This window comes from Hymenobacter sp. HDW8, assembly GCF_011305775.1.
Lineage (GTDB): Bacteria > Bacteroidota > Bacteroidia > Cytophagales > Hymenobacteraceae > Hymenobacter > Hymenobacter radiodurans.
The window spans coordinates 288,357-519,042 of record NZ_CP049907.1 but is presented as its reverse complement, the minus strand read 5'-3'; the positions used below and the strand labels follow the sequence as shown (position 1 = coordinate 519,042).

Genomic DNA, 230,686 nt, shown 5'->3' with positions numbered 1-230,686 from the left:
TCTGAATTATGTTTCGAATCGCCATGCTGCGAAGCTTGGCGGAAGGTATCTTTTATTTGGTTCAGGTTGCTGAATAATGATCTGTAGAAGAACATCAAAGGGCGAAATGATAATCTCATTTCGCCCTCTCTGTTTTTATTAACTCACTGGTGGCAGCAGATCAATCAGGCCGTCTTCGCTGACCACTACCGCCAGCACAGGGTACTGGCTGCTTTCCACGTAACGTAAGGCAGAGTTGTAGCGGGAGCCGCGAGAGGAGTCGCCTTTGGCGGTGGCCAGGCCGTCGAGGATAGCACCGATGGCATGGCAGATGCCGTTTTGATCTACGAGTACGGCCCCATCAATATTCGTGACCAAACGGAGAATGGCGGGCGTCATTAGGCGAGGTGCAACCCGAAAACACTGGCGGGTTAGGCGTTGGGCTTCCTGCGCCGCACCCGCAGAAATCACCAGAATGGTGCCGGTCGACTGGGTGCTGGCTTCCTGGGTGAGCCGCCACAGATACGCAATACCGGCATCAAGCAGTTCGGGCCACTGCAAGCGCACGGCATGCGCAAAATTATCGGCATCGACGCGGCCTTGGGGCAGGCGGGGGGAGTTCGAGACCACCTTCATCATAATATGATCGGCGTGTGTCAGCTCCCAGCTATAGTGTTTGGTGAAGTGCACCATAAACAAAGGCTCGTAGCTCGGGTGCGTTTCCTCCACCAGATAACCCAGGCCGAAGACATGCGTGGCATCCGTAATCAGCGCTGTATTGTCTTCGCTCAACTCCAAGAGCTTCCGAATGGAGCGGTGGTCGCGCAGGGTAATGGGCGTTTCGAGGGTCAACACGGGCACGATGGCGGGGTGGTGGCGGCGTGCCACAATCATCAGCCCGATACCATCGTCGCCTTCGTGCCGAAGCGCGGCCACGCCGTTGCAGGCATCATACAGGCCATGAGTTCCGGCCGCCGCCCGCAGCATAAAGCGCCGACCAGCAGCGCGTAGCATCTCGTTGTAGTCACGGTCGAGGACGGGGTGGGCGTCGTCGGAATCGGATTCGCGCAGGGCGCGGGCACAATCCTGCAAAAACTCTTGCACTGCCGCAGCCAGCAAGGAGTTGGCGCGGGCCACAATCTTGTCGGGCAGGGCATAATAGCCGTGGTAAGCTTCGGAGGAGAGCTGCAAGACCACGAGCACCAAATAGCCATTAAAGCTGACCGGCAGCGAGCAGAAGGAAATCCGCGGCATCGGCTCGGGGGCATTTCATTCAATGTCAGCTCCGTAGCCTGGCGGAGCAGCTCGTACCAACGCTGCTTCTCAAAGCGGTCTTGGTCGGTGGGGTGCAGGTGATAGACGACTTCACGCGGCCCTTCGGCCGATTCTAGCGCCGCCGCGCGCACCTTCACTTCCGTGAATTCCGAGCTGGGGTAGCGGTGGTTGGCGGGCTCAATTACGACGGCTTGTGGCTCGTCGGGTTCTTTCGCCGAGGCCAGACCAAGTAAAAAAACTTCGGGCTTTAAATTTCTATCCAGCAGATTAAAGACGCCTTCGGCAAACAGCTGGGCCGAGACGCGAAACAGACTTTGGTGCTCCCACATAGGGTAATTTGGGCGGTCAGGAGAAGGGAAGGGGCGGAAAACATTACGGAGTACGCGAAAAAGCCCCCCAGGGTGGTGTAAACAGGCGGCAACATTCCGGCCAGATTAAGGCAACATCCCACCGCCAACCTATGTTATAGTCATTGTACTGCGGATGGTTCAGCATTGGGAAACTCTCGCCAATCCAGTATCTTCACAATACCGCTCATCCCATAGCTGCCACTGCCATGTTTGTTGATTTACTGCTGGGCTTTTTGTGCGCTATGTCGTTCCTGCCCCTCACCACCGGGTATTGCGCCCACAGTTATGGCCGTTCGTTCTGGCTGTGGTTTGCGCTGGGCTGGGTATTACCGATTGTCTCGTTCTTCCTGCTTTTCGCCCTGATCTGCCGCAAGCAGCTAAACCCCGGCGAGTGCCTCCTGGACGAAGCCAAAGCCATTCTGGCTGAAGCCGAGCAAAAGGCCATCAATAAGTAAGGAGGATTTCCTCGCTATGCCAGCTGTTTTGCAATGGCATTAGCTACCCAAGCGCCCGTGCTAAAGCAACCTTGCAGCAAATAGCCGCCTGTGGGCGCTTCCCAATCTAGCATCTCGCCAGCCACAAAGGTGCCGGGCCGCCGATGCAGCATAAGGTTTTCATCTAGCTCTTCCCACGCAACGCCGCCCGCGGTGCTAATGGCCTCATCCAACGGCCGCAGACCACTTACGGGCAAGGGTAACTCCTGAAGCAGCTGGGCCAGACTTTCGGGTGAACTGGTAAGGGCTTCGGGTGATGCTACCTCCCGCAGAAGAGTTGGAATGGGTGGTCCTAAGCTCAAGGTCTGCTGCAAAAAAGCCCCCCAGGATTTGCTGCCGCGCGGTTTGCTGAGTTTTTGCACGAGCTGGTCATGCGTCAGATCTGGCTTGAGGTTAAGCCACAGGGTTGTGGGCTGTTCGCGGCTGAGCGCCGTGCGTAGGGCCGGCGTGAGGGCGTACACTGGCGTGCCCTCCACGCCGTACTCGGTTAGCATTAGCTCGCCGCGTATGGTTTGGCCTTCGCAGGTCAGAGCAATGTTTTTGAGCGGAGCGCGGCCCACCTTTTCCTTGAAAAAAGCCCCCCAGGCTATTTCTGCGCCGCAGTTGGAGGGAGCGAATGGAGTGTAGCGCACTCCTATTTCTGAGAAGGCCGCCGTCCAGCCACCATCGGAGCCGGTTTTGGCCCAGCTAGCCCCACCTAGTGCCAGCACCACCGCTGGGGGGCAAATTTCGAATACTTCGTTGGTCTGCTCATTGCGCAGGAGCAGGCCGTTGGGTGAGTCGGGCACGAAGCCCAGCCAGCGGTGCCGCGTTTTGATAACTACGCCTAATGCTGCCAGTCGCATCAGCCAGGCACGGAGTAGTTGAGCAGGTTTGTAGTCAGCCGTGGGAAATATGCGGCCGCTGCTGCCCACAAAAGTTGCTACGCCCAAATCGGCAGCCCAGGCGCGCAGCTGTTCGGGGCCAAAGTGAGTGAGAAACGCAGCAAATAACTCGTGGTGAGCGCCATAGCGCTTGCCAAAGGTGGGCAGCGGCTCGCTGTGCGTCAGGTTGAAGCCGCCGTGTCCGGCTACCAAAAACTTGCGCCCCACGGTAGCTTGCGCCTCATACACCGTTACGCGGTGGCCAGCCTCCGCCAAATGCTGAGCGGCCAGCAAGCCCGCCGGGCCGCCCCCAATGATGGCGATGCTGGGATGGTCAGACATAAAAGCAAAGTGGAAAGTAGCAGCTGGCAAGATACGACCTTGTGCCACGCCATTCGTGCCTTCGCTCCGACCCATTGGCTGTCCAATCTGGCTCTGTGTCTCTTGCAAGAGACACTTAACTCGCTATTTTATCCGCTTTCGGACTCATTCAAATCCCAACATCAACGTATAGGAGAGAGTCCTGTTCACTCATTTCCACCGCATGGGTCCATATACTATCCTCATTGGCTTAAGCCTGGCCGTCGTCTTATCTTACCTCTTCGACCTAGCGGCAAGAGCTACTAAAGTGCCGTCGGTGCTGATGCTGCTGTTTACTGGTATTGCGCTGAAGCAGGCTGCCGACTATGGCGATGTTGGTGTTCTGATTCCGAAAGTGGTACTAGAGATATTCGGTATTATTGGGTTAATACTCATTGTGTTGGAAGGCGCGCTCGACTTAAAGATTAATCGCGAAAAGGCTCCCCTAATTCGACGTTCCTTCGCTGCGGCCGCGCTTATCCTTGTAGTACAAGCCCTTATTATTGCCGAGTTGCTTCAGCTTTATTTGGGTGTCTCATTCCAGACCTGTTTAATAAATGCGGTGCCGCTGGCCGTGATCAGCTCAGCCATTGCTATCCCGAGCGTATCTAGTTTAGGGGGAGAAAAACAAGAGTTTATTGTCTACGAAAGCACTTTTTCAGATATTCTGGGCATCATGCTCTTCAATTTTGCCTTGCAGGATAACTTCGCGCAGGGTATATCCATTGTCACATTTCTGCGGGATGTCATAGCCGTTTCGATAGTGGCTGTAATTAGCACGGCCATACTGGCATTTATGCTTGACCGCATCCGGCTGCACATTAAGTTCTTCCTGATTTTCGCCTTTCTGGTCCTGATCTATAGCCTGGCCAAAAAGCTGCATCTGTCGTCCCTGCTGCTGGTACTCGCCTTCGGGCTAGCAGTGAATAACGCCGAACTCTTTCTCAAAGGCCCTCTCAAGCGCCTGCTGCACCCTGAGCGCCTTACCGAGGAACTGCATCAATTCAAAAGCATTACGGCCGAGTCGGCTTTCCTGATCCGCACTTTCTTTTTCCTGCTGTTTGGCTATTCCATTACCCTCACTAATCTTATCAGCGTCACGCTGTTGTGGCAGGGGCTGCTGATAGTAGGGGTGCTCACACTGATCCGCTTTTTCTACCTACGCTACATCGCCAAATCAGACCTGATACCCGAGCTGTTTATTGCTCCCAAAGGCTTGATTTCCATTCTGTTATTCTACAGCATTCCCGAAGCTCATCTTATTGGACAGGTCAGCGAAAACATGCTGTTTGTTGTGATTCTCCTGACGGGGTTGCTCATGATGGTTGGCTTGCTGCTGGCGCGTAAAGAGCCGGAACTAGGCGAGTACTGATACACTAGTTGCGGCTCAACTGGTTGCAATCATTAGGGTTGGGTACGCTCTATGCTCTTAAAAACTCAGGTTGGTTAGTTCTTGTCCAGCCGCCAAAGGTCGGCTAAGCGGTCCCGTACTTGGCTGCGCTCGTACTCCGTTTGAAGCGTGCGTGTGGCTGCCTCCCCAATCAACGCACCTTGCTGGCGCAGTACTTTGTTTCGCTCAGGAGCCTGAGTACGTTGCTTGATGGTAGCCAATGCAGTGAGCAGGTGCAAGTATATGGCCACATTACCGTCGGCACAGACCCTTATCTGGTCAAATGCAGTGGTTACAAACTGCTCGAACGAGGGACGTATAGCTATTACGCGCACACGGTCCGTGTCTGTTCGAAGCGAGCTGGCCAAACTTCGGTCGGCCAGTTGAGCCAACAAGGCACCAAGGTAGTCGACACTAATAATGGCAGTAGTTGTGTCATTAATACCCGGTGAGAGAGCTTTTAGAGCAATATCCACTATTTGCCGCAGCCCAAAGCCAACATCTTGTTTGATGGTTCGCTGGCTACCTATTCCAAAAGCAGCATTAACCCGAGCAGATAGCTTTGCGTTGAGGGTCAGCGTCTTTTTCTGATAGCTCGCAACTGATATCAAGGCCGATCCACGGGCTACGAAGCCACCGATGCCGTGCTCCATTCGTACCACGCCATCTAGGTCGCGGGCTACCTCCATGAGAGTGTCTTCATCCACACTCTGCACGTAGCCATTGGTGCGCGAAGGCACTGCCAACCATATCATTTGGCCGGCTTGCCGAAGTAAATCGTGTTTCTCATCAGGGCCTGCCTCTTGCCCCAACTGGTCAGGAAATAGACGCTTGATGGCCGCTTCGGTTTCCTCAGTTGCGTTGCGCACAATGTTGGATGCCTGAATAGAAGAAGCTATGTGATGGATAAAGAAGATTAATACACCAATACTGACTAGGGCCAGTACCAATCCCATCAGTACAGCTAGGGAAGGAATAAAGCTGCCTTCGTCGCCACCCCGGATAGTGCGCAGCACAATGAGGCAGTACACGAAAATGCTGACAAAGAAGCCCAGCACCATCTGATTGGCCCGGTCGCTCATGAAGTTGCGCAGTACCCGCGGGGTGTATTGGCTGGATACCTGCGCCAGTGTGCTCAGAGTAAGCGAGAAAATCAGACCAGCCACCGTAATCATGGAGCCGGCAATGGCCGTGAGCACACCGCGCGCGCCGTCGGAGCCCGCCCCAAACAGCAACGGGTATTCCTCCAGCCAGTCGTGCTCAATGCGTAAATCGATGAACACCAAAGCAAAAGCCAGCAAAATGGCCCCCGCAACCATCAGAGTTGGGATAAACCATAAGCTGGCATCCAGATTCAGCCAAAGCGCGCGGAGTCGGTTCATACCTTGGTAGGTACTGCCGAGTATACGCTAGGGTTGTTGCTTACTACTAAGTTGAAGGCTGTTACTCAATCTCCTTGAGCAGTTGCCGCCGATAGTTGGCCAGAATGGTAGACTTAAGCAGAAAGCCTAAGTATAGGCCATTGCGAACCACGGGCAGCGCCCAGGCATCATGATGCTCCATTTCGCTGAGCGTGTCGAGCAAGCTATCCTCGGGTTGGACTACGGCCACGGGAGGCGTCATCAGGTCGCTGACGTAAGTGGTGGTGTAATGCTCGTCGTCGAAGAGGGCGTCACGCACGGTATCGAGGGAGACGATGCCCACGAGTTTGTTGTCTGCATCGACTACCGGAAACAGGTTGCGGGTGGCATGACGGAAAATATCGACCAACTCGCCCAAGGTAGTCTCAGGATGCACGGGCACGAAGTCGTTCTGAACTAAGGAAAGTGGCTCCAGCTGCGCGAGCAGGCCCCGGTCGCGGTCGGCGTGCATATGCACACCGCGCTGCACCAGCTTGCGGGTGTACACCGAGTAGGGCTCGAAGTATTTGGTAATCAAATACGAGCTGGACGTAACCACCATCAGCGGCACAAATAAGGCGTAACCGCCGGTAATCTCAGCAATCAAGAAGATGGCCGTGAGTGGAGCGTGTACCACGCCGGCCAACGTACCCGCCATGCCCAGCACCACAAAATGCACCTCCGATACAGGATACCAGCCGCTCATATTAATCAGGCGGGCCAGTAAAAAGCCCCCCAGCGCCCCCGTAAACAAGGACGAACCAAACATACCGCCATTCCCTCCCGAGCCGATGGTGACGCAGGTAGCAAATACCTTCAGCAACATGCTGCTGGCTACTACCAACAGCAACAGCCACACGTTCTCATCGCGGTAAACGGCGAAAATGGAGCCTTCTACTAATCCTTCGGGCCGGCCATTAAGCAGCATTTCCACAATGTTATAGCCTTCGCCGTAAAGCGGCGGAAACAAAAACACCATGATGCCCAGCGTAAAGCCGCCAAAAACGACCTTGCGAAAGGTGCCAGGAAACCGCTCAAAATACTTGTCGGAAGCGAAATAGATGCGAATCATGTACACCGACAGCAGCGCGGTGAACAAGCCAAGCATCAAGTAGGAGGGTACCGCTTCTACCGGCCATGTCGTGGTAATCAGCACGAAGGGCTGGCCGGCGTAGAGCGCCTTTGAAACTACGGTGGCTGTAGCCGACGAGATAAGCAGGGGAATAAAAAACGGAGCCGACAGCTCCGAGAGTATTACCTCTACTGCAAACAGCACGCCCGCAATGGGGCTGTTGAAGATGGCTGCAACGCCCGCCGCCGCACCGCAGCCCACCAGCAGGCGCCGCTCGCGGCGGCCCACTCGCAGAATGCGCCCAATATTAGAACCCAACGCGGAACCCGTAACCGAAATAGGCGCCTCCAGACCCGCTGAGCCGCCAAACGTGACCGTCAGGAAAGAGCTAATAGCCTGTGAATACAGCTTGCTGCGCGGCACCACGCTGCCCTGGCGGGCAATGTTATACAGAATTGGCCCGATACCCCGGCTCAGCGTGCCGCCCAGCGCGTAGCGCGTAAACAGCACCGTGAGCCCAATGCCAAGCATGGGATACAGGAAGAGGGCAAAAACCCTGTTTTCCTCCGGTACCCAAGAATAAAGTAGATTCTGGGCCCAATGAACGGATCCTTTGAGTGCTACCGCCGCCAAACCCGCCCCCAGTCCGACCAGCACGCTCACCAGAATCAGGTAAACCCGGTCGTTGACGTGGCGTAGTCGCCACAGCAACAAAGGGCCTAATAAACGGTGAAAAACACTTTTCGGCATGATAAACGACAACTACAAGCAGCGCTCAACCCGCAAGAAACCGGCCACTAATACAAGGTACACGCAATATCAGGAATAAGCAGCGTCAAGCGGACTACAGGTTAATTAGCACCCGATACGGCGTATCCATCAGCTACCAGCATGGCTTTGCTGCCCTTTAGCAGCGCGCTTTTCAGCTCCAGCGTGCCGCGGCGGTACTCCTCGGAATAAGCCCAGAGAAATACACGCAGGTCGGCGGAGGTGCTGGTCATCTTCTCCACAATGATGTAGGGAGAGTGAGGGTCCTTCGTTTCAACACCTTTGTGGCTGCTCACGTACTGAAGCAGTTTCTCTTCAATCCGATCAGAGGATGTTTCGGTGCCCATATCGACGCTGATCAGAAAGTCTTGCCGAATGAAGCCGTCGCGGGTGTAGTTGGTAAGGGGCTCGCGTAGCACGAGGGCATTGGGCAGAAAGATGTGCTTGCCATCGAAGGTCTTAATGAGAGTAGTGCGCAGATTCAGCGCTTCTACCTCGCCCATCAGATCCTTTACCTGCACCGTATCGTGAATACGAAACGGACGGTTGAAGGCCAGTACCACGCCGGCCAGAAAGTTCTCGGCAATGTCTTTCAGGGCAAAACCCACGATGAAAGCCGACAGCCCGGCCCCCGCCAGCAGCCCACTGGCCACCCCCGACAGCCCCAGTACGTGCATGGCCAGCAGAACGCCCGTCAGCAGGAGAGCCCAGCGAGTAAAGTTGGTCAGAAAATCGGCCAGGAGCGCGTCGTGGGAGCGTTTTCGGAGTCTGGTTCCAAGTAGTTGGCTTACGTGGTTGGCAATGGCCACCCCAATGGCTAGCACGATCAGGGCAATAAGGAACTTAGGAAGTAGGTGCAAAAATTGGTGCCAATAGTCGCGCAGCACCCCATTCAATTCGTCGAGCATAGGGGAGAGTAAAAAACAAAATTTGCCCCCCAACTGGCGCTGGGGGGCATTTTTAGAAGACCGAACAACTCTCTGTACGGGAAGCACTCACCAGAAGGTTAGGATTTGCCCCCCGCCAGCTTATCTCACCCGCTGCAATGACGGCCCGAAGCTGCGCAGCCTTGCTGATTTAGGAAGCAGGAGTGGTGGCTGCTTTTTTAGGCTTGAGGTATTTCGTCGCCTTTGTTTTTAGATAGGTGGAGGCGGGCACCACATGATAATTCGGGTTGACCGCAAACAGCTCCTGCTGCACACCCACGTGGTTTTGGCCCAAAATCACCATCACGCGCTTGGCCTGCGTTTTCTGCTGGGCCCGCAGAATATTGGAGTAGATTTTTAGGTTACGGTTGTAGAACAAGCTGATGTAGTGGGCGCCGATGTAGGCCGTATCCACTTTGCCTAAGTCATTGGTATTGGTGCCGGTAGCAGAAAACCCGCCATTGGTTACCATCGCCGGGTTGTTGAACACCACACGGTGACTCATTGCTACCAGATCGGGGTGGTTGGCCAGGGCGATGTAATCATAAACTGAGAGGCTGTCGTGCTGGGCCAGGCGATGCAGGGGGCGCGAAGTGACCTGCATTTCCTTCAGCCCTTTGTTGAAGTAGTCGATGTTGTCGCCAGAGTTTAGCAGCGATTGGGAGGTGGAGGCGTAGTAATCGATGCAGGAAGGGCTGGGGAGGTTCAGTTGGTTGGCCATCACAAAGCCTACTTGATAACGCTCGCTTCGGCCAGTGCCTTCGGGCAGCGTCGAGAAATCAAGCTTTCCATCGCGGTACAGGGCATACAAGCTATCTATACGGCCTTGTTCCGAAGGCTCGGCTTCAATCATAATAGCGTCGGGCCGGAACTTGAGCAGGTGCTCCCGCAACTTTGCTACTTCTGCTTGCCTCTTGGGGTTGAGCACATCTGATTTTGGCTCCTTATTGTAGATTCCCGCTAAGTGAACAAAGCCGACTACCATAATTTCCGTCCGGTCTTTCTTGCTGTCCTGAGCCTGAACTTGAGCAGATAGAAGTGGTAGAACGAAGCTGAGTAATCCAATTAATTTGTGAGAAAAGCGGCTTCGCAGTGGATATAGTAACATGAGATAGAAGGGTGGTTAAGGTTTGCTACAAATAAAGTGTACAGTACCTTGTAAAGCAAGCTACCGATCTGATAAATATCGTAAACTAGATGTACTGAATTGTTTGCTGAAACAACACCACTCGATCAGGCAGAAGCAAAGCTAAATAGATAAGGCTGGCTTATTAAGCCAATACCAGAAAGCAACAGTCCCGACGGCATACGCCAGCACATCAACTGGGTCGGCGACGGCGGTGGCAGAAAAGTAAGGCAGCCCACCTTCAAACCAGACGGACACGTAGAGCCAGGCAGCCAGCAGCCACAAATCAGGAAAAATAAAGGTTAAGGAGCGAGCCACCAGCCGGCGTTGGGCGGCCAGTGCAAGGCTGAGTATAACAGGCATACTGGCCACATCACTCAGGTAGGAGGTAAGCAGCAGCGGCAGCGGCCAGTGTAGAAGGTAGCGGTTTAGTTGGTAGGCGGCATACACTAACACTGCGCCCACAAACAGCGGGTGACGAAACTCAGGCCATAGCTTCATTTTAGCCGGCGGCAAGTGTCACCAGCCAAATGATAAACGAAAGGATGGCGGCAAACGCGAACTGTCCGCCCCGAACGATGGTCTTGAAAAAGCGCACGGCCGCATTGTCGTCGGGCTTTATCTCTATCAGGAACATGGGGGCATTTTCTGCTGTTCCAGTTTCTCGCGCTCCAGCGCGCTCTGCTGCGCCCGCGGGTCGAGTAACTCGCCACAGTGCTCACAGCGGTCATCGGCCCTATGTTGCCACGTAGACCACTGCTGGCAGTGCGGACATTTTTTGGAGGCAAGTAGAGGTGAGTCTGCCATCTGTACAAGTTAGGAAAACCAATCATCAGTACTAGTGAGTTACTGTTGATTTGGCGGTACGCGTAAGCAAATGCGGCCGGCGGCTACGCTAGTAAATGCTGTGCTTCACTAGTGTAGCCGCCGGCCGCCCTCAGATTATCCTTCCGCGGCTACAGCTCCATAATATCCTCGTTCCACAGCGTGGGCTCCGCCTCGATAAACTCCTGCATCATCTGCACGCACTCGTCCAGATCCACGATTTCGACCTCTACGCCGTGCGACTCCAGAAACTCCTTCGACTCGCCAAACGTGCGCGACTCGCCCACCACTACTTTCGGGATTTTGAACTGCACGATGGTGCCCGCGCACATAAAGCAGGGCATAAGCGTAGTGTAGAGCACTGTGTCGCGGTAGGTGCGCTGGCGGCCGGCGTTGTAGAGGCAGTCCATCTCGCCGTGCTTGATGGGGTTGTTTTCCTGCACTCGCTTGTTGCGTCCGCGAGCCACGATTTGCCCCCCACGCACCAGCACAGAGCCAATCGGAATACCACCTTCCTGGCGGCCTTGTCGCGCCTCGTCGATGGCAGCTTTCATGAATTCGTCCATAAGTTTCAGGGGGTAGGTTGAAAGTAAAGCTGCAAAGGTATTTTTACCCGCTTATAAAGCAGAAAATAATGGTAGATGAATTTCAATTAGAGCTTCTAACTATTGGCTGGCTGCCAGATTTACCCGAAGACGGCGACTTATGTGCTCATGGTCATGTGCTCGTCCGAATCGGTAATTCCATTCTCTCCGATGCAACCTTGGACGAGTGGACGGTAAGCGCTGGTGCTCTATATCTGCTGCGAACTTTAACTCAGAATCATTTGCCGGAGGCCCCGATCTGTGACCAATTGTTACCGTGCTGCGGCTTCACAATGTGGCCACACCCAACTAGCGACGATGTATTGATTTTTGGATGTACGAATGGAATAGACTGGAATGTGCAGCACGAGCCTGATGCTGTTCGCCTGACTGCTGCTGATGGGGCTACGGTACTACTCTCCGATAAACAATACCAAGCAAAGGTTCTGGCATTCGTTGACGCCGTAGAGCACTTTTATCAACGCAGCCAACCAAAGAATATTCCGGCTGATCCTCATGACGCGGAAGGATATGCGCTTTTTTGGCGTGAATGGCATCGGCGCCGGGTAGCTTTTGCTTGAGCGGCATTATTAATCTATATCTGTTTCTACTGTATTCAACAGTACTTTCCCTACCGCGCGCAAATGCCTTTGTAGGGGCAATACTGACACCGCACTAGGTCATCCGTTTTGCGAATGGGTTCGGCAGGGTCCAGAATACGGTGCACGAAGTTGGTGAGCAGTTCCTGGCCTTTATCGAGGAAGGATGTACCGTCTTCTGTCAGAAACCCCATTTCCGCCGTCATCGGGCCGGCGCTGAGGTTGCGCAACGAAATAATGGCCGCATCGGCGGCGGGACGGCCCGAGCGCTCCAGCATGAAGCGGTAGAGCCAGAGCTGTCGCACTTTATCGGCGGAAGGCGTAGCGTCGGTGAGCAGGCGCTGGGTGGCCGCGGCCGCGTCTTCGCCGCGCTTTTGCAGGCGCAGTTCGTGGGCTTGCACAAGGCCGGTTTTATAGTCTACCACGCGCAGGCGGCCGTCGGGTAGCTCGTCGAGGCGGTCGGCGATGCCGTAGAGGCGTAGGGGCAGGGTGTCGCCATTGGGTAAGGTGATGGGAATCTCGGTTTGCAGAATTTCTTCTAATCCGCTGACTTGTAGAGGCAATGCGCCGGCTTGCTCCGGTAAGCCTTCAAGGTAGCGGCGCACGAGCTGCGCGGCCACTTGACCAAGCACGTGGTTCAGACCTTCATCGGGACGAGCGTGGCGCTCGTCTTCTTCCTGACGCATGGCGCGGGCTACTTCATCGGGCACTTGCTGAAGCAGAGCGGGTAGTTCGGCGGTCGTCAGGGGGCGTTTTTCCTGCGCGAAAGGCCTGAGCAAGTTTTCTAGTACCTCGTGTACTACCGTTCCGAAGCCATCGGCCCCCAGCTTTTCCTCCACTTCTTCGGCTTCCTGAAATTTGGCCAGGCGAGCGAAATAAAACTGAAGGGAACAGTTCAAAAACTGATTTAGGGCCGAAGGCGAAAGACCACGAATAAGCACGCCGCGCAGAGCCGTGAGCATGTCGAAGTCCTTTTCCAGCACTAGGTCGCCGACGGGCGTTTGGGTGATTGTGTCGCCTTCTGCTGCCGCTGGCTCATTATCGGAACTGTCGGCCATAACCGTGGCTACCACATCGCGCAGCACCAATCCTGGATTCTGGGGGGCTAAATCGTTCTCAATCTGAAGCAAAAAGCGGCTGCGCTCACCCGTGCGCGTGCCTTCGGCGCCCGGCAGCACGTGGAGCAAATCTACTTTGCGGGCGCGCTGAAGCAGGCGCCAGAACTGGTGGGCGGTAGCGGCTTCGTGGTCGGCGTAGGTGGGTAGGTTGAACTCGCGCAGCACGTCGTAGGGAAAGAGCGAATTGCTGCGCTTGGGTGCGGGCAGTACGTTTTCGTTGCAGCTCAGTATAATGACGTGGTCGAAGTCGAGAGCGCGAGTTTCCAGCAAACCCATGACTTGCACATCAGCAATTGGTTCGCCGCTGAAAGGCAGACGGGTGCGGGCCATTTGCTCGTACAAAAACCGCCGAAAAGAGCGCACCGATAGACGCTGCTCCCGGCAGTCGAACACCGAATCGAGCCGTTTGACCAAGGTGAAAAATAGGTACAGATATTCTGCTTCGATGGCCGAGTGCTGATCCTGGTATGCCTTTTTAAGTAGATCAATGAGCGTGTAGCAAGCGGCAATAATATCGTCGCACGTGTCCCAGGTAGCGAATAGGGCTTCCACCAGCGGGTGCTGTTTGCCAAGGTGCAGCAACTCACTGGCGGGGAGCAGCACGGCATTGCGCTTCACAATCTGGTTGCACACGTGCTCGAGCAAACCGTGGTACTGGGAGGCATTTTCTTGCTTGTCGAGCCACTGCTGGTAGCGCCGCAGAAACGGGTGCTGAAGCAGCTTCGTGACGGCCAAATGATGGTAGCGCGGCACGCCGTAGCCCGTCTCGGGTGAGCCTTCCCGAATGCCAGTCAAATGCACTTCAAAGAGCAAATCAACGAGGTTGAACAGGGGCGTGCTCTGAAAGCTCAAACCCATGGTCACGTTGTACTCGGGCACGGCCTCAGGAGGCAACCCGTGCAGCACGGGCAACAAGAGAGTTTCGTCGGGCAGCACGATGGCAACCTTGGCTTGCGGGTTTTGCAGGCGCGACGCCGCTAGCAGCTGACCGGCTACTTTGCCCTGCATACTCGCATTGGCCACGCCCACAAACTGAATTTCGCGGGATAAGGTGCGCAACAAGTCGGGGAGGGCGCCGGTGGTGCTGGCGAAGCTCTCGGGGGGCAAATCCCACTGTTGGCGGTAGCGGCGCAGGTGTTGGCCAGCTCGGTTGGGCGAGTCCTGCTCCAAGTAAAACGCGTCGCCATCGAAGCGTACTTCGGCGCGGCCTTGCTTGAGGAGCAGACGAATAAGCTTTTCTTCGGCTTTAGATAACGAGCCCAAGCCTAAAAACACGTGCTGGGGGGCTTTTTGGCCGTTATCTAACATGTTTTGCACGTGCTCCACGGCTAAGCGGTAAGCCAGGCCGGGGTAGGCTACGCCCTGCTGCTCCATGCGTTTGCGCAGGCGCCAGTACACTTTTTCCAGGTCGTCCCAGAAGCGGAAGTAGGCCACGGTGGTGCTGGCGGGCGTAGGCATCTGCTCTAGCGCCCAACGCTCCAGGGCTTTTGCCTCGGTGAGGTAGTCGAAGACTTTGGCGGGGAAAGCCAGATTTTGGTCGAGGTTGGAAAAGTCCTGCAACAACAGCCCTGACCAACCCACAAACTGATCGAAATCCAGCTTCTTATCAATATCGCGCAGAATATCGAACAGCATGAGCTGCAAGGCAATCGGCTCCTCTACCTGCACGCCGGCCAGCTCTACCATGTAGTCTTCCATGGCCGCGATGCGCGGACTCCACAAGGCTGTACCTACCTCCGTGGCCAGGGCCAGTTCGTTTTTTAAGTATACCACGGCCCGTCGCGTGGGCACTACCACCACTACATCCGATAGTTCGGAGCCCGGAAAGCGCGCCACCAAGTCGCGTGCCGCCTGAGTGAGGAAGGCCACCGGAGCGGCATCGGTAGCAGCAGGCGAAGGATAGGCAGCAAGAGCAGGAGAGGAGGTAAAAGACATGGAGGTAAAAAATGATAAACGCCTGTTTGCTGATTATCCCCTTGAGTGGCCTAAGGAGGAGCTTGCTTGAGGAGGCACGAAATATGCTGTCAGTCCGATAAAGTACAATTGTTGAACACGTTGGTTATGCGTCCGGTTCGTTGCTTACTGCTTATTGTCTTACTTCTGGCTGCTTTCAATAGCTATGCGCAAATGGGCCGGCTGGGGGCTATCAGGTCCGTTGAGGAGTTTAAATTTAAATCCATTTTTGGTGCGCCCAAGAAAGATAGTACCCTTGCGTACTGTCTGCTGGGAACGGGCTTTTTCAAAAGTCGGCAGGCGCAAGGTGCCGACACCCTGATTGCCAGATGGATAAAGCAGCACCCCGCGGCGCGGGTAATACCTGTATCAACTATTCAATCAACGATGATTGGCGCGGCCAATTCAAGCATGACTTATTGCTGGATGGTCGATAAAGAGGAAAACCTGAATGTGTACCTGATCCGCAACGGCTACTTTCCGGGGGCACGATGCAGAAGCCTAAGACGGACGTGAAGACCTATATCAGCAAAAAGGAATATGAAGAGTTTATGCGCCAAATCCGGTTAGCTGAACTCTACGCCCAGAAAAAGAAACTGGGCGTGTGGGTGAAGCAATAATCTTCGGTAAGGACTTAAGTATGTTTGTAACTATCTTTCTGAGAATCTCTTAGCTAGATAAATAATCAAAAAAAGCTCGCCGGGGCAAGCTTCGCAAACTATGCGAGCTTGCCCCGGCGAGCTTTTTTGATCCAGTGTTATCAAATAAATTAATCAAACATTTAAAACATTATCATAAAAATCAGGTTTAAGTCTCCAACTCCAACGGCTGAATCGCGAAGCCAGTAGCTTCTTGGTTCAGGAAACTGGCTGCCAGACTAGGCAGAACTTATACCCACCGATCATTATATGTCCGACGAAAACCCGCAGTGCACCGAACAAAGAATTAAGGAAGCGGCGCGCAAGGTGTTTATAGAGAAGGGGTTCGACGGTACTACTACCCGCGACATTGCCGAGGTAGCTGGCATCAATCAAGCTCTGACGAACTATTATTTCCGTAGCAAGGAAAAGCTCTTTCGACTGATTTTTGAGGATATATACCGGGAATACTTTCAGGAAATCTTCTGCATCATGGCTCAGCCTTTAGAGCTACGTGTCAAGATTCCGCAGTTGGTAGAGGCGCACTTCACCTTGTTCCATCAGAACCCGGATCTGCCTCTGTTTCTGCTTTCTGAAATGCGCCGTCATCCCGACTTGCTCACGCCTGCTACCTATGCAAATAAGGAAAGGCCGGTCTTCGTTTTCCTGCGCCAACTACAGCAAGCTGCCGACGAAGGCCAGATTCGACCGGTGGCGCCGATGCATGTGTTGCAGCTGGTAATGGCCAATATTCAGTTCATGTACCTGTCGCGGCCCATCACCATGGAAATTTCTGAGCTGGATGAGGCAGCCCACGCGGAATTCACGCGTCGTCATAAGGACATCGTTATTGATATGCTGATGAACTATCTCTTTATAGGTTAAAAAAGCCCCCCAAGCTGTAGGCGCTGGTGTAGCCAGCGCTGCGGCGGTCGCCTTTTTAGTTTGAATACTGATTACAAGATGAAGCATCTATTTGCCCCCCAGCGGTTTGCAGGCCGTATATTCGTGCTAAGCGTAGCATTCGTGTGTAGTTCACTGCTTGGTTGGGCTCAATCCGGAAGACCGGGCGCGCCAGCGGCGTTGCCCGCCAACGCCACCCTGGAAGAGTGCGTGCAGTTTGCCCTCCGCAATCAGCCGTTGGTGCGGCAAGCGACGATTGACGAGGCCATTGGGGAGCGTCAAATCCGCATTGGCTTGTCTGATTGGCTGCCGCAAGTGCAGGGCGTGGGCTCGTATACCCGCAACCTGATTTTGCCCACCACCGTGCTGCCCAACTTTCAGGACCCCACGGCCGGGCAGCAGCTGGTACGCATCGGCCTGAAGAATACCTCTACCGTCGGCTTGCAGGGTACGCAGCTCTTGTACAGCAACGATGTGCTGCTAGCGGCCCGCTCCATGCGCTTCGTTCGGCTGAATAACAGCCAAAATACCACTGCCTTCAAGATTGACGTGGTCACCAACGTAAGCAAGGCTTTCTACGATATTCTGCTGACCCAGGAGCAGCTGCGCATTCTGGATGAGGCTATTGTGCGCCAGGAAAAGCAGTTGAAAGATGCCTTTGCGCAATATGAAGTAGGCATCACCGACAAGATTGACTACAAGCGCGCCTCCATTTCGGTGAAGAACGCCCGCGCCCAGCGCAAGACCACGGCCGAATCGTTGAAGGGTAAGTACGCCACGCTCAAGCAGCTCATGGGCTACGCGCCCGAAAACAACCTGGCGCTGGCTTACGACACGGCCCAGATGATTCAGCAAACCCGCCTCGATACCACGCGGCAGCTGAGTTTTGAGAATCGCATTGAGGTGCAGCAGCTATTAACCCAGAAAAAGCTACAGCGCATCAACATCGACTATTACCGGTTGGGCTTCCTACCCTCGCTCTCGGGCTTTGTCAACTACAACCGCGTGTATCAAAACAACGACTTCTCGGCGCTGTATGACCGGGCGTTTCCCAATTCCCAGGCTGGTTTCCAACTGGCCTTACCCATTTTTACGGGCACCCGCCGCACTCAGAATCTGAAAATCGCGGAGCTACAGGATGAGCGCCTAGACCTGGATCTGTTCGACACCAAAAACCAGATCAATTCGGAGTACGAGCAGGCGCTGGCCACGTATAAAAGTGCTCTCAACGACTTGGCGACGCAGCAGGAAAACGCCCGCGACGCTCAGGAAATCTACGGCATTGTGAAGCTGCAATACGACGAAGGCATCAAAACCTACCTGGAAGTAATTGTGGCCGAAACCGATTTACGGACATCACAGCTTAACTATTACAACTCACTTTTTGCCGTGCTAGCCAGCAAGCTCGACGTGGAGCGGGCCTTGGGCACCATCGCGCTAAACTAACCTGAAACCATAGTAACGCCGTGCATTTGCGTGGTTTTAGTGGTTTAAAAACTAATCGAAAATGCCCCCCAGGGTGTTTAAAATGGCTTATTACTTTACAAACATCTACCCCATGAAGTGGAATTTAGTCCGGCTGTTACCCTTTGTTATCGGCTCGGTGGCAGCTACTGCCTGCGGCGCGAAGAAAGAGGAAGCTGCGCAGAACGCGGCCCCAGCGGCAGTGCCCGTGACGGTGTACAAGGTGACCGAGGAAAGCGTGGTGGGCATCGATACCTATCCCGGGACGGTGGTGCCGCTCCAGGAGGTAGAACTGCGGGCCGAAGTGAGTGGCTACCTGACCAAAAGCTACGTGCAGGATGGGCAGCGGGTAACCAAGGGCCAACGGCTCTACGAGATTGACCAGAGTCGGTACGCGGCGGCCTACCAGTCGGCGCAGGCGCAGCTGCGCATCACGCAGGCCAACTACGAGAAGGCCGCCAAGGATGCGGAGCGCTACAACCGCCTGGCCGAGCAAGACGCCATTGCCCGCCAGCGCGTCGACTATGCCACTACCGACGTAGCCAATGCGCGGGCTCAGATAAGCGCGGCCCAGGCCAGCCTCGCCAATGCCGCCACTGACCTGCGCCGCTCCGTAATTATAGCGCCCTTCAACGGCACTATCGGTTTGGCGCAGGTGAAGCTGGGCTCGCTCGTAACGCCCGGCACGACCCTGCTGAACACGATTTCCTCCGACAACCCGATTGCCGTGGACTTCCCGGTCAACGAGCAGCTTATTCCGCGCTTTGCGAAGTTCCAGCGGCCGTCGGGGGGCAATTCTGACTCGTTGTTTACGCTGATACTAGGAGGGGAGGAAGTTTACCCCGCACCCGGCAAGATCAACACGATCGACCGGGCCGTAAATCCACAAACCGGTACTATCACGGTACGTCTGCAATTCCCGAACGCCGACCGCACGTTGCGGGCCGGCATGAACGCCACCGTGCGCGTGCTGAACGAGGATACCGGTCGCCAGATTGTCATTCCGAACAAGGCCGTGACGGAGCAAATGGGCGAATTCTTTGTGTACGTGGTTGGCGACAGTAGCAAAGTAAACCAGCGCAAAGTGCTGACCGGCACGCGGCTAAAAGACAAAATAGTAGTGCGCAAGGGCCTCAAAGCCGACGAAGTAATTGTCAGCGAAGGCATGCAGAATCTGCGCGAAGGTGCAGTGGTAAAAATCGACGAGCCTACCGCGCCGGTAGCCCAGGGCACGCCAGCAAAGTAATAAGTAGTGAGTAAAACATTAGAACGTCATGCAGAGCGGAGCGAAGCATCTCGCGTGCTGACATTAGGTTAGTAATCCACCGGCGCGAGCGAGATGCTCCGCTCTGCATGACCGCCTTTAGAAATGGAAGGCATAACGACCGCAACGATTCACCAACTGAAGGTCAGCTTAGCTGACGCTTGGTGTACTAATTTTTAGAGTATGATATCTGACGTTTTTATTCGGCGACCGGTCACGGCCATCGTCATTTCGATAGTGATTGTGCTGCTGGGGGCCCTTTCTATCCTGAACCTTCCCGTCAGCCAATACCCCAATATTTCGCCGCCGGTAGTGCAGGTAGCGGGTAGCTTCACCGGGGCCGACGCCCAGACGGTGGAACAAACCGTGGTGACGCCCATCGAAACCCAGATCAACGGGACGCCGGGTATGGCTTACATGCAGTCCAACGCTACTAACGACGGCCGCATGAGCACCAACGTCACCTTCGACATTGGTACCAACATCGACATCGCCACTCTCGACGTGCAAAACCGCGTGAGTGTGGCCCAGCCTACCTTGCCCGATGAGGTAAAGCGCCTGGGCCTGACGGTGAAAAAGCGTAACCCAACCATTCTGATGGTGCTGGCCATTTACTCGCCTAAGCGTACCCACAGCACCGCTTTTCTCGACAACTACACCAACGTGTACGTCCGCGACGCTCTGCTGCGCGTGCCCGGCGTCGGCGACGTAACTGCGCTGGGCCAAGACTTTAGTATGCGCGTCTGGCTCCAGCCCGACAAGATGGCCCAGCTTGGCCTCAGCGTAACGGAAGTAACCAATGCCCTGCGCGAGCAAAACGTGCAGGTGGCCGCCGGATCGGTAGGCACGGCCCCGCAGTTCAGCTCCCAGGCATTTCAGTACACGATTTTTGTCAATGGCCGCCTGAATCAGGTGGAGGAGTTCGAGGAGATTGTGGTGCGTACCAACCCCGAGGATGGCTCAGTGGTGCAGCTAAAAGATATAGCGCGCGTGCAGCTTGGCCAGTTTGACTACTCACGCTACAACACCACCAATGGCATCCCAACCACGCTGCTGCTGGTCAACCAAACGCCCGGCGGCAACGCCCTGCAAACGGCCGATGGCATCTACGCGGCCATGGACGCGCTGCAGGAAAAATTCCCCCCAGACGTAACCTATCAAGCGGCGTTTGAGTCGGTTACGGTAGTGCGTGTTTCCATTCGGGAGGTGCTCCAAACCCTGGGCGAAGCGCTGCTACTAGTGACGCTCGTTGTGTTCTTGTTTCTGCAAAGCTGGCGCGCCACCCTCATCCCGATTCTGGCTATTCCGGTGGCTATTGTGGGCACGTTTATCTTCTTTATTCCGCTGGGTTTCACCATCAACACGCTGACGCTCTTCGGCTTCGTGCTGGCCATTGGTATTGTGGTCGATGACGCGATTGTGGTGGTGGAAGCTGTGCAGCACTACATCGACAACGAGAAAATATCGGCCCGCGAAGCGACCATAAAGGCCATGAAGGACATCACGGCCCCGGTTATCGCCATTGCTCTGATTCTGGCAGCCGTGTTCGTTCCGGTAGGCTTTATTCCGGGTATCGTGGGCAAGCTTTACCAGCAGTTTGCTATTACCATCGCTATTTCGGTGGTGCTATCGGCCTTCATCGCCCTGACGCTCACCCCGGCCTTGTGCGCTCTGCTCATGCGTCCCACCGAGCAAAATCCCGATTCCAAGGGCCTAAACAAGCTATTCTACCGGTTCAATATGTGGTTTGGCCGCACCACCGAATCGTACTCCATGGGCGTGCGCAAAGCCCTTCGTTTCGCGCCCTTCGTGATGATTCTGCTGGCCTGTATTTATGCCGGTACCGTGGGCCTTTTCACGGCCAAGCCTACGGGCTTTATTCCGACGGAGGACGAAGGCCGCTTGTTTGTATCCGTGGAGTTGCCGCAGGGGGCTTCCAGTGCCCGCACCAAGCAGGTGCTCGATCAGATGTCGGAGATAATGCGCACGAAAGCGCCCGCCCTGCGCACGTATACGGCTGTGGGGGGCTTAAATGCCTTGAACTTCTCCTTCAAACCTAGCAGCGGCACCTTCTTTATCCAACTCAAGCCCTGGGATGAGCGCAAGGATGAGTCGTTGCAGCTGGCGGGTGTTATTGCCGGTCTGCAGAAGGAGTTTTCGGTGATTAAGGGAGCCAACATTGTGGTGGTGCCGCCGCCCGCTATTCCAGGTTTGGGTAACACCGGCGGCTTCAGCTTTCAGCTCGAACAACGCGAGGGTTCCACGGATATCAAGGCCTTCGAGGACGCCGTCAATAAGTTCGTAGCCGCCGCCAACCAACGGCCGGAAATCGGGCGGGCGTTCACCTTCTTTACGGCCAAAACGCCTGGTTATCAGGTGACCGTAGATCGGGAAAAAGCCAAGAAGCTGGGCGTGTCCCTGTCAAACGTGTTCACCACCATGTCGACCTATATGGGCTCGGCTTACATCAACGACTTCACCAAGTACGGCCGCAACTTCCGCGTCGTGGCCCAGGCCGATACCTTCTACCGCAAGGATATTGAGAATCTGGGGGGCTATTATGTGATGAATCAGCAGGGGCAGAACATCCCGCTGCGCTCCATCATCACGACCAAAGTAGTAGAAAATGCCCCCCTAATTTCCCACTATAACCTGTTCCGCTCGGCCGAGATAAACGGCGACGCAGCCCCCGGCTACAGCTCGGGCCAGGCCATTAAAGCCCTGGAAGAAGTGGCCGCCGATGTGCTGCCCGCCGGTTATGGCTACGACTTCTCGGGTTTGAGCCGGGAGGAAATAAGCTCAGGCAACAGCACCATCATCATTTTCGGCCTTTCGATTATGTTCGTGTTCCTGCTGCTGGCGGCGTTGTACGAAAGCTGGTCGGTGCCGTTTTCGGTGCTATTGTCGGTGCCGTTGGGCGCGTTTGGGGCGATGGTGGCGTTGATCTTCCTGCCCAAGCTAACCAACAACGTGTACGCCCAGATTGGCCTGATTACACTCATTGGTTTGGCGGCCAAAAACGCCATTCTGATCGTGGAATTCGCTAAGGAACGCGTCGATTTGGGCATGAACCTCATTGAGGCTACAATCGATGCGGTGAAGCTTCGCCTGCGCCCAATTATTATGACCTCGCTGGCCTTTATTCTGGGCGTGCTGCCACTGGCTTTTGCTTCGGGTGCCGGCGCCGTGTCGCGCCAGACGATTGGCTGGACGGTAACCGGTGGGATGTTGGCGGCCACCTTTCTGGCCATCTTTATCGTGCCTGTGCTTTACGTGCTCATTACCAAGTTTGCCTACGGTAAAACCCGGCTGGCCGAACTGGAAGCCAGCTACGACCCAGCAGCCCACGGTCATGAGCAGCACGGCTCAAAAGAGCCAAATACGCCCCCCACAGGTCCGGCTGGGCCCAGCAGCAACGGCCACGACAGCGAAGAGCGGAAGCGTAAGAAGCAGACGCCACCCGAAATTGGAACCTAAGCTTTTGGTAGGTTCGGTAAGGCAGTTGTAAGCTGACAATTATAGAGAAGCCCGACCATAAATGCAACAAAGTTGCATTTATGGTCGGGCTTCTCTACTTTTAGGCTAAAGAGCACCCTAGCGGCTGCATAGCTTAAGCAGATGCCCTGTCACTATTATATATATACCCATGGCTTCATCCTCTGTCAATCCCGCATTACAAGTAACCTACGACGTGCTAATTATTGGCGGTAGTACGGCTGGACTAAGTGCAGCGCTGATGCTGGGGCGTTCCTTGCGTAAGGTATTAGTCATTGACGGCGGCCGGCCTTGCAACCGCTATACGCCCCATTCGCACGGGTTTATGACGCGGGATGGGGAAACGCCTGCGCAACTTTTGGCCTTAGCCAAAGCCCAGGCGCTAGCTTATCCAACAGTAACGTTCCTGCCAAGCTTTGTGACGAATATCGCCCAGAATGGAAGCGGGTTTGTGGTGCAGACTGACGAGCGGGGGGCTTTTTTTGCGCGTCGGGTCCTGCTGGCGACGGGCGTAGAGGATCTGATGCCGCCCATCGAGGGCTTCGCCAAATGCTGGGGCAAGTCGGTGCTGCACTGCCCGTATTGTCATGGCTATGAAGTGCATAGTCAACCGTTGGGCTTGTTGGGAAATGGTGACGCAGGCTATGAGTTGGTTCGCCTTATTCAGAACTGGAGCAAGGACCTCACGCTGTTCACCAATGGCCCATCGACGCTAAGCGCCGAGCAAGAGCGGCAAGTACAGCAGCTGGGCATTCCGCTTATTGAAAGCCCTATCTCGCGTATTGAGCATGAAAACGGATTGATGCGCGCTGTCTACTTTCAAGACGGCTCACGGTTGCCGCTGAGTGCCATGTTTGCCCGCGTCCCGTTTCGGCAGCACACCAATTTAGCCGAGCAGATAGGCTGTGAGCTTACCGCTACCGGTCTGATTGCCGTGGCTGAGTTTGGCCAGACCAGCGTATCCGGAGTGTATGCGGCAGGGGACAATAGTAGTCCGATGCGCCAGATAGCCTTGGCCAGTGCCAGCGGCGTGAAGGCCGGCAGCTGGATAAACCGAGAACTGATTGACGAGGACTTGGCGGCAATGCTCTCTACTGAGCGGAAAACCGAAATGCGGCCGGCGTAACGCCCGTCTTGCTTTTGAACAGGCGGGTGAAGTACTGAGGATACTCGAATCCCAGCTGAAACGCGGTTTCGTTGATGGAAAGCGATGTGGTCAGCAGAAGGCGCTTCGCTTTCTCAATCAGGCCGTGGTGTAGATGCTGCTGAGTAGTTTGGCCCGTGAGCGTGCGCAGCATGTCGCTGAGGTAGGCGGGCGATACGCTGAGCTCGTCGGCAAAATGCTGCACCGTGGGCAGCGGCCGATTGCCATCCTGCGCGAAGTACATGGTGAGCAGCGACTCGAAGCGGGTGAGCAGGTCGTGCTCGGCTGTGCGCCGCGTCACGAACTGCCGATGATAAAAGCGGTTGGCGTAGTTGAGCAGCACTTCCAACTGCGACACTAGCACATCTTGGCTAAAGGTATCGATGGGCTGCTCGTATTCACTCTGCATCCCGTGTAGGAGTCCATCCAGTAAGCTTTCCTCGCGGGCCGATAAGTGCAGGGCTTCGTGCAGCTCATAGGAAAAGAAGCCGTAGCTGTCTATTTTCTTACCCAGCGGGTATTTCAGTAATAAGTCGGGGTGAAAGGCCAGCATCCAGCCGCTTATCTCGGAGGTATCGAGAGTTTCGCTGACCGCAAACACCTGGCCCGGCCCCAGAAAGACCATGACGCCCTCACTGAAATCGTAGGATTGGTGTCCGTAAAATAGCTGCCCCTTCAGGTTGCGCTTCAACGAAACAGTATAGAGCTGCTGTACCACGGGTGTCATCACCCGCGGCAGGTTACGGCAAGCCGCCAGGTCGATGATCGTGAGCAGGGGATGCGCAGGAGCGGGCAGACCGTAAAACCGGGTATAGTCGGTGACGGTAGACAGTACCCGAAACTCTTTTGTGGGCTGTTTCATAATCGTAAAAGATAACTGCTTTTCCGCCGTTCGGCTTTATTTAGCTGTTGCTGAACGACGGAAAAGGGCAGTTGAGGAATCAATACTAAAAGCCAACCGGATACGCCGCGCCCGCTGCACTACCTACCGGCATAATGGCGTCCAGTTCAGCCAGCTCCGTAGGGCTTAGCTGCATGCTGGCGGCGGCTACGTTGGCTTCGAGGTATTTACGGCGCTTGGTGCCGGGTATCACGACAACATCCTGGGCCAACACCCAAGCCAAAGCTAATTGAGCTGGCGTCACGCTTTTTGCTTCGGCTAGCGCTTTCAACTTTTCTACCAGGGCAATATTCTTGTAGAAGTTCTCGCCCTGATAGCGCGGAAAAATCCGGCGGGAATCGTTGGCCTCAAGGTCATCGGGCGTTTTGATTTCACCCGATAAAAAGCCTCTGCCGAGCGGCGAGTAAGCCACGAAGCCAATACCCATTTCCTTAGCTGCTGCTATAATTCCTTCTTCCTCCACGCGGCGGTCGAAGAGCGAGTACTCGCTTTGCAAAGCCGTGATGGGGTGGATCGCGTGGGCAATACGTAACGTGTCGGCGGGCACTTCGGAAAGCCCCAAGTAGCGCACTTTGCCTTCTTCCACCAACCGGCTCATCGCCCCGACCGTGTCTTCGATGGGCGTATTCGGGTCGACGCGGTGCAGGTAGTAGAGGTCTACGTAATCAGTGCCCAGGTTGCGCAGGGAGCGCTCAATGGATTTGCGCACGTACTCGGGGCGACCGTTGTACTGGCCGGTCCAATTTTCATTGTCGTCGACTTCAAAGCCAAACTTGGTGGCCACAATATACTGGTCGCGCTTGCCGACGAGAGCTTTGCCCACCAGCCGCTCGTTGTGCATGGGGCCGTATAAGTCGGCGGTGTCCAACATGGTTACACCAAGCTCCAGCGCCCGGTGCAGAGTGGCCAGGCTTTCAGCTTCATCGGCCTCGCCGTACACGCTCATGCCGCTCACGCCGCTGGTCATGCCCATGCAGCCCAGCCCTTCCACGGGTACTTTTAACCCCTGACTTCCTAAGGATACTTTTTTCAGTGTGCTCATCTTATGTTTTGGTTAGCGTAAGAATTAATTGCTTTGTTACGCTACAAAGGTCTGGGTAGGACCTGCGGCCGGGCCTATACAAAATCGGGTTTCTGCAACACAAAACGCGGTCTGAGTGCTGTCGTCCTCGTACTTTACTGCTGATTTATATATAACAACCTCTGCCTACGCATTCAAACCGCCACTTATGAGAAAGCTGCTTGCTGTTGTTTTGCTGTGCTTGGCTGCACAATCCGTTATTGCCCAGGTACAAACCCTGCCGCTGTACACGGGCACCATCCCGAATTCCAAGCCGAGCAGTGTGCAGGAAACCAGCACTACGTTGCCTAATGGCGGCGTGCGCATTTCCAACGTCGTGCAACCTACGCTCACGGTATTTTTGCCCCCAGCGACAAAGCCAACGGCGCGGGCGTCGTTGTTTGCCCGGGCGGCGGCTATACGCGGCTTTCTATCGACCACGAAGGCTACGATGTAGCCAAGCGCCTGAATGAGATGGGCGTCGCGGCTTTTGTGCTCAAATACCGCCTGCCCAACGACCAAAGCCAGCCCGACAAGTCCATTGCGCCGTTATTGGATGCCCAGCAGGCCTTGCGACTGGTACGTCAGCAAGCCAGCAAGTTCAACATTAACCCCAACCGCGTGGGTATAATGGGCTTTTCGGCCGGTGGGCACCTGGCATCTACGGCCGGCACTCACTTTGCGCAGCCCATAGGCCAGCCTACCGACAAAACCACGTCTGTGCGCCCCGATTTCCTGGTGCTGATGTATCCGGTTATCAGTTTCACCGACAGCCTAATGCATAAAGGTTCGCGCACCAACCTCATTGGCGAGCAGCCCACGGCCGCCCAGATCCGGCTCTATTCCAACGAGACGCAGGTGACGGCCCAAACGCCCCCACGTTTCTGGTGCACGCCCAGGACGACTCAACCGTGCCCGTAATGAATAGCATTGTATTCTATGAGGCATTGCTGAAGCATAAAGTGCCCACTGAAATGCACTTGTACCCGCACGGCGGCCACGGGTTTGGGCTGAAAAACAAAACCACGCAGGAAGACTGGAGCGCCAGTTTGCAAAACTGGCTGGGAGCGAATGGCTGGTTAAAAAAGTAACCACACTTTGTCAAATCACCACTTCATTGGTGACACGATAGGATATCAATGGATAACCTATCACGGCATTTGTGATATACTCGGTTTTTGTCGGCATAATATTATTGTACAAAAATACCCGTCCAAGCTGGACGGGTATTTTAGCAGAGGGAGGTATAGGATACCTTATTTACTCACCGCAATACGCTTGGATTGGGTTTTGCCGTTCGCAGTTACTTTGTAGTAATAAATACCGCTGGGTAAGGCAGATCCATTCAGAGTGACCGTGTTAGTTACTCCGGCCTTAGCCTGCCCATCAAACAACGTAGCTACGCTAGCGCCCTTTGAGTTATACACTTTCACCGACGCGTAGCCACTCTTTGCAACTGAAAAGGTAATAGTAGCATTGCGGCCTGTGGGGTTGGGGTAAGCTTCGGTTCGAATCGCATCCTGTGAAATTGCTTTAACCGAACTAGAACTGGTGACGGCTTGCGAAGATGCTTTTGCCGACGTTGGGGCGACAATAGCGGTCTTAGCTACGGGACAAGTGTTTGTTTTATTATCACAAGTGGTAGCTTCTGAAGTACAACCATTAACGGTTGCGGTTACACTGAAGCCTATACCCGCTACTAAATCTTTAAACTCCAGCGCGCCCGTGGTTGCGTTCACCGTAGGAGTTTTAGCAGTACCACCTGGTTGTATAAGTGAATAGGTTGCTCCTGTTATGGGACAGAGTATTGTTATATAGGGTTTTGCTACTGGTCCGCAAAGGGTAGCCTCTGTTATACTTATAACTGGTCTGTCTACTACTGCTGGCTCGGTGAGAGTTGTGGAATATTGTGCAGTACACCCTTTGGAATCAGTTATAGTTACAGAATAATCTCCGGGGCCAAGGTTAGAGCGGTCTTGTGGATTATTTGTGCCTGAAAGGTCAGCCCAGTCATACGTAAAGGGAGCTACACCGCCAAAAACACTTAAGTCAATTGCACCCTTGCTGCCATTACAAGCCATTTGTGTTACGACAGCCCCGGCAGATAAACCAGTAGAGATGGCAATGGCATCTAAGGTCCCGCATTTAGGTGCAATGAGTTCAGATTTTAAAGTACTACAGGTGCTCTTTGGCGAAGCATCCGTCCAGGCTAAAAATAGATTTGTTAGATCTAGTGTTGAACCACACTCATAGGTAATTTGACCAGTACTACTTATGCCAGAGCCAGAGGTAGATAAGTCAGTAATTACTCTGATTTGAACTACATCATATGGCAATTCGGTAGTGGTGTTTTTTTCTATCTTACCGTTACAACCGGTTACCTCAGCTTGGTAAGTCACAACACCAGCACTATTCTTTATTACTATGTCCCCCCAAAAAGCAAAACTGGTACGGGTGGAGCCTGTCTTGTTGTCAATGGCCAGCAACAAGGGTGCAGTTATTAATGAATTAGCTTCACAGGATTGACAGGCAGGCACATTCAGCCTGGCACTCACCAGTTCCAAATCCTTGGAGGTACACCTGTCTTCAGAGGGTAATACCACCTGGGCAAAAGAAGTACCAGCCGTTAGCAAAAAGGCCACAAATGTCAAGGCAACCCGCCACGTTGCTTTTTGCAGGAAACCAGTAGAGAATTTGTTTGCTGATGACACTTTACTACTGCCATTCTCTGCAGTAGTGAAAAGCATTACACAAGGAAGGAAGAGCTTTTTCATGATTTTTGGTGGGTGCAATAGAGAGGAATGAGGTAGGAAGCGGAAAGCGGCATACCGGGGCACCAATAATTGATTTTTAGCCCTGGACCAAAGGAGCGTAAAGCCTGAGCGGATTTAAATAATCTTACTGATGCCTTCCACTAATCACAAGCACAGCCTGTTAGCCGGGAGTCGGGCTAGGATAAGCCGCTAGGAAGTAAAAAAAGGCAAAGCAGTAGCATTCTCACGTCCATGCGTGAGTAAAAAAGGCTAGAATGAAGGAGCTAGCGAATCAACCAGATGCTTGAGAATGATTCATTCTACAGCAAAGCACCCGCCTCCTGCACCTCGAACAAAACGTCAAGGCAGCATTACCGGAACAGCTGCTTAGGCCATTCGAGCAGAAGCCTCCTCCAAAGCATAATACCCAGTAGGTATGCTTTCATTACTATGCTCGCTCAGGAGCATCAGAGGAGAAATATAAAATGATGATGGGTAAATACACACGCTGGTAACATCATACTCAACTATTGAGATGGCAAAGCTCAACCATGCTGTTCTTGCCAGTTGTCTTTTACGTGATGCGTGCGACGCTTATTAGATAAACCTAAATTAATATATAAATACTTATAAAGCAATCAGATAAAAAATTTAATTTAAAGCAAAGTGTACCTGCATTTTGCAATATGAGATGCAGCTATGATACGTATTAGTTTGCTCTTATCACGAAGCCCTTAACCTTTAGTCCAGACCCGTAACTTCTGCAGGCTTATGCTTTCAAGCGGTTACTCATTTTTGGAGCTTAGCCCAATGAAAAAAGCTAGTGTTTCACAACTTGGGGGCAACTGAATGCGGATCAAAGCAAATCCGCCTCACCGGACCACCAGATTTCGGTGCCGGGGGGCAAATCTGTTACTACATCCGACTCTAACAGCAGCACGGCATCCGTTTGTGTTGCAGGTTCCGCGTTGGGCGAAGCTGTGTTAGCGGGCCGCGACATTTCCTCCACGCTAGCAACGACCATCTTATGGTGGCCGTCCGGAAAATGGACGTGGACTTCGAGCTTGGTGTGTAAGGCAAATTGCTGCAATACGGGCGCCGGGTGCTGACCAATGGCCAGCACGCCCAAACCGGTCAGGCGGTAGCTTTCCGCTACGGTAAGCAACAGTTGGGACGTCATACGCAGTTAGAATTCCTTGATCTGTACCAGCTTTTCCGGTCGAATGGGCAGCGACCGAATACGTTTCCCACAGGCCTGAAACACAGCATTGGCTAGGGCTGCGGCCGTAGGCCCTTGAGCAGCTTCACCCGCGCCGAGGGGCTTTTTAGTAGGCCGATCAATGATAGATACCGTCACGGCGGGCACTTCGTCGAAGCGGAAGATAGGATAGGTTTCCCACTGCCGACTTGTGACGTGCTGCTCGTTGAAGAGCACTTCCTCTTTCAGCGTCCAGCTGGAGGCCTGTATCATGCCGCCTTCCGTTTGGTTTTTCAGGCCGTCGGGGTTGATCGTTTCGCCCGCGTCGATGGCGGCCCAAAGGTGCAGGGCGCGGATGGTGCCCATCTCTTCGGCCACGTGCACCTTAGCCACCACCGCGCAGTAGGCCGCCTGGTTTTTATACTGGGCGAAGCCAAGGCCAAACCCTTCGCCGGGGCCCAGCTTTTCGTTTTTAATCATCTCCCGCGTCCGTTGAATTACGGCTTTGGCGCGCTCATCCGTGAGGTGGCGCAACCGAAATTCCCACGGATCCTGCTTGGCTTGTAAGGCCAATTCATCCATAAACGACTCCAGCGCAAACACATTTCCGAAGGCCCCCAGGCCCCGCAGCGCCGACACACGCAGCGGTCCCTGCACGTAATGCGCATCGAGGCGTTGATTGGGAATGGCATAGAGCGGCTCACCGTTGCGGTAAATGGCACTGCTCACTTCCGTCGCTGGCGTTGGCAAGGCCGGCTGGGCCAACAATCGGGCGGCCAGCAGCGACTCGGGTTTGCCCCCCGGCCGCGTGCTATGCGTATCCGACCAGATATTATTTTGCCAGTGCGTTATACGTCCTTCCGAATCAAGCCGAGCGTCGAGCTGCATGAGCATGGCACTGCCGTAAGGCTCCCAAGCGTGCTCATCATCCCGCGACCATTGCAGGCGCACGTGGCGGCCAGGGTAGGCGCGGGCTAGCAGCGCCGCGTCGGCGGCTACATCATCGGCGCCGTTGTGACCGTAGCAGCCTGAGCCCGGCACCGCCTTCACATGAATACGCTCGGGGGCATTTTTAGTAACACAGCCAGAGTATTGCGCAGCGGATATACACCCTGGCTATGTGTCCAAATGTGTAAATTTTCTTCCTGGTCAAACAGTGCCACCGCGCAGCTTGGGCCCACGGAAGCGTGCATGAGGTAGGGCTTAAAGTAGCGCGCACTAAGCGATGCAGCGGTAGGAGCGGAGCCGATAGTTGCTGTATTAAAGCTGCTCATGTCGCCCTTATTCACGGCGCGTTTGGTAATGGCCGGCAGGGCAGTCAGCAACTCCGAAAGGGTCTGTTTGGTGGGAAGCGCAGGGCCATTGGACCACTGGGCGTGCTGGATGCCGTAGTCCTGAGCCCGCTTGGCTTGGTACTCTTTTTCAGCAATAAATCCCACGAAACTACCGTCAACCACAGTTTTGAGCATGCCTGGTATCTGCCGCTGTATTTCGGCGGTGTCCAGCTTAGCTAATTGCCCCCCATAGGAAGTTGGGCGCAGCACGCGGGCGTGTACCATGCCCGGAAAGCGCAGGTCTTGCACGTATACTGTTTCGGCCCGCACCATGCGCTCGATATCGTCGCGTCGTACTGGTTTGCCTACATGCTGATACTCACTTTTCGCTTTAAGCTGGACTGGTAATTTTACTTCTCCTTGTAATTGTTGTCCTTTTAACAATTGGGTAAACAAGATCTGGCGCTTTCCATCGGTGGTGCGTATCATGCCATCAGTGAGGCGGAGCTGGCTTGCTTTTACTCGGAGCTGACGTGCAGCTAAGCCAAGCAATTGTTGTCGGGCGGCAGCGGCGGCGTAGCGAATGCTCATGCCACTACTCTCGATGGAGGCGCTGCCTGATGTATAGCGTTCGTCGGGGGTGCGCCCGGTTTCGGCCAACACTACTTCCACACGCTCCATGGGCATATTTAGCTCTTCGGCGGCAATTTGAGCCACGGCTGTGCGAATACCCTGACCAATTTCGGTTTTGCCGGTAAGCACCCGCACACGACCATCGGCCAGCACTTCCAACCAGGCATTAATACGCGGATTTTTAGCCAGACTTTCCGGCAACTCGTCCGCTACTACGCTTTCACCCGCCAACACGTCAGCCCCACTGCCCAGCACAAAGGCAATGGTAAGGCAGCCGACGCTTTTTATAAAATCTCGGCGGGAAGGAGAGAGTTGGGATGGGTATTGCGCTGCCATATATACAAATGGATAAAGCCTGTATGTCTAAGATTTCATCGAATCTGCGGCCTTTTTGATAGCGGCCAATGCCCGCGAGTGCACGCCACAACGGCATAGCACCCGAAATAAGGCGTTGCGAATCGTCTGGTCATCGGGCTTGGGGTGCACCGTCAGCAAAGCCACCGCCGACATGACCATCCCATTTAGGCAATAGCCGCACTGGGCCGCCTGCTCATCCACAAAGGCCTGCTGCACGGGATGAAGGCTGCCGTCGGGGCGGGTGAGACCTTCCAGGGTAGTAATGGCCGCGTTCTGCACGTTGGCTACCGGCAACTGACAGCTGGGCCAGGCAATAGTATCGAGTAAGACCATGCAGGAGCCGCACTGCTGCAAGCCGCAGCCAAACTTGGGCCCGTTCAGGCCCAGATCGTCGCGCAAGACATACAGCAGGGGCGTGGCCGGATCGACGCGCACGGTGCGCGCCTGGCCGTTGACGTGTAGAGTGAATTCGGCTTCCATACTCGAGGCGTTTCCAGGAAATACTCCGACCAGCAGCAAAAGGATATACCAGAAAGCTCGACTGTTACACTGGCGCTTCAGTAGTTTGACTTGGTCCCAGCCTTATTTCGCCGAAAAAAGCCCCCCAGCTCAGGGTTTTGGCAAATCAGCTCAGGCGGCTGGGGCAGGATCTGACCAAAATCTTACTACCAACTTCCCCTCAACGGCGCGCGTACGTCAAAGCTTATCATATCTCACCATAATCGTAATGCTATGAATCCTACCCAACTGAGCGACGAGCTCCGCAACGCCGACACCCCCGACTTGAACCGCCGCCGCTGGATTGTTGGCCTCTCTATGCTGGGCGCTGCCGCCGGGCAAATCGTGGGTCTTTATCAAACCGGTATCATCAAAACTTTGCCTGATCCGCCGTTCGGGGGGCTTTTTAACTCGCCCAAAGTCGACGCCTCCGACTACGCTTACAAGCGCTTCGACACGCCCGATGCCCTGATGATGATCGTGAGCTACGGTATCACGGCTTGGCTGGCGGGCGCGGGGGGCAAAAATCGGGCAACGCAGGTTCCCGCTTTACCCATTGCTATGGGCCTCAAAACGCTGGGTGACACGCTAACGGCCGTGAAGCTGGGGCAGGAAGAATGGGCCGAGAACAAGGCGCTGTGCTTTTACTGCCAGGTAGCTACCGTGGCCTCGGTAGCGTCGGTAGCCTTAGCGGTGCCGGAGGTTATAAGGGCGGTCAAAGCGTTTGGTGGGAGCAATGGCAGGGCTCAGCCTGCTTAATCAGAATAATGTAGCGACTAGTGCCCGCCCAATGCTTGATTGATGCGCAGACCTCTCCGACGCAATGTTGTCCGCTCGCGGCGCGCTTTACGTAGCGTGGTTCAGCTTACCCCAGCACCCTGGCGGTGGCAGGTAGGGCTAGAGGCCGGACTGGCGCTCGGCTTACCGCTGGGGCTATTTACGGCTATTGGCCAGCTGGGCTGGGGATTGCAGGCTGCGCTTGGAGCTTTTACTGCCCTTTACGGAGCCAGCCTCAGCCGCCGCGACCGCCTGCACCTGCTGCCGCTGGTGGCGGCGGGCCTGGTGTTAGCGGCAGCCCTTGGCGTAGCATGCTCGGGCAATGTATGGCTGACCAGCGCGTGCCTGGTCATCGTGAGTGCCGTGGCGTGCACGCTGGCCCTGGGTGTGCGGCTCGGCCCTCCCGGCCCCATGATGTTTGTGTTGGTAGCGGCCGTAAGTAGTCACTTAGCCATGCCTAAAGTGCTAGGGGGCGTGGGGCTGCCCGGTCTGCCGCTTATCGGGCTGGTGGCGGTGGGCTCATTTCTGGCGTATCTGGTTGTTATTCTGCCGCTGCTGTGGCCTTCGGTGCGGCAGCGCAATGGCCCGCCCACGGGACTGCGTACGCTGTTTCCTCGCCTTCACCTCGATGCCGACACGGTAGTCCTGACGGTGCGGATAGTGGTGGCCGTGGCGGTGGCCTCCCTCGTCAGTCGCCCGCTGGGGGCCTACCGGTCGTACTGGGTGGTGCTGTCGGCGGTGGCCGTGCTACAATCGAGCCCCACGCGGCGGCTGACTGCTATCCGGGCAGTGCAGCGCGTGGGGGGCACGCTGATCGGCATTGGCGTATTCGAGTTGATGGCCCTGGCTGAGCCTTCGGGCCTGGGGTTGGTGGCGCTGCTCGTGCTATTACAAGCGGCAACGGAAGTGGTGGTAGCCCGCAATTATGCGCTGGCCCTGCTCTTTATTACCCCGCTAGCCCTGATGAACTCCACGGCCGGGCATGTAGGCAGCTCCTTGGTGCCAGTGGAAGGACGCCTGCTAGATACGCTGCTGGGAGCGGGCATCGCGCTGGCAGTATTCGGGGTGGGCGAAGGGCTGCAACACCTTTATGTCAAGAGGTTACACTCAAACCGCAAAGCATCGGAAGTACACCTGTAGCCACAAAAAAGCCCCCAGAAAGTACTGGGGGCTTTTTTGTGAGAATGAAAGCCAGCTTTAAACCGCTTTTTTACAAACGATAAAGTTGGAGAGACCAGGAATGGTAATTCCGAGCTTCTTGATCAGATACGTGATTTTAAAATCCATTAATAACACCCCTTTAATGAGGTTGTCTTTCACCGGATTTTCTTGCCAAGCGCCAATTCCTTTCGCGGAGTCGGGCTTGGTTTTCTTTTCCAGAAGCACCTGAATAAAGCGTGGCAGCAGCAGTGACGTGAAGAAATAGCCTTTCTCCACCACTCGCAGATTCGACTGCGTGACGGCCTTTTGCAGACTGTCGTTGGTATAGCGCCGGTAATGTTTCAGGAACACATCGTGCGCGCAGAACAGCGACTGGAATGCTGGCACAGTGATGAAAAAATGGGTGTTGGGAGTGATACAAGAACTCGACTGCAAGTAGCGCAGGAAAGCAACATCGTCGCTGATATGCTCAATTACGTCGAGCAGCAGCACTACATCGGCCGGAACGGGCAGGCTAGCGGCAGCGTCATCGAGCGACTGAAACACGCGGATGGGAGTATTCGCCTTGGCAAAACGGGCGGTGTATTCCTCCAGCATTTGCTCGGTGAAGGCCGTATCTACGGCTACAAAGCTGGTGAGGGGAAGCTTTTTGGATAGCTGCTCAATAAGGTAAGTATCGCCGCAGCCGACGTCCAGAATCGTTATTTTCTGGGTTGTAATAGTCGGAATATGCTCTTTTAATAACTGCACAACGACTTCGATACGAGCTAGCTCCCACGGGTGGCGGCCAGTTACTTGATAGTCGGTTAATTGTGCTTCGGTTAAATCCATCGGTGCTACTGGTTTCCTGATTGAACTGGCGGTAAAAGGCTTGCAAGATAGCTAATAGGCCAGAACCCAACCGCCAATCTCCGCTCCGGTCGGATCAGGCTACGCTTCCGTGGCTTCGCTGTGCAGGGCCTCAACTGGCTTGGGGGCGGCCGGGGCTATGTAGTTTCTCAACGAGCGCATCACGAATATGGTGCTGATCACCGTGAGCACGGCCCCGGTCAGAAACGCGGCCCCCGGAAAGTGCACCGGCGCCTGCGACCCGCTGAAATAGGAGAACAGGTTGGTCATGAGGGGCGGGCCGACAATGGACGTGGCGCTGACCAAACTGGTGAGGGCGCCCTGCAATTCGCCCTGCTCATTGGCCGGCACCTGCCCCGACATAATGCCCTGCAAGGCCGGCACCGCAATGCCTCCTAAGCTGTAGGGCACCAGAAAAGCGAACATCATCCAGCCCTTCGAGGCAAACGCAAACAGGGTAAAACCAATGGCATACAGCGTCATGCCCACCAGCACCGAACGCTTAGGGCCCAATCGTGGATTGATAACCCGAATGAGCAAGCCTTGCACCAGCGCCGTCATCAGGCCCACGGCCCCGAGGGAGTAGCCAACCCACTTTTCATTCCACCCAAACTTATACATGGTGTAATACGACCAAGTGCTTTGAGTAGCGTGGGCCGCGATGTAAAGTAGGAGCATAGAGCCCACCAGCCCCAGAATAACCGGGTAGCGCTGCAGCTGCTTCAAAGAGCCCACCGCATTGGCCCGCTTCCAGTCAAAGGGCCGCCGGTTTTCCTTGGCTAATGATTCGGGGAGGACAAAATAGCCGTAGAGCCAGTTGAGCAAAGTGAGGCCAGCGGCCGCAATAAACGGCACCCGCGGGCCATATTGGCCCAGCAAGCCGCCAATCACCGGCCCAATGATAAAGCCCAGGCCAAAGGCGGCGCCAATCATCCCGAAGTTCTGCGCCCGCTTCTCTGGGGGACTAATATCGGCGATGTAGGCAGAGGCCGTGGTGAAGCTGGCACCGGTAATACCCGCAATAATGCGCCCCACAAACAGCCAGCCCACGGTAGGTGCAAAGGCCAGAAACAGGTAATCGAGCCCAAATCCGAACAGGGCAAACAGCAACACTGGCCGCCTTCCGTACTGGTCAGATAGGTTGCCGAGCACCGGCGAAAACAGGAACTGCATCCCGGCAAAGGCAAATAGCATCCAGCCGCCGTACTGCGCTGCCTCACTCAGGGTACCGCCAATCAACTCCCGGATAAGCGTGGGCAGCACCGGAATGATGATGCCGAACCCAATAACATCCAGGAGTAGCGTGATAAAGATGAAGCCAAGCGCGGCTTTACGGTTTTCGGCCATTGGAAGCTTTTTTATGGGTGAGCAACAAGAAAACCTAACGCCCAAATAACGCCATTAATTGCTAAATATAATAGTAATGATACTAAATTAAATGGAAAGCACTTGCGGGCTTAAAAGACCATAACCTCCTCCGAATCAAAGTAGTAGAGCACGTGCTGAATGTCCTGGTAGCCGAGCTGCTGAAAAAGCCCCCCGTACTGCTGCAGCAGGCGGCGGTGCTGGGGTTCGGGCGGTGGAATCCGAAAATCGAGCAGGGTTACGCGGCCGGGCGCGGGCCCCACGGTGGGCTCAAACACAATACGGTCGGGTTTATACTCCTGCCGTGGCACGCCGCCCACCAGGATTTCCCGCTCGGTTTCAGCCGATACTTCGCGGCTAAAATAATGGGCAAGCTGCGGGTTCTGAACCGTCCGGCTAAGAAGGGTCAGCAGGGCGGGGCGCTCCTTGGTGCTCACTAAGCCTTCGGCCACGAGGTGCGTAGCCACGCGCTCCACATCGGACGCCAGAATCGTGCGGCGTAGAGCGTAGTGAAGCTTGCGACTCCATTCGCGCTGTATTTGCTGGTCGTCGAAATCAAAAACCGTATTCGCGTGCCGACGCAAGCGCAAGCGCTCTTCCCAAGGCGTGCTGGTAAGGTTATGAAGCTGCCAATTGCCGGTGGTAGCCGCCGCATCTTTGACTGCCGGAACGCGGTGCTGGGCATCAGCCAGCACGTAGGCGGTGCGCTCATCGTCCCACTGCTCGGTGCTCAGCAAGTAGCGGTGCAAAAGTTCGGCTATGGTCTTGGCTTGCTCGCTGGGGGGCATTTCTGCCTCCGCGGAGCGCGACGCACTGCTTTTGGTAGGCTTCGGACGGCGGCTGATAGCGTACAGGCGGTGGCGCGGGCGGGTGAAGGCCACGTAGAGCATGTTCAAGCCTTCCAGAAAGGTCTTTTCCAACTCTTCGGTGTATTGATGAGCCAGCGGCGTGCGCACCAAGGCCTGCGTCTGGCTAACTACGGCGATAGGGGCATTTCCGGTACGGGCTTTTCTTCCTCCGTCAACCGCCCCCAAAGTAAGGTGTTGCGGTGGGGCGTCAGGCTCCAGTCAGCGAAGGGCACGATGACTACGCCGTACGCTAGACCCTTGGCTTTGTGCACCGTGGTGATGGTAATGGCGTCGCGGCCAGCGGGAGCGTTGATGCTCAGGGCGCTTTTCTTCTGCTGCCAGTAAGCTAGGAAGTTGTTCAGGTTATTGCCGAAGCGCAGACTGAACTCCAGGGTCAGATCGAGGAAGCGGAAGAGGTACTCGCTTTCGGCATTGCGGCCCAGCAGCCCGAAGGTGCCAATGAGGCGCTCCGTTAACTCATACAGGCCGAGGTTGCCGGTTTCGCGCTCCTGTACATCGTAGCCCAGGGCGCGCAGTTCGTCGAAGAAGGGCAGGGCCTTCTCGTCGTTGGCCAGCTCAGCAATATGGCGGGCGCGGGCGGGCGTGGGGGGCAAATGCCGCACAACTTTATCGACCAGCAACAAAGCTTCCGCCCGCGCCAGCGTATCGGCCGGCTGGTTCAACACCCGAAACACCGCCACCAGCAGATTCACGACCTCCGCAAACTCCAGTGACAACGAATCGGCCGAAATAATGGGGTAGCCGCGCTCCTTCAGAAACTTCGCGACGCGCCGGCTACTGTCGCGACGACGGCAGAGCACGGCAATATCCTGGAGGCGAAACCCATCGGTCAAGGCTTGCTCTACAAGTTGGAGGGTGAGATACAGCGTACTTTCCTCGTAATCGAGCAGATGAGTGGGCGGCAGGCCAGGGAGGGGTTCGTCGGAGTAAGTGCCCGTGGCAGGAGAATAGCGCCGGGCGGGAGCTGCATCTTCGGTGAAAAGTAGCTCAACGTGGCCTAACGAGGCCTCACCCCCCGGCCCCCCTCTCCCGCGGAGAGGGGGGAGCCTGACGACTGCTGTTGACTCGCAGGGGTAGGGCTTACCACGCGGGGAGGGAGTCCAGCGAGGGCTTCCTGAATAAGAGTTAATACTGTAGGTAAATCATTTAAAACTTGCGAGTTAGAAAACCGCAGTACTTTATATCCTAGCTGATTTAAATCATAAGTACGACCAGTGTCATATTCGGCTTGGTCAGCTTCGGTATGGACATCACCATCAACCTCTACCACCAGCATTTTGGCAATACACACAAAATCCACTATAAAGGAATTGACGACATGCTGCCGCCGAAACTTCTCCCCCAGCTTTTGATTACGTAATGCCTGCCAGAGTATGTCTTCCGCCTCCGTTGGATTAGAGCGCATCTCTTTAGCAAAAGCAGCAGTCTTCTCCCAGCCCTTTGAGTTAGCAGTAAACACGTACTCTCCAACTGCTCCCTCACCGCCTACCCGCTCAGAACTACCAGCATTAGTGATACCGTCAGAATTCGTTGAAGTCGTCGGGCTCCCCCCTCTCCGCGGGAGAGGGGGGCCGGGGGGTGAGGCTCCCCTTCGGGACTCACCTGCCCAAATTCCTCATCATAAATGCCCCCCACCAGCGGCAAACCCGCGTGTCCCTTGCTCACAAACTCAAAAAACGAGTTATCAAACTCAATAATGGGCGCCGCCGACCGATAATTCACGTTCAGATTCTGCGGCTCCAAGGCCTGATCCAAGGTGAAATATCGATCCTCCAACAGCCCGCGCAACTCGTCGTCTGCCACGCGGCCGTAGAGGTACTCTGTCTCATTCTTGTGCAAACGCAGAATCTGCTCCATCTCGCCGCCCCGCCAGCGGTAGATGGCCTGCTTGGCGTCGCCCACGGCGAGGCTCAAATTGCCCCCCGACACGGCATTCTCGACCAGCGGCAGCAAGTTGTTCCATTGCAGCACCGACGTATCCTGAAACTCGTCGATGAGCAGGTGCAGGTACCGCTCGCCCATGCGCTCGTAGAGAAACGGCACCGGCTCGCGCAGCACGATGCTGGCAATGCGGCGGTTGAATTCGGCAATGAGCACCACGCCCCGCTCGCGGCTGAGCTGGTCCACGGCCTTGCTCAGCTCACTCAGCAGCGACACATGAAACAGGTAAGGCATCATGCCGCTCACCAGCACATAATCGGGCAAGAGGGTGGCGCGCAGGGTTTCTAGCTCCACGAAAGCATCCGTCAGGTCCGACTTCACGGCGTCCACGCGCTGCTTGTCGGCGGCGGTTTTTACTTTGCCGCTGTACCATTTGTCCTGCTCCATGGTGGCGCGCACGTAGCTGTTGGCTTCCTTGTCGGGTTGCAGACGCTCGTCCCACTTGGTGAAGTAGCCGATGATGCCATTTTTGCCTTGGTATAAGTCGGCGTCGGTTACGCCGGCCGCGTCGAGGGTGGCCAGGGCGCGGGTGGCTACGGCTTGTACTTGCTGCTCAATGGCTTCCTTGCGCTTGCGCAGGGTCTCGTGGAGGCGGCGGTAATCTTGGAGCGACATCTTCTGCAACTGCTCCACGGCCTCATGCACGGGCTCGGAAAGCAGGAAGCGGCCAAACTGCACAAGCTCATCGGGGAGAGTATTCCAGCTGCGGCCTTCCTCGGCTTTGCTCAGGGCGTAGTCGGCTAGGGACCGGGAGAGCAGGGCCGAGTTGGGGTCGCGGTTAACTTTGTCGAGCAGCAGGGCCACGGCGCTTTGTAGCACCGCGTCGCCGTCCAGCTCCACCTCAAAGGTGGCGGGCAGGCCTAGCTCCCGCGTGAAGGCCTGCACAATGCGCTGCACAAAGGAGTCGATGGTGCTGACGGCAAAATCGGCGTAGTGGTAGAGCACCAGCCGAAACGTGGCCGCCGCCCGCCGCCGCAGTTCCTGCTGTTGCTCCTGGGGCGTTTCGGCGAGGCGCGAAAACTGACCCTCGGCGGCTAGCTCCGCCGCAATATCGCGCAATAGGGCATCCTCCTGGTTTTCGGCCGTAGGGTACGCAAACCGCCGCAGCGCCCCAATAATGCGCTCCTTCATCTCCCCGGCCGCATCGTTGGTAAATGTGATGGCCAGAATGCTTTTGAAGTAAGCCGGATCATCGGCCCCCAGCGCCAACTTCAGGTATTCCTTGGTAAGCTGATAGGTTTTGCCGGAGCCGGCGGAAGAAGAATAGATGCGGAAGGTGGCGGGCATTTTGGGGGAGGGAAGCTTGTTATGCGAAAGTAAATTCGCTTAATTTAGTCAGTAGTAGGAAATACTATATTATTATTGTGACATACTAATATTAAGACTTTTGAAAAGAATGAATGCTTTGAAAAAAGTTATTTCGTTGCTGATAATTATTTTGTTGAGTTCATGTAGAAAAGAAACCCATTTTACTCAAACTGATAATTTTAAAGATTTTAAAACACTAAATCTAAATAAGATTATTGATATCGAGAAAAAGAATGGTTCCTTAGATATTACACCTTACCACTTGATCGGAATAGGAGAAGGAATATATCCAAATAAATTGAATTTTAATTTGGCTACTCCAAAAACGTATAAGTGGCAAGAAACGTCAAACTTTGAAGTAGAGACTGAATACTTCTACACTGCTAAAGACAGCTCAGTCAAAGTAATATTGTATAGTTGGGAGCTTTCATCAGAGAAAAACTCTATGTTTTACGCAAAAGAGAAATTAACGAAAAATAAGATATTTCAAAATAAATTCAATTCGATAAAAAATGTCTTATGTGAAGAGCTTGGAGAACCATCTGAAGTAAATATTGAACAATATACGACAAAGGAAGATGCTTTTAGAGATGATGTAAACTGGTTAAGTGAAAGTGGAATAAATGCTTATTTGTTTATGTTTGGAAACATTCATGGATTTAGAGAGATAAGATTGGCAATATATCAGGACTAGATCTCTAATAAATTATGATGATTTATTACAGAAGACCTTGGGATGATAGCACAGGAGACCCGTTATCGGATTCTTGGGGGACCTCAATCTTTTATTTTGAAGTGGACGAGAACGGCGAGGTTTTGCGTCAAATTCAATTTTTTGAAAACGGGCGGAAACTAAAGTATAGTTTAAATTATATAGAGGATGAATTCGGAATGCTTTCTGACGTTTCGTTAGAGCCTGAAGAATACAAAGAGTTTAGAATTGACCAGGGAGAGTTTGAAGCCATATGGAAATAGTATAGCACGCATCACCCCACCGGCTCCCACAACCGTTTCGTCACTTTCTCTTCCACCCGTTTAGGCCGTTGCGACTTCGGGTCCAGGAGCACCCACTGGGTTTCGGCTTCGCAGAGCAGCACGTTATCGGCGGCCCGCTCGATGCGCACGAAGCGCTGGGACTGGGCCCGCGTATATAGCCCAAGAACTTACTGCCTTCTACTAAGTCCTAATCCCATTTTGTAACTTTAAGACATGGAACTGAAAGATCTTATCACCATTGACTCCGATATCCTAGGAGGGCAGCCTGTCTTCAAAGGAACACGAGTTCCTGTCGAGACGCTTTTCGATCATCTGGAGGCTGGAGTATCGTTAGAAGAGTTTCTAGATGACTTTCCGACGGTTACTAAAGAGCAGGCTATTACGACGCTCGAAATCGCCAATAAGCTCATGACTTCAAAAAATATCGCCAAACTCTATGAAATTGCTGCTTGACGAAAATCTACCTAAACGGCTAAAGGCGGACTTTCCTGAGCATGAGATTTACACGGTGAGAGACAAGGGCTGGAATGGCATCAAGAACGGCCAGTTGATGCAATTGATGGTAGAAAACGATTTTCATGCGCTATTGACCTTCGATAAAAATCTACAGCATCAACAGAATTTCAAGAAATACATAATAAGCGTTTTTGTCCTTTCCGCCGTTAACAATACTTACATGGCGTTAACAAAACTGACGCCGAGAGTACATGAATATTTGAATAAGGAAACGCTGCCTGTTGGGCCAATTATTATTGCTACTCAATAAACAGGAAAACAAGTTTTCTTATTTCCTCACCCCACCGGCTCCCACAGCCGCTTCTTCACGTCTTCTTCCACGCGCTTGGGCCGCTGTGACTTCGGGTCCAGGAGCACCCACTGAGTTTCGGCTTCGCAGAGCAGCACGTTATCAGCGGCCCGCTCGATGCGCACGAAGCGCTGAGACTGGGCCCCGCGTACTTCCCCAACCCAGGTAGTACAGCGCAGCTCCTCGCCCAGAAACGCAGGCTTGTGGTAGCGGATGCGGTGTTCCAGCACCACCCAGATATAGGACTCGCCTTCGCCGGGCGGGTAGGCTGTCAGCCAGTGCGCCGCCGCCGTATCCTGCACAAACTGCACGTACTGCACATTGTTGACGTGGTTTAGCTCGTCAATGTCGGAGGCCACGACGGTAAGCAGGCGGGAAAAGCGGAAGGCGGGCGTAGGTTCAGACATGAGCGTGAGAGGATGGTTAACGCTAACAACGGCTGGCACGCTCTGGCGTTCATTAGGTTGGCTATTTCTGGCCCGCCACTTTCGCCTTTCGGGTCCACACGCGACTCAGATAGTCGCGGATATCGAAGGTTTGGCAGCTGGTGTCGCCGTGGTCAATGACTATTTCGCCTATGCGGTCGGCGGCTTGCTCGGCTTGCTCCCGCAGGGCCTCCGAGCGGCTTCCTATGCTGATGAACGCAGTATTTATGGCTTCCTTGGCGCGGTTAGGCGCCTGGTGAATGGCTGCCTCCATTTGCGGCAAATAGCCTTCGAAGTAAGTGTTCGGCAGATCTTTCTTATATAGTGCCAGGCGGCTAAGCAAGGAGTAGCCGATGCGCTGATGTCCTTCGTCGGGCGCGGTAGTCCACTGCGCTACTTTGGTTGGTGCAAAGGGCGTTTGGGCAACCAGGCCGGCGAATAAATCGGCGAGGGCATGGTAATGGATATCCTGGGTCCAGCTATCGGCCTCGGCTTCGGAAAGCTGCTGCGGATCGGCAATCATGGTAGCCAACGACTGCGCATCGATATTCTGCGTGGCCCACAGCTGTCGGACTACGGCGTGCGCGTGGGCTTTGTCTTTGCCACGGCCCACAAACTCCTTTTTCAAGGTCCCATAGCTGGCGAAGCTCACCCCATACACATTTGGCCCACTGCCGTGACGCTGATAGGTTTTGCGGGTCTGTTCCGAGCCTAGAGCTCGGAGCTGAGCAATAGTTTCTTCAAAATTCATAGAAAGAGAAAATGGCGGCGGGCATTTAAGAATACGAAACTCGGTTGGAAAGTAGACTGAGCTAAAGATGGGCGGTGTAACGCAATTTTATCTTAATCCTAAATCACTAATAATTAAGTGATTTCCTAGCCACTTCTGTCTTTATATAAATATGCTGGATTATAGCGGAACGCGAATCTTTATAATGTGTTATAGCACCTCACAGTAGGTAAAGCAGAGCGTTGGCGTACCGTTCAATTTGCCCCCCAAGGCTGGCTCAAAGAGCTAATCTTCTCGCTGGGGGCTTTTTTACGAAATAAAATCGTATCTTTGCACCCGCATTTGAGAATGGCCCCGTTCCGCGCAGCTACGGCTGCTTTTTGTAAATTTCTGGCCGTCACCGTCTTCCGTCCGTTGCTTCCGTCGCTTGTCGTTGTTGAGAGTGTGGGTGAAGAACGTCGCTGAATCTGCTGTTTTCAGAGCTAGTTCATCTCATTCCATCTAAAGACAACATGGAAAAAGTAAAATTTGAAGAACTGTCGTTATCGACAGAAATGCAACGCGCAATTACCGAAATTGGCTACGAAGAGGCTTCGCCGATTCAGTCAGAGGCAATTCCCGCGCTGCTTGCAGGTCGCGACGTGATTGGCCAGGCCCAGACGGGTACCGGCAAAACGGCGGCCTTCAGTATCCCCGCCATCGAAGGCGTTGATACGAATTCACGCAATACTCAAGTACTCGTACTCTGCCCCACGCGTGAGCTGGCCGTGCAGGTATCGGGCGAAATTCAGAAGCTAGGTAAGTACAAGTCAGGTTTGGCCGTCGTGCCGATCTATGGTGGCTCGTCTTACGACCGTCAGTTCCGCGCCTTGGAGCGTGGTGTACAGATCGTAATTGGTACGCCTGGTCGCGTAATGGACCACTTGGAGCGCGGCACGTTGAAGCTGGATCATTGCAAAATGATCATTCTCGACGAAGCCGACGAAATGCTGGACATGGGTTTCCGCGAAGACATTGAGACGGTGCTCAAGCGTATGCCTGAGGAGCGCCAGACGGTGTTCTTCTCGGCTACGATGAGCCGCCCGATCATGGAAATGACGAAGCGGTATCAGAAAGATCCGCAGATCGTGAAGGTAAACCACCAGGAGATGACTGTTTCGAACATCGAGCAGTCGTACTACGAGGTGCGTGGACCACAGAAAAAAGACGTGCTGGCTCGCCTGATTGACATGTTCAATCTGAAGTCGGCTATCGTGTTTGCGAATACCAAGCGCATGGTAGACGAAATCGTGGGCGACCTGCAAGCCAAAGGCTATTTCGCCGAAGGTTTGCACGGCGACATGGGCCAGCAGCAGCGTCAGAATACGCTGGACAAGTTCCGCAAAGGCACCCTAGAAATCCTGGTTGCCACCGACGTAGCCGCCCGTGGTATCGACGTGGAGAACGTGGAGGCCGTAATCAACTACGACCTGCCCGCCGACGAGGAATACTACGTGCACCGTATCGGCCGCACGGGCCGCGCCGGCAAGTCGGGTCGCGCCTTCACTTTCGTGAGTGGCCGCGACATCTATAAGCTGCGCGACATCATGCGCTTTACTAAGGCCACTATCAAGCAGGAACGCGTTCCGTCGTTTGAAGATGTGACCGAGGTGAAAACCACGCTGTTCCTGACCCAGATCAAGGATGTCATCGAAAAAGGCAACCTAGAGAAGTACGTTGGCCGCGTGCAGCGTTTGTTAGATCAGAGCGAAGAAATCACTTCGCTGGACATCGCTGCTGCTCTGCTTAAAATGAGCATGAAGGAAGACAAGCGCGTAGAGCAAAGCCTCGACGCTGGTCGCACCCAAGGTGCACCCCGCGCTGGTTACACCCGCATGTTCGTGACCATGGGCAAGAAGGATCGGATTCACCCACGTGATATCGTTGACCTGATTGCTGAGAGCACAGGCCTGACTGCTGGTAAAGTAGGCGACATCGCCCTTTATGACAAGTTCAGCTTCGTGGAAGTGCCTTCGGAGTTTGCCGAAGAAATCGTAACCAACCTCGGTCGCGCCAGCATCAATGGCCGTCCAGTTGCCTTCAACGTGGCTACGCCCGTGCAGGAAGGTGATGCCAAGCAGGAAGGTGGCCGTCCAGGCGGCTTCGGCGGTGCCAATGAGAATCGTCCTGCTCGTCGTGGCCCAGGTGGCTACGGTGGCGGTGAGCGTCGCGAAGGCGGCTCGAGCTACGGCGGAAATCGTGGGGGCAGCAGCTACGGCGACCGCCGTGAAGGTGGTTCTAGCTATGGCGGCGGTGCTCGTGGTGGCAGCAGCTTTGGTGGCAACCGCGGTGGCTCTAGCTACGGTGGTGGCTACAAGGGCAACCGCGACGGCGGTGGCAGCAGCTACGGCGGCGGCTACAAAGGCAAGCGCGATGGCGACAGTGGTGCCGGCAACGCTGGCAGCACCGGCGGTGGCTACAAGCCCCGCAGCACCAACGACTTCGACGAGTAGATCGTTAAGACTGAGTACTACTCGCAGCTTTTAGCAGTGAGTAGTACTAAAAAAGCCCCCCAGACCAACGTCTGGGGGGCTTTTTTGTGGTTGTGCAACCAGTATTACTTCTTGCTCGCGTCGCGCAGTGACTTGATGGCGTCGTGGGCTTCGCGTACGCCTTGGTATTGTTTTTCAATGATAGACTTCAACTGGCCGGGCAGGTTTTCTGCCTTCAAAGCCGTTTGGTAGGCTTTTACGGCGTAATCTTCGCCACGCTCGCACTCGTTGAGGATGCTTTCGCGGTCCTTGCTGGTTATGGCTGCTTTGATGTTGATAAACGCGCGGTGCACCGTGCCAGTGATAGACGTGTCTTCCTCAGCCTTCAGATTAAGCTGATGCATCTGGTCTTCGATCTCCGTGAGGTAGCCATCGCGCTGAGCGGCGTATTTCTTGAATACCTCTTTCAGGTCCTGATCTTCCACGTCGGTGAGGGCGGTGGCGTAGCCTACTTCACCGTCTTTGAGGGTTTGAACGAGTTCGTTGAGTAGGGCTTGGGTTGCTTTGGAATCCATGAGGAGTAGGGTTGGGTAGGTAAAACATTAACTGCTATGCTTTACTGTGTCCATACCCGCAAGGTTGCAATCCGGCTATGCGATACCCGCTACGGCGCTGGCGTGGTTCTCCACTGGCCCGGCCTGATGCAGGAAGGTTTCGATGGCCGCCAGGGTTTCGATGGGCGCGCTTAAGTGCGGACAGTGTCCGGTGGCGCGCAACGTGATTAAAGTAGAATCGGGGATAGCGTGGTGCACGAAGGCGCCTACTTCGGCGGGCGCAATTATATCCTCAGAGCATTGCAGAATCAACGTCTTGGTAATGACTTTGGGTAGATCCTGGCGGTTGTCGGAGAGAAACATAACCCGAGCAAACTCCTTGGCAATAGCGCTATCGGCGTGGCAAAAGCTGTCTATTAATTCATGCGCTAGTGAAGGACATTCGGGATTCCCCATAATTAGGGGCGCAAACGCGTTAGCCCAACTCCGAAAATCCTTGTTCATCATGGCTAATATGGCGTTAATATCAGCCTGCTCGAACCCTCCGATGTAGTCGTGGTCGTTGATGTAGCACGGAGAGGGGCCAATGAGAATCAGCTTGGAAAATAGCTCCGGCTCCTGAATTGCGCTCAACAAGCTGATCATGGCTCCCACGGAGTGACCCACCAGAATGACATCCTGCAACGCAAGTGAGTGGCACACCTCCACAATATCGGCCGCGTAGCCGTGCAGGGTAGCGTATTTATCTGAGTCGTAGGCGGCCAACGCAGAATTTCCAACGCCCACCTGGTCTATCAGCACCAGCCGATAGTTGGCTAATAAGCCGGCCGTAATGTAGCGCCACACGTTTTGATCGCAGCCAAAGCCGTGGACCAACACCATTGTCTGCTTACCCTTCCCAATAACCTTGACGTTGTTCCGTATGCATGCATCCATAATCCAATGCAAACTAGTTAAGCTAGTACCAGTGGGTACTTTCCTTCTAAAATATGTAATGATTCGGTATTACAAGACAAAGGCGTATCAATTCTACTTTGGTTGCAAAGCAAAAGGAATGCATTAAGCGCCTACAAGGCAACAGCGCCCTAATTGTCGTTGAAATAAAAAATCGTGGTACTACGGTTGAGCTGACGTATAGCCACTATATCTGACCGTGTTTTCGTATCTCGCTCTATTTTATGAAGTTAGACCACATGCGAGAATGCCCATCAGGTTAGGGAGCTAAGTACTACTCGCCGCCATTGCCTTGCCCGCCAGGTACCCGGTAGTCCAGGCAGCCTGAAAGTTGAAGCCCCCAGTAATACCATCAATATCCAGTACTTCACCTGCGAAGTATAAGCCTGGCACCCGTCGGCTCTCCATAGTATGCATATTGATCTCACTGAGCACGATGCCCCCGCAGGTTACAAATTCCTCTTTGTAGGTGGTTTTGCCCCGCACAGGTAATGGCGTACGCAGCAAGCTTTCAATTAGGCGGTTTTGCAGCTTGGCGGGCAGCTCACTCCAACGCATGTCCGCGCTAATACCGGCCTGGTCGGTGAGGGTGCGCCACAGACGCTGGGGCAAACCAAACAGCGGGTTGCTTTCAACCGTTTTACGCCCGTTCTGGTCGCGAAAAGTGTGCAGCCATGCGCGCAGGGTTTCCTCGGTATGCGCGGGTACCCAGCTCACCAACGCCGTACTTTCGTACTTGAGCTCGTGGAGGCGGCGCGCCCCCAGGCCGACAGCTTGAGCACGGCCGGGCCGCTCACGCCCCAGTGCGTTACCAGAATCGGCCCTTCATACTCCAGTTTTTCTCCCGCCACCCGCACGCGCACGTTGGGCACGCTCACGCCCGGCAGCTCCCGCAGCGGCGAATCGGGCACGTTGAACGTGAATAGCGACGGCACCGGCTCGGCTACAGTGTGCCCCAGCTGGCGTAACCATTGGTAGCTTTCAGACTTCGGCGCGCCACCTGTGGCAATGAGCAGGCGCGCTACCTGCATTTCCTGAGCGTGCGTGCCCGTAAGCCGCAACCGGAAGCCGCCACCGGGCTTGGGGGCAATTTCATCGGCGTTGGTTTGCTGCAAGATGCGCACACCGGCCTGCTGGGCTGCGTCGAGCAGGCACTGGGCAATAGTTTCGGAAGAGTCGGTGGTGGGAAACATGCGGCCGTCGGCTTCCGTTTTAAGCGCCACGCCGCGCCCCTCAAACCAGGCAATAGTAGCGCGGGCATCAAACTCCCGGAAAGCTTCTTTGAGCTGCTTGCCCCCGCGCGGGTAATGTTGCGCCAGCTGGGTCGGCGACTCGCAGGCGTGGGTTACGTTGCAGCGCCCGCCACCGGAGATGCGCACTTTGCTCAGCAGCTTACCCGTTTTTTCGATGAGATAAACCGTTAGGCGAGGGTTGGCTTCGGCGCAGGCAATGGCCCCGAAAAAGCCCGCTGCCCCACCGCCCAGTACGGCTACGGTGTTAGAATGTGAAGGAGTTTGCACACCCCAAAGGTACGAACCCCGCCTGCTTAAATCTCTCAGCGCTGATAGGAGTGAAGCTAGCAGGCGGCCAGCGCCACCTCTATATCATCGTGTTTGAATTGATACCCCAGCGTCTGCCGAATCAAGGTGCTATCAATAATTTTGCCCCCCAGAGCATCATCCATGCGGAAATCGGGCGGTTGCAAACCCAACTGCTGCGCAGCTTTCGGATAGAAATCGCCGCGCACGGGATGGGAGATGGCGCACGCGTTGAACGTAAAGCCCCAGGCTTGCTGCCGAATGATGGCGGTGAGCAACCCCACGCAGTCGGTTAGGTGGATCAGGTTGACGGGCGCGTTGGCCTGCGCCACATCGTGCCGGCCGGCCAGAAATCGGCCCGGCGGCCGTTGCGGGCCAAACAAGCCCGCCAGTCGCACCACCGTATTATTGGGCTGGGGGGCAAAAAGCTCTTCGGCCCGAAGGATATCGGAGGCAGCCTCGGAGGTGGCGTGGGCATCCGTTTCGCGCATGGCGCGGGGCTCGTCGGGGTATACGCTGGTTGAGCTGACGAACAGCACATGGCCGACCCCGCATTCCTGGGCAGCTTCTGCTACGGGCTGAAGCAGGTTGGCGTAGCTGCTGGCGGTAGCACTCCGGCGCGGAGGCACGTTGAGCACCAATACATCAGTACCGCTGAGTAAGGTGTGGAGAGTGTCGCGGTCGGTGGCCGTGAATTTGCCCCCCAAACTCAGTAAATACGGCCGAATGCCTGCGTCGCGTAGGGTGAGTACGCGGGTGGGGGTGGTGGTGGTGCCGGCTGCCGTATAGCCTTCGGCCACGAGGGCCTTAGCCAAGGGCAACCCCAGCCAGCCGCAACCCAGCACGGCCACCGTCGGACGAGGACTTTGAGATGTATTAACCATGTGCGGTTCAAAGGTGGCAAAAAATCCTTCCGGGGCAAGTTGGCTGCTTGAAATTCATAAATCGAATACATTACGGCCTCCTTCTATCATTTCTATGCTCGCTGGCCATCGACTCTACGATCACCTGCCCGATGAATTCGAAGCCCGAATTCGTATTCTGACTCCCGAAGAAGGTGGCCGTACGGTACCCGCCTACAATGGTATTCGGTGGGACTTTCGCTACGCCCAGGGCGAGTATTCTAAACACCACTTTATGTTGTACCCCGACTTTTATGACCCAGCTACTGGCGCTTCATTTCGGGATGAATGGCTGCCAGTAAATGAGTGGCTCTATGCCCGGATGTATGGTGTTAACTCCAAAGTAAGGAGTAGCATTCACCAGAAAATGGCGCGGCCAGGCACTTCGTTCTATTGCTGTGAGGGGGCTAGGATTGTGGCCGAAGGGACCATTACGCGAATAACTGGTTTATTTGAGCTACGGGCGTAGCTTGTGACAGCTTTCTGTATTTTTCTCCTCTAAGACCCCACCAACTCTATCTATGTCTGCTCCCTACACCCAACCCATGCTTCGTGACAACGCCCTGCAAGGCAAAACCATTGTCGTGACTGGTGGTGGCACTGGCCTGGGCCGTGCCATGACCACGTATTTTCTTCAGCTGGGGGCTAATGTCACCATCAGTAGCCGCAAGCTGGATGTGCTGGAAAAAACCGCCGCGGAACTTCGCCAGCAAACTGGCGGCAAGGTGTTGGCCGTGCAGTGCGATGTACGCAAGTACGATGAGGTGGAAAATATGCTGCAGCGCACCATCGACGAGTTTGGGGGCGTAGACGTGCTGCTGAATAACGCCGCCGGCAACTTTATCTCGCCTACGGAGCGCCTCAGCCACAAAGCCTTCGACGTCATTGTCGACATCGTGCTACGCGGCTCCTACAATTGCACGCTCGCCTTCGGCAAACGCTGGATTGCTGATCAAAAGCCCGGCACCATTCTCAATATTGTAACTACTTATGCCTCCGTAGGCTCGGCCTACGTAGTGCCCTCGGCGGCCGCCAAAGCCGGCGTGCTGGCCATGACGCGCTCTTTGGCCGTGGAATGGGCCAAATACGGTATTCGCTCCAACGCCATTGCCCCCGGCCCGTTCCCCACAGAAGGCGCTTGGAGCCGTCTATTCCCCGAGCCGCTCGCCAAAAAGCTCGATCCGGCCGCTTCCGTGCCGCTCAAGCGTGTAGGCGATCATCAGGAACTGGCTAACCTGGCCGCTTATCTCGTATCCGATTTCTCGGCGTATATGAACGGCGAAGTTGTCACCATCGACGGCGGCGAGTGGCTAAATGGGGCTGGCGAGTTCAATAAGCTGGAGCTGATTCCGGCCCCCATGTGGGACGAAATCGAGAAAGCCATGCGGCGGTAAAATCGGCAGCAAAAGGATTTGGCTGAAAAAAGCCCCCCAGATTACGTCCGGGGGGCTTTTTTATGTACGCTGAATGTTGGGATGAGTTCAGTTAACGGGAGGGTTACAGGTTATAATCTTTAAAATCTTTGGTGAACTCCAGAGTTGGAATGGGCTGATTGGCCACTACATCCAAAAACTTAAACTCCTCGAACAGGCCTTTATCATCTTCCGCGCGGATTAAGAGCGGCAAATACAGCTTTTTGTCTACGCAAATCAGGGTACGCGAGCCGTAGCTATTGGGTACTTGCAGCACCTTGCCCGTCGGAATGGGCGCGTCGGCGGCAACCCCGTTTTGCTCCATAATTCGGTATTCACCACAGCCAAATCTGTCGGCCACTTGGGCTACCGTTTCGCCCTTGCCGGCGGTATAGCTCACGTAGCGAAACTTGGGAAAGTCGGAGCGGAGCTGGTAGCAGGGCCGGCCCGCCACCACCGTGTCGCCGGCGTAACGAAACGACCGTTCGTAGGAACGATCCGGGCGCTGGGCTGAGCCGCGCAGAATATCGGCTATCATGCCGTAGCCTGCATCCAGTACACTATGGTGCTGACTGCGGCGCATGAGCGTGCCATTAGGATCAAGGCTTAGCGTGACGTACGGAAAGCTATTGGGATACACCCACGCGTCGCCGTCGTTTTGGCCCGTTACCCAGAGGACTTCTACCCCTTTCTTATTGCGCAGGAATATCCGTAGGGGAGCATACCCCAATTTCATGGTGGAGTTAGCCTGGGTGTATTTGGCCCCCAAGCGTTCCTGGGCGTGCACGGTGCAGCGCAGCGTCTTCAAATTATCAATAGCTGCTCGCAACCGCAACACAAGCTGCTCGGTGGTCATGCCTTCCGTGGGAGCCGCCGCTGGTGCCGCACCCGGCCGTAAAATTAGGGTAGCGCCTAACAAACAGGCAGCAGGCACTAGTAGCCGATGATGTAGAGACATAACGAAGCGCTAATGGCTTTTGCAAATGGGTAATACAAATGGGTATACCACGTAATTTTGATTGCGAACTATCATTCTGAACAAGTTAATTCAAACTGAGGCGAGGGAAACGCGATTTAGCTGAATCAAAAATAAAGAGTTCGTCAATTTCAACTTCTGTGAGAAACGAATACAGGGGGAACCGCTCGACCACGGCTTGTACTGCCGCCGCATCGTCCGCATTTATGGTAATCCAACCACGAGTTCGATCAGCGCTGATAGCATACGTTTCAATAACGTGTTCCTCAATGAGCTGCTGAATAAGCGCCCAATGGGAGGGGATGAGCGCCATGAACTCTTGGGTGAACAACGCGGGTAGCCGCAAGCTAACGACGAATTTGGGCATAAAAGCAGGAGTACAGAGAGGAAGCAGTAGGTTACCGTTGCTGAACGCCAGGCGCCAGCAGAAAGTTGACGTTTTACAGCGTTGCTGGCAACTTTTTAGCGCAAAAAACAGAATAGAGAGCCATGCACTTTTCCGTTATTACTCCCAGCCACAACCGCCGCCAGTATCTGCCCGAAGCGGTGGCCAGCGTACGAGCCAGCATCAGCGCCCCACTCGACTTCTCATTTGACCATCTAATCTACGACAACGGCTCTACCGACGGCACCGACGAGTGGCTGCATCAGGCCGCGGCCGACACCCCTAATCTGCGCACGTGGAGCCATCCGGAGCCTTTGAAAGCAGGGGAGGCCCGCAACCGTATTATTCGCGAAACGCCCCCCGATGCCTGGCTGGTGCCTCTCGATGATGACGATATTCTGCTACAGCGCACCCTCTACCACTACGCCGACTTGGTGCAGCGCCACCCCGACACTCCCTGGTTTGTCGCCGATTTCCTGCGCATTGATCAGGATGGCCGCTACCTACCCAACGAAGATTATTACGCCTGGCGCTTTGAGTCGCCCGTAGACATGCTGGGGGCCATTTTTCGGGCCGAGCATTTTATTCAGGGCAACGTTTGCTACAGCCGCAGCCTGTTTGATCAGGTAGGAGGCTACGATGGGGAGTTACCTATGGCGGAAGATCTGGACTTATATGTCCGGTTCCTGCTGGCTGGCCATTTGCCAGTGGTTTCGCCCCATATCAATCACTTGCACCGGTTTCATACCAGCAATGTGAGCATAGGGGTAGATGGCGAGAAGCATGGAGAAGACTTACGAGCGATTTACGCAAAATATGCCCCCCAACTCAAGGCCTTGGGGGTTGTTGAGCCAGGACATTAACTTTGCAGGCAACAGCATTTCTGTTGTTAACCTTTGACTAACTACAGCATTTGGATACTAAAGAGGTTGTTGCTCGCACCGCGGACTATATTGAAGCTAAGTTCTTGAATGAAGGCTCCGGTCATGATTGGGCTCATATTAAGCGGGTGTGGCATACCAGCCAGGCCCTTGCGGCCCAAACCCCGGCTGCCGATCCGTTCGTCACGGAACTGGGTGCCTTACTGCACGACGTCGCTGATTGGAAGTTTCATGCCGGTGATGAGGAAGCCGGGCCACGAGCGGCGCGCGCTTGGCTAAGCAGCCTGGGCGTGGTGGAGGCCGTGATTGGGCGTGTGGAGGCCATTATTCGGGAAATATCCTTCAAAGGAGTAGGGGTGCCTACCCCCATGAGTACACCGGAGGGGAATTGGTGCAGGATGCCGACCGCCTCGATGCTATTGGCGCTATTGGGGTAGCACGAGCCTTCGCCTACGGGGGCCACAAAGGGCGGCCGCTCCACGACCCAGCCGTAGCGCCTATCGCTCACGACTCGTTCGAGAGCTACAAGCAGAATACTGCCCCCACGATCAATCACTTTTACGAGAAGCTGCTGCACTTGCAGGATCGGCTTCATACCCCTGCGGCGCGTGTAGTAGCCAAGCAGCGGCATCAGTTTATGGAGGTGTTTCTCGCTCAGTTTCTGCGCGAATGGGAAGGGGAGGACGTGAAGGCCAGCGCGCCGGTAGGGTGATAATTTTCACCAGATGCAAGCTGAACCGTAAATAAGGGATTATGTAACTCGCTGCAGATGGCTACTTTTAGGGCATGAATCTACGTTTTCTCTATGTTCGGTTAGTAGTGGCCATGTTCCTGTTCGTCGCCGTGGCCTCGTGTCGAACCTGTCCGATTGTCTCGTGTCATACCCGTAAGCAGCATTTCCACGATGGTACGAAGTTTCGGGGGCAGCCTTTTTTTAAGAAGCAAAACCCCGCTATTGGCGAGAAAATCAAGGTCCACAACGAGGGCAACAGCAAGCGCCGGAAAGCCGATAAAAGCAAACCGCTGAAATAGGCTGCAATTAGGCAAAACGGGCCTTTTTTCGTAACTTGCGGGCTTCACAAAGTACTCATTCACTGGTGCCGAAATTGCCCCCCAGGGGGCTTTTTTTCGGCTTACTTAGATTTCTCTATGGCGGAAGGCGAAAAGATCATTCCGATTAACATTGAAGATGAGATGCGCGGGGCCTACATCGACTATTCGATGTCGGTTATTGTATCCCGCGCTCTGCCAGATGTGCGCGACGGTTTGAAACCCGTGCACCGGCGCGTGCTTTATGGCATGAGCGAACTGGGCGTATCCTATAATAAATCCTACAAGAAAAGTGCTCGTATCGTGGGCGAAGTGCTGGGTAAATACCACCCGCACGGCGACTCCTCAGTATACGATACCATGGTGCGTATGGCCCAGGAATGGAGCCTGCGGTATCCGCTGGTTGACGGGCAGGGTAACTTCGGTAGCATTGACGGCGACTCGCCGGCGGCCATGCGTTACACGGAGGCTCGGTTAAAGCGTCTGGCAGATGAACTCCTGGGTGACTTGGACAAAGAAACGGTTGACTTCCAGCCCAACTTTGATGACTCTCTGGAAGAGCCTTCGGTAATGCCTGCCAAGTTCCCAAACCTGCTGGTAAATGGCACAACGGGTATTGCCGTGGGTATGGCCACCAACATGGCGCCCCACAACCTGACGGAAGTGGTTAGCGGCATTATTGCCTACCTCGACAACTCCGAGATTACCATTGCGGAGCTGATGGAGCACGTGACAGCGCCTGACTTCCCTACGGGGGGCATTATTTACGGCTACGAAGGCGTAAAGCAAGCCTTCGAAACTGGCCGGGGCCGGGTGGTAATGCGGGCTAAAGCTCACTTCGAAACCCTGCCCAGCGGCAAGGAGCAGATCATCGTTACCGAGATTCCCTATATGGTGAATAAGGCGTCGATGATTGAGAAAACAGCTGCTCTGATCAACGAGAAGCGTATCGAAGGCATTTCGGATCTACGGGATGAGTCGGACCGCGACGGTCTGCGCATCGTGTACGATTTGAAGCGCGATGCCATGCCCAATGTGGTGCTCAACAACCTGTACCGCTATACCCAGCTACAGAGCAGCTTCGGTGTCAATAACGTGTGCCTGGTAAAAGGCCGCCCGATGACGCTGAATCTGAAAGAACTGATTCATTACTTTGTTGAGCACCGGGCTGATGTAGTGGTACGTCGGACTCGCTATGAGTTGGCCGAAGCACAGAAGCGCGCCCACATTCTTGAGGGTCTGCTTATTGCCTTGGATCATCTGGACGAGGTAATCGCGCTGATTCGTGGATCCCGCGACGGCGAAGTAGCTCGGGCTCAACTCATCGAACGCTTTAAACTGAGCGAAATACAAGCCCGTGCTATTCTGGATATGCGTCTGCAGCGCCTTACGGGCCTGGAGCGCGACAAAATTGTTCAGGAATATGATGAGCTGATGAAACTCATCGACCACCTGAAGGCAGTATTGGCGTCGGATGAGTTGCAGCGTCAAATCATCAAAGACGAGCTGCTGGACATTCGCGAGCGTTACGGCGATAAGCGCCGGACCACGATTGAGTATGCTGGTGGCGACTTCAGCATGGAGGATATGATTGCCGACGAGAGCATGGTAATCACTATCTCCAACGAAGGCTACATCAAGCGTACTGCCCTTGACGAGTATCGGGCACAGGGTCGGGGTGGCGTTGGCTCCCGCGGCGCGGCCTCCAAGCAAGACGACTTTACGTCAAATCTCTTCGTAGCAACCACCCACGAATACCTCTTGTTCTTCACAGAGCTGGGTCGCGTATTTTGGCTGAAAGTATACGAAGTGCCAGAAGGAGGGAAGAACGCCAAAGGGCGTCCCATTCAGAATCTGATTGAGATTCCCCGCGAAGATTCGGTGCGCTCCGTGCTGAACGTGAGGGGTCTGCGCGACCCGGATTATCTGGAGAACACCTTCCTGATGTTCTGCACTGAGCAAGGAACCGTGAAGAAGACTCCATTGGAAGCTTATTCGCGTCCTCGCACGGCTGGTATCAACGCCATCACCATTAATGAAGGTGACCGTTTGCTGGATGTGCAGCTGACCACGGGCAGCAGCGAAATTGTTGTTGCGTTGCGTTCCGGTAGAGCTGTTCGCTTCCCTGAAGGTAAAGTGCGGTCAATGGGCCGCAACGCTGCCGGTGTACGCGGTATCACGTTGGCTAATGCGAATGACCGGGTCGTTGGTATGGTGTGCGTATCCGATCCATCTCAGGAATTGTTGGTTGTATCCGAAAACGGCTACGGCAAGCGTTCTGAGTTGGAAGAATATCGCATCACCAACCGCGGTGGTAAGGGTGTTCAGGCCATGAAGGTGACGGATAAAACTGGTGCACTCGTAGCTATCAAGGACGTAAACGATACCGACGATTTGATGATTATCAACAAGTCAGGTATCATTATTCGCTTGCGGGTGGCCGATCTGCGGATAATTGGTCGGGCCACGCAGGGCGTACGGCTGCTCAAAATCAGCGCTGGTGATGAAATATCATCTGTTGCTAAAGTAGCAGCGGAGGAGAAAGAAGAGATTCTGAATGGTGTTGGCGAAGATGGCGAGGTACAACCGCTTAACGTAGATGCCTCTGCTGATTTGGCTACATTAACTGATTCTGAGCAGCTTAGCGATAACTAAGCATATTTTAATGGCTGAAAATTGATAGTAATGATGGTTTTTCTGTCGTTACTGTCTTTTTTCAGCCATTTTTGTTTTTCAACCACCTTACTTACAACCTTTCGCTGAACCAAGTACATATTTTCCGCGTTTGGCCAGCAATTCCTTTCTTTCACCCTAATTCCTGAGTTTCATCTTTATGAAGAAGATTCTTTTGACCCTGGTTGCTGCAGCGACACTCCACACTGCATCGGCTCAGAACTCGGCCGTTACCAACGCCATTCTCTTCCAACGTCAGGGTACCCTTGATAAGGCTCGTACCGAAATCGATAAGGCTGTTCAAAATCCAAAGACCTCTACCAAGGCTAAAACCTGGTTTACGCGGGGTGAAGTGTACGACGGCATGGCTGCCAGCCCGATCTACGGTAAAGCCTTAGCACCGGGTGAGGGGGCCAAAGTTGCCTTCGAATCCTATCAGAAGGCAATTGAGCTGGACGGCAAGGACGGAGAATTCGGCAAGCAGGCCGTTGCCAAAATGGATAACCTGTACGGATTGGCCCTCAATGCCGGCGTTGAAAGCTATAATGGTAAGAACTTCGACGAAGCCATTAAGTCGTACCAGATGGCTCAGCAGATTCGTCCTCAAGACACAACCGCATACCTCTATGCAGCATATGCGGCCGAAGCTAAGCAGGACTTTGCTACGGCAAAGAGTACCTATGCTAAGCTGCAGGCGATGAACTACAAGTCGCCACAGATGTATGGCCGCCTGTTGCAAATTGCTCGCGAGGAGAAGAATGATGCTGAGGCTATGAAAGTGGTTCAGCAGGCATTGCAGGCATATCCGAACAACAAGGCATTCATGCTGGAAGAGCTAAACATGTACCTGGCTGCCGGCCGTGGTAAAGAAGCCCTTGACAAAATCGACCGCGCTATTGCCGCTGATCCAACGAACTCGAACCTGTACGCCGTGAAAGGCTCAATTCTGGACCAGAATAAACAGCCAGAACAAGCGTTAGCCGCATATCGCAAGGCAGTTGAGGTGAATCCTGACAACTTTGATGCTCAATTTAATATGGGCGTTTACAACTATAATAAGGCTGCTGAGAATTTCACGAAGGCCAGCAAGATGGACATGGCGAGCTACCAGAAATCGGGTAAGAAGCTGGAAGCCGATGGCAAAAAATACTTTGAGCAGGCGTTACCACATTTTGAAAAGGCTTTGCAACTGCAGCCCGATGATCGTGCTACCATTTCGTCTTTGCAGAAAGTTTATGTTCGCTTAGGGCGAAATGCTGATGCTGAGAAAATGAATGCGAAGCTTGAGACACTGAAGAAATAAACCACACAGGCCGCCAGCAATGGGGGAGTAAAATTTAGCAGCCCGGGTATCAGATTAGTGCCCGGGCTGCTTTTTGAAAACACTACTTAACATAATATAAATTATAAGACAAAAGTATAATGATGGTTTGGGGCCCAGATCTATGCTCTCTATAGGCTTCGGAATCTTAACTCACAGCAGCTGCATTAACAATCAGCGAGTGCTGCGAATTATCCGGCTCTGAAAGAATCTGCGCTTGCTGGGGCCTTATCCAATAACTATGTGAGTAATACTCTCAGTCGATGCTTCATAATTGATCAATACTACGAGCGAGCTTGATTATAGGGAGCCAAAAAGTCAAATAATTTGTGCATCAGTAAATCATATCAGACTAGGCCACGGCAAGTAACTGAAGCATCTTAAGATATTCTGTGTGATAAATTAGGCTTTGACCTAGATAAGATTGCGGTTGACAGAATAGTTATTATACATAGACTTTACAATGATTTGAGAGAACCCTGCAGATTCAATCTGTTTTAGGGCCCTTGACAAGTAGTTCGAAGTTATAGGGAAATAACTGTCACCTAGTGCCGGTAAATCGATTATACAGCTTCTAAAGCTACTGTATCCCCCCTACTTATCGCTTCCACCCGCCGCCCGGGCCTTATATTGAGATGGTATTATTTAAAAGTAGTTTATAGTAGATAATTAGTTGAGTTTATATAAATAACCCATATAAGTATAAAATAGTATAAAAAAGTAGTTAATAGTTTTACTTTTTTATACTTTATACTACTCTTATATACTTAAATTGTTTATACTTGTACTCACACTATATATACCATCATATTATATGCCCAAGACCATTGATTATCCTCGCACTAGCTATCTGAGTGCTTGGGAAGTAGCTGAAGTAGTCGATGACACTGGTGGTAAGTGTGCTATTGATACATGCGCACGCAAGCTTAACAGAAAAGTAAGTGGGTCTTTCAAGGCTATTATAGGATCCGCTGTCAAGTTTGGGCTCATAACCAGTAAGCGGGAGTTGCTTACTACTACTAACTTGTTTCGGCGCATTAAGCACGCCTATGATAAACAAGAGGAGAAAGTATTTCATCGGGAGGCGTTTTTACATCCACCGTTGTTCACGCAGATCTGCCGAAAGTTTCGGAGTCGAGAACTGCCGGTACATATGCTTGATGTAATGCTAATCAGAGAATTCGGTGTTGAAGAGATTAATGCCCAGAATGTAGCAAAGGCTTTTGTGGAAGGGGCTCGAATGGTTGGCGTATTGGATGAACGAAACGTAGTAGCTGATATTGACCAGTTAGCCGCCCAACAACCTCCGCGACGTGAACTGGCCAGCACCGACATGCCTATGAACTTATTCCGTGGGCCTGCGGCAGGCACTCCCGATACATCAGTCGCTGCAGGGACATCCACTACAACCAGAACAGCAGACACACCTACATCTCAATCTCCCGATAGTATTAACTCCAAGGGAAGTCTTGTACCAAAAGGGGCATCAAAGGATGCCGTGTCCGCGCTGTTTGGACTAGATACTGACGATACTGACGATCTAGAGGAAGAAACAGAACAAAAGCCCCCCAGCTCGATTGAACCTACACCATTCGCCTTTGAGAATGAGCCAGGGGCAGCTAGTGTAGCAAGTGCGGCTGGCCGCGTAGAGCCTAAGCCGACCGTCACCAGCCATAGTACGTTGTCACGGGCAGTCAGTGGACCTCCTCAGACGCCAGCGGTTACTCGAGCTACGGGAACCTCATTTTCCATCCATATCACCGGGCCGGGCATGGATACACAGTTTAGCATTCAAGATCTGGATGATGTAGAAATCGTCCGGATATTGTTGGAAAAGATTAGGAAGCAGTTGGCTGGGTAATCTTGGCAACTTCTGCCCTATTGGCAGTCATACATAAATGGCTGCCCATCACTCTATATATTAATTATGTTAATTAATAATCTTCTGCTTTTCATTTTCCCTCCTGATGACGATTTTCAAATCCCGCATACTCTTTTCGTTTTTAAGCTTGACTTTACTGGTTGCCTGCGAGCCACAACAAACCTCGACTTCTACCCCTTCAGACAGCACTCAGGCAGTGCAACGGGAGAACGACCGACTTAAAAGCCAGAATGACAGCCTTCAAAAATTATTGGAAAGCGAGCGCATGACGCCTCGCTCAGAAATGCCCCCCACCGCCCGCCCATCGTCTCCCGACTCCTTGGCGACGACCAATCCTTAACTACGTGTACTCAATTGCTGCACCCGCACCCTATCGTTGGAGCGTGCGCAGCAGTTGAGGAACGTTATCCACTTCAATGGCATCGGGGTGGGCGGCTACTAAACGCCGTATGGAGCCGGCCGAACGCCCACCAAACAGCACGGCATCGAAGTCTGCTGCCTGCACCTGCGCCACCTGCTCAGGCGTTGCCATCGCTTTGGGAATGACGATGGCCTGCACCCCGATGGCCCTGGCGGCAGCCAATCCGTCGCTGAGGTTTTCGCCTTTCGTAACTTCCAGGCCCAGCGGTACCTGCGGGAGTTCCTGCTTGAGTTGGCGCAGCGTGGGTTGATAGGTTGTAAGAATGAGCAAACGCTCCGGGGGTACTTTGTAACGGCGAATCGAAGCCGCGAGGGCTCGAACCAAAGCGGGTGAGCGGGTATACTCGCCGCCACAGACATCATGCTCGTGCAGGTCGAGATGCAGATACGGATACCGTGGATAGCGCGCTACGCGTGCTAACAGGGTTTCGAGTGTTATGAGTCGCTCGCTCTGAAACAGATCGTAGCCCCACCCACCCCGGTACGGGAGCTTTACCAAGGCCGCCGCGGGCTGTTGACTAACGCAGCCGCTGCCAGTAGTCATGGAAGTAAGCGTAGGATCATGGTATAGCATTGGTATGCTATCCTGACTTAACTGCACATCAATCTCCACACCATCAGCGCCCTGTGCAAGAGCCTTCTCCACACCTGCCAGGCTGCTGGGGGCAAGGGATTGAAAGGATTGAGCGGAGTAAAAAACCCGGAGCCAGCGTGACCAATTACCTGAATATGACCACCATGACGGTTCGTAATGGGGCCGGGCACGGAGGCATTGGCTTCCCAGATCAAGCGGCTGGCACCCAGTATGCCAGCCAAAAGCAGTATACTCCCTCCTATCCGGTGGGCTCGGTTTGATAGACGCATAGCTCGCAAGTTCGCAGTTTATGCTGGCTTCCTAGCTAGTCTGAACTGCATAATTCATTCTACCTTTAGCCTCGCTTTCCTGCTTTTTTACCTCTTTGCTTATGCCTTCGGTTCTGGTTACGGGTTGCGCCGGCTTTATTGGGTCCCACCTTTGTGAACGGCTGTTAGCTGATGGCTACCAAGTTGTTGGCCTCGATAACTTCGACCCCTTTTATGACCGCCGCCTGAAGCAGGACAATATGGGGGGCTTTTTTCAGCACTCCGACTTTCACTTTCTCGAGTTCGACCTGCGCGCCGGCACCGAAGCCCTGACCCGTGCCCTGGCGGATACACCAATCGACATAGTGGTGCACCTGGCGGCCAAAGCCGGCGTGGGGCCATCGGTGCGTGAACCGGCGGCCTATCTGGAGAACAATGTGCTGGGTACTACCCACCTGCTGGAATGGATGCGGCTGCAAGGCGTCGGGAAATTATTTTTCGCCTCGTCGTCCTCCGTGTACGGCAACTCTCCCCAACGGCCCTTCCGGGAAGATCAGGACCTGCTGCAAGCCTGCATCTCGCCGTATGCTGCCTCAAAGCTAGCCGGCGAGCAGCTGACCTATACCTACCACCACCTCTATGGCCTGAGCGTGCTGAATGCCCGTTTCTTTACGGTATTTGGCCCCCGCCAACGCCCCGATCTGGCTATTCATAAATTTGTGCGCCTGCTGCGGGCAGGTGAGCCCATCCCGGTGTTTGGCGACGGCACCACGGCTCGCGACTACACCTTCGTGGGCGATACCGTGGATGGCATCGCGCGGGGCGTAGCGTATTTAGTATCCCAGCCCATCGGCTTCAATACTATCAATCTGGGCAACAGCCACCCGATACCACTGCTAGAGTTGATTCAGGCAGTCGGTGACGCCGTAGGAATTGCCCCCCAGCTAGCCTTCCAGCCCATGCAGGCCGGCGATGTAGATGTGACCTACGCCGACATCCGTAAAGCCCAAGAGTTGCTGGGGTACGCCCCCCGGACCTCCCTGGCAGAGGGTTTAACGCTATTTATCAACTGGCAGCAGAAGACCAGCACCTCACCGCTACAGGCCTAAGCAGCCACGCCGGGCAGCATCTTCTCATTCTGAAGCCGCAGACGTTGGCAGAGGATGCGCATAATGTTTCGGGCCACTTCGGAGCACTCTTCCATCACATCGTAGAAGTCCTCCTGATCGATGCGAAAGGCCACGACGGGACTCAGCGCAACGGCCGTGGCCGAGCGGGCTTCAGCGTCCAGCAAGGCTAACTCGCCAAAGAAATCACCCTTCCGGAAAGTCGTCAGTTGAAGCGGCCCATCGAAGATTCCGACTTCTCCCTCGCTTACAATAAACAGGGAGTTGCCCAGGGTTCCTTTGACAAAAATCTCCTGATCAGCCTGAAAAGAGACTTCCTTCATAATCGGCACAATGGTACCCAGAACGTTCTCGGGCGTTTCGGCGAAGAGCGCGGTGCCTTTCAACAATAGTACGCGCTCCCGCGCCGAAACCGAGGAAGCGGAAGCGTGCGGCGTGTTCATAAGCAGTTGATGGGAATCCGGATACACAGAAATCAGTTGATCGAAAGCGGCGGGACGCTGCTGGGGCAGCTGCCGGAGTATGGCCATGGCACTCTCCTGAATCAGAACATTGGCTGACAGCAGGTGTGGATGTAAATACAGTACCGTTTGCGGACTTGAATGCCATTGCAGTAGCGCCACGCTAATCGTCCAGGCTGAAAAAGAGGCAGAACCGCGCCGCACGATGGAGGTTTGAATAGGCTCCGCGGAACTCAGCGGGCCTAATAAGCTATCGAAGGTTTGTACCTTATCCCGCAACCGTCCGGTATCGAGCAACGCTTGCAGGCCCTGATAAAGCGGCCGGGGAATTAGGTTGTCCAAAATTTCCAGCGCATTGGCCTGCCGTTCGCCCGCCGAGTGGGCTACGCCGCGCTGCGCGTCCAGAATATGCTGGCGCTCATAAATTTGCATCAGCAGCCAGAATAAGCGCTGTTGTCCTTTCTTGAGCTCGTAGCGTAAGGCCGAGCGTAGCTCCGCATTGGCACTGCTCATACCATGCAGGACTTGCTGGGCCAAGCGCATTTCCTTCTCCACCAGCCGCTGAAACATAGGCGCATCGGCAGGCACTGTGGGATAACTGCTCAGGGCCCGTAATGCGGCGGCGCGCGCGTGCAGATTGGACGTCTGCGCTACCTCCACCAACACTTGCCGGGCTTCCGGGGTAGCCAACCGGGCACACACCTGCGCCAGCAAATGCAGGTAGTGCCCATCTGATTCCTTCGTCAATACTTCCTTGATCTGGGGCAAGGCCGCAGCTCCTAGTCCGACTAGGCTGTTGGCCACCGAATGTCTTACCGTCTTGTTGCGCAGCAAGCGCAGCAGCTCATCAGTAAGGGTCGGATTGGTCGCCTCCGCGGCGGCGGTTACGGCGGCCTGCACTACCTCCGGCGCCGGGCTATGCAGGCAGGTTATCAACAGTTCGCTTTGTTGCTCGGGAGCCAAAAAACGGATGAGTCCCAGGGCCATGATGCGGGAGTTGGTATCGGAAGAAGCCAGAATACTGCTGAGACTTTGCCTGGCCTGCACGTCGTCGGGCGCTTGTGCCAGCCGGCCCCGCAGAGCTCCCCTCCGCACCACGGTATCCGGATGATGCAGTAAGTCATTGGCCTCGGGGTGGCCACCGGCCAGGGTGCTGGCGGTTTCGCGCAGCTTCGGATCGGGGTCGTCGAGCGCCAGGCGCCGCAGTAGGCTCGCATCGGCCTGATGGCCCACCAGACTTAGCACACGCGTACGCACCCGACTATCGGTATGCGAAAGCAAGGCCGAGGCGTGTTGTACCAAAGTGCCGGATCCGGCTTTGAGCAGATCCTCAATTGCCTGCAAGGCTTCCTCTACACTATTATCGGCTTCTTCCGCATCTGTTACAGTAGAGCCACTGGGGGGCAAATTTGGCGCTGGGTTGGCCTCAAACCGCAAGCCCAGCGCGTCTTTCAACTCATCGAGGTATTTCCAGTAGGTACGCTGCAATAGAAAAACAGCGCCCAACAATAGCAGCCCCATCCACACAAACGGCACCCACTGGTTCAGCGCTGGCGAGTCGTGCAGGCCCAGCAGCAATAAGCCCCCCAGCCCCAACCCCAGCGGCTCATAGAAGCCTTTGGCTAAGGTGTGCCCTTCTAGGCGCTCTAAGGGCGTGAGGGGTTGAAAGAGAACTAGGAACACCGGCTCGAACAAGGCCCGGCGCAGCACTTCCAGCGTCAGATAAAGCCCCCCAAAATACACCAGCAACATGGCAGGACCGACAGCAGCCAGCTCCAAAGCCCCAAACAGTAGAACACCCGCCAGAGCCGTCATCGGCAGCAAGGCCAGCGTCCAGCGCACGCCCAGGCGGTCGATGCCGTGGCGCGTGAAAAGCAGCTTAAAGAGCATAGCCAGGAGGTACGTAAGCGCTAAAACGCCCCCCACGTACTGCAGAATCGTGGTCTGATCCTGGAGCTTATACTTCACATTCACAAAGAATATATACTCCACGCCCACCGCTACCGCGGCAATGGCAGTCAAACTCAGGCCCATGGCATGAATCAGAGGGCTGGCCCCAAATACTTGGCGTACCAGCGCCGACTGCACCGGCCGCGCTACCCTCGGCGCCCCCGGCCGAGCCTCCACTACCCGCGTCTGAAACGTAGCCCGCTGAATCAAGGAGGCCAGTATATAAGCCCCGCAGGCGGTCAACAAGAGCACGTAGAGCTCATTATAGGCGTGCACAACGACGGCCAGCACGGCCCCGACGGCTTTGGCGGGCATATCGCCGGCGCTGATGATGCTGAACAGCCGCCGCCCCTGCCGCACGTTAAAAACCACGGCCGACATCCCCCAGAACTCCAGGTTGGTGAGCAGATAAATGAGGCGGTAGCCCGTCATGATGGCTACTGCCGTTGTGACGGACGGCCCCAGCAGGAGCAGCAGCGCTAGCACCAGCGTGAGCACTACGGCCACCAGCAAGGCCCGGACGGCCAGCTTCTGCAACAGCCAGTGGTGTTCAAAGTGCGCGTACAGCTTGCCTACGGCCATCATGGCTAGCGCCCCCACGCAATACGCCAGGGGCAGATTGCGCTCCGGATGCTCTTCCAACAGCAGCACGTTGGCCGTCACGTACACCAGAATGGTGCCGATGCCCAGCAGGAAATTGTGCGCAAAAAACAACCCAACCGTCTTCGTCTCGCCGGGCCGTATCCCCAGATACCGGGTTAGCTTTTCCATTCAAATTCTTCCGTTAAAAAGCCCCCCAACGGACGCTGTCGGCCTATTCGAGGGCCGGCCGCTTAGTGCAAGGCGCGCTTCTTGACCAATCCGCCCTTGGTGTCGCTGATGCTTTGCATGACCACAAAAGCGTTCGGATCGATTTTATGAATCTCATCGGTGAGGCCCACGACCTCCAGACGCGTAACGACCGTAAAAATGGCTTCTACCTTTAGGTGCTGATGCCCGTGCGAGCCGTAGCCCTGGGTGACTTCAAACACGGTAGCACCCCGGCGCAACTTGTCGGTTATCATCTGCCGGATTTCAGTGCTATGGAAGGAAATAATCGTCAGGCCGGTGTACTCCTCAATTCCTACCAGGATAAAGTCCACGGTTTTGGCCGCCGACAAGTAGGCCAGGATGGAGTATAAAGCGGTTTCAATGGACAGCAGCCACGCCGCCACGCCGAAGATGATAATATTGATAATCAGCACGATATCTCCAATAGACAGCGGCAGCTTGCGGCTGAGGTAAAGCGCCAGAATTTCAGTACCATCGAGCACGCCGCCGCCCCGCATGGCCAGGCCAATGCCCGCCCCGAGAAAAAATCCGCCAAACACCGCAATCAGCAGCTTATCATCCGTGACGCTGGGAAAGGAAACAATCAGCAGCGCCCCGGACAGGGCCATAATCGTCAGCAGGGTTTTAAGCGCGAACTTTCGCCCCAACTGATAGTAGCCCAGGATTATAAAGGGAATATTGATAACCAGAATCAGCACCGACAAGGACATGCCGGTCAGGTGCCTTACCAGCAGCGAAATACCCGTGACGCCGCCGTCAATGAATTCGTTGGGCAACAGAAAGCCTTTCAAGCCCAGCGCCGCCGAAAAAACGCCCGCCAGCAGCAGCAAGGTTTGCACGATCGTGCGGCGCACCCAGCGCTGCGACAGGGCATAGAACACATTATAGTTGGCCGACGCAGTGGCCGCCTCGTCTACGGGAGCCGCGACCACTTGCTGCGCATAGCGCTTGGTGCGAAAGCGAGAAGGAATCAGGTGATCGAGCAACATTGCCGCCAGCAAAAGCCAGATGTTCACTACCGATATAGGTTCCGGCGGCCAGCTGGTCAGGAGCCGCTGCCGGGCAAATGCAAAAACGCCAGTCACGAGCGCAAGGCTTGGACCGACACCGAAGAACGGAATCTGATTCGGTGCCCATTTCCAGTCTGCCTAGACTAAGGGGCACTACTCGAAAATATCGAATTAATTTAAATAAATCGCAAAATAATACTTCAGCTAAGCCAACCGGTTTTTAGGGTCGAGCGGCAGAGAAATGGTAAATTCCGTGTACTCTCCCTCCTTGCTGTCCACGGAAAGGGTGCCACCGTGGCCTTTGGTGATGATATCGTAGCTGAGCGAGAGGCCCAAGCCGGTGCCCTCCCCCGTGGGTTTGGTAGTGAAAAAGGGCTGATATATTTTCTCGCGCACCGTCGCTGGAATCCCGTTCCCGTTGTCGCGCACCCGCACTTGCACCGTATTGCCCACTTGTCGGGTTTGTACGCATACCTCCGGGCAATAGCCGGGCGGCGCTTGCCGGCTCTTTTCCGCCACGGCGTAGAAAGCATTGGTCAGCAGATTCAGAAACACCCGGCTCAGGTCCTGGGGGAGCACTAATACGGGCTTCAGGCTGGGGTCGAGTTCGGTGAGGAGCGTGGCGTTGGAATCCTTGTTCTTCGCCCGCCAGCCATGATACGCCAGGCGCAAGCTTTCCTCCACCAAGGTGTTGATGTTAGTAGCCTGCCGCTGGGTACTGTTGGCCCGGGAGTGCTCCAGCATGCTTTTCACAATGCGGTCGGCCCGGTGGCCGTGCTGGTGAATGCGGCTTTGGTTCTGAATCAGTTCCTGCAAGAGCTGCTGAATACTGTGCTGGCCTTTCTCCGAGAGCTGTTCTTTGGCGAGTTCCTCCTCCAATTCGGCAACCAAATCAACGCTGAGGTCGGAGAAGTTGGTGACGAAGTTCAGCGGGTTCTGCATCTCGTGGGCAATGCCGGCGGTCAGCTCGCCCAGCGAGGCCATTTTCTCCCGCTGCACCAGCTGGCTTTGGGTGGTTCGCAGGTCGGCCAGGGCCTGCTCCAGATCGTTGCGCTGGGCAATTATCTCGGAGGTGCGCGCCGCCACCTGCTGCTCCAGCTGCTCATTCTGCTGGGCCAGCAGCAGCTGCTTTTCCTGCTCCTGCACCAGGCGCCGCCGCTGCTCCCGAATTAGAATGGTCACGATGCCCAGGGCCAGCAGCAGCAGGATGGGGCCAACGAGCAGAAAGGGAATCAGGACGTCGGGCATGGCGAGAGCCAGCGGAGCTGAGAAAGATAAAGACGTAACCAGCAAACTAATATACGCAACTTGGGGCCAAAAAAGCCCCCACTCTATTCTGAAGTGCAGCCCCATCGGGAGCCTCAAGGCTGAGCTGCCGGGGAGGGCTGCGGATGCGAGACAGCTGACCTAAAGGCCGAAAGCGGCTGCCCCAGCAAACGATACGGCCGCTGCTCCCAGCTACTATAGTGCAGCCACCGCGGCAGGGCGCGGCGCGCGGGCACACTAATAGGAAAGAAGCGGAACATCCAGGCAAATAAGCCCATTTGCACAGCGGCTAAAAACGTATCAGGACTGCTGAGAAGCGTATCCAGGCGAATGGTGGTGGCCACGTCGTAATCAGCGCTGTAGATGACATTGATGGCCCCGTACGTCACTACGGAGCACGAGCAGTACACCAGGATACCGACGCTGAAAAAGAACTCCGGCTGCTTTTCCAGCTCGAAAGGCGAGCTGCGGGTCAGATACACCACATGGATAATGGCGAGCGTCACCAGAATGGTGCAGCCTAGGGCTTGGGCGTAGCTGTTTACATCCGTAAGTAGACCATTAAAGAAAGTGGCATCCAGCAGAGCCACACCCAGAAACACGCCGATGCAGAGGCGGATAATCTGCTGCACCCGCCCGGCGGGTAAGAGGCGCTGATAGGTGCCCGCCAGCAGCACTACCATCAGCACCGTGGACAGGTGAAAAAGGTAGATGTTGTTGCGAATGGAAATGCGGCTGATCGTATCCATGGGAAACAGCACCACTTTGGCGGCCACGTAGTAAAATACCAACCGGAAGCGATACGGAATGTGCTGCCGCCGCAAACAGGCACTGGCAAACGGCACGATCGGTGCCGCCTCCAGTACCCGATTCATCACATGAACGACAACCCAAGCATCCATTCGCGTTACCTAATTCTGATCAAAGGTTCCGCAGTTAGTAGGACATCTCTCATAACTTTCTCCAATTTTGTAGTCAGTATCAAACACGCCCGGTGAGGTTTCCTTGTTGAGGGGTATCTCCTTGCCTGTTTTGTCCACGCCGGTTACAACAACTTTTAATCGCCCCCTGTTCTTCTCCTGGCTACGATAAACCCGGATACCTACAACCCGGGGATCTTTCAAGAGCGAGTCTACGAGTGCTCTGCTAAAATAATTGCTTGAGACATTTTGGGGATAATCTTTTTTGTAGCGCTTCACATCCTCAATGGCCTCTTTACGTTTAGCTGGATCTGTTATGAGCTTGCCAGCGTTCGGATCAAACGCAGGATCCGTGATACTCATCGTTGAATCCACCTCCGCTTGTTCGGTCTGGGTTCCCCCTACCGCATTCTGCGAGCCCGGCGTTGTGGGCTTAGACTTGTTTTCACACCCAAAAAGCCCCCCGGCGAACAGGAGAAGTACACAGCCAGTCCAACGCAGATTCGTATAAATTTTCATACAAGGTAAGGTTTGGTGAAAAGTGAAATAAATGGCTGCTGAAACAAAGCCGATGCTGGGCGTGCTGTTGGCCTTACTGCCTACAGGCATTGGCTAAGCTACTTATTGATATAAGGCGGCTCCTACGCAGTTCTCGGGGCATTTGTCTTCGCTTATCCCGAACAGATATTTGCCCTGGGTTCTCAGCCCCGATTGCTCCTCCAGATTGATCGGATTGACTAAGTCAGCGCCATCCTTATCCACCCCTATCACCACCATTCTTTCCTGCCCCGCGCTGTCGGCGAGGTACATGCGCAGGCCCTCGCATTTGCCGTTGGCCAGCAGGTCTTTCACTAGCTGCTTACTGATATAACCATTGTGCAGGCCACCGGACGGGTGGTTTTCTCTGTATTTCTTTACGGATGCAATGGCATTATCGTAATCAGCTTTGGTTTTGGGCTTGCGACCCGGCTTGGGTTTCTTGGCCGCGGGAGTTTCTGCCCTATGAAAGGCGAAGTGCACCGGCACGGCCAACTGTGCCGCCGCCTGACTAGCAGAGGAATTACTGCATCCAAAAAGCCCCCCAGGGGCCAGCAGCGCGGCCACGCCCATTGCGTAAAGACCTGACATCAGTTTCATATGCAGTAAGCTTAGGTACGCTGAAACTCTACCCAATAAGGAAAGACAGAATGGTAGCGGGAATATCACCTCTGTGTCTGTACCTTATATAGACGTATAATAGTAATAAAATATCTTTAAATAATATATCCGCAGGCATAAGTCTGGCTAATTACCTTGACACACCAATAAGGCAGGAACGAGGATGAGGGATGCGCTTCTTTACAACTGTGGCCTTGAAAAGTGAGTAATGGCAGCATGGGCCGGTAGGTAACCGGCCGCCTTGCTTGATTTTCAGAGAACTGCCTGCGCCTGTAGGTAGCTAGCCGCACCCTATGGTATCTACTTTTACCCTTGCTCATTCCTGGCGCGTTCGCACCGTTGGGCTGCTATTGGCGCTGGGCACGGCAGCTCCGGTGCAGGCCCAGATTACGCCAACCGCGCCCGCCGATACTCTCCGTAAGTACGAAACGCCCGCCCAGGCTTCGGCCGTCAAGAAACCCTGGTATCAGGGCAAGCTGGTGCGCGCCACCATTGTGCCAGCCGTGATGATTGGCTACGGTTTTTATACCCATAAGGGTGGCGGTTTTTATACCAATGAACAGGCCAACCGTGACATCCACAAGCTGTTTCCTACTTACCGCACCTCCCTCGACGATTATCTCCTGTTGGCCCCCTACGCGGAGCTGGGCCTCGTGGCGCTGGCCGGCGTGGAGTCGCGTAGCGACCGGATAAACACGCTGCTGGTTATTGTCAAAGCGGAGGCGATTATGCTTACCTCTGTTTACGCCCTAAAGTACATTACCCGCCGGCCCCGCCCCGATGGATCTGACAACGAATCGTTTCCCTCCGGCCACACGGCTCAGGCCTTTCTGGCCGCCAGCATCGTGCACACGGAGTTTCGCGACAAAAGTCAGTGGTACGGCATTGGGGCGTATACCATTGCCACGGGCGTGGGGGCGCTACGCATGATTAACACCAAGCACTGGCAGAGCGACGTGGTGGCCGGGGCTGGCTTCGGCATTCTCTCCGCCCACCTCGCCTACCTGACCCACCGCAACCGCTGGGGTCGGCAGCCGCGCCTCCCGAAAGGCATGACCCTGACGCCGACCCTGTACGGGGGCGCTACGGGGATATGCTTTATCTGGCGCCCTCAGTAGCCAGAAGTAACCTCAGAATGGCACAGCTACAGGGGGCGTAGAATGGAAATAAACCAGTGTCCTTTCTTTCGCTCGCGCCCCAGGTAGTACCCGTCTACAACTTTAATTTGCAAGTGGCGGCGCCAGCGGGCCGGAATTTTGGTGTAGGGCAGCGAGTTGGAAAAGACGGCGATGGGGAGCTGTTGCAGCGGGAGCGAATCGGTGGCGGGGTTCCAGGTAGGTACCGCCTGGCCGGCAGCCCATACCTGCTTTACCTGCATTGTATCGAGGCTATACCAGGGCACCTGCTGGATAGCGGGCTGCCGCCGGGCCATGCTTAGCTGGCGCAGGCCCCGCTCCCCGTGCCGTTCCTCCCAAACAGGATACGCTGGCTGCAGAATACTCAGGACGGCGGCCATGAGCGTCAGCGATGCGGCCATGAGTAGCTCCGGCCGGCGACTGTGCCAGGCTGCGCGCACAGCTATAATGCCCAAGCTACCCAGGACGAGCACAACCACGTCAAACCGCAGCGTATTCGGCCCAAAGCCCGGCAGATTGATAACCAGCATTGCTCCCGGCACGGCCAGACAAATCACGGCCAGCAGGCCCGCCCAAAAGCGCAGCAGCAGATGGTCAGAGCGGGTGGCCTGCTGATAGCGGAAGGTCGTTTCCCAGTAGCGCAGGGCTCCGGCAGTCAGCAACGCCAACGGGGGCAGCAAGGGCAGCATATACCTCACTTTTTTTTCGGGTACCAGACTAAGAAGTACCAGAGCGGCTAGCAGCCAGCCCAGCACCAATCCATACGGCAAAAAGACCCCCAGACGCCGCTTCGCGTAGGGCACCGCTAGGGCGGCCACTGTAGCCACCACCCACACGCCGGTAAAGACAAAAAAAGATGAGTAATACCACAGCGGCTGGACATGTCGCTCGCTCCAGGCCGTCACCTCTGTTTGAGCTACCGCCAAGGCTGCCCGGCGCACATGATACAGAATATACAGCGGCCAGCTGCCGCCCACCACCAGCGCCACCATCCCGGCCAGCAAGGTGCCGCGCCAATGCCCGCGCACTCCCCCGCGCGTTTCCAGATTTAGCCGAGAAAGATAGCACGCCACAAATGGCAATAGCGCTCCATACAAGGCCACGGGACCTTTGCTCAGCATTGAAAAACCCAGCAGCAGTCCGGCTCCACTGAAGGTGCCATAGCCTTGGCCGGCGCCCCGCCAGCCCCGCACCAGCAGCCACAGCGCCCCCACGACGAACCCGTACGCAAAAATATCCCACTGCCCTTCCCGGCCACTCACAATTACCAGCAGGCTACTGGCCAAAACCAGCGCACTCAACCAGGCCGTGCGGCCGGGATTATCGGTATCAAAAGCCGCATCGCGCGTTAGCTCGCGGGCCAGGCCCCAGAACATCAGGACCAGCAGCGTAGCCATCACAGCGGCCGGAAGTCGAAGCAAAGCCAAATCGTTGGTGGGGCCTACTAGTTGCTGCGTAGCCGCTACGGCCCAGGTGGGCAGTGGGGGCTTGGCCAACCGCAACTCATGGTTCAGGGTAGGAATCAGCCAGGAGCCGCCGGCTACCATTTCGCGGGCAGCCACAAAATTGCGGGCTTCCATCAGACTAACTTCCGGGGCGCCTACGTGAACAAAAAAGCTAAATATGCAGACCAGCAGCACGGACGCCAATCGGCCGAGCGTGCTGCGTTTGACTGGTAGCGTTGATTCAGGCACAGATGATCAGCTTAAGATACTGTGTGATTATAATGAGAATAGCGCAGCTCTTGGCAACAACCACGAAGCTGCACATTCACCTCGTTTTGCTAGCTGGTAATTAACTATCCGGAAAGAAAAATGTCTATGGATTCTGATCATGGCTGACAAAAAAGCCCCCCGGAAATATCTGGGGGGCTTTTTGGCTGTATAAACGTGGCCTTGGACGCTCGGGCTCACTTCTCAATTTCCTCTACCCGCAGCCCCTTGATTTCCCGGCGCAGCAGCACCACGTTGCGGGCGTACACGATAATGCCTGGCACGTTGCCCAGAATCAGGACGTAATCAATGGGGCGGCGCAGCACGGCGTAAGCCAGAATAAGCGCCGAGCCAATGAGGCTGACGAGCCAGAAACCCAGCGGCAGCACCGATTCACCCTTGCGTTCGGAATACAGCCACTGATACACGAAGCGCAGCAGAAAAATGGTTTGTCCCACCGCGCCCAGCGCCAACACGCCACCCGGAATGCGGTTAGCGAGCATGGTTTGCAGGCTAAAATAAGCAGTGCCGGACACAAACCAGGCAATAGCTGCTAAGGGAAACGCATATGCCCCCACCCGAAACGCGCCGTGGAGCTTACCCCACTCGCCCAGCAGCTGCAAGTTGCGGATATAGATGGCGTAGCTGATAAGCTGGGCTGCCAGAATAATCGGGTCGTGGCGGAGCATGCCGTAGAGAATCATCAGAAACGACGACACCAGGCTGATTTGCCAGAATAGCACCGGCACCAGCACGCGTTTGGCCCGCTCGCTCTGAATCCATTGCAGAATAATACGGCTCGAAAACAGCAGTTGGGCAATTAGCCCCACCCCGTACGCGACGATTTCGGTCTTCATGCCTTGGGGCTAGCCTTCGAGGGTGCGCCCGGCTGGGGCCTGCTGCTGGCGCTGCTCCTCCCCAATGGCGTAGTTCAGCCAGCGGCTCCTGATCCAGCGGAAGCCGAAGGTATCGACTAGGGGCTTCCAGGCGCGATTCCAGAGGTTGTATTTGGCCGTGCCGGCGAAGCGCGGAAAGTGGCGCACGGGCAGCTGCTTCACCTTGCCTCCCTGCAATTGCACCAGCGCCCCCAGAAAGCGGTGCATACCGTGGAAGAGCGGCACCCGGCGGGCAAACTCGATTTTGATGATTTTGAGTGGGCAGCCCGTATCCTGAATGCCGTCGTTGATGAGGGTGCGCCGCACGGTATTGGCTACCTTCGAGGACAGTTTTTTGACCAACGTGTCCTGGCGCTTGGCTCGGATGCCATTTACCATGTCGTACTCGGGTAGAAACTCAAAGAAGGTCAGAAAGTCGAGCGGCGTGGTTTGAATGTCGCTGTCGATGTAGCCGATGAGCGTCGTGCGGCAGTGGTCGATGCCGGCTTTGATGGCCGTGCTCAGGCCGCGGTTTTGGGCCAGACTAATGAACTCGTATGGAGTACCTGCGCGGCAGATATCGCGCAGCAGGGCCAGGGAACCATCCGTGGAGCCGTCGTTGACAAATAAGACGGTGGTCGCGACAGGCGTTTGGGCCAGAAATTTATCCATCTCCACCACAAATTGCGGCAGGCTTTCTTCCTCGTTATACACGGGAACTAGCACTGTAAGCGACTGGGTGGCGAGGTAAGCGGAGGGGGCAGCAGACATAGAAAAGCAGATAAGCGGGGCGCAAGGTAAAAAGGATTTAGCGCCAGCGGCTTGTCAGTAAGGATAAGGAGCGTGAAAAAGCCCCCCAAAGTGCTTCTAACATAGAGACCGTCATGCAGAGCGCAGCGAAGCATCTCGCTCGGGGTCGTTGCAGTAGTAACTCAACGTTCAACACGCGAGATGCTTCGCTGCGCTCCGCATGACCGCCTTATAATGGAGACCGACTTATCATTAAATGTAAAGCCTTACTCCCGCCGTACTCCCGCCGAGATCGTGCTGTGCCGCTCGCGTAGTACAGCTACTACATCGTCCAGCGTGAGGCCCGAAGCGGCCAGCAGCACCAGCAGATGGTAGAGCAAGTCGGCGGCTTCGCCTTTCAAGCCTTCAAAATTGCCCCCCACGGCGTCAATTACCGTTTCTACGGCTTCCTCGCCTACTTTCTGGGCGATTTTGGGCATGCCTTTGCGAAACAGCGAGGCTGTGTACGACTTAGGGTCTTCCTCGGGGAAGTCGCGGCGGCGCTGCACCAGGCGCTCCAGCTCGGCCAGGAACCCGACCGGGGCGGCGGGAAGGGCCGTTTGGTCGGGTTGCTCGAAGCAGCTGGTGGTGCCGCGGTGGCAAGTGGGCCCGTCGGGGCGGGCGCGGATGAGGACCGCGTCGCCGTCGCAGTCGGGGTGCAGACTTACTACGGTGAGGAAGTTGCCGGAGGTTTCGCCCTTGGTCCAGAGGCGGTTTTTGGAGCGCGAGAAAAAGGTCACGCGGCCCTCCTGTTGGGTTTTGGCTAGCGCCTCCTGGTTCACGTAGCCCAGCATCAGCACCTGGCCCGTCTGGTCGTCCTGCACCACGGCGGGAATTAACCCATCGGGCATTTTAGCGAAATCGAATGTCATATCTGATTTATAGTCGCACCGGAATCCCATCCTGGCGCAAGTGTTCTTTCAATTCGCGAATGCCGATTTCGCCGAAGTGAAAAATGCTGGCCGCCAGGCCCGCGTCGGCATGGGCAGTTTGAAATACTTCCGTGAAGTGCTGCTTGCTGCCCGCGCCGCCCGACGCCACCACCGGCACAGATACGGCCCGGCTCACGGCGCCGGTAATGTCCAGCGCAAAGCCATCCTTGGTGCCGTCGTTACTCATGCTGGTGAGCAGAATTTCGCCGGCGCCACGTTCAGCGGCTTCCCGGCACCACTGCACGGCGTCGCGGCCGGTGTTGTGGGTGCCGGCGCGGGTGTAGATCTGCCAGCCTTCGGGCTCGTGAAAACGGGCGTCGGCGGCTACCACGATGCACTGGGAACCAAAGCGGCGGGCTAGCTCGTCGATCAATTCAGGGCGGTGCAGGGCGGCGGAGTTGATGCTGACTTTATCGGCCCCGTTCATGAGTAAAGCTTCTACGTCGGCCACGGTGCCGATACCGCCGCCTACGGTAAAGGGAATATCCAGCTCGCGGGCCACGTCGCGCACCAGCGCTACCAGGGTGGCGCGCTTCTGGTTGGTAGCAGTAATATCAAGGAACACCAGCTCATCGGCGCCCTCACGGGCGTAGCGGGAAGCCAGGGCCACCGGGTCGCCGGCGTCGCGCAGGCCCTCGAAACGCACGCCTTTCACGGTGCGGCCGTCTTTCACGTCGAGGCAGGGAATAATTCGTTTGGTAAGCATTGGGGGGCTTTTTTTGTAAAGAAAAAACTACAGCAAAGCCTGTAGTTGCTCTAGCGTGATGGTACCTTCGTACAACGCTTTGCCGATTATGGCGCCGTGCATCCCAATACTGGCCAGCGCCTCCACGTCCTGCATGGTGGTTACGCCGCCGCTGGCCACGAGCTGGGCCTGCGGATATTGCTGGCGTAGCTCCTGGTACATAGGCAGCGAGGGGCCTTGCAGCTTGCCATCCTTGCTCACATCGGTGCAGATAAAGGTGGTGGCGCCGGCCTCTAGGTATTCACCGATAAACGCGCTCAGCGTCCACTCCGACTGGTCGGCCCAGGCGTTGATGGCAATGTGATTATGGCGGAAATCAGCCCCCACAATAATTTTATCGGCCCCGAAGGTGGTCAGCCAGCGCTGCACCACGCCGGGCTCGCGGACGGCAATGCTGCCGGCCGTAATCTGCGCCGCGCCCGCATCGAAGGCCTGCCGGACTGATTGTTCGCTTTGCAGCCCACCACCGAAGTCGACGTGCAGCTGGGTTTGGCGCGCAATTTTCTCCAGCACCGGCAGATTAACCGGATGCCGCGCCCGCGCCCCATCCAGATCCACCAGGTGCAGCCGGCGCACGCCCTGCTGCTCGAAGCGCTGCGCCACGGCCAGCGGATCGGCGTCGTAGGTGGTTTGCTGAGCGAAGTCGCCTTCGGTAAGGCGGACGCACTGCCCATTAATGAGGTCGATGGCGGGGATAATATGCATAAGCGATGGGGTATAAGTAAGCGCCGGGTTCATATGTCTGCGTCATTCGGGTCGCACAACTGCGGCTAGCTAGGCCAGCAGTTCGACCTGAGGCTTACTTGAAGGTTAGAGTTGCAGGAAGTTTTCCAGAATACGCGTGCCAACCGGACCGCTTTTTTCGGTGTGAAACTGGACCGCGTAGAAGTTCTTGTGCTGCACGGCCGCACTAAAAGGCGTGGGATACTCTGCCTCGGCTATAGTATAGTCACCAACTGGCGCGTAGTAGCTATGCACGAAGTATACGTAGTCCTCCGCGCCCAGGCCGGCAAAGAGCGGGGACTGGAGTCGCTGCAATGTGTTCCAGCCCATGTGCGGGACTTTATACTCGGGCAGCGTGGGAAAGCGCTTGACCTCGAAGGGTAATATACCAAGTAAGGTAGCGTCGTTCTCCTCGCTATGCGTTCCAAGCAATTGCATACCCAGACATACCCCCAAAAATGGTTGGGTCAGACTAGGCAGTAATTTATCCAGTCCTTGTGCTCGAAGCTCACGCATGGCAGAGGCTGCTTCACCCTCGCCGGGGAATATAATCTTATCGGCCCGCTGGATGACTTCGGGGTCAGCGGTAAGGGTTGGGTGGCATCCTAAGCGCTCTAACGCAAACAACACCGACTGCACATTACCACCTTTGTAATCAATGACTGCTATTTCCATTTGAGTATTTTCAAACGATACCCATTTGTTTACACATTTGGTTTACCGCACAATATGTTGTAGCCCGTTAACCAGACATTTATTTAATTCTTGCTAACAGAGCACTTTATTAACCCAACTACGCATTGAAAGGCATTACCCATTTGTTTAAACAAATGGGTAATGCTACAGAACACCTTTAGTACTTGGGATTTCCATTTTAGAGGCATCACGAACCAGAGCCATCTTCATTGCTTTAGCAACAGCCTTAAATATGGATTCGATTTTATGGTGTTCGTTGTCGCCAGCGCACTGAATATTGAGGTTACAGCGGGCTCCATCGGAGAAGCTTTTGAAGAAGTGAAAGAACATTTCGGTGGGCATATCCCCTACTCTCTCGCGTTTAAACTCGGCGTCCCAGACCAGCCATGGACGACCCGAAAAGTCTATAGCGGCTTGGGCTAACGCGTCGTCCATGGGTAGTAAAAAACCGTAACGGGCGAGGCCGCGCTTGTCGCCGAGTGCTTGGGCGAAGGCTTCACCGAGGGCTAGCGCCGTGTCTTCAATGGTGTGGTGCTCGTCGATGTGCAAGTCGCCTTGTACTTCGATTTTCATATCGACGCCCGAGTGCTTGCTGAGCTGGTCCAGCATGTGGTCAAAAAATCCGAGGCCGGTGTGCATACTGGGTCGCCCCTGCCCATCGAGGTTTAGCTCAACGCGAATTTTGGTTTCGTTCGTGTCGCGCTGCACGAGGGCAGTGCGAGCGGGCAGTCGGAGGAAGCGATAGATTTCATCCCAGCTCAGTGTGGTAAGGGCGGCGCGCTCGTCGGCTTGCTCGCGAAGCAGGATTGATTGACAACCCAGATTTTGGGCCAGCTCTACATCCGTGAGACGGTCGCCGATGACGAAAGAGTTGGCGAGGTCGTAGCCGCTATCCGGGCCCAGGTATTGGCTGAGCATACCGATACCGGGTTTGCGGGTGGGAAGATTTTCGTGGGGAAAGCTGCGGTCGATGTGTTCGCGGGCAAACTCCACTCCTTCTCCCCGCAAAATATCGAGCATGAGATTATGGGCGGGCCAAAATGTCTCCTCGGGAAAACTGGCGGTGCCGAGGCCATCCTGGTTGCTGACCAGCACCAGCTTGTAGTCCAGTTCGCGGGCAATGCGAGCAAGATTGCTGATAGAGCCGGGCAGAAACTGAAACTTCTCTAAGGAGTCAATCTGAAAATCCGTGGGTGGCTCGATGAGGATGGTGCCATCGCGGTCAATGAAGAGTACTTTGTTCATAAAATGTAAGGTGCCGCTGATCTTATGGATGGAATCGGCGGTGATGTTGTGAGTAAAAGTAACTCAGTGATTACTTGCTTATGGTTAACAGGGAGTTAATGAACTGATCGTACGCATCACCCAAAGGCAGTTCCTGCATAATTGCGAGGCGACGGCGTGTGGTTTCTATATTCTGCTGATCTAATCGATTGAATCCCGTTTTAACGTACTCTTCCCAATAGAGTCCTACGCCTCGTTTTTGCCAGGACGGCAAGGTATTATAGTTGATTCCATGCTCGAACAGCAAATCGTGTTTGGCAGCTGTAGATAACCCTTTAACTTGACTAGTCGCTTCTGAAACAGTACGCCCACGCTTACGCAGCAACCAATAACAATGTGCGTTAAGCGAGTTTCGGCTAGCATCTTCCTGACGCCACCGAAAATAGTCCAGCACATTTTGCTGGTGAGGCAATTGAGAAATACGGCAGTCAAACACACCTACAGATCCTAGTAGCAACGAAAACTTTGCTGATGCTTCACCGGCAAGCACTGAGGTATACTTGCGCAGTTTTCGACCAAATGAATCCTCGTTAGGATGCAATAGCAGAGAAATTTCGTCGCTCTGCGTGTAACCATACAACATCCGAAAACCACACTCCAGCAAATGCTGGGTAGTTGCAATCATATAGTCGCGCATTCGCTCATCGAATGGCGCCTCAAATGGATACACTTCTTTGGTCAGGCGGGTAAAGCCGCGCCCGTCAAGACGCGCTACCAGATAAAGCCCCGGCAGAGCACAATGGTCATGGGCAGTTTCATAAACACGTAAGCGTGCATCCAGATCATTAAATTTCATCTTGCCATTCGCTTATTTCAAATTTGTAATCTCCTAAAGTGCGCACGTAGTACAGCTGGTCGAAGCCTTCGGCACGGGCTGGAATTTCAAGTCGGCTTCGGGTACCACGAATTCCCCGTTCGGGTATTTGGCGTTCCGTAGGACGCAGTAGATTGCGGATAACTGCATCGGTTGCTTTTGATTCGAAAAAGTATCCGACTATTTCGAAGTTCGCTGCCCGGGCAGGCGCTATATAAACGGCTCGTTCTGATTGCGTAGGATTTGTGTTATCAATTACACATTGCATCTGAGTCTGCAAGCATACCTGCAACAAACGCTGCTCACGGTGGCGCGTGCGCAATAAGTCCATGCTGATGCGTACGTGCGAATGAAAAAACTGCTGTTGGTAAAAGGTGGATTTACCAGTGGCTTGAATGCCGCAGAACAAAACGAGCTGCATAGTTAGGGTTAGCTGTTTGCAAACTCCTGCAGCGCCGTCAGTAGCTGCTCGTTTTCGGCGGGCGTGCCTACGGTGAGGCGGAGCGTGCCGGCGCAACCGGGCTGCGTGGTACGGTTGCGCACGACAATGCCGCGCGCCAATAAATAGTCGTACACAGCAGTGGCATCGGGCCGGAAGCGCACCAGCAGGAAATTAGCATCAGAAGGAAATACCTCGTCTACAATTTCTACTGACGGCAAACGCTCGGCCAGCCACTGACGGCCCACCAGCAAGTCGTTGCGCAAATTGTCAAAATGCCCCCAGCCGCCAACGCCGCCAGCGCATGTTGCTGCGTGGCTTCAGACACATTATAAGGAGGCTTGATTTTATTGAGAAAACCAATAATTTCCGGGGAGGCGAAGGCCATACCCAGGCGCAGACCGGCCAGGCCCCAGGCTTTGGAGAAGGTTTGCAGAATCACTAGGTTCGGAAACTCGGCCAGGCGCGTGGTCCAGCTGGGCGCGGAAGCAAAGTCAGCGTAGGCTTCATCCACCACGACTAAGCCGCGGAAGCCACGCAAAATTTCTTCAATAGCAGAACCGTGCAGCAGATTGCCGGTCGGGTTGTTAGGCGAACAAACGAAAACCAGCTTGGCGTCGGAAGCAATGATACCGGCCACGATTTCATCGGAAAGTTGAAAATCGGCGGTCAGCGGCAGGCGCTGAATGGCCACATCATTCAGGTTGGCGGCCACCTCGTACATGCCGTAGGTGGGGGGCAAAATCAGGATGCTATCCTTACCCGGAACGCAGGTGAGGCGCACGAGCAGGTCGATGGCTTCGTCGGAGCCGTTGCCGAGGAAAATTTGCCCCCCTGATACGTTCTTGATTTTGGCAAGCTCCGCTTTCACGGCGCGCTGCTGCGGATCGGGGTAGCGGTTGAAGGTGGCGGGGCCGGCGCTGCCGAGGCTGTTTTCGTTGGCGTCGAGCATCACCTGCGCGTCGCCCTGAAACTCATCACGCGCCGAAGAGTAAGGTTTCATTGCCCGAATATTGGGGCGAACAAGGCTTTCTAAATCGAACATGTTCGTGTTTTACTCTAATAAATGATTATAGAAAGGCGGTCATGCAGAACGCAGTGAAGCATCTCGCGTACCGACGATGGCTTCGTAATCCTACTACCGCGAGCGAGATGCTTCACTGCGTTCTGCATGACGGTCTATTTTATTGTGAAGCCTCCAAGCTTTCTAACCGCAGCGTAACCGCGCGGGCGTGGGCGTGCAGTCCTTCGGCCTCGGCCATCGTCTCGACTATGGGGCCCACGTTGCGCAGGCCTTCGGTGGTGAGGCGCTGAAAGGTGATTTTTTTCAGGAAGGAATCGAGCGAAACGCCGCTGTAGTTGCGGGCATAGCCGTTGGTGGGCAGCGTATGATTGGTGCCTGAGGCATAGTCGCCGGCGGCTTCGGGCGTGAGATGACCTAGAAAAACCGAGCCGGCGCTGGTGACGCCCACGCTATATTGCTCGGCGCCCTCCACGGCCAGAATTAAGTGCTCGGGCGCGTATTGGTTGGAGAAATACAGCATTTCCTCGGGCGTACGCAGCAAAATGGCGCGGCTTTCCTGCAAGGCTAGAGCAGCCACTTCGCGCCGCGGCAGCGTAGCCAGCTGGCGTTCCACTTCCTCCGTAACGGCCGCCAATACAGTGTCAGAAGTGGTGAGCAGCAACACCTGGGAATCAGGTCCGTGCTCGGCCTGGCTAAGCAAATCGGCGGCGACGAAGGCTGGATTAGCGGACGAATCGGCGATAACCAGCACTTCCGATGGGCCGGCGGGCATATCAATGGCGACACCGTAGCGGGTCGCCAATTGCTTGGCGGCCGTGACGTAGCGGTTGCCGGGACCGAAGATTTTGTCCACGCCCGGCACGCTTTCAGTCCCCCCAGATAAAGCCGCGATAGCTTGCGCGCCACCCGCCTTGATAATTGTCGTGATTCCTAAAAGCTGGGCCGTGAAAAGAATGATGGGGTTCACGGAGCCATCCTGAGCGGGAGGCGTGCACAGCACAATTTCCGGGCATTCGGCCAAGCGGGCGGGCACGCCCAGCATCAGTAAGGTGCTGAACAGCGGTGCCGAACCGCCGGGAATATATAAGCCCACCCGCTGCACGGGCACTGCCCGACGCCAGCATTCAACGCCTGGCATGGTTTCAACGCGCTCTTCAACCGGACGCTGAAGGGTGTGAAACGTGACCAGATTGGCATGCGCTTGCCGAATAGCGGATTGGAGCGCAAACGGCACCTGTGCGGTCGACGCGGCCAATTCTTCGGGCCGGACGCGCAAATCGGTGAGCGTGGCCCCATCGAATCGAGCGCCATACTCGCGTAGAGCTTCGTCGCCGCGCTGGCGCACATCTTCGAAAATAAGGCGCACGCGTTCTTCCAGTTCGCGGGCCTCGCCAGCGGCGGCGCGCTGCTGCAAAGCCGGCCACTCGGCCATGTCAGGATAGCGGATGAGTTGCATGACGTTTGGCTGATTAGGAAATCATTTTTTCAATGGGCAGTACCAGAATGCCTTCGGCGCCAACGGCCTTGAGCTGGCCGGTGATGTGCCAGAAGTCGTCCTCATTAACCACTGATTGCACCGAAACCCACCCTTCTTCAGCCAAAGGTGTAACGGTCGGTGACTTAATGCCCGGCAACAGAGCAAAAACAGACTCTAGAGCACTCTGGGGGGCATTTAGAATAATGTACTTGTTGCGGCGCGCCCGACGCACGGCCTGCATGCGAAAGCGCAGCTGGTCCAAAATCTCCTGCTTTTCAGCCGACAGATGTTGGGTAGCAATCAGAACCGCTTCCGAGCGAAATACCGTTTCTACCTCGCGCAAACCATTACCGAGTAGCGTGGAGCCCGAGGAAACGATATCGCAGATGGCATCGGCGAGACCAATGCTGGGCGCAATTTCTACGGAACCGCTTATGGTGTGCAATTGAGCCTGCACGCCTTCGCCGGCCAGGTAGCGGCCCAGAATCGCGGGATACGACGTGGCAATGTTCAGCCCCTGCAAGTCGGCTACCGACTTGTAATTTGCCCCCCGAGGAATGGCCAACGACAGGCGGCACTTGCTGAAGCCCAAAGCTTCCACTTCCAACTCAGGGTGGCCAGCTTCCACCAACACATTTTGGCCTACGATGCCCAGATCGGCCACGCCGTCTTGAACATAGCCGGGAATGTCGTCGTCGCGCAAAAACAGGATTTCGAGGGGGAAGTTGGTGGCTTCGGTCTTGAGCTTGTAGGTGCTGCTGACGAAGGAAATACCGCACTCACGAATCAGATTGAGAGAATCTTCGCTGAGGCGGCCTGACTTCTGGATGGCCAGACGAATCATGGGGTCAAATAAAAATGGAGAATGGGAAAGCCGGATTGGACGCGGGGCCGAAATCGTACTTCTCTGAACAGAACCACGAAAGCCGGGAAATGGCTACAACGTGGTTGAAAATCGGGCAGAAAAGGTCAAAACGACCAGGGCCACCTTGAATGGGTGACCGGGTGGCCAACTGCGGCGCACCCCACGGGGACGATATGCTTGTATAATTCCTCTAGAAAGAGGAATGATGCCGGTGATGCGGCGCGCCTACGCCAGCAACGGCCCCTGATTGCAGGGCTGCCGTGGGGCTTAGGGAGGAAAACTGGCGCGAGGCGAAGGGCATAAAGGCAGATTGCGGAGCAAAAGTACACGCAGATACGAGGTTTGAAAACTTTTGGCCTAAAAACTTTCTGTCGAGCTGCTATTGCGTATATGGTAGGTGTGGCGAGTACTTTGGCACTATTGTTACGGAAAGAACAATAGATTCCTGCTTCTGCCCTATTCTTCCACCCTGTTGCCTTGCTTGTTATGTTGTCTTTGCTTCCTCGCTCGTTCTCCCGGCTGCTGGCTAGTGGTGCCTGCTGCCTATTGCTGGGGCTAGCCAGTGTGCCAGCCATGGCGCAGCAGCCAGCAGCTGACACCCCGCAACTGCCTTTGCCCCAAGCCAGTCCGCACGCATATGTATTGCAAACCATTGGCCTGACCGACGTATCGGTTGACTACCACGCGCCCGGCGTTCGGGGTCGGCAGATCTGGGGGCAACTGGTGCCGTGGGGGCAGGTGTGGAGGGCGGGCGCCAATGAAAATACCCTCATCACGTTCTCGGCGCCGGTAAAGGTAAATGGTGAGCCCGTGCCAGCTGGAAAGTACTCCTTCTATATAATACCCCAGGATAACCAAGACTGGCAATTGATTCTGAACCGCGTAACCACGCACTGGGGCAGCGAGAAATACGATGCCAAGGACGATTTGCTGCGGGTGCCGGCTTCCGCCGAAACTTCCCCCGCCTACGAGACGCTGGTGTACTGGTTTTCGGAAGTGAAGCCGACCACGGCCCGCCTCAACTTATCTTGGGAAAAGCGCACCGTGAGTATGACTATCGAAACGGACGTGCACGAGCAGGTTGTCAAGGGCATTCAGCAAACGCTGGCTAGCGCGCCCAGCAACTGGCAACTTTTGGCGCAGGCCGCCGACTATCTGGTGCAGAATAATCTGCAGGGGGAGTTGGCCCTGCGTTACATCAATGAGTCGATCCGGCTCAAGGATGTGTACACCAATAACTGGATAAAAGCTCGTTTGCTGGCTTCCAAGCAAGACTATACCACTGCCATTGTCTACGCCCGTAAGGCCATCAAACTCGGCGACAAGAGCGACGATACATTCAAATCACAACTGCCCAGTATGCGCGTGGCCCTCACCGATTGGCAAGCGAAGGCGTACTAAATAGCTCAGATGAAACGGACGCTGGGGGGCAAAATCGTGTGATTTTGCCCCCCAGCGTCCGTTTCATCTGAGCCAGTTGTTTGGCTTAAACCCTTTTTCAACTCTATTAACGTTGCCACTCCGCAGCTTCCCATGCCCAACTTGCCGACCTCGCCCCTTTTAGCTTTGCTGGAAATCATGCAGCCTCTATCGACGGAGCTGCGGGAGGAACTAGAGCAACTGATGCGACAAGAGCACCTGGCGCGTGGCACGCAGCTGCTGCAACCGGGACAGGTGGCACATCGCCTGTACTTTGTGGAGCGCGGCGTAGTGCGCGGATTTTATCTGAAAGATGGCCGCGACGTATCGTCTTGGTTTATGAAAGAGAACGACTTTATTATTTCCATCGTCAGTTTCTTCACCCAAACGCCTTCGCTGGAATATGTGGAATTGCTGGAAGATGCCACGCTGTGGTCGTTGAGCTATGCCCAACTGCAACACCTGTATCAGCGATTTCCGGAGTTCAATGCTATAGGGCGCCGCCTCACCGAGAATTACTACGTGCTTAGCGAGCGGCGCACCCTCAACTTGCGCCTGCAATCGGCCCCGGCCCGCTACGAGCAGCTACTAACCGACTTTCCGGCTATTTTCCAGCGCGTGCCGCTCAAGCACATTGCCTCCCACCTCGGCCTGACGCCCGAGACCCTGAGTCGTCTGCGCGCCCGGCGCTAAATTTGCCCCCCACACGGTGTAGAGCCGCGTAGTCTCAGTTCTACACCGTGTAAAAAGCCAGGTGCCGAACTTGATCTATATCAATTTTAGCGTGGTGCCAGGCGGCCACCTTTGGGTTACTTATTCACTTAATCCCAAAGGTCATGCAACTGCCCCTTTTCCTGTGCGGCATCACGTTTCCCAGCTTCAGCTGGAGCAATCCACCGATCCTACTTATTATCCTGCTCGTGTTTGCTGGCTGCTTCTTGCTGGAGCGGCTAGTGCCAGGCTGGAAATTGCCCTCCGTTCCCACCTGGACGCGGCGGGTGTTGGCTCTCAACTTTCTACAGCTGCTGGTGGTGTTGCTGGCGGGCGTAAGTTGGGAAAAATGGTTTTCGGCTTATTCCGTCTTTCACTTGTCGGAGCACGTGAGCCCCGTGGTAGGCGGAATGGTGGCTTACTTCGTGGCCACGTTTATCTTTTATTGGTGGCACCGCTGGCGCCACACCGTCGATTTCTTGTGGCAGCATTTTCATCAGATTCACCACAGTCCGCAGCGCCTGGAAGTCATTACCTCCTTTTATAAGCACCCGCTGGAAATGACGGCCAACTCGCTGCTCGGCGGCCTCCTGATTTATACCCTGCTGGGCTTATCGCCGGCGGCGGGGGGCATTTATACGCTGTGCACGGCGCTAGGCGAATTTTTCTACCATACCAACGTGCGCACTCCGCAGTGGATCGGCTACATTTTTCAGCGTCCCGAAATGCACCGCATTCACCACGAGTACCAAAAACACGCCCACAACTACGGCGACATTGTGTGGTGGGATATGCTCTTCGGTACTTACCGCAACCCTCGCGAGTTCCGCGCCACCTGCGGCTTCGACGCTGAGAAGGAAGAGCAGCTCCTGCCTATGCTCGGATTTCGGGATGTGCATAAGGAAGAAAATGCGTAGAGCGAACTCAGCTACCGGGGCAATCCGCTTCAACCAACCTTTCGCGTAGAATCGCTGCCGCAATTGCTTCAAGAGTTGACTCAACCGAATCGTGTATACTTGCGCACTCTTCGATTTCACGTCTCTACGCTTCATGTTTTCCTCTAGTCATATTGTAGCCATTCGCAAAGAGAAAGGCTTTTCCCAGGAGGTGTTAGCAGAGCGTTCAGGTATAAGTCTGCGTACAATTCAACGGGTAGAGCGGGGCGAAACTATTCCCCGCGGTCATACCCTGCTGGCCCTGGCCACGGCCCTGGAAGTAGCAATTGAGGATTTTCAACCGGCGCCTGTACCGACTCAGGGTCAGGCGCCGGCTTCCTCGCCGCCCGAGTTGCGCTCCGATCCTCAGTTTTTACAGATACTCAACCTGAGCGCTTTAAGCTTTCTGCTGTTTCCGCTCCTTAATATCCTATTCCCGGTGGTGCTGTGGCGGGCCCGCAAACGCACCGTGCAAGACGTGGGAGAGGTCGGGCGCCGCGTTGTGGGCTTTCAGATTCTTTGGCAAGTGGGCAGCGTCTGCCTCTACCTTCTAGCAGTGGCCGTGCACTTGGTGGGGGGCATTTCTGCTAAATCAACGTTGCCTGTTAGTTTACTCAGCATCCTGTTTACCACCTACGCGGTGAACGTCGGGGCTATTTGCTACTATGCTTTTCGGCTCCGTCAAGGGCATCTCGATATCTACCCAGTTCGGCTGTAAAAACAGTTTATTACAATCTATTGACCTTAAATGCTTTACGATTAATGGCGGGGAAATGGCGCAGAAATGACGCACGCTTCAAGGCAGCAGTGGAAGTACTTTCGACTCAGTCAATCACCCTTGTCTAGTGTCTTATGAAGACCTCCCACAAAATTGTACTTAGCATTGCAGTCCTGCTCATCGTGGGCGGAATAGGCGGGTATTTTTATGCTCGTCAGCTGTTTCGGGCACCCCAGAATCAGTTGCTGATAACGGGCCTGCCCGCTACACTCCCCTTCGTCTGGCACGCGGAAGATACGGGCAGCGGCCCCGTGGCCCATGCCGGGCTCCTGGTACCAGTGCAGGTGCCAGGCTGCTCCCGCCCCTGCTATTTGCAGTTTGATACGGGTGCCCCTTATTCCGTGCTGTATGCCAATCCGCTGGCGGCGCTGCAGCAACAATACCCCACTATGCGCCTAGCTTTTTCAGCCGGGGGCGATACGCTGAAAAACTTCCGGTGCAGCCTGGGCAACGGGCAAGTGCTGGCCCGCACGGTGAAAGTGCTCCCCCTTGGCGCGAAGCAGCTACCGGAGGCGAGTAGCAACGAGCATTTTATTATTGGTACCCTAGGCACCGATTTTATGGACGGCCGGGTGCTTATCATTAACTATCCACAGCAGCAAATTACCCTCGCAACCGCCGTGCCCGACAGCCTGAAACAGCGCATGGTAGCGGTGCCACTCACCTTCGAGAGTCGCCGGGTGTTGCTGACGCCGCAGGTAGAGGGGAAGGCCCAGCAGTTGCTTTTCGACTCTGGCAGCAGCGCCTTCGCCCTACTAACCAGCCGGACGATATGGGATAAGTTGGCCCAGCCGAAGGCTCTTGTTCAAACGACGACGGTTAACTCCTGGGGCAAGTCCCTCACCGCGCATACTGCCCCTACGGCTGCTCAGCTTGGCTTTGGTGATCAACAGGTAGCCCTCGGAACGGTCACTAATATCGAGGGCACCAGCTTTGTACAGAACCTGATGATGCGAGTTAGCGGGATGGGCGGCATGCTAGGCAATGCTCCGTTTGAGCATCACACTGTCGTCATGGACGTGAAAGGTGGCCATTTTGGAATCCTACAAACAAATTAGAAGTAGAAAAAAGGCGAAAGTAAGATTGATTTATGAACGTCGGCAATTAGGCAGCGTGGGCTCAACTTATTTCGGGCGCACGTAATATCTATGATTGCCAAACTGATTATTCACGCATAAGGTGTCATTGCTATCCATTGGGCGGTGCTGAAGCTTATAATATACATTGGCTTCTCCCGTTTTATCAGGCTTTACCTGAATAATAAAACGCCCTTTCGAATTAGGGGTAAGCACCTGAGCAGTGTCTAATATTTCGCCTGTCCTATTATTCATCCTGCCCACAATCATTGATATATCACCGGATAAAGTAAATCCTAAACTAACTACAGTCTCAAAGGTCTGCCCTAGCGTGATAGTATCGGCTTTGTCGGTAAATACAGGAAGAATAATGCCATCCTGCAGCCGGCCGCGTTTGTCGTACTCGGCAACATAAATTAATCGACCTTGAGCATCGTATATCTGCTTTTGCACAGCCTTGCCTTTATTATCAAATATGAACAGGTCGCCCACACTAACATTATGCTCATATTGGCCTAGTTCGTTGAGCTTACCGTTAGGGTAGAAGAACATGTAAGGCCCTGCCAATGAATCATTGCGCCAGTGACTTATTTCCTCTAGTTGCCCCGTTTCATAATATGATTTAGCCACGCCATGCTGATGATCATTTTCCCACTCGACCGTAGACTTTAGCGCACCACTAGGATAATAGTTCTCCATAACTCCGTGTTGCGCCCCATTACGTAACGGTATTTTCATTTCTAATGCTCCGTTACTATGGTATTTTCGATACTCCGAGTTCCGCTCGCACGCGCTCATGAATATCAAGCCTACCAGTAATAACGGAAGGAATGGAAGCGGACTCATATAATCAGTGCTACAGAGATCTTTTTCCTAAAACCGCGCTATTACGCGCAGATTCACCAAGCGCTGGGACAGGTAATTGGGAACGGAGTAGGTGTCGCCGTTCACATCCTGGAGGTAGCTGTAGCCACCCACATTGTTGGCGGCCAGCACGTTCAAAATCTCCAGGCCCAGCCACAGGCTTTCCAGCTGACCTACGCGGCGTGGAGTATTGGTGTTATTGCGCAGGGTAAGCACTTTGGAAACGCCTAAATCGACGCGCTTGTAGGAGCGACTGAGCTTGGTAGTACCGCGCTCCTCAGGTAGGTTGGGCGGACTGAAGGGCAGGCCCGAGCCAAACACAAAGTTCACGTAGCCTTTCACCGAGGGATTGTTAGGCAGATGATCCTGGAAGAAAATGCCCAGGTTGAGGCGTTGATCGGTGGGGCGGCGGATATAGCCCTTCTCTTCCCGGCCGATCTCGGTGCCATCTTCGTCGCGCAGAGTTATGAAGTCGTCGTCGAGGTTTTCGCGGGTGGTGAGCACGCCCAGGCTAAACCACGACTCGGTGCCGGGCACGAACTCGCCAGCTACGCGGGCATCGAGGCCGGCGGCGTAGGCAGTGGCATTGTTGCGGGCAAAGTAGCGTAGGCGCACATTGTCGAGGTCGTAGGGTACGACGTCGGTGAGGTATTTGAAATAGACTTCGCCGGTGAAGCGGAAAGGCCGACCCCACTGCTCAAACTTCAGATCCTGCCCAGCGATGAAATGCAAAGAGCGCTGGGCCCGCAGTTCCGGGTTCAGAATGGCTTGCTGGTTGCGCAGCTCCCGATAAAACGGCGGCTGGTAATACACGCCCGCTGCCACTTTGAACGCCAGATCTGGGTTGCGGCGGGTTACAAACGAATACTGCACCCGGGGACTAAAGACCAGTTGGCGGTTTACGCTCCAGTAGTGCGCGCGCACCCCATAAGTAAGCGTGCGCAACGAGTCGAAGGTGATTGTATGTTGGGCGTAGCCTTGGTACCGCTCACTCTCAAGCGTCAGATCGGTGCGCAGGCGAGTGAAGCGGGCATCGGGCACAAAGCCCGCCGAATCGACAAACCCGTACTCATTCAGCGTATCCTCAATGTGCTCGCGGCCAGCTTTTGCCCCCCAGCGTACCGTGTGGCGACTAGTCGGTGACCAAGTGCCGCGGGCTTCGAGCGTAGCGAGGCGGGCGCTCAGGGTATTGCGCGAATGGTCGTAGCGCGAGCCTAGGTCGCGGATACGGACGGGACGATTAAAATCGGGCGAGTTTGGGTCAACGTTGATATCGGCGAAACGGTAGCTAGCTTCCACGTCCCGAAACTCCAGCTCCCGCGAAATTAGCCCCCCAGCCAGCACCTCCCCCGTAAACTTAGGGCTAAACTCGTGGCGCAGATTTAGGCCACCTTGGTAGGTGTCGTACTGCATTCGCTCGCGGCCATCGTAGGCAATAAAAAGCCGCGTAAACTGGTTGGTAGCGGTGCTGAAGGTACTCTGGCCGGTTTCGGGCGTGAAGCGGTAATCGTTGTGGGCAAAGGAAGTCAGCAAACCTAAAGTCGTTCGGTTTGGCTCCGATTTGCCCCCCAGTGCCGCGTTGATATAGAGCTGACCGTCGTAGAAAGTCGGATTGTAGCCACCTTGCGCCTGCCGCAGCGAACGGAGCACGTACTGAGCATTTTTGTAGCGAATACCAGCCAGGTAGCTCACCCGCTTGTTAGGCGACGTGGCCTCCACGTGGGCCGTGCCGCCCACCAAGCTAGCCGTGGCCGAGGCTCCAAAGCGCGCGGGCGTTTTGTACTCCACATCCAACACTGACGAGAGTTTATCGCCAAACTTTGGCTGCCAACCACCCGTCGAAAACGCTACCTGGCTTACCAAATCAGGGTTGATAAAGCTCAAGCCTTCCTGCTGCGCGGCAGTCACCAGAAACGGCCGGTACACCTCAATGCCGTTCACGTACACGAGGTTTTCCTCGTAGTTACCGCCTCGCACCGAGTAGGTGCTGGTCAGTTCATTATTAGCCACCACACCGGGTAGCGTGGTGAGTATCTTATTGAAATCACCGAAGGCCGAAGGCAATTCCTTGGCCGCCCGCGGGTTAATGCGTGTTAGGCTGACTTGCTCACGCGTATCCGCGCTTTCGCCGCGGCCGCGCACGGTTACGTTGCCCAGAGCGCGGGCATCGGTAGTGAGCGTGAGCCGCTGGGGGCATTTTTGGTTAAATCGAGGGGCGTGCGCAACACCTTGTAGCCCAGACGACGCGCCACGAGCACAAGAGCTGGTGCGCCGGGCCCGGGCGGCGTTACGCGCAGCGAAAATTGCCCCCCAGTATCGGTAGTAGTGCCGTCGGGTTGCCCTTCAACGCCTATATCCACAAGCTCTAGGGGTTGCCCATCCGCGTCGCGGACGGTACCGCTGACTAGGATGCGGTTGGCAGTTTGTTGGGCCATCACCCCCGTCCCGACCAGTACTAGCAGTAAGGTCAGCAGTAGGGAAAAAAGCTTGTTTCGCAGGCGAGTAAGCAAATGCATTAGGCGTTTAGGCTCTCCTCCGATTCATCCTCCAGCAGCTCGCTTTCGCTCAAGTGCGCACGCAGGTCAGCCAGCGTAGCTACGGGATCAGGCGAGCCAAACACGAAGTTGCCAGCCACCAGCACATCGGCGCCGGCTTCTACCAAAGCGGCGGCGTTGTCGCGGCTCACGCCGCCATCAATCTCAATCAGAGCCGAAGAGCCACTATCCACCAGCAACTCTTTCAGTGCGGCTACTTTGCGCAGGGTATTTGGAATAAACGCCTGCCCACCAAAGCCGGGATTCACTGACATCACGCATACCAAATCCAGATCGGCGGCAATATCCTCTAGCAACCACACCGGCGTATGCGGATTGAGGGCCACGCCCGCCCTGCAGCCTAGTGCTTTGATTTGCTGGATGACGCGATGCAAGTGTGGGCAAGCCTCATAATGCACCGTGATGTTAGTTGCACCCGCGTCGCGCACGGCGGCCAGATAATTTTGGGGCTCCTCGATCATCAAATGCACATCGAGCGGCTGCTTGGCATGGCGGCCAATGGCTTGCAATACTGGTATTCCAAAAGAGATATTCGGCACAAACCGACCATCCATAATATCGCAGTGCAGCCAGTCGGCGGCGCTACCAGCAAGGCGCTCGATTTCAAATTGCAGGTTGGCAAAATCGGCGGCGAGCAGCGAAGGAGCCAGTAATGGGGCTAGGCGGCGGGTAGAAGTCATACCGCGAAGGTAAGCGTTTGGGCGCGAGCTTGGATGAGGCGAAGCTCAGCTGATTTCGCTTTTTCCGCCAACTTCTCTTTACTCCTGATTTTCCGCTTTGATCCGTGGGTCGAAAGCAAACTCTTCCCGACTGCTAATGCGGATCCGGGCAAAGTCGGGGTGGCGGGCGTGCAGAATGTAGTTGAACTCGCTGGCAATAATGGAAGACGGCACCCGCAGCACAGGTGCCGTTTTGCGTTCATACCACGCGTCGCCCAAGGGCTGACAGAGGGAATAGTTGCGGGTTTTGTGCCAGTTGGGGGGTAATTGTTTCAGCGTAATGGTCTCTACGGCCAAGTCGTCTGGAATCTGCACAACGAGTACCTTGAATCGCTGACTTAATCCCTCCCCGCCTCGGTGCACTACGTTTTCCAAGCACGCCAGCGCCCGGCTACTGGCCGTATAAATCACGAAATGTCCTTTGGAATTCCAGCGCCCGCGGTTGCCTGAGGCATATAAATCCTGGGCGTACTCCGCCAAGCAAATACGGTATACTTCCACCCTACTGCTCGTTTAAGCCAAGTCGCCGTAGGCAATCCGATCCAACTCTTCCAGCACCAGATCAATGCCGCCGCTGGTTTCAAGCAATGTGAGTGGCACTTGCTCATCGAGGCCGTAGGAGGGCTTTTCGAGCCACCGGACAAAGGCATCCGCTTCGCCAAAAACCTGCTGCCCGCGCAGATGCAGAGCGAGCAGCTTCAGGGTCTGCTCGCTATGGGCGGGGTTCAGGTTTTTCTGCTCTTGGCGGTAGGTACGCAAGGTTTTGGTGGTGATGTTGAGAATATCAGCAAGTTGCTCGGGATGCAGATGAAGTAAGCCGGCCACCGCAATAGCCGTAGCGGCCGAAACGCCCTGCCGCGCCGCCATTACTAAAGAAAAGGAATCCTTTACCACTTTCTTAAGCGCCGTCAGCTCCGACCCAGCCATGGGAAGACTGGCGAGTCCGCTTGCTTTGCGAGTTGTTGCTATGCTGCTCATAATCGAAGTGGTTCTAGGTGTCATTCCAAAGTTAGGAATATTTTCCCTTAAACTCGGAAAGTTTTCTTTTTGTTCTGTAGCATGTCCTCTGGATTGCCGTTTCGCTACGATAGTGGAAACAAAAGCATCATGACGGTCATGCCGAGCGCAGCGAAGCATCTCGCGTGCAGTCGTTGAATTAGTAATCATCCATCAGCACGCGAGATGCTTCGCTGCGCTCGGCATGACCGCCTTATTAAGATAGTGCTTAAAAAAACGTAGCTCGAAGCAAATGCTTCGAGCTACGTTCAAACTAAACTTTATCAACCTTACTTCTCCCCTTTCTTCCACGGCTGCCAGTCCAATTCACCATTCTCGCGGCGGCGTAGGAATACCGTTTGATCATCTTTTTGGGTTTTTCCGAAGGTCACGTCGCCCCGGCAATCGAGGCATTTGACGGACGTATATTTGAATTTATCCTGCGCCACGCGCGAGGTAAGATCGAGGTTATCGGAGCCGCAGAGGCCACAGGCGGGCACATCGGCAAAGCTCAGGCGGTCGTACTCCGACACCACGTCGTGGAAGTTGCCTCCCTGCACGGTGAAGTGAAACTGCCGGCGCCCGATGCGCTTAGTAATCATGAGTTGAAGCACAGCAAATACATTAAAGGGTGAGAGCGGAATAGTTGGTTAAGGATAAGGGTTTTTATTGGAAATAGAAGTGCATAAAAAAGCCCCCAGACACAGTATGCCTGCTACCTGGGGGGGCTTTTTTGAAATATTATTCCTTAATAAAGCGCACCGAACGGCGGACGCGACCAGCGCTTACAGAGCACGTATAGGCACCTTTAGCTAAAACGCCGGGCCTCAATTCTACCTGTTGAGCTGAAGTAGCGGGCACTTTTTGCTCCATAACAACCCGGCCGCGAGCGTCGATGATGCGTACGCGCAGTGCTACATTTTGAAACTCGGGCGTGAGCTGCAAGAACAAAGCGTCATCACGGGTTGGGTTGGGGTAAAGGGCTAGCTGTCCGCGAGCAGGCGCTGGCGCGGCCACGGGGAGGAGCGTACCCGCCGCGAGCGTTTGCGCCCGGCCAAAATCAGGGATGCCGTACCCCAACTCATTATCGGGTTGAGTTGCCTGGGAGCCGGAGCGCTGCAAGGTGGCAATTACCTGCTGTGCTGTCAGCTTAGGATTTGCCTGCCAGAAGCCAGCAACCAAGCCCGCCAGCGTAGGACACGCATAGGAAGTGCCGTTACCGTTGACTACTGTACCCGCGGCCGTCATCACAGCCGAAGCCCGCCCCTGCGCTGCAAGCGCAGGCTTGATACGCCCATCGGCCGTGGGCCCGACGGAGCTAAACACAGCCCGCTGCAACAACACCGAATCGACGGCGCCCACAGTTAGGATGGAGTCAGCATCGGCCGGGGCATTCACATAGCGCCATGGGCTGCTGCCTTCGTTGCCAGCGCTATTTACCACCAAGATACCTACGCGGGCCGCTACCGTAGCCGCCCGCGACGAGAGCGCTGTCCGGCCGTTCAAATCGGCGTAGGCGTAGTCGGGCGAGGGCTGATCGAAGTCATTATAGCCAAGGGAAGAACTGATAATATCCACGCCCACCGAATCGGCGTACTCGGCGGCCAGTAGCCAGTTGGCTTCCTCAATCGGGTGCTCCGACTTCACGTCTTCCGTAACCAGCAAATGGTAGCTGGCCTTAGGAGCAGTGCCCACAAAAAGACCAGGCTGGTTGGCTGCCATCGTTGATAAACACTGAGTACCATGCTCGTTACGGCCGTAAACGGCCTTATCGTGTTCCACAAAGTTGTAGGTACTCAGTAGGCGCTTTTCCGCGAATAACGGCGCAAAAGCCGGTAGGCGGTCTACACCCGAAAAGCCCCCATCGAACACGGCAATCTGGATTCCCTCCCCCCGAAAGCCAGCGTCGTGCATAGCCACGGCCCCTAGCATTTGGGCTTGCCCATACGCAGGGCCGTAGGTAGGCCGGCCCGGTGCCGTAGTCGTGGCGGGCGGTAGAGTGGCCGGTGGATTTGTAGGAATAGGTGAGGCAGGCGCCGCCTGCGCCCGAATCAGGGTTTGCGTGCCCTTTACGGAAGGCAGTTTGCGGAGGGTAGCCAGTGTAGCAGAGTCGCAGACCACCACGGCGGCATTGAACCACCGTGAGGTGTACCACACTTGCACGCCCGAAACCGCCTTTATTTGGGCTACATAGGCCGGATTAACGGGCAAGTCGCGGGGCTGGATGGCGATATTCTGGCGTGTCCGGCGGGTGATGGCGCGGGCCGACAAATACGCCTGAGGCTGCGTTATGCTAAACGGAGAATTAGCTTTGTCGCGAAAGAATATCAAATGCCTGCCCACCACGGCCGTCGCCTGCGGCGGACTGCCTGGGCTCGATTGGGCCATAGCACTACTTAGGTGGCTACTGAGCCCCATCCAGAATAAGACAAGCAGAGAAATTCGCATTAAGTAAGACGAGTAAAAGAATCAAAAAGGAAAAAACACAACTGCTGATTCACAGAAAAAAGCTCCCCAGGCCACGTACAGCATATGCTCTACAATGAATTAATGCACTACGAGGCTAACCGGAAATAGTAGAATAATAACACGGATACGGGGAAGGTCGTTGCATCAGCGGGCTCGGCAAAAAGCCCCCCAGCAGCATAACGTATATAACAGCGCCCAACAATGGTAGTTATAAAAATCTACCATTGTTGGGCGCTGCTCTTAAAGGTTATCACCCTGCGAATGACTACAGTTTTCCAGCCTCAATTAGCGTCTCGACTCGGGAGCTACCTGCCAAGCGGTAGCCAGGTACCAAAGAGCAATCAGCAGGCGAGCCGGGCGGACAGCCATATTGGTAGCGACGCCGCCACCGATGGATGGGTCCCACTTCCCGAGCGTACACCTGGCGTTGAATATTGAGGTTAAACAAATCGTAGGCGGTCGTGTCAGCGGTTGTAATCGTCTGCTCGTAGCGCTGGGGCTGAGTGGCTGCGGTTAGCTCGAAAGGCTCTCCTACCCGGTCATAGCCCCGCTTCTCAGCCGTAATAGTATCGCCGGAGTTAAAGGCATTGGAATTCCATTTACGGCCAGCACGCACCGGAAACACGAGTTCTACCGTACGGCGATTGCTACGGGTAAGCAGCAGCGTGTTCGGAGTTGTCTTGATGATGAATACGCTATCGTCGCGCCAGGCCTGGGCGGGAGTGGTGCGACGCGACCGCACCACCCGGTAAACGGAGTCGCCCGCGGCATCGATGAACGTTTCGTCTACTCGCTCCCGAAACTGAAAACGGGTAGCCGTGCCCGTGTTATTCTGATAAATGGAATCGACCACGGCATACACACGGTACGCTCCAACCTCCACCGGATAATACTCCAGACCCATATCCGGTCCGGGCTCCGTTTCGCGGGTGCAGGCCCCCGCTACTCCTACCGCCAGCAAACCAGCCACAAGTGCAAGGCGGCTCATGAATAATTTAGCGAAGCGCAGACGATAGAAATAGCTCATGCAGAAGCAGAATTACAGGGCTGAACCGGCAAGCGCCGCAGCTTGAGAAGTAGGATCAGATATCACGTGGCGCTCAATCCAGCCGCCACCCAGCACGTCATTGCCTTCGTAAAAAACGGCGGCCTGACCGGGCGTAACAGCGTGAACAGGCTCCTCAAAATAAGCATACACTTTGTCACCGATCTGTTCGAGGAACGCGGCGGCCCCGTCGTGGTTATAGCGAATCTTCGTGGTAGAGGGCACCAAACCCATCCCCTCCAGCGAAGCATACTTACCCATATTAAGCTTGCCGACCACGGTCGTGGTGCTAGCTAAATCATCGAAGTTGCCAAGTACGACTTGGTTCGAATCGGGTCGAATTTCGGTCACGTAGGCCGGGAAACCCAGGGCAATACCGAGTCCTTTGCGCTGTCCAATCGTATAGAAAGGATAGCCCTCATGCGTACCAACGACAGTGCCGTCGCGCAGCACAAATTGCCCCCCAGCCACGCGCGCCTCCAGCCCTTCCACCCGCCGCTTCAAAAAGCCGCGGTAGTCATTGTCAGGGATAAAGCAGATTTCGTAGCTCTCCGGCTTGTTGACCAGTTCAGTAAACCCGCGCCGACGAGCTTCGTCATAAATCTCAGTTTTGCGCATGCCACCCAGCGGAAACATTGTCCGCGCTAAGTTTTCCTGCGATACCCCCCAGAGGGCATATGACTGGTCTTTATTTTCGTCTAAGCCTTTGCTCACCACGTAGCGACCGTTTTCTTGGCGAATATTGGCATAGTGACCCGTAGCAATGAACTGGCAACCCAGCTGATCAGCGCGGCGCAAGAGTGCATCCCATTTGATGTGGGTGTTGCAGAGCACGCACGGATTTGGCGTGCGGCCGGCCAGGTATTCGTCGGTGAAGTTGTTGATGACAAAGTCCCCAAACTCATCCCGGATATCAATGATATAATGAGGAAAACCGAGTTCAACGGCAATTTGGCGGGCGTCGTTGATGGAGTCGAGGGAGCAGCAGCCGGTTTCTTTTTTGGAGCCGCCCGCCGAGGCATAATCCCAGGTTTTCATGGTCATGCCCACCACTTCGTAGCCCTGTTCGTGCAAAAGCACGGCTGCTACGGATGAGTCGATGCCGCCGCTCATGGCGACGAGAACGCGCCCGCGAGCGGACGACGTTGAAAGTGTGTTTTCAGTCATAAAAGAAGCGCCCGTGAGGTCAAGGCTCCGGCCGCGATGGCAAAGATAACAGCCGACGCCTGCCCACAGTTCAGTGCCGCCGCTTTAAGCCGTACAAAGTACATGCCGCGCATTGCAATAGCCCAGATTCCTTACTTTCGCGCTTCGCCAATTACGAACTGGCCTTCCCGCCTGCTTTCAATACTTCTACTTATGGCTCTGGTTACCTCCGTGCTAGTGCGCGGCATCAACAACCTCTCCGACGCCCGCTATTGCGCCGGCATGGGCGCCGACGGCCTCATTTTTACCCTCGATCCGGCCCTGCCCGGCGCGGTTGATGCTGCTACCGTGAAAGAGCTGGCCGGTTGGGTAGCCGGCGTGGAATTAATTGGGGAATTTGACGAAATGCCCGTATCCGAAATCAACCGGCTGGTAGAGGAGTGCGGTTTACAGAGAGTATTGCTGCATCAGCGCCCGGAAGCGCCACTTTCGGTGCCGGCGCTGCTGCACGCGCCCCTGTTTCTCATTACTTCCAATAGTTTGAGAAACGAAATGCTGCTCCACTACAGCCCAATTTTTCCCGCCGGCTTAGGAGTTGCTGCCTCGTTAGATATGGATGACTTACCCGAGGCCCGGCAGGAAGCTTTGGCCGAGGCGGCTACGCATTTCCCTCTGTGGCTGAGTGGCGCCATTACCGCCGAGAATGTAGGCAACTTGTTGAGCGCTATCCAACCAGCCGGCCTCATCTTGCAAGGTGGCAACGAAATAAAGCCGGGCCTACGCGATTTCGACGAGTTGGAGGCCGTGTTTGAGGCGCTAGAAGAGGAATAAAGTGGAGCGATTCTAGCCCATTATCGTTATTAGGTTAAACACCTGCTCACCCAAGTGTTTGTCGCCGGTTAGCTGTACGTGGGCTTCGGCCTGCGTGCGCGGCAAACTCTTGGTAAATAAGCGCCAGGCCACGGCCCCATCAATAATAACAACTGCCACACTAGGGCTGGCCGCGCTTTCTTGTAATTCCCACTGCCCGGCGCTGCTATACCTTAGAAACCAGGTGCCACCACCTTCGCCAGTGACCGTGAATTGCAGCGTTTGTCTAGGCTCAGCCGATACGTGGCGGTAGTGGTGAGGTAGGGCCCTCATGCAAGTCGCCAGAAAGGGCTGATATAATGTTGGCGTTAGTAATTCGTCTTCACCCCGCCCTACTGCCTGTCGTATTTGCTGCTGGTGGTGCCACTTTTCGGTGTAGTCGCGGGCAATGTGAAACCAGTTGAGCGACGTTTGCTCCCCAGCCCACCCCACGGAAAAGCCCGCCGTCTGCCAAGGATCAAGGGTATGCAAGAAAGCTGTGTACTCTCGCCCCGTCGAGTCCAGCATTTCCATCACAATGCGTGGACTTAGCCGCCGGGTGGCTTTTATCCAGTCCGCATTCAGCTCGTTCAGGAACTGTACGATGCCCTCATAGCTGGTTGGATCAGCGGGCGTCACCCCAAAATACCCATCGCGCAGCATAGATAGCGTTTGTAGGTTGCCGGCCATTAAGTGCAAAGCCACATCCATCACCTTCCACTTGGGCGCCAGCGTTTGAAGTTCCCATTCTGCGGGCTGCAAGCTCCTAAGGAAAGACAGTAGCTTCTCATCCAGGTTGGAAAATAAAGGCAACGTTTCGATGGGTACAGGGCGCTCGGCAGACATGAGATAGGCTTAGCTCAACGTAAACTGAATGTACTTTATAGCAATGCCCTCACTGCGGAAGCGACGCTCGTAGTGGGTTTGAATATCCTCGGCATGTGGCAATAGCTCGGGCGTAGCGTAAATATCGGCGGTGTGGGCTAAAATGCGGGCACCGGGGCGATTTTGCAGCGTTTCAAGCGTGTATTCATAGAGCGGCGTATCGTCCGTTTTGAGGTGAACGAGCCCCTCAGCGCGCAATACTTCTTGATACAAATTGAGGAAGCGTGGCGACGTAAGGCGGCGCTTAATATCCCGGTCGCGGGGTCGCGGGTCGGGGAAGGTCACCCAGATTTCAGCCAGCTCCTGGGGGGCAAAATGGGCAGTCAGCGACTCGGCCCGCGTGCGCAGGAAGCCCACGTTAGTCAGGCCTAGTGCCTCCGCACGAGTGCTTCCCCGCCAGATTCGGTCGCCCTTGATGTCGAGGCCCAAGAAGTTGCGCTCGGGGTAGCGGGCTGCTAAGCCGACAGTATAGTCACCCTTACCGCAACCCATTTCCAACGTAATCGGATTATCATTCTGAAAGAACTCTTGGTGCCAACGCCCACCTAATTGCTCATAGTTGGCTTTGCCCGGCTCTACAATATCGGCCCGCTCCGCGTTGTGGGCGAAGCGCGCTAGTTTCACTCGACTCATTTAATTGACTTATTGATTTATCGTATTGGATCGTCTTGCGGAATTAGCCGTCATGCAGATCGGTTGCGAAGCAAATAATAGATACGCACGCGCAGCCCTCGCTCCTATTGGTACAACTCTTCTACCTCGGCAACCACAAAGGTACTGCCACCAATAAAAACCACATCGTCGGGCGCAGCAGCGGCGCGGGCCGCCTGTACTGCTGCCTGCACAGGACCATATACAGCGCCATGTAGTCCTACACTTGCGGCCCGTTCAGCCAGTTCAGCAGCGGGTAATGCTCGTGGAATACTAGCTTGGCAAAAGTAATAGATGGCTGTGGGGGGCAAAATTGCGAGCATTTTGGTCACGTCCTTATCATTAACGACGCCCAACACGATGTGCAACTGGCGATACCTAAGCTGAGCCAACTGGGCAGTTACGAGGCGCAGACCAGCCTCATTATGCCCCGTATCACACACCACCAGCGGATGGCGCCCAATGATGCTCCACCTGCCCCGTAGGCCCGTAAGCTGACTCACTTCACGCAGCCCCTGGCGCACAGCTGCCTCAGGAATTTGGAATCCCTGGCGTTGTAAATCGGCTAAAACAGCTAAGACACCAGGTAAATTAAACCGCTGATATTCACCTAGCAAACCCACCTCAATCTCATCAAATACTGGAGCATCATCTAGCTTCACACGAAAGCGCTGTGTTTCAGTATCTGCTGGCTGGGGGGCAATTTTAGAAGCCTGATAATGCTGGTCGGCAAACGTTAGTGGTACGCCCAATCGCTGTGCTTTTTCCGCGAAAACGGCAGCCACTTCCGCCTGCGTTTGACTGATAAAAACGGGCACACCCGGTTTGATTATTCCAGCTTTCTCAGCAGCAATAAGCGGCAGCGTATTCCCCAGCAAAGCCTGATGATCGAAGCTGATGTTGGTAATAAGCGAAACCAGCGGCGTGATAATGTTGGTGGAATCCAGTCGTCCGCCCAAGCCCACTTCCACAATGGCGATATCCACTTTCTCTTCAGCAAAATACTGGAAAGCCAGTGCCACACACATCTCGAAAAAAGAAGGCTTTACCTCCTCAAACAGCGGACGCCATTGCTCCACGAACGCCACCAGATAGTCGGGGGCAATTCCTGGCCGTTAATTTTGATGCGCTCCGTAAACTCGCGCAAATGCGGTGAAGTATATAAGCCTACTTTGTAACCCGCCGCCTGCAATACCGCAGCAAGCATATGTGAGCTACTTCCCTTCCCGTTGGTGCCGGCCACATGCACGCTGCGAAAGCGCCGCTCCGGGTGCCCAAGGGCCTCAGCCAGCACTTCCGTATTCCCTAGCCCTTCTTTGTAGCCCGCGGTTCCTACCCGCTGAAACATGGGCAGTTGTTCATAGAGGTAAGCTAGCGTTTCAGCGTAATTCATAAGGGCAGAATGAATAGGTGGGTGCAGCCGCCAAGCTTATTTGTATGATTGACGAGCACTGATCTGAGCGCAAAAGAAAGCCGCCGGCCGGATAAATCCGACCGGCGGCTAAGTAAACAAAGAAGATGGCGACTTATTCTAAGCGGAAACGGAAGGTGATATACCCTACGCCCCCGCCCGGATCAGGGCGCGTTTTGCGGAAGGAGAACTGCTCGCGAATCGTTTTGATGCAGGCCTGCACTTGAGCGGCCGACATAGTGCCGGCTACTTTACCGACGGATATAATCTCGCCTTCCCCATCAATGGTAATTTTGAACCGCAGGTAACCACCCTGATTATCGACGAGAGGCGGCTGCGGCTTATTGGCAAAAGCCCAACCACCATTGCCAAAGCCATCGCCGGAGCCGCTACCGCCACCTGAGCCGCCACCATCACCGCCGCCACTGCCGGGCGTACCATAAAGAGCGCGGGCATCGAGGCTGCCTTTCGGATTACCTTGGTCGCCGGTAGCGCCGGGCCGATCACCATTATTATTGCCAGTAGGCGTGTTGCTGGTACCAGCAGAACCGTTTCCGCCGCCATCATCGCTGCCTTTGGGTGTGTACAAGGTGCGGGGCTTGGGCGCCGGAGGTGCTTCGCGCACAACTTCCTTCACCGGCTCTGGCTTTTCCACGGGTGGTGTTTCGCGCACAACCGGCTTAGGTGGCGAAGGGCGCTCTACTGGTGGAATTTTCACAGGACTTTCCTCCGCATCGCTAGTCACGATTTTCTCCTCGGCAGCATCAGGCGGCGTGGGTGCCGCGGCCCGTGCGGGCTGTGGCACAGGCTGCGGATCAGGGTTGCGGGCGGGCGGGCGGCTGTCTTCGGTATTGCGTGAGTTATTGGCCTGAGCCAGGGTTTGAATATCGCCATACCCGGCTTCATCTACGCCATAGTTAAGCTCTACGCCGCCACCGCCCATTTCCGTTAAGGGCGGATCTGGCCCTTTGAAAACGGTAAATATGAACAGTAGCAACAACAAGACATGAACGATCACCGTCCCGACTAGCGCCTCTCGGCGGTGATGTTCGCGGTAATCGAGTGCCATGAGTTATCTATAATTAAGTATCGAGTTGTTCAACGCAAACCACGAATGGCGCGTTCCTACCCGCGTGCTGCACTTTGCTGTGCCTGCGTGGCCATCACCATTTTCACCTTCAGCCGGTTGCCAATTTCGAGAATGTCGACCAGCTTCTGCACGTTCAACGATGCATCAACGCGCAGAACAACAGTAGGCTGATCAAGGCCAGCAATGCGCTTGCTAAGAGCCGATTCTAAATCGGTAGAGGTTACGGGCTGACGGTCCAGGAAGTATTGCCCGGCGGCATCAACTGAGATGTTAATGGTCTCCTTCATGACAGCCTTACCGGAGCGGGCATTAGGCAGGAGCAGCTTGATCACGTTGGGATTAACCATGGTGCTCACAATTAGGAAGAACAGCATCAGGAAGAACATGATGTCGTTCATCGAGCTGGTCTCGACGTGCGAAGAAAGCTTGCGGCGGCGGCTTAAATCCATTTTTGTTAGCTAAATAAGTTGCCTTGATGAAGAATCTGGCTTTAAAAGCGAGCCCAAAAAGGCTTAAGACTTCATTAAGTGGCAACTCAAAAATTAATTATCCTGCAGGATATCCATAAACTCGATGGCCGAGTTTTCCATACGAAAAACCAGACGCTCGACCATGATGCTGAGCCAGTGGTAACCGACGTGGGCAATAATACCGACGATAAGACCGGCTGCTGAAGTAACCATCTTGGTGTACAAACCGCCCGAAATTTGGGCGATACCGAAGTCGCCGGTGGTGCTGATGGCGTAGAAAATCTTGATTACACCAATAATGGTACCCACGAAACCAAGCATAGGCGCAATACCAGCAATGATACCCAAGATGCTGATGTTCTTCTCTAAACGGGCAATCTCGATTTTGCCGACATTCTCGACGCTGGTTTCGATGTCTTTCAGGGGCAAGCCAATGCGGCGAATACCCTTCTCAATCATGCGGGCTAAAGGAGAAGCATTTTGAGCGCAAAGCATTTTGGCCCCCTGCAAATCACCTTTCACCATCAGCCCCCGAATGCCCCCCATGAACGAGTCGGGGTTGCTGGTGGCTTTACGAATAGTGATGTAGCGCTCCAGAATGATGAAAATCGAGATCGAGAAAAGAATGAAAATGGGAATCATCACCCATCCACCTTGCAACACCAAATCAATCAGGGAAAGCTCGGGAGCTGCTGCATTGGCCGCAGCATTAGCGGCAACAGCCGCAGTATCGAGGGGAGCAGTGGTGGTAATTTGCAGGAGCAACGATGTCATTTTAGTACTTAAGAACCCAGAGTGCTGAGCCGTATTGTTTGCGTAATTGAGAGAGGCTGCGGTCGGCCGAAGCACGATCAGCAAATTCACCTACAGTGAGGCGGTAAAAACGGCTGCCAGCAGACGCACGCGTCGGACGAACTGGCCACAATATCTGTGCTGGACGGTTTTTGCGGGCCAAAGCGGCGCGGGCTTTCTCCACGCTCCGAGGAGTGTCAAAGCTACCAGCTACCACATAGAAACGACCTGTTCGGGTTTTAATTGTAGGCGTTAAAGCGGCTGTAGCAGGTGTCGCCGTTGTGGTAGCTTTGGCTACTGGCGCTGGGGTAGCAGCTGGTACCGAGGAGGCAATCGGTTTGGCTACCTCCGTTGGCTTTGTTGGGGTTAATGGCTTTGCAACAGTCTCTACTACGGATTTTCCTGCCGTATCTGTAGTTACAGCAGGTGAGGCTGTCGACTTTGCTTTATCCCACTCCGCTCCTTCGGTTGTGTTTAGTGCAACCGCATCGGTAGCATCGGCCGCGCCATCGGGCACGAACTCTTCACTCCAACCATGATTAGCCAACGTAGCTTGCTGTGTGGCTCTGGATTGTGATTTAGTAGCGTTGGGGGGCATTTTTTGCTCCTGCGCTACCCACGAAGCTGGCACGGCCCGTACGCTGTCGGGCAAATGACCCAAACGCAGCGCAAACAGATACCCAGCCGACAGCATTAAGCCGGTGAGAACGGTAGCGGCGGCTACGTTAAACACCCGAGCTGCCCGGCGCGAGCGACCCGCAACCGTGAGCTGAGGCGCGGTAGGCTGCCGCTCGCGAGCGAGCAACGCATCCGTTGCCCGCACCGGCCGCGATACCAATTCAGGCAAACCGTAGCTGGCTGAAAGCAGATTTTGCGTGCCTGTGTACTCAAACTCCAACCCTCTCCCAACAGCGCGGCGAAACACTCCAATCCCAGGCAGTTCAGTGCGCTGCGCACTGTCCAGCTCCGCCTGCAGATTAGCCACTGCGTTGCGCACCATCTGACGGGCTTCCGAAGCAGGCACGCGTAGTGCATGACTCAGCGCATCCACTAGCAACCCATCGTTGCGGGTAAGAGCGCCATTGAAGGCGACAGTCTTGGTTGGTGGAGTGAGAGTATGGCGCACCGGGTGAATCCGAGCCGGCGCATAATCGGCGATAAGTCCGCCGAAACCGGGAATAATCACGCAATCGTGGTCCCGAAGTAAGCTGAGAATATGGTTGGAGATCGGCAAAGTCGGTTGTGTTTGTGGTGCGTTAATCTTTACTGCGCTTGCTGCCGTTAACGCCTTACGCTCTGCAGGTAAGCTCCGGAATATCCTATTCCATTCATGTACATCAGCGCAGTAAAAAATCAAAAGTCATAGGTCACGCCCGCCAGTACGTTGATGCCCTTCACCGGGTAGTTCAGGAAACGCTCATACTTGCGGCCCAGCAGATTGTTGCCTAAAGCAAAGATTGACAGATTTTCCGAGAAACGATAATCACCACGCAGGTTCAAATCCACCACCGTGTCTGTAGGGCGCACCACTTGCACCAAGTCATCAGCAATCCCGCCGGGCTTATATCCTACTCCGAAACTAGAGCTATAGGTATATAACTCTGCCCCTAACAGGAGCTTATCGCCTACGTTGTAGGTCCCAAACAGTACTGACTGAAAAGCTGGACGGTGAAAGGCTTCGGCCAAGGTCTTCGTGTTATACCCGTTGTAATCAGCCTTAACTCCCAACCGAAACTGCTCAGCGGCATTATAAATCACTTCCCCGTGCACGTTGAGCAATTGAGTTGATTTGCGGTCGTAGACCAAATCAAAGCGGGAAGTATCGGTGGGGCTATTAGCGTAGAAATACAAGTTGCGGTCGTTAGCCGCCGTAACTTTTGCACTCACCGACAGACCGCGAGCGGGGGTCGCCGTGAAGCCGCCATAAATAGTGGGGCCACGGTGCGTATCCGCCACGCGCTGGTTGGGAGCCAGCCAAGGGTTTTCGGTAGTCAGGTCGTACATGGTTACGCGCTGCAACGCCCCACCCAAGCCGCCAAACACCACGAACTTATCTTCGGCTACGGTGTAACCCAAGCGAATTGCTGGGTACACATTGAATTGCGAAGCCGTCCCGATGGTATCGCCGGTGTAGCCGAGCGTAGCACCCACCGATACGGCCAGCCGGTTCAGGTCAGCTTCAAAAGCTGGTGTAACCTGCACAAACGGCCGACTAGTAGTGCCTATCGCGTCTTTATGAGAAATAAAGGAAACATCACCATTCAAAGCAATACGCCCTTTTTCACCTAGCGCATACCCCGAACGAAGGGCAACATTAAAGTTGCTTTCGCTAGCGGCAAACCGGTCTTTCCAATAATTAAAGCCTACACCCAGGTCATACTGGAGAGCCGCATCCGTAGCGCGGTTGCGGGCATACACCTTGGCTGCAGCGCGCGTGAACACTTGTTTGATGTCATCGACATCGGGGGGCAAATTCTGGGTCTCCCGGTTGTAGCCGTAAAAATTATACCGTTCCCGACCCAAATCAATCTTCGCGCCTAGCGCGGCCGTACCACTATATGTTTCGCCATTCAGGCCTAGGCTGGTTTGGCTGAGGCTGGAGTTCTTGCGGTCAACGGGGCCGCGCGAGGAAGAAATGTGGCTGAAGTCGAGGCCATAGGAAGCCGCCTCACTACGCGTGTTGTGCAGGTAAGCTTTGCCGTAGATGGTCCCGTAGTTGCCCAGCGCTCCTTTCAGGTAATTGCCGGTCTGGGGAGCTAATTCTTCCTGCTTGATGGTGAGCACGCGCACCGATGGGTTAAGCCGGTCGGCGGGCAGCCGGAAGTCGGGATAGGTGTACTGCACGGCTTGAGCCTGCGGAGTTGGCGCCTCTACTTTAATCTTATCAAAGTTGCGCGTCGCCTCAGGCAATTCGTTCACGCGCTCCTTCACAATTTCAATTTCAGCATCTTCAATTTTGCCCCCCGGCCGCTGCTGCGCCCACGAGAAACGGGGCGCGGCCACGGCTAGCAATGTGGCCAGAGCCAGGGTATAAGGCGAACTAAGCGTCATAGCAACAGAGTTGGGTCAGATATAAGCTTAGATTAAGGTTAGCTTATACAACCAGTTGTAAATCAATTGTTTATTTTCAGCAATAAAAGGTCACCTCTACTCTTCCACAGAAACTGGAGAAGTTGTAGAGTCAGTTGGCTGAGTCTGAGTTGGCTGCAAAGATTGGCGCGCAGCAGCCCGGCGAGCAGCGGGCGAAGCTAGCTTGGCGGGCGTTGTTTTGGTGCCCGCAGGCGGGGTTGTTGCAGGCTTGGGAGAGCTAGTAGCGGGCGCAGGTGTTCCTCCATCGGCAGGCAAACTAGCCAGTCGCTGCTTAGCGCCTTCAATGATTTCCGGCACCGGGAATTTGTTGTCGATGATGGAATTCAGCGTAGCACGCGCCTGAAAATTATCGCCCTGCAACGCGTAGATGTCGGCGATCAGCAGGAAGCCTCTGCCCTGCCATATTTCGTATTTAGAAGCATTGGTTTTGTATGCAGCATCCAACGCCTCTGGGTATTTCTTCTGGTCGAATAATACTTGGGCCAACAGGTACTGCGCCTCAGCTCCGTTTTCATCTGTGGCTGTACTGGCGGCAGTCGTTAGCTCGGGAATGGCTTGATCGAGATTGCCGGCTTTGTAGCTGGCTTTGCCCAGATAAAGCAGCGCCGCATTGGTCGCGTTTAAGGAAGCGCTACCCAACGCCCGCAGATCTTGAGCAACCCGGCGGGTGCCTTCATAGTCGCCGCTCTCGTAGTAGCTCCGCATGAGCCCGATGCCAGCGTCGGCGACCTCCCGCTTGTTCTGCGACACCTCCCGCAGGCGCGTGTAGTACTTGATAGCCTCTGGGTAATTCTTATTGGCAAACTCCAAGTCAGCGATGCGGCCCGCGGCCCGGTTCACAAACTCGCTTTTGCCTTCGGTTACCACATTCTTTAACCCAGCAAGGCCCTCGGCTTGCTTGCCGGTTTTCAGATACGAATCACTGAGGAAGTAACGGCCATCAGCGGCCAACGCTGTATTAGGATACTGCTTTAGGTAAGATTCCAGTCTCGGAATAGCCTGAGCGTATTTCTCAGCAGTATACAGCGACTTGGCAGCTTCAAACTCTACGCTTTCTGTAGCCCCACTCTGTGGGTTCTGCTGCTTGTATTGCCCTAGCGCCTGATCAAATTCTTCGGTCTTGCCCAAAGCAGCTAAGCTTTCCTGCAAGCCCGACAGCGCATTTGTGGCCGACTTGGTGCGCGGATACCGTTCCAACACCTGACGGAAGTCGGCTACCGCCTTGTCGTGCTGGCCGAGGTTGGCATAGGCTACGCCTCGCTTCTGCAACGCCTGCGGAATCAGGGCGCTATTTGGCCGGGCCCGAATCAGGCGCGAAAATCCATCAACGGCTGGCTGAAAATTACCCGCTTCGAACTCAAATTGAGCTTGCTGAAATACGGCATTATCGGCGTAGCGCGACTGGGGGGCAGTTTTGAGTAGCGTATTTAGCGTGTTAGTAGCCTCCGACTGCCGACCGAGCAGACCGAGCGTTACGCTCTTCTGGTAATATGCATAGTCCTTGTCAGGCGCATTTGAAGCAATTACCTTGTCGTAGCCGGTCAGGGCTTGCTTGTAGTCTTTAGCCACATAGTAAGTGTCGGCCAAGCGCAGGGTTACGTCGTAATAGTTGGGGTCGTTGGCGGGCTGGCGCGTTTCGGCATCCTTCAGATAAGCCTGAAACTGCGGCCGCGCCCGATCATACTGCTTCGTGTTATAATAAGCATAGCCCAAACCATAGCGGGCTTTCTGATCGAAGTCGGTATCGGCTGCGCTACCGGAACGCGCTGTGCGAGCGGCAGCCGTGTAGCTTTGGATAGCTTCCGGATATTTTTGTCCGATACTATAAATCTCACCGCGCAAAACCTGGGCCGCAGCACGCAGCGCATCGTCCTGAGGATATTTGAGCGACTTATCCAGCAAGGGCAGGGCCTCATTGAACTTACTGTTATTATACAGCGTGGCGGCTTGCAGGTACGTCACGCGCTGATAAGTCGCGTTCAAACGGCTGCTACGGTTATCAAGCCCTTCGAGGTAAGTGATAGCCTGGGCGTAATCAGATGAGTTGAGAAAACTCTCACTCAAAATGTCATCAGCGGCGGCCGCATTCTTGGAGCCCGGAAACTTCTTGTTGAAATCCTTTAGGGAAGTAATTACCTCCCGGCCATTCCCCAACTGATAGTTTATCTGCGCATATTTAATGATCGCATTCTCCGTGATATTGCGGTCGAAGGTGGCATTGCGGGCCGCATCGAAAGCATTCAGGGCAGGCTGATTCTGCTTAAGCTGTAGGTAGCTCAGGCCCATATGATAGGCCGCATTCTGGCCCAATGAATCCTTGCGGGCAGCCACTCCTTTCAGGCTATTTACAGCACCTTTGAAGTCGCCCATTTTATAATTGGCGTACCCAATTTTGTACTGCACTGTCGGGTCCATCTTCTTGCGGCCGGCGGCGTAGCGGTTAAAGTACTCCGCTGCACTCTGAAAGTCGCTTTTCTGGTAGTAAGCATCGCCCACGAGCAACTGAATCTCATCCGCGCCCTGGGGCGGCGGGGTTTGGGCCACTGCCTTCGAGCCATAGGCAATCAGACCATCAAAATCACCCTCTTTGTAATAAATCTGGGTCATGACGGCCGGCACCACGAGGCGGTAGCCGTCGCTCTCCTCCGCAACCGCCAAATCGCGGCGGGCGCCGGCAAAGTCGCCCGCCCGGAAGGCTAGATAGCCCGCATAGTAGCTGCTGGCGTAGCGATACTCCGAGCTACCTTGCTTGGTACGGTCGAACAGCAAACGCGCCTTATCAAATTCCTTCTGGGCGAAGTAGCTATAGGCCAGCTTAAACTCCGATTCTTCGCGCTGCTCCAGCGTCAGGTTATCGGGCCCGACGCGCTGCATATACTCTGCAGCCTTGGCGTAGTTCTTCTTGTCGAAGTAAAACTTGCCGAGCTGAAAAAATGCCTCAGCGGCCTTTGGGTGAGCCGGATTGTTGGCTGCAAACGCTAGAATCCGGTCTTCGGCGTCGGGGTGAAATAGGTAGAGCCCCGAGACGGCATAGTAGTATTCGGCGTCGGTGGTGCGGTCGCGCTGTTCACCGGTCCGACGTTGCGTAAGGTCGAGGTAGCGCTGAAAAGACTGCTGCGCGGCGCCATACTTGCCACGGTCGAAGAGTTCAAGGCCTTCCTGGAAATAGCGCTCGTCGGCGGCAAAAACCTGGGTTTGCTGGGCTGCGGCCACCAGTGGGGCCGCCGTGCTAAGCGTGGCGGCCAGCGCCAAGCGGGGAAATAACTTCATTGCGGGGCGTTACAAGAAAGGGCGCTGCGGGCCCGGGAGTGGCCAAAAGTAGCGAAAAAGTGGTGGAGGTTGCACAGAAAAGGCATTCTCGCACCTTGGCAACGCGCTGGGGGGCTTTTTTGGTATAGATGTCGGCGCGGTGGCTACTGCCCAGCAGCGTGGCCCGACTTATCGCGACTCAAGAAGACATGTCTCAAGTTAGCACTAAGTAGTAGGGCTTCTAAGCCCGCTGGGGGCTTTTTTACAAGCCAAAATGCATAGTATAGTCTTTCCCGTCGGTGACGTGCACGCGTTTAAAGCCTAAGGCTTTGAGGTCGATACACACCTGCTTTATGACCGAATCCTTGCTCTGAGCATCAAAGGATGGCGACGACATAATAATGACGTCGGCCTGCTCTCCTACCACGCTAACCTTGGCCTCCACCCCTTTTTGTAGTAGAACGTTCGGTAGCTGGGCAGCATAGTTCTGGCGTTCCTCCATGGCTACAACGTCTTTAGCTACAACCGTTTTGGGCGTAATACTTTCCGTAGCCAAAGCTGAATCAGGGGGCGTATTCGCTGCTCCCACCGACGCGGCAACTTGCTGCATTGTATCAGGTAGGTTAGCCGACGCAGCAGATGCGAGCGGTAACTTATTATTTAGCTTGTTTGAACGAGAATTAAGGGTAGCGCCTAGCTTTTTCGCGGGCGTTGGCGCGTTGAGTGCCTGTTCTTCGTCGCTCTCCTCCTCCTCGTAGGCTTCCGTGCGCATGGCTGCCAGCAGTCGGCCCGCTTCTCTCTCACTTGCCTCCGACAGCTCCGCCGCGTAGGCTCCCGCAGCGGTATTTACCCTACGTGTACCCTGAGTCGGAGCGGGCCGCGTCCATCTTCCCAGCATGAAGGCCCCTAAAAAGGTAAGCAGAGTAATCCCAAGCAAGCCAAAAAGTGAGTTACGAGTCACAATCCAAGTAGTAAACAGATAATAGAATGTCTGCCTTTGCTGCAGCCGTTACATGCAAAAGGCAAGAAAGTCTACTATGGCAATCCACAAGCCAATTGTTTAGCTGCGGTGCTTCGTTTCGCCCTCCGTCAACTGCCACCCAAAGTGTTTGCTGAGCATATCCCTCACTTTCTCTTTGGTCAGCGGTTTAGTCAGAAAGTCCGCTACATGGAGCTGCTGTCCTCGTTCCACATCCTGAGAATTCACAGAAGTAGTCAGCATAATGATAACAATGGCCTCTTTTCGCTCCAGGGGCAGTTGCTGGTAGGAAAACAAAAACTCGAAGCCGTTCATCACGGGCATATTCACATCCAGCAGAATCAGGGCCGGACAGGCAGCATCAGGGCAGTGCTGCTCCAGTAGAGCAAATGCCTCCTGCCCATTAAGCGCCACCATTAGCTGATCGGCAATGGCTAAATCTTCCAGAAGCCGCTGATTGAGAAAGTTGTTAACGGGGTCATCGTCCACTAAAAGGATACACGGTAGCTTCTCCACGCAAATACCTAATTATAGATGTTGGGATAAATTAAGGATTGTTGTTTCCCTTGAAAGTGACTCCTTAAGGGGGCAAATCTAAGGTTTAAACTGAACAGCAGATTCGTTACTATCTAACAATATAACCCTTATGCCTTTAGCCTACTATGGCACTCAGCGGGACAGGGTGTAGCATCAGAAATACTAGCTCGCGCAAAATCTCTCCTTCCGTCATCGAGCCCGACTCGATACCCTTGCTCTGCGCATCGGCGCGGCGCAGCAGATGAATGATGTCGCGCGTGCGCTGAAAGCTGTAATTGCGCATTGCCAGTTGCGCATCTTTCTGCTGAAAACTGTTGACCATACCCAGCTTTTTAAAGTCGGCGTCGGAGGGAGTACCGATCTTGTGCAGCACGAGCAGTTTGGTAAAAAAGCCAAACAGCAGTGTCAGGTTTGGAATAATTGGATTGGCTTTCGGATTCGCCTCGAAGTAATGCAGAATTCGGTTGGCCTTCAGCACATCGCGCTGCACCAGAGCCCGCTGCAACTCGAAGATGTTGTAGTCTTTGCTGATGCCCACAAGGCGCTGTACCAAGTCTTCGTCGATGGCCTGGCCGGGCTTCACATTGAGCAAAAGCTTGTCGATTTCATTGGTCAGCCGCCCCAAGTCGGGCCCGATGTATTCACTGAGCATCGCCACGGCCTGGGGGGCAATTTGCTGCTGTTTGCTGCGCACGTAGCTTGTGAGCCAGGGCGCAACTTGGTTATCGTAGAGCTTTTTGCTAGTCAGCACCGCCGCGTGCTTGGTCATCGCTTTGGCCAGCGCCTTACGACCGTCCAGGGTTTTATGCTTGTAGCAAAATACGAGGACCGTGCTGGCCAGCGGATTTTTTAGGTAAGCCTCAAAAAACGGATAGCTGCTCTCCCGCTCCAAGTCGGCTACCGACTGCGCTTCCTTCACAATGACCACCGAGCGCTCTGCCATCATCGGAAAGCGCCGCGCCTGCCCCAGAATAGTGGCCGTGTCCACATCTTTGCCATAGAGCACCACTTGGTTGAAGCCGCGCTCATGCTCCGGCATCACGCTTTTCTCGATGATGTCGGCAATCAGATCAATGTAATAGGGCTCCTCCCCTTGCAGGAAATAAATGGGCGCAAACTGCCGCTGCTGGAGCTGCTTTAAGATCTCGTCGGGGCTGAAGTTGGGCACTTCGGTAAAATGTCGGGTTTAACTTTTGCTTAAACACTTTTACTTCTAAGCCCGGCAAAGGTAAAGCTACGACGCGCCCCACCGCTTACCTTTGCCTCAGAAATGGTTGAATGTTGGCAAACTGCCATCATTTGACATTATAACAGACAAAATTTTTTCTTGCTTTGAACTTACTCGACGAACTCCGCTGGCGCGGAATGCTGCACGATACCATGCCCGGCACCGCTGAGCACCTAGCCGAAAATCAGCCCATCAGCGGCTATATTGGCTTTGATCCCACGGCGGCTTCCTTGCACATTGGCAACCTGGCCACCATTATGCTGCTGGTGCATTTGCAGCGCGCCGGGCACCGACCGGTAGCGCTGGTAGGCGGCGCCACCGGCATGATTGGCGACCCATCGGGTAAGTCGGCAGAGCGCAACCTGTTGAACGAAGACACGCTGCGGGGCAACCAGGCTGGAATTCGGGCGCAGTTGGAAAAATTCCTGGAGTTTAATGACAGCCCCACCGGAGCCGTGGTGGTCAATAATTACGACTGGTTTAAGGAGATTGGCTTCCTGCAATTCCTGCGCGATGTAGGCAAGCACATCACCGTGAACTACATGATGGCCAAAGACTCAGTGAAGCGCCGCCTAGGCACTCCAGAGGCCGAAGGCGAGCAGCGCGCCGATGGCCTTTCCTACACTGAGTTCAGCTATCAACTGTTGCAGGGCTACGACTTTAGTCATCTGTATAAAACCCTGAACTGCACCCTGCAGATGGGCGGCTCCGACCAGTGGGGCAACATCACCACCGGCACTGAGCTTATCCGTCGCCTTGACGGTGGCAAGGCATTCGCGCTAACCTGCCCATTGGTCACCAAGGCCGATGGCACTAAGTTTGGCAAGTCGGAAGGCGGCAACGTTTGGCTTTCCCCGCAGATGACGTCGCCCTACCAGTTCTACCAGTTCTGGCTCAATGCTGCCGACGCCGACACCAGCCGCCTTATTCGGGTATTCACCTTGCTCAGCGAGGCCGAAATTCTGGAGCTGGAAACCCAGCATGCTCCGGCCCCGCACCAGCGCATTCTGCAGAAAGCATTGGCCAAAGATGTAACCATCCGCGTGCATTCCCTTGAGGCCTACGAGGCCGCCGTTGCTGCCTCCGAAATCCTCTTCGGCAAAGGTGAACTGGAAGACTTGCAGCGCCTCGACGAAGCTACGCTGCTCGACGTATTCGCCGGCGTACCTCGCCTGGAGGTGTCGCGTGAGCAAGCCAGCAGCCTACTAGTCGCCGATTTGCTCAGTGAAGCCACGCAGTATCAAATCTTTCCTTCCAAAAGCGAGGTTAAAAAGATGATTCAAGGTGGCGGCGTGAGTCTAAACCGGCAGAAAGTAGCCGCTGCTGATCAATCTGTATCGGAGCTTCCTTTGTTGCAGAATAAGTATCTGGTGGCCCAGAAAGGCAAGAAGAACTACTTCCTCATTGCTTTGGTCTAGGACAGTGATCTACTCAGGTTTGCTTCGTATGTAGACCGAAGAACTATTTCTACCAGCACAAAAAAGCCCCCCAGTAATCATCTGGGGGCTTTGTTACATATTAAGTAATACAAATTATTTACCTGCTGTTCCAGCAGGCAGTTGCAGTAGGAACTGGCTACCGCTGCCACCGCTACCCGAAGTATAGGCCGGTACGGCGCTTCCACCCTTTTCCCAGGCCTCAATCCAGCGCATTTGTACCAACAGGGGCGTGAGTGACTGTTGCTGCTTTTCGTTGGCATAAGCTTGGGCGTCAGCCGCAATGCGAATTGATTTGGCCCGGCCTTCAGCCTCCGCAATATTGATGCGTGCCTGCGCTTCCGCCTGCCGAATTCGGTTCTCCGTTTGCAGACCCGTTTGCACTGCTGTATTCTTAGCATCAATAGCGGCTTTCAGGCTAGCTGGTGGCTCCAACTTGGTAGTAATTTGCTGCACGGTGAAGCCCATAGTCTGGAGCTGACTTACGAGGTTAGCCTTCACTTGCGCCTCGTAGCTGCCCCGGTTGCTGATGAGGCTGTCGGCGGTGTAGCGGTTGGTAGCGACGCGGTAGGCCTCGTACACTGCTGTTTTCAAAAAACCGTCCTCAATATCAGGCAATGGCCTCCGATACTGCCGGAAGATATCATCCACCTTATCCGACTGGATAAAATAGTTGAGGCTGGGCGCCACGCCAAAGCCCGAGCCGTCCTTACTCTGCACTTCAAACTCTTCGTATTCCTTGTGTTGGGTATACACCGGAAACTCGTACACGGCGGTGCTCAACGGCGTATAAAATACCCATCCCGTCGTGTATGTGATATCGTCAACGCCACGGGAGGAGCCCGCAAGATTTACTTTAATACCCACATTGCCGGCGTCGATGCGCTCTACTTTGATCAAGCTGCAGCCCGCAATGGTCGCTACTAATAATAAGCTGCCAAAAACGACAGGCTTAAGCCAGCGGCGGTTAGAATTTTGTAGAAGATCGGTCATTAAAGGAAGATGGTGGAGTAGAAGATGAATGCGATAAGAAGCGGACAAGGGCCCGTGCGGCCTGATAAACCGAGAAAGCTACGCTTATAGCCAGCACCGAAAGCCCTATGACTCCCCAACCCAACCACCAGTCGGAAGGGCGGCTAAGCCAGTCAAGAAACAAGGGCACCGTGTAAGGTAGCACACCGCCGTAGAACAGGAGCCAAGCACCGATCCACAGAGGCAACGTGTGTTTAGTAGGCATATCAGGTAGCTTAAGCCATTAGATAATGCCGCAATATCTAAACTGTTGTATACACCACCTAATGCTAGGGAACAGACATACACATTCGTCACAAATCCTCCCACCTGACAATCCATTCAAACTTTTGAAGTAACTAAAAAAGCCCCCCAGAGATCATCTGGGGGGCTTTTAAGCACTAGCATATCCGGAATCCGAAGAGTCCGAATACGCTGAATTACTTCTTCTTTGCTGGAGCAGCTTTCTTGGTGGCAGCTGGAGCGGCTTTCTTAGCAGCTGGAGCGGCTTTGGCTGCCTCACCACCAGTGTTCTTCATGTTCTGCACTTCCGTGCGAATCTCTTGGGCCATGTTCTTCAACTCCTGCATGCCTTTGCGCACGCGGGTACCGGCGGCCGAGTTCTGCTTGTCGTAAAACTTGTCGAAGTCACCCTCGAGTGACATTACTAGGTCCTTGAGCTTGCTAAAATTGTTCATTGGAAATGGGTTTATGGGGGAAGAAAGGTTGTTGTTGACTGGCCCTAATATACAGGGATTTCAAATACAAGCAATATTTCTATTTTTTTTCTAAAACGCCCCCCAACGCTTACCAAGGCGATTTTTACCCCTCATACACCCAAACCAAACCCCAAATACAGACGAGCTCACATCAATATAATACAAAAAATAACGCCGACAACCCTTAAGGCTGTCGGCGTTTATTATTCTCTTATTTGCTAAAATGACTAGGCTTGCACCGATGCAGTTGTCTTGGAATATAGGCCCTTATTGAGCTTTTCCGCTACCGCTTCAAAGGCTGTAATGGTCTGGCGCACGTCTTCCAGCGTATGCACAGCCGTTGGGATCAGGCGGAGCATAATTACGCCCTTTGGAACCACCGGATAAACTACGATAGAACAGAAAATACCGTGATTTTCGCGTAAATCGAAGGTTATTTGGGTTGCATCGGGTATCTCACCGCTCAGAAACACAGGAGTCACTGGCGACTGGGTAGTACCGATATTGAAGCCCTTTTCGCGCAAACCACTCTGCAAAGCTCTCACTACGGTCCAGAGATTTTCTTTCAGCTCCGGCTGGGTGCGCAGGAGCTCCAAACGCTTCATTGCACCCACTACAAGCGGCATAGGCAGCGATTTGGCGAAAATCTGGCTACGCATATTGTATCGCAAATATTCAATTACGCTCTCAGGGCCCGCTACGAAGGCTCCGATGCTCGCCATGCTCTTCGCAAACGTTGAAAAATAAAGATCAATGCCGTCCTGAACGCCCTGTTCTTCACCCGCTCCAGCGCCTGTAGCGCCCATTGTGCCGAATCCGTGCGCATCGTCAACGAGCAACCGGAACTGGTATTTCTCCTTCAGCGCAACCACTTCGCGCAGGTTGCCCTGGTTACCCGACATGCCGAACACGCCCTCCGTAATTACGAGAATACCGCCGCCGGTTTCGCCCACCATGCGGGTAGCCCGCTGTAGCTGCTTCTCCAAGCTTTCCATATCATTGTGCGGATACACAAAGCGCTTGCCCTGGTGCAGTCGTACTCCATCAATGATGCAGGCATGCGACTCGGCGTCGTACACAATCACATCGTGGCGGTTCACCACGGCGTCGATGATAGACACGATGCCTTGATAACCAAAGTTGAGCAGCAATGCATCGGGCTTCTTCACGAAGTCGGCCAGTTCAGCCTCCAGCTGCTCATGCAGGTTGGAGTTGCCACTCATAATACGAGCACCCATGGGCGTGCCCATGCCCCACTCAACGGCCGATTCGCCATCTACTCGGCGCACCTCCGGGTGATTGGCAAGGCCTAGGTAGTTATTGAGGCTCCAGGTGAGCACTTCCTTCCCGCGGAAAATCATGCGGGGCTTGATTTCGCCTTCTAGCTTGGGAAAGGTAAAGTAGCCGTGCGCGTAATGCGAGTGGCTGCCCAATGGGCCGCGGTTGGAAGCAATCTTCTCGAAAAGATCCACGGAGGAATAAATTAAATGTGAAACGAATACGGCAGTAGCATACTGGGCACAACCACCGGGTTTGTGCAAAGTTATGGCAATTCACGGAGGTAACTGCCAAAGACGCGGCTTTCTACTTGGCTAGAGCAGCACAAAAATGCCCCCCAGCATTTCCCCGAGCCGACAGAATGGTGTTTCTTTGGGCTAAGTTAGCGGTAAATCCTGCCTTGTCAGTTTCCAGTATAGCACAAAAAACTGACTTTATTGTCCGTCTAAGCTGGCAGCCCCTTACTATTACGAGCCAAATCCCACCCCACTTCATGAAGCAAATCAAAAAACTACTGGTCGCCAACCGGGGCGAAATCGCACTCCGCGTATTGCGCTCGGCCCGCGAGATGGGCATCCAGACCGTAGCAATCTATAGTGAAGCCGACCGCCAGTCCCTGCACGTGCGCTATGCCGATGAGGCAGTGTGCGTGGGTGGCCCCCAATCGAGCGAGAGCTACCTGCGCGGCGACAAGATTTTGGAAGTGTGCCACCAGCTTGGCGTAGATGCCATTCACCCTGGCTACGGCTTTCTAAGCGAGAATGCCGCCTTTGCTCGAAAGGTGAAAGAGGCGGGCCTAATCTTCGTAGGTCCCTCACCGGAAGCCATGGAACTGATGGGCTCTAAGCTGGCGGCCAAAGCCGCCGTGGCCAATTTCAACATCCCGATGGTGCCCGGTACCGAGGAGGCCATCACGGATGTGGAAGCGGCTAAAGTAGTAGCTCGTCAAGTTGGCTTCCCTATTCTTATTAAAGCATCCGCTGGTGGTGGCGGCAAGGGCATGCGCATCGTGAATGCCGAGAATGAGTTTGAGGAGCAGATGCAGTTGGCCGTATCGGAGGCTACCAGTGCCTTTGGCGATGGTGCCGTCTTCATTGAGAAGTATATCGGCTCGCCCCGCCACATTGAAATTCAGGTGCTGGGTGACGAGCACGGCAATATTGTGCACCTGTTTGAGCGCGAATGCAGCATTCAGCGTCGCCACCAAAAGGTAATCGAGGAAGCACCATCCTCAGTGCTTACGCCCGAGCTACGCGAAAGAATGGGCCGCGCGGCCGTTGATGTAGCTCGTGCCTGCAACTACACTGGGGCAGGCACAGTAGAATTTCTGCTCGACGAGAACCATAATTTCTATTTTCTGGAGATGAATACTCGCCTCCAAGTAGAGCACCCTGTGACGGAGCAAATTACTGGGCTTGACCTCGTAAAAGAACAGATTCGGGTGGCACAGGGCGAGCCTCTCCCCTTCCAACAGGCCGATCTAACGATCACCGGCCACGCCCTCGAACTCCGTGTGTACGCCGAAGACCCAGCTAACAACTTTCTGCCCGACATTGGTACGCTCACCACCTATGTGCGTCCCCAGGGCCCCGGTGTGCGGGTCGACGACGGCTTTGAGCAGGGCATGGACATTCCAATCTATTACGACCCCATGATTGCCAAGCTCGTCACCTTTGGTAAAGACCGTGCGGAAGCTATTGCCCGCATGCTCCGCGCTATCGACGAGTACCAGATTACGGGCATCGAAACCACGCTTTCGTTTGGCCGCTATGTACTTCAGCACCCAGCCTTCGTGGGGGGCAATTTTGACACAAATTTTATCCGCGACCATTTCACGCCCGCCGATTTGTCCCTCAAAACAGATGACGAAGCGGAAATCACCAAGTTAGCCGCCGTACTCGGCGCTATGCTGCTCACCCAGAAGAAAGCGCCATCAGCTACTGCCGCAACGGAAGCTTCAGGAACGGGTTCGGGGTGGAAACGGAACCGGTTGGGAGTGCGATAATAGAAATGGAGTTAAGCACAACAAAAAGGCCCGGCCGAATAGGCTGGGCCTTTTTGTTGTGCTTATGAAGGGTAAGAGAATCGAAGTCCCAGCCGCGTTATACCAAATCTGATAACTGTCGCACGCCCAGTGTCCGCTCGCGGGTGAAGCCTTCTCCGAACTCCACTCCTATCAAATGGCCGAACTCACGCGCGCGCGCTTCCATAAACTTAGAAAAAGCAGGCGTAGACAAGTAAGTAACGGGTTCGGTACTATTGGCATCGAAAAACTGACTTTTAAACGCCTGAATTGCCTCCCATTTCTTGTCCCAGAAGTCCGATATATCGACCACAAAATCGGGGGCAATCTGCCGGTCCTGGATGTAGTGATACACGAGGCGCGGTCGCCAGGCTGCTTGGGGCTCACCGTTTTCGTCCAATGTTTCTATCATTTTCAGCCCTGACAGAAAACACGATTCGGAGGCTAATTGGGAACCCCGACCGTGGTCGGGGTGGCGGTCGTGGATAGCGTTCAGCAGTACAATATCGGGTTGATAGCGGCGCACGGCAGCAATGATTGGCAATTGGTGTTCCCGATCATTATAAAAAAAGCCATCCGCCAAGCCTAGATTTGCGCGCGCGTGCAAACCCATAATCTTTGAAGCCGCCGCCGCCTCTGCGGCCCGTATTTCAGGCGTCCCACGCGTACCTAGCTCTCCTCGCGTTAAGTCTACAATTCCTATCTTCTTGCCTTGGGCCGCGGCGGCTAATAAGGTGCCGGCACAGGACATTTCTGCATCGTCGGGGTGGGCGGCGATGGCCAGAATATCTAATTTCATGTTCGATGGATGGTTAAAACGTCAAATGACTTAGCCGGTAAATGCAAGTCGTTTGCTACTTAGCAAAACAACCAGCGCTTTACCGGCTAAGCCACTGAAGAATTTAAATAGGCAGCCTATTTAATACGCAACGTACGACCGATACGCAAGGTTGATGTGCCGCCGTTCAGCCGTTTAATTTGACTAACTGATACGCCATATTTATCGGCTATTTCCGACAGCGTGTCGCCACTTCTAATCTTGTGCGTCACGATGCGCCGTGCTGCCGTTGGCTTGCTGCTACTTGTGGAGCTAGACCGAGAACGGCTCTGTATGGCCCGGCTATAGTAGTTGAATAAAGCCGACGTTATTTGAAAATTATCTTGGCGCAGCTTGTAATCCGGAAAGTCATACATCCGCTCGGGGTCAATAGGATTGCCTTCGTAGCGCACCTCGTAGTGGAGGTGCGAGCCTGTACTACGTCCCGTATTACCCCCCAGGCCGATAACCTGCCCAGCCTTTACAAAAGTACCCGTCGTAACGAGTGATTTGCTTAAGTGGCCATACAAGGTTTCAATGCCATTGTAATGACGCACCAACAGATAGTTACCGTAGCCGCTTCCATCCCATTTCGAGATCCGTACTACCCCATCGAAGGCTGCGCGCACAGTATCGCCGGTATTCAGATCCAAGTCAACGCCGTAGTGCCAGCGGCTCCCACGAAACCCAAAATCAGAGGTTGTAGGTGTCGTTTCAAGAGGCATTTTGGCATAGCGCTTTCGTGGCGCATCCACCAGTTTCAGCGTTAGCGTGTCACGCAACCGACGACCGTCTACTTGATATGGGTTGATGTTGCGCGTATCCCAGATGGCGTAATAGCCAGCTACTTTCACCCATGAGCTGTCGATGCGAACCTCATCAGACACTTCCACGATGTGCTGCTCGCCTTCGTTCAGTGAGGTAGTATCCTCACTGACCATCGACAGCTTTTTAGCAGGATTAAAGAAGATAGATTTGGCTGCTTCCGAATTATCATCAGGCAGATCTTCCGTCTTGATGAGTACGGTCGTATCTGGCCGCACGTAGCGGATCGTGGGTGATTTCATGCGGAAGAAATCCTTCCGCTGGCCCGCTGAGCCACCTTTAGCTTTTGGCTGGGGGGCTTTTCGGCGTTGGGCCTGGGCTGAGTTGGGCCACGCAAGCAGCAACCCAATTATCAACAGGGGCAGTAGCCCATATTTCAAAAAATTCAACAAAAGCGAATGACGTTGAGGCGTTCCTCACCCCCTAGGGGGCAATTTTCAAGATAGCAAGTTAAGCAACCAAACGTGAATGCGTAGTGGCTAGTGTGTAGCTTAAAGGGAGAGCGTGCAGAAAAATTAACAAGCTGTCGAGCCAAGCAAAACAAAATGATTTGCTTGGCTCGACAGCTCGGTAAGGTAAATAATCAATTAATGCTCGCCTAAAGCAGCTAAATAGCGCTCAGCGTCCAACGCAGCCATACATCCTGTGCCAGCCGCTGTTACAGCCTGCCGATAGGTATAGTCTTGCACATCGCCGCAGGCAAACACGCCGTCAACGTTAGTTTTGGATGAGCCAGGAATCGTTTTCAAGTACCCTTGCTCATCGTGGTGCAAGAAGGGTTGAAAAATTTTCGAGTTGGGCTCATGCCCAATAGCCACAAAGAATCCCTCAACCGGGATTTCACGCGTTTCATGCGTTAGCGTATTCTTAACGCGCACGGCCTCTACGGCATGCTCACCCAGAATTTCGTCGGTTACGGTATTCCACAACACCTCAATTTTGGGGTTATCGATTACCCGCTTCTGCATAATTTTCGAGGCGCGCATTTCCCCCTTTCGCACAATCATGTACACTTTCGAGCACAGATTTGCTAGATAAGTAGCTTCCTCAGCCGCCGTGTCGCCAGCACCCACGATAGCCACTTCCTTACCACGATAAAAGAAACCATCGCAGACAGCGCAAGCAGACACACCCGAGCCATTTAGCCGTGCTTCCGACTCTAAGCCTAGCCACTTCGCAGAGGCGCCAGTAGCTATGATCACGGTATCGGCAGTAATGGTCTTATGCTCGTCAATGGTTACCCGATGTGGATGACCCGAAAAGTCTACTGCCGTGGCCAGACCATATCGAACATCAGTGCCAAAGCGCGACGCTTGATTCTTCAAGTCTTCCATCATTGCTGGCCCCATCACCCCATCCGGATAACCAGGAAAGTTCTCGACATCATTCGTAATTGTAAGCTGTCCGCCAGGCTGTAAACCTTGATACATGACGGGCTGCATGTTAGCACGGGCAGCATAAATAGCTGCTGTATAGCCAGCTGGTCCCGAACCTATAATCAAACACTTGATGTGCTCTGAATTAGTATTTTCCATTTCTGGTGAAAGCGGAGATGCAATAAAAAGTGAGTGTGGCGCTGGCGGTGAGTTTTTCTTCAAACGCCGAAGCAATAGTAGCAAAAAAGCCCCCCAGTTATTGTTTCAAAGTACAACTGCGGGTACGCTACTACCACGTGTAACAAAAAACCCCAACGAATAGGCTGGGGTTTTGTAAGCTGGGGGCAAAGTTTACCCCAGATAAGGCTTCAAAGCTTTGGAGCGCGACGTGTGACGCAAACGGCGAATAGCCTTCTCTTTGATCTGGCGAACCCGCTCCCGAGTCAAGCTGAACTTCTCACCGATTTCTTCCAAAGTGAGCGAATGCTCGCCATTTAGGCCGAAATAAAGAGTAATCACGTCCGCCTCACGTTTGGTTAGCGTGGAGAGGGCGCGCTGCACTTCTTTGCGCAGAGAGTCGTTCATCAGGCCCGTATCAGGCGATTCCTCGTCTTCGTTTTCTAGCACGTCGAGCAAGCGATTTTCTTCACCTTGCACGAACGGCGCGTCTACGGATACGTGGCGACCGGATATTTTGAGCGTATCAACTACCTCAGAGGTAGTCAGTTCCAGCACTTCGGCAATTTCTTCAGGCGAGGGCTCCCGCTCGAATTTTTGCTCTAGTTCAGAGAAAGATTTCGAAATTTTGTTGAGGGAACCAACCCGGTTCAGCGGCAAGCGCACAATGCGCGACTGCTCGGCCAAGGCTTGCAGAATGGACTGACGAATCCACCATACGGCGTAAGAAATGAACTTAAAGCCGCGGGTTTCATCAAAGCGCTTAGCCGCCTTAATCAAACCAAGGTTGCCCTCGTTGATCAAGTCGCCCAGCGATAGGCCCTGGTTCTGATACTGCTTGGCAACTGATACCACAAAGCGTAGGTTAGCCTTGGTAAGCTTTTCCAGTGCTTGTTGGTCGCCTTCCCTAATCCGCTGCGCCAGCGTTACCTCCTCGTCGGGGGTGAGCAAATCCACTTTGCCAATCTCTTGGAGGTATTTATCCAGCGACTGGCTTTCGCGGTTGGTGATTTGCTTGCTGATTTTAAGCTGTCTCATTGCGGGCGCGAAAGAGTTGTATTATGATAGTTATTTGACATTACTGATACCTTTTACGGGTACCGGCTAGTTTTGGGCAACATGCCAGTACCCGCGAAAGTTCGACTGACTAGGCTTGAGCTTCACCATTATCAGCAACCGTGCGCTCTGGGCGCGGCAACAAGGCCTTGCGAGAGAGACGGTATTTGCCGGTCTTCTTATCAATATCAAGCAGCTTTACGTCAATTTCCTGACCAACTTCCAGTACACCTTCCAAGCTGTTGAGGCGCTCATGGCCTACTTCTGAAATGTGCAATAGGCCGTCTTTGCCAGGCATAATTTCTACGAAAGCACCGTAAGGCTGGATGCTGCGAACTTTACCTTTGTAGGTTTCACCTATTTCTGGCTGAGCTGCAATAGCACGGATGCGGCCAATGGCTGCTTCCATATCTTCTTGGTTCGATGCGTAGATGCTTACGTGGCCTTTTTCGTCCTTCTCCTCGATGATTACCGTGGCGTTGGTGTCCTTCTGGATCTGCTGAATGACTTTACCACCAGGTCCGATAATAGCGCCAATGAACTCTTTCTCGATCAGCATCTTGTGCGAGCGAGGAGTATGTGGCTTCATGTCGGCGGCTGGCTGGCTGATAGTCTTCGCCATTTCGGCTAGGATGTGCAGACGACCTTCGCGCGCCTGGTGTAGAGCAGCAGTCAGGATTTCGCTGCTTAAGCCCTGGATTTTGATATCCATTTGGCAAGCCACGATACCTTTTTCCGTACCTGTCACTTTGAAGTCCATATCGCCCAAGTGATCTTCATCACCCAAAATATCAGACAACACAGCATATTCACCGGTTTCCTTGTCTTGAACAAGGCCCATGGCGATACCAGATACTGCAGCACGAACTTTCACGCCTGCATCCATCAGCGCCAGCGAACCCGCACACACTGTAGCCATCGATGAAGAGCCGTTTGACTCTAGAATATCCGACACAATGCGAATGGTGTAGGGATTTTCTTCTTCACTTGGCAAAACTCGCTTCAAAGAGCGCAAAGCCAAGTTACCATGGCCAATTTCCCGACGGCCTGGGCCACGATTGGGCTTTACTTCGCCAGTCGAGAAGGCCGGGAAGTTGTAGTGCAGCATAAACTTGCTGTAGCCCGATAGCATAGCCGAGTCGATAATTTGCTCATCCAGTTTGGTGCCTAAAGTCACCGTTGTCAGGGACTGAGTTTCACCCCGCGTGAACAACGCCGAACCATGAGCACCCGGTAGGTAGTTGATTTCGCTCCAGATAGGACGAATTTCCGTGAGTTTACGACCATCTAAGCGGGTACGCTCCTTAATCATCATGTCGCGGATCGCTTTCTTTTCCGCAGATGCATGGTAGCGACCGAACATTTTCATGTTCAGTTCGGGCTGCTCAGCCAAGAGCGTTTCAAGCAGCTCCTTTTTAATAGAACCAAAACCTTCCTTACGGCCGGCCTTACTAGTATTACCCGAGTAAGCGACAGTGTAGGCTTTCTGATAGACAGCTTCGGTAATACGCTGCTTCAGTTCTGCATCTTCTTCGTATTTTGGATAATCACGCTTAACAGCAGCTTTTTCTACTACGGCGCCCAGTTCCATCTGCACACGCACCTGCTCCTTAATGGCTTCGTGGGCATAAGCAATGGCTTGCACCATTTCTTCCTCGCTCACTTCATTCATCTCGCCCTCCACCATTGCCACCGAATCGGCCGTAGCTCCTACGATGAGGTCGATATCGGCACGGGCAATATCCGAAGTTTTGGGGTTGATTTGCAGCTTACCATCGATGCGCGCCACCCGTACTTCCGAGATAGGACCAGCAAATGGAATATCAGAGACAGACAATGCAGCTGAAGCAGCCAAGGCGGCGAGTGCATCAGGCTGTACATCTTTATCAGCTGAAATCAGCGAGATCATCACCTGTACCTCGTAGTGATAATCCTTGGGGAACATAGGACGCAAAATGCGGTCTACGAGACGACTAACGAGGATTTCATAGTCTGACAAGCGGCCTTCGCGGCGCTGAAATGAACCAGGGATCTTGCCAGCCGAGCCAAACTTCTCTTGGTAATCAACTGACAATGGCAGGAAATCAACATCTCCGCGCTGGCTAGGCTGTGAGACTACCGTAGCCAGTAGCATGGCATCGCCAAGGCGTACCACTACCGCCCCATCGGCGAATTTGGCCAACTTGCCCGTTTCAAGGGTTATCTGCCGACCGTCCGGCAACGTAATAGTTTTGGTAATAGCGTGGTAATTAGGCATCGGAAAATTGCTTAGAAAAGCGACAGCGGGCGAGCAGCCAAAAAAATAGCGCCGGCCTCCGGCACTGTTTTACTCTATAATCGTTTGGGGGGCTTTTTACTACAAACAAACTACCCTACCCAAATAGTGACCAAAGGGGTCAAAAAAAGAGCAGGGAACCCTCTAAAGAGGGCTCCCTGCTCCTATGGGCGGGATTACTTACGGATACCCAACTCCTTGATAATTGCGCGGTAGCGGTTAATCTCGCGGTGCTGCAAATAGTCGAGCAGGCGACGACGCTTACCTACAAGCTTGAGCAAGCCCAAGCGAGTCGAAAAGTCTTTTTTGTTAACCTTTAGGTGCTCCGTCAGGTGATTGATGCGGTGCGTGAACAACGCGATTTGCGATTCAGCCGAACCAGTGTCGGTGGCAGATTTGGAGAGGCTATTTTCTGCGAAAATAGTCTGTTTTGCTTCGGTAGTGAGTTTCATCGGCAGATAGGAGTTACCCGTCTGGAATTAAAATATGAGAAAAAAGGCCACCCCGCATCTCGGAGTGGCCGCAAAGGTAAGGGTTTTTATGGCTCGTTGTTCGTTTTCGCGAGTCCGAATCAGTACTTTTTGCTTTGAAGGATCGTAGCCAAGGTATAGTAAGCCATTACTACTTTTAGGCTGCACGCCGGTATCCACGGAAGGGCCAGCGAATTTTGGCCGGTAGTCGGCGCCAGAAATCGACTTCTAATACGCCTGAGTCACGACGTGCTTGGTAAAGGAAGAACAGGCCGACCGGCAGTAGCAGCGCATCGGCAATCCACATCCCTAATCCTACTGGCAGCACACCTTCTCGACCATACTTCTCTCCCATAATCGAAGCCACGTAATAAATAATAAAGAATAGAATAGAGATCAGCACTGGCACGCCCAGTCCACCTTTCTTAATAATGGCCCCCAGCGGTGCGCCAATCAAAAACATGATTAATACAGCAGCCGACTGTGTGTATTTGCGATAAATCTCAATTCGGTAGTTACCTGTTTCACGGGCCAGTGTGGTAAGACGCTCTACCGAGCTGCTTAGATAGCCACGTAGGTTGCGCGCCCGGTTGGTGGCTTGCTGCACCTGATTGAGCGTAAGCGGGGGCAATTCGTTGGTTGGTACCTGCAAGTTAGATACCCGCTGATTTGCCGCTCGCCCTGTAGTATCAAGGCGCATATGCACATAATACGGGTTCAGCATGCGTACCTGCTGTTGTCGCTCAGTTCCTAAGCGCTTATGCAGCGAATCGGTGTATTGATGCAGACGTGGCAGATCCATCATCATTTTGTTCTCCGTGAACAACTCCTGCTGCGTCCGATTCAAGTCGAAAGAAGCTAAGGAGAATGTAATCAAGTTGCGCGAAAAAGCCTGACGCACGAAGCTTGCTCCTGCCCTATTTCGAACATCGGGCTGCTCCAGATACATGACGCCATCGAATAGCTCAAGCCCCAAATATTGCCCCCCAAAGCGCATAAACATCCGACCTGAGTCAGCCAGAATAACCTTGGAGTTGCCGTCTGTATTAGTATGGTCATAAATCATAACGCCCTTAAGAAGGTCGCCATTCTCGCCAGCCTTCTGATTCACCTTAATAGTGTACCCTGGGATACCATTATAGAAAACCCCTTCCCGAATATCTAAGGACAGTTTCTGTTGGCGCACATCCCACAGCAAGCTATAGGCGTTCAGATTGGCTTTGGGAACAATAGTGTTGTTAAACCAAAAAGCGCCAATGGCCAATACCAGACTCACTAGCAGTACAGGTCTCAGAATGCGGGTCAGCGAAATTCCGGAAGTCTTAATCGCAGTCAATTCCTGGTGTTCCCCTAAAGTGCCATAAGTCATAAGCGACGACAAGAGCACTGCCAAGGGAAGGGCAATTGGCACCATCAGCACACTGAAGAAGAATAACAACTGGCCAATGACCGCAAAACCGAGGTCCTTCCCAATTATGTCATCCATATACTTGAGCATATACTGCGTCAGCAGGATAAACTCTACAACCGCGAAAGTCAGCAAAAAAGGGCCAGCAAAGGCCTTGAGAATCAGTTTATCGAGTTTTTTCATTGTTTGGTCAGAAATGAACCCCTGGAGGGCATTTCTACTAAAAAAGGAGCAGTAAGTAAACGTAGCTACTGCCCGTTTAGCTTCTGCTCCTTCACTTTTTATATCAAACTCGACTTAGCCGCCTACTTGTTCCCGCAACTTAACGATTAGACTATCCCACATTTCCTGGAGCTCCTCCTCGTCTGTTTCCTCCGAGTAGTCTAACACACGCAAATACACTTCCTGCGTTAGTTGCGATTCCTCCAATGTAAAGTCAAGATAGCTCGCATCCGGCGTTAGGCGTTTATTCTGATCCAGGAATACATACCGTACCGAACGATTAGTGCGGTGTGAGCTCATCTCGGCGTAATGTGGCTGATTGTCCCAGATAAAGTTAAACCGGTGATCCTCGTCTATGCGCACGTCCTGACAGAACCATTGCGTCAGTCCTGAGGCTGAAGCCAAGTATGGATACAGAATTTTAGTTGAGGCATTAATAGGGTATTCAACCGAAAAGCGGTGTTTCGAGCGAGTGGCAGAGAGCGGCATAAAGCAGAGATATTAAAGAACGGCATTACACCCACCCGGAATACATGGCAGGCAGCGGGCAATATACACGGGTTTTTTTTTACTAAGGATTGCATCGGGTCAAATCTTGTGCCTACCTTTGCGCCATCAAAAAACGGCGGGGTAGCTCAGTTGGTTAGAGCACAGGATTCATAACCCTGAGGTCACGAGTTCAACTCTCGTCCCCGCTACAAGAAAAGGCCTTCCTACAACGGGAAGGCCTTTTTTGTTTTCAAGATTGCGCATTAAACTTTTTCATCGTTGGCTATGTCTTCTAGCCTAAGCATATATTAGGTTTTATTGTATCGATAAAACACACATAAGTTTTTATGCTGATGTGCTTACATAATAGAAATGTACATGTATGGGCATCTCAAAAGTGCATCATGTTATATTAAGGTGTACAATCCATAAAAAATAATTAGAGAGTCTCTTGTATTACCAATAGACATTTCTACCTTTGCAGCCCCAACGCAGAGACGCTTCAATCGGAAGCAGCGGCAAAAAATAATTTCTTTGTTTAGTTGCGAAAGGAGAAACAGTTTGTACCTTTGCCACCCCGAACGAAAAGACGCTCGGCGTAAGGCAGCAAAACAAGGCTACACGGGTAGCCACAGGGTTAGTCCAATTGGGACTGGCACACGTTCTTTGAATGATTGGAAAAGACAAATTGGTAAGGCTGCCCTGAGTAGGTAACTACCGCGGGCAGCAAGCGTAACCAGACGAGTTCAACACAAAGAGTTGGATCAAGCCCATGACAGCAGCCTATGTTCGCATAGGTGAAGAGAATTTATACAATGGAGAGTTTGATCCTGGCTCAGGATGAACGCTAGCGGCAGGCCTAATACATGCAAGTCGAACGGGTGTAGCAATACACTAGTGGCGCACGGGTGCGTAACGCGTAACCAACCTACCTGGATCTGGGGGATAGCCCGCCGAAAGGCGGATTAATACCGCATAAGCCGTGTGAGTGGCATCACTTAGACGGTAAAGATTTATTGGATTCAGATGGGGTTGCGTAGCATTAGCTAGATGGCGGGGTAACGGCCCACCATGGCGACGATGCTTAGGGGACCTGAGAGGGTGATCCCCCACACTGGCACTGAGATACGGGCCAGACTCCTACGGGAGGCAGCAGTAGGGAATATTGGGCAATGGGCGAGAGCCTGACCCAGCCATGCCGCGTGCCGGATGAAGGCCTTCTGGGTTGTAAACGGCTTTTCTCAGGGAAGAAAAAGAGGATGCGTCCTAAACTGACGGTACCTGAGGAATAAGCACCGGCTAACTCCGTGCCAGCAGCCGCGGTAATACGGAGGGTGCAAGCGTTGTCCGGATTTATTGGGTTTAAAGGGTGCGTAGGTGGCTTGTTAAGTCCGGGGTGAAAGCCCACAGCTCAACTGTGGAACTGCCCTGGATACTGGCAAGCTTGAGAGTAGTCGAGGGTGGCGGAATGGACGGTGTAGCGGTGAAATGCATAGATACCGTCCAGAACCCCAATTGCGTAGGCAGCTGCCTAGGCTACATCTGACACTGAGGCACGAAAGCGTGGGGAGCGAACAGGATTAGATACCCTGGTAGTCCACGCCGTAAACGATGGATACTCGTTGCCAGCGATAGACTGTTGGTGACTTAGCGAAAGCGTTAAGTATCCCACCTGGGGAGTACGCTCGCAAGAGTGAAACTCAAAGGAATTGACGGGGGCCCGCACAAGTGGTGGAGCATGTGGTTTAATTCGATGATACGCGAGGAACCTTACCTAGGCTAGAATGCGCGTGACCGCCTGAGAGATCAGGCTTTCCTTCGGGACACAAAGCAAGGTGCTGCATGGCCGTCGTCAGCTCGTGCCGTGAGGTGTTGGGTTAAGTCCCGCAACGAGCGCAACCCCTACTTTTAGTTGCCAGCGGGTAATGCCGGGGACTCTAGAAGGACTGCCTGCGCAAGCAGTGAGGAAGGCGGGGACGACGTCAGGTCATCATGGCCCTTACGCCTAGGGCTACACACGTGCTACAATGGCCGGTACAGAGGGTCGCTACTGCGCGAGCAGACGCCAATCTCACAAAACCGGTCTCAGTTCGGATCGGAGTCTGCAACTCGACTCCGTGAAGCTGGAATCACTAGTAATCGCGTATCAGCAATGACGCGGTGAATACGTTCCCGGGCCTTGTACACACCGCCCGTCAAGCCATGGAAGTCTGGTAGACCTGAAGCTGGTGCTCGTCACAGAAGCCAGTTAGGGTAGAACAGGTAACTGGGGCTAAGTCGTAACAAGGTAGCCGTACCGGAAGGTGCGGCTGGATCACCTCCTTTCTGGAGCGGATCCAACTCTCGAACTTTAGTCGCTACACGACAAACTTACCAACACGTCTTTTCCTCTCATTCAAATATTATTAGGGAGAGAGGTAGTAATACTTCCCTCCTACTCTGATCTAAGTAGTAGATCAACTGTTCTTTGACGTAGGATAACGAGTAAGAAGAAAAAGAAAGAAGCGAGGACTACTTTTAGTGGTTTCTTGTTATGAGCCCTCCTTTCCTTGCGGAAGGAGATAAGGTAAGTAAACAAGGGCACACGGGGGATGCCTAGGCTCTCAGAGGCGAAGAAGGACGTGATAAGCTGCGAAAAGCCGCGGGGATTGGCACATACGAGGTGATCCGCGGGTATCCGAATGGGGCAACCCACCTGTGTGAAGCACAGGGGCGTCTATCTTTAGTGGTAGACGGGCAAACCCGGGGAACTGAAACATCTAAGTACCCGGAGGAACAGAAAATAACAATGATTCCCTAAGTAGTGGCGAGCGAACGGGGACGAGCCCAAACCGGGTTGGTTACGGCCAGCGCGGGGTTGTAGGACCTCAACATCTGATTGTTTGATTTTAGCTGAACGACGTGGGAAAGTCGACCATAGACGGTGAGAGTCCGGTAAGCGAGAGAATCAAGCACGGTAGAGGATTCCTGAGTAGGGGGGGACCGGAGAAATCCCCTCTGAATCCAGCGGCACCATCCGCTAAGGCTACATACTCCTGAGAGACCGATAGTGAACCAGTACCGTGAGGGAAAGGTGAAAAGAACCTCGAATAGAGGAGTGAAAAGAACCTGAAACCGTGTGCTTACAAGCGGTCGGAGCCCTTTTGTGGGGTGACGGCGTGCCTTTTGCATAATGAGCCTACGAGTTACTCCTCCCTGGCAAGGTTAAATGACTCAAGTCATGGAGCCGCAGCGAAAGCGAGTCTGAATAGGGCGCAGAGTCAGGGGGGTAGACGCGAAACTTTGTGATCTACCCATGACCAGGGTGAAGGTTGGGTAAAACCAACTGGAGGCCCGAACCAGTTTCCGTTGAAAAGGATTTGGATGAGTTGTGGGTAGGGGTGAAAGGCCAATCAAACTGAGAAATAGCTCGTACTCCCCGAAATGTATTTAGGTACAGCGTCGGCGTTGAGTTACGTGGAGGTAGAGCTACCGATTGGACTAGGGGGTGTCAAAGCCTACCGAATCCAGACGAACTCCGAATGCCACGTAATATAGCCGGCAGTGAGGCGTGGGGTGCTAAGGTCCCATGCCGAGAGGGAAAGAACCCAGACCATCCGCTAAGGTCCCTAAATTCGGACTAAGTTGAACAAAGGAGGTCCACTTGCCTTGACAGCCAGGATGTTGGCTTGGAAGCAGCCATTCATTTAAAGAGTGCGTAACAGCTCACTGGTCGAGCGAGAGGGCATCGATAATACGCGGGCATCAAGTCCGGTACCGAAGCGATGGATTTGCATTATATGCAAGTGGTAGGGGAGCATTCTAGCAGCGGTGAAGGTATGCTGTCAGGCGTGCTGGAGCGGCTAGAAAAGCAAATGTAGGCATGAGTAACGATAAGGCGGGTGAGAAACCCGCCCCCCGATAGACTAAGGTTTCCTGCTCAACGCTAATCGGAGCAGGGTTAGTCGGGACCTAAGGCTACGCCGAGAGGCTACGTCGATGGACAGCTGGTTGATATTCCAGCACTTACAATGAGAAGTGATGCAGTGACGCAGAAGTGAAAGTACCGCGGGCGGACGGAAGTGCCCGTTGAAGCGCGTAGGTATAGAGACAGTAGGTAAATCCGCTGACTTTGCTGAAACGTGATAGTACCCTACGGCCTCGGCCACGGGGATAGTGTACCTAATCAGACTGCCAAGAAAACCTGCTAAGCGTTTTAATCTTATTGTAACCCGTACCGCAAACCGACACAGGTAGTCAAGGAGAGTATCCTGAGGGGCTCGAGTGAATCACGGCCAAGGAACTCGGCAAAATGGACCTGTAACTTCGGGAGAAGGGTCGCTTCCTTGTCGCAAGACAAGAAGCCGCAGTGAAAAGGCCCAGGCGACTGTTTAACAAAAACACATGACTTTGCGAACGCGTAAGCGGAAGTATAAGGTCTGACACCTGCCCGGTGCCGGAAGGTTAAGAGGGGAACTTAGTCGCAAGGCGAAGGTTTGAATCGAAGCCCCGGTAAACGGCGGCCGTAACTATAACGGTCCTAAGGTAGCGAAATTCCTTGTCGGGTAAGTTCCGACCTGCACGAATGGTGTAACGATCTGGGCGCTGTCTCAGCCGTGAGCTCGGTGAAATTGTAGTCTCGGTGAAGATGCCGAGTACCCGCCACGGGACGGAAAGACCCCGTGCACCTTTACTATAGCTTGACATTGACGCTGGGTAACACATGTGTAGGATAGGTGGGAGGCTATGAGCCGGAGGCGCCAGCTTTCGGGGAGCCAACGTTGAAATACCACCCTTGTGTTACTCGGTGCCTAATCTCCGAGACGGGGAAACAGTGTCTGGTGGGTAGTTTGACTGGGGTGGTCGCCTCCAAAAGAGTATCGGAGGCTTTCAAAGGTCCGCTCAGTACGCTTGGTAACCGTACGCAGAGCGCAATAGCAGAAGCGGGCTTGACTGTGAGGCCTACAAGCCGAGCAGGGTCGAAAGACGGATATAGTGATCCGGTGGTTCCGCATGGAAGGGCCATCGCTCAAAGGATAAAAGGTACGCCGGGGATAACAGGCTGATCTCCCCCAAGAGCTCATATCGACGGGGAGGTTTGGCACCTCGATGTCGGCTCGTCACGTCCTGGGGCTGGAGAAGGTCCCAAGGGTTCGGCTGTTCGCCGATTAAAGTGGCACGCGAGCTGGGTTCAGAACGTCGTGAGACAGTTCGGTCCCTATCTGTGGTGGGCGTTAGAGATTTGCGAGGACCTGTCCTTAGTACGAGAGGACCGGGATGGACCAGCCGCTAGTGCACCGGTTGTGGCGCCAGCTGCAGCGCCGGGTAGCTACGCTGGGATGAGATAAGCGCTGAAAGCATCTAAGTGCGAAACTCACCTCAAGATGAGATCTCTCATATACGAAGAGTCGTGGTAGACTACCACGTGGATAGGCTACAGGTGGAAGGTCCGAAATGGCCGAGCCGAGTAGTACTAATGACTCGAACACTTACCTATTACCAGCTCTTTTCTGTGGCTTCTTACTCGTTTTCTACGTCAACGTTTTTTGTTGTGGCTGTGCATTAGCCACGACCGCCAGTAATGGTGGCTTTAGCCCGGGTGTTCACCTCTTCCCATTCCGAACAGAGCAGTTAAGCCCCGGAGCGCCTATGGTACTACCTTCACCGGTGGGAGAGTCGGTCGCCGCCAACCTTACTTTCAGTCCAGCCCCCAGCGTCCCCGATCAGCGGATGCGGGGGGCTGTTCGCGTTTCTAGCCATTCCTGCTCCACCTTCCCTACCCCTCTGACACTGGACTATTTAATGGCCCATATACTCATAGCATAAAGGTTTACTCAATGATTAAGGTGTGAACTCTATGGGCATTCACATGATGTATAACATTGCTACAGAAGCATTTGGTTTGCCAGAATCCTCACAGATCGTTCAGCCTAAGTTTCGTATTCGAAGCTGCTTATATAATTAGTCTGAATTACTAGCATAACTTCAGGAGTAGTTAGTAGTATTTCAATTACTGTGTAGAGTATGTGATAAATACCTATTCATATCATAGTGTTATGTGGCAGTTTACTCCTAATTGTACACATTAGGGTGAGCAGGTAAATAAGTGATTGGTAGCCTATAGTTAAGTAATAGAGCTCAAAGAAGCCTTTGGATCAGCTGGGCGTGTCCTTTTTATTGAGTACAAATACACATATATTGGCCAGCATGCTGCTCATTTAAATCATTGCTTAAAACTGTCAGTAGCAATATCGTATTTCGCCACTGCTCATGAATATGAAGCTTTTTTATTTACACATAAAAGCGTACGAATCCCCCAATTATTAATACAAGGAGCATTCCTATAACAGAATTCGCTTTAGTTTTAGGTGTTATTAAGTACTAAATATGATCCAAAAGAAAAAAAGCGTTCACCTTATAAAAGGTGAACGCTTTTTAATTAATCAGTAAGAAGTGTTACTTAAGCTTCTCGATGATTCCTTGAAAAGCAGCTGGATGATTTAATGCCAGATCAGCCAATACTTTGCGATTCAAATCGATACCTGCTTTCTTTAGGCCGCCCATGAATTGCGAATATGACAACCCGTGCTCACGGGCACCTGCGTTGATACGCTGAATCCACAAGGCGCGGAACTCGCGCTTTTTGGTTTTACGGTCGCGATAGGCGTATAATAAACCTTTCTCGACGGCATTTTTTGCAACGGTCCAAACATTCTTGCGACGGCCAAAATAGCCTTTCGCAAGCTTCATTACCTTTTTACGACGGTGGCGTGAAGCCACATTGTTCACACTTCTTGGCATAACCTACTTTTTTTGGTGACCGGTGACAATGCTTGTCTTGCAAACCGGGTACCTGGTGGAAAACTATTAAAATGCTGAATTTACAAATAGGGAGTTGGGCCAAACTATTATCACATAGCAGCGTCCCAAACGCTACTAGATATTCAGCATATCCTTCACCCGATTCATATCGGCCGAGCTAACAAGCGTAACATGCGTTAGGTTGCGCTTTTGCTTAGTAGACTTCTTAGTGAGAATGTGGCTTTTGAAGGCGTGCTTCCGCTTCACCTTGCCCGTTCCGGTGAGCGTAAAACGCTTCTTAGCACCGGATTTCGTCTTTACTTTTGGCATTGTGGTATAAATTGAGAAAAAGGAAATGCTTGATAAAGCATCTGATTAATCAATTGCTAAGGCAACAATCAATTAGACTTACTTTAAGCCTGTTCTTCTTTGGCTTTAACTTCTTTAGGCTCTTTGGATGCAGCTTCTTTCCCCCCCTCTTTGGTGGCGGGTGCTTTAGGCTTAGCAACTACGGCCACTTTAGGAGCCAGATACAAGAACATGCGTTTACCTTCGAGTTTAGGCAACTGTTCTACTTTAGCTAAGTCCTCCAATGCTTGGGCAAACTTTAGCAGAAGAATTTCACCGCGTTCTTTGAACACGATTGAGCGGCCTACAAAGTGCACATAGGCCTTTATTTTCGCTCCCTCACGCAGGAACTCTTGCGCATGTTTCAGCTTGAAAGCGAAGTCGTGCTCGTCAGTATTAGGACCGAAACGAATTTCCTTTAGCACCACCTTCGTGGCTTTAGCTTTCATTTCGCGCGTGCGCTTCTTCTGCTCATACTTAAACTTAGAGTAGTCGATAACACGGCATACAGGCGGCACGGCCGTAGGCGAAATTTCAACTAAGTCCAAGTTTTGCTCTTGAGCTAAGCGACGAGCTTGCTCAATTGGATAAACACCTTGCTCGATGTTTTCACCGACCAGGCGCACTTCGCGGGCCGTAATCTTCTGGTTGATTTTAAACGGCTCCTCCACCTGAGCACGGGGGATGTAGCGGCGATTTGGGGTTGCTATGAGTTGGTCCTCCTTCTGAAAGGTGAGCGAATAATCTTTAGGTACTATTTAACCCAACACAGCGAGCCGCGATGAGTTTCAATCAGCGGGCAAATATCCGCTTATTTTTTGAATCTAAAAAAGTGACTATATAAAAACATGCCCATCAGAGCATTTACCATGATGGGCATGTTTTTATTTAAGCTCCCTAATTGCCTACTATCATTTCAGCTACTTGACTATTAAAGCTGCGAATGAATGCTTCAATTGGCATACTTCCTAGATCGCCTTCTCCATGTTTACGGAGTGAAACAATGCCATTTTCCTGCTCCTTCTCCCCTACAATGAGCATATACGGCACTTTGGCTATTTCAGCATCGCGGATCTTACGCCCTATCTTCTCATCGCGACTATCCAACGAGCCTCGCAACTCCGCTTGCACTAGACGGTCATAAACCTGCTGTGCGTAGTCCTGATATTTCTCAGAAATAGGTAATACAGCAAATTGCTCAGGCGAGAGCCACAGCGGGAAATTGCCGGCGCAATGCTCAATAAGCACCGCTACAAAGCGTTCTAATGACCCAAACGGAGCACGATGCAGCATTACTGGTCGCTGGCGAGAATTGTCAGGGGCCACATATTCGAGTTCAAAACGCTCGGGCAGGTTATAGTCAACCTGAATGGTACCTAGCTGCCACTTACGACCTAGCGCATCACGTACCATGAAGTCAAGCTTAGGACCATAAAAAGCCGCTTCTCCTAATTCTGTGACCGTAGGCAATCCTTTCTCTGCCGCTGCCTCTTGAATAGCACTTTCCGCTAAAGCCCAGTTTTCGTCGGAGCCAATATACTTTGTCTTGTTTTCGGGGTCGCGGAGGGATATTTGAGCAGTATAGTTTTCAAAGCCAAGCGCCCGGAACACATACAGTACAAGATCGATAACCTTGATAAACTCTTCCTTTACCTGATCTGGGCGGCAGAAAATGTGCGCGTCATCTTGTGTAAAGCCACGCACGCGGGTGAGGCCATGCAATTCACCGCTTTGCTCGTAACGATAAACTGTCCCAAACTCCGCCAGGCGCAAAGGCAAATCGCGGTATGAGCGAGGCTTGGTTTTGTAGATTTCGCAGTGATGCGGGCAATTCATTGGCTTGAGGAAAAATTCCTCACCAGGATTAGGCGTCTTGATGGGCTGAAAAGAATCAGCGCCATACTTCTCATAGTGCCCCGACGTTACATAAAGCTCCTTTGAGCCAATATGAGGGGTCACTACGGGCAGGTAGCCCGCTTTTACCTGTGCACGGCGCATGAACTGCTCAAGGCGCTCACGCAGAGCCGTACCTTTGGGTAACCACAACGGTAACCCCGCTCCTACTTTCTCAGAAAAAGCGAACAACTCTAATTCTTTGCCCAGTTTGCGGTGGTCGCGGCGTTTAGCTTCCTCCAGGCGCTCTAAGTATTCGGTCAGCTCTTTCTGTTTAGGAAAAGTGATACCGTAGACGCGAGTAAGCTGCTTATTTTTTTCGTCGCCGCGCCAGAAGGCGCCGGCTACGTTCAGCAGCTTCACTGCCTTAATAGGGCTTGTGTCAGGAATGTGCGGGCCACGGCAAAGGTCAGTGAAATCGCCTTGCGTATAAAAGCTGATCGTACCGTCTTCCAGGCGCTCTAATAAGTCAAGCTTATATGGGTCGCCTTTCTCCGTGAAATAGGCTATAGCTTCTGCTTTAGGCACTTCACGGCGTTCATACTGACTTTTCTTGCGGGCCAGCTCGAGCATTTTCTGCTCAATCTGGGGGAAGTCGTTGGTTGAGATAGTGCGGCCTTCACCTAGGTCGATATCGTAATAAAAGCCGTTTTCGATGGCTGGACCGATACCAAGCTTTACACCCGGATATAATGCCTCCAAGGCCTCAGCCATCAGGTGCGCCGAAGAATGCCAGAACGTATTCTTGCCCGCGTCATCATTCCAAGTAAGGATTTCGATGGCAGAATTCTGCATTATAGGGCGGTGCAGGTCGCGGACCTCGCCATTTACGCGCACGCCCAAAGCATTGCGGGCCAAGCCTTCGCTAATACTAGCGGCTACGTCGTAGCCCGTCGCGCCATCTACAAACTGGCGCACGGAGCCATCGGGAAGAGTGATTTCAATCATTGGTTAGGGAAAAATGCTCTACAAACAGCGTTAGGCCGCAAGTTAGTGGGTTAGGCCGAATGTGGGGGGCATTTATTAGAGCAACCACCCCAAATCTTTAGGTAAACAGCTACACTGCTCTTGGCGTCAGGAACTAATGACAGGTCTTAGTTTCACCAAAAAAGCCCCCCGCGTTGCTTAGCGAAGCGTAGGCAAGGCTCGCTCAGGCAAAGGAGCAATGGCCTGACGACTTGGACGACGGACAGTGTCACCACGTAACTGACGCGCCCGTTCTCCCGCTTTCCAGGTGCGATAAGTCCAATGTTTGTTACCTGGATTTTCGGCCACCAGAATGCGATACTGAGCAACTGCTTCAGCGGATCGGCCCAGAGCTTCAAAACTTTCTGCTACCATCTGACGGCCACCCGGCAAGCGGGGAGCCCGGCGCAGAGCGCGCTGTAGATGGGGTAAAGCGTCAGCGTAGCGCCGCTTTTTAAATGCCGCTAAGCCCAGACGGTAATCGGCACGATATAGCGTAGTATCCAACGCTACGGCACGAGTGTAAGCGCGTAAGGCACTATCAGGCCGGCTTTGCAGTTCGTGCTGGCGTCCGTAATCATACCAAAGGGAGCCATTCGTGGGCGCTAGGCGCAGGCCACGCGTCGCGTATACCGCAGCGGCGGTCGGGCGGCGGTTTGCGTTTGATAAGAAAGCCAACTGATGGAGGATTTCGGGTTGCCGAGGGTCGCGGGCCAAGCTAGCGCGGAGGTAATCCAGCGCCTGAGCGGTATCAGTTAAGGCAGCATGAGCTAAGCCTTTATAGAATAAAGCAGCAACTAGTTCCGGCTCCTGCTGTAAGGCACGGTCGAGATGGTCGAGGGCAGCCTGGTGGTGGCGGGCAGCTAAATGGGTTTCACCTACCAACAGATTCAGCTCAGGCGAAGAGAACCCGCGCTTTGAAGCCTCAGTCGCTGCACTTAACGTGGCTTCGAGCCGATTTTGAGCGCGTAAGGCGCGAGCCTTAATGAAGTAAAATTCACCGGGGGAGTCATCGAGGGCGAGGGCTTGGTCAATATCGGCTAATGCGGGAGCAATCTGACCAGCATCGAGACTAAATGTAGCGCGGCGAGCGTATAACGAAGCTTTGCGGGGTTGCCGGGCGATAGCACCATCAAGCGTCTTGGCCTGTAATTGAGGGCCGCTTTGCACGGTAGCCAAGTTTACCATCGTGGCCGGTGGGCCAGTAGGTGCTTGGTCGCAGGCGGAGGCGACAGCGACGCACAAAAACAAAGGCAGAAAACGGCGAAAAACAGCCACAGTAGCTACGAACCTTAGAAAGAAATACAGATAAGCCACAACGAGCGGAACAAAGTCAATCAACGCTATTCTCGACTACTTATCCGGCTACAAAGATAACCTCAAAGCCAACAACGATTCCGTCAGCCACACAAGACCTTACTCGACCTCATTGCGCCCGCGTTTCTTTCGCGCCAGTTGCTGCAACAGGTTCCGACAGCGCCGACTCACCTCCAGCTCTTCACTCGTGACAGGCTCCAGTTTCTGCGAAGCGACTAACACCGTAATGGCTTCGTCGAACTGGCGCTGATTCTGGTATACACGGGCAAGATCATAGCAGAATTGTATGCGCTTCGGGTCAAGCTCATGGGCGCGCTTGAGTGCGTCCACCGCTTTATTGCTACTTGCCCCGCCGGGCATCCCGCCCAAAATCAACTCACTATACACTCGCTCCAACACGTTGTAATGATCTACGCGATAGTGCCAGCGCCCGAGTAACTGCCATGTATCGGCCCAGTCGGGGCGGCGCGCGACGGCCCGAAACACGTAGGGCTGCATTTCTTTGTACATCAGCAAACGCCCCCGAGCGTGCAGCAGCGTGGCTTGATTGACTAAGGATAAGGCTACGACATAATTGGCCTCTCCCCCATCCGACTTAGCTACAAAAGCCCGATATGCATATTGTCCGGCCGACGTGAAGTATGCCGACCGACGCGTTTCGTCGGTATAGCGCGTACCGATACGCACGCTGAGCGCTGCGGCCTGCCAGAGTGCTTCATAATTTTTGGCATCTTCGTCCAGCACCTGCTCGTACTTCGCCAGCGCTTCCGAATCGAGGTATTTTCGCTGAAGCAATCGTGCCTCGGCTAATAGTTTACCTACATCCGGCACTGAAAGCGTGGCAGCCAATGCTTCCGACCCAATTAACATGAGCATTCCTAGCAGTATGAATGGCCTGTCAATACGGGGCAAAAACATAGGCTAGTAAATAGCTTGGCATTACTACCAGCGTTGTAATTTGGGGTTGGAATCCGAAACTTAATCATTCATGACTACACCTGGCAAACCACAAAAGCAGCCTATGATGTTCCTTCAAGGCTAAGTTTGCAGAATTAAGCAAAAAAAGCCCCCCAGACTGCTTCTGGGGGGCTTTTTTCTCATCTAAAACAGCTTCAACTGTGATTTTGGCTGTCGCAGAATGGCTTGGGCGCGTTCTACGTCTTCACTGGTTACTTCTACCGGGCCCGTAAGCTCCGGCAGCGGCTCAGCGGACGTGGGCGCTGCCGGTCTTGGAATCGTAGCTGGGCCGCGCTTTTTGGCCGCTGCCCGGCGCTCCGGCTCTGGACCTTCGTCGGTGAGCAGAGCTAGGGAGTGGATTTTATAGTATGCTAGCTTGTTACCAGCCGCCTTCCACCCTTTCACGTCAATAAACGTGTGCAGCGGCAGCTTTTCGGTTTCGCGGTCCGATTTCTTGTCGCGCTGCACTTTCATCTCTACCAGCGGCTCTGGGTTGGCCGTCACAACCAACAGCTTGGAACTTTTGCTTTCGGAAATAAAGGAGAATCGCTTCTCCAGCGTGCTGGTTTCGATTTTGAAGCGCTTAACGTAGTGCACTTTCGTCTCCCCTTCCACGTACACGGCGCTGAGCACGGTATCGGGCTCCAGCTTGCGCAACAGCACAATATTGGGCACATCAAAGTGATGAGCGGTATCGGGCGACTTCAGCTCGTAGCTGCCGTCCTTGTACACTACCAGCACCGTATTATCTGTGTCGAAGGTGCCCAGGTAGCGGCCGTGGCCAGCCGTGTTGAGGCGGCCTACTACGCTATCGAAGAACATCTCGCGGCCACCCAAAGTGGAGTCGCCAAGGGCCTCCTGCTTGATTCGCTTAATCGGCTGCTTGGTCACGATGTTGCCCTGCGAGCCTTTGCCTTTAATGGCCAGTTCAGCGAAGTCAAACTCAAACTGCTTCACCCGCGCCGGTGCTTTGTCCGTTAGCTGCACGCTCACAATCTCCGACTCGGAGTTTGGGTTAGCGGTCAGGTACAGCACCTTGGAGTTTTTGCCCCCCTTGGTCAGATCGTAGGTTTTGTCGCGGGTAATGCCCGTCACAAGGAAACGCTTAGCGTAAGTTACACCCGACGGTCCATCCTGATACATCATATTATACACCAGGCGGTCGTCGTTCTTGTTGTACACACCCACGTGCAGAATATCCTTGCCAACGAAGGTTTTCTCCGCAATGCGCGTAACCATGAACGAACCGTCCCGGCGAATAGCGATGATATCATCGAGGTCGGAGCAGTCACAAACAAATTCATCCTTTTTCAAGCCGAAGCCGACGAAGCCGTCTTGACGGTTCACGTAGAGCTTCTGGTTAGCTACGGCTACTTTTTGGGCCGTTACCACGTCGAAGGTGCGAAGCTGGGTTTTGCGCTCCCGACCAGTGCCGTACTTTTTCAGCAAGCCATCAAAATAGCTGATAGCGTAGCGCGTGATGTTGGCTAGGTGGTCAGCTACTTCGGCCAGCTCGGCTTCCAGCTTCTGAATGTATTCATCCGCCTTAAAGCCGTCGAACTTCGAAATGCGCTTGATCCGGATTTCGGTCAGGCGCGTGAGATCATCTTGGGTGATGGCACGGCGCAGCACAATGCGCGTGTCGTTGGCCTTCTGCTTCTCCCCTTCCACGCGCACAAATTTCTTCAGGCCCGCGTCAATGGTTTCCAGAATCTCATCCCAGGTTTCGCATTCCTCAATTTTGCGGTAGATGCGATTCTCGATGAATATCTTCTCCAGCGAAGCCGAATGCCACTTTTCGTGTAGCTCATCCTGCCGAATTTCGAGCTCTCGCTCCAGCAGCCGCACCGTTTTCTGGGTGCTTAGCCGTAGCATATCCTCCACGCCTACAAAGCGCGGCTTGTCCTCGATGATAACGCACGTATTGGGCGAAATTGAGATTTCGCAGTCCGTGAAGGCGTACAGCGCGTCCATGGTGAGGTCGGGCGACACGCCGGTGGGCAGGTGCACCTGAATCTCGACTTCGGCGGCCGTGTTATCGACTACCTTTTTAATCTTGATTTTGTTGGCCTCCGATGCCTTCACGATGCTTTCCATTAGCGCCGTGGTGGTGGTGCCGTAGGGAATATCGCGAATGACCAACATGGTTTTATCGGCCTTCTCGATGGTGGCCCGCAGGCGGATTTTTGCCCCCCGCTGCCCCGAGTTGTAATTAGTAATGTCACAAAGCCCCCCAGTCGGAAAATCAGGAAACAACTGGATGTCACGGCCTCGCAGCACGTCGATGCTGGCCTTGCACAACTCGCGGAAGTTGTGGGGCATAATCTTGGTGCTCAGGCCTACGGCAATACCTTCTACGCCCTGGGCCAGCAGCAGCGGAAACTTGACGGGCAGCGTGGTCGGCTCGCGCTTGCGGCCGTCGTAGCTCATCTGCCAGTCGGTGATGTCAGGATTGAACACCACGTCGAGCGCAAACTTGGACAAGCGCGCCTCGATATAACGCGGCGCGGCAGCTCCGTCGCCGGTGCGAATGTCACCCCAGTTGCCCTGGGTTTCGATCAGTAAGTCTTTCTGCCCCAGATTCACCATCGCGTCGCCGATGGAAGCGTCGCCGTGCGGGTGATACTGCATAGTTTGCCCAATAACGTTGGCCACTTTATTAAAGCGACCATCGTCCATCTCCTTCATGGCGTGCAAAATGCGGCGCTGCACGGGCTTCAAACCATCTTCAATGGCAGGCACAGCCCGCTCCAGAATCACATAGGACGCGTAGTCCAGAAACCAGTTCTGATACATACCAGCCACGGTGGCCACGTCATGAATGGTTTCGCCGGGGGCAAACTTGGGCTCCTCCTCCGTTTCTTCCGTCACCGGCGTGGGCTCAGTCGTAACATGCACATCCTCGGACGACTCAGACAGCAGCAATTCGCCGGAGGCACTCACTACAAATTCTGCCTTTTTCTTTTCCGATGCAGCATCAGCATCCTCGGGTGTGGCCGACGTAGACTCGAACTCAAAGGAGTCGCCGGCGCCAAATAGGTTTGGCTGCTCTTCCTGGTTCGGGTCTTGGGGGTTCTTCTCTTCTGACACAGTGGGGTGTGGCGCTTGCCACGGTTAATGTTCTTGTACCTCTCTTTCAGCCGCAGAACTGAAAGGCTTTTCACTAAAGACGCCTGAAAATGAATAACAGGCAAAAAACGTATTGTTCAACTCATGCAGTTCGAGTAAAAGCTACGAAGAGTATCAACGGGGCGCAGGCTTCTGGCACCACGAGCTTGCGTATCAAAAGTACCGTTAGCTGCGCAGAACGCAATATTTGTAATGCTTGACACGCCCATAAAGTTCCCAATAATATTAGCTAAACACAAGCACGAACACAACTTTCTGTGGCTTCAAACCGCTTTTATTCACTAATTATAATTGCTAATCAACGCCATTAATACTAATAAATTTAGCTAATCATAGAATACAATCAATAATAAATCTTCGTTTTTGGAGGCTTACCATAACTGATGCTCTCAAATAGAACTGTCGGATAAATTTTATCTTGACTTGTCAAGTGGCCGCCGTACTGTTTCCCTTTATTCAATTAGTCACCTTTTATGATTGATTTGGTTATAAATGCGCGTCAGGCGTCCATTAGCGCTGGGTTTGATGTGCGGCGTATTCTGCCATTTCGGGAGCGGCGCATGGTGGGGCCGTTCATTTTTATGGATCATGCCGGACCGGTGGGGCTTCCTCCTGAGCAGCTGCAAAGTCTGGATGTGCTGCCGCACCCGCATATTGGGTTGTCCACGGTGAGCTACTTGTTTGGCGGCCAGGTGACGCACCGCGATAGTTTGGGAGTGGAGCAAATCATCCGGCCGGGTGAGGTAAACTGGATGACGGCGGGTAGTGGCATTGCGCATTCGGAGCGGTTTGAAGACCCAGCTACGCTGAGCGGTGGGCAGCTGGAAATGATTCAGACCTGGGTGGCTTTGCCCGAAGCCGATGAGGACAGTGCTCCCAGTTTCCGGAATTATCAACCCCAGGAGCTTCCCATCTTCACCGATTCGGGGGTGTGGATGCGCCTGATTGCGGGCAACGCTTTTGGGCTGCGCAACGACGTGCGCACGCATTCGCCCCTGTTTTACCTACACGTGGTGTTGCAGCCGGGCGCTCGGTTTGGTATGCCGCAGGGCCACCGGGAGCGCGGCGCTTACGTGGCTAAAGGGCAGATTGAGGTGAGCGGCACCCGCTACTCGGCGGGGCAGTTGCTGGTGTTTACACCGGGTCAGGACCCGGTAATGGTGGCTCTGGAAACGACCACTTTGATGCTGCTGGGTGGCGAGCATGTAGGCCCGCGGTTCATCTGGTGGAACTTCGTATCGTCGCGGCGGGAACGGATTGAGCAGGCCAAGGCCGACTGGCAGGCGGGCCGCATTGCGCTGCCGCCGACCGATAACGCTGTGTTTATCCCGCTACCAATGGATAACTCTCGTCCGGCCCAATCGGCGGCACCGGAACCGCTGTCGTGAAAGCAGGTATCTGCGCTGGGGGGCAAATTATTGCTTGTGGCAGGCAACTGTTGCTAGTAAGGGCGGCGTCTGGCTGGTGAAGCGCTAAGAAATGCGTCATTTGCATATACGCCGCTTGCGTTAGCCATCCCACGCTCCTATCCTACTCTATCTGTGCGTCTCCTCCACAATTCCCTGCCAGTCTTGCTGACTCTGGCCACCCTTGCTTCTGTTAGTGCTCAACAACCAACTGCTACAATATATCGGGCCACGGAACGGCGGATTAATGACCTCGTTCACACCAAGCTTGACTTGCAGTTCGACTACAAAAAGCGCTATGCCTATGGAAAGGAATGGCTGACGCTGAAGCCCCACGCCTACCCCACCGATTCGCTCCGCTTGGACGCCAAAGGTATGGACATCAAGACTGTGGCACTGATGAGCAATGGCACTGCACAACCACTCAGGTTCAGCTACAACGACGAGCGAAACCTCCGCGTGAACCTGGGCAAGAAAATGCCCCCCGGCGCTAATTATACCATTTACATTGAGTACACAGCTAAGCCCGACGAAGCCAAGGTGAAGGGTAGCGCCGCCATTTCGGAGGCAAAGGGCTTGTACTTCATCAATCCCGACAGTACCGTGGCCGGAAAACCCGTACAGATCTGGACGCAAGGCGAAACGGAGGGCTCGTCGGTGTGGTTTCCGACCATTGATCGGCCCAACCAAAAGACAACTTCCGAAATCAGCCTGACCGTACCCAGCAAGTATGTGACGCTGAGCAACGGGGCCCTGGTGAGTCAGAAGCCCGCTGGCGCCGGCTTACGCACCGATACCTGGAAGATGGAGCAGCCCCACGCGCCCTACCTGTTCATGCTGGCCATTGGCGACTTCCGCATTACCAAAGATACCTGGCGGGGCAAGGAAGTGAGCTACTATCTGGAGCCTAAATACGCTGATCAAGCCCGGGCTGTATTCGGTAAAACGCCCCAGATGATGGAGTTTTTTTCAAAGCGTCTGGGCGTCGATTTTCCGTGGAATAAATTCGCTCAGGTTGTAGCTCGCGACTTTGTGAGTGGGGCTATGGAAAATACCACCGCGTCATTGTACGGCGAGCAGGCCCAGGGAACAGCGCGCGAATTACTTGATTGGGAATACGCCGGTGTAGAACGCGAGATTGCCCACGAGCTATTTCATCACTGGTTTGGTGACTTCGTAACGACCGAAAGTTGGAGCAATCTGACCATGAACGAGTCGTTTGCCAACTTCAGTGAAGTACTCTGGGCTGAGCACGCCTATGGCCCTGATGCCGGCGCCGCCCAAGCTGACCGAAGCCTGCGCAACTATCTGCGGGGTGGCCCCAGCAATTATGAGAAGCCGCTGGTACGCTTTCAGTATGCCGATAAAGAGGACATGTTCGATGGTGTGTCCTACCAAAAAGGCGGTAGCATTCTCAACATGTTGCGCGCCACGTTGGGCGAGGAAGTCTTCTTTCAGGGCCTGAAGCGTTATCTGACGCAAAACGCTTTTGGTACCGGTGAGCCGCACCAGTTGCGGCTGGCGTTGGAGGAAGTATCCGGGCAGGATCTGAACTGGTTTTTCAATCAGTGGTATTATCGGGCGGGCCATCCCGTTGTCACCATCGATTATCAGTGGGACGCACCCCGCAAGCGCCAAGCGGTGGTAGTACGCCAAACGCAGACCGGGGGCTTTTTGAGCTGCCGCTGTTGGTAGATGTGTATACCGGTGGCAAAGCCCAGCGCTACCCTGCTACGCTACGTAAGGCCGTAGATACGCTGTACTTCCCGGCCGCTACCAAACCAGATTTGGTAAACGTGGATGCGGCTAAAGTGCTGGTGTGGCAGAAACAGGATAATAAGTCGTTGGCCGAATATGCGTATCAGCAACTCCACGCCACACACTACCTCGACCGGCGCGAAGCCCTTACTGCCGCCCAGGCCAATGCCACGGACCCATTAGCCCAAAAAATGCTGCTGGCCGGCTTAAAGGATAAATCGCCTGCTCTGCGGGAGATGACCGTGCAGGCACTCGACCTCAAAAATGCCCCCCAGCGCAAAGCAGCGGCTCCCATACTGGCCAAGCTAGCCACCACAGATTCGTCGGTGCAGGTGCGGGCGGCGGCGCTTACAGCGCTCGGCACGTTGGAGGAGAAGCGCTACGCCAAGCTGTTTACCAAAGCCCTCGAAAGCAAATCGTACCGGGTGCAGGGGGCGGCGCTGCAAGCCCTGCTGCCGCTGGAACCCAAGCAGGCCCTGGCCCGCGCTACCGCCTTTGAGGCCGATAACAAAGGAGCATTAACCACGGCGCTGGTGAGCGTATATGGTCAGGCGGGCGGCCAAGCCCAGTGGCCGCTAGTGTTGCGCAAGTTCGATGCGGCCGAACCAAACGCACAATTCGATATGCTGGCTGGCATGGTGCCCCTGCTCAGCCGCCTTGAAGATCCCTCGGCGCTTTCCGAAGGTATTAAGCGCATGAAGGATCTGGCCGTGAAATTTAAAGCCTACGGCGTCGCCGAACCAATCACTCGAGGGCTGCGTCAGATTGAGCAGCAGCAGGCCGCACGACCAACCGCCGCTGAAGCCAAGTCGTTGGTAGATGCAGCGGTGAAAGAAATCCAAGACGCCAAGTAGCGCTGGATTCAAACTACTTTTTCCGTAAAAAAGCCCCCAGAATAATCCTGGGGGGCTTTTTTGGTGGCGTATGGACTCCTGCTTATTCTAGGCGAATGCCATATCCTCTTCGGCAACCTCTTCAACCGGCAGCACATCGGAGGTAATCATGTCCTTCTCCTGACGTAGGTTGTCAATGATGAACTCCTGACGAGCAGGCGTATTCTTACCCATATAATACGTCAGGACCTGCTGAATAGAGCGGTCTGATTGCAGGATGACGGGCTCCAGTTTGATGTTGTCGCCAATGAACTTACCAAACTCATCGGGGCTGATTTCACCGAGACCTTTGAAGCGCGTTACTTCCGGGTTGCGGCCCAGCTTGCGCATGGCATCCTGCTTTTCCTGCTCGTTGTAGCAGTAGATGGTCGTTTTCTTATTGCGGACGCGGAACAGCGGCGTTTCCAAGATGAAAACGTGATTGTTGCGCACCAAATCAGGGAAGAATTGTAGGAAGAACGTAAGCAGCAGCAAGCGAATGTGCATGCCATCTACATCGGCGTCGGTGGCAATGACTACGCGGTTGTAGCGCAGGTGCTCGATGCCTTCCTCAATATTGAGCGCGTGCTGAAGCAAGTTCAGCTCCTCATTTTCGTATACAATCTTCTTTTTCAAGCCAAAGCAGTTCAGCGGCTTACCACGCAAGCTGAATACAGCCTCGGTCTCGACATTGCGGCTTTTGGTAATAGATCCCGACGCAGAGTCGCCCTCGGTGATGAAGAGCGTGGTCAAAGCCTCGGCTTCCTGCTTGCCTTCGCCAAGGTGGAAGCGGCAGTCGCGGAGCTTGCGGTTGTGCAGGTTTGCTTTCTTGGCGCGCTGGTTAGCCAGCTTTTTGACGCCCGCCATGTCCTTGCGCTCCCTCTCACTTTGCTCGATGCGGCGCTTGAGCGCATCCGCTACCGCCTGGTTTTTGTGCAGGTAATTATCGAGGTGCTCTTTTACGAAATCCAGAATGAAGCCACGCACCGTCGGGCCGTCCTCACCCATGTTGATGGAGCCAAGCTTGGTTTTGGTCTGGCTTTCAAACACCGGCTCTTGCACCCGCACCGAAATGGCCGCGATGATAGAGCCGCGTATGTCGGCCGCGTCGTATTCCTTCTTATAAAACTCACGCACGGTTTTGACCACCGCCTCACGGAAGGCCGCCAGGTGCGTACCGCCCTGCGTGGTATACTGGCCGTTTACGAAGGAATAGTATTCCTCGCCGTAGTCATTGCCGTGCGTTAGCGCCAGCTCAATATCGGGGGCCTTGAGGTGGATGATAGGATAACGTAGACTTTCTGGGTCGGCTTTGCGGCTGAGCAGGTCGAGCAAGCCATTTTCGGAGTAATACTTCTGCCCGTTGAAGTTAATCGTGAGCCCGGCGTTCAGATAAACGTAGTTCCAGATCTGATTTTCGAGGTACTCCGGAATGAAGCGGTAGTTGCGGAAAACCGTGTCGTCGGGCTGAAACACCATCAGGGTGCCATTGCGCTGCGACGTTTTCTGCGGCTTGGGGTCCTGCACGAGCTTGCCCTGCGAGAACTCCGCCGATTTCATCAGGCCGTCGCGCACGCTTTGCACCAGGAAGTAGTTGCTGAGCGCATTTACGGCCTTGGTACCCACGCCATTCAAGCCCACCGACTTCTGGAAGACCTTGGAATCGTACTTACCACCGGTATTGATTTTGCTGACCACATCCACCACTTTGCCCAGCGGAATGCCGCGGCCGTAGTCGCGCACCTGCACGCGCTGGTCGGATATTTTGATGTCGATGGTGCGGCCGTGACCCATCACGTGCTCGTCAATGGAATTATCAATAACTTCCTTCACGAGCACATAAATACCGTCGTCGTAGGCTGAGCCATCGCCGAGCTTGCCGATGTACATACCGGGCCGCAAACGGATGTGCTCGCGCCAATCCAGGGAGCGGATGCTGTCTTCGGTGTACGCGTGTTGGGGGGCAATGGGAAGTTGTTCGTCAGCCATAGAAACTAGGTAATCAAATTTGAGGTAAAATAACGCAGAAAATTGGCCTTTTCTCAACAGTAACCCGTAGGAGGGCGCAAGACTGTTGCTCGTGTGACCGGCGCGCTGATTTTAGCCATAAATATTAGCAAAATTCCTGATTAAAACCAGCCCTATACGCACATAGTTCCTTTCAAAAACAACACCCATTGCTCTGATTCTGAATTTTACCCCTTCCTCGCTCTCCTAATTTTTTTAGCTAATGCTTTCCCCTCGAAACATTTCAACGGTCCCCGGCCCAACTCGACTCCGGCCGAGGTAAAATTGCCCCCCGTCATTTACTATACCTTCCTGCTTATTGGTCTGTCGCTGCTCGTATTCGTGCTCTGGAAGCTCGACAGTGTGTTGTTGCCCATCACCTTTGCGGCCCTCTTCTCCATTCTGCTGTTGCCCTTATGCCAGCGCTTTGAGCGGTGGGGCTGGCCGAGGGTGCTGGCCATCCTCTTCTGCCTCTTGCTGGTGATTGTGGGCTTAGCCGCCATCGTCTTCGCATTCGGCTCGCAGATGACACAGTTTAAAGCCGAGCTTCCCAAGCTGCAGGAAAAACTGGTGCAGTATTTCGACCAGATTCAGCAGATGCTGAGCCAGCGCTTTGGCATTGAGCCGATCAGCAAAGATGAGTTCATTGACTCGTCGCTGAAGAGCGCGAAGAAAGACGCGGGCGGTTACCTGGGCGCTACCTTGAACACGACGGCCGACGTGCTGAGCGTGGTCACGCTGGTACCTATTTATATGTTCTGCTTTCTGTATTACCGCGACCATATGCGGCAGTTTATGTTCCGCTTTGTAAGCCCTGAGAAGCGGACATCAGTGTTGCACACCGTGGATAGCATCCAAACAGTGGTACAGGCCTATATCAGTGGGCTGATGACGGTTATCGTGATTGTGGCTATCCTGAATGCTATTGGCCTGCTCCTTCTGGGCGTCAAATTCGCCATTTTCTTTGCTGTCTTCGCATCGGTTCTGACCATTATTCCCTACATCGGTATTCTGATTGGCTCGGCCCTGCCGGCTATTATTACGCTGGTAGAAACCGGCTCGCCAGCCAGAGCGCTGGGCGTTATTGGTGTGTTTGTGTTTGTGCAATTCCTGGAGGGCAACTTTATTACGCCCATGATTACGGGCTCCAAAGTGAGTATCAACCCGATGGCGGCCATCATTGCGCTTATTCTGGGTGGCGAGCTGTGGGGCACGCCGGGCATCATTCTGAGCATTCCCCTGATAGCCGTGATTAAGGTAGTGCTGGACGCATCGAAAGCCACGGAGCCGTTTGGCTTCTTGCTGGGCGACGTGGCCGATGGCGACGATATCGTGGACAGAAAGGCTGAGCCAGGCTTTTTTGGGCGGCTTTGGCAGCGCCTGCGAGGAGCTTCGTAACCTGGGGGGCAATTTGGTAGTATAAACTCCTGATCAGCTACAAGACGTGGCTGTGCTACTCACTCTGACCTAACCTAAAACAAACTTATCATGGCCTCTATCAGCGATAACACTGCCCGCGCCTACAACGACCTCGTCGAAATCAACGAAACTGGTGCCAAGGGCTACCAGGAAGCTGCCGAAGGCGCTACCAGTCCACAATTGAAGTCGCAACTGAGCCAGTTCAGCCAGCAGCGCGCCCAGTTCGCTTCCGAGTTGAAGCAGCAGGCTCGTCAGTTTGGCATCAATACCGAAGCTGGCAACACAGTGGAAGGTGTAGTAGCCGACGCTGCTGCTGCTGTACACCGCGGCTGGATTAACATCAAATCGGCCATCACCGGCCAGGATGATAACGCCATTCTAGGCGAGTGCGAAACTGGCGATAAAGTAGCCCTCGAAGCGTACGAGCAAGCGCTGAAAGCTGAAGGCCTTCCCGCTGAAGCTAAGTCGATCATCCAAAAGCAGCACGGCGAAATCCTAGCTGCTAAGAACCAGATTACTTCGTTGAAGCATTAATTCGCTTCCACAATTCATTAAAAAAGCCCCCAGACGAATCTGGGGGGCTTTTTTAATGAATATTCCATCAGGCAGAGGCGGAGCTGAAGCATCTCACTCCCGGTAAGTGCATTAGTACTGCAATGTCAGTACGTAAGATGCTTCCGCTCCGCCTCTGCCTGACGTTCAACTGACCTGCTCATTCTACGATTTCTTTTTGCAACCTTAGTAGGGCTTATCTTTGTTACCAATATCATTAGCCAAATTAGAATTCAAATTCGCGCCGCCTTTGTACGCTATCATTGACCTTGAAACTACCGGTGGCCAGCCCACGCAGGACCGCATTACTGAGTTGGCCATTTTCATTCACGATGGCGACAAGGTGGTAGACCAATATGAGACGCTGGTCAATCCGGGCCGGTCGATTCCTTTCTTTATTACTCAGCTCACCGGCATCACCGACGATATGGTACGCGATGCGCCCCGCTTTCACGAGGTTGCGCGCAAAGTGGTGGAAATGACCGATGGCTGCGTGTTCGTGGCTCACAATGTGCGCTTCGATTACTCATTTCTGAAAAAGGAATTCGCGGACTTAGGTTACAATTACTCACGCAAAACGTTGTGTACGGTGCGGCTCAGCCGCTCGCTTATTCCGGGCCAACCGAGCTATAGCTTGGGTAAGCTGTGCCAAAACATTGGTATTCCGCTGGAAGGCCGGCACCGCGCCGCCGGCGATGCCGCTGCCACCGCCATTCTCTTTGATCGGCTACTCAAAATTTCCCAGCAGGACGAGGCTCTGGCCAATCCCGCCATCAGTGCCGCCGATACACTGGCTTCGGTAGATGCGCTCGCTCCCAGCGGCCGACCAGCCGCCACCGCCACCAAAAAGCCCAGCGCCAAGCGCGTGACGGCCGTGCAGGAAGCCATCAAAACTGCCCTTTTGCCCCCCAATATCACCCCCGAGAAAGTAGCCACGCTGCCCCAGGAGGCGGGCGTGTATTACTTCCATGATGAGCAGGGTGAGGTGATTTATGTGGGCAAAAGCATCAACATCTACAAGCGTATTCAGCAGCACTTTGCCGTCGATTATAAGTCGCGCAAGTCGCTGGAGTTTAAGAACAGCATCTCCGACATTACCTGGGAGCTGACGGGTTCGGAGTTGGTAGCTTTGTTGTATGAATCGGCCGAAATCAAGCGCATGAAGCCGTTTTATAACCGTCAGCAGCGGCGCTCTATTTTTCCGGCCGGCATTTATCTGCGGCAGGATGAAAAAGGCTACAAGCACCTCTATTATGGCCGCGCCGACGCTGACAACCCCGCCACGCCCCTCATCGCGCTAGCCAATCAGTTCAAGGCCAAGGGCTTTTTGTTTCACAAAGTTTCCAAGTTCAACCTCTGCCAGAAGCTCTGCGACCTGTACAAAACGCAGGGTGCTTGCTTCGATTATCAGGTACACCGCTGCAAAGGTGCCTGCGTGGGTGCTGAGTCGCCGGAGGAGTACAACCTGCGGGTTGATGAGGCCATCGAGAGCTTCACCTTTGAGCACGGTTCTTTTGTGGTTATTGGCAAAGGGCGCCGCGCGGATGAGAAGTCGATTGTGGTCGTTGAAAACGGTCGCTATCTGGGTTTTGGCTACGTAGACGGTGAGTTTTCCGCCCGCCGCCTGTCCGATTTCCGGGAGGTAATCAAACCCTACGGCGATAACAAAGACGTGCAGCAGATTATCCGGCAATACCTGCGCACCAAGCACAAAGACAAGGTCAAGATCTTCAAATAAGCTCCTTCTGACAAGTAGGAACAGCTAGTATAAGCGGTGGCGCAGGAGCCAGCCAGCGGCATCAAATTCGTTGGCTAGCGGCTGGTACGCTTCTACTTTAATGTCGCTGTCGGGAGCAAGCTGCAGCAGGTTACCATCGCCGCTGTCGTAGATAGTGACATCGGTCTTGGAATCGGTCTGGGGGGCTTTTCCGCTAATTACCAAGTCTTGTCCTGCTCCATCGTAGATGCTGATTCCGAAGGTGGGGTCAGGCAAGCCGTTGAACTCGAATACGTCGTTGCCACCCAAGCCAAAGAGTTTGATGGTGCTTGTCTCACTGGCTTTAAACGTGCGTTGGTTTAGCAAACTATCTTCCATTGCCACCCGTCGGGCCAGCATACTGATACGCACTTCGCCCGGCGCTACTGCTTCAATTAAAAAACGTTCTGGCTGATCGGTGCCGGGCAATTCCACGTCGCGGGCCAGCAGCTCGTAGAATTTGGTGGCGACGGCCGGCAACTGCTCGCGCCGACTACGCAGCTTGTGCTCAAACTCCGCTCCCGACAGCGCATAGATCTCAGGCGGCCAAACTCCAACAGCTTCCTTGATGGCCACGTCCGTGAGGCGCAGGCGCAGGGAATCCGCGATTTGGCGGAAGTCATCGGCCGTTAAGTACGCCAGCAGCGACTTGTCCATGGGCCGCGCTGCTTTGTTGAGGCCTTCCACATCCTGCAGGCGAATATTCTCTTTAAAGGTCTGGTAATTAGTTTTAAACCAACTTATTATCCGAGTCATCAGGCCATCGTCAAACTTGAAGAAAGCATGGTCACGGTCGCGCGGAATGCCTCGATACGTTACCGTGCCGCCTGGCCCCGGAAAGCTGGCCCAGCGCCACTGATCTTCGCGCCGGCTCCAGTCGCCCAGCCACATATCAAACAAACGGGAGCGTAAGTAATGGCGGGCATCCACCCGGTAATTATGCGTGACAAAAAGGGATGTAAATGCCTTCCGGGAGCTCTCTACTAAGGAAGAATTGCCAAAGTTTGGGCTATTGATCTGGTTCCCCTCGGGGCGCTCCTCAAACAGATACAGCGCGTTGCCATATTCCTCGCGAAATGGCCCCAGCGTCGCATCAGCCGGCAGCCACACCAGCCGCGGATTGGTATGATATACCCCCGCTGCCTGCGCTAGGCGCGGCACGATGTAAGCGCCATACGGCTGAATAACGCTGGTCTGATCCTTCATCAGGCGCCCAATGGGGCCGTTTTGTAATCTGGGGGGCAAAGCCTTCGTCGCATCTTTGTCGACGGAGCGCAGCACATACTCCTGCCCTACCGAGTCGACGAGGCGCAGGTTTTTGGTCTGAAAGCTGCCCCCAGCCTGTAGCGGGCGCAAACCACCCGGCACCGCGTTGCGCAGGTTAAACACTGGCGCTTGCACCGGCGTTGCCCATTCGAGGCGGTAGTGGTCGCCCCAGAAAAACTGATGCACTGCGCCACGTTTGTACTGGGGCCCGGCGGCCACGCGGACCGTGGAGTCGGGGCCAATGGTAGGCAGCGCACCCGCTGGCATCTCGCGGGCCGAGCAGGCAACGAGCACCAGCCAGCTAGCACCTAATCCCAATAAGCGGCCCGGCCGGAAAGCTTTCAGTAGAAAGTGCACAGATACAGGAATAGCGCTACAGTGTGAGCCGGCTGCGAATGCAGTCGATAGCATAATTTATAGCGCAAACGGGAAAAGAGCAATTGCGTTGGGAAATTATGCAATTGTTATCCGCTAGTGCCTACTGTTGCGTTGAAGGCAGTAAGTTGCGCCACATTCACATTTTATGCCCTCACGCTTCTCCACCCTACTGCTGCTACTAGCCATTTCATCGGGCTGTGTACGTGAAAACTTTTTCCAACCAGACGCCCGTCTGGTCACCGACTCCACTCCTGTTGCTACCGACAGCGTGCTTGTCACCGCGGGTCGGCATTACCAGCGTGGCCCCATTCACAACCTATTACTTGGCAAGCATTACCGCCCGGTGTGGGCTACCCCAGTGTGGGTGCCCGTTTTCGACCCTGCCACCGCCGTGCCCGGAGGCCTGAAGCCCGGCAAGTTGGGGGGCGGTTTTCAGAGCACCAGTATGACGGTGCTTGGCACCGGTGGACGCGAGTACGCCCTGCGCAGCATCGACAAAGACCCGTTTAAAACGCTGCCCAAGATATTTCGGAAGACGTTTGCTCTGAATCTGGTGCGCGATGCAACCTCAGCTGCTAACCCCTATGGCTCTTTTGTAGTGGCACCTTTGGCTGAGGCGGCTGGATTGCTGCACACCACGCCCCGGCCCTTTTATGTGCGCCCTGATGAAGATGGGCTGGGCGAGGAGTCGAAGCTTTTTCAGAGAAAGCTGGTGTTGCTGGAAGAGAAATTTGAGGATAAAGCCAGCCTTACGCCCGCCTTCGGCAACGCCACCGACTTGTTGGAAAGCGACAATGTATTGCGCGATCGGTTTGCCGACCCCGCCCACCGCGTCGATCAGATTGCCTTTGCCCGTGCTCGCCTCTTCGATTTGTGGATTGGCGACTGGGACCGCCACGAGGGCCAGTGGAGCTGGGCAGTTTATCCGGATGCCAACGGCCCCACCATTTATCGACCCGTACCCCAGGACCGCGACCAGGCTTTTTTCCGGTTCAAGGATGGCATCATTCCCTGGATTGTGAGTCGGCCGTTTTTCGTCGGAAAGTTTCGCACCTTTCGGCCCGAATATGAGAGCATTGAAGGCATGACGCAGAACTCCCGGTTTGTGGACGAGCGCTTTCTGAATGAAGTAACTTCGGCCGACTTCCAGCGCTTAGCTACCGAGTTGCAAAAGTCCGTCGATGATGCCGCCATTGCCAATGCCCTCAAGCGCTTTCCAGCGCCGGTGTTTGCGCAGGAAGGCGCCTATATCGGCCAGGCGCTGGAAGCCCGGCGGGCGAAGCTGCTGTGGGCAGCCAACGAGTTTTACCGGCTACTAGCCCGCCACGTTACGGTCGTGGGCACCGACCTGGATGAGCGCTTTGTGGTGCGCCGCCTCAGCGATTCTACTACGGCAGTAACGGTGTACACGCTGGGGGGCAAATCGGACCGAGATTCCGTGTTTTACCAACGCGTATTTCGGACCAACGAAACCAAAGAAATTACGCTGCATGGCCTCGAAGGCAGAGACGTATTTGAGATAAACGGCGAGGTGCGCCGCGGCCCCCGCATCAACATATATGGCGGCCCCAACTCGGATAAAGTCACCGATTCAAGCCGGGTGCAGGGTCTGAGCAAAAAAACTCGCTACTACGATACTCACTCGGATAACGACCTGACCAAGAGCAAAGAAACCTGGGATCGAACGGATAAAGGTGTAAAGATGCACGCCTACGACCGGGAAGGAACGTGAGTTGATAGTATTGTCAACTTACATTCAATTAACTAAAAAAGCCCCCGCAACGTCAGCGGGGGGCTTTTTTTATGCCCTCAGTAGCTTCTAAGAATTGGGCAGTTACAACGTCGACTCAGGTGCGGTTTCGTCTTTTTTCTTTTCCACTTCAATTGCTGGAATAGCCTCGGTATATAACAGGCCAATCTTGGCGGCGTGCTCGGCAGCCTGCACCGTATCCTTCACCAGCAGCATTTCCACCTTATCCTGCCTGATTTCCTCCGCCACACTCTCCACCAGAGCGGCCCTGCCGGGGTGCTGCACATCGCGGATATAAATGGCCAGAATGCGCCCGGGGTAGCGGCGTACCACCTCGCGGTAGATGTTGGCGTCTTCCTGGCCGCTGTCGCCGATGAGCACAAAGGGCAATTCGGGGTACGTGAGCAGAAGGTTATCAATCTCGTGCAGCTTATGGCCATGATGGGCCGAGGCTTCGGGCTCCTTCGTTGCTTTGCGGACCAGTGACATATCGCGCAGCAGCAGCGGCCCAGGTGGCACGTCATTCAACTCCAGAAAGTCATCGAGCAAATCGTAGAGATTCCAGGGGCTACTGCTAACGTAGAAAAACGGATTATTGCGCTTGCCATTGCGCCCCAACTGCAGCGCCCGATAGAACTCGGCTACCCCCTCAAAAGGGAGGCGGGAGTGCGCGTTGCGCACTAGCACGGTGCGCGCCATGCGCACCAGGTTGGTGGCAGAGGTTTGAATGACGGTATCGTCGAGGTCGCTGATGATGCCGTATTCGGCGTCGAGGGGCGGAATGAGTACGTGCGCAGGCTCTTTGACATCGGCGGGCATGGGGAGGTGCTGGGGGGCTTTTTTTAGCTCCACTTCCACCGGGTACCACAGAAAATCAATTGGAGCCGGCAAGCTTTTGGGTTCAATGTTCAACGTGAAATAGCCTTCCTCGTCGGTGGTCACATGGTGCTCGCTGCCATCACCCGGCCGGATAACCAACTCGGCGCCCGGAATCTCATTACTTCCGAAGCGTCGATACATATTGAGCAGGTTCTGCCAGCGCGAATCGCCTTCGCCGGGCTCGCCAATGCCTTTGTCGGTCAGCAACCGGCCTTTTACATACAGGCGGCCTGTGGTGCCGTAGCTACGGTACGTAACCAGCTGGAGCGGGTGCAGCAGGCCCAAACGGGCTCGGGTATTCGTAACCAGATCATCGGCCCGTTCCGCCAGATTACTAAGTTTGTTGAGGAATGATGGCATAGAAAATCTAAAAGGGTAGAAAGCAGCGTACGAGGAAAACCCGCCGCGGAGTTGCCTCAGTGTGTAGTTGCTTACATTGTAGGCCGCACTTCACGCGCCAATGGTTGAATTATATCACACGAAAACGCCAGCCTTATTGGGGCTGGCGCTCACGAAATAAAGAGGTAGTAGAGGCTTTTAGAGGCGGCTTTGTAGCTCTTTAAAACCCGCATTGTCGGTGGTGCGGCCTGCGCAGTTAAGCTCCTTGGCTTTGGCCTGAATTGCCTCCACCCGCGTGCCGGGATTGGGGTGAGTGCTCAAAAACTCGGGGACGGTCGTACCAGCCTGGGCAGCGGCCTTCACGAAGAAGCCGGCAGCACCATCGCAGGAGTAAGGGGTGCCGTTCAGGTAGCGCACCGAGTAGTCGTCGGCTTCGACTTCGTATTCGCGGCTAAACCGCAATTGGCCGAGGCTAGTAGCGATTTGGGCCAGCTGGTTGGGGTTTTCGCCTAACAATAGGCTCAACAGGAAAGATATACCAAACTCTTTCTGCAAAGAGCGCGACGTGTGGCGGCGGTCAGCGTGGGCAATTTCGTGGCCTAACACACCAGCCAGTTGATCTTCGGTTTCCAAGAATTTAATGAGACCCGAGAATACGTAAATATGCCCCCCAGGCGTGGCAAAGGCATTCTGGATTTCATCGTCCTTAATGATCTTGACATCCCACGGGAACTGGTTACGGTATTGTAGCTCGTTGGAGCTGAGCACTTTGGCAACAACTCCGTCGAGAAGAGCATATGCACGCTGGTTGGCCGTCACGTTGCGCTCCAATAATTGGTTCTTGGCTCGGTACGTGGAGTCCGTTTGCTCGGCTACTTTTTGACCAAGCGCAATATCATCTTCCACAGAAAACAACACTACGCCATCCCCATTACCGGAGCAGGCCGTAGTGCCTAATGTCGTCAAAAGAGCAAGAAAAATCCAGGGTTTGAGCCAAGTACGACGCATACTGCAAATAGGAGTGTAGGGAGAATAGAGGGGCAGAACTAACCGTCTAAAAACGGTGCCAAAGCCGGCGGCTACCCATACGGGCCAAGGCTGCACGGCGTTGCTGATACGCAGATATTACGGCTATAACTCAGACGCTCAACCTGAAATTTTATTTTGCCGCAGTTGGCAATTATTAATCCTTCCTCCTGCGCTTCAGCTTTGCGCCTACTCAGCATATACCTGCTTCAACACTCTGGCCCGGCAAGGCAGCGCTACTTTTTCCTCTCATCTGCGTACAGAAAAGCCCCCCGACTGCTTTTGGCCGGGGGGCTTTTTTAGCCCTTTATGCCCACCACCTCCACCCTCCGACCCAAAACCAAAAAGAAGCACCTGCCCCCCCTAGAAGAGGCGCACGAACTGTATAAAGACCCGGCCCGTCAGGCAGAGCTGGCGGGCCTGCGCTATCAGGCAGATACCAAACCCGGCATCAGGCGCCAGCCCGGCCCCGATGGTACCTTCACTTTTCTGACGGCAAAAGGCGAAAAAATCACCGACGAAAAGTCGCTGGCCCGGTTGCAGAACTTTGTCATCCCACCGGCCTGGACTGACGTCTGGATTGCGCCTTCCGCGTCTGCCCACCTTCAGGTAACGGGGCGCGATGCCAAGGGGCGCAAGCAGTATATCTATCACCCCGCCTGGGACCAGGCCCGCAGCCTGACCAAATTTAGCCGCCTGCTGGCCTTTGGCGAAGCATTACCCGCTTTGCGCCAGCGTCTGCAGCAGGATTTGAAGCGCCAGGGACTGGATAAGCAGAAGGTTATTGCCTTGGTTCTGACCCTGATGGACCAGTCGTTTATTCGCATCGGCAACAAGGAATACGCCAAGAAGAACAAAAGCTACGGCCTCACCACCCTGCGCGACCGGCACGTGCAGATATCAGGCGATGAGGTGCGCTTTTCATTTGTAGGCAAAAAAGGTGTCGCCCACGATGTGGCCCTCCACGACCGCCGCTTAGCGCGCATGGTGCGCAAATGCAAGGAGATTCCCGGGCAGCATTTATTTCAGTACTACGCCGCGGATGGTCATCGGCAGGAGTTGGAGTCTGGCGACGTGAACCAATATTTGCAGGATGTCACCGGCATAGCCTTGTCGGCTAAGGATTTTCGGACCTGGGGCGGTACGGTCAAAATGGTGGAGTGCCTCGAAAGCGTGCTGCACGAAGAGCCGGATTTGCCCAAGGACAAAGTGCTGAAGCGAGCCGTAAAAGATGTGGCCTCGGGCTTGGGCAACACGCCCACCGTGTGCAGCAAATACTACATTCACCCGCAGGTAGTCGAGCTTTTTCAGTCCGATAAGCTCATCGATTACCTCCGTCAGCACGACATCGACCCAACCGAAAACGACATCCTCTCTCCTACCGAACACATGGTGCTGCACATGCTCCGTACTGCCGCGTAGATGAGGGAATAAAGCCAAAGGCGCTTGGATATAGCTGTGCTATGCCCAAGCGCCTTTGGCTTTATTATCGTTTTTGCCCTAGCTGGAATGATCCGCTACGATAACCCAGCGACCGGCAATGCGGCGAAAAACCAGCAGAAAATGCCCCCCAAGGTCGCCGGCGGCGGGGCGGGCGAGCTGCCACCGACCTACAACGTGGGCTGCGTCGGGACTGATGGGCGTAATGCGCAAGTTGGAAAACGTAAGTTGTCCCATAGCGGCGGCATCGGGGTAGCTGCGGCGGTAGTTATCCAGGGTTGGCTGCCAGCCGTAGGTCAGTCCACTTTTACCAATAAACACGAGCGAATCGGACTGCCAATAACCTTGCATAAAACCAGAAACATCGCCCCGATTCCAGGCCGCAGTCTGCGTTGTCAGCACTTGGCTGATATCCTGGCGCTGACTGCCGGGGCGCGTGGCGGCGCAACTACATAACAAGGCCATGCTCAGCACTACTCCGATGATTTGCTTCATGATATTTTTTTGAGAAACGTAAAACCGTCTTACGATAGCCTGAATAAATGTAGGAACCAGCCGCACTTCGGAGTTTGCGCCTACTTTTCCAGCAGCGCCCGCACGTAAGAAATGCCCCCCAGGCGGCGCATATTGCGCTGCACCCGCCGCTGCTTGGCCCGCGCTACCGGCCCTGGATTACTGGCTCGGAAGCGCAGCGGATTAGGCAGCACGCCCGCCAACAGCGCCGCTTCCGAAGCAGTAAGCTTGGCGGCCGATTTGTGGAAATAGCGCTGAGACGCAGCTTCTACCCCGAACGTGCAGTCGCCCATTTCGGCCACGCTCAAATACATTTCCATGATGCGGCGCTTGCTCCAGAGCGTCTCAATGAGAATGGTGAAATAGGCTTCCAACGCCTTGCGCACATAACTCCTCCCCGACCATAAAAACACATTTTTGGCTACCTGCTGGCTGATGGTGCTCCCGCCAACCAGCTGCTTACCGCCCTCGGAATTGCGCTTGACGGCCTGTTGAATTGCTTTCACATCGAAGCCCCGATGCTGCAAAAAGCGCTGATCTTCAGCCGCCACCAGCGCCAGCGGTACCTGCGGCGATACTTCATCCAGGGTTTTAAAATTGTAGCTGATGCGGCGGTCGTCTTCGCGGATGCCGTAGTAGCCGCGGCCAATGGGTGCGTGGGCGCGGCGGTCGAGCATAAGCCAGGTAGCCGGCGGGGAGAGCCACCGATATATAAGCACCCAAGCTACCGTGGTAAGAAACAGAGCCGCGACAATTTGCAGCAATATCCGCCACACCCGCCGCCCATGTTGCCGGAATTTTGTTTTCATCAAATAAAGCCGTTCTTCTTTCCCATCCATTCTGATGAGAGGCACTGAAAGGGCAAAAGTAACGCATTTGGGCGCGCAGCAACCCGATACCAGCGTTTTTAGCCTATTTTCGTCGCCAATATTGTTGAGCTCCTATGCCCCGTATCCTTCCTCTGTTTCCGTTGAACCTCGTGGTATTTCCCGGCGAGAAGCTCAATCTGCACATCTTCGAGCCGCGCTACCGCCAGCTCGTGCGCGACTGCATCGAGTCGGACCTGACCTTTGGCATCCCGCCTTATCTCAACGATGGCGTAAGTGAGCTGGGTACTGAAGTACGCCTGCTAAGCGTAGAAAAGGCCTACGACAGCGGTGAGCTAGATATCAAAACGAAGGGCATCGGGGTATTTCGCATCCGCGAGTTCTACCGCGAAGCCCCCGGCAAGCTCTACGCCGCTGGCCAGGTTGACACGATTGAGGACGACCCCGAAGAAGACCCTACGCTGAAGGTGCGCATCAATGAATACGTGCGCCAACTTTACGATACGCTGGGCCTGCGCAAGATATTTCTGGATTTGCCCCCCAACTACCGCATTTACGATATTGCTCACAACCTAGGCTTCAGCACCGAGCAGGAGTACCAGCTATTGCAGGCCACCAGCGAGTTGGAGCGCCAATCGATGGTGCTGGAGCACCTCGAAAACGTGCTCCCTATCATCCTCGAAACTGAGCGTTTGAAGGAGCGCGCCCGCCTCAATGGGCACTTCAAGAACCTGACGCCGCCGAATTTTTAACGGGTTCAGGGGCTTTACCAGTTGGTGCGGCGCAGCTTTTCGGGCTGCTGCACCCGAATAAATTTGTTGGTCAGCTCGATAATACCATCCTGGCGAAACTCGCTCAGCGTGCGGCTCAATGACTCGGGCGCCGTGCCAATCAAGGCCGCCATGTCATCGCGGGACAGCTGAATCTGGGGGTCGGTGGGGTTAATGGCGCGCTGCTGCTCGTGCAGGCGCAGGAGCGTATCGGCCACGCGCTTGCGCAGGGAGTTATAAGCCATGTCAAGCAACAGATCCTCTTGCTCGCGCACCCGGCCCGCCAGTAGGCGCACAAACTGCTGACTTACCTCCGGATTCCGCATCACCAGCTGGGTAAAGTCGTCGGCCGGAATGTAAAGCAGAACGGAATCTTCCACGGCTACCGCCGAGTCGTGGTGGGCAGTGCCCTCGAGGAGCGCTTTATAGCCAAAAAAGTCCCCCGCCTGATACAAACCTGTAATTAGCTCCTTGCCGGCGGCGGTAGTTTTGCTGGTCTTCACTCTCCCCGACTGCACAAAATATAGCCGCGTAGCTTCGTCTCCCTCAGCATACACAATCTGCTTGCGAGGTATCGAATGCGGCTTCCGATCGGCGGAAAGTGCGGTGAGGCTGCCCGTTTTCTGGGCATCGTGCAAAAACTCATCGAGCCCCCCAGCGTGCAAATCATACTCTGGCTTTAGGTGCTGAAAACGGTTCAGACGACCAGCAATGGCACTCAGCAACTCGCTGCTATCGAAGGGTTTGGTCAGGTAGTCATCGGCTCCTAGTTCCATGCCTTTGCGCAGGTCGGTGCGCTCTGTTTTGGCCGTCAGGAAGATAAAGGGCACCCCCGAGAGCTGCGGATTCTGATTAAAAATGTGCAGCACGCCGTAGCCATCCAGCACGGGCATCATAATATCGCACACCACCAGATCAGGCTTGGTTTCCAGCGCTTTTTCTATCCCCACCTTGCCATTTTCCGCCGTGATAACATTGTAGCCGGTCATTTCGAGAATCTCGGCGGTGTTCTCACGAATGAAATCGTTGTCCTCAATCAGCAGAATGGTTTTCATAAGGGATCTTAATAGTGACGGTAGTGCCTACATCGAGTGTACTCTGCAGGGTAATGGTGCCATTCATTAGCTCCAAATACTTGGCAATAATATACAGGCCCAGGCCGGTGCCCGGTACGTTCGTTACGTTGCGAGCCCGAAAAAACCGCTCAAACAAGTGCTCCTGATCTTCTGCCGAGATACCTACGCCGTGGTCCCGGACCACCAGCGTGAGCTGCTCCCCGGCGCACTCGGCTGCTATTTCGACTACAGTATCTGGCCCAGAATATTTGATGGCGTTCGAGAGTAAATTCACCACAATTTTGCGCAGCAGCGAAGGATCGAGCCAGACAGCCTCGGGGCAATTGAATTGCTGAATAACGGTTTGTCCCGGCTTCAACAAGCCCTGCACATCGGTAATGGTATCATTCAGCAGCGCCGACAAGATGAGGCGGGCGGGGCGGGCCTCCACTCTGCCTTCCTCAATACGCCCCACCGACAGGAACTCCTCCAGAATATCATTCAAGTGATTGACCGACTGGCGGATGCGCTCGAGGTGGCGCAGACGCTTATCCTGCTGCTCGGTGGTGGGGTACTTCTCAATAAGCGAAGCGGAGGTAAGCACGGCCGTAAGCGGCGTCCGAAACTCGTGCGAGGCCATGGATACGAAACGGGATTTTAGCTCACCCAGCTCCTGCTCAGCGGCCAGAGCCTTTGCCAGCTCATCTTTACGCTGCTCCAACTGCTCCAGCGTGCTCAGCAGCGCATGCGTACGGTCGGCCACCTTTTGCTCCAGCTCGGCGTTGAGCCGTTCCACGCGCTGCCGTTCCGAAATCAGGGCTTGCTGGGCGTTCTTTTTGAAGGTGATATCAAGAATGTAGGACACCACAAACAGCTCCTCATCGAGGTAAAAATAGCTGAGGCTCACTTCTACTGGAAATACCGACCCGTCTTTACGCAGCGCTTCCAAATCGCCCCGGTGCGCGCCCATGGAGCGTACCTGGGGCTGAGCATTGAATGATTCGCGCAGATTCTCGTGGCGGCGGCCACCTGCATTTGGCACTAGGGCTTCAATTTTCTGCCCAACCAGCTCGCCCTCAGAATAGTCGAACTGCTGGTGAGCCATCTGATTGGCCGAGATAATCGTCCCACTCCGATTGCACACGACAATACCGATGGTGGCGTTGGCAAATACGGCCTCGAAACGGCGTACGCTCTGGGCCAGTTCGCGCTCGGCCTGCAGCAGGCGATTCTGCTCCGTGAGACGAACCATATAATACGGCTTGCCAGCCACCTCAAAATAGGTGAGCTCGATGTGGGCCTGCAACAAATTCCTTCCTGGCCGGTTGATTTCCACCTCGGCTTCCTGACGGTGGCTTTGCCGGGCTTTCGCAAGCAGGGCAGTCCATTCAGCTTCCGTAAAACTGGGGGTAAGTAGCGTGCGGGCGGGCTCAGTTAATAGCTCCTCCTCTGAGTTATAGCCTAACAACTTTACTCCCGCCGGATTTACTCGCGCGAATCGCTTCTCGGTGGCGTCATAAACACCTACAAATTCGGTAGCCCGATTGAGCAGAATATCATTTATGGCGAGTGCAAAAGGGTTGTCTGGCATAGTAAAAGAAAATGCAAGCGAAGGGCGGCTGCGGGGGGCAAAATTTGCCCCCCGCAGCCGCTCAAGGGTATCATTTTGGAGTGCGTTGACTGGAACTGGAGTCAGTCAAAGGTGGTCAAAAATCGCCTGTAGAAATGATACGTGACAAATGTCAAGACGATACTTGACAACCCTCATGGAGGAACAGGAGGGCACGAGGCTAATTTTACGACATACATTTAACATATCCCATCATGTCCCCCTCTTCACCCCCACCTGTGCTGCAGCCCGACACGGCCGTTTTGCTGGTGCTGCTGCCGCTGGTTTCTGCGGGCGAAGCTTCGTCCGGGACACACAGCAACGCCTCGATTCGCACGCTGCAAGGGCGACTTGGTCCCGGAATACGAGTACTCAGGATTGACGAAGCCAGCCATCCGGCCGTGGTGCGCAGCTTCGGCACGCCCGAACTGCCCGCCTGCGTGCTGGTACGACAGGGAGTGGAGTTGTGGCGGCAGCACGGCCTGCCAGAAGATGAAGACGTTTTCTCTGCCCTGCTGGAAGCGGCGCACGCGCAGTAAACCACTTTTACGCTCTGCCCTCACTTTCCTCTAAAACAGGAGACTATTGGGAAGCAGAAGCAGTTAGTCATTACACTATGGGCATGGCCCCTGGAGATTGATACTCTTCAGGGGCCATGCCCTTCTTTTTGGTAGCTAGTTTCAAGGTCGGAATCATAAAAACATATACTTCGCGACAGTCTGCACCGCTTTCGGGTGGATCATTATATAAATTATATTCTTAGTGCCTAACCATAAAGCAGAGAGGAATTACCGACTGCTCTTATGACCTTATCGTCGATCGGTTAACTGAGCTAAGGAAGGAGGCCGATGTACGTTTGCCGCTCTAGCTTAGGTCAGAGCTTCGCGGGCTCAAATCGGAGCTACCGATTTGAGCTTGCCCGCAGCACTGAAGTGCTTACGCATGCTCCTCCTGAGAAACTTCCGTACCGACGACGGCCACTTCTAGCAGCACGCCGACATACACAAGCCCTCTGTGGAGAGACAGATTGAAGCGCCTTGGGCCGAGTAGATGGACAGTTATGTCAGTGCCCCTAGTGTAACGAGTACGAGTGGAAGCAGTGTGCCTTGGATACCCTTTATGCTAAACGTCAATCTGTAGTTTAAAATAGCATCAAACGATTACGTTGGCTTAATTCCACCCCCTATTTCGACTAAATAAACCCGCCTTTTCCCGATGTTGCGGCGCTACTTTTATCCTAGTCAACCCAGAAAAGGGAATGCATTTACTGATTTCTTTTTCAGGGCCTACGCTAGGTTCTTCCTGCCATTGAGAAGTCCACTGACCGAGCTAAGTAGGCTTTCACTTTCTTCATCTTCCCACCTGTTCCGGTTCACCCCGGAATGCCAAACTTCACTCTATGAAACGAGAATGGCTACTCCTGTGCGGTACGCTCTTATCCCTCAAAGGGACGGACGCCTTCAGCGCCCCGAGCCCCGCTTCCCGAGACGGCGCCGCGTGGGCTCTCGCCTCCTCTACCATCCCTGAAAAAGCCCCCCGCACTCCCGACCTGACCATCACCGGCACCATCACCGATGAGAAAGGCCAGGGCCTGCCCGGCGCGACCGTGGTGGTGAAGGGCACCACCATTGGCACCGGCACCGATACCCAGGGCAAGTTCACGCTGACCGTGCCCGAGGCCAACGCCGGCGGCACCCTGGTGGTCAGCTTCGTGGGCTACACCTCCCAGGAAATACCCATTAGCGGCCGCACCAGCATCAGCGTGCAGCTCCGGCCCGATGCTCAGGCTCTAAGCGAAGTGGTGGTGGTAGGCTACGGCACCCAGAAGCGGGAGGATGTAACGGGCTCCGTGGCTTCCGTGCCCACGGACCGCCTGGAGAAAATTCCGATCTCGAACGTGGCCCAGGCCCTGCAGGGCGCGGTGGCCGGCGTCACCATCACGGCGCCCTCGAGCGTGCCCGGCAGCCAGCCCAACATTCAGATTCGGGGGGTGCGCTCCATTACGGCCGGCACCAACCCTTACCTGGTGGTGGATGGGGTGCCGTTTCCGGGTAACCTCAACGACATCAACCCCAACGACATTGCCTCCATTGAGATTCTGAAAGATGCCTCCTCCACCGCCATCTACGGAACACGGGGCTCCAACGGGGTCATTCTGGTGACCACCAAGCGCGGCAAAACCGGCAAGCCCCAGATTCGCTACAACGGCTACGGCGGCCCCGAGTACATGGTCAACAACCTCCACCCGCTCGACGGACCGGCCTTCTCGGAGAAGTGGCAGGAGTTTACCCGCCAGCGGGGCATTAACCTTACGCCCGTGCCCAACACTGGGGAACTGGCCAACTACGAGGCGGGTAAAACCACCGACTGGATGGATTTGATTTCCCAGCGGGGCTCCATTCAGAACCACAACGCGTCCATCTCGGGCGGCACCGAGGACGTGAAGTACTTCGTGTCGGGCGACTACTTCAAGCAGCGCGGCATCATCAAGGGCTACCAGTTCCAGCGCATCAGCCTGCGCACAAACATCGATGCTAACCTGACGCCCTGGCTGCGCATTGGCACTTCGGCCTTCTACTCCACCTCCAACGACGACGGGGGCCGAGCCAGCCTCAGCCTGGCGCAGGTGCTGAGCCCCTACGGCACGCCTTTCAATCCCGACGGCACCTACACCATTTTCCCGCAGCCCCCGGAGCAGCTGGTGAACAACGCTTTGCTCGGGCTAACCACCCAGCGCGAGGACCGGGTCAATCAGCTCACCGGCACGGGCTACGCCGAGGTGGAGCCGACCTTTTTGGAAGGCTTGAAGTACCGGGTGAACGGCACCTACTCCTACCGGCCGGGCCGCTTCGCCAACTATGCCGGCCGGCCCGCGGGGGATCTGCGCGGCACCGCTCAGCTTATCAACGACGAGCGCCAGAACTACACGGTCGAGAACATCCTGTTCTACAACAAGAGCATCGGCAAGCATAACTTCGACCTGACGGCCCTCTACAGCGCCCAGCAGAACCGCTATTTCACGACCAGCGAAACGGCCACCGGCTTTATCAATGACCGGATCGGCTTCAACAGCATCGGCTCGGGCGCCAACGCGCCCACCATTAGCTCCTTCAACGAGCGGCGGACCCTGGTCTCGCAAATGGGCCGCCTGAACTACAACTACGACAGCCGCTACCTGCTCACCGTTACGGCCCGGCGCGACGGCTCCTCCGTGTTCGGGGCCGACGCCGACAAGTACGCCGTCTTCCCCTCTATTGCCCTGGGCTGGAACATAGCTAACGAGGCTTTTTTGAAGGATCAGGCGGCGGTGAACTTGCTGAAGCTGCGCTTTTCCTACGGCACCACGGGCAATGAGGGCATCAACCCCTACCAGACCATTACGGGCAACGCCCTGCTGCAGTACGCCTACGGAGGCGTGGCGGCCACGGGCCTGCGGGCCGACCGCATCGGCAACACCCGGCTGAAGTGGGAGCAAACCACCAGCAGTAACTACGCCGTGGACTTTGGGGTCCTGAAAAACCGCATTACGGGCACCGTGGAGTACTACAACGCCGAAACCGAAGACCTGCTGTTGAACCGCCAGATTCCGATTATCTCGGGCTACGGCACCATTCTCGACAATGTGGGCTCGGTGCGTAACCGGGGCATAGAAATGAGCTTGACCACGGCCAACGTGCAGACGCCCGATTTCACTTGGGAAACAACCCTGAACGCCTCGGGCAACCGCAACAAGCTCTTGAGCCTGGGCTACACCGACGCCGATGACATCGGCAACCGCCTCTTCATCGGCCGCTCCCTGGGGGCCGTGTATGACTACGTGAAAACCGGCGTCTGGCAGGTGGGCGAGGACCCAGCCGGCCTGGACCCAACGGCCAAGCCCGGCGACCTCAAGTTTGAAGATCTGAACGGCGACGGGCAAATCACGACTCTCGACCGCAAGTACCTGGGCTCGACCCTGCCCAAGTGGCAAGGCGGCATTACCAACACCTTTACTTATAAGGGAATAAGCCTGCGGGTGTTTATCCAGACCGTGCAGGGCGTTCTCAAGAACAACAACAACCTGAACTTCCTGGACTTGGGCGGCCGCCTGAACGTGCCGCGCGAGGTCGGCTACTGGACGCCCCAAAACCAGAGTCAGGACCGGCCTGGCCTGAGCTACATCAATCCCCGCGGCTACGGCTTCCCCACCAACGGCAGCTTCACCCGCCTTAAGGACTTAACGCTGAACTACGCTTTCCCAGCTCCGTTGCTGGATAAGCTGCGCCTGGGCACCCTGTCGGTGTACGTGAGCGGGCGCAACCTTTATACTTGGACCGACTGGGTGGGCTGGGACCCTGAGCAGACCTACACGTTGGGCAACGGCACGGGCAACATCGACAACCCCGTCAGCCTGCTTACTTCCTCCACCAACTTCAGTCCCACCACGAGCGTCAACAGCGGCACCGCGGGCCAAAACCCCAACTTCCCGACCGTTCGCTCCTTCGTGTTTGGGCTCAACATTGGGTTGCGCTAACCCTCCCACCCGACTTAGCACTCCGATATATGAAACGTTTTACGATAGCTCTTACGGCCTTACTCATTACCTCCCAGCTGGTCAGCTCGTGTAAAGATGAGTACCTGGAAGAAAATCCGGCCTCCCTTTACACCCCCCAAACGGTGCTCGTGGACTCCCTAGGCTTTGAGTCGGCCATGGCTGGCCTGCAGTCGGTGGTGCGCGAGCAGTACACTCGCTCCGACGAGCAGGGCTTGCTGGGCATGATGCAGCTGGGCACCGACGTGGCCATTCCGGGCCAGGTGCAGGGCGCGGAAATCCCTTACTACAACTACGGCCTGCTCAACGCCCAAGACCAGGCCAGCGCCGTGATGTGGAGTTGGGCCTACCGCACCATCAACAACGCCAACCAGATTATTCAGGCGGCAGAAACGGCCCCGGCCACCCTGCGCCAGGGCTACAAAAACCGCATCAGCGGGGAGGCGCGCTTCTTCCGGGCCTACGCCTACAACTTCCTGGCGACGCTCTGGGGCGATGTGCCGCTGATTGAGCAGGCCATTACGGCCCCGCGCACCGATTTCACCCGCACGCCGGTGGCTGATGTCAACGCTTTTATCATCAATGACTTGACTACGGCCATTCCCAACATGTTTATCGCCAGCCGGGCCGCCTCTGGTCGCATCACCCGGGGCGCGGCCCAGCACTTGCTCGGCGAGGTGTACCTGCGCGCGGGCCAGCCCGCGCTGGCCGAGAAGGTGCTGCAGGAGCTCATCGCCAGTGGGCAGTACCGGCTCATCACGGCCCGCTACGGGGTGCGGGCCAGCGCGCCCGGCGACTACTTTGCCGACATGTTCATCATCGGCAACCAACGCCGCAGCCAGGGCAACACGGAGCTGATCTGGGGAATTGAGCAGCAGCTGCTCGTGCCTGGGGGCACCACCAGTGCCCAGCAGCGCCGCATGTGGGTGCCCGCTTACTACAACATCCGGGGCATGGCCCTGGCCGACTCCTTGGGGGGCCGTGGCCTGGGCCGCCTGCGCCTGAGCAACTGGGTGGACTACCGCCTGTATTCGCCGGAGGATATCCGCAACTCCAAGTACAACCTCAAGCGCCGGTTTTACTACAACGACCCGGCCCAAACGGCCCTCTTTGGTCGGCCCGTCACGGGCCTGCGGGGCTCGGATACCATCTTCAACATCACGCCCTACACCACTAAGTGGAACCAGTTTGACCCCTCCGATACCTTCGGCTTTGGCACCATCAAGGACCTGACCATGATGCGCTTGGGCGAAACCTACCTGTTGCTGGCCGAGGCCCAGTTCAAGCAAGGCAACACCGCCGGGGCCGCCGCTAGCCTCAACGTGCTGCGCACCCGGGCCCGCGCCGCCCAGATCACGGCCGGCGAGGTCACTCTCAACCTCATTCTGGATGAGCGGGCCCGCGAGCTGATTGGCGAGGAGCAGCGCCGCCTGACCCTCATGCGCACGGGCACCCTGATTGAGCGCACCCAGCGCCTGAACGGGGCCTCCGTCACTGGCCTGACGGCCAAGAACGTACTGCTGCCCATCCCTCAGACCTCTATTGACTTGAACAGCGACGCCCAGCTCGTCCAGAACCCGGGTTACTAAGCTTAGCATCGGCTAACAAGCTATAAAAAAGCCCCCCAGGCCGCTATTCGCGGCCGTTGGGGGCTTTTTTATGGATGATTATGGAATACGACCACGCCCGTGCCGGCCGCGGTTCTGGTCCTTTTGGCTTACTTACTTTGGTAAATGATGCGGCCTTTGCTAATGGTATAGGCCACCTTCGTCAGGTGCTCGATGTTAACGGCCGGATCTGCCGTCAGCAGCACCAGATCCGCCCGTTTGCCCACGGCAATGGTACCGGTTTGCTGGCTTAGCCCAAAGCGCTGGGCGGGGTTGGTAGTTAACGCGGCCAGAATCTGCGCAAACGACAGCCCGGCCTGAGCCAGCAGCTTATACTCCTGGGCCGGTGAGTAGTCCGACATAAAGCCCACGTCCGTCCCGAACAGAATTTGCCCCCCAACAGCGGCGTACGTACGCAACTGCTCCACCGCCGTGAGCAACAAGGGATGGTTCGCCGGGGCGTGGCCGGTGCGCTCTAATTCCCAGTGGTAGAGCTTAAGCGTAGGAATTAGGGCTACGTGCTGCGCGCGCAGGGCTTAAATAAGGGCAGGGGACCAATTCTTGCGGTCTTCGGGCGCGACGTGCACTGGCACGTCTACCCCGCCGGCGACGGCCGCAGCTACCCCCGTATTGTCGGTGGGGTGAGCAAATACAGGCTTCCCTTGCGCGTGGGCTGCAGCCGTCGCCGCCCGGATTACTTCCGGCGGCGTGGTCACAATGGCTTTGCCCGTGTGTGCCCGCGTACTGCTTCCGCCTCGCGTCCGAAAATGACTATGTTCTGCTTTCCCTTAGTAGAGCTTTAAGCCGTTGAGTTCACCGCTGCCTTGCCTGGGATGGTCGCGGCTGCGGAGCCAATTATTTTGCCCCCCGGCGGGTTGGGGGCTGCCACTCGAGAATGATAACGGGCTGAGCTGGCAGGTTTTCCAGGGTCTCGCCGTCGCCCTGGCCCGTGCGCTGCACGAATAGGTGCAGGATGCCCTGGCGGCGCCACTCTTCGGTATCATAGCTCGGCTCCCAATTGCCAACGGAGGTAGTGGTTAGGTCAGTGATAGTCCACTGGTTTTGCCGCAGATCAGCGCACTGGGCCACGGCGGCGCGGTCCTGGCGCTCCACGTCGCGGAAGAGCAGGTAGGCCGCCGTGGTGCCCTGCCTTGTTGCCACCAGCAGCTGGGGGCGCGAAATCGGGATTTTCTTGGTACCTACCCCGCTCAGGCTAAAGGGCGTAGTGCGCTGCCCTACCTGCGCCGTGCGCCACTGCGAGCCATCCAAGTAAATCAAGTGATACTGGGGCACTTGGGTGCCGGCGGGCCGCCAGTACGTGGCAATGTAGGGTATGCCGGCCGCGTCGGTAGTGATGGAGGTTTGGTTGATAAGCTCACTGTTCTGAGGAATGCGGGCGGCGTATTCGGCGGTGGCGGCCGTGATGGGCAGCTGGTACGCTTCGCCGGTGCTTTTCTGCCAGGTCAGGCCGCCATCCAGAGAGCGGGCATAGGCCATATCGTGGTTGGAGGCCACGTTGGGCGACTCGCGCCACACCCACGACACATGAATTGCCCCCGCGGGTCGATGCAGGCCTGCCAGTAGGCATTGCGCTGGCCTTCCCCATTGATGAGCACATCGTGTACGCGCGTCCAACGCTGCGTCCGGGGGCTGTAGCGGTTGAGCACAAGGTTGCCGTTGCCGGAGCTACCATCGCGGTAGAGAAAGAGCAGGTCGCCACTGGGAAAGCGGTGAAACTCAGGGTAAGTCACGTTTTGCTCTCCCCTCCCAACCATGGGCAGCAAGGGCGTGAGTTCCAGGGAGCCGGGCCGCACGCTGCGGCAATAGCGCAGAGGATTGCCGTGGTGGTCGAAAGATAGATGCAGGTAGCCAGCCCCATCCACCATCAAACTGATGACATTGTGGGCATCCTGCACCTTACCTTGGTAATGCGTGCGCTGCACCTGCCAGGGTCCGGCGGGCAGGCGGCGCTTGGCCAGCACCACATAGCCTAGGGAATCGTAGTAGGCAGTGTACTGCTCTCGTTGGTGACTCACGACGGAGTTTTTACGAAAAATGGCCCCGTTGACGTTGTTTTTTGCCCAGCCCAAGCCCACGGGCGTCTGGGCGGCAATTGGAAGGGAGCTTTCCAGATAGAGGCCGCTGAGCAGAAATAGAAAGGGGAGCCACCGGCCCCGGGCACGAAGTAAGTCCTTCATAGATTCGTTTGGAGCGGGTTACTCTTCCCCTAACCAGCGGTCAACTTTACGAGAAATACGGCTAACGGAGACTCGGCATGCTTTCCGGCCAGAGCTGACATATGACGTCCATACATTAGGGCGGGGGCTTTTTGGCAGGTCTGTAAAAAAGCCCCCCCGCAACTTCCTGAAAAGCCGAGTAACCAGGAGCGGGTTAATTCTTATCCAGATAGTGGTACATCTCGCTGGCGGCTAGCAGGAATGCCCCTACCCCAAAATTGGTCGTCGAGTTCTGGTTGACTACCTGGCCGGGGATGGCTTTCTCGCCAATAGGCTGCACGTAGCCCACGGTGCCGTCGGGTTGCAAAGCTGTGGTGGTGAGGTAGTGCCAGGCGCGCTGCACAGTGGGCAAGTAGTCCTTTTCATCCAGCACGCCGTGGTTGATGCCCCAGAGCAGACCGTAAGTATAGAAGGCCGTGCCGCTGGTTTCGGGGCCGGGCGCGTGCTCCGGGTCGAGCAGGCTGCGCGTCCAGTAGCCTTCGGGCCGCTGGGCCTGTTTGATGGCCGCAGCGAGGCCACGATACTTGCTGAGGTAGTCGGCCCGGTGCGGATCATCGGGGGGCAAATCCTGGAGCACCTTGGCCAGACCCGCCAGCACCCAGCCGTCGCCGCGGGCCCAGAAGTCCTTTTTGCCGTTCACCGACTTGTGCTGGGGGTACACGTACTTGGCGTCGCGGTAATAAAGCCCCGTTTCGGGATCGTGCATGATGCTGTTGGCGTAGCTGAAATACTCGTGCAGCTTCGTCAGATACTGCGGATTGTTGGTCACTTTATAAAGCTTGGTCATCACCGGCATCACCATGTAGAGCCCGTCGGCCCACCACCAGTAGTCGGAACGGTCGGTGCTCATCTCGTACTCCATCACCTCCCGGGCCCGGGCAATGCGCCGAGGTTCAGGCTTTAGGTTGTACAGGTCGATATAAGTCTGAAAGCAGATCTGCCAGTCGCCAAACAGCACATGGTCCGCTGTTTCGCCGTACTTATATTTCCAGGTAGCCTTGTCGTCGGAGGTAGCGCCCTTCCACTCATTATGCTCGGCCCAGGCTTCGGCGTACTGGCGGTACTTCTCATTTTTGGTCACGGCGTATGCGGCCATATTGCCCGTTTGGTAGGCAGCCGCGTCCCAGAACGACCACACCTGGGGCGGATGCGTGGCCTGCCAGTGGTCGTTTACCTTCGTGATGAAAGCCACCACCTCCTCTTTCTGGGGCTGGGCCGCTTGCGCACGGGTATTGGAAGTGGCGCAGCCGGCGCTTAGCAGCCCCGTTCCGATGGCCAGGAAGGCGGCACTTAGCAAATGTTTGTAGGGGGGCATAAAGCTTGGGACTAAGAGAAATCGACTGCTTTCGGCTGGTTTAGGTCGGGGGCTCAAACGCACAATGGGCGCCAGAATTCCGCTTTTATTTTCTGGGGGGCTTTTTCCGAATTACCGTTTTGCCCACGGGCTCAAACACATCAACTGGCAAGATATGCCCTTGGGCGTCGAAGCGCAGGGGCGAAATACAGGTTTCGCGGTTGAAGCCATTGCCGTCCGGAATACGGAAGCGGTGATAGGCAATCACCCACTGGTCGGTGCCGGGCACTTGCAGTACGGAGTGATGACCCGCGCCTTTCACCACGCCCCGGCCCTTCAGCACCGGATTTTGCGCGGCCTTCGTAAATGGCCCCATGGGCGAGCTGGCCGTGGCGTAAGCCACGGAATAGCGCGGGTCGCGGGTGTCGTACTCGCTCCACATGAGGTAGTATTGGCCCTGGCGCTTGAAGGCGAAAGCACCCTCGTTGTAGCCCGGCGGCTTGAAGTCGACGACGGCCGCAGGGTCAAAGGAAATCATGTCGGGGTTGAGCTTCACCACATGTCCCTGGCCCTGCCCGAAATACAAGTATGCCGAGCCATCGTCATCTAGTAGTACCATCGGGTCAATCATCTGGCCCTTGAATTGAGCTTTGGCAATTAGGGGCTTGCCCAGCGGGTCTTTGAAGGGGCCCGTGGGCTGGTCGGCCACGGCCACGCCAATGCTCTGGGCGGCGGAATAGTAATAGTAAAACTTGCCGTTCTTTTCGGCGATGGCCGGCGCCCAGGCATTCTTCGCAGCCCAGGTCAGGTCGCGGGGCAAGTCCAGAATCACTCCCTCGTTTTTCCACGTTACCAAGTCCTTCGAGGACCAGCACGTAAACGAAAAAGCCCCCCAGCCCGGAATACCGTCGGTGGTGGGGTACAGATAGTAGGTGGTGCCAAATGCGGCAATATGCGGGTCGGCGAATAAGCCAGGCAGCGCGGTGGGCGGGGCGTGCAGGGTGTCGGTCGGTGCCCGTTGCGCGAGGCTGGACACGCCAACCCAGCAGCACAGCAGAAGCAGAATAAAATGGCGCATAGATACTACGTTGTTTAAAAACCGCAACCGGGCGGTACCCTCCAGTGCCTCGGCAGGTTCCCACGCCTGCCGAGTTTCTCCTTCCTCAGAAGTGAAGCAGGATAGCTTCATAAGCACGTCCTCCTCTCCCACCACGAAGGAAAGACGTGCTTATGCCCTGCTCCGGTTGGTACCGCCCGTTGCGTTGCCGTCAGCTCCCTCATTAGGAAAGCTGCTTAGGTGAATCTTTGTAATAGCCGACAGCCATGCGCGAAAAAATGCTGGCTTGCTGTCGATGAGCCGCACCGGGCAGCCTTTTACTTTCCCGGTTATTGGTTGGAGCAACTAGGTTAGTTGGGTTTCGGGGCGGTCCCGGTCGTCCGCACTACGTCGAGAATAGGCTTCTCCACGCCGCTCAGCGTGGCCTGCTGGGGCTTCAATAACTCCAGCACCACAACTTCATTGGCACCCTTTTTTAGCCACTCGGCAGGCACGTACAGGGTTTGTTGGGGACCAATTTCCCAGTAGCGGCCCAGGTGGCGGCCGTTGATCCATACGCACCCTTTCCCCCACTGACTCATATCAAAGTAGGTGTCCGCGGTTTTGTCCAGGGTAAATGAGCCGCGGCGCAATACGGGTCCATTTCCCGGCGCAGCCGACTTAGCCGCCGGGGCCTGAGCGACGGTAGAAATGTCGTTGAACGGCAAGCGGAAGTGCTGCCAGCCAGTGAGTTCTGTGCCCGCGAAAGTGACCTGCTCGGTGATGCCCTTGCGGTTCTGATTCAGAAAGGGGCCGAAGTTGAGGCGGCCCAGGTTTTCGACCAAAATCTCCAGCGTCACGCGGCCGGGGGCAAATTTAGCTCCACCTGATCCTGCTCCAGGCGGCGGTCCAGGGTAGCCACGCGCTGCCCGTTCACCAGCACGACGCCGTAGTCGCGCAGGTCCTTAATTTTTAACGTACCCTTGCGGCCACCGGGTACCTGGGTGCGATACAGCACGAATCCATAATCCTGGTTCAGGTCTTCAAAGGTTTGGGGCTTAGGGCTGACCACGGCCTTGGGCAGCGCCGCCGTCAGGGTAGTTATCTTATTCAGGCTGATTGTTGGAATGCGTATTGCGGGCTTGGCCGCGGGCACTGGGGGCAGCGTCGTGCCTTTCGGCAGGTGCTTTTCAATAACGCTGCGGAACGACAGGAACTTGGGCGTGGCGTTGCCGGCCTCATCGAGGGGCGCGTCGTAATCGTAGCTGCTGATCTGGGGCTCGAAGCGGGTGCCTTCGCCTTTGTAGTTGGCCCCATTCATAAAGCCGCGGGTGGTGCCCCCGTGAAACATGTACATGTTGATAGAGATGCCGGCCGCCAGCACCGAGTCGAGGCGGGGGGCATATTTTTCGGCTGCCACGGTGTGATGGGGCGTGCCCCACCAATCAAACCACGCCGGGTACCACTCGGCAATATAGAATGGGCCCTTCCCGCCGTGATACGTGCGCACCAGCTGCTTGACCTGTTGGGGCTTGTCCAGCCCGTTCACGGCGGGCAGCAAACCGGGCAAGTGGCCTTCTTTTACTTTCTCGGCCGGGTCGCAGGTGTAAAGCAGGCCATCAAAGCCCGCCTGCTCGAACATCTTGCGGTTCAGGGCCAGGTAGTCCTTGTCGCTGGCGTAAAAACCGTACTCATTTTCCACCTGTACCATCAGCACGGGGCCGCCGTGGTTGACTTGCAGGGGCGCCAACTGCTTGGCTACCTCCTTCAGGTAGCGGCCGTAGGCGGCCAGGTAGTTGGGGTCTTTGCTGCGGACCACGAGGCTTTTATCCTTCTGCAGCCAGTATGGATAGCCACCAAACTCCCACTCCGCGCACACGTAGGGGCTCGGCCGCAGCACCACCCACATACCCTCTTCCTGGGCAATCTTCACAAAGGCGGCAATGTCATGATTACCCGCAAAATCGAACTTGCCGGGCTCGGGTTCGTGGGCGTTCCAGAACACATAGGTACCTATGGTGTTCAGGCCCATAGCCTTGGCCATGCGGATGCGGTGGCGCCACGCTTCCCGCGGAATGCGCGGGTAGTGCAGCTCGCCGGAAATCATCTGGAACGGCTTGCCATCGAGCAGGAAGCTCTCGTCGCCCAGCGTGAAGGTGTGCTTGGGCGTTTGCGCGTGAGTGGAAGCCGCAGCTAAAGTCAGCGCTCCTAGTAGCAAAGCCCGCAGAAGGTGCTTACGCATAGTGACGTATCGTTATTGATTGAAAAAACTCAGGTTCCACTGCTCCAGCCAGCTAATGCTGGGCTGGTTGTTCTTGAACTGCACAGGCAGCCAGAGGTAACGGCTGTCTTTCAGATCCTTGGGGTTCCAGCGGTCGGCCATGAAAATAAAAGCCCCCCGCTCACCTGCTACCGGCAGCACAAACGTGGACTGCCCGCCGAAAGTGAGTTTGGCGTTGGGGCCAATCATGGGGTCGCCCAGCAGTTGCCAGGGGCCGAACAGAGAGCTGGCTACGTGCAGCGACGCCTCATTGGGTGCCCAGCCGGTGCAGCCGCTGGTAATCAGGTAGTATTTGTCCCCCCGTTTGAATAAAGCTGGGGCTTCGCGGTGGTTAGCAAAGAGCAGCGAGTCCTGCGTGGTTGGGGTCAGGTAGTCGTCGGCCAGGCGGGCTAGGCGCAGGTCGTAGTTTTCGCGGGAGGAGTAGATATGATAAGCCGTGCCGTCATCATCCACATACAGGCCCATATCGCGCGACATGTTGTTGTTGGGCCGAAAGCTGCTCACATACCGAAACGGGCCGGTGGGCTTGTCGGCTACCGCTACGCCCGCGCGGGCCGCCTTGTAGCCCTGGTCTTTTAGCTCCAGGTGAAACCACATCACGTACTTGCCCGTGCGCTTATTGTAGATGACCTTAGGCCGCTCCATCAAGCAGCCTTGGGCAATGTCGTGTGCCGGATCTGACGACGGGGTGAGGGCTACGCCTTCGTACTTCCAGTTGTAAAGATCCGGCGAGGAATACACGTTCACGCCTTCCTCCTGGTGCTGCGCGCGTTTCTCCCCGTACCAATAGTAGGTTTTTCCTACCAGCAAAATGCCCCCGCCGTGGGCATTAATAAGGTTGCCCTCCGTGTCGTACCACAGCTCGCCCGGCCTGAAGGAAGTGTAGCGGGCGGGGGGCTTTTTCTGCGTGGCCCCCACTGGGGCAGGCTGTGCTAGGGCGTCAGGAGTCGCCAGCAGGAAGGCCAGAGGAAGCAGAGCGAGGAAACAGTTGCGCATGACGAGCAAGGATGAAACGGAGGAGGCCCAGCGGGTATCAGCCCAAGACCGGGCGGTGGGCAGCGCCGCGTTAAGCCTGGTAGAGAGACTAAAAGTACTGACGACCTGCCCCGCCTTGCGGGGGTGTTTTGGTTGAAAAGGGGGGGCAAAATGGTTAGGATGGCCTACAGGGCGCGGCGTAAGCTTTGAATACCGAGCAATTGTTAAATTCGGCTGCCCGGCCGACTCTGCAGCGGCCCCTCACGCACTCCCACTCCTATTCGCTTTCCTCTCCCACGCTACAATACGCTCCTCTCCTCGTGCCCTCTCCTCTCCTTTTCAAGCGGATACTTCCTGTTCTTCTGCTCTGGCTACTGCGGGTGGAGCACAGTCCAGCCCAGAATATTGCCCCCCGGGACTTTCGGTTTGAGCACCTGACCGTGGACCAGGGGTTGTCGCACAGCGACGGGATGGCCGTAACGCAGGATCGGGCGGGCTTTATCTGGGTAGGTACCAACCGCGGCCTGGACCGCTACGATGGCTATAGCTTAAAGCAGTACTCCTTGCCCGTCAACCCCCGCAATGGCATTTCCGGCAACCGCATCAAAGTGGTTTATGTGGGCTCCGATGGGCGCCTGTGGGTAGGAACGGAACGGGCGGGGCTGAGCCTCTACGATGCAGCGCACGACACTTTTTTCAGCTTCGACGAACGCCACGTTCCCGTCGCTTATCAGGCCCAGGCCCATCAATTAGCCCAATCGGACGTGACGGCCTTGGCCTCGGACAGCGTGGGCCGACTGTGGGTAGGAACCACCCAAGAAGGTGTTTTCGTGCTCACCTTCGATGGACGGGGCCGGGTACGAAAGCTGCAACAGCTGCCGCCGCACGCCAGCGGCCGGCCGTCCCTATCGCGCGTAACGGGGTTGGCCATCGATACGGAGGGAAAGGTGTGGGTGGGCACCTTGGACGCTGGGCTACAAGTAATTCGCGCCACCGAAGCGACCTTACCCGTACAGCCGACCCCTCTGGCCACGACGCCCATCCGGGCCCTGCACCTGGACCGGCGCGGCGATCTGTGGCTGGGCACCGATCATCAGGTGCTGTGGGTGTCGGCGGCCAACCGCCGCACCATGCGGGAGCTTGACACGCATCCCCTTCCGCAGCAGTTCCCAATTCTGCAGTCCATTTTTCTCGACTCCATGGGGCAGCTGTGGGTAGGAACCATCTACGGGTTGTATGTGTGGCAGGCGGGCGTGGTCAGCGCCGGGGCGCCACCGCTGCGCTCTGTCGCACCTACCTTGTTTCTGCCCCAGGATGATGAGTCGTTCAGCATTAACTCCGAGCGCATTCACCAAATTTTTGAGGACCGCAACCAGATTATCTGGCTGTGCGCCTCGGCTGGGGGGCTAAATAAGGTAGACCTGCGCCAGAAGCCTTTCGGCCTGATCCGTCAGCAGCTAACTGGCCGGCGGGCGTTGTCGAACAACTATATCAATGCTATTTACAAGGACGAAGCTCGCAACACCCTGTGGTTTGGAAGCCGCAATGGCGTGACGAGCTATGACTTAAGTCAGCAGACCTACCACCATTACCTTAATCAGCAGGCAAGCAGCCCGCGCGGCGTGGATGTGTCCGCGGTTTTTCAAGCCCGGAACGGGATGCTGTGGTTTGGTACACGTGCCGATGGCTTGGTCACTCTTTCGCAGTCAGGGGGGCGCGAGAAGCTCACTACCTACACCAAACTGGCCGATGGCACCGACCTAAGCGCAGAAAGCATCGAACGCATTGTTCAGGACCGCGACGGCACGATATGGGCCGCCACTTTTGCCACGGGCCTGCACCGCTTCAGCCCTACCGGCCAGCACTTGGGTACTTACCACACCAACAACAGCGCACTGCCGACGGATCAGTTTACGTTTTTGCTGTTCGATTCCCAGCGCGACGTAATGTGGGCCAGCACCCGCGACGCTGGATTGCTCAAGCTCCGCATTCGGGGTGACTCCCTGCTGGTGCTGGCCCAATACCAATATGCTCCCCAGCGCCCCAACAGCTTACGCGTCAACTATGTATGGCCCCTGCTGCTGGATGAGCAGGGTTCGCTATGGATCGGTACCATTGGCGGGGGGCTGCACCAGCTGCGTACCGATGCGAAGGGGCGCGAAACCATGCATTATTATGATCAAAAGCTGCCGGAAAGCGACGTAGAAAGCATCTTGGCTGATGATGCAGGCAACCTCTGGATCGGGGGCACGGGGCTTTATCGCTTTACGCCAAGTACGGGGCAGCACCTGCGCTATGACGTGGCCGACGGGCTGCAAAGCAACGCCTTCAAGATTGGCTCCGCGGCCCGTGCCCAGGATGGAACGCTCTATTTTGGGGGTATCAACGGCATCAACTATTTCCAGCCTCAGGAAATTCAAGCCAATCCCTTTCCCCCAGTGGTGCAGATTACGGGCCTGCGGGTCAGCAACAAGCCCGTGGCCGTAGGCGACACGCTGAACGGCCGCGTGTTGCTGCGGCAGGCCCTGTCGGCTCCCCAGACGATCACCATCCGCGATGCTGAGAACGACTTTGCGGTGGAATTCGTGGCTCTTAACTACGCCAACCCCCAGAAAAACCGCTACGCCTACCAATTGGTGGGCTACAACCAAGACTGGGTACACCCCGCACCCGGGCAACGCACGGCCAGCTTCGCTAACCTGCCGGCGGGCACCTATACCCTGCACATTAAAGCCAACAATGGGGAAGGCGTGTGGACCAAGCGCTACGCCACCATGCGCTTTGAGGTGCTGGCCCCCTGGTGGCGAACGTGGTGGGCCTATGTGCTGTACGGGCTCGTGGCGCTGGGTTTCGTGGCGCTGTATCGCCGCTTTGAGATGAGCCAGCAGGAGCTCCAGAATAAGCTGCGCTTGGAGCACTTTCAGGCCGAAAAGGAGAAAGAGCTCACTGACCTGAAGCTCGGGTTTTTCACTAATGTCTCCCACGAGTTGCGCACCCCTCTCACGCTCATTTTGGGGCCTATGGAGGAAATTATCAATAGCCCCGGCCCCGTGGCGGACCTGCGTCCCAAGGTGCAGCTCATGCAGAAACAAGCTCGTAAGCTGCTCGATTTGGTAAATCAGCTCCTCGATTTTCGCAAGGTGGAAACGGGCAACGTACCCCTGCGCGCCAGCTACAGCGACGCGGTTCGCTTTCTAACAGACCTGTTTTCCATCTTTCAGCTTAAAGCTCAGGAGCGCGCCCTTGAATATGTACTGGATGTACCTGCTGAGCCTATCTTTTTGTATTTCGACCGCAGCAAGCTGGAAATCATCCTCACCAACCTGTTGGCCAACGCCTTTACCTACACCCCCGACAAGGGTCGGGTGGAGCTATCGGCAACTATTGTCGGCAATCCAGGGGGCGAAGCGGTGTTTAGCAACGGCCTGCTCACGGGTAACTACCTGAAAATAAATGTGACCGATACGGGCGTGGGCATCAAGGCCACGGAGCTCGACCTCATCTTCGACCCGTACTATCAGGCCAGTCATACCAGCACCCTGCGGATAAAGGGCACGGGCATTGGCTTGTCGTTGGCCAAGCAATTTGCCGAGCGCCATGGGGGCCGCATATCGGTAGCCAGCCGGGAGGGGGCGGGCACCACCTTTGAGCTGCGCCTGCCCTTCGGCCGCCAGCATCTGGGGCCCGATGATATACAGGAAGAGGATGTGCTCGTCCACGAGGAGGACCTGCCCGGAGACGAGCAGCTGGAAAAAAGCCCCCAAGTTTGGCGGGCACTGAGATTCCGGCCGGGCCACCGCGGCTACTGATTGTCGAGGACAATGAGGAGGTGCGCCAGTATCTGCAACAACTTTTTGAGGCGGAATATGACGTTAGCACGGCGGAAGATGGCGTCGAAGGCTGGGAAAAAGCGGTAAGCCAGCTGCCCGATTTCATTATTAGCGATGTAATGATGCCGCGCAGCGACGGCCTGGAACTGTGTCAGAAAATTAAGCAGCATCCCAAAACGGCGCACATTCCGGTGCTGCTGCTCACCGCTCGCACGGCCGAAACCCACGAGCTCGAAGGCCTGGGCATGGGCGCCGACGACTACGTGAGCAAGCCGTTCAATCCGACCCTGCTGCAGGCCAAGACCGCCACCATGCTGCGCAACCGCCGCAAGCTGCTCGAGTATTACCAGCGGCAGATCCTGCTGGAGCCCACCGAGATAGTAGTGGCCGACGCCGACCGCCAGTTTTTGGAAAATGCCATGAGCGTGGTGGAAATGCACTTAGAGGACGCCGAGTTCAGCGTGCTGGTGCTGGTGCGGGAAGTTGGCATGAGCCAATCCGTTTTCTACCGCCGCATCAAAAGCATTACCGGCCAGACGGCGGTGGAATTTATCCGGGATGTGCGGATGAAGCGTGCGGCTCAGCTACTGGCCCAAACCCAGATGCGGGTGTCCGAAGTAGCTTTTCAGGTAGGCATCGAGGATGCGAAATACTTCCGCAAAGCTTTCCAAAAGATATACGTGCTATCACCTTCCGAATACGCCAAACAACACCGACAAAGCCGGGAAGCCGCTACCGCGCCTAATCAGGGCTAAGGTATGGCTGACGGAGAGCGGATACGCCTTGACTCTTGTATCTAGCTTTAAACAAAGTAATTATGATGCCTGTGGCCTTCATCGCCTAATCGGAGAGTACTTTTCTGTGATGAGTACGGCCCCTGTTATATCCTAACAAGCCCCCCACCCTCCGGGACGATTTTGTTAGGTTTGCTTTAGCTTGCTGGGCTCGGCCGGGGGGCTTTTTCGGCCCTATGCTTCTCGCCTGCTGTATACCGTATAAACTACGTCTTCCTGCTGACTGGCTCCGAAGTCATTCGCCTTCAGCTCCCACTGGCGTCCATATTTGCGTTGCCTCTTACCTGACTGCATGAAACGACGTGCTTTTGTTGCCAGCACCCTCACGGGCCTCTCGGCCTGTACGCTCCCGGCTTGGGCAAGTAGCGGCCCCGCGCCTAAGGGGGCAGCATTACTACCCGTCGGGAAAGCCACCGACCGTGCTTATTGGCTGGACACACTCCTGCGCCTAGTGGAGCCCGTGCTGGCGGCGGGGGCGCGAGGCCAGTTGAAGGTCCTGATGCCGATCGAGGCGGCGCCCGGGCAGCAGGAAGGGCGGCGCGAGGTGTCTCACTTGGAGGCGCTGGGCCGCACTCTGGCCGGCCTCGCCCCCTGGTTGGAAATAACAGAGGTACCGCGAGCCGAACAGGACCGGCAGCAGCGCTATGCCGAGATGGCTCGGCAGGCAATCGGTCATGCTACGAACCCCGAGTCAAGCGATTTTTTGAATTTCACGCAGGGTGGCCAGCCAGTGGTTGATGCGGCTTTTCTGGCGCACGGCTTATTGCGGGCTCCTACCCAACTGTGGGAAAAATTGCCCCCCACCACGCAGCAGCAGCTGGTGCAGGCCTTGCAGAGTACCCGGGTTATCAAGCCCGTATACAGCAACTGGTTGCTGTTCAGCGCCATTATTGAAGCAGCGCTGTTGAAGTTTACGGGCAACGGCGATTTGATGCGTATGGATTATGCCATCAAGGAGCATCAGACCTGGTACAAGGGAGATGGGACTTACGGCGACGGCCCAGACTTTCACTGGGACTACTACAACAGCTATGTCATTCAGCCCATGCTGCTGGAGATAGTTAGCACCCTCGTTGCCGCCGGCAAAGAAAGCCCGGATCTTTTGAGGCAGCTGCAGGCGCGCGCGCAGCGCTACGCTGTCGTACAGGAGCGCTTAATTGGGCCCGATGGTTCCTTTGCCGCCTTTGGCCGCTCTCTGGCGTACCGCTGCGGCGCCTTCCAGCACCTGGCTCATGTAGCGCTACAGCAGCAGCTGCCGCCAGATTTGCCCCCCGGCCAAGTGCGCAGCGCCCTGACGGCAGTGATCCGACGCACTCTCGAGCCGCGGGGGACTTTCGACGCAAAAGGATGGCTACAGATTGGGTTGTGTGGCCACCAGCCAAGCATTGGCGAACGGTACATTTCTACTGGTAGTCTTTACCTGTGTACCACCGCGTTTTTGCCGCTTGGGCTGCCCACCACGGCCGCGTTCTGGGCCAGTGCGCCCCAGGACTGGACGGCCCGCCAAATCTGGTCAGGTCAGGATGTAAAACCCGATCATGCCCTATAGATAGGCAATGGAGTCGTTACTATTTGCGCGGGGAATGGATGCCGACGCATGCCACACAGAGCCTAAATCGGCTTCCCGCGTTGGTGACTCCAGGCAGAACCGGGTGCCAAAACCAGACAGTTCTACAGCCGAGCGTATACCTTCGCGGCTTCGTGGCCTTCTCTGCTTCTCCTGTCATGCGGGCAATCCGTAGCTTTCGTCCCTTCCTCCTACTCCTTGTCTTTCTGCTGGCCATGTGGGTTATGGTCTCCTTCCAAGGCAAGGCACCGATCAAGATTATGCCCTTGGGGGACTCCATCACCCACGGCAACCGCATCTACAATAGCTACCGTCGCCCCTTATGGCACTCGCTGCAGCAGGTGCCGTATGCGGTAAACTTCGTGGGCGGGCGTATACTCAACAAAGGCGGGTTGGCCCCAAACTTCGATTTTGATTGGGACCATCAGGGACAGTGGGGCTGGACCACGGCCATGCTGCTGGCGGAAAGCCGGCAGTGGGCTCTCGATCACCAACCCGACATTGTGCTACTGCACGCGGGCACGAATGACTGCTTTGCCAAGCAACCAGTTGAGGATATCCGAGACAACCTCGGCCGCATCATCGACGAGCTACGGAGGGGAAATCCCCGAGTGAAAGTGCTACTGGCGCAGTTAATCCCGAGTGCGCCGCCCTATGCAGACCTTAACCCAAAGATTACGGCCCTAAACGCACTGCTACCTGCCCTGGCCCGCGTGAAAACGAGCACCCAATCCCTTGTGGTGGTTGTGGACCACAACTCGGGTTTCAGTCAGGAAGCGGGTGTAGACCTGCACGACGGGTTGCACCCTAATGCCCAGGGCGAAGCTAAGATGGCCGCGCGCTGGTACCAGGCCTTGCAAGCACCGGCGCTGCTGGGCCCGCCGCCGACCCAGCATGCATTATTGGGAAGTTCATCTCGCTGACGGCGGGCTTTGGCCAAGGGCAAGCCCTCTCTTTCTCAAGCACGTAAAGAGCGTTCAAGGGCAAGCTCATCCTGGTAATGCAGAGTAGCGTTCTTATCAGTCAGCGCTTCACAAGCAGACGTCTCAATAACGCAGGGTACTTAGCTACTTGTTGGGGATGCTACTCGCTCCTGCCGAAGTAAGAATTGACCCGGATACCACTTCCCCAATGCTAGCCAGGCCCGTTATTCAGCCGAAACCGAAGACTACTTTACCAGCTTACCCGTCGCATCCAGCAGGGTTACCCTCCCATTGGCAAACTTCTTTACCTCCTCCAGCTGCGTTGCTTTATCGCCCACCACGACGTACACCATCTCTTTTTCGGGCATGTACTTACCGATGGTGGCCTTAAAATCAGCCACCCCCATCTGCATTAGCAGCTGCTGGTCGTCCTCAATAAACTTCGACGGCTTATTGAATTTGCTGATGCGGCGCAGGATGCCCAGCTTGGCGCCCTGACTTTCATACACCAGCGTGTTGCTCTTCATAATTTTGCTTTTGGCCGTCTCCGCGTCGGCTGGGCTAAAAGTAGGGCCGTAGTTGGTTAGTAGCTCTCGAATAAGCTGCAGCGAGGCTCCGGTGGCATTGGCGCGTACGCTCGTCGTCACTACGAAGGGTGCCACCTCCTTTAGCTCCTGCACCGTGGAATTGGCGCCGTAGGTGTAGCCTTTCTGAATGCGCAGCAGCTGGCCCAGGCGCCCGCTGGTGCCGGCGCCCAGCAGGGTATTGGCAAAAGTGGCTTTACTCATGTCGGGGTCAGTGCCGGCCAGCGCCAGCTTCCCGATGTAGAGCACCGATTGCTTGGCATCGGGCACATCAATGAAATAAACATTGCCCCCCAGGGTTTGGGCAGGGATAGTCTGCGAGGGCATACTCACCGTTTTAGCGGCCCAGCTGATTTCCAGCGGCTTCAGCGCGGTGGCTACTGTGTTCTGGTCGATGGCGCCCACTACGTGCACGGCTGCTCCGGAAGGCGAGATATTCGTGTTGTAGTACGCTTTCAGGTCGTCCAGAGTAATGCCGGCAGTTGTCTCCAGCGTACCACTGGCCGGGGTACTTAGAATGTGGTTCGGGCCATAAAGCAGTTTAAAGAAATTCTGGCTTGCCACGGCCGCTGGATTAGCTTCCTGACCTTTCAGGCTGGTAGCCAATGAGCGTTTCAGGCGAGTAAACTCGGCCACATCCCAGCGCGGCTGTAGTAGCATTTCCTGCACCAGAGCCAGGGTAGGCGCAAAGTTGCGAGCTAGGCAGCGGGCCTGCACCCGGATTTCTTCGTTGGTACTGTTCACCGAAATGGTGGCCCCCAACAAGTCAATAGCCTCCTCTAGCTGGGCTGGGGTTTTCTGGGCCGTGCCCTGCATCAGTAGCTGGGCCATTAAAGATGCCGTGCCGGCCTTAGCCAGAGGATCCAGAGTATGGCCGCCGGGAATGGTAACATCAAATGAAACGAGCGGGATTTCACGATTATCGATGCCGTATACTTTCAGACCATTGGCCAGCGAGGTGTTCCAGATGGTGGGCACCTTGAAGAGAGGCGTTTCGAGGAAAGGCGGTTCAGAACGGTCATTTTTAGTCACGGTTTTCTCAAACTCGGCCTCCTTACCCTGTCCTACATCCTCATTCTGGACGCCAGCTATCACCTTTTCCTGATACACCGTCGCGAGTTGCGCGCCCGGCACCACGAGATTTTGCTGGCCTTTGGGCACTACACTGGTCATCACATAGGGCTTGCCTTTCAGGTACTGGTTATACACCCGCATCACGTCTTCGCGGGTAACAGCCTGGGCTAGTTTCGCGGCCTTGGTCAGGTAGGCCGGGTCGCCGGCAAACTCGTTGTCGCGGCCCATCTGCAGGGCTTTGCTCAGTACCGACTCCACGCCGGAATACAAGTCGGTTTCAATTTTGGCCCGGATGCGCTGGAGCTCCGTATCCGAAAAGCCCTGCGTTTCAAAACGCTGCAAACCCTCCTGAATGGCACTGTGAACCTGCTGCAGGCTGGTGTTCGGGTTTGCCCGCACCTGAAGGATAAATTCGCCCGCCAGCTCACTGCTGTATTGATAAGTATTCACATTGGGCGCCAGCTTCTGCTCTTCCACAATCACCTTGTAGAGGGGCGAATTGCGGTTGCCGGCCAGCAACTGGCTCAGCACATCCAGGGCGTAAGTGTCGCGGTGGTACTCGTGGATGCTGGGAAATACCATCTGCAGTTGGGGCAGACGGGCAAAGTTATCTTCCAGATACAGCGACTTTACCTCAGTCAGGGTGACGGGTCTGGGTCCCAGGGGCTTTACCTCCGGTCCTTTTTTAATCTCGCCAAACCAGCGCTCCACTTTGGCCTTTGTTTCGGCAATGTTAATGTCGCCGGAAATAACCAGGGTAGCGTTGTTAGGGCCGTAGTACTGATGGTAAAACTCCTGTACATCGGCCAGGGTGGCGGCCTGCAAATCGGGCAGCGAGCCAATCACGGTCCAGTTGTAGGGATGGTCGGCCGGATACAGATTTTTGCGCAGTACTTCGTTGGTAAAGCCATAGGCTACGTTGTCGTAGTTCTGGCGCTTTTCGTTTTTCACTACCTGAATTTCGCGGGCCAAAGCCTCAGCGGTCACCGTCTTAATCATGTAGCCGAGCCGGTCGGAGTCAATCCACATGATTTTGTCGAACGCGTCCTTCGGTACCACTTCGTAGTACTGCGTGCCGTCGTTCCAGGTACTGCCGTTGCGCTGCCCACCCCACTCCTCTATGAGCTTGCGATTGGCACCCACCGGCGCATTTTCCGAGTCATTGAAGGACATATGCTCAAAAAAGTGAGCAAAGCCAGTTTTTCCGGGCTTTTCACGGTTGGAGCCCACGTGCATAATCGTGGCCACAGCCACGATAGGATCTGAGTGGTCTTCGTGCAGCACCACCTCGAGGCCATTGGCCAGCACAAACTTTTCGTAAGGCAAGGAAAACGAACTTGTCTTGGTAGCCGAAGGCTTCTGGGCTGTTTTGCAGGAGGAAGTAGCCGCAAGTGAGGCAGCCGTGAGCAGCAAGGCCGCAAGGGTAGTAGTCTGACGCATCGTCCGGAGTAAATTACCGTTGAGATAAGAACAGTAATATTAGTGGTTTTATCCCAGTGGCGAACAGGATGGCAGCCATTCCTTCTTGAGGGTGACGTTCAGCAGCGGGGCGACAGTGGAGTTGGGGTAGCGATGGCAGTCTTCTTACTTAATGGTGGGTAACTTACCCGTCCAGCGATAGCGCATTCCCCACCACCGTTGCCATAAGAACAACTTAATTCGCCAAGGCCACCGTTGCCAATTGCTGTGGAACGAGCCTTGCCCCAACACATATGGGGGAACGGGTACAACGACATGAAAGGGTGGATACCCCTCCTGTTGGTGATAGATATCACCGGCCCGTTGACGTAACCGTCGGTCAATGCATAGTTCAAGCGTTGTCTTCCTGGCTCGGGCCAAGTAAACAGACAGGTCGATATACACGGGCACATGTTGTTCCACCCACAATCGCTCCACTACCTCCGAGGCCGATAATCGTCGGCCAATTTCTAGTTTCCGTTTCTGAAACCGCGCCAACTCGAGAGGACTGAGATAGTAGGCATCCTCGGTCATTGTATCGGGCCGAATCACGAAATCCACCGTATCTGCTAAGCGATTCCAGCACACGGTCCGAGTAAAGACCAACGCACTTTTCGTAGCTAACTCCAGATGATAAGCAAAGTCTTCCTTAGTCATGGATTGGTTGCTTGGGCCGTTGGAGGTGACTTTACAGGGCTGAATGTAAGCGTTAAGGCACTGCTCCAACAATTCTGCTTTTTATATAAAGCTTGCAACGATTGAAAAGCAGATTACCGCTTACTCCCAATTCAGTCTGATACGCCAGTGTTAGCGGATGTTATATAGAGTTATATAGGCCAAAATTATTGCTGCCAAATGTTCTATAGAGTCGCGAAAACAGACCACGTAAAGTCATGTAATCTTTATTCCCTAAGCTGCCGTTACTGCCACGGTCAGCAGGAAAAAGGAATCCTGGTGGGCGTACACGCTATGCGGAACACCGGCGGGCAACATCAGTAGCTGGCCGGCTGTTAGGATAAATGACTGCTGAGCGGTGCGGAAAGTAATTTGGCCTTCGAGCACCTGCACGGTGATTATGCCGGGAGCAGTATGCGTTTTTAGTTCGGCCCCTTTGTGCAGCCCTAACAATACTAAGCGCAGGCTCTCCGACTTGAAAAGCGTAACGGCGTGCCGGTCGCTGGATGTCCAGCTCTGGGTTTGCTTGGCCTGCACTATCGCATGCTCCAGATCCATTACCTGTGCGGGACTATCGAAGGCAGCGTTTGCTGTTGCTTTCGAAGCAGTGGTTTCGGTGCTCATAGAAAGAGTGGATTTTGTGGCAGTTGTTAGGCTGAGGACAGCGGTATTGAAGTTTAAGTTACAGAATAGAGAGCGGATTGGGACGCAGGCGGCTCTCAAATACATGAGCAATATTCTGAGCCCGCAGCTTGGCTTCCTCCGCCACTGGGCCGGCGAACAGCTCCTCCACTGTGCCCAGGAATAGCGTTAGCCAGCGCTGAAAATGCTCCCCGGCAATGGGTAGCGGAATATGCTTGAGAAAAGGCTGCCCGCGGTAGCGCGAAGTGTGCAGCAGCAAGCCACTCCAGAAATCATACATGCGCGGCATGTGCGCTGGCCAATCAACGTGGGCGAAATCATTAAAGATGGGCGCCAGTAAAGCATCCGCATTTACCTTATTGTAGAAGGTATCGACCAACAGCTTGATGTCGTCCTCAGTTTGAATATCGGGGCGGGAAGTAGGCATGTAACAGTTAATGAAAAAACGCAAAATGGCTAGCGAGGGGCTTTTTTACGCGTGTTGGACGCGTCGACGCTGCGTATTCAACGTCTGCCGATTGAGGGTAAAATAGGCCAGGGCACCGGTGCCTAGGAGCAGCAATAATTTTACCACCTCGGCCACGATATACAGCAGATGCAGGGAATTGGGTTGCGGCGGGTTGCCGCTCAGCAGCGCCTCGGCCCGCACATCCAGCGCCGGCAGCAGCCAGAAGGTTTGTAGAAGCAGCACCAAGCTAAGTAGCGCCAGCCCCGCTCCCACGCGCCGGTCGGGCCGCAGATACAAGACGCTGACAACAGCTAGGGCGCAAAGCCCGATTTCCACCTTGTTCAAGGCATGAAACACGATGCGGCCTATGCCCACGCCCAATGGCAACGTGATATGCGGGGCCGTGAATTTAAGCGGGGCTTCCAGAAAAGAAATGCCCCCCACCATACCAGCCCACAGAAACAGGGCGGCAACAAGCACGAGAGAAAGTAACTTACGCATAGTAACGTAGGAGCCGCGTGCACCGCAGCCGATTAGAAAATAGAGGCGCGAGCTGCCACAGTCGCGCTACTGCACAAAGGTCGGAGGAGTTCCTTTGGGCAAGTCTAACATCAATCAAGCGGCGGCTTGATTGATGTCATCGTTCCGGCGGGCCACGAGGCGGAGCTTTGTCGCTGAACCTATTGTAGCTGCCAGTGCCTGCCGTTCTCGAACAACCCGCTACTCATATTGTCTGTGCTCACTGTGGCGATAAATGCCCCCCAGAGCCACTTTTACTCGCCGATAAGCACTTTTGCTGCGCCGGCTGCCGCACCGTGTACGAGCTTCTCGACACGAACAACCTCTGCACGTATTACAAACTCGATGAGCAGCCCGGCCTCAAAGTAAAAGAAGTGGAGCTGCCCGGCCGGTTCGATTACCTCGACTCCGAAACCGTGCAGGCCCAACTGCTGTCATTTCGGTCAGAAGAGCGGGCACGGCTGACGTTGCAGGTGCCCCAAATGCACTGCACATCGTGTATCTGGCTCTTGGAAAATCTGCCCCGCCTGAACCCTGGCATTGTGGAAGCGCGGGTGCAGTTTCTGCGTAAAGAAATCACCATCACCTACTTACTGGCCGACACCAGCCTGAAAGAAGTAATACGGCTATTGGCTTCCGTGGGCTACGAGCCGCAGATTACGCTGGCCGAACTTGGTGCGCAACCACACCGGACCGGCCGCACGCTTTATTACCAGCTGGGATTGGCAGCTTTTGCCTTCGGCAACGTCATGCTCATGGCCCTCCCCGACTACTTCTCTTTCGTAGAAGATTTACAGGCAGGTTTTGGGCAGTTTTTTGGCTATTTAAGCTTACTGCTAGCCTTGCCCGTGCTGCTGTACAGCGCACGGGGCTTCTTTAGCTCAGCTTGGCAAGGACTGCGGCAACGCTACATAAATCTCGATTTTCCGATCAGTCTGGGGCTAGCCTCATTATTCAGCGTCAGCACTTATGAGGTCGTCACCGGCACGGGGCCCGGCTATTTCGACTCGTTTACGGGGCTTATCTTCTTTATGCTGATTGGAAAATGGGTACAGCAGCACACCTACGACGCCCTACGCTTCGACCGCGACTTCACCTCTTACTTCCCCGTTGCCGTGACGCGGCTGACGCCGGAAGGCGACCAGTCTATTTCGGTCAAGGAGTTGAAAGTAGGCCACCGAATTCGGGTGCGGCACCAGGAAGTAGTGCCCGCCGATGCCGTGGTGCTGCGCGGTGCCGGCCAGATTGACTATTCCTTCGTGTCAGGTGAGAGCACGCCGGTGGCCCGCGCTTCGGGTGAGCTGGTGTTTGCGGGTGGTCGGCAGTTGGGGGAAGCGTTGGAGTTGGAAGTCGTGCGGGATGTGTCGCAGGGCTACCTCACCCAGCTTTGGAACAACCCCGCTTTTGCCAAGCAGGAAAATGATGCCACCTGGGAAACCTACGCCAACCGCGTCGGGCGCTATTTTGTGGCCATAACGCTGCTGTTGGCCCTGGGCACGCTGCTCTACTGGGGGCCGCGCGACACGTCCATGATGTGGCGGGCCTTTACGTCGGTGCTGGTTATTGCCTGTCCGTGCGCGCTGTCCTTGGCTACTCCGTTTACCCTTGGGGCCGCGCTGCGGGCGCTGGGTCGGCACAAATTTTACCTTAAAAATTCTGCCGTAATCGAAACCCTGGGCCGCGCCGACACGCTGATTTTTGACAAAACTGGCACCCTCACCGACACTACCCAGGCGGAGGTGCATTATCACGGCCGTCCGCTGTCTAGGCCGGAAAAGCGCCTTGTTGCCACGGCTGCCGCACAATCGACTCACCCCTTAAGTCAGCGGCTGGCGCAGGAGCTAGCTACGGAGCCCTTGCCACTTAGTACTTGCCATGAGCATCCCGGCCTGGGAATCAGCGCTACGGCCGAAACAGGGGATACAGTGCGGTTAGGTTCTGTAGCCTTCGTGCGTGAAAACCAGGTTGTTTCTTCAGGCAGCGCACAACAAGCTATTTCTGCTAAAAAAGCCCCCCAGCTAGCCCAAATCGCCCCGCCTGAAGCACCCGAAACGCGCGTCAATATTGCGCTGAATGGGGAGCAGGTTGGCTATTTCACTTTTCACAATGTGTACCGCCCGGCCTTGGCCAGCGTGCTCGCTACGTTGAGCCGCCGCTACCGTTTGGCCGTGCTGTCGGGCGACACCGACGCCGAGCGCACTCGTTTACAAACGCTTTTCGGCGAAGATGCCGAGCTGCATTTCCGGCAGTCGCCTACGGACAAGCTGGCGTATATCGCGGCCCAACGCGCCCAAGGCCACACGGTGGTCATGGTAGGCGACGGGCTGAATGATGCGGGAGCGTTGCGCGCCGCCAACGCCGGCATTGCCCTCACGGACACGCTCACCAACTTCTCCCCCGCCTGCGACGCCATTCTGGATGCCAGCGAGTTTCAGCGCCTCGCTACTTTTTTGGGCTTTTCGCGGGCTTGTCTGCGCGTGGTTTTGGTCACGTTTGCGCTTTCCTTTTGCTACAATGGCTTCGGGCTGGCGCTGGCTGTGCAGGGCCTTTTCACGCCTATTGTGTCGGCTATTCTAATGCCTATCAGCTCCCTGAGCGTGATGATTGTATCGACGCTACTGGTGCGCTGGGCCGCGCACCGTTACCATTTATAAGCCTCATAACATGACTATTATCTTCTTGCTGATTGGTATTAGCCTACTCGTGGCGCTGGCGTTTCTGGGGGGCTTTTTGTGGGCCGTGCGCAGCGGTCAGTACGACGACGAATACACGCCGTCCGTGCGCATGCTCTTCGATGAGGAAGAAGAGAAATAGTATTGAATTGATATGAATCAAGCCCGCGCTTGATATCCGTCATGCGTTGCGAAGGAGCCGGCTATGACCTTTGAAGCAGTAAAAACACTTACTGTTTCACTCTATGGAAGTCGCACCCGTTACGCCCCTTATCACCGCTGAGCCGCTCCAGGTTCAGACCCGAGTATCCCGCGCTGTCGACGAGTTTTTCTACGATAACAAGATTGTTCGCGACTTCGGCATTGCCACCGTGTTTTGGGGAATTGCCGGCATGATCGTCGGAATTCTGGCGGCTTTTCAGTTGGCGCTGCCTGAAGCCAACATGAATACGGCCGTCACGACGTTCGGTCGCATCCGGCCCTTGCACACCAACGCCGTCATTTTCGCCTTCGTCGGCAATGGTATTTTTATGGGGGTGTACTACTCTTTGCAGCGTCTGTGCAAAGCGGCCATGTACTCCAAAAAACTCAGCCAGATTCACTTCTGGGGTTGGCAATTAATTATTCTTAGCGCCCTGATTTCCTTGCCTTTGGGCTACACTACCAGCAAGGAATACGCCGAGCTGGAGTGGCCCATCGACATTGCTATTACGCTGGTGTGGGTGGTGTTTGGCTGGAACATGTTCGGCACCATTGCCAAGCGGCGTGAGCGGCACTTATATGTGGGTATCTGGTTCTACATCGCCACGTTCCTCACCGTGGCCGTGCTGCACATCGTCAACTCGGCGGCGTTGCCCGTGAGCTTCATGAAAAGCTACTCGGCCTACGCCGGGGTGCAGGATGCGCTGGTGCAGTGGTGGTACGGCCACAACGCGGTAGCCTTCTTCCTGACCACGCCCTACCTGGGCTTGATGTACTACTTCCTGCCTAAGGCAGCTGGCCGGCCGGTCTACTCTTACCGCCTGAGCATTATTCACTTCTGGTCGCTGATCTTCATTTACATCTGGGCCGGTCCTCACCACTTGCTCTATACCTCTTTGCCCGACTGGGCCCAAAGTCTGGGGGTTGCGTTCTCCGTCATGCTGATTGCGCCCAGCTGGGGCGGCATGATCAACGGCCTACTCACCTTGCGCGGCGCCTGGGATAAAGTGCGCGAAGAGCCCGTGTTGAAGTTCATGGTAGTGGCCATTACGGCTTACGGTATGGCCACGTTTGAGGGGCCGATGCTCTCGTTGAAAAACGTAAATGCCATTGCCCACTTTACCGATTGGATAGTAGCCCACGTGCACGTTGGCGCCCTCGGCTGGAACGGCTTCCTCACCTTCGCCATGCTCTACTGGCTGTGGCCCCGCCTCTACCGCACCGAGCTGCACTCCAAGAAACTCGCTAATGCCCACTTCTGGCTGGGCACCATCGGCATCCTGTTTTATGCCCTGCCAATGTACTGGGCCGGCTTTACCCAAGGGTTGATGTGGAAGCAGTTCAATGCCGAAGGCATGCTGCAATACCCCAACTTCCTCGAAACCGTGCTCCAGATTGTGCCCATGTACTACATGCGCGGTATCGGTGGAGTGCTGTACTTGAGCGGCGTGTTTTTGATGATGTATAATCTGATAAAAACGGCCAACGCGGGTACGTTGCTGGCTTCCGAAAAAGCCCACGCTCCTGCCCTGTTGCCCGCCAGCGAAGATCCGCACGCCGACGCCGGCCACTGGCACCGTTGGATTGAGCGCCGCCCTTTGCAGTTGGCTATTGGCGCCACGGTCGCCATCCTGATCGGTGGCATCGTCGAGATGGTGCCTACATTCCTAGTGAAGTCCAACGTGCCGACCATTGCCTCGGTGAAGCCTTATACTTCCCTGGAATTGCAGGGCCGTGACCTCTATATCAAGGAAGGCTGCTCAAACTGCCACACGCAGATGGTGCGCCCCTTCCGCTCCGAAACCGAGCGCTACGGCGAGTACAGCAAAGCGGGTGAGTTTGTGTACGACCGGCCCTTCCTGTGGGGCAGCAAGCGCACCGGCCCCGATTTGCACCGCCTGGGGGGCAAATATCCGCACTCCTGGCACTACAACCACATGATGGACCCCACCAGCATGTCGCCTGGCTCCATCATGCCGCCTTACCCCTGGATGTTCGAAAATGAGATTGACTACTCCACACTGCCGGCTAAAATCCGGGTGCTGCAACAGCTAGGCACGCCTTACCCCGCAGGCTACGACAAGCAAGCCGTAGCTGATGCGCGCCGCCAGGCCGAAGGCATCGTGCAGGAGCTAAAGAAGGAGGACATAGAGGTGAAATCGGAGAAGGAAATCGTGGCATTGATTGCCTACCTCCAGCGCCTCGGCACCGATATCAAAGTGAAGCCCGAGCAGGTAGCTGCCTCAGCCCAATAGACAGGTTCAGACCCTCTTTTCAAGTCAAAACTCATGGATAAGAAAGTATTGCAGTCCATTGCCGGCGTCGAGATCTATCCGCTTATCTCCTTTGCCATCTTCTTCCTCTTCTTTCTGGGCCTACTGATTTATGTGGTAATAGCCAATCGCCAACATCTGGATAAGATGAGCAAGCTACCGCTGCTCAGCGACGACGAAACCCTGAAAGCCCACCTCGAACCCGACGCAGTATGTTAACCAAGCGCACTTTTCTAATACTAGCCGCCGGGCTTTCGTCTGGCAACTTGGCCTTGGGGCAAACGCTCGCGCCCACTACTACCGGCTCCGATATGCTGTTCTGGCTGCTGGGGGCATTTTGATCCTCGTGCTGCTGATGGTGCTGGTTGCCGGCGCCTCCCTGGCTTCGGCCACCCGGCAAGTGCGCCAACATGCAGCGCCAGCCACCAATCAATCTATCACGCAAGCTGAGGAAGGAGCACCCACATGTTAACGCACCGCACAATGAATTTTGGGGCCCTGACCGCTCTGCTGGCGCTGTCCGTTGGCACAACGGTAGCCCAAACAGCGGAAGCCACCACGCCCGCCCCGGCGGCCGGCGGCCAGGATGCGCAGATAATGCTGTTCTGGTTTTTGCTGAGCACACTAGCTTTGGTCCTGATGGTGTTTCTGCTGCTCTTCACGATGATAATCGTGCGTATGAAGCCGCAGCTGCGCAAGGTGTACGAGCTACCCACGGTGCACGACACCTGGAGCGGCAAAGTACTCGGCCTGCTCATCGGCGACACCCGCTTGGTAACCGGCGGCTACAAAGAGGAGGACATGGGCCACTCGTACGACGGCATCACGGAGTTCGACAACGATTTGCCGCCGTGGTGGAAGTATGGTTTCTATTTCACCATCGTGTTTGCCGTGGCCTACATGGGCTACTACCACGTGGCCAATGCCGGTGAGCTACAGATAGCCGAGTATGAAACCGAAATGCGCCAAGCGGCCCTGCTGGTTTCCAACGAGCCCGACGACCCCAACAAGCTCACCACCTACACGGCCCTGATGGCGCCGGCCGATTTGAGCGCCGGCAAGTCTATCTACACCACCAACTGTGCGCCCTGTCACGGGGCCAACGCCGAGGGCAAAGTAGGCCCCAACCTCACGGATGAGTACTGGCTGCACGGCGGCGAAATAAATCAAGTGTATAAAACCATCAAGTTCGGGGTCACCAGCAAGGGCATGGTTGCCTGGAAAGGCAAGCTTGGCGCCAAGCAGATTTTGCAGGTTTCCTCTTACATCGAGTCGCTGCAAGGGTCGAAGCCAGCCAATGCCAAGGAGCCCCAGGGCGAGAAAGCAACTGCTGGCAAATCCATTGCCGCCAAGTAGCACCCGCCCTCTGCCCACCCCACTTTTCTTCATTTCAGCGCGATTTTACCGTCGGCGCCCTAGCCAATGTCACTTACCACGTTCCGTCCTAACGACGACTTTCGCGACTCCATCGCTACGGTGGATGCGGCGGGCAAGCGCGTTTGGCTATTTCCTAAGAAGCCTAGCGGAGCCTTTTACCGCGCCCGCAAGTGGATCAGCTACGGCCTGCTCATCGTGCTTTTTGCTGGTCCTTGGCTGCGCATCAACGGCCTGCCAGTGCTGATGCTGAATCTGCCGGCGCGGAAGTTTATCATCTTCGGTCAGATCTTCTGGCCCCAGGATTTCTTTATTCTGCTGCTGGCGGCCCTCACGTTTCTGCTGTTCATCATCCTCTTCACGGTAGTGTACGGGCGGGCGTTTTGCGGGTGGGTGTGTCCACAAACCATTTTCTTGGAAATGGTTTTCCGCCGCATCGAGTACTGGCTGGAAGGCGATGCGCCTCAGCAAAAAGCCCTGGACCGGGCCGATTGGGATTGGAACAAAATCTGGCGCAAAACCACCAAGCACGCGCTGTTTCTGGTGATTTCCTTTCTGATTGCCAACACGTTTCTGGCCTACATTATCGGCACAGATGAGTTGGTCAGCATCATTACCGATCCGCCCCGCCAGCACCTTGGCGGCCTGACTTCGATGGTGCTGTTCACGGGCGTTTTCTACGCCGTGTTTGCTCGCTTTCGGGAGCAAGTGTGCACCATCGCCTGCCCTTACGGCCGCCTGCAAGGCGTGATGCTCGATAAAGACAGCCTCGTGGTAGCCTATGACTACCAACGCGGGGAGCCTCGGGAGAAGCTGCGCAAAAACCAGACGCGCACCGCCGGCGACTGCATCGACTGCCACCAGTGCGTGCAGGTGTGCCCCACCGGCATCGACATCCGCAACGGTGCCCAGCAGCTCGAATGCACCAACTGCACTGCCTGCATTGATGCCTGCAACAACATCATGGACCTGATAAACAAACCGCACGGCCTGATTCGCCACGCTTCCGAAAACAACATCGCCCAAGGCACCAAATTCCAGCTGAGAGGGCGCGTGAAGGTGCTGTCGGGTGTGCTGATGGTGTTGCTGATGGGCCTTACGTTTCTGCTGGTGTCGCGCTCCAATGTACAGGCAACAGTGCTGCGCACACCGGGTCAGCTTTTCCAGAAGACCGACCACGGCACCATTACCAACTTGTACAATGTATCGGTCATTAACAAAACCAATCAGCCTTATCCTATCACCCTCAAGGTATTGGAGCCGCTGGGGGGCAAAATTTCGCTGGTTGGCAACGAAAAACTGACGTTGCCGGCCCAGGGCATGACAGAAGGCGTGTTTTTCGCCGAGCTGCCCAAGTCGGCCCTGCTGACTACCAACCAGAAAATCCGCATCGGCATCTTCAGCAAAGGCCAACTGATTGCGGAAACCAAAACCAAGTTCCTCGGACCCGCTCAATAGCCCGCCGCCCCGAGTTTCTCATCAGCGGGCTTCACCGTCCGACCTATTTCGCTTGCTTGTATGACCACTTCCCGCTTCAATCTTTGGCCTTACGCCATCATTGCCACCTTCGTGTTGTTTGCCAGCTACATCGGCTACATGGTGCAGCAGGCTATGAGCACCAGCGTCGATCTGGTTAGCGCCGACTATTACCAGCAGGAGCTGGCCTACCAAAAGCGCATCGAGTCGGTGGCCCGCACGGCGGCCCTGCCGGCGCCAGTAGAGGTAGACTACGAGCAAGCGGCGCAGCGCCTGACGCTAAAATTGCCCCCCAGCCTCGCCGGCCAAGCCGTGCAGGGCACCGTGCACTTCTTCCGCCCCTCCGACCAAAAGCTGGATTTCAATCTCCCCTTTGCCCCCACCGGCGAGCCAGCCCAACAGCAGCTGAATACCAGCAAGCTACAGCCCGGCTACTGGCGCCTGCGCATCGATTTTACGGCCGGTAGCCAGCAGTATTACGTCGAACAAGAGCTTTCCATCTGATCAAGTTCAGACCTAACAATTCACGATTTCACCCCTCATAAGCAGATTTCAAGGTCTGCGTTAATATCACACCATGCTCTGGGCAGGCTTTCTATTTGGGCTTTTGGGTAGCTTCCACTGCGTGGGCATGTGCGGCGCAATTGCGCTGGCGCTGCCCGGCGCAAGTGGCCCCACCTGGCGCTACGTAGCCGGGCGGGTGCTTTACAACCTGGGTCGCGTGACAACTTACGCCTCGCTCGGGGCGGTAGCGGGCTTGCTGGGCCGGGGCCTGCAACTGGCCGGCTGGCAGCAAAGCCTGTCGCTGTTATCTGGGGGGCTTATTTTGGTACTGGTGGTGGCACCGGAGCGTTGGCTGAGCCGGGCCGCGGCTTTCCTCAAACTGGATGGCGTGCTGGCCCGGGTAAAAAGTCAGTTGGTGTATTATTACCAGCAACCCTCGCTTAGCGCCCTCTATATCACGGGGTTACTCAATGGCTTGCTGCCCTGCGGCATGGTGTATTTGGCCCTGGCCGGCGCACTGAGCGTGCCCGGTGCAGCGGGCGCGGCCACCTATATGGCCTTGTTCGGACTGGGCACGCTGCCGCTTATGCTGGCGCTTTCCTTATCCGGGCAATTGGTGCCCAGCGTATGGCGCGGCCGTATGCGGCGGGCAGTCCCGGTAATGGCCACCTGCCTGGCCCTCTTGTTTATTGTGCGCGGACTGAGTTTAGGCATTCCTTACCTGAGTCCGCAGCTAAATGGCACGGCCAGAGTCACCACGAGAGGCGCCATGCAGCAGCCGGCCACAGTTCACTATTGCCACGGGCCAGCTGCAGTTGCGGAAATCAAGCCTACTCCTTCTTCCAAATAACTCCGGTTTATTCTTCCTTCTTAACGCGTTGTTGCCATGCAAACCATTCTCGTGCCCATCGATTTCTCGGCTGCGTCCGAAAACGCGCTGGTTTATGCCAACAAGCTGGCCCTCCATCTCCCGGCCGAAATCGTGCTGGTGCACTCCAGCCCCGGCGCAACGCTTACTCCGGAGCGGAGAGTAGCCCTGCTCAGTCGTTTGCAAGCCTTGGCCGAACGTCTGCGCTACCAGCACCTCACGCGCCAGAGTGGCCGCCGCATCCACTACCATTTTCATATGGCCACCGCCTCCCTCGCCGATAGCTTGGAAGTGCTGGTGGGTGGGTATCACGCCAGCCTTGTGGTAACGGGCTTGTCGCTAATGGATTGCGCTACGGCCACGGCGGCCGGCAACCCAATTACGCTGCTGCCGGAGCACGTCAGCTGTCCGGTACTCATCGTGCCGCCGGGCCGCCACGAGCTGGCTAGTCAGGTGGTGGTTTCCGGTGACTTTTCTCGCCTTCATGCTAGCCAGTTGACGCCGCTTGCCTCCTTGGCCCGCTCCGCCGATGCGCATTTTGATCTGGTGCAGTTTCACCCACCTACCACTACCGGGCTGGTGCCTCTGAAGAAAGCCTTAATGACCGCGCGCGCAACCTTGTCTAATGCCACCGTGCATTTGCTCCAGGAAGAAGATGCCTTAGAAGACATTAGCGAGTTCTGCGCCCAGCAAAAAGCGCAATTGTTGGTGTTAGCCACTGTCGACGGCTGCCTGACTCGCCGGTTTTTCAACCCACACTACATCAAAACGGACGCCTACCACCTGCACATTCCGGTATTGTTGCTCCCCACCAGCACACTTCCCACCAAAGCCTGCTGCGACCAGTGCTCCCTGCGGCAGGCTGCCGAAAACCGGTTGGCCGCCCGTATTTCCACCGTCACTTTCTAAGCTTTATATACCTAAGAATATATCTTACCTCTCCGCTTATGCTCACCGAAACCACTTCCTCCACCGACACCATGAATACCCGCGCTACCGTTGAGGCATGGATGCGCCACTTTCAGGATTGGCTTTGTCAGCAGCTAGAAACGGCTGATGGCGGCGCTTCTTTCCGGGAGGATAAGTGGGTGCATGAAGGGGGCGGCGGGGGCCGCACGCGGGTTATTGGCGACGGCGCTATTCTGGAAAAAGGCGGCGTAAACTTCTCGGCCGTGTGGGGAAAGATGAGCGAAACCGCCGCCCGTCAGCTCCTTATGCCCGACCCCAATTACTTCGCCACGGGCGTATCGGTGGTGCAGCACCCGCGCAGCCCCATGGTGCCCATCTCGCACATGAACGTGCGCTACTTTGAGGCCGGCAACGGCGAGGCCTGGTTTGGTGGCGGGCTGGATTTGACGCCGATTTATGTGGATGAAGCCCAGGCTCGCTGGTTTCACGCGCAGATTCTGGAGGCGTGCGACCAACATAACCCATCCTACTATCCGCGCTTCAAGCAGTGGGCCGATGAGTACTTCTACTTGCCTCATCGCCAGGAAACCCGGGGCGTGGGGGGCATTTTCTTCGACCGCTTAACGGTTGGCAAAGACGGATCATTCGACGAGTTATTCGCCTTCGTGCAGGCCGTGGGTGAAGTGTATGGCCGCACCTATTCCGAGCTTATGCGGCGCAACGCCGCATTGCCCTTCGGCGAGGCCGAAAAGCAGTGGCAGCTAGTGCGCCGCGGGCGCTACGCGGAGTTCAACCTAGCCATCGACCGCGGCACCAAATTCGGCCTGGAAACCGGCGGGCGCACGGAGTCTATTCTGATGAGCTTGCCGCCCTTGGCCGCTTGGCATTACGACTATCAAATCGCGCCCGGCTCGGCTGAAGCGGCAACACAGGAGTGGCTCCGGCAGGGAATCAATTGGGTGTAGACCCTAATTAGCACGACCATTCAGCGCAGTGCTGCCACTATCCTTTAGTCTAGAAGCAGCTTCATTCTTAACCTCCACGCAGACTTCAGCACCAACGCCCTACGATGAATCTCAAACCCTTACTTCCTGGCTTGGCCCTGGTGCTGGCCGCCTGTGGCGATGTCAAAAATCCCAATGGCATGCCCGACGAGCCTACCAGCAGCGCCCCAGTCAAGGTGGTAACGGCCAACCCACCCAAGCCTGACTCAGCCGCAGCCAAAACTGAAAACCCCGTAATGCCCGCCGACACGGCTATGACGGGTGCCTGGCTGCTGCTCGATGGTGCTCTCAGAAGCCATGATGCGCAGGTGCTCAACCAATTATTGGATCCAGAGTACGGCCTCTGGATTCTGGAGCAAAACGGGAGTGTGCCGCTCGTAACGCGGGTGGCGGATAGCGAACAGTTTCGCGACCAGCAGCAACGACCGCTTTTTGCGCTGGATAAGAAACTCATGACGTGTGCTGCGCCACAAACGGTAGCCGCACTGCCCACGCCGAACTGTCCGGGGGGCAAATTTACCCGCGAAGGCTGCTTCGCCGGACCTTCTACTGCGTTTCGTGCGCTGGATTTCTGGGCGCGGGCATCGCTAAAAGGCGGCAACCGCAATCAGGGCCAGGCGGCACAGGGGCGCACCGTTCGCTCGGTACTACAGACGAGCACTGGCTACCAATTTCACTTCGCTAAATCGGCGGGGGCGGGTGGCCGCTGGCGCCTGATTTTTATTGATTTGCGCGGCGCTTGTCCGTCGTAGCTCTTGGCCGGGGGGCTTTTTTATGCTAACCCAGCTTTGAGATTATAGCAAAAAGGGTTGCTGGAGTAGGACCGTTTGGTCTTTACTCCAGCAACCCCTTTTGCTGTTGCTGATTAGGCGCTAAGCTCCAGCCTCAACGAGTTCGTCTTCCAGGGCAAAAAGCTCCGTGAGCATTGCCACCAGCTGGTCGGCTTCGCCGCGCTGGCAGGCGGCTTTTAGCTGCAACACGGGCAGCTTCATAAACTTCTGAGTCAGGGACTTGGTGGCGGCGTCGAGGCGGGATGCTTCTTCGGTGCTTATATTCTTCTTGAAGCGGTTTACCTCCTGTTGGCGCAGCTGCTCCAACGTGGTTTTCAGCTTTTGAATAACCGGCGACACCTGCAAATTGCGGCTCCACTCGTGCAGTTCCGCCATGCATTCGGCAATGATTTCGCGCACGTGGGGCACGGCCGCCACCCGGCGGGCTAGGGCCTCGGAAGCCTTGTTCTGGATAGCATCAATATTGTACACCAGCACGCCCGGCACCTGCTCGGCGGCGGCGGCAATGCTGCGCGGCACCGACAGATCAATAAAGAACTTGGGGCTTAGGATGGTTAGTCCGGCCAGCAGCTCTTGGGTGAAAAACGGCGAGGGAGTAGCAATGGCTGAAATAACGATGTCAGCCTCCTGTAAGCCCTGCGTGAGGTGGGCAAAATCAAGTACCTGCAACCCACATTCGGTAGCTAGCGCCTGGGCTGTAGCTGGGGTACGGTTGCAAATAGTTACTTCCGCGAAGCGCTTGCTCTTGCCAAAATGACGGCAGATATCGGCCCCAATCTCGCCCAAACCCACAATAAGAACTCGGGGCTGAGGGATATTAGCTGTCAATTCCTGCACCAGTTCCAATGTAGCATATGACGTGGAAGCGGCGCCGTCGCGAAAGGCGGTTTCCTGTTGCACACGCTTGTTCGCAGCAAATACAGTGTGTAGCAGTCGATGTAAAAATGGTCCCGCGACATCGGCTTCCGCCGAGCGCTGATAGGCTCTTTTCACTTGGCTGCTGATCTGCATATCGCCCACCACCTGCGCATCGAGGCCCAAGGCTACTTCAAACAGATGCTGCACAGCGGCGGCCGCCGAAGTGAATACGGTGAAGTGCTCATAGTAGCGGCTGGCATCCATTTCCTTCAACTCGCCCAGAGCTTGCACAATGGCGGCGCTGTGGTCGGTATCGGCAGTATAGTATACCTCGGTGCGGTTGCAGGTGCTGAGCACCAGCACGTCCGTCAGGCCTAGGTAGTTATGCAGCTGGTGCAGCAAGCGGCTGCACGTTGCCTCATCCAGCGTCAGTAGCTCGCGAATGGCCAGGGGGCTTTTTTGTAAGAGAGACTGACGGCCTTGAAGGATTGTTTCATAGAGTATTGCCGGAACGGAGGATGCAGCATAAAGTACGTGTGAACAACTCCAATCTGCTGCTTATACGATACTTGGGGAGTGAGCAGATTGCAGGCTCAAAGTTTCGCTTTGCCGCCGGCACTTTCTATGACTTTACTCAGGGACAACGATGATTGCCGTCATATCAGCGCGGCTGAAGTAGCCCGTATTTTTGAGGCAGTAGTTAGAGCTACATGAGTTAACACTCTGACTTTTGCTCTTTTCACCGCCCAATGCATTTTCGCCTCCTTTCCCTGACGTCTGCTCTTTTCTTTTTTCTGCTACAATGCGGCAGCCGGCAGCAAGCCGTGACCAACACGGCAGCCAGTATAGCTAGTATTGTTCCCTTTTTGCCCCCCACCGAAACGCCCGTAGGTGAACTCATTCTGGCGCTGCTCGATACTACCGCTGCGGGCCCAATTGCCGCGGATGAACACCTCGGATTGCAGGTCGGGGCTCATGTACGGGCATTTTACGGCGCTGCCCCGCAGCCTGCCTGGACGCAGCCCAACGACAGCATCACTACGGAGGCCAAGGAAGTGCTGGCGTTATTTGGCCAAGCTCGCACCTATGGGCTCCGACCCGAAAATTACGCCGCGGCCCAACTGCAAGCCTTGCGCGATTCGCTACGCCGCCCTTCTCCTTCAAAACCGCAGCAACGGGCGCGCTTCGATGTCTATCTGAGCGACGCCGTGTTGCGCTTCATGCTCGATCTGCACCGTGGTCGGCTGCGCACGTACGCCGTTTCTCCGCAGGAGCAAGCCGCCAGGCAGATTTTTCAGCCAGCCCACATATTGCGGGAAAGCTTGGCGGGGGGCAAATTACAGGCTGGTGTGTTAGCGTGTCAGCCCCGCAACCGGGAGTATCGGCAGCTGCAACGGGCGCTGGCGCAATGGCTCAGCACACCGGTTCCGGCCGACTCGGTTGTGCAGTATGAAACGCGGTACGAGCAGGTGGCCCTGAATCTGGAGCGCTGGCGGCAAGAAGCTATTTCGGATTCGGAATATTTGCTCATAAACCTGCCCGCGTACCGGCTTGAGCTGGTGAGCGGCGACAGTGTAGTGCGCCAGCACCGCGTGATTATTGGTAAGCCCGAAACTCCCTCACCTACCCTGAGCAGCACCATCGACCACTTTACCCTGGCCCCCGACTGGCACGTGCCCCGCTCCATTGCTACCAAAGAAATTCTGCCCATTCTGAAAAAAGACGTGGGCTACTTGGCGCGCAATAACTTCGCCGTGTACGACGCGCGCGGCCGCCAACTTGATCCGTACCAAATCAACTGGCAGCAGGTATCGGCCAAAAGCTTTGCCTACACTATTCGGCAGTCTGCAGGGTGCGATAACGCCTTGGGCAACATCGTGTTTCGGTTCAAGAATCCCTACTCCGTCTATCTGCACGATACGCCCGTGCGCCAAGCGTTTACCTATCCGATGCGGGCGCTCAGCCATGGCTGCATTCGGCTCCAGAATCCGATGCAGCTGGCTACTTATTTATTAGAGCGTGGGGGGCAATTCAGGCGGCTACCAACCGAGGAGGAGTGCGCCCTCCAGTCGAAGCCACAGCAAGTTCGTCTCGCCAAGTCCATGCCGCTGCACGTGCGCTATTTCACCTGCGCCGCCGAGAATGGCCAACTCCGCTTCTACCCCGATATATACCAGCGCGACAAGGCGCTCAGCCGCGCGCTTGCAGCCGTGGCGCGCCAGTCGTAGCAGCTCTCTAACTGCATGATTTAAAACAGGTTGTTCTATGATTAAAATCATGGCTGCGAGCGGGCGCTTTTCCGAATTTTGTGGTGTTGCCGGGCCGCGCTAGCTGGATTCACGCCCAAAAAAGCCCCCCGCGCGTGTTTTCAGCACTTATGCGGTTGCCCCGGTAAGTAATTGCATGTTTGGTCCTTGCTGCGCCGCGCTGGCAACCTTCTTTCCGACCTGATAACCAACCTTCTGCTGCTATGAACAAGCCATTCATGTATCCCGCGCATCAGTCCACGTATCCGTCGGGGGCGCGCCCAAGCCGCGCGCACGCAGGGTCGCGCGGCCGGTCACGCTATGTCCCTTCCTATGGCGTTTCAGACCATCGCGAGGTAAATCACCAACTCAACGACACAGTGACGGAACTGGCGGGAATAGCCCGAAACATAAATATCCGGGATTCTTATGCTGGTTCATTCTAAGAGCTAGTACTAAGCAAACAGCACGGCCCCGAAGCATATGCTTCGGGGCCGTGCTGTTTGAATGTAGTGCAATTATCGGCTTCCTGCGCCGGGCTACAGAAGGCTACATAAACCGACTCATTATACTTCCCATGCTGGACAGGCCCTGCCCAACCCGGTGGGATTCACGCTGGGCGGGCAGCACAAGCACCGGAACCGGGCTGTGCAAAATCATTTCTCCTGTTACGCTGCTACGAAATAGCCTTTCCAGGAATCGGTGCTGGCGCGCAATCATCACCAGTATATCGGCCCGCTGCTCCGCCACCGCCTGCAAGATGCCATCGCCGGCATCGGCATGACACACGTGGCAGGGGTGCACCTGCGGAAGGTCGCGGGTGAGGCCGGTACGCTCCACCGTCTGGATTGCCTGCCTGGTGGTGTGGCGGGTGGCGGATTCGGTGATGTGAACCACCGTAAGATCAATCTGCAAGGCGTTGAATAAGTCACGGATGGGGGCCGCATGCTCACTCAGCTCAAACCCGTCGCCATCGGCGGCGAGCACTATCCGCTTTGGCACCCCAACCGACTGCATATGCGGAGGAACAATGAGCAGTGGATAGGGACTCATTTTCAGCAGGTTAAGCGCGGTAGTTGTCACTAGCTCGTCGGGGGTATTTTCATCGGGAGGGCGACTGAGCACAATCATTATCGGATTATGCTGCTTCGTGCTCTCCAGCACGGCTTCTTCCACGCGGCCCGAAGCTACTTCTGCCTCAGCAAACACGGGCAGGTCGCGGATTAAATGGTCTAAGGCCAAATCAGTGTCTTCCTTCGACTGGACAGCCACCTCACCCGTCAGCAGTTCCGGGTCGAGCAGGGAGGTGCGCTCAACGTGCAATAGCACCAACCGGGCGCCGAGCGGCTGCGCAATAGCCGTTGCAAGGGCCAAGGCGCGGTTGGCACCTGCAAAAAAATCGGTCAGGACGAGGATGGCAGGCTTCATAATCGTGTAAGGCTTTGTTGGACAATCAAATGTTGCATGCCGCCGGAGAATAAGCCATGTGGCAAATCATGATCAGCCATGATATTTATCAGCTTTAGGAGGCCGCAAGCTCCGCTTTTGCAAGTGTTGGGGGCTTTTTCAAGTTTGCTTTGAGCCCGCCGTGGGTGATCCGTCGATACAAAGGCCCGAACTGTCGATTGTGTGCTATGGCAGAAGGGGGAGCGAACGAAATTCGATCATCCATTCAGCATCTCCTTCCCCGACAGCAACATCATGGAAAGAAAGAACTTCCTCAAAAGCTTATTAGTAGGCGCCATCTCTACTCCTGCGCTGCTCAGCGCCTGCGGCAAAGAATCAGATTCGATTACGCCCTCAACCGGCGGGACGGGCACGGGCACCGGCACCGGTTCGAGCAGTTGCGCCGTGGCACCTACCGAAACTGAGGGCCCATTTCCTACCAAAGCGCCCGCCTCGTATGTGCGCAGCGACATCACAGATGGCAAAGCTGGCCATAAAATGACCGCCAAGATTACCATCACCAACACCAACAATAGCTGCGCAGCCCTGGCCGGCGCTTTGGTCGATATCTGGCACTGCGACGCGGAGGGGAACTACTCCGAGTACGGCGGCAGCGGTATGCAATCGACGAACTATACCAACGTGCACTTTTTGCGGGGCCGCCAAACCACCGATGCCAACGGACAAGTAACGTTTACCAGCATCTTTCCGGGTTGGTACAACGGACGGGCCACGCACATTCATGTGCACGTGTACGCCGCCAACGGCACGTCGATGAAGGTCACGCAGATTGCCTTCCCCGAGGGGAGTGGGTCGGCGGTAGCGGCGGTAAACGGCTACGGCAAGGGTTTGAATGGCTACACTTACAATAGCAGCGACAACGTGTTCAGCGACGGCGTGACGCAGGAACTAGCCACCGTAACGGGCAGCACCACGGCTGGCTTCGAGTTGTCTATCACCTTCGGGGTCGCTGCCTAAGGGGAATCGAAATTTGCCCCCCGGCGCGACAAATGAGCTTTTGTAACGGTATAGTTTTCACTGCATGTCTACCCGCACCATTACCCTGTGCTACCGTAAAATCATGGATGCCAACGCCAGCCGGCCGTGGGAGAAAATGGTGTTTGACGATACCTACACGGAGTTTCGGATGCAGGCGCAGCTGTTCAATCAGGAGCAGAAATATCGCTCGTTTGGCGAGCTGCTCCACTATGCGCCTGGCGCCAATCAGCTTCACTTTCTAGTAAGCGCGGCGGTGCGGGGCTATGTGCAGCAGCTCAATGGCTTGGTGCCCGACGTGCTCGACAACCTGGGCCGGCATTTCCTGAAGTTCAGCCAGTTTCAGTTCGAGATTATCAACTCGGACCTCTTCGACAAAGCCCGGCATCAAGTAGCTATAAACTTCTACTCGGACCCGCTGGTATGGCACGATACGATTGGTACGCAGCTACTGGTATCGGAGGCGGCAGGTGCGGGGGGCGAAATGCTGACAAATCAGCTGGCGCTGCCGCCTTTTCTGTCCATTTATTCCTTGCAAACGCGCGACTAATAGGATGAAGCAGACTCCTGGCAAGATCTTCCTTAGCGACCAGCGTGGCGTAGCCGAAACGCACCAATACCGGCGCTACAGCACCTTGCAGTTTGGCGCCTATGTGCACCAAGACAAGCAAGCATTCGGCAACCTACAGGCCGTGAATGAAGAAACGCTGGGTGGTGGCCAGCAAGTAACCCTGCAGGTTACGGAAGCGGCCCATGTACTCATCATTCCGGTAACCGGCGCTGTCAGGGCGGGGCTACTTCCGGGAACTTCGGCCCTAACCCACGTGGAAGAAATGCACCTGCTGACGGTGCCGGCGGGCAGCACCCTGTACTTTGCCAACCCCTACGACACCGAGCTAATTACGTTCCTGCACCTCTGGATACGAGTACCCCAGACGGCCGCCGGCGCTCTGAACCGCCTATTTACCTTCAACTGCCAGGATCATCCAAATCTGCTGGTGGAGGTAAAACAGGTAGTTCCTGCTCAGTCAGCAGATGAGCCGGGCATGTCGCTGCCGTTTAAGGTAAGTATAGGCCGATTTGCGGGTCGACGGGAGACGCTGTGCACCTTGAAAAAGCCTTCGTCGCAGGTCTTCTTTTTTGTACTGGCGGGAGCGTTTGAGGTGGAAGGCCGGCTGTTGCATGAGAAAGACGGCTTGGCCTTGTGGGATACGCAGGAAGTAGAGTTGGAAGCCCTGAGCAATGAGGCTGTGCTAGTGGCTATCGAGTTGGAGGCCAGCTGATCCGGTACGCTCACTTGGTGGTTTCGTGAGCGCAATTTTGCCCCCCAGCCTCAAAAAATCCTCAGCAAACCTCTGTACTTTGAACACGTTTATTCCTCCTTTGCCGCTTGTCACGAAGCCAAGCGGCGAATCCATGTATTCACCGCAACCAGTCTGGATGGCCTTTTTTACACCGCGTCAGGCACAGTCTTGGTTGCTACATGCCGTCATTTGGGTGTTGTTGGGCGTATTATTTTTTACCCAACCGGCTGGTCGATTGTCGGGGGCACCCTATTACCTGCTTCAAACGACTCTGTTCATTGCGTCGCTGAGCATCTTCTATCTCAATATCAACTGGGCCGTACCCCGACTATTGTACCACCGCCGCGTGCTGCTCTACATCGGGTTTGTGGTAGTAATTGTTCTTGGCATAGTAGCAGCCCACCGCCGCCTTCAGACCTATTTAGAAACTTTGGCGGGCATACCACGCCGAGAAATGCCCCCCCGGTTTGGATCCGGCCCCGCGACCGTGGGCCGGGTGGTCCGATAAGGCAGCAATCGGGAATAGTAGGCTGGGTCAATCCGGCAGTAGTGCTGTCTACGCTGTTGGTGGTGGGGCTGGGCACCAGTGTGGCGGCCGTGCAGCGCGGGCAGCGTGAAGCCCAGCTGCGCCAAGCACTGGAGCAGGAAAAGGTGTCCACAGAACTCTCCTGGCTAAAGGCGCAGATCAATCCGCACTTCTTTTTTAACACGCTCAATAATATCTACTCCCTCACGCTGCTGGATGGAGAACGGGCGCGCGAGGCCATTCACCGCCTCTCGCGTATGATGCGGTACGTGCTCTATGATACCCAGCATGGCACCGCTCAACTCAGTCAGGAAGTGCAGTTTTTGCAGGATTACATTGACCTCATGCAGCTGCGCCTGACCGATAACGTCCGCATTGAATTCACGATTCCTCACCCGCTGCAGGAGGCGTCCATTGCCCCCCTGATTCTGCTCACCTTCGTGGAAAACGCGTTTAAGCATGGCGTGAGCACTGTGGCTTCCAGCCGCATCCATATTGCCATGCAACAACCCACGCCGGATACGCTGGAAGTTACCGTGCAGAATAGCGTATTTTCGGATCGGCCGGTGGCCCTGGATGAAAACAGCGGTATTGGGCTGACAAACACCCGTCGGCGGCTCGAATTACTATACCCGGGCCGCTACACGCTGACCGTGACCGAGCAAACGCCCGAGCATGAGTATCGGGTGCACCTTACGCTGCGCCTCCGCTAACCTCCCCGCTATGACGCTCACCTGCATTGCTGTCGACGACGAACCCCTGGCCCTCAAACTGGTTACTCACTTTATCGAGCAAACGCCGTTTTTGCAGCTTGTGGGCACTTATAGCAGTGCGGTGGCGGCGCTACGGGGCTTGCAACAGCAACCCACGCCGGTCGACTTGCTCTTTCTGGATATTCAGATGCCTGACCTGAATGGGCTGGAACTGGCTCGCGTGCTGGACCGGGGACCGGGCGGCAACGGACCGCGGGTGGTGTTTACCACCGCGTTCAATCACTATGCGCTGGAGGGCTACAAGGTAGATGCGCTGGATTACCTGCTGAAGCCCTTCACCTACGAGGAATTTTTGCGGGCTGCCCAAAAAGCACAAACCTACGCCGCCCTCAAGCAGTCGGCTACTTCCTCCGTTCCGAATGCCCCGTCCGTACCGGCGCCAGCGGCGGCGGTGGAGGAAGATTACTTATATCTGAAAGTTGAATATCAGCTGGTGCGGGTTCCCTATCAGGATATTCTGTACGTGGAGGGCCTGAAGGACTACGTGAAAGTACACCGCCGCAGTGAGGCCCGGCCGCTGTTGTCGCTGCTGAGCCTGAAGGCCCTGGAAGAGCGGTTACCGGCGCGGCAGTTCATGCGTATCCACCGCTCGTATATCGTGGGGCTGCAGCATATTACCGCTATTGGGCGCGGCACGGTGCAGATCGGGGCGGAAACAATCCCCGTCAGCGACGGGTACCGTGAGGCCTTCGACCAGTTTATCAGTCGGTGGAAATAATTGAGCAGCATACTTCTCTATTACCCCCCAGCAACTGATCAAACAGTGGTTGGGGGGCTTTTTTAAAGCGTTGATTAGTGAGTATTTGTTAGGGCTCTCAGTCACTATTACGAAAACTGACGTCATGCGCTGGCTTCGAGGCGGTCAGCAGGTGGCTCTGATGCTTAAAACTTGCCTGAAACACTTGCTCATACCATATGCTTCTATACTACGCTGCCAGTGGTGCGTATAAGACTCTGTACATCTGATTATTCGCTTTGCCAACTCCTACCCTTCTTTTCTACATTCTGCTGGGGATCAACCTAGTGCTGGTGGCGTGGCTGCTGTGGCGCTATTTGCAGGAGCGCCGCTACAGACGCCTGCCCTACGTAGCCCCGGCCGTGCGCGACTGGGAACAGCACCAACCCGACCCAGCGTCGCCGTTGCGCCACCGCATTGCGCTGGTTGGCGACTTAGGTGCCGTAGCCACCGACGGCCGCGACCCAGTATTGAATCTGCTGCATGGTTGGCTGGAGGAAGCTGGCGAGAATAGCACTGTGGTTATACTGGGCGATAATGTGTACCCAACGGGTTTGCCAGCCGAAACCTCCAGCGGCCGGGCGGCAGCTGAGCGACGCCTAGATATTCAGCTCGATGCCTTGCGCTACCCTGGTCGGGTGGTGTTTTTGAGCGGCAACCACGATTGGAACAAGGGCCGCAGCGACGGTTTCCAATACCTGCTGCGCCAAGAGGCCTACGTGCGCGAACACTTGCCCGGAGCCCAATATTTGCCCCCCGGCGGCTGCCCCGACCCCGTAACCGTGCAACTCGCCGACAACCTGTTGCTCGTGGTGCTGAATACGCAATGGTGGGTGCAGCACGGCACGCGCCCGCTGGGAGCGGCCTATGGCTGCAAGGCCACGGATAGCCGCATGCCCTTTCAGCAATTACAGCTGCTACTGGAAGCCAACCGCCACCAGCAGATTGTGGTGGCCGGTCATCACCCGCTCTACTCAAATGCCATGCACGGGGGGCAATTCACGACCAAGCAGCACGTATTTCCGCTCACGGCCGTGCACAAGCGAGCGTATGTGCCCCTGCCGGGGGTTGGCTCCCTGTTTCCGATGTATCGGCGGGTGGTAGGCGCGGAGGAGGATATGGCCCACCCGCGCTATCGCAAGATGCGCCGCCGTCTGCTGCGCGTGCTGCATCAGTTCCCGAACATCATCTACGCCGCCGGCCACGACCACAACCTGCAATACTTTGCTTACAAGAATGGTCACTACTTAGTTAGTGGCTCGGGCAGCAAAACGGCGTACGTGGGCAAGGGCGGCAAAGCTACCTTCACCCACGAGCACAAGGGGTTCTTTACGCTCGACTTCTATGAGAATGGGGAAGCTTGGCTACGTACGCTGGAGCCCGGCAACGCCGACGGCACCGAGCGCGCGCTCGAACCATTTCGGCGGCGCCTACTAAGCGGACTGGGGGGCATTTCTGGTGTGGTGTCTACGTCAGCGCGGGCGTCAGCACCTGCAAGCTCCGCGGATTAATCTTCACTTCAACGGGCGTATCCAACTCCAGAGGTTCACCGTCTACCTGCACCAGTACGCGCGGCTGTCCTGGCACTTGAATGCTGGCGCGGCGGCAGCGCAATCGGCGAGTGTACACGGAGGTATCGAAGGCGTCGGTGTAGAGATGATACAGAATGCCTAGGGATGCCGTGGCCGGAAATGGCTCAATCAGGCACAGCTCAAACTCACCGTCGTCGAGGTGGCTATCGGGGTTAATTACCACGTTGCTGCCGAAGGTAGTGGCGTTGGCAATGGTGAGCATAAACGCCGGCCCTTCAAACTGCTCGCGGTCAGTTTCGATACGATAGGTAACCGGCTCGTAGCTCAAGTATTCCTGCAGGGCAATCCGAATATAAGCGCCTGGCCCACGCGTGTCACCATTGCAGAAGCGCTCTACGACCAGCGCATTAAAGCCCAAATCAGCGAGGTGAACTGAGAAATTGCCGCCTACATGCAGGGTGTCGAGAGCGCGTAGCTTGTGCTGCCAAATTACGTCCAGCGCGCCGTCCATATCCTGCGGAATGCCTAGGTCTTTGGACAATCCATTTCCGGAACCCAGAGGCAGAATTCCCAACGGAATTTTGCCCCCAGCAGCGCCTCGCCCACCAAGTTCACGGTACCATCGCCACCAGCGGCAAACACGGCATCATAAGTATTGGCAGCTAAATGAGCTTTGAGTTTGTCGAGGTCGTTTTCGCCGGATGTATGGAAAAATTCGGCTTGGCGTCCGCGCTGCGAGCAGAACTCCGTGATGGTGGTTTCTACGTTCTGCTTATCAATGTCGCCGGAAATCGGATTGAGGACAAACAGCAGCGAATGCAGGTGGGGAGTTGATTCAGCAGCCATTACAATAGTGTTTAAATAAAGAAGAAGGAGGAGACGTGAGGCGGATAATGAGTTTCCTAAACTCCGCCTTACATCTCCTCCTTTCTAGTTCAGAGTTAGGTGATTATTGCTTCAGTCCGCTGGGGACGCCGCTGGGGAAACGCTCCGTGATTTCCTTCTCCAGCACGCCCACGCGGTTGCCCGGATCGGGGTGTGTGCTCATGAACTCAGGGCCGCGGCTTTGGCCACCGCCCTGGGCCAGAATCTCCATTACCTGAATCATGGCGCGAGGGTCGTAGCCAGCGTCGGCGGTGTATTGTACCGCCAAGCGGTCCGATTCCAGCTCATCTTCACGCCCAAAGCGTAACGATACAACTTTGGCAATAGCCGCCGCTACGGCCGCTTTGCCAATGGAGCTACCAGGGCTATCGGGGTCGTAGGCGGCGATGGTAGCAGCCCCGGCCAAGCCTTGCGTCAGCTGCGATTTGGCTAGCTGCTCGGCAGAGTGACGGCCAATCACGTGACCAATCTCGTGGGCTAGCACGCCGGCCACCTGCCCTTCCGTCTTCATGTTTTTCAACAAGCCGGCCGTGATAAATACTTGGCCGCCAGGCAAGGCAAACGCGTTGATAGTCTGCTCATCGGCCAGCAGATGAAAATCGAATTTGTAGGGCGATTGGTCGGCTTTGGACGACTGCACCAGCGCGGCACCGATGCGCTTTACGGCCGCGCTAGCCTGCTGATCGGGGTGCAGGCCGCCGTATTGCTGGGCCATTTGGGGAGCGGCCTGCAAACCGAGCGCAATTTCCTGCTCCGTGGTCATGTTCACGTGCTGCACTTCACCGGTCACGGGGTTCGTCTGGCGGTTACAGTAATAGGTCACAAAAGAAAAGGCTGCGACGGCCAGGGCAATCAAATAACGAAGGCTTCCTCTCATGGTAGTAGGGAGAATTAAGGGAGGGAAAAGGCGACTTTAAAGTGGGCCGCCGGGCTTCTAACGCGCACTCCGCAGTAGGGTTGCTTGCAGCGAGGCACCCTATTTGCGATGTTTAGCGTATCAGGCGCAAAACTGGTCCGCAACCGGTTCCTGTTGTTCAGTTGTACTCCCTAATCTCCCTCTCTTATGAATCAGAAACGCACCTTCGGCGCCATCCTTACCATCCTGGGTATCATCGGCATTATTTACGCTGCCCTAGGCTTCTTGGGCATAGCTGGCGTGAATCTTAGCAAGATTAACAGCCTAGTGCCTTTTATCGTAGGCCTTATCTTCTTCTTCGCGGGCATTAACCTAGTGAAAACCACCAGCGACCGAGCCTAAGCGAAAGACTACTTTCTAAGAGTAAAGCTTCATAAAAAAGCCCCCAGAACTAGTTCTGGGAGGCTTTTTAGTAGAATAACTCATCAACTAGTTTAATCCTTTCACTTGAGCGAAAGCCTGCAGAGCGGGATCTAATTCAAGCCAGTCGGAATCGTAGCGGACACCGGAAGGTGCGTGCGCAAACAATACAGTGCCATCCTTTATAGTGCGAATAATGGCGCTGCTTTCTTTCATGGGCAGTGCGGGGCAGCCTTGGCTTCGCCCTAGACGCCCGTGGCGCTGCACAAATTCTTCGCACACATAGTCAGCGCCATGTACTACCACGGCTCGGCTGGCCGCATTCGTGTTATAGTTCGGGTCTACGCCCCGCAAGCGTAAGGACAAGCCGTGCTTTCCGGTGTACGTATGACTCGTCACGTAAAAGCCCAAGCTGCTCATCTCCGAGCCCACCCGATTGGAGAAGGCTTGCGCGAACTCCTCGCCCGTGTTTATGCCGTGGGCAACGAGCGTATGATGAACCACCCGTGACTTCTGTAAATCAATGACCCATAGGCGCTTCAACCGACTGGAGCGATTGAAGTCGATAATAGTAAGCGTGTTTTTGGCCGGATTAGCCAAGCCGCGCTTTTGAAGCTGGTAATAGCCCATCAGCGCCTGCCGATACACATCGAGGGGAAGTCCGGATGCTGGGAGGCCAGCTAAAGCGTACGTATGCAGTGTATGCTGCTCAAAAGCCGCTAAGTAGATAGCCCGCCGATTTTCGCTCAAAGCTGATTCCGCCGTGTTGTCGGCGGCAGGATTGTCTTTGGCGGCAGGAATTGCTTTTGGGGGACAAAAGAGAGATAAGAGACTAAAGGAGAGGCAAGCGAAGGCAGTCGGTGTGCGCATTGTCGGCTGGAGCTTTTGTTGCGGAAATAGGGTAAAACAAGGCTTAGGCAAACTTCGGGCCTTTCAATCTTAACACCATAAGTCAGAAATTATTGCGTAAAGCACTTATAAACCACCTTATGGATACGAAGGACTAGGATATCAAATAGTAAAAAAAAGCGTATTGTTCTTAGTAGCACGAAGCTGAAAGCTTGCTTTCCATAATAGTCAAGCCCTAAAAAGGATCAGATTGCTACTACAAAATTTGGTGAAATACAACACAACTTTCAATTATTTTCTCTGTATTATACAATATAATTAGCCCAGCGTTATAAAATTCTTGCATCCTCCGCTCCTCTCACCTACTGCAACGGGTCCGCTTGGGTAAGCAGATCTATAGTTTACTCTTGTCATACAGCTACTTATGACAACGTTTAGCGCTTTATCCAGACAACTACATTGTGAGTTACGGCCATTGATGCACACCGCTGAGATTCCGCCTCACATTCAGCAGCAGCTACTAGCTCGCCTGACATTGTTTCTGCTTTTTACTTCTCGGCAGCCTCCTGCTACCCTTAGCGTTCGCGTGCCCCAACCTTTGGAAGGGGCCGAACTGACGCTTTACTACAGCAATGGCCAGCAGATTACCCTGCTTACGCGTCATATTCGGACCATTGCTCCCGCGACCGAAAAATTGTATGACACAATGATGACTTTACAGCAGCGTGGTCAGCAATTAATGCAAAAAGCGTGTCATAGCTGGGAAATAGGTAGGGTATTTAATGCCTACTGTAATCATAGTGCTTGACACGTCTGATTTCGGAGTATTACCGTGGCTTTTTAAAGAGCCAGCATAGTTTGTTTGATTCAACATTGTTGCTTGTCTACTTTCAGCAACAAAGAAAGGTCAGGAGCTATATAAGAGAAACTTCAAGCTCATGAGCGTAAAATAATTATATTCTTAAATAACGCCTTTAATAAGCTGGCCTATTTGTTGTTTATGCAGAAATTATCCTTAATTTTATGCATTAAATTGTCTTTTACTAATCAATATTAAGGAAATTTGATACTCATATTTAGTCAGCATTTCACTCACAAAATGAACTTTATGGCCTGTATGAGTAGAAATTTAGTATAACTAAAGGTTAATTTCAGGATATTACGCAGCGGTTGGCCTACACCCAACTGTTGATCCTTACTCTGGTTCTAACTTCTACTTTCTGTTTCTACCCAAATTTTCTTCTGAATTCGCTTACCCAGTACGCTTACCAGTACCTCGCCCCGCTCCCTGCTTCCGCCTTTGCATTTCTCTTATTCATGTCTTCCTTGCCGCACTTAATCGCGCGTGCTACGGCTGCCTATTACCGACAGGCCCGTGAGCTTTATCCTACTGAAACTGATTTTAACGACTGGCTCAACACGCTGGACGCAGATAACCGTCGCCGGTATAAGCAGCAAGGCCTCGACATGACTTGCCTGCTGCCTCAGTTTCAGCTTTTTTGCCTGGAGCGGCGTGGTATCTATCTACGCGAATTTATGGCAGCTCGCCTCACCTCAGACCAGCTCGAGTATTGGGAGCAGGAGAAGGCCATTTCCGATTTTAAGCCATCTGCCCCCTCCACCGACTTATTCTAGCCAACCTATCATCTTCCATTCGGTTTCTAACAAGTAGCTTAGCGGCATAGCGTCGAGACTCAGCCCGTTAATGGCCGACCTACTGCTTACCCTTTGCGCTTGTTAGCTTATGCACCTACTTCGTTTTTTCGCGGCCGGAGCGGCCATTTTACTCATAACTGCTTGTGGGCATGCCCTACCCAAGATGGAGGGCTTTGATGATGCAGCGTGGCGCAGCGACCCTTACGCCTGCCTGAATAAGCGAGCCGCGCAGTTGCCTGCATTGAACCGCTACCGAGACCAGCTCTATGGCGCGCGCATTGCCAGTATCGACAAGCTTCTTGGCCGCCCCGATGAGGAGGAGTTGAGTGCTCAGACCGAGAAGACTTATTACTATTATGTGGAGCCCGGCACGCAATGCGAACCAAGCCATCGGCGCTCTACGGCCAACAAACTTACTCTGCGCTTCGGCCCGTTGGGGGTAGTAACCGAAGTTCTGTATGAACGCCCCTTAGCAGTGCCGACATTATAGAGTAGCGCAAAAGCATTTTCAGAGCAGTAAATCATAATTCCAACCATAAAAAAGCCCCCGGAAGCGACTCCGGGGGCTTTTTTATGGTTGAAAAGATTATTCTTCAGGTGGAACTTAAAGCAGTTTATCCTAATCCGCCTTCGTGCGCGTCGTTCTTAGTAGGCTGATCTGGCTGCAGGTTTTGCTCGGCGCGGAATACGCTTAATTGCGAGGGCGTCAGGATACGGCTACACTCTGCTTCGTACTGCGCCTCCAGCTCGGCGGCTTTTTGCCGACGCTGCTCGGCATCCGTGTATTCGTACTCAATCTCATCCAGACGGGCGAGCTTGATCTGATTGACGGAGCGCAACCGAATATACTGCGCTTCATTCAGACGAAGATTGCTACTCATATCACGGGTAAGGTCATCTACACGAGCCAAAGAAGGCATTAAGCTCCCCGGACGCTCAGCATAAACATCACGCTTTTGGGCAGCGGCAGAACCGCAAAAACAACCTAGAATAAGTGCGAGTAAAACTATTGATTTCATAGAAAGGGAACGAGAACGTAAGTGGTAGGCTATATCGGGAAACTAACGCTGTAACGAGTGGACAATAAACAGGTTTTGTTTGCCCTGTCTTACATATAGTACAAATATATATGCTATTAGTATAACTAACAAAAGATTTTAAAATATTTTCTGTGTTGGGTCCAATCCACTTCATCTATAAACTGCGTATCTCAAGCGTTTGCTAATTGTGGCCACACAAAAAAGCCCCCAGAATGATTCTGGGGGCTTTTTTATATGTCTATTTGAATAGCTAGCAGCTACTCAATTCCTTTCATGGGCTTATGATCAGGGCTCTTAAAGTACTGCATGGCAATAAGCGAGACGATCATACCGCCCATTGCGCCTTGAAGCACAATAGCCAAGAAAGCGATGGTTACAGATAAGTCGAACCCAAAAAGATCCTGCGCTTGGGTTTGCTCCATAAAATCCCGTTTGATGGAGGAATAGATAATAAAGAACAGGCCAAAAGCGACGGAGGCAACAAGCGCCGTAACGATGCCTGTACCAAAGCCTTGCAGATAGGGTAGTTTATCGCCCTTCTCGCGCTTAAGCCTAGCAATAGCTACACAGGCTCCTACGGCCAGAATCCCAGCATTCAGGAAGCTGTATTCAATGCGAACAAAGCCTAGCAAATTCGCGATCAGGAAATAGGCCATCATCGCAACGCCCGTAAACAGACCTACGCGAACTCCATTGTTTTCGGCGGTTAATCGAAACGCACCCATACAGGTAAGGGGAAAAGGTGAAAAGGTGAATCAGTGAGGTAGAGGAACTGCTTGGGCAGCCATAACTGTTAGTTACCCGCCTAAGATTAGCATTTCCAATTGCTTTTTATACTCTTTTATCCGGCGGGATGTTGTGCAAGCCAACTTTTTTTTTGGCTTGTGACACCTTAGGGGGCTTTTTTCAGAGCCAAATTATTGAGTATGAGCACTACACTGTCTTCGCCTGATTGTCTATTTTGACGTTGGTAATAAGCCAGACAGCGTATGCGCAGGGCATTTTGCGTACTTTTGCGCGCCGAATTGTCCTTATTCCAAGGTTGGCACCAACGATTTTTCGTTTTCAGCATCTACACCTCTATGATTAGTACCTCCAATGTAAGTCTGCGCTACGGTAAGCGCATATTGTTTGAAGATGTGACCATTAAGTTCATGCCCGGCAACGTGTATGGCCTCATTGGAGCCAATGGAGCTGGTAAATCCACGTTTCTAAAGATATTATCGGGCGAAATTGAGCCCAATACTGGCTCCGTGAATATGCCTGCCGGTGCCCGTCTTTCGGTGCTCCGCCAGGACCAGTTTGCTTACGATCAATATCCCGTTCTCCAAACCGTGATTATGGGCCACACGCGCCTGTGGAAGGTGATGGAGGAAAAAGATGCACTCTATGCTAAGGCCGACTTCTCCGACGCCGACGGCGAGCGGGCTGCCCAGTTAGAAGGCGAGTTTGCTGACTTGGAAGGTTGGAACGCTGAATACGAAGCGGCTGAATTGCTGTCGGGTCTGGGCATTGGCGAAGACAAGCACTACACCATGATGGCGGACCTCGGTGGTTCCGACAAAGTGCGGGTGCTGCTCGCGCAAGCTTTGTTTGGTAACCCCGATGTGTTGCTGCTCGACGAACCTACCAACGGCTTGGACGCCGAAACCGTGCTGTGGCTGGAAAACTTCCTTGATTCGTTTCAAAACACAGTGATTGTGGTTAGCCACGACCGCCACTTCCTCGACGCCGTGTGTAACTACATGGCCGACCTCGACTTCTCGAAGCTGACGATGTATCCTGGCAACTACTCCTTCTGGTATGAAAGCTCCCAGCTGGCCATGAAGCAGAAGCAGGACGCCAACAAAAAGACCGACGACAAGCGTAAAGAACTGGAAGAGTTCGTGCGCCGCTTCTCGGCCAACGCTAGTAAGAGCAAGCAGGCTACCTCACGCCAGAAGCTGCTGCAAAAGCTGACGCTGGAAGACATCAAGCCCAGCTCGCGGCGCTATCCTTACATCGCCTTCAAAGCGGAGCGTGAGGCCGGCAACCAGCTGCTGACAGTTGAGAACCTGAGCAAAAAGGTGGATGGTCAAACGGTATTCCGCAACGTTACCTTCTCGCTGGATAAGAAGGATAAAGTGGCCATTATCAGCCGCGACGACCGGGCGCCTTCCCTCCTCTTTGATATCCTGTTCGAGCAAATTCGGCCGGACACGGGCAACTTTAAGTGGGGCACCACGATTACGCCGTCTTACTTCCCACGCGAAAACCACGAGTTCTTCGATACCGACCTCAACCTGGTTGATTGGCTGCGGCAGTACTCTACGGAGAAGGATGAAAGCTTTATCCGAGGTTTCCTGGGCCGTATGCTGTTTTCGGGCGAAGAGTCGCTGAAGAAGTCGAACGTATTGAGCGGGGGCGAGAAAGTGCGCTGCATGCTCTCTAAAATGATGCTGGAGAGCGGCAACGTACTCGTACTCGACGACCCAACGAACCACTTGGATCTGGAAAGCATTACGGCGCTTAACAACAGCCTGCGCGATTACACTGGCTCGCTGCTGTTCGTATCGCACGACTTACAGTTTATTGAAACGATTGCCAATCGCATTATCGAGCTCACGCCCGACGGCATCATCGACCGTCGTATGAGCTACGAAGAATACCTGGCCGATGAGACCATTAAGGCTCAACGCCAACGCATGTACCAACTTGTGTCCTAAGCTCGTTGTAGCTATCTATGAAACGCATCCTGCTCCCGTGGGCCCTAGCTGGGGCCGCCTTATTGATGGCTCCTGCCGCTGCTTTAGCCCAAACTGATACGACGGCCCGGCCCGCGCCGGCCAAGCCACAGCTGAACACGGCTCCTCCAGCCGCACCAGTACCCGCCACACCTACGCCTACTCCACAAAAGGAGTATGAGGCGCGGCCAGCGGTGCCGGTGCCTGCGCCCCCGCCCGTGAACGAGCCCTTACCTACTCAGACAAGTCCAAATAGCAGCAGCCCATCGGGATTGGAGTTTCCAGAAGGCAGCCGTGCCTCGGAGCAGCCCAAGCCGTTGCGCAAGTACTTCCTGTACGCCAACTTTGGCCTTGGCTATAATGGCAGTTCAGCCTATGGCAGCCAGTTTAGTGCCAGCATAGCGCCTGCCATTGGCTACCGTATCAACGAGCGGCTGGCAGTGGGGCCGGGCATATCGTATGCTTTTAATAACTACTCTATCCCGGCTCAGTTCCGGGCGCCGGGTACACCTTCCAGCTATCAAACCAACAATATTGGCTTGAAAGGCTTTGCTCAATTCATCTTCTACAAAGACTTCTTTGTACACGGTGAGTATGAAGTAACGCGGGCGGAAGTGCTATTCCAGGATCAGAATACGGGCGTTATTTCTACCGGTAAGATTACCGTGAACACCCCGCTGGCAGGCGTAGGCTACCGCAGCCGATTCAGCGACCGGGCCGCCGCCGATATTGTGGTGCTCTACAACTTCAACGATGGCCTCGACGATATCTACGGGCAGCCTGTCATTCGCTTTAGCTTTCTGTTTGATTTGAAGTAACCACCCCCCCAGTAGGGCTGAAACGCAAAAGAGCCGCTGTTCCATCTGGAACAGCGGCTCTTCTCGTTTTTAGACTCTTTGATGCTTGAGCAGCACCTAACAGCTACTCACGCAGGGGCATTTAGACCGTGCCGCCCCGTACCAGACGCAGTACTACGGCAATGATGGCGATGACAAGCAAAATGTGAATCAAGTTGCCTAAGCCAAAGCTATTGAAGCCCAGGAAGCCGAGCAGCCAAATAATAACGAGGATGACGGCAATGATGTACAGGAGATTTCCCATGGTATTAGGGTTGAGGTGTAGGGTGAGGGAAAAACAATTTCGTCGGGAGCTAGTTGATTGTGGTTAGGAAACCAAGTAGCAAGCGATTTGCGGATTTGTACGCGACGCTTTTCAAAAAAGATATATCTCCATAGCGCAATTTATTTATTAGCGCTCTCATATATGGCATAAAAGTCCCTCTACGGGCTGCAATGCGCATTTATTAGTTGAGCTTATTTTTTTACGATTGTACATAATTGACCTTATCGTTCGCTAATAGCCTCGTCTGGGCGGGCCGCTGGGGGTTGTAGTTGGGGCTGGCTGCTTTTCAGATTAGTTTTGCGCGCCGGCCCGCCGGCCTTCACTTACATCTTCCCACCCACTTCTTTTTTGTATGCTCCACGTCGCCGTTATTGGCTCGGGTACTATGGGCAATGGCATTGCTCACGTTTTTGCCCAGCACGGATTTTCCGTTACGCTTATTGATATTTCGCAGCCGGCCCTGGATAAGGCCCTCGGTACTATTGGCAAAAACTTGGACCGGCAGGTGGCCAAAGGCGGCCTCAGCGAAGACGAAAAAACGGCCACCCTGGGCCGCATTACCACGCGCACCAGCATTGCGGAAGGTGTCACCAATGCGCAGCTCGTGGTTGAAGCAGCGACTGAAAACGTAGACCTGAAGCTGCAAATCTTCCGCGACCTCGACCTATACGCACCTGAGGGGCTATTTTGGCCTCCAATACGTCCTCTATCTCCATCACGCGCATTGCCGCCGCCACGAAGCGCGCCGAGCAGGTGATTGGCATGCACTTTATGAATCCGGTGCCGGTCATGAAGCTCGTGGAGGTTATTCGCGGCTACGCTACCTCCGATGCCGTGACCCAGCAGGTAATGGACATTTCGCGCCAGCTTGGCAAAACGCCCACGGAAGTAAACGACTATCCCGGTTTCGTGGCCAACCGCATTCTGATGCCCATGATTAATGAGGCGATTTATACCCTGTTTGAGGGCGTAGCCGGCGTGGAGGAAATCGACACCGTGATGAAATTGGGCATGGCCCACCCCATGGGCCCGTTGCAGCTCGCCGATTTTATTGGCCTGGATGTATGCCTCGCTATCCTGCGCGTACTGCACGATGGCCTGGGTAACCCCAAGTATGCCCCTTGCCCCCTGTTGGTGAATATGGTAATGGCCGGCCGCCTGGGCGTAAAGTCGGGCGAAGGCTTCTATACGCACACACCGGGCAGCAAAGACCTGGTAGTTGCTACTCGATTTCAGAAATAGTTTACGGCAAGAAAAAGCCCCCAGACTAGCCTGGGGGCTTTTTCTTGCCGTAAACTATTGGGAGCCATTGCGTTTTTGTCCGTGAAGCCGATACTGCACCTCACGCAAAGGCAGTTTCAAACCTTTCATGACTCTAATGTTGTTACTACGTAAGTAATGAGACTAAATGCCGTTGCCTTTTATTGAAAAAGCAGCGCAATTGGCTACCAACTAACCTAGACTAACCTTTGATAATGGAACAAGCAACATTTGGCGCCGGCTGCTTCTGGTGCGTAGAGGCCGTTTTTCAGAATCTGGAAGGCGTGGAGAAAGTCGTGTCGGGCTACACCGGCGGCCGCATCGCCAACCCTACTTACAAAGAAGTTTGCAGCGGCCTGACGGGGCATAACGAAGTGACGCAAATCACCTTCGACCCACAGAAAATCACCTTTGAGGAGCTGCTTGAAGTGTTTTGGAAAACCCACGATCCAACGACCCTCAATCGCCAGGGCAACGATGTAGGCGACCAGTACCGCTCCGGCATTTACTACCACAACGAGGAGCAGAAGCGCTTGGCCGAGGAGTACAAGCAGAAACTCAACGATGCGGGCGCTTTCCCCAAGCCCATCGTGACGGAGATTCTGCCCTTAGGCACGTTTTATCGCGCCGAAGACTATCATCAGAATTACTTCAACCTGAACGGCAGCCAGCCTTACTGCCAGTTTGTGGTAAAGCCTAAAGTGGATAAGGTGAAAGCGGTATTTGGCGAGAAGCTTAAAAAAGCGACTGCCTAAGTCACACACTTATCTAATATAATTCACAAGTTAAAAAAGCCCCCCAGATACGTTTGGGGGCTTTTTTGGATAAATATTGTACCATCCCAGCTTTTTGAGGGCTGGCTGTTACTTTCAGTGCGAAGACGTTCGTTCTTTGCTGCTTTCCCTTGACCTCACCTATATTCTCCTTATGGCTGCCCACGACTCTACCCTCCTAGCCTTGCTGGCCCAAAAGTGTCCGCGCTGTCATCGTGGCGACCTTTTTACGCACTCGGCATTCAACCTGAGTAAATTTTCGGATATGCCCGCCAGCTGCCCCGTTTGCGGACTACAGTACGAGCCCGAAACCGGCTTTTACTGGGGTGCCATGTACATCAGCTATGCCTTTTCAACCGGCATTGTAATTATGGTTGGGGTGCTACTCTACAACTTTTTTGGCGACCCGGATACGTGGGTGTATATCGTAACGGTGTCCATTGCGGTGCTGGTGTTTACGCCCGTATTGCTGCGCTATTCGCGCGCCGTAATGCTGTACTTTTTCGGCGGCACCGGCTACGATCCGGCCGCCGCTAAGCGCACGTTTCCTCATTCAAACGACTAAGAGCAGCAGCTACTTACCTCGTATTTACAGTAGCGGTATAGTTGGTGCCGGTGGTTGGTTGAGCCTCATCAGAAAGAGATCTGCGCTTAGTACTTCGCAAGGCTTTATAAAATTCAAACCAGCCCGTACTCATAACGGCCACGGCGGCGCATAGTAACAGTTGGAGCCAGGTAAGCGATTGGAGCTCAAAAAGCTGTTGGAGAGAAGGCACAGTAAGGCAAAGTACGAGCAAAGTCAGGGTGAGGGCCAGCATAGCAGGCAGCAGCGGATTGTGGTAATAGAGCGTACGGCGCAGCGTGTGGTGGCGTGAGCGGCTGACGAGCGTAAGCAGCACGTTGGCCAGCACCAGAGTCGTGAAAGTAACGGTGCGGGTGAGTGTCTCCGAATACCCTAGCCGCTGGGCATAAAATGCCAGCCCCAGCACGCCAGCCGCAATCACAAGTCCCTGCACAAGGCTGCTACCAAGCTCTTGGAGTTGCAAAAAAGTGGTAGTCACGGGGCGGGGCGGGCGTTGCATCGTATCAGCCTCCATGGGCTCATTCTCGAAGATAATGGAGCAGGTTGGCCCCATAATAAGCTCCAGGAATATGACGTGCACCGGCCCCAGCAGCACCGGATACTGCCAGGCCAGCAACGACGGCACCAGCACGGTGAGAATCAGCGGAATATGGATGGCGATGATATACTGCACCGCCTTTTTGAGATTATCATAAATCCGGCGACCGTAGCTGATGGCCGTAACCATCCCTGCCAGATCATCATCCAGCAACACTAGGTTGGCTGCTTGCCGGGCCAGCTCCGTGCCCCGGTGGCCCATAGCTACCCCAATGTGGGCCGCCTTAAGCGCTGGCCCGTCGTTCACTCCGTCGCCGGTCATGGCCACCACCTGGCCATTGGCTTTTAAGGCTTCAATCACGCGCAGCTTGGCTTCCGGAAACATGCGGGCATACAAATCGACGGTGCTTACTCGCTGCTCCAGCGCCGTAGGGTCCAGCGCCATTACTTCAGTTCCGGTTAACACTTGTTCCTTGTGCCGCAGTCCGACCTGTTGGGCGATGGCTGCGGCCGTCAGCGCATTATCACCGGTAATCATTTTCACCTGTAGGCCTGCCTCGTATAGCTGCCCGAGCACGGCCGCCGCCGTGGGCTTGGGTGGATCGGTGAAGGCAACTAGCCCTTTGAACTCCCACGCGAGGTCTGCCTGTGAGGCCGGATATACCTCCGGGATAGTTGTGCAGCGAGCCACGCCCAGCACCCGCAGACCAGCTGTGGCTAGCTGCATAAGCGTAGCCAACGCCTGAGCCTTCTCGGTTTCGGGTAGCCGGCAGCGGGCAATAATGCCTTCTGGAGCACCCTTGCAGGCGACAATGAGGCGGCCATCATGATGAGCAACTATGTGCGTCATCATGGGGGGCTTTTCTCCGAGCGGGTACTCGTGCACCATACGGTAAGCCGGGCGCTCGTCGAGCACAGCCGTTTGGGCATAGGCCCGATGCAAGGCCTGCTCCATCGGATCGAAGGGCGTAGGCTCGCTGGCCCACATGGCCGTGGCCAGTAAGTCGGCTAGAGGGGCAGGAATTTCTTTATTTTCCTCAAAAGCAATGGAGCCAAGCTGACCGGGATAATATACCTGACTCAGCGCCATCCGATTCAGAGTGAGCGTGCCGGTTTTATCCACGCAGATAACGGTGGCCGAACCCAGCGTTTCTACCGTTTGCGGCTGCTTGGTCAGCAGCCGCTGCTTCATCAGTCGCCACGCGCCCAAGGCCATAAACGACGACAGCGCAACCGGAATTTCCTCCGGCAAAACGGCCATGGCAATCGTCAGCCCATGTAACAGGCCGTGGGCCAGACTCCCCGACTCCCACCAGTTATAGGCCCACACGACCACAAAAGCCCCCCGCCCACCATTGCCATGCGGCGCACAAACGAGCTTACCTGCTGCTGAAGTGGCGTGGGTGGCGTCTTCACCTGCGAGATTAGCCCCCCAATGTGGCCCAGTCGCGTATGGCTCCCCACGGCTGTCACCCGCACAACGCCCGTACCACCCACCACCGAAGAGCCAGCAAACAGTTGCTGCTCTCCATCTGCCGCTTTGCTCACCGACAACGACTCGCCCGTCAAAAATGACTCATCGGCCTCCAAGTCGTGGGCTTCCAGCAGTACGCCATCAGCCCCCACCTGCTCCCCTTCCGCCACCAGCAGGATATCGTCTACCACTAAGTCGGCAGCCGGGAGCGCGACATCCTGACCAGCCCGACGCACGCGAGCTAGCGGCTGCGCCAGCTGTTGCAATGCAAGCAGCGCTCGGTCGCTTCGCGCCTCCTGATACAGCGAGATGCCCGCAACAAGCGCGGTGGCAGCCAGCAGAACATAGGCTTCGGAATAGCTACCAATAAGGAGATAAATGCCGGCCGTCACGACCAGCAGCATGAACATAGGTTCCGTTGCGATACCGCGCACAATAGCCCAAAACCGGTGGCGAGTTGCGGGTGCCAGTACGTTTTTTCCGAAACGCTGCCTCTGGTGAAGTACCTCCTCAGGACTCAATCCGTAGGGTATTCCTTCGGGCCGGGCAGGCTCCGTAGCAGAAGCGGTATGAAGCGTAGCCAGCATAAGCAAATTCGTAAGAATCGGCTGCTTACTCCG

At 55.0% G+C, this 230,686-nt stretch carries 206 protein-coding genes, 1 tRNA gene, 3 rRNA genes and 8 pseudogenes; 91 read left to right on the top strand and 127 right to left on the bottom strand.

Annotation, left to right across the window (positions count from 1 at the left end; all coding sequences use genetic code 11):
* Positions 1 to 138: 138 nt before the first annotated feature.
* Positions 139 to 1,233, bottom strand: coding sequence for a diadenylate cyclase (locus G7064_RS02260; protein WP_166072274.1), 1,095 nt, complete (start codon positions 1,231 to 1,233; stop codon positions 139 to 141).
* A 59-nt stretch (positions 1,234 to 1,292) separates the two neighbouring features.
* Positions 1,293 to 1,583: pseudogene (locus G7064_RS23175) on the bottom strand (hypothetical protein); the annotation flags it as partial.
* Positions 1,584 to 1,810: 227 nt separating this feature from the next.
* Here G7064_RS23175 and G7064_RS02255 point away from each other — a divergent pair.
* Entirely contained in the window at positions 1,811 to 2,059 is a 249-nt protein-coding gene (locus G7064_RS02255; RefSeq protein WP_133272810.1) for a hypothetical protein, read from the top strand.
* Between the two features lie 14 nt (positions 2,060 to 2,073).
* On the opposite strand, the gene G7064_RS02250 is transcribed toward G7064_RS02255, so the two are convergent.
* On the bottom strand, positions 2,074 to 3,303 hold the full coding sequence (locus G7064_RS02250; protein WP_166072273.1) for an NAD(P)/FAD-dependent oxidoreductase: 1,230 nt from the start codon (positions 3,301 to 3,303) through the stop codon (positions 2,074 to 2,076).
* A gap of 202 nt (positions 3,304 to 3,505) precedes the next feature.
* Between G7064_RS02250 and G7064_RS02245 the strand changes: the two genes are divergently transcribed.
* A complete protein-coding gene (locus G7064_RS02245) occupies positions 3,506 to 4,693 on the top strand; it encodes a cation:proton antiporter (protein WP_166072272.1) in 1,188 nt (395 codons plus the stop codon).
* Positions 4,694 to 4,767: 74 nt separating this feature from the next.
* Here G7064_RS02245 and G7064_RS02240 read toward each other — a convergent pair whose 3' ends face one another.
* From G7064_RS02240 to G7064_RS02215, 7 genes are all read right to left on the bottom strand, one after another.
* Positions 4,768 to 6,093: a DUF2254 domain-containing protein gene (locus G7064_RS02240; RefSeq protein WP_166072271.1), complete on the bottom strand. Its 1,326-nt coding sequence runs from the start codon at positions 6,091 to 6,093 to the stop codon at positions 4,768 to 4,770.
* Between the two features lie 61 nt (positions 6,094 to 6,154).
* Complete coding sequence (locus G7064_RS02235; protein WP_133272814.1) at positions 6,155 to 7,933, bottom strand: chloride channel protein; 1,779 nt, start codon at positions 7,931 to 7,933, stop codon at positions 6,155 to 6,157.
* A 101-nt stretch (positions 7,934 to 8,034) separates the two neighbouring features.
* On the bottom strand, positions 8,035 to 8,859 hold the full coding sequence (locus G7064_RS02230; RefSeq protein ID WP_166072270.1) for a mechanosensitive ion channel family protein: 825 nt from the start codon (positions 8,857 to 8,859) through the stop codon (positions 8,035 to 8,037).
* Positions 8,860 to 9,028: 169 nt separating this feature from the next.
* Positions 9,029 to 9,985 (bottom strand): DUF5694 domain-containing protein, encoded by a 957-nt coding sequence (locus G7064_RS02225; protein WP_240935670.1) that lies wholly within the window; start codon positions 9,983 to 9,985, stop codon positions 9,029 to 9,031.
* 141 nt (positions 9,986 to 10,126) lie between these two features.
* Positions 10,127 to 10,504: a magnesium citrate secondary transporter gene (locus G7064_RS02220; RefSeq protein WP_166072269.1), complete on the bottom strand. Its 378-nt coding sequence runs from the start codon at positions 10,502 to 10,504 to the stop codon at positions 10,127 to 10,129.
* A 1-nt stretch (position 10,505) separates the two neighbouring features.
* Positions 10,506 to 10,640 carry a hypothetical protein gene (locus G7064_RS22670; protein WP_262888640.1) on the bottom strand — a complete coding sequence of 45 codons (135 nt, stop codon included), beginning with the start codon at positions 10,638 to 10,640 and terminating at the stop codon, positions 10,506 to 10,508.
* A gap of 319 nt (positions 10,641 to 10,959) precedes the next feature.
* Complete coding sequence (locus tag G7064_RS02215) at positions 10,960 to 11,394, bottom strand: nucleoside deaminase (RefSeq protein ID WP_166072268.1); 435 nt, start codon at positions 11,392 to 11,394, stop codon at positions 10,960 to 10,962.
* A 17-nt stretch (positions 11,395 to 11,411) separates the two neighbouring features.
* Here G7064_RS02215 and G7064_RS02210 point away from each other — a divergent pair, with 17 nt between their 5' ends.
* Entirely contained in the window at positions 11,412 to 11,993 is a 582-nt protein-coding gene (locus G7064_RS02210; RefSeq protein WP_166072266.1) for a hypothetical protein, read from the top strand.
* 50 nt (positions 11,994 to 12,043) lie between these two features.
* Here G7064_RS02210 and G7064_RS02205 read toward each other — a convergent pair whose 3' ends face one another.
* Positions 12,044 to 15,064, bottom strand: coding sequence for a PD-(D/E)XK nuclease family protein (locus G7064_RS02205; RefSeq protein WP_166072265.1), 3,021 nt, complete (start codon positions 15,062 to 15,064; stop codon positions 12,044 to 12,046).
* A gap of 126 nt (positions 15,065 to 15,190) precedes the next feature.
* Here G7064_RS02205 and G7064_RS02200 point away from each other — a divergent pair, with 126 nt between their 5' ends.
* The 7 genes from G7064_RS02200 to G7064_RS02175 all read left to right on the top strand — a co-directional run bounded on the left by G7064_RS02200 (position 15,191) and on the right by G7064_RS02175 (position 23,972).
* The gene (locus G7064_RS02200; RefSeq protein ID WP_166072264.1) at positions 15,191 to 15,598 is read left to right on the top strand and encodes a hypothetical protein; all 408 of its coding nucleotides are present in this window, start codon (positions 15,191 to 15,193) and stop codon (positions 15,596 to 15,598) included.
* Positions 15,574 to 15,702, top strand: coding sequence for a hypothetical protein (locus tag G7064_RS22665; protein WP_262888639.1), 129 nt, complete (start codon positions 15,574 to 15,576; stop codon positions 15,700 to 15,702). Before G7064_RS02200 ends, G7064_RS22665 begins: the two co-directional genes overlap by 25 nt.
* Positions 15,703 to 15,990: 288 nt before the next feature.
* Positions 15,991 to 16,605 carry a TetR/AcrR family transcriptional regulator gene (locus tag G7064_RS02195; RefSeq protein ID WP_133272821.1) on the top strand — a complete coding sequence of 205 codons (615 nt, stop codon included), beginning with the start codon at positions 15,991 to 15,993 and terminating at the stop codon, positions 16,603 to 16,605.
* A gap of 60 nt (positions 16,606 to 16,665) precedes the next feature.
* Entirely contained in the window at positions 16,666 to 18,069 is a 1,404-nt protein-coding gene (locus G7064_RS02190; protein ID WP_166072263.1) for a TolC family protein, read from the top strand.
* Between the two features lie 112 nt (positions 18,070 to 18,181).
* Positions 18,182 to 19,333 (top strand): efflux RND transporter periplasmic adaptor subunit, encoded by a 1,152-nt coding sequence (locus tag G7064_RS02185; RefSeq protein ID WP_166072262.1) that lies wholly within the window; start codon positions 18,182 to 18,184, stop codon positions 19,331 to 19,333.
* Positions 19,334 to 19,534: 201 nt separating this feature from the next.
* A complete protein-coding gene (locus tag G7064_RS02180) occupies positions 19,535 to 22,828 on the top strand; it encodes an efflux RND transporter permease subunit (protein WP_166072261.1) in 3,294 nt (1,097 codons plus the stop codon).
* Between the two features lie 169 nt (positions 22,829 to 22,997).
* Positions 22,998 to 23,972, top strand: coding sequence for an NAD(P)/FAD-dependent oxidoreductase (locus G7064_RS02175; protein WP_166072260.1), 975 nt, complete (start codon positions 22,998 to 23,000; stop codon positions 23,970 to 23,972).
* Here the strand turns inward: G7064_RS02175 and G7064_RS02170 are convergent.
* A complete protein-coding gene (locus G7064_RS02170; RefSeq protein WP_166072259.1) occupies positions 23,938 to 24,852 on the bottom strand; it encodes a helix-turn-helix domain-containing protein in 915 nt (304 codons plus the stop codon). The two genes, G7064_RS02175 and G7064_RS02170, sit on opposite strands and share 35 nt — an antisense overlap.
* 85 nt (positions 24,853 to 24,937) lie before the next feature.
* The gene (locus tag G7064_RS02165) at positions 24,938 to 25,933 is read right to left on the bottom strand and encodes an aldo/keto reductase (RefSeq protein ID WP_166072258.1); all 996 of its coding nucleotides are present in this window, start codon (positions 25,931 to 25,933) and stop codon (positions 24,938 to 24,940) included.
* A gap of 187 nt (positions 25,934 to 26,120) precedes the next feature.
* On the opposite strand from G7064_RS02165, the gene G7064_RS22120 reads away from it, so the two are divergent.
* From G7064_RS22120 to G7064_RS22110, 3 genes are read left to right on the top strand one after another with little or no spacing between them, the layout of a single operon-like run.
* On the top strand, positions 26,121 to 26,408 hold the full coding sequence (locus tag G7064_RS22120) for a hypothetical protein (protein WP_240935668.1): 288 nt from the start codon (positions 26,121 to 26,123) through the stop codon (positions 26,406 to 26,408).
* Entirely contained in the window at positions 26,309 to 26,872 is a 564-nt protein-coding gene (locus G7064_RS22115) for an alpha/beta hydrolase (RefSeq protein ID WP_317172851.1), read from the top strand. Before G7064_RS22120 ends, G7064_RS22115 begins: the two co-directional genes overlap by 100 nt.
* Positions 26,872 to 27,042, top strand: coding sequence for a hypothetical protein (locus tag G7064_RS22110; RefSeq protein ID WP_240935667.1), 171 nt, complete (start codon positions 26,872 to 26,874; stop codon positions 27,040 to 27,042). Before G7064_RS22115 ends, G7064_RS22110 begins: the two co-directional genes overlap by 1 nt.
* Positions 27,043 to 27,207: 165 nt before the next feature.
* Here G7064_RS22110 and G7064_RS02155 read toward each other — a convergent pair whose 3' ends face one another.
* The 5 genes from G7064_RS02155 to G7064_RS02140 all read right to left on the bottom strand — a co-directional run bounded on the left by G7064_RS02155 (position 27,208) and on the right by G7064_RS02140 (position 32,646).
* Positions 27,208 to 28,725 (bottom strand): T9SS type A sorting domain-containing protein, encoded by a 1,518-nt coding sequence (locus G7064_RS02155; protein ID WP_166072257.1) that lies wholly within the window; start codon positions 28,723 to 28,725, stop codon positions 27,208 to 27,210.
* Between the two features lie 835 nt (positions 28,726 to 29,560).
* Positions 29,561 to 29,884, bottom strand: coding sequence for a hypothetical protein (locus tag G7064_RS02150; RefSeq protein WP_166072256.1), 324 nt, complete (start codon positions 29,882 to 29,884; stop codon positions 29,561 to 29,563).
* A 6-nt stretch (positions 29,885 to 29,890) separates the two neighbouring features.
* On the bottom strand, positions 29,891 to 30,952 hold the full coding sequence (locus G7064_RS21865) for a molybdopterin cofactor-binding domain-containing protein (protein WP_205711162.1): 1,062 nt from the start codon (positions 30,950 to 30,952) through the stop codon (positions 29,891 to 29,893).
* Complete coding sequence (locus tag G7064_RS21860) at positions 30,949 to 32,145, bottom strand: molybdopterin cofactor-binding domain-containing protein (RefSeq protein ID WP_205711161.1); 1,197 nt, start codon at positions 32,143 to 32,145, stop codon at positions 30,949 to 30,951. Before G7064_RS21860 ends, G7064_RS21865 begins: the two co-directional genes overlap by 4 nt.
* Before the next feature lie 27 nt (positions 32,146 to 32,172).
* The gene (locus G7064_RS02140; RefSeq protein WP_166072255.1) at positions 32,173 to 32,646 is read right to left on the bottom strand and encodes a (2Fe-2S)-binding protein; all 474 of its coding nucleotides are present in this window, start codon (positions 32,644 to 32,646) and stop codon (positions 32,173 to 32,175) included.
* A 252-nt stretch (positions 32,647 to 32,898) separates the two neighbouring features.
* Here G7064_RS02140 and G7064_RS02135 point away from each other — a divergent pair, with 252 nt between their 5' ends.
* Positions 32,899 to 33,423, top strand: coding sequence for a vitamin K epoxide reductase family protein (locus G7064_RS02135; protein ID WP_166072254.1), 525 nt, complete (start codon positions 32,899 to 32,901; stop codon positions 33,421 to 33,423).
* Between the two features lie 42 nt (positions 33,424 to 33,465).
* Entirely contained in the window at positions 33,466 to 34,581 is a 1,116-nt protein-coding gene (locus tag G7064_RS02130) for an FUSC family protein (protein WP_166072253.1), read from the top strand.
* 57 nt (positions 34,582 to 34,638) lie between these two features.
* On the opposite strand, the gene G7064_RS02125 is transcribed toward G7064_RS02130, so the two are convergent.
* The 6 genes from G7064_RS02125 to G7064_RS02100 form a co-directional block, all read right to left on the bottom strand.
* A complete protein-coding gene (locus tag G7064_RS02125) occupies positions 34,639 to 35,433 on the bottom strand; it encodes a class I SAM-dependent methyltransferase (protein WP_166072252.1) in 795 nt (264 codons plus the stop codon).
* 99 nt (positions 35,434 to 35,532) lie between these two features.
* Positions 35,533 to 36,798, bottom strand: coding sequence for a TCR/Tet family MFS transporter (locus G7064_RS02120; protein WP_166072251.1), 1,266 nt, complete (start codon positions 36,796 to 36,798; stop codon positions 35,533 to 35,535).
* Between the two features lie 110 nt (positions 36,799 to 36,908).
* A complete protein-coding gene (locus tag G7064_RS02115; protein WP_166072250.1) occupies positions 36,909 to 37,850 on the bottom strand; it encodes a hypothetical protein in 942 nt (313 codons plus the stop codon).
* Complete coding sequence (locus G7064_RS02110) at positions 37,793 to 38,518, bottom strand: 3'-5' exonuclease (RefSeq protein ID WP_166072249.1); 726 nt, start codon at positions 38,516 to 38,518, stop codon at positions 37,793 to 37,795. Before G7064_RS02110 ends, G7064_RS02115 begins: the two co-directional genes overlap by 58 nt.
* Before the next feature lie 164 nt (positions 38,519 to 38,682).
* Complete coding sequence (locus tag G7064_RS02105; protein WP_240935666.1) at positions 38,683 to 39,144, bottom strand: endonuclease domain-containing protein; 462 nt, start codon at positions 39,142 to 39,144, stop codon at positions 38,683 to 38,685.
* A 26-nt stretch (positions 39,145 to 39,170) separates the two neighbouring features.
* The gene (locus G7064_RS02100) at positions 39,171 to 40,913 is read right to left on the bottom strand and encodes a UvrD-helicase domain-containing protein (RefSeq protein WP_166072248.1); all 1,743 of its coding nucleotides are present in this window, start codon (positions 40,911 to 40,913) and stop codon (positions 39,171 to 39,173) included.
* 109 nt (positions 40,914 to 41,022) lie between these two features.
* Here G7064_RS02100 and G7064_RS02095 point away from each other — a divergent pair, with 109 nt between their 5' ends.
* The 4 genes from G7064_RS02095 to G7064_RS02080 all read left to right on the top strand — a co-directional run bounded on the left by G7064_RS02095 (position 41,023) and on the right by G7064_RS02080 (position 42,696).
* Complete coding sequence (locus G7064_RS02095) at positions 41,023 to 41,628, top strand: hypothetical protein (protein ID WP_166072247.1); 606 nt, start codon at positions 41,023 to 41,025, stop codon at positions 41,626 to 41,628.
* 14 nt (positions 41,629 to 41,642) lie between these two features.
* Positions 41,643 to 41,909 carry a hypothetical protein gene (locus tag G7064_RS02090; RefSeq protein WP_166072246.1) on the top strand — a complete coding sequence of 89 codons (267 nt, stop codon included), beginning with the start codon at positions 41,643 to 41,645 and terminating at the stop codon, positions 41,907 to 41,909.
* A gap of 234 nt (positions 41,910 to 42,143) precedes the next feature.
* Positions 42,144 to 42,383: a DUF433 domain-containing protein gene (locus G7064_RS02085; protein ID WP_166072245.1), complete on the top strand. Its 240-nt coding sequence runs from the start codon at positions 42,144 to 42,146 to the stop codon at positions 42,381 to 42,383.
* A complete protein-coding gene (locus G7064_RS02080; RefSeq protein ID WP_133272839.1) occupies positions 42,367 to 42,696 on the top strand; it encodes a DUF5615 family PIN-like protein in 330 nt (109 codons plus the stop codon). The genes G7064_RS02085 and G7064_RS02080 overlap by 17 nt, the downstream gene beginning before the upstream one ends.
* Before the next feature lie 26 nt (positions 42,697 to 42,722).
* On the opposite strand, the gene G7064_RS02075 is transcribed toward G7064_RS02080, so the two are convergent.
* A complete protein-coding gene (locus G7064_RS02075) occupies positions 42,723 to 43,142 on the bottom strand; it encodes an acyl-CoA thioesterase (RefSeq protein ID WP_166072243.1) in 420 nt (139 codons plus the stop codon).
* 61 nt (positions 43,143 to 43,203) lie between these two features.
* Complete coding sequence (locus G7064_RS02070) at positions 43,204 to 43,911, bottom strand: DNA alkylation repair protein (protein ID WP_166072242.1); 708 nt, start codon at positions 43,909 to 43,911, stop codon at positions 43,204 to 43,206.
* 491 nt (positions 43,912 to 44,402) lie between these two features.
* On the opposite strand from G7064_RS02070, the gene G7064_RS02065 reads away from it, so the two are divergent.
* Positions 44,403 to 46,382 carry a DEAD/DEAH box helicase gene (locus G7064_RS02065; protein ID WP_166072241.1) on the top strand — a complete coding sequence of 660 codons (1,980 nt, stop codon included), beginning with the start codon at positions 44,403 to 44,405 and terminating at the stop codon, positions 46,380 to 46,382.
* A gap of 104 nt (positions 46,383 to 46,486) precedes the next feature.
* Here G7064_RS02065 and G7064_RS02060 read toward each other — a convergent pair whose 3' ends face one another.
* The 5 genes and pseudogenes from G7064_RS02060 to G7064_RS02045 all read right to left on the bottom strand — a co-directional run bounded on the left by G7064_RS02060 (position 46,487) and on the right by G7064_RS02045 (position 50,291).
* A complete protein-coding gene (locus G7064_RS02060; protein WP_166072240.1) occupies positions 46,487 to 46,936 on the bottom strand; it encodes a PA2169 family four-helix-bundle protein in 450 nt (149 codons plus the stop codon).
* A 75-nt stretch (positions 46,937 to 47,011) separates the two neighbouring features.
* Positions 47,012 to 47,851 carry an alpha/beta fold hydrolase gene (locus G7064_RS02055; RefSeq protein WP_166072239.1) on the bottom strand — a complete coding sequence of 280 codons (840 nt, stop codon included), beginning with the start codon at positions 47,849 to 47,851 and terminating at the stop codon, positions 47,012 to 47,014.
* Between the two features lie 285 nt (positions 47,852 to 48,136).
* A complete protein-coding gene (locus tag G7064_RS23170) occupies positions 48,137 to 48,376 on the bottom strand; it encodes an NAD(P)/FAD-dependent oxidoreductase (protein ID WP_410505545.1) in 240 nt (79 codons plus the stop codon).
* Between the two features lie 3 nt (positions 48,377 to 48,379).
* Positions 48,380 to 49,389 (bottom strand): annotated as a pseudogene (locus tag G7064_RS02050) (aminoacetone oxidase family FAD-binding enzyme); the annotation flags it as partial.
* Between the two features lie 56 nt (positions 49,390 to 49,445).
* Entirely contained in the window at positions 49,446 to 50,291 is an 846-nt protein-coding gene (locus G7064_RS02045) for an NAD-dependent epimerase/dehydratase family protein (RefSeq protein ID WP_166072238.1), read from the bottom strand.
* 94 nt (positions 50,292 to 50,385) lie between these two features.
* Between G7064_RS02045 and G7064_RS02040 the strand changes: the two genes are divergently transcribed.
* Together G7064_RS02040 and G7064_RS02035 are read left to right on the top strand one after the other, a co-directional pair.
* The gene (locus tag G7064_RS02040; protein ID WP_166072237.1) at positions 50,386 to 50,778 is read left to right on the top strand and encodes a hypothetical protein; all 393 of its coding nucleotides are present in this window, start codon (positions 50,386 to 50,388) and stop codon (positions 50,776 to 50,778) included.
* 52 nt (positions 50,779 to 50,830) lie between these two features.
* Positions 50,831 to 51,703: an SDR family oxidoreductase gene (locus tag G7064_RS02035; RefSeq protein ID WP_166072236.1), complete on the top strand. Its 873-nt coding sequence runs from the start codon at positions 50,831 to 50,833 to the stop codon at positions 51,701 to 51,703.
* Between the two features lie 103 nt (positions 51,704 to 51,806).
* On the opposite strand, the gene G7064_RS02030 is transcribed toward G7064_RS02035, so the two are convergent.
* Both G7064_RS02030 and G7064_RS02025 read right to left on the bottom strand, forming a co-directional pair.
* Entirely contained in the window at positions 51,807 to 52,679 is an 873-nt protein-coding gene (locus G7064_RS02030) for a DUF1571 domain-containing protein (protein ID WP_166072235.1), read from the bottom strand.
* A gap of 85 nt (positions 52,680 to 52,764) precedes the next feature.
* Positions 52,765 to 53,064, bottom strand: coding sequence for a hypothetical protein (locus tag G7064_RS02025; RefSeq protein ID WP_133272849.1), 300 nt, complete (start codon positions 53,062 to 53,064; stop codon positions 52,765 to 52,767).
* Positions 53,065 to 53,186: 122 nt separating this feature from the next.
* Here G7064_RS02025 and G7064_RS02020 point away from each other — a divergent pair, with 122 nt between their 5' ends.
* The 8 genes from G7064_RS02020 (at position 53,187) to G7064_RS01990 (ending at position 61,229) form a co-directional block, all read left to right on the top strand.
* Positions 53,187 to 53,945: a glycosyltransferase family 2 protein gene (locus G7064_RS02020; protein ID WP_166072234.1), complete on the top strand. Its 759-nt coding sequence runs from the start codon at positions 53,187 to 53,189 to the stop codon at positions 53,943 to 53,945.
* Positions 53,946 to 53,995: 50 nt separating this feature from the next.
* On the top strand, positions 53,996 to 54,400 hold the full coding sequence (locus G7064_RS22105; protein WP_240935665.1) for an HD domain-containing protein: 405 nt from the start codon (positions 53,996 to 53,998) through the stop codon (positions 54,398 to 54,400).
* Positions 54,355 to 54,675 carry an HD domain-containing protein gene (locus G7064_RS22100; protein ID WP_240935664.1) on the top strand — a complete coding sequence of 107 codons (321 nt, stop codon included), beginning with the start codon at positions 54,355 to 54,357 and terminating at the stop codon, positions 54,673 to 54,675. The genes G7064_RS22105 and G7064_RS22100 overlap by 46 nt, the downstream gene beginning before the upstream one ends.
* Before the next feature lie 74 nt (positions 54,676 to 54,749).
* Positions 54,750 to 54,995 (top strand): hypothetical protein, encoded by a 246-nt coding sequence (locus G7064_RS02010; RefSeq protein ID WP_166072232.1) that lies wholly within the window; start codon positions 54,750 to 54,752, stop codon positions 54,993 to 54,995.
* A gap of 117 nt (positions 54,996 to 55,112) precedes the next feature.
* Entirely contained in the window at positions 55,113 to 57,668 is a 2,556-nt protein-coding gene (gene gyrA, locus G7064_RS02005; protein ID WP_166072231.1) for a DNA gyrase subunit A, read from the top strand.
* A gap of 178 nt (positions 57,669 to 57,846) precedes the next feature.
* The gene (locus G7064_RS02000) at positions 57,847 to 58,989 is read left to right on the top strand and encodes a tetratricopeptide repeat protein (RefSeq protein ID WP_133272853.1); all 1,143 of its coding nucleotides are present in this window, start codon (positions 57,847 to 57,849) and stop codon (positions 58,987 to 58,989) included.
* A gap of 832 nt (positions 58,990 to 59,821) precedes the next feature.
* A complete protein-coding gene (locus G7064_RS01995) occupies positions 59,822 to 60,868 on the top strand; it encodes a hypothetical protein (protein ID WP_166072230.1) in 1,047 nt (348 codons plus the stop codon).
* 148 nt (positions 60,869 to 61,016) lie between these two features.
* Entirely contained in the window at positions 61,017 to 61,229 is a 213-nt protein-coding gene (locus tag G7064_RS01990) for a hypothetical protein (protein ID WP_166072229.1), read from the top strand.
* Between the two features lie 30 nt (positions 61,230 to 61,259).
* Here the strand turns inward: G7064_RS01990 and G7064_RS01985 are convergent, their stop codons facing one another.
* On the bottom strand, positions 61,260 to 61,955 hold the full coding sequence (locus tag G7064_RS01985; RefSeq protein ID WP_166072228.1) for a glycerophosphodiester phosphodiesterase: 696 nt from the start codon (positions 61,953 to 61,955) through the stop codon (positions 61,260 to 61,262).
* Between the two features lie 65 nt (positions 61,956 to 62,020).
* Between G7064_RS01985 and G7064_RS01980 the strand changes: the two genes are divergently transcribed.
* Both G7064_RS01980 and G7064_RS01975 read left to right on the top strand, forming a co-directional pair.
* Complete coding sequence (locus G7064_RS01980; RefSeq protein WP_166072227.1) at positions 62,021 to 62,164, top strand: hypothetical protein; 144 nt, start codon at positions 62,021 to 62,023, stop codon at positions 62,162 to 62,164.
* Positions 62,165 to 62,274: 110 nt separating this feature from the next.
* On the top strand, positions 62,275 to 63,261 hold the full coding sequence (locus G7064_RS01975) for a GDP-mannose 4,6-dehydratase (protein ID WP_166072226.1): 987 nt from the start codon (positions 62,275 to 62,277) through the stop codon (positions 63,259 to 63,261).
* On the opposite strand, the gene G7064_RS01970 is transcribed toward G7064_RS01975, so the two are convergent.
* The 6 genes from G7064_RS01970 to G7064_RS01945 all read right to left on the bottom strand — a co-directional run bounded on the left by G7064_RS01970 (position 63,258) and on the right by G7064_RS01945 (position 70,854).
* Positions 63,258 to 66,461 carry a cyclic nucleotide-binding domain-containing protein gene (locus tag G7064_RS01970; RefSeq protein ID WP_166072225.1) on the bottom strand — a complete coding sequence of 1,068 codons (3,204 nt, stop codon included), beginning with the start codon at positions 66,459 to 66,461 and terminating at the stop codon, positions 63,258 to 63,260. The genes G7064_RS01975 and G7064_RS01970 overlap by 4 nt on opposite strands.
* Positions 66,462 to 66,523: 62 nt before the next feature.
* Positions 66,524 to 67,606 (bottom strand): YitT family protein, encoded by a 1,083-nt coding sequence (locus G7064_RS01965; RefSeq protein ID WP_240935663.1) that lies wholly within the window; start codon positions 67,604 to 67,606, stop codon positions 66,524 to 66,526.
* 129 nt (positions 67,607 to 67,735) lie between these two features.
* Entirely contained in the window at positions 67,736 to 68,779 is a 1,044-nt protein-coding gene (locus G7064_RS01960; RefSeq protein WP_240935662.1) for a sensor histidine kinase, read from the bottom strand.
* Between the two features lie 113 nt (positions 68,780 to 68,892).
* Entirely contained in the window at positions 68,893 to 69,699 is an 807-nt protein-coding gene (locus tag G7064_RS01955) for a hypothetical protein (protein ID WP_166072223.1), read from the bottom strand.
* Positions 69,700 to 69,708: 9 nt separating this feature from the next.
* Positions 69,709 to 70,236: a hypothetical protein gene (locus G7064_RS01950; protein WP_166072222.1), complete on the bottom strand. Its 528-nt coding sequence runs from the start codon at positions 70,234 to 70,236 to the stop codon at positions 69,709 to 69,711.
* A 102-nt stretch (positions 70,237 to 70,338) separates the two neighbouring features.
* Entirely contained in the window at positions 70,339 to 70,854 is a 516-nt protein-coding gene (locus tag G7064_RS01945) for a hypothetical protein (protein WP_166072221.1), read from the bottom strand.
* 314 nt (positions 70,855 to 71,168) lie between these two features.
* On the opposite strand from G7064_RS01945, the gene G7064_RS01940 reads away from it, so the two are divergent.
* Positions 71,169 to 71,993 (top strand): phosphatase PAP2 family protein, encoded by an 825-nt coding sequence (locus G7064_RS01940; protein ID WP_166072220.1) that lies wholly within the window; start codon positions 71,169 to 71,171, stop codon positions 71,991 to 71,993.
* A 26-nt stretch (positions 71,994 to 72,019) separates the two neighbouring features.
* Here the strand turns inward: G7064_RS01940 and G7064_RS01935 are convergent, their stop codons facing one another.
* The 14 genes from G7064_RS01935 to hisG all read right to left on the bottom strand — a co-directional run bounded on the left by G7064_RS01935 (position 72,020) and on the right by hisG (position 84,365).
* Positions 72,020 to 73,705: an ArnT family glycosyltransferase gene (locus G7064_RS01935; RefSeq protein ID WP_166072219.1), complete on the bottom strand. Its 1,686-nt coding sequence runs from the start codon at positions 73,703 to 73,705 to the stop codon at positions 72,020 to 72,022.
* Positions 73,706 to 73,920: 215 nt separating this feature from the next.
* Positions 73,921 to 74,580: a lipid-A-disaccharide synthase N-terminal domain-containing protein gene (locus G7064_RS01930; RefSeq protein WP_133272866.1), complete on the bottom strand. Its 660-nt coding sequence runs from the start codon at positions 74,578 to 74,580 to the stop codon at positions 73,921 to 73,923.
* 9 nt (positions 74,581 to 74,589) lie between these two features.
* On the bottom strand, positions 74,590 to 75,369 hold the full coding sequence (locus tag G7064_RS01925; RefSeq protein ID WP_166072218.1) for a glycosyltransferase: 780 nt from the start codon (positions 75,367 to 75,369) through the stop codon (positions 74,590 to 74,592).
* A gap of 245 nt (positions 75,370 to 75,614) precedes the next feature.
* Positions 75,615 to 76,259, bottom strand: coding sequence for a bifunctional phosphoribosyl-AMP cyclohydrolase/phosphoribosyl-ATP diphosphatase HisIE (gene hisIE / locus G7064_RS01920; RefSeq protein WP_166072216.1), 645 nt, complete (start codon positions 76,257 to 76,259; stop codon positions 75,615 to 75,617).
* Between the two features lie 7 nt (positions 76,260 to 76,266).
* The gene (hisF, locus tag G7064_RS01915) at positions 76,267 to 77,025 is read right to left on the bottom strand and encodes an imidazole glycerol phosphate synthase subunit HisF (protein ID WP_133272868.1); all 759 of its coding nucleotides are present in this window, start codon (positions 77,023 to 77,025) and stop codon (positions 76,267 to 76,269) included.
* Positions 77,026 to 77,052: 27 nt separating this feature from the next.
* Entirely contained in the window at positions 77,053 to 77,769 is a 717-nt protein-coding gene (gene hisA, locus G7064_RS01910; protein WP_166072215.1) for a 1-(5-phosphoribosyl)-5-[(5-phosphoribosylamino)methylideneamino]imidazole-4-carboxamide isomerase, read from the bottom strand.
* A gap of 105 nt (positions 77,770 to 77,874) precedes the next feature.
* Positions 77,875 to 78,462 (bottom strand): imidazole glycerol phosphate synthase subunit HisH, encoded by a 588-nt coding sequence (hisH, locus tag G7064_RS01905; RefSeq protein ID WP_166072214.1) that lies wholly within the window; start codon positions 78,460 to 78,462, stop codon positions 77,875 to 77,877.
* Between the two features lie 165 nt (positions 78,463 to 78,627).
* On the bottom strand, positions 78,628 to 79,728 hold the full coding sequence (gene hisB, locus G7064_RS01900) for a bifunctional histidinol-phosphatase/imidazoleglycerol-phosphate dehydratase HisB (protein WP_166072213.1): 1,101 nt from the start codon (positions 79,726 to 79,728) through the stop codon (positions 78,628 to 78,630).
* 70 nt (positions 79,729 to 79,798) lie between these two features.
* Complete coding sequence (locus G7064_RS01895) at positions 79,799 to 80,563, bottom strand: tRNA(His) guanylyltransferase Thg1 family protein (protein ID WP_166072212.1); 765 nt, start codon at positions 80,561 to 80,563, stop codon at positions 79,799 to 79,801.
* Positions 80,553 to 81,002, bottom strand: coding sequence for an AAA family ATPase (locus G7064_RS01890; RefSeq protein WP_166072211.1), 450 nt, complete (start codon positions 81,000 to 81,002; stop codon positions 80,553 to 80,555). The genes G7064_RS01895 and G7064_RS01890 overlap by 11 nt, the downstream gene beginning before the upstream one ends.
* Before the next feature lie 8 nt (positions 81,003 to 81,010).
* Positions 81,011 to 81,286 (bottom strand): aminotransferase class I/II-fold pyridoxal phosphate-dependent enzyme, encoded by a 276-nt coding sequence (locus tag G7064_RS22895; protein ID WP_317172802.1) that lies wholly within the window; start codon positions 81,284 to 81,286, stop codon positions 81,011 to 81,013.
* Positions 81,229 to 82,023: an aminotransferase class I/II-fold pyridoxal phosphate-dependent enzyme gene (locus G7064_RS01885; RefSeq protein ID WP_317172801.1), complete on the bottom strand. Its 795-nt coding sequence runs from the start codon at positions 82,021 to 82,023 to the stop codon at positions 81,229 to 81,231. The genes G7064_RS22895 and G7064_RS01885 overlap by 58 nt, the downstream gene beginning before the upstream one ends.
* A 181-nt stretch (positions 82,024 to 82,204) precedes the next feature.
* Entirely contained in the window at positions 82,205 to 83,500 is a 1,296-nt protein-coding gene (hisD, locus tag G7064_RS01880; protein WP_166072210.1) for a histidinol dehydrogenase, read from the bottom strand.
* Positions 83,501 to 83,513: 13 nt separating this feature from the next.
* A complete protein-coding gene (gene hisG, locus G7064_RS01875) occupies positions 83,514 to 84,365 on the bottom strand; it encodes an ATP phosphoribosyltransferase (protein ID WP_166072209.1) in 852 nt (283 codons plus the stop codon).
* A gap of 507 nt (positions 84,366 to 84,872) precedes the next feature.
* Here hisG and G7064_RS01870 point away from each other — a divergent pair.
* The 5 genes from G7064_RS01870 (at position 84,873) to G7064_RS01850 (ending at position 89,287) form a co-directional block, all read left to right on the top strand.
* On the top strand, positions 84,873 to 85,787 hold the full coding sequence (locus G7064_RS01870) for a DUF2911 domain-containing protein (RefSeq protein ID WP_166072208.1): 915 nt from the start codon (positions 84,873 to 84,875) through the stop codon (positions 85,785 to 85,787).
* A gap of 132 nt (positions 85,788 to 85,919) precedes the next feature.
* Positions 85,920 to 86,498, top strand: a complete 579-nt coding sequence (locus G7064_RS01865) for a Crp/Fnr family transcriptional regulator (RefSeq protein WP_166072207.1) — start codon at positions 85,920 to 85,922, stop codon at positions 86,496 to 86,498.
* 143 nt (positions 86,499 to 86,641) lie between these two features.
* A complete protein-coding gene (locus tag G7064_RS01860; RefSeq protein ID WP_166072206.1) occupies positions 86,642 to 87,433 on the top strand; it encodes a sterol desaturase family protein in 792 nt (263 codons plus the stop codon).
* 133 nt (positions 87,434 to 87,566) lie between these two features.
* Complete coding sequence (locus G7064_RS01855) at positions 87,567 to 88,169, top strand: helix-turn-helix domain-containing protein (protein ID WP_166072205.1); 603 nt, start codon at positions 87,567 to 87,569, stop codon at positions 88,167 to 88,169.
* 134 nt (positions 88,170 to 88,303) lie between these two features.
* Positions 88,304 to 89,287: a hypothetical protein gene (locus G7064_RS01850; protein WP_166072204.1), complete on the top strand. Its 984-nt coding sequence runs from the start codon at positions 88,304 to 88,306 to the stop codon at positions 89,285 to 89,287.
* A 66-nt stretch (positions 89,288 to 89,353) separates the two neighbouring features.
* On the opposite strand, the gene G7064_RS01845 is transcribed toward G7064_RS01850, so the two are convergent.
* The 10 genes from G7064_RS01845 to mnmA form a co-directional block, all read right to left on the bottom strand.
* Positions 89,354 to 90,004: a toxin-antitoxin system YwqK family antitoxin gene (locus tag G7064_RS01845; protein WP_166072203.1), complete on the bottom strand. Its 651-nt coding sequence runs from the start codon at positions 90,002 to 90,004 to the stop codon at positions 89,354 to 89,356.
* A gap of 174 nt (positions 90,005 to 90,178) precedes the next feature.
* Positions 90,179 to 92,311, bottom strand: a complete 2,133-nt coding sequence (locus G7064_RS01840) for a TonB-dependent receptor plug domain-containing protein (protein ID WP_240935661.1) — start codon at positions 92,309 to 92,311, stop codon at positions 90,179 to 90,181.
* A 2-nt stretch (positions 92,312 to 92,313) separates the two neighbouring features.
* Positions 92,314 to 92,685, bottom strand: a complete 372-nt coding sequence (locus tag G7064_RS22095) for a carboxypeptidase regulatory-like domain-containing protein (RefSeq protein ID WP_240935660.1) — start codon at positions 92,683 to 92,685, stop codon at positions 92,314 to 92,316.
* Positions 92,685 to 93,404, bottom strand: coding sequence for a ribulose-phosphate 3-epimerase (gene rpe / locus G7064_RS01835; RefSeq protein WP_166072202.1), 720 nt, complete (start codon positions 93,402 to 93,404; stop codon positions 92,685 to 92,687). Before rpe ends, G7064_RS22095 begins: the two co-directional genes overlap by 1 nt.
* Before the next feature lie 78 nt (positions 93,405 to 93,482).
* Positions 93,483 to 93,944 (bottom strand): RES family NAD+ phosphorylase, encoded by a 462-nt coding sequence (locus G7064_RS01830; RefSeq protein ID WP_166072201.1) that lies wholly within the window; start codon positions 93,942 to 93,944, stop codon positions 93,483 to 93,485.
* A gap of 12 nt (positions 93,945 to 93,956) precedes the next feature.
* Positions 93,957 to 94,370, bottom strand: a complete 414-nt coding sequence (locus G7064_RS01825; RefSeq protein ID WP_240935659.1) for an antitoxin Xre/MbcA/ParS toxin-binding domain-containing protein — start codon at positions 94,368 to 94,370, stop codon at positions 93,957 to 93,959.
* Between the two features lie 359 nt (positions 94,371 to 94,729).
* Positions 94,730 to 95,041, bottom strand: a complete 312-nt coding sequence (locus G7064_RS01820; protein WP_084447429.1) for a hypothetical protein — start codon at positions 95,039 to 95,041, stop codon at positions 94,730 to 94,732.
* Between the two features lie 139 nt (positions 95,042 to 95,180).
* Positions 95,181 to 96,827, bottom strand: coding sequence for a S8 family serine peptidase (locus G7064_RS01815; RefSeq protein ID WP_166072200.1), 1,647 nt, complete (start codon positions 96,825 to 96,827; stop codon positions 95,181 to 95,183).
* A gap of 346 nt (positions 96,828 to 97,173) precedes the next feature.
* Complete coding sequence (locus G7064_RS01810; protein ID WP_166072199.1) at positions 97,174 to 97,896, bottom strand: hypothetical protein; 723 nt, start codon at positions 97,894 to 97,896, stop codon at positions 97,174 to 97,176.
* A gap of 51 nt (positions 97,897 to 97,947) precedes the next feature.
* Entirely contained in the window at positions 97,948 to 99,120 is a 1,173-nt protein-coding gene (mnmA, locus tag G7064_RS01805; RefSeq protein WP_166072198.1) for a tRNA 2-thiouridine(34) synthase MnmA, read from the bottom strand.
* A gap of 192 nt (positions 99,121 to 99,312) precedes the next feature.
* Here mnmA and G7064_RS01800 point away from each other — a divergent pair, with 192 nt between their 5' ends.
* The gene (locus G7064_RS01800) at positions 99,313 to 99,930 is read left to right on the top strand and encodes a hypothetical protein (RefSeq protein WP_166072197.1); all 618 of its coding nucleotides are present in this window, start codon (positions 99,313 to 99,315) and stop codon (positions 99,928 to 99,930) included.
* A 12-nt stretch (positions 99,931 to 99,942) separates the two neighbouring features.
* On the opposite strand, the gene G7064_RS01795 is transcribed toward G7064_RS01800, so the two are convergent.
* The 13 genes from G7064_RS01795 to holA all read right to left on the bottom strand — a co-directional run bounded on the left by G7064_RS01795 (position 99,943) and on the right by holA (position 114,270).
* Positions 99,943 to 100,794 carry a maleylpyruvate isomerase N-terminal domain-containing protein gene (locus G7064_RS01795; RefSeq protein ID WP_166072196.1) on the bottom strand — a complete coding sequence of 284 codons (852 nt, stop codon included), beginning with the start codon at positions 100,792 to 100,794 and terminating at the stop codon, positions 99,943 to 99,945.
* A 9-nt stretch (positions 100,795 to 100,803) separates the two neighbouring features.
* Positions 100,804 to 101,466, bottom strand: coding sequence for a tRNA (guanosine(46)-N7)-methyltransferase TrmB (trmB, locus tag G7064_RS01790; RefSeq protein ID WP_166072195.1), 663 nt, complete (start codon positions 101,464 to 101,466; stop codon positions 100,804 to 100,806).
* 104 nt (positions 101,467 to 101,570) lie between these two features.
* Positions 101,571 to 102,563, bottom strand: coding sequence for a bifunctional folylpolyglutamate synthase/dihydrofolate synthase (locus G7064_RS01785; protein WP_317172800.1), 993 nt, complete (start codon positions 102,561 to 102,563; stop codon positions 101,571 to 101,573).
* Positions 102,530 to 102,877 (bottom strand): hypothetical protein, encoded by a 348-nt coding sequence (locus G7064_RS22890; protein ID WP_317172799.1) that lies wholly within the window; start codon positions 102,875 to 102,877, stop codon positions 102,530 to 102,532. Before G7064_RS22890 ends, G7064_RS01785 begins: the two co-directional genes overlap by 34 nt.
* 133 nt (positions 102,878 to 103,010) lie before the next feature.
* Positions 103,011 to 103,964, bottom strand: coding sequence for a hypothetical protein (locus G7064_RS01780; RefSeq protein ID WP_166072194.1), 954 nt, complete (start codon positions 103,962 to 103,964; stop codon positions 103,011 to 103,013).
* Between the two features lie 56 nt (positions 103,965 to 104,020).
* A complete protein-coding gene (locus G7064_RS01775; protein ID WP_133272889.1) occupies positions 104,021 to 104,434 on the bottom strand; it encodes an ExbD/TolR family protein in 414 nt (137 codons plus the stop codon).
* Between the two features lie 93 nt (positions 104,435 to 104,527).
* The gene (locus tag G7064_RS01770; protein ID WP_166072193.1) at positions 104,528 to 105,229 is read right to left on the bottom strand and encodes a MotA/TolQ/ExbB proton channel family protein; all 702 of its coding nucleotides are present in this window, start codon (positions 105,227 to 105,229) and stop codon (positions 104,528 to 104,530) included.
* A gap of 1 nt (position 105,230) precedes the next feature.
* Positions 105,231 to 106,481, bottom strand: a complete 1,251-nt coding sequence (locus tag G7064_RS01765) for an SPOR domain-containing protein (protein WP_166072192.1) — start codon at positions 106,479 to 106,481, stop codon at positions 105,231 to 105,233.
* 119 nt (positions 106,482 to 106,600) lie between these two features.
* On the bottom strand, positions 106,601 to 108,298 hold the full coding sequence (locus G7064_RS01760) for a hypothetical protein (RefSeq protein ID WP_166072191.1): 1,698 nt from the start codon (positions 108,296 to 108,298) through the stop codon (positions 106,601 to 106,603).
* Positions 108,299 to 108,394: 96 nt separating this feature from the next.
* Positions 108,395 to 111,607, bottom strand: coding sequence for a tetratricopeptide repeat protein (locus tag G7064_RS01755; RefSeq protein ID WP_166072190.1), 3,213 nt, complete (start codon positions 111,605 to 111,607; stop codon positions 108,395 to 108,397).
* A 241-nt stretch (positions 111,608 to 111,848) separates the two neighbouring features.
* Positions 111,849 to 112,547, bottom strand: coding sequence for a hypothetical protein (locus G7064_RS01750; protein WP_166072189.1), 699 nt, complete (start codon positions 112,545 to 112,547; stop codon positions 111,849 to 111,851).
* Positions 112,548 to 112,646: 99 nt separating this feature from the next.
* Positions 112,647 to 113,081 carry a response regulator gene (locus G7064_RS01745; protein WP_133272894.1) on the bottom strand — a complete coding sequence of 145 codons (435 nt, stop codon included), beginning with the start codon at positions 113,079 to 113,081 and terminating at the stop codon, positions 112,647 to 112,649.
* 136 nt (positions 113,082 to 113,217) lie between these two features.
* A complete protein-coding gene (holA, locus tag G7064_RS01740; RefSeq protein ID WP_166072188.1) occupies positions 113,218 to 114,270 on the bottom strand; it encodes a DNA polymerase III subunit delta in 1,053 nt (350 codons plus the stop codon).
* 164 nt (positions 114,271 to 114,434) lie between these two features.
* On the opposite strand from holA, the gene tyrS reads away from it, so the two are divergent.
* Entirely contained in the window at positions 114,435 to 115,748 is a 1,314-nt protein-coding gene (gene tyrS / locus G7064_RS01735; protein ID WP_133272895.1) for a tyrosine--tRNA ligase, read from the top strand.
* 114 nt (positions 115,749 to 115,862) lie between these two features.
* Here tyrS and G7064_RS01730 read toward each other — a convergent pair whose 3' ends face one another.
* From G7064_RS01730 to G7064_RS01720, 3 genes and pseudogenes are all read right to left on the bottom strand, one after another.
* Complete coding sequence (locus tag G7064_RS01730) at positions 115,863 to 116,759, bottom strand: prohibitin family protein (RefSeq protein ID WP_133272896.1); 897 nt, start codon at positions 116,757 to 116,759, stop codon at positions 115,863 to 115,865.
* A gap of 545 nt (positions 116,760 to 117,304) precedes the next feature.
* Positions 117,305 to 117,475: pseudogene (locus G7064_RS01725) on the bottom strand (histone H1); the annotation flags it as partial.
* Between the two features lie 248 nt (positions 117,476 to 117,723).
* Positions 117,724 to 118,968 carry an aminotransferase class I/II-fold pyridoxal phosphate-dependent enzyme gene (locus G7064_RS01720; protein ID WP_133272899.1) on the bottom strand — a complete coding sequence of 415 codons (1,245 nt, stop codon included), beginning with the start codon at positions 118,966 to 118,968 and terminating at the stop codon, positions 117,724 to 117,726.
* 299 nt (positions 118,969 to 119,267) lie between these two features.
* Here G7064_RS01720 and accC point away from each other — a divergent pair, with 299 nt between their 5' ends.
* Entirely contained in the window at positions 119,268 to 120,779 is a 1,512-nt protein-coding gene (accC, locus tag G7064_RS01715) for an acetyl-CoA carboxylase biotin carboxylase subunit (RefSeq protein WP_166072186.1), read from the top strand.
* 97 nt (positions 120,780 to 120,876) lie between these two features.
* Here accC and bshB1 read toward each other — a convergent pair whose 3' ends face one another.
* From bshB1 to G7064_RS01675, 8 genes are all read right to left on the bottom strand, one after another.
* The gene (gene bshB1, locus G7064_RS01710; protein WP_133272901.1) at positions 120,877 to 121,596 is read right to left on the bottom strand and encodes a bacillithiol biosynthesis deacetylase BshB1; all 720 of its coding nucleotides are present in this window, start codon (positions 121,594 to 121,596) and stop codon (positions 120,877 to 120,879) included.
* 116 nt (positions 121,597 to 121,712) lie between these two features.
* Positions 121,713 to 122,819 carry a M23 family metallopeptidase gene (locus tag G7064_RS01705; RefSeq protein WP_240935658.1) on the bottom strand — a complete coding sequence of 369 codons (1,107 nt, stop codon included), beginning with the start codon at positions 122,817 to 122,819 and terminating at the stop codon, positions 121,713 to 121,715.
* Positions 122,820 to 123,026: 207 nt separating this feature from the next.
* Complete coding sequence (trxB, locus tag G7064_RS01700) at positions 123,027 to 123,974, bottom strand: thioredoxin-disulfide reductase (protein ID WP_166072185.1); 948 nt, start codon at positions 123,972 to 123,974, stop codon at positions 123,027 to 123,029.
* 192 nt (positions 123,975 to 124,166) lie between these two features.
* Positions 124,167 to 125,030: an RNA polymerase sigma factor RpoD/SigA gene (locus G7064_RS01695; RefSeq protein WP_084447456.1), complete on the bottom strand. Its 864-nt coding sequence runs from the start codon at positions 125,028 to 125,030 to the stop codon at positions 124,167 to 124,169.
* 109 nt (positions 125,031 to 125,139) lie between these two features.
* Positions 125,140 to 127,305: a polyribonucleotide nucleotidyltransferase gene (gene pnp, locus G7064_RS01690; RefSeq protein ID WP_166072184.1), complete on the bottom strand. Its 2,166-nt coding sequence runs from the start codon at positions 127,303 to 127,305 to the stop codon at positions 125,140 to 125,142.
* A gap of 194 nt (positions 127,306 to 127,499) precedes the next feature.
* Positions 127,500 to 127,775: a 30S ribosomal protein S15 gene (rpsO, locus tag G7064_RS01685; protein ID WP_133272904.1), complete on the bottom strand. Its 276-nt coding sequence runs from the start codon at positions 127,773 to 127,775 to the stop codon at positions 127,500 to 127,502.
* 175 nt (positions 127,776 to 127,950) lie between these two features.
* Positions 127,951 to 129,384, bottom strand: a complete 1,434-nt coding sequence (locus G7064_RS01680; RefSeq protein ID WP_166072183.1) for an LptF/LptG family permease — start codon at positions 129,382 to 129,384, stop codon at positions 127,951 to 127,953.
* 114 nt (positions 129,385 to 129,498) lie between these two features.
* Positions 129,499 to 129,912 carry an START-like domain-containing protein gene (locus G7064_RS01675; RefSeq protein ID WP_084447460.1) on the bottom strand — a complete coding sequence of 138 codons (414 nt, stop codon included), beginning with the start codon at positions 129,910 to 129,912 and terminating at the stop codon, positions 129,499 to 129,501.
* Positions 129,913 to 130,047: 135 nt separating this feature from the next.
* On the opposite strand from G7064_RS01675, the gene G7064_RS01670 reads away from it, so the two are divergent.
* The 4 genes from G7064_RS01670 (at position 130,048) to rrf (ending at position 135,583) form a co-directional block, all read left to right on the top strand.
* Positions 130,048 to 130,121, top strand: a tRNA-Met gene (locus G7064_RS01670).
* Positions 130,122 to 130,724: 603 nt separating this feature from the next.
* Positions 130,725 to 132,237 (top strand): 16S ribosomal RNA (locus tag G7064_RS01665).
* Positions 132,238 to 132,476: 239 nt separating this feature from the next.
* A 23S ribosomal RNA gene (locus tag G7064_RS01660) occupies positions 132,477 to 135,388 on the top strand.
* 83 nt (positions 135,389 to 135,471) lie between these two features.
* Positions 135,472 to 135,583 (top strand): 5S ribosomal RNA (gene rrf, locus G7064_RS01655).
* The 16S, 23S and 5S rRNA genes sit together here, the layout of an rRNA operon.
* Before the next feature lie 764 nt (positions 135,584 to 136,347).
* On the opposite strand, the gene rplT is transcribed toward rrf, so the two are convergent.
* From rplT to G7064_RS01620, 7 genes and pseudogenes are all read right to left on the bottom strand, one after another.
* On the bottom strand, positions 136,348 to 136,692 hold the full coding sequence (rplT, locus tag G7064_RS01650) for a 50S ribosomal protein L20 (protein ID WP_133272906.1): 345 nt from the start codon (positions 136,690 to 136,692) through the stop codon (positions 136,348 to 136,350).
* 135 nt (positions 136,693 to 136,827) lie between these two features.
* The gene (gene rpmI, locus G7064_RS01645) at positions 136,828 to 137,022 is read right to left on the bottom strand and encodes a 50S ribosomal protein L35 (protein ID WP_133272907.1); all 195 of its coding nucleotides are present in this window, start codon (positions 137,020 to 137,022) and stop codon (positions 136,828 to 136,830) included.
* Between the two features lie 170 nt (positions 137,023 to 137,192).
* A pseudogene (gene infC / locus G7064_RS01640) lies at positions 137,193 to 137,750 on the bottom strand (translation initiation factor IF-3); the annotation flags it as partial.
* A 187-nt stretch (positions 137,751 to 137,937) separates the two neighbouring features.
* Positions 137,938 to 139,881, bottom strand: a complete 1,944-nt coding sequence (gene thrS / locus G7064_RS01635) for a threonine--tRNA ligase (RefSeq protein ID WP_166072182.1) — start codon at positions 139,879 to 139,881, stop codon at positions 137,938 to 137,940.
* A 177-nt stretch (positions 139,882 to 140,058) separates the two neighbouring features.
* Positions 140,059 to 141,177 (bottom strand): tetratricopeptide repeat protein, encoded by a 1,119-nt coding sequence (locus G7064_RS01630; RefSeq protein WP_166072181.1) that lies wholly within the window; start codon positions 141,175 to 141,177, stop codon positions 140,059 to 140,061.
* Positions 141,178 to 141,315: 138 nt separating this feature from the next.
* Entirely contained in the window at positions 141,316 to 142,092 is a 777-nt protein-coding gene (locus G7064_RS01625; RefSeq protein ID WP_166072180.1) for a tetratricopeptide repeat protein, read from the bottom strand.
* A gap of 225 nt (positions 142,093 to 142,317) precedes the next feature.
* Positions 142,318 to 145,044, bottom strand: a complete 2,727-nt coding sequence (locus G7064_RS01620) for a DNA gyrase/topoisomerase IV subunit A (protein ID WP_240935905.1) — start codon at positions 145,042 to 145,044, stop codon at positions 142,318 to 142,320.
* 731 nt (positions 145,045 to 145,775) lie between these two features.
* Here G7064_RS01620 and G7064_RS01615 point away from each other — a divergent pair.
* From G7064_RS01615 to G7064_RS01605, 3 genes are all read left to right on the top strand, one after another.
* Positions 145,776 to 146,690: a pirin family protein gene (locus G7064_RS01615; protein WP_166072179.1), complete on the top strand. Its 915-nt coding sequence runs from the start codon at positions 145,776 to 145,778 to the stop codon at positions 146,688 to 146,690.
* Positions 146,691 to 146,843: 153 nt separating this feature from the next.
* On the top strand, positions 146,844 to 148,403 hold the full coding sequence (locus tag G7064_RS01610; RefSeq protein WP_166072178.1) for a M1 family metallopeptidase: 1,560 nt from the start codon (positions 146,844 to 146,846) through the stop codon (positions 148,401 to 148,403).
* Positions 148,322 to 149,320 (top strand): HEAT repeat domain-containing protein, encoded by a 999-nt coding sequence (locus tag G7064_RS01605; protein ID WP_166072177.1) that lies wholly within the window; start codon positions 148,322 to 148,324, stop codon positions 149,318 to 149,320. The genes G7064_RS01610 and G7064_RS01605 overlap by 82 nt, the downstream gene beginning before the upstream one ends.
* Positions 149,321 to 149,407: 87 nt before the next feature.
* Here G7064_RS01605 and G7064_RS01600 read toward each other — a convergent pair whose 3' ends face one another.
* Positions 149,408 to 151,327 (bottom strand): DNA topoisomerase IV subunit B, encoded by a 1,920-nt coding sequence (locus tag G7064_RS01600; RefSeq protein ID WP_133272916.1) that lies wholly within the window; start codon positions 151,325 to 151,327, stop codon positions 149,408 to 149,410.
* Positions 151,328 to 151,630: 303 nt separating this feature from the next.
* Between G7064_RS01600 and G7064_RS01595 the strand changes: the two genes are divergently transcribed.
* The 3 genes from G7064_RS01595 (at position 151,631) to G7064_RS01585 (ending at position 155,054) form a co-directional block, all read left to right on the top strand.
* A complete protein-coding gene (locus tag G7064_RS01595) occupies positions 151,631 to 152,743 on the top strand; it encodes an AI-2E family transporter (RefSeq protein ID WP_240935656.1) in 1,113 nt (370 codons plus the stop codon).
* A 90-nt stretch (positions 152,744 to 152,833) separates the two neighbouring features.
* The gene (locus tag G7064_RS01590; RefSeq protein WP_166072176.1) at positions 152,834 to 153,298 is read left to right on the top strand and encodes a ferritin-like domain-containing protein; all 465 of its coding nucleotides are present in this window, start codon (positions 152,834 to 152,836) and stop codon (positions 153,296 to 153,298) included.
* 268 nt (positions 153,299 to 153,566) lie between these two features.
* Complete coding sequence (locus G7064_RS01585; protein WP_166072175.1) at positions 153,567 to 155,054, top strand: exonuclease domain-containing protein; 1,488 nt, start codon at positions 153,567 to 153,569, stop codon at positions 155,052 to 155,054.
* A gap of 24 nt (positions 155,055 to 155,078) precedes the next feature.
* Here the strand turns inward: G7064_RS01585 and G7064_RS01580 are convergent, their stop codons facing one another.
* The gene (locus G7064_RS01580; RefSeq protein ID WP_166072174.1) at positions 155,079 to 156,695 is read right to left on the bottom strand and encodes a hypothetical protein; all 1,617 of its coding nucleotides are present in this window, start codon (positions 156,693 to 156,695) and stop codon (positions 155,079 to 155,081) included.
* 166 nt (positions 156,696 to 156,861) lie between these two features.
* Between G7064_RS01580 and G7064_RS01575 the strand changes: the two genes are divergently transcribed.
* The gene (locus G7064_RS01575) at positions 156,862 to 158,448 is read left to right on the top strand and encodes a hypothetical protein (protein WP_166072173.1); all 1,587 of its coding nucleotides are present in this window, start codon (positions 156,862 to 156,864) and stop codon (positions 158,446 to 158,448) included.
* A gap of 102 nt (positions 158,449 to 158,550) precedes the next feature.
* Here G7064_RS01575 and G7064_RS01570 read toward each other — a convergent pair whose 3' ends face one another.
* Both G7064_RS01570 and G7064_RS01565 read right to left on the bottom strand, forming a co-directional pair.
* On the bottom strand, positions 158,551 to 159,705 hold the full coding sequence (locus G7064_RS01570; RefSeq protein ID WP_166072172.1) for an App1 family protein: 1,155 nt from the start codon (positions 159,703 to 159,705) through the stop codon (positions 158,551 to 158,553).
* Between the two features lie 177 nt (positions 159,706 to 159,882).
* Entirely contained in the window at positions 159,883 to 160,692 is an 810-nt protein-coding gene (locus G7064_RS01565) for a M48 family metalloprotease (RefSeq protein WP_166072171.1), read from the bottom strand.
* Positions 160,693 to 161,019: 327 nt separating this feature from the next.
* Here G7064_RS01565 and G7064_RS01560 point away from each other — a divergent pair, with 327 nt between their 5' ends.
* A complete protein-coding gene (locus tag G7064_RS01560) occupies positions 161,020 to 162,132 on the top strand; it encodes a DNA topoisomerase IB (protein WP_166072170.1) in 1,113 nt (370 codons plus the stop codon).
* Positions 162,133 to 162,210: 78 nt separating this feature from the next.
* Here the strand turns inward: G7064_RS01560 and G7064_RS01555 are convergent, their stop codons facing one another.
* Together G7064_RS01555 and mtgA are read right to left on the bottom strand one after the other, a co-directional pair.
* On the bottom strand, positions 162,211 to 162,645 hold the full coding sequence (locus G7064_RS01555) for a YybH family protein (RefSeq protein WP_166072169.1): 435 nt from the start codon (positions 162,643 to 162,645) through the stop codon (positions 162,211 to 162,213).
* Positions 162,646 to 162,725: 80 nt separating this feature from the next.
* Positions 162,726 to 163,472 carry a monofunctional biosynthetic peptidoglycan transglycosylase gene (mtgA, locus tag G7064_RS01550; protein WP_133272924.1) on the bottom strand — a complete coding sequence of 249 codons (747 nt, stop codon included), beginning with the start codon at positions 163,470 to 163,472 and terminating at the stop codon, positions 162,726 to 162,728.
* A 134-nt stretch (positions 163,473 to 163,606) separates the two neighbouring features.
* On the opposite strand from mtgA, the gene G7064_RS01545 reads away from it, so the two are divergent.
* Positions 163,607 to 164,242 carry an LON peptidase substrate-binding domain-containing protein gene (locus tag G7064_RS01545; RefSeq protein ID WP_166072168.1) on the top strand — a complete coding sequence of 212 codons (636 nt, stop codon included), beginning with the start codon at positions 163,607 to 163,609 and terminating at the stop codon, positions 164,240 to 164,242.
* A 14-nt stretch (positions 164,243 to 164,256) separates the two neighbouring features.
* Here the strand turns inward: G7064_RS01545 and G7064_RS01540 are convergent, their stop codons facing one another.
* A complete protein-coding gene (locus G7064_RS01540) occupies positions 164,257 to 165,315 on the bottom strand; it encodes a response regulator (RefSeq protein ID WP_133272926.1) in 1,059 nt (352 codons plus the stop codon).
* The gene (locus G7064_RS01535) at positions 165,293 to 166,906 is read right to left on the bottom strand and encodes a PAS domain-containing sensor histidine kinase (RefSeq protein ID WP_166072167.1); all 1,614 of its coding nucleotides are present in this window, start codon (positions 166,904 to 166,906) and stop codon (positions 165,293 to 165,295) included. Before G7064_RS01535 ends, G7064_RS01540 begins: the two co-directional genes overlap by 23 nt.
* Before the next feature lie 233 nt (positions 166,907 to 167,139).
* Between G7064_RS01535 and G7064_RS01530 the strand changes: the two genes are divergently transcribed.
* The 3 genes from G7064_RS01530 (at position 167,140) to G7064_RS01520 (ending at position 173,044) form a co-directional block, all read left to right on the top strand.
* Complete coding sequence (locus G7064_RS01530) at positions 167,140 to 167,463, top strand: thioredoxin (RefSeq protein WP_166072166.1); 324 nt, start codon at positions 167,140 to 167,142, stop codon at positions 167,461 to 167,463.
* Between the two features lie 860 nt (positions 167,464 to 168,323).
* Entirely contained in the window at positions 168,324 to 171,437 is a 3,114-nt protein-coding gene (locus G7064_RS01525) for a SusC/RagA family TonB-linked outer membrane protein (protein WP_166072165.1), read from the top strand.
* 29 nt (positions 171,438 to 171,466) lie between these two features.
* On the top strand, positions 171,467 to 173,044 hold the full coding sequence (locus G7064_RS01520; RefSeq protein WP_166072164.1) for a RagB/SusD family nutrient uptake outer membrane protein: 1,578 nt from the start codon (positions 171,467 to 171,469) through the stop codon (positions 173,042 to 173,044).
* A 128-nt stretch (positions 173,045 to 173,172) separates the two neighbouring features.
* Here the strand turns inward: G7064_RS01520 and G7064_RS01515 are convergent, their stop codons facing one another.
* From G7064_RS01515 to G7064_RS01485, 8 genes and pseudogenes are all read right to left on the bottom strand, one after another.
* On the bottom strand, positions 173,173 to 173,505 hold the full coding sequence (locus G7064_RS01515) for an amidohydrolase family protein (RefSeq protein WP_166072163.1): 333 nt from the start codon (positions 173,503 to 173,505) through the stop codon (positions 173,173 to 173,175).
* 93 nt (positions 173,506 to 173,598) lie between these two features.
* Positions 173,599 to 173,778 carry a hypothetical protein gene (locus G7064_RS01510; protein ID WP_166072162.1) on the bottom strand — a complete coding sequence of 60 codons (180 nt, stop codon included), beginning with the start codon at positions 173,776 to 173,778 and terminating at the stop codon, positions 173,599 to 173,601.
* A gap of 139 nt (positions 173,779 to 173,917) precedes the next feature.
* Positions 173,918 to 175,260 (bottom strand): annotated as a pseudogene (locus tag G7064_RS22090) (BNR repeat-containing protein).
* Positions 175,261 to 175,453: 193 nt separating this feature from the next.
* Complete coding sequence (locus tag G7064_RS01500) at positions 175,454 to 176,614, bottom strand: glycoside hydrolase family 88 protein (RefSeq protein ID WP_166072161.1); 1,161 nt, start codon at positions 176,612 to 176,614, stop codon at positions 175,454 to 175,456.
* Between the two features lie 85 nt (positions 176,615 to 176,699).
* Positions 176,700 to 177,782: a family 43 glycosylhydrolase gene (locus G7064_RS01495; RefSeq protein ID WP_166072160.1), complete on the bottom strand. Its 1,083-nt coding sequence runs from the start codon at positions 177,780 to 177,782 to the stop codon at positions 176,700 to 176,702.
* Positions 177,783 to 178,000: 218 nt separating this feature from the next.
* Positions 178,001 to 178,489 (bottom strand): hypothetical protein, encoded by a 489-nt coding sequence (locus G7064_RS21845; RefSeq protein WP_205711158.1) that lies wholly within the window; start codon positions 178,487 to 178,489, stop codon positions 178,001 to 178,003.
* Positions 178,486 to 179,871, bottom strand: coding sequence for a glycoside hydrolase family 35 protein (locus tag G7064_RS01490; RefSeq protein ID WP_205711157.1), 1,386 nt, complete (start codon positions 179,869 to 179,871; stop codon positions 178,486 to 178,488). The genes G7064_RS21845 and G7064_RS01490 overlap by 4 nt, the downstream gene beginning before the upstream one ends.
* A 12-nt stretch (positions 179,872 to 179,883) precedes the next feature.
* Entirely contained in the window at positions 179,884 to 180,906 is a 1,023-nt protein-coding gene (locus G7064_RS01485) for a glycoside hydrolase family 43 protein (protein WP_166072159.1), read from the bottom strand.
* 299 nt (positions 180,907 to 181,205) lie between these two features.
* Here G7064_RS01485 and G7064_RS01480 point away from each other — a divergent pair, with 299 nt between their 5' ends.
* The 4 genes from G7064_RS01480 (at position 181,206) to G7064_RS01465 (ending at position 187,999) form a co-directional block, all read left to right on the top strand.
* Complete coding sequence (locus tag G7064_RS01480; protein WP_166072158.1) at positions 181,206 to 184,694, top strand: two-component regulator propeller domain-containing protein; 3,489 nt, start codon at positions 181,206 to 181,208, stop codon at positions 184,692 to 184,694.
* Positions 184,652 to 185,470: a response regulator gene (locus G7064_RS01475; protein ID WP_166072157.1), complete on the top strand. Its 819-nt coding sequence runs from the start codon at positions 184,652 to 184,654 to the stop codon at positions 185,468 to 185,470. The genes G7064_RS01480 and G7064_RS01475 overlap by 43 nt, the downstream gene beginning before the upstream one ends.
* Before the next feature lie 331 nt (positions 185,471 to 185,801).
* Complete coding sequence (locus G7064_RS01470) at positions 185,802 to 187,058, top strand: DUF2264 domain-containing protein (RefSeq protein WP_166072156.1); 1,257 nt, start codon at positions 185,802 to 185,804, stop codon at positions 187,056 to 187,058.
* 176 nt (positions 187,059 to 187,234) lie between these two features.
* Positions 187,235 to 187,999 carry an SGNH/GDSL hydrolase family protein gene (locus tag G7064_RS01465; protein WP_166072155.1) on the top strand — a complete coding sequence of 255 codons (765 nt, stop codon included), beginning with the start codon at positions 187,235 to 187,237 and terminating at the stop codon, positions 187,997 to 187,999.
* Between the two features lie 245 nt (positions 188,000 to 188,244).
* On the opposite strand, the gene G7064_RS01460 is transcribed toward G7064_RS01465, so the two are convergent.
* From G7064_RS01460 to G7064_RS01440, 5 genes are all read right to left on the bottom strand, one after another.
* A complete protein-coding gene (locus tag G7064_RS01460) occupies positions 188,245 to 191,097 on the bottom strand; it encodes a M16 family metallopeptidase (RefSeq protein ID WP_166072154.1) in 2,853 nt (950 codons plus the stop codon).
* Between the two features lie 144 nt (positions 191,098 to 191,241).
* On the bottom strand, positions 191,242 to 191,772 hold the full coding sequence (locus G7064_RS01455) for a hypothetical protein (RefSeq protein ID WP_166072153.1): 531 nt from the start codon (positions 191,770 to 191,772) through the stop codon (positions 191,242 to 191,244).
* Positions 191,773 to 192,024: 252 nt separating this feature from the next.
* Entirely contained in the window at positions 192,025 to 192,414 is a 390-nt protein-coding gene (locus G7064_RS01450; RefSeq protein WP_240731372.1) for a cupin domain-containing protein, read from the bottom strand.
* Positions 192,415 to 192,472: 58 nt separating this feature from the next.
* Positions 192,473 to 192,859: a group III truncated hemoglobin gene (locus G7064_RS01445; RefSeq protein WP_166072151.1), complete on the bottom strand. Its 387-nt coding sequence runs from the start codon at positions 192,857 to 192,859 to the stop codon at positions 192,473 to 192,475.
* Between the two features lie 45 nt (positions 192,860 to 192,904).
* Positions 192,905 to 193,381, bottom strand: coding sequence for a hypothetical protein (locus G7064_RS01440; RefSeq protein WP_205711156.1), 477 nt, complete (start codon positions 193,379 to 193,381; stop codon positions 192,905 to 192,907).
* 194 nt (positions 193,382 to 193,575) lie between these two features.
* Between G7064_RS01440 and G7064_RS01435 the strand changes: the two genes are divergently transcribed.
* From G7064_RS01435 to G7064_RS01385, 13 genes are all read left to right on the top strand, one after another.
* Positions 193,576 to 196,053, top strand: coding sequence for a heavy metal translocating P-type ATPase (locus G7064_RS01435; RefSeq protein ID WP_166072150.1), 2,478 nt, complete (start codon positions 193,576 to 193,578; stop codon positions 196,051 to 196,053).
* Positions 196,054 to 196,063: 10 nt separating this feature from the next.
* The gene (gene ccoS / locus G7064_RS01430; RefSeq protein ID WP_133272948.1) at positions 196,064 to 196,213 is read left to right on the top strand and encodes a cbb3-type cytochrome oxidase assembly protein CcoS; all 150 of its coding nucleotides are present in this window, start codon (positions 196,064 to 196,066) and stop codon (positions 196,211 to 196,213) included.
* A 103-nt stretch (positions 196,214 to 196,316) separates the two neighbouring features.
* The gene (gene ccoN / locus G7064_RS01425) at positions 196,317 to 198,527 is read left to right on the top strand and encodes a cytochrome-c oxidase, cbb3-type subunit I (RefSeq protein WP_166072149.1); all 2,211 of its coding nucleotides are present in this window, start codon (positions 196,317 to 196,319) and stop codon (positions 198,525 to 198,527) included.
* A 33-nt stretch (positions 198,528 to 198,560) separates the two neighbouring features.
* Complete coding sequence (locus tag G7064_RS01420) at positions 198,561 to 198,764, top strand: hypothetical protein (RefSeq protein WP_133272950.1); 204 nt, start codon at positions 198,561 to 198,563, stop codon at positions 198,762 to 198,764.
* Entirely contained in the window at positions 198,758 to 198,886 is a 129-nt protein-coding gene (locus G7064_RS22660) for a hypothetical protein (protein WP_262888638.1), read from the top strand. Before G7064_RS01420 ends, G7064_RS22660 begins: the two co-directional genes overlap by 7 nt.
* On the top strand, positions 198,883 to 199,017 hold the full coding sequence (locus tag G7064_RS22655) for a hypothetical protein (RefSeq protein ID WP_262888637.1): 135 nt from the start codon (positions 198,883 to 198,885) through the stop codon (positions 199,015 to 199,017). The genes G7064_RS22660 and G7064_RS22655 overlap by 4 nt, the downstream gene beginning before the upstream one ends.
* 11 nt (positions 199,018 to 199,028) lie before the next feature.
* On the top strand, positions 199,029 to 199,901 hold the full coding sequence (locus tag G7064_RS01415) for a cbb3-type cytochrome c oxidase N-terminal domain-containing protein (protein WP_240935654.1): 873 nt from the start codon (positions 199,029 to 199,031) through the stop codon (positions 199,899 to 199,901).
* Positions 199,902 to 199,967: 66 nt separating this feature from the next.
* Complete coding sequence (gene ccoG / locus G7064_RS01410; RefSeq protein WP_166072147.1) at positions 199,968 to 201,377, top strand: cytochrome c oxidase accessory protein CcoG; 1,410 nt, start codon at positions 199,968 to 199,970, stop codon at positions 201,375 to 201,377.
* 60 nt (positions 201,378 to 201,437) lie between these two features.
* Positions 201,438 to 201,899, top strand: coding sequence for a FixH family protein (locus G7064_RS01405; protein ID WP_133272954.1), 462 nt, complete (start codon positions 201,438 to 201,440; stop codon positions 201,897 to 201,899).
* Between the two features lie 73 nt (positions 201,900 to 201,972).
* Positions 201,973 to 202,749: a sulfite exporter TauE/SafE family protein gene (locus tag G7064_RS01400; RefSeq protein WP_166072146.1), complete on the top strand. Its 777-nt coding sequence runs from the start codon at positions 201,973 to 201,975 to the stop codon at positions 202,747 to 202,749.
* Between the two features lie 36 nt (positions 202,750 to 202,785).
* Complete coding sequence (locus tag G7064_RS01395; protein ID WP_166072145.1) at positions 202,786 to 203,676, top strand: universal stress protein; 891 nt, start codon at positions 202,786 to 202,788, stop codon at positions 203,674 to 203,676.
* A gap of 38 nt (positions 203,677 to 203,714) precedes the next feature.
* Complete coding sequence (hemF, locus tag G7064_RS01390) at positions 203,715 to 204,641, top strand: oxygen-dependent coproporphyrinogen oxidase (RefSeq protein ID WP_166072144.1); 927 nt, start codon at positions 203,715 to 203,717, stop codon at positions 204,639 to 204,641.
* Between the two features lie 104 nt (positions 204,642 to 204,745).
* Complete coding sequence (locus G7064_RS01385) at positions 204,746 to 205,432, top strand: hypothetical protein (protein WP_166072143.1); 687 nt, start codon at positions 204,746 to 204,748, stop codon at positions 205,430 to 205,432.
* 120 nt (positions 205,433 to 205,552) lie between these two features.
* Here the strand turns inward: G7064_RS01385 and hemA are convergent.
* Positions 205,553 to 206,826: pseudogene (gene hemA / locus G7064_RS01380) on the bottom strand (glutamyl-tRNA reductase).
* Positions 206,827 to 207,078: 252 nt separating this feature from the next.
* On the opposite strand from hemA, the gene G7064_RS01375 reads away from it, so the two are divergent.
* Positions 207,079 to 208,557: a L,D-transpeptidase family protein gene (locus G7064_RS01375; protein WP_166072142.1), complete on the top strand. Its 1,479-nt coding sequence runs from the start codon at positions 207,079 to 207,081 to the stop codon at positions 208,555 to 208,557.
* A gap of 567 nt (positions 208,558 to 209,124) precedes the next feature.
* Here the strand turns inward: G7064_RS01375 and G7064_RS01370 are convergent.
* Entirely contained in the window at positions 209,125 to 210,003 is an 879-nt protein-coding gene (locus G7064_RS01370; RefSeq protein ID WP_166072141.1) for a universal stress protein, read from the bottom strand.
* A 273-nt stretch (positions 210,004 to 210,276) separates the two neighbouring features.
* Here G7064_RS01370 and G7064_RS01365 point away from each other — a divergent pair, with 273 nt between their 5' ends.
* The 7 genes from G7064_RS01365 (at position 210,277) to G7064_RS01340 (ending at position 215,867) form a co-directional block, all read left to right on the top strand.
* The gene (locus tag G7064_RS01365; protein ID WP_166072140.1) at positions 210,277 to 210,999 is read left to right on the top strand and encodes an intradiol ring-cleavage dioxygenase; all 723 of its coding nucleotides are present in this window, start codon (positions 210,277 to 210,279) and stop codon (positions 210,997 to 210,999) included.
* 64 nt (positions 211,000 to 211,063) lie between these two features.
* Positions 211,064 to 211,567: a hypothetical protein gene (locus G7064_RS01360; RefSeq protein WP_166072139.1), complete on the top strand. Its 504-nt coding sequence runs from the start codon at positions 211,064 to 211,066 to the stop codon at positions 211,565 to 211,567.
* 4 nt (positions 211,568 to 211,571) lie between these two features.
* The gene (locus G7064_RS01355) at positions 211,572 to 212,300 is read left to right on the top strand and encodes a hypothetical protein (protein WP_166072138.1); all 729 of its coding nucleotides are present in this window, start codon (positions 211,572 to 211,574) and stop codon (positions 212,298 to 212,300) included.
* Between the two features lie 79 nt (positions 212,301 to 212,379).
* Positions 212,380 to 212,829, top strand: coding sequence for a hypothetical protein (locus G7064_RS22085; protein ID WP_240935653.1), 450 nt, complete (start codon positions 212,380 to 212,382; stop codon positions 212,827 to 212,829).
* Between the two features lie 41 nt (positions 212,830 to 212,870).
* Entirely contained in the window at positions 212,871 to 213,560 is a 690-nt protein-coding gene (locus tag G7064_RS01350; RefSeq protein ID WP_240935652.1) for a sensor histidine kinase, read from the top strand.
* Positions 213,561 to 213,570: 10 nt separating this feature from the next.
* Positions 213,571 to 214,338 carry a LytR/AlgR family response regulator transcription factor gene (locus G7064_RS01345; RefSeq protein WP_166072136.1) on the top strand — a complete coding sequence of 256 codons (768 nt, stop codon included), beginning with the start codon at positions 213,571 to 213,573 and terminating at the stop codon, positions 214,336 to 214,338.
* 257 nt (positions 214,339 to 214,595) lie between these two features.
* Positions 214,596 to 215,867 (top strand): metallophosphoesterase, encoded by a 1,272-nt coding sequence (locus G7064_RS01340; protein WP_166072135.1) that lies wholly within the window; start codon positions 214,596 to 214,598, stop codon positions 215,865 to 215,867.
* Here G7064_RS01340 and G7064_RS22080 read toward each other — a convergent pair.
* The 3 genes and pseudogenes from G7064_RS22080 to G7064_RS01330 all read right to left on the bottom strand — a co-directional run bounded on the left by G7064_RS22080 (position 215,824) and on the right by G7064_RS01330 (position 217,650).
* Positions 215,824 to 216,399: a diacylglycerol/lipid kinase family protein gene (locus G7064_RS22080; protein WP_240935904.1), complete on the bottom strand. Its 576-nt coding sequence runs from the start codon at positions 216,397 to 216,399 to the stop codon at positions 215,824 to 215,826. The two genes, G7064_RS01340 and G7064_RS22080, sit on opposite strands and share 44 nt — an antisense overlap.
* Positions 216,400 to 216,734 (bottom strand): annotated as a pseudogene (locus G7064_RS22075) (diacylglycerol/lipid kinase family protein); the annotation flags it as partial. It abuts the gene before it with no gap.
* Between the two features lie 103 nt (positions 216,735 to 216,837).
* Positions 216,838 to 217,650 carry a M48 family metalloprotease gene (locus G7064_RS01330; protein WP_166072134.1) on the bottom strand — a complete coding sequence of 271 codons (813 nt, stop codon included), beginning with the start codon at positions 217,648 to 217,650 and terminating at the stop codon, positions 216,838 to 216,840.
* A gap of 186 nt (positions 217,651 to 217,836) precedes the next feature.
* Between G7064_RS01330 and G7064_RS01325 the strand changes: the two genes are divergently transcribed.
* Positions 217,837 to 218,031, top strand: a complete 195-nt coding sequence (locus tag G7064_RS01325; RefSeq protein ID WP_133272968.1) for a hypothetical protein — start codon at positions 217,837 to 217,839, stop codon at positions 218,029 to 218,031.
* A gap of 87 nt (positions 218,032 to 218,118) precedes the next feature.
* Here the strand turns inward: G7064_RS01325 and G7064_RS01320 are convergent, their stop codons facing one another.
* Positions 218,119 to 218,919, bottom strand: a complete 801-nt coding sequence (locus G7064_RS01320) for a murein L,D-transpeptidase catalytic domain family protein (protein ID WP_166072133.1) — start codon at positions 218,917 to 218,919, stop codon at positions 218,119 to 218,121.
* 454 nt (positions 218,920 to 219,373) lie between these two features.
* Between G7064_RS01320 and G7064_RS01315 the strand changes: the two genes are divergently transcribed.
* The 3 genes from G7064_RS01315 to G7064_RS01305 all read left to right on the top strand — a co-directional run bounded on the left by G7064_RS01315 (position 219,374) and on the right by G7064_RS01305 (position 221,044).
* On the top strand, positions 219,374 to 219,706 hold the full coding sequence (locus G7064_RS01315; RefSeq protein WP_166072132.1) for a hypothetical protein: 333 nt from the start codon (positions 219,374 to 219,376) through the stop codon (positions 219,704 to 219,706).
* A gap of 509 nt (positions 219,707 to 220,215) precedes the next feature.
* Entirely contained in the window at positions 220,216 to 220,533 is a 318-nt protein-coding gene (locus tag G7064_RS01310) for a hypothetical protein (protein ID WP_166072131.1), read from the top strand.
* A 109-nt stretch (positions 220,534 to 220,642) separates the two neighbouring features.
* Positions 220,643 to 221,044: a hypothetical protein gene (locus tag G7064_RS01305; RefSeq protein ID WP_166072130.1), complete on the top strand. Its 402-nt coding sequence runs from the start codon at positions 220,643 to 220,645 to the stop codon at positions 221,042 to 221,044.
* A 124-nt stretch (positions 221,045 to 221,168) separates the two neighbouring features.
* On the opposite strand, the gene G7064_RS01300 is transcribed toward G7064_RS01305, so the two are convergent.
* Together G7064_RS01300 and G7064_RS01295 are read right to left on the bottom strand one after the other, a co-directional pair.
* Entirely contained in the window at positions 221,169 to 221,435 is a 267-nt protein-coding gene (locus G7064_RS01300) for a hypothetical protein (protein ID WP_166072129.1), read from the bottom strand.
* Positions 221,436 to 221,851: 416 nt separating this feature from the next.
* On the bottom strand, positions 221,852 to 222,319 hold the full coding sequence (locus G7064_RS01295) for a DUF4199 domain-containing protein (RefSeq protein ID WP_166072128.1): 468 nt from the start codon (positions 222,317 to 222,319) through the stop codon (positions 221,852 to 221,854).
* 357 nt (positions 222,320 to 222,676) lie between these two features.
* Here G7064_RS01295 and G7064_RS01290 point away from each other — a divergent pair, with 357 nt between their 5' ends.
* Together G7064_RS01290 and G7064_RS01285 are read left to right on the top strand one after the other, a co-directional pair.
* A complete protein-coding gene (locus G7064_RS01290; protein WP_133272975.1) occupies positions 222,677 to 224,299 on the top strand; it encodes an ABC-F family ATP-binding cassette domain-containing protein in 1,623 nt (540 codons plus the stop codon).
* 17 nt (positions 224,300 to 224,316) lie between these two features.
* Positions 224,317 to 225,135, top strand: a complete 819-nt coding sequence (locus G7064_RS01285; RefSeq protein WP_166072127.1) for a hypothetical protein — start codon at positions 224,317 to 224,319, stop codon at positions 225,133 to 225,135.
* 121 nt (positions 225,136 to 225,256) lie between these two features.
* On the opposite strand, the gene G7064_RS01280 is transcribed toward G7064_RS01285, so the two are convergent.
* Complete coding sequence (locus G7064_RS01280; protein ID WP_133272977.1) at positions 225,257 to 225,418, bottom strand: lmo0937 family membrane protein; 162 nt, start codon at positions 225,416 to 225,418, stop codon at positions 225,257 to 225,259.
* Between the two features lie 373 nt (positions 225,419 to 225,791).
* Here G7064_RS01280 and G7064_RS01275 point away from each other — a divergent pair.
* From G7064_RS01275 to G7064_RS01265, 3 genes and pseudogenes are all read left to right on the top strand, one after another.
* Positions 225,792 to 226,681 (top strand): annotated as a pseudogene (locus G7064_RS01275) (3-hydroxybutyryl-CoA dehydrogenase).
* A gap of 233 nt (positions 226,682 to 226,914) precedes the next feature.
* Positions 226,915 to 227,454 carry a peptide-methionine (S)-S-oxide reductase MsrA gene (gene msrA, locus G7064_RS01270; RefSeq protein WP_166072126.1) on the top strand — a complete coding sequence of 180 codons (540 nt, stop codon included), beginning with the start codon at positions 226,915 to 226,917 and terminating at the stop codon, positions 227,452 to 227,454.
* A 136-nt stretch (positions 227,455 to 227,590) separates the two neighbouring features.
* A complete protein-coding gene (locus G7064_RS01265) occupies positions 227,591 to 228,037 on the top strand; it encodes a DUF983 domain-containing protein (RefSeq protein ID WP_240935651.1) in 447 nt (148 codons plus the stop codon).
* Between the two features lie 13 nt (positions 228,038 to 228,050).
* Here G7064_RS01265 and G7064_RS01260 read toward each other — a convergent pair whose 3' ends face one another.
* Positions 228,051 to 229,853: a cation-translocating P-type ATPase gene (locus tag G7064_RS01260; RefSeq protein ID WP_240935650.1), complete on the bottom strand. Its 1,803-nt coding sequence runs from the start codon at positions 229,851 to 229,853 to the stop codon at positions 228,051 to 228,053.
* Between the two features lie 8 nt (positions 229,854 to 229,861).
* On the bottom strand, positions 229,862 to 230,653 hold the full coding sequence (locus tag G7064_RS22070; RefSeq protein WP_240935649.1) for a cation-transporting P-type ATPase: 792 nt from the start codon (positions 230,651 to 230,653) through the stop codon (positions 229,862 to 229,864).
* Between the last annotated feature and the right edge of the window lie 33 nt (positions 230,654 to 230,686).

Excerpts from the sequence above, each read along its gene's own strand:
- G7064_RS02260 (WP_166072274.1), bottom strand. The coding sequence starts at position 1,233 with ATGCCGCGGATTTCCTTCTGCTCGCTGCCGGTCAGCTTTAATGGCTAT.
- G7064_RS02255 (WP_133272810.1), top strand. The coding sequence starts at position 1,811 with ATGTTTGTTGATTTACTGCTGGGCTTTTTGTGCGCTATGTCGTTCCTG.
- G7064_RS02250 (WP_166072273.1), bottom strand. The coding sequence starts at position 3,303 with ATGTCTGACCATCCCAGCATCGCCATCATTGGGGGCGGCCCGGCGGGC.
- G7064_RS02245 (WP_166072272.1), top strand. The coding sequence starts at position 3,506 with ATGGGTCCATATACTATCCTCATTGGCTTAAGCCTGGCCGTCGTCTTA.
- G7064_RS02240 (WP_166072271.1), bottom strand. The coding sequence starts at position 6,093 with ATGAACCGACTCCGCGCGCTTTGGCTGAATCTGGATGCCAGCTTATGG.
- G7064_RS02235 (WP_133272814.1), bottom strand. The coding sequence starts at position 7,933 with ATGCCGAAAAGTGTTTTTCACCGTTTATTAGGCCCTTTGTTGCTGTGG.
- G7064_RS02230 (WP_166072270.1), bottom strand. The coding sequence starts at position 8,859 with ATGCTCGACGAATTGAATGGGGTGCTGCGCGACTATTGGCACCAATTT.
- G7064_RS02225 (WP_240935670.1), bottom strand. The coding sequence starts at position 9,985 with ATGTTACTATATCCACTGCGAAGCCGCTTTTCTCACAAATTAATTGGA.
- G7064_RS02220 (WP_166072269.1), bottom strand. The coding sequence starts at position 10,504 with ATGAAGCTATGGCCTGAGTTTCGTCACCCGCTGTTTGTGGGCGCAGTG.
- G7064_RS22670 (WP_262888640.1), bottom strand. The coding sequence starts at position 10,640 with ATGTTCCTGATAGAGATAAAGCCCGACGACAATGCGGCCGTGCGCTTT.
- G7064_RS02215 (WP_166072268.1), bottom strand. The coding sequence starts at position 11,394 with ATGGACGAATTCATGAAAGCTGCCATCGACGAGGCGCGACAAGGCCGC.
- G7064_RS02205 (WP_166072265.1), bottom strand. The coding sequence starts at position 15,064 with ATGTCTTTTACCTCCTCTCCTGCTCTTGCTGCCTATCCTTCGCCTGCT.
- G7064_RS02200 (WP_166072264.1), top strand. The coding sequence starts at position 15,191 with ATGCGTCCGGTTCGTTGCTTACTGCTTATTGTCTTACTTCTGGCTGCT.
- G7064_RS22665 (WP_262888639.1), top strand. The coding sequence starts at position 15,574 with ATGCAGAAGCCTAAGACGGACGTGAAGACCTATATCAGCAAAAAGGAA.
- G7064_RS02195 (WP_133272821.1), top strand. The coding sequence starts at position 15,991 with ATGTCCGACGAAAACCCGCAGTGCACCGAACAAAGAATTAAGGAAGCG.
- G7064_RS02185 (WP_166072262.1), top strand. The coding sequence starts at position 18,182 with ATGAAGTGGAATTTAGTCCGGCTGTTACCCTTTGTTATCGGCTCGGTG.
- G7064_RS02180 (WP_166072261.1), top strand. The coding sequence starts at position 19,535 with ATGATATCTGACGTTTTTATTCGGCGACCGGTCACGGCCATCGTCATT.
- G7064_RS02175 (WP_166072260.1), top strand. The coding sequence starts at position 22,998 with ATGGCTTCATCCTCTGTCAATCCCGCATTACAAGTAACCTACGACGTG.
- G7064_RS02170 (WP_166072259.1), bottom strand. The coding sequence starts at position 24,852 with ATGAAACAGCCCACAAAAGAGTTTCGGGTACTGTCTACCGTCACCGAC.
- G7064_RS02165 (WP_166072258.1), bottom strand. The coding sequence starts at position 25,933 with ATGAGCACACTGAAAAAAGTATCCTTAGGAAGTCAGGGGTTAAAAGTA.
- G7064_RS22120 (WP_240935668.1), top strand. The coding sequence starts at position 26,121 with ATGAGAAAGCTGCTTGCTGTTGTTTTGCTGTGCTTGGCTGCACAATCC.
- G7064_RS22110 (WP_240935667.1), top strand. The coding sequence starts at position 26,872 with ATGAATAGCATTGTATTCTATGAGGCATTGCTGAAGCATAAAGTGCCC.
- G7064_RS02155 (WP_166072257.1), bottom strand. The coding sequence starts at position 28,725 with ATGAAAAAGCTCTTCCTTCCTTGTGTAATGCTTTTCACTACTGCAGAG.
- G7064_RS02150 (WP_166072256.1), bottom strand. The coding sequence starts at position 29,884 with ATGACGTCCCAACTGTTGCTTACCGTAGCGGAAAGCTACCGCCTGACC.
- G7064_RS21860 (WP_205711161.1), bottom strand. The coding sequence starts at position 32,145 with ATGGCAGCGCAATACCCATCCCAACTCTCTCCTTCCCGCCGAGATTTT.
- G7064_RS02140 (WP_166072255.1), bottom strand. The coding sequence starts at position 32,646 with ATGGAAGCCGAATTCACTCTACACGTCAACGGCCAGGCGCGCACCGTG.
- G7064_RS02135 (WP_166072254.1), top strand. The coding sequence starts at position 32,899 with ATGAATCCTACCCAACTGAGCGACGAGCTCCGCAACGCCGACACCCCC.
- G7064_RS02130 (WP_166072253.1), top strand. The coding sequence starts at position 33,466 with ATGCGCAGACCTCTCCGACGCAATGTTGTCCGCTCGCGGCGCGCTTTA.
- G7064_RS02125 (WP_166072252.1), bottom strand. The coding sequence starts at position 35,433 with ATGGATTTAACCGAAGCACAATTAACCGACTATCAAGTAACTGGCCGC.
- G7064_RS02120 (WP_166072251.1), bottom strand. The coding sequence starts at position 36,798 with ATGGCCGAAAACCGTAAAGCCGCGCTTGGCTTCATCTTTATCACGCTA.
- G7064_RS02100 (WP_166072248.1), bottom strand. The coding sequence starts at position 40,913 with ATGCCCGCCACCTTCCGCATCTATTCTTCTTCCGCCGGCTCCGGCAAA.
- G7064_RS02095 (WP_166072247.1), top strand. The coding sequence starts at position 41,023 with ATGAATGCTTTGAAAAAAGTTATTTCGTTGCTGATAATTATTTTGTTG.
- G7064_RS02090 (WP_166072246.1), top strand. The coding sequence starts at position 41,643 with ATGATGATTTATTACAGAAGACCTTGGGATGATAGCACAGGAGACCCG.
- G7064_RS02085 (WP_166072245.1), top strand. The coding sequence starts at position 42,144 with ATGGAACTGAAAGATCTTATCACCATTGACTCCGATATCCTAGGAGGG.
- G7064_RS02080 (WP_133272839.1), top strand. The coding sequence starts at position 42,367 with ATGAAATTGCTGCTTGACGAAAATCTACCTAAACGGCTAAAGGCGGAC.
- G7064_RS02075 (WP_166072243.1), bottom strand. The coding sequence starts at position 43,142 with ATGTCTGAACCTACGCCCGCCTTCCGCTTTTCCCGCCTGCTTACCGTC.
- G7064_RS02070 (WP_166072242.1), bottom strand. The coding sequence starts at position 43,911 with ATGAATTTTGAAGAAACTATTGCTCAGCTCCGAGCTCTAGGCTCGGAA.
- G7064_RS02065 (WP_166072241.1), top strand. The coding sequence starts at position 44,403 with ATGGAAAAAGTAAAATTTGAAGAACTGTCGTTATCGACAGAAATGCAA.
- G7064_RS02060 (WP_166072240.1), bottom strand. The coding sequence starts at position 46,936 with ATGGATTCCAAAGCAACCCAAGCCCTACTCAACGAACTCGTTCAAACC.
- G7064_RS02055 (WP_166072239.1), bottom strand. The coding sequence starts at position 47,851 with ATGGATGCATGCATACGGAACAACGTCAAGGTTATTGGGAAGGGTAAG.
- G7064_RS02045 (WP_166072238.1), bottom strand. The coding sequence starts at position 50,291 with ATGGTTAATACATCTCAAAGTCCTCGTCCGACGGTGGCCGTGCTGGGT.
- G7064_RS02040 (WP_166072237.1), top strand. The coding sequence starts at position 50,386 with ATGCTCGCTGGCCATCGACTCTACGATCACCTGCCCGATGAATTCGAA.
- G7064_RS02035 (WP_166072236.1), top strand. The coding sequence starts at position 50,831 with ATGTCTGCTCCCTACACCCAACCCATGCTTCGTGACAACGCCCTGCAA.
- G7064_RS02030 (WP_166072235.1), bottom strand. The coding sequence starts at position 52,679 with ATGTCTCTACATCATCGGCTACTAGTGCCTGCTGCCTGTTTGTTAGGC.
- G7064_RS02025 (WP_133272849.1), bottom strand. The coding sequence starts at position 53,064 with ATGCCCAAATTCGTCGTTAGCTTGCGGCTACCCGCGTTGTTCACCCAA.
- G7064_RS02020 (WP_166072234.1), top strand. The coding sequence starts at position 53,187 with ATGCACTTTTCCGTTATTACTCCCAGCCACAACCGCCGCCAGTATCTG.
- G7064_RS02010 (WP_166072232.1), top strand. The coding sequence starts at position 54,750 with ATGAATCTACGTTTTCTCTATGTTCGGTTAGTAGTGGCCATGTTCCTG.
- gyrA (WP_166072231.1), top strand. The coding sequence starts at position 55,113 with ATGGCGGAAGGCGAAAAGATCATTCCGATTAACATTGAAGATGAGATG.
- G7064_RS02000 (WP_133272853.1), top strand. The coding sequence starts at position 57,847 with ATGAAGAAGATTCTTTTGACCCTGGTTGCTGCAGCGACACTCCACACT.
- G7064_RS01995 (WP_166072230.1), top strand. The coding sequence starts at position 59,822 with ATGCCCAAGACCATTGATTATCCTCGCACTAGCTATCTGAGTGCTTGG.
- G7064_RS01975 (WP_166072226.1), top strand. The coding sequence starts at position 62,275 with ATGCCTTCGGTTCTGGTTACGGGTTGCGCCGGCTTTATTGGGTCCCAC.
- G7064_RS01970 (WP_166072225.1), bottom strand. The coding sequence starts at position 66,461 with ATGGAAAAGCTAACCCGGTATCTGGGGATACGGCCCGGCGAGACGAAG.
- G7064_RS01960 (WP_240935662.1), bottom strand. The coding sequence starts at position 68,779 with ATGCCCGACGTCCTGATTCCCTTTCTGCTCGTTGGCCCCATCCTGCTG.
- G7064_RS01955 (WP_166072223.1), bottom strand. The coding sequence starts at position 69,699 with ATGGATGCTTGGGTTGTCGTTCATGTGATGAATCGGGTACTGGAGGCG.
- G7064_RS01950 (WP_166072222.1), bottom strand. The coding sequence starts at position 70,236 with ATGAAAATTTATACGAATCTGCGTTGGACTGGCTGTGTACTTCTCCTG.
- G7064_RS01945 (WP_166072221.1), bottom strand. The coding sequence starts at position 70,854 with ATGAAACTGATGTCAGGTCTTTACGCAATGGGCGTGGCCGCGCTGCTG.
- G7064_RS01940 (WP_166072220.1), top strand. The coding sequence starts at position 71,169 with ATGGTATCTACTTTTACCCTTGCTCATTCCTGGCGCGTTCGCACCGTT.
- G7064_RS01930 (WP_133272866.1), bottom strand. The coding sequence starts at position 74,580 with ATGAAGACCGAAATCGTCGCGTACGGGGTGGGGCTAATTGCCCAACTG.
- G7064_RS01925 (WP_166072218.1), bottom strand. The coding sequence starts at position 75,369 with ATGTCTGCTGCCCCCTCCGCTTACCTCGCCACCCAGTCGCTTACAGTG.
- hisIE (WP_166072216.1), bottom strand. The coding sequence starts at position 76,259 with ATGACATTCGATTTCGCTAAAATGCCCGATGGGTTAATTCCCGCCGTG.
- hisF (WP_133272868.1), bottom strand. The coding sequence starts at position 77,025 with ATGCTTACCAAACGAATTATTCCCTGCCTCGACGTGAAAGACGGCCGC.
- hisA (WP_166072215.1), bottom strand. The coding sequence starts at position 77,769 with ATGCATATTATCCCCGCCATCGACCTCATTAATGGGCAGTGCGTCCGC.
- hisH (WP_166072214.1), bottom strand. The coding sequence starts at position 78,462 with ATGGAAATAGCAGTCATTGATTACAAAGGTGGTAATGTGCAGTCGGTG.
- hisB (WP_166072213.1), bottom strand. The coding sequence starts at position 79,728 with ATGAACAAAGTACTCTTCATTGACCGCGATGGCACCATCCTCATCGAG.
- G7064_RS01895 (WP_166072212.1), bottom strand. The coding sequence starts at position 80,563 with ATGAAATTTAATGATCTGGATGCACGCTTACGTGTTTATGAAACTGCC.
- G7064_RS01890 (WP_166072211.1), bottom strand. The coding sequence starts at position 81,002 with ATGCAGCTCGTTTTGTTCTGCGGCATTCAAGCCACTGGTAAATCCACC.
- G7064_RS01885 (WP_317172801.1), bottom strand. The coding sequence starts at position 82,023 with ATGAAACCTTACTCTTCGGCGCGTGATGAGTTTCAGGGCGACGCGCAG.
- hisD (WP_166072210.1), bottom strand. The coding sequence starts at position 83,500 with ATGCAACTCATCCGCTATCCTGACATGGCCGAGTGGCCGGCTTTGCAG.
- hisG (WP_166072209.1), bottom strand. The coding sequence starts at position 84,365 with ATGATTCGTCTGGCCATCCAGAAGTCAGGCCGCCTCAGCGAAGATTCT.
- G7064_RS01870 (WP_166072208.1), top strand. The coding sequence starts at position 84,873 with ATGTTGTCTTTGCTTCCTCGCTCGTTCTCCCGGCTGCTGGCTAGTGGT.
- G7064_RS01865 (WP_166072207.1), top strand. The coding sequence starts at position 85,920 with ATGCCCAACTTGCCGACCTCGCCCCTTTTAGCTTTGCTGGAAATCATG.
- G7064_RS01860 (WP_166072206.1), top strand. The coding sequence starts at position 86,642 with ATGCAACTGCCCCTTTTCCTGTGCGGCATCACGTTTCCCAGCTTCAGC.
- G7064_RS01855 (WP_166072205.1), top strand. The coding sequence starts at position 87,567 with ATGTTTTCCTCTAGTCATATTGTAGCCATTCGCAAAGAGAAAGGCTTT.
- G7064_RS01850 (WP_166072204.1), top strand. The coding sequence starts at position 88,304 with ATGAAGACCTCCCACAAAATTGTACTTAGCATTGCAGTCCTGCTCATC.
- G7064_RS01845 (WP_166072203.1), bottom strand. The coding sequence starts at position 90,004 with ATGGAGAACTATTATCCTAGTGGTGCGCTAAAGTCTACGGTCGAGTGG.
- G7064_RS22095 (WP_240935660.1), bottom strand. The coding sequence starts at position 92,685 with ATGCATTTGCTTACTCGCCTGCGAAACAAGCTTTTTTCCCTACTGCTG.
- rpe (WP_166072202.1), bottom strand. The coding sequence starts at position 93,404 with ATGACTTCTACCCGCCGCCTAGCCCCATTACTGGCTCCTTCGCTGCTC.
- G7064_RS01825 (WP_240935659.1), bottom strand. The coding sequence starts at position 94,370 with ATGGCTGGGTCGGAGCTGACGGCGCTTAAGAAAGTGGTAAAGGATTCC.
- G7064_RS01820 (WP_084447429.1), bottom strand. The coding sequence starts at position 95,041 with ATGATTACTAAGCGCATCGGGCGCCGGCAGTTTCACTTCACCGTGCAG.
- G7064_RS01815 (WP_166072200.1), bottom strand. The coding sequence starts at position 96,827 with ATGGCCCAATCGAGCCCAGGCAGTCCGCCGCAGGCGACGGCCGTGGTG.
- G7064_RS01810 (WP_166072199.1), bottom strand. The coding sequence starts at position 97,896 with ATGAGCCGCCTTGCACTTGTGGCTGGTTTGCTGGCGGTAGGAGTAGCG.
- mnmA (WP_166072198.1), bottom strand. The coding sequence starts at position 99,120 with ATGACTGAAAACACACTTTCAACGTCGTCCGCTCGCGGGCGCGTTCTC.
- G7064_RS01800 (WP_166072197.1), top strand. The coding sequence starts at position 99,313 with ATGGCTCTGGTTACCTCCGTGCTAGTGCGCGGCATCAACAACCTCTCC.
- G7064_RS01795 (WP_166072196.1), bottom strand. The coding sequence starts at position 100,794 with ATGTCTGCCGAGCGCCCTGTACCCATCGAAACGTTGCCTTTATTTTCC.
- trmB (WP_166072195.1), bottom strand. The coding sequence starts at position 101,466 with ATGAGTCGAGTGAAACTAGCGCGCTTCGCCCACAACGCGGAGCGGGCC.
- G7064_RS22890 (WP_317172799.1), bottom strand. The coding sequence starts at position 102,877 with ATGAATTACGCTGAAACGCTAGCTTACCTCTATGAACAACTGCCCATG.
- G7064_RS01780 (WP_166072194.1), bottom strand. The coding sequence starts at position 103,964 with ATGGCACTCGATTACCGCGAACATCACCGCCGAGAGGCGCTAGTCGGG.
- G7064_RS01775 (WP_133272889.1), bottom strand. The coding sequence starts at position 104,434 with ATGGATTTAAGCCGCCGCCGCAAGCTTTCTTCGCACGTCGAGACCAGC.
- G7064_RS01770 (WP_166072193.1), bottom strand. The coding sequence starts at position 105,229 with ATGACATCGTTGCTCCTGCAAATTACCACCACTGCTCCCCTCGATACT.
- G7064_RS01760 (WP_166072191.1), bottom strand. The coding sequence starts at position 108,298 with ATGACGCTTAGTTCGCCTTATACCCTGGCTCTGGCCACATTGCTAGCC.
- G7064_RS01755 (WP_166072190.1), bottom strand. The coding sequence starts at position 111,607 with ATGAAGTTATTTCCCCGCTTGGCGCTGGCCGCCACGCTTAGCACGGCG.
- G7064_RS01730 (WP_133272896.1), bottom strand. The coding sequence starts at position 116,759 with ATGACCGATCTTCTACAAAATTCTAACCGCCGCTGGCTTAAGCCTGTC.
- accC (WP_166072186.1), top strand. The coding sequence starts at position 119,268 with ATGAAGCAAATCAAAAAACTACTGGTCGCCAACCGGGGCGAAATCGCA.
- bshB1 (WP_133272901.1), bottom strand. The coding sequence starts at position 121,596 with ATGAAATTAGATATTCTGGCCATCGCCGCCCACCCCGACGATGCAGAA.
- trxB (WP_166072185.1), bottom strand. The coding sequence starts at position 123,974 with ATGGAAAATACTAATTCAGAGCACATCAAGTGTTTGATTATAGGTTCG.
- G7064_RS01695 (WP_084447456.1), bottom strand. The coding sequence starts at position 125,030 with ATGAGACAGCTTAAAATCAGCAAGCAAATCACCAACCGCGAAAGCCAG.
- pnp (WP_166072184.1), bottom strand. The coding sequence starts at position 127,305 with ATGCCTAATTACCACGCTATTACCAAAACTATTACGTTGCCGGACGGT.
- rpsO (WP_133272904.1), bottom strand. The coding sequence starts at position 127,775 with ATGAAACTCACTACCGAAGCAAAACAGACTATTTTCGCAGAAAATAGC.
- G7064_RS01680 (WP_166072183.1), bottom strand. The coding sequence starts at position 129,384 with ATGAAAAAACTCGATAAACTGATTCTCAAGGCCTTTGCTGGCCCTTTT.
- G7064_RS01675 (WP_084447460.1), bottom strand. The coding sequence starts at position 129,912 with ATGCCGCTCTCTGCCACTCGCTCGAAACACCGCTTTTCGGTTGAATAC.
- rplT (WP_133272906.1), bottom strand. The coding sequence starts at position 136,692 with ATGCCAAGAAGTGTGAACAATGTGGCTTCACGCCACCGTCGTAAAAAG.
- rpmI (WP_133272907.1), bottom strand. The coding sequence starts at position 137,022 with ATGCCAAAAGTAAAGACGAAATCCGGTGCTAAGAAGCGTTTTACGCTC.
- thrS (WP_166072182.1), bottom strand. The coding sequence starts at position 139,881 with ATGATTGAAATCACTCTTCCCGATGGCTCCGTGCGCCAGTTTGTAGAT.
- G7064_RS01625 (WP_166072180.1), bottom strand. The coding sequence starts at position 142,092 with ATGCTCATGTTAATTGGGTCGGAAGCATTGGCTGCCACGCTTTCAGTG.
- G7064_RS01615 (WP_166072179.1), top strand. The coding sequence starts at position 145,776 with ATGATTGATTTGGTTATAAATGCGCGTCAGGCGTCCATTAGCGCTGGG.
- G7064_RS01600 (WP_133272916.1), bottom strand. The coding sequence starts at position 151,327 with ATGGCTGACGAACAACTTCCCATTGCCCCCCAACACGCGTACACCGAA.
- G7064_RS01590 (WP_166072176.1), top strand. The coding sequence starts at position 152,834 with ATGGCCTCTATCAGCGATAACACTGCCCGCGCCTACAACGACCTCGTC.
- G7064_RS01575 (WP_166072173.1), top strand. The coding sequence starts at position 156,862 with ATGCCCTCACGCTTCTCCACCCTACTGCTGCTACTAGCCATTTCATCG.
- G7064_RS01570 (WP_166072172.1), bottom strand. The coding sequence starts at position 159,705 with ATGCCATCATTCCTCAACAAACTTAGTAATCTGGCGGAACGGGCCGAT.
- G7064_RS01565 (WP_166072171.1), bottom strand. The coding sequence starts at position 160,692 with ATGCGTCGTACTTGGCTCAAACCCTGGATTTTTCTTGCTCTTTTGACG.
- G7064_RS01560 (WP_166072170.1), top strand. The coding sequence starts at position 161,020 with ATGCCCACCACCTCCACCCTCCGACCCAAAACCAAAAAGAAGCACCTG.
- G7064_RS01555 (WP_166072169.1), bottom strand. The coding sequence starts at position 162,645 with ATGAAGCAAATCATCGGAGTAGTGCTGAGCATGGCCTTGTTATGTAGT.
- mtgA (WP_133272924.1), bottom strand. The coding sequence starts at position 163,472 with ATGAAAACAAAATTCCGGCAACATGGGCGGCGGGTGTGGCGGATATTG.
- G7064_RS01545 (WP_166072168.1), top strand. The coding sequence starts at position 163,607 with ATGCCCCGTATCCTTCCTCTGTTTCCGTTGAACCTCGTGGTATTTCCC.
- G7064_RS01540 (WP_133272926.1), bottom strand. The coding sequence starts at position 165,315 with ATGAAAACCATTCTGCTGATTGAGGACAACGATTTCATTCGTGAGAAC.
- G7064_RS01535 (WP_166072167.1), bottom strand. The coding sequence starts at position 166,906 with ATGCCAGACAACCCTTTTGCACTCGCCATAAATGATATTCTGCTCAAT.
- G7064_RS01530 (WP_166072166.1), top strand. The coding sequence starts at position 167,140 with ATGTCCCCCTCTTCACCCCCACCTGTGCTGCAGCCCGACACGGCCGTT.
- G7064_RS01525 (WP_166072165.1), top strand. The coding sequence starts at position 168,324 with ATGAAACGAGAATGGCTACTCCTGTGCGGTACGCTCTTATCCCTCAAA.
- G7064_RS01520 (WP_166072164.1), top strand. The coding sequence starts at position 171,467 with ATGAAACGTTTTACGATAGCTCTTACGGCCTTACTCATTACCTCCCAG.
- G7064_RS01500 (WP_166072161.1), bottom strand. The coding sequence starts at position 176,614 with ATGCCCCCCTACAAACATTTGCTAAGTGCCGCCTTCCTGGCCATCGGA.
- G7064_RS01495 (WP_166072160.1), bottom strand. The coding sequence starts at position 177,782 with ATGAAGCTATCCTGCTTCACTTCTGAGGAAGGAGAAACTCGGCAGGCG.
- G7064_RS01490 (WP_205711157.1), bottom strand. The coding sequence starts at position 179,871 with ATGCGTAAGCACCTTCTGCGGGCTTTGCTACTAGGAGCGCTGACTTTA.
- G7064_RS01485 (WP_166072159.1), bottom strand. The coding sequence starts at position 180,906 with ATGCGCAACTGTTTCCTCGCTCTGCTTCCTCTGGCCTTCCTGCTGGCG.
- G7064_RS01470 (WP_166072156.1), top strand. The coding sequence starts at position 185,802 with ATGAAACGACGTGCTTTTGTTGCCAGCACCCTCACGGGCCTCTCGGCC.
- G7064_RS01465 (WP_166072155.1), top strand. The coding sequence starts at position 187,235 with ATGCGGGCAATCCGTAGCTTTCGTCCCTTCCTCCTACTCCTTGTCTTT.
- G7064_RS01460 (WP_166072154.1), bottom strand. The coding sequence starts at position 191,097 with ATGCGTCAGACTACTACCCTTGCGGCCTTGCTGCTCACGGCTGCCTCA.
- G7064_RS01455 (WP_166072153.1), bottom strand. The coding sequence starts at position 191,772 with ATGACTAAGGAAGACTTTGCTTATCATCTGGAGTTAGCTACGAAAAGT.
- G7064_RS01450 (WP_240731372.1), bottom strand. The coding sequence starts at position 192,414 with ATGAGCACCGAAACCACTGCTTCGAAAGCAACAGCAAACGCTGCCTTC.
- G7064_RS01445 (WP_166072151.1), bottom strand. The coding sequence starts at position 192,859 with ATGCCTACTTCCCGCCCCGATATTCAAACTGAGGACGACATCAAGCTG.
- G7064_RS01440 (WP_205711156.1), bottom strand. The coding sequence starts at position 193,381 with ATGCGTAAGTTACTTTCTCTCGTGCTTGTTGCCGCCCTGTTTCTGTGG.
- ccoS (WP_133272948.1), top strand. The coding sequence starts at position 196,064 with ATGACTATTATCTTCTTGCTGATTGGTATTAGCCTACTCGTGGCGCTG.
- ccoN (WP_166072149.1), top strand. The coding sequence starts at position 196,317 with ATGGAAGTCGCACCCGTTACGCCCCTTATCACCGCTGAGCCGCTCCAG.
- G7064_RS01420 (WP_133272950.1), top strand. The coding sequence starts at position 198,561 with ATGGATAAGAAAGTATTGCAGTCCATTGCCGGCGTCGAGATCTATCCG.
- G7064_RS22660 (WP_262888638.1), top strand. The coding sequence starts at position 198,758 with ATGTTAACCAAGCGCACTTTTCTAATACTAGCCGCCGGGCTTTCGTCT.
- G7064_RS01415 (WP_240935654.1), top strand. The coding sequence starts at position 199,029 with ATGAATTTTGGGGCCCTGACCGCTCTGCTGGCGCTGTCCGTTGGCACA.
- ccoG (WP_166072147.1), top strand. The coding sequence starts at position 199,968 with ATGTCACTTACCACGTTCCGTCCTAACGACGACTTTCGCGACTCCATC.
- G7064_RS01405 (WP_133272954.1), top strand. The coding sequence starts at position 201,438 with ATGACCACTTCCCGCTTCAATCTTTGGCCTTACGCCATCATTGCCACC.
- G7064_RS01400 (WP_166072146.1), top strand. The coding sequence starts at position 201,973 with ATGCTCTGGGCAGGCTTTCTATTTGGGCTTTTGGGTAGCTTCCACTGC.
- G7064_RS01395 (WP_166072145.1), top strand. The coding sequence starts at position 202,786 with ATGCAAACCATTCTCGTGCCCATCGATTTCTCGGCTGCGTCCGAAAAC.
- hemF (WP_166072144.1), top strand. The coding sequence starts at position 203,715 with ATGCTCACCGAAACCACTTCCTCCACCGACACCATGAATACCCGCGCT.
- G7064_RS01385 (WP_166072143.1), top strand. The coding sequence starts at position 204,746 with ATGAATCTCAAACCCTTACTTCCTGGCTTGGCCCTGGTGCTGGCCGCC.
- G7064_RS01375 (WP_166072142.1), top strand. The coding sequence starts at position 207,079 with ATGCATTTTCGCCTCCTTTCCCTGACGTCTGCTCTTTTCTTTTTTCTG.
- G7064_RS01370 (WP_166072141.1), bottom strand. The coding sequence starts at position 210,003 with ATGAAGCCTGCCATCCTCGTCCTGACCGATTTTTTTGCAGGTGCCAAC.
- G7064_RS01365 (WP_166072140.1), top strand. The coding sequence starts at position 210,277 with ATGGAAAGAAAGAACTTCCTCAAAAGCTTATTAGTAGGCGCCATCTCT.
- G7064_RS01360 (WP_166072139.1), top strand. The coding sequence starts at position 211,064 with ATGTCTACCCGCACCATTACCCTGTGCTACCGTAAAATCATGGATGCC.
- G7064_RS01355 (WP_166072138.1), top strand. The coding sequence starts at position 211,572 with ATGAAGCAGACTCCTGGCAAGATCTTCCTTAGCGACCAGCGTGGCGTA.
- G7064_RS01345 (WP_166072136.1), top strand. The coding sequence starts at position 213,571 with ATGACGCTCACCTGCATTGCTGTCGACGACGAACCCCTGGCCCTCAAA.
- G7064_RS22080 (WP_240935904.1), bottom strand. The coding sequence starts at position 216,399 with ATGGACGGCGCGCTGGACGTAATTTGGCAGCACAAGCTACGCGCTCTC.
- G7064_RS01330 (WP_166072134.1), bottom strand. The coding sequence starts at position 217,650 with ATGAGAGGAAGCCTTCGTTATTTGATTGCCCTGGCCGTCGCAGCCTTT.
- G7064_RS01325 (WP_133272968.1), top strand. The coding sequence starts at position 217,837 with ATGAATCAGAAACGCACCTTCGGCGCCATCCTTACCATCCTGGGTATC.
- G7064_RS01320 (WP_166072133.1), bottom strand. The coding sequence starts at position 218,919 with ATGCGCACACCGACTGCCTTCGCTTGCCTCTCCTTTAGTCTCTTATCT.
- G7064_RS01310 (WP_166072131.1), top strand. The coding sequence starts at position 220,216 with ATGTCTTCCTTGCCGCACTTAATCGCGCGTGCTACGGCTGCCTATTAC.
- G7064_RS01305 (WP_166072130.1), top strand. The coding sequence starts at position 220,643 with ATGCACCTACTTCGTTTTTTCGCGGCCGGAGCGGCCATTTTACTCATA.
- G7064_RS01300 (WP_166072129.1), bottom strand. The coding sequence starts at position 221,435 with ATGAGTAGCAATCTTCGTCTGAATGAAGCGCAGTATATTCGGTTGCGC.
- G7064_RS01295 (WP_166072128.1), bottom strand. The coding sequence starts at position 222,319 with ATGGGTGCGTTTCGATTAACCGCCGAAAACAATGGAGTTCGCGTAGGT.
- G7064_RS01290 (WP_133272975.1), top strand. The coding sequence starts at position 222,677 with ATGATTAGTACCTCCAATGTAAGTCTGCGCTACGGTAAGCGCATATTG.
- G7064_RS01285 (WP_166072127.1), top strand. The coding sequence starts at position 224,317 with ATGAAACGCATCCTGCTCCCGTGGGCCCTAGCTGGGGCCGCCTTATTG.
- G7064_RS01280 (WP_133272977.1), bottom strand. The coding sequence starts at position 225,418 with ATGGGAAATCTCCTGTACATCATTGCCGTCATCCTCGTTATTATTTGG.
- msrA (WP_166072126.1), top strand. The coding sequence starts at position 226,915 with ATGGAACAAGCAACATTTGGCGCCGGCTGCTTCTGGTGCGTAGAGGCC.
- G7064_RS01260 (WP_240935650.1), bottom strand. The coding sequence starts at position 229,853 with ATGGCCGTTTTGCCGGAGGAAATTCCGGTTGCGCTGTCGTCGTTTATG.
- G7064_RS22070 (WP_240935649.1), bottom strand. The coding sequence starts at position 230,653 with ATGCTGGCTACGCTTCATACCGCTTCTGCTACGGAGCCTGCCCGGCCC.